Origin of the sequence: Streptomyces macrosporus, assembly GCF_039533145.1 — a bacterium.
GTDB lineage: Bacteria > Actinomycetota > Actinomycetes > Streptomycetales > Streptomycetaceae > Streptomyces > Streptomyces macrosporus.
In genome coordinates this window covers 103,919-296,811 of sequence record NZ_BAAASZ010000003.1, presented here as the reverse complement: position 1 = coordinate 296,811, position 192,893 = coordinate 103,919, and the positions used below count along the sequence as shown (strand labels likewise).

General features: G+C 74.2%; 168 protein-coding genes, 1 tRNA gene and 5 pseudogenes (1 of these 174 cut by a window edge). 96 read left to right on the top strand and 78 right to left on the bottom strand.

From position 1 onward, the window contains the following. Positions 1–31: 31 nt before the first annotated feature. Positions 32–826, bottom strand: coding sequence for a tyrosine-protein phosphatase (locus ABD335_RS01790; protein ID WP_344320195.1), 795 nt, complete (start codon positions 824–826; stop codon positions 32–34). Between the two features lie 196 nt (positions 827–1,022). Between ABD335_RS01790 and ABD335_RS01785 the strand changes: the two genes are divergently transcribed. The 6 genes from ABD335_RS01785 to ABD335_RS01760 all read left to right on the top strand — a co-directional run bounded on the left by ABD335_RS01785 (position 1,023) and on the right by ABD335_RS01760 (position 5,713). Beyond that, positions 1,023–1,736, top strand: coding sequence for an alpha-ketoglutarate-dependent dioxygenase AlkB family protein (locus ABD335_RS01785; protein ID WP_344320194.1), 714 nt, complete (start codon positions 1,023–1,025; stop codon positions 1,734–1,736). Between the two features lie 258 nt (positions 1,737–1,994). Next, positions 1,995–3,743 carry a sensor histidine kinase gene (locus ABD335_RS01780; RefSeq protein WP_425583523.1) on the top strand — a complete coding sequence of 583 codons (1,749 nt, stop codon included), beginning with the start codon at positions 1,995–1,997 and terminating at the stop codon, positions 3,741–3,743. A gap of 45 nt (positions 3,744–3,788) precedes the next feature. After that, on the top strand, positions 3,789–4,205 hold the full coding sequence (locus ABD335_RS01775) for a roadblock/LC7 domain-containing protein (RefSeq protein ID WP_344320193.1): 417 nt from the start codon (positions 3,789–3,791) through the stop codon (positions 4,203–4,205). Between the two features lie 3 nt (positions 4,206–4,208). Next, positions 4,209–4,583: a DUF742 domain-containing protein gene (locus ABD335_RS01770; protein WP_344320192.1), complete on the top strand. Its 375-nt coding sequence runs from the start codon at positions 4,209–4,211 to the stop codon at positions 4,581–4,583. After that, positions 4,561–5,154, top strand: coding sequence for a GTP-binding protein (locus ABD335_RS01765; RefSeq protein WP_344320191.1), 594 nt, complete (start codon positions 4,561–4,563; stop codon positions 5,152–5,154). The genes ABD335_RS01770 and ABD335_RS01765 overlap by 23 nt, the downstream gene beginning before the upstream one ends. Beyond that, entirely contained in the window at positions 5,132–5,713 is a 582-nt protein-coding gene (locus ABD335_RS01760; protein WP_344320190.1) for a GAF domain-containing protein, read from the top strand. The genes ABD335_RS01765 and ABD335_RS01760 overlap by 23 nt, the downstream gene beginning before the upstream one ends. Before the next feature lie 85 nt (positions 5,714–5,798). Here the strand turns inward: ABD335_RS01760 and ABD335_RS01755 are convergent, their stop codons facing one another. After that, positions 5,799–7,010: an acyl-CoA dehydrogenase family protein gene (locus ABD335_RS01755; protein WP_344320189.1), complete on the bottom strand. Its 1,212-nt coding sequence runs from the start codon at positions 7,008–7,010 to the stop codon at positions 5,799–5,801. A gap of 452 nt (positions 7,011–7,462) precedes the next feature. Here ABD335_RS01755 and ABD335_RS01750 point away from each other — a divergent pair, with 452 nt between their 5' ends. Then, complete coding sequence (locus ABD335_RS01750) at positions 7,463–8,383, top strand: alpha/beta fold hydrolase (protein WP_344320188.1); 921 nt, start codon at positions 7,463–7,465, stop codon at positions 8,381–8,383. Between the two features lie 54 nt (positions 8,384–8,437). Here ABD335_RS01750 and ABD335_RS01745 read toward each other — a convergent pair whose 3' ends face one another. Continuing rightward, positions 8,438–9,355: a transketolase family protein gene (locus ABD335_RS01745; protein ID WP_344320187.1), complete on the bottom strand. Its 918-nt coding sequence runs from the start codon at positions 9,353–9,355 to the stop codon at positions 8,438–8,440. 83 nt (positions 9,356–9,438) lie between these two features. Next, positions 9,439–10,161, bottom strand: coding sequence for a transketolase (locus tag ABD335_RS01740; protein ID WP_344320186.1), 723 nt, complete (start codon positions 10,159–10,161; stop codon positions 9,439–9,441). Between the two features lie 57 nt (positions 10,162–10,218). On the opposite strand from ABD335_RS01740, the gene soxR reads away from it, so the two are divergent. Beyond that, entirely contained in the window at positions 10,219–10,707 is a 489-nt protein-coding gene (gene soxR, locus ABD335_RS01735) for a redox-sensitive transcriptional activator SoxR (protein ID WP_344320185.1), read from the top strand. A gap of 80 nt (positions 10,708–10,787) precedes the next feature. Continuing rightward, a complete protein-coding gene (locus ABD335_RS01730; RefSeq protein WP_344320184.1) occupies positions 10,788–11,132 on the top strand; it encodes a DUF3140 domain-containing protein in 345 nt (114 codons plus the stop codon). A gap of 110 nt (positions 11,133–11,242) precedes the next feature. On the opposite strand, the gene ABD335_RS01725 is transcribed toward ABD335_RS01730, so the two are convergent. Next, positions 11,243–13,435, bottom strand: a complete 2,193-nt coding sequence (locus tag ABD335_RS01725) for a putative bifunctional diguanylate cyclase/phosphodiesterase (RefSeq protein WP_425583522.1) — start codon at positions 13,433–13,435, stop codon at positions 11,243–11,245. Further along, complete coding sequence (locus ABD335_RS01720) at positions 13,432–14,247, bottom strand: SAM-dependent methyltransferase (RefSeq protein WP_344320183.1); 816 nt, start codon at positions 14,245–14,247, stop codon at positions 13,432–13,434. The genes ABD335_RS01725 and ABD335_RS01720 overlap by 4 nt, the downstream gene beginning before the upstream one ends. A gap of 194 nt (positions 14,248–14,441) precedes the next feature. Here ABD335_RS01720 and ABD335_RS01715 point away from each other — a divergent pair, with 194 nt between their 5' ends. Continuing rightward, positions 14,442–14,792, top strand: coding sequence for a DUF8129 domain-containing protein (locus ABD335_RS01715; RefSeq protein WP_344320182.1), 351 nt, complete (start codon positions 14,442–14,444; stop codon positions 14,790–14,792). A gap of 72 nt (positions 14,793–14,864) precedes the next feature. Here the strand turns inward: ABD335_RS01715 and ABD335_RS01710 are convergent, their stop codons facing one another. Next, positions 14,865–15,299: a DUF2267 domain-containing protein gene (locus ABD335_RS01710; protein WP_344320181.1), complete on the bottom strand. Its 435-nt coding sequence runs from the start codon at positions 15,297–15,299 to the stop codon at positions 14,865–14,867. A gap of 160 nt (positions 15,300–15,459) precedes the next feature. Between ABD335_RS01710 and ABD335_RS01705 the strand changes: the two genes are divergently transcribed. Next, a complete protein-coding gene (locus tag ABD335_RS01705; protein WP_344320180.1) occupies positions 15,460–15,861 on the top strand; it encodes a ChaB family protein in 402 nt (133 codons plus the stop codon). 57 nt (positions 15,862–15,918) lie between these two features. On the opposite strand, the gene ABD335_RS01700 is transcribed toward ABD335_RS01705, so the two are convergent. The 12 genes from ABD335_RS01700 to ABD335_RS01645 form a co-directional block, all read right to left on the bottom strand. Next, entirely contained in the window at positions 15,919–16,869 is a 951-nt protein-coding gene (locus ABD335_RS01700; protein ID WP_344320179.1) for a glycosyltransferase family 2 protein, read from the bottom strand. Beyond that, positions 16,859–17,731: a glycosyltransferase family 2 protein gene (locus ABD335_RS01695; RefSeq protein WP_344320178.1), complete on the bottom strand. Its 873-nt coding sequence runs from the start codon at positions 17,729–17,731 to the stop codon at positions 16,859–16,861. Before ABD335_RS01695 ends, ABD335_RS01700 begins: the two co-directional genes overlap by 11 nt. Then, complete coding sequence (locus ABD335_RS01690) at positions 17,728–18,699, bottom strand: glycosyltransferase family 9 protein (protein WP_344320177.1); 972 nt, start codon at positions 18,697–18,699, stop codon at positions 17,728–17,730. The genes ABD335_RS01695 and ABD335_RS01690 overlap by 4 nt, the downstream gene beginning before the upstream one ends. Positions 18,700–18,707: 8 nt before the next feature. Then, entirely contained in the window at positions 18,708–20,186 is a 1,479-nt protein-coding gene (gene rfaE2, locus ABD335_RS01685) for a D-glycero-beta-D-manno-heptose 1-phosphate adenylyltransferase (RefSeq protein WP_344320176.1), read from the bottom strand. Then, positions 20,158–20,859, bottom strand: coding sequence for a D-sedoheptulose-7-phosphate isomerase (locus ABD335_RS01680; RefSeq protein WP_344320175.1), 702 nt, complete (start codon positions 20,857–20,859; stop codon positions 20,158–20,160). The genes rfaE2 and ABD335_RS01680 overlap by 29 nt, the downstream gene beginning before the upstream one ends. Then, entirely contained in the window at positions 20,856–22,085 is a 1,230-nt protein-coding gene (locus ABD335_RS01675; protein ID WP_344320174.1) for a glycosyltransferase, read from the bottom strand. The genes ABD335_RS01680 and ABD335_RS01675 overlap by 4 nt, the downstream gene beginning before the upstream one ends. Then, positions 22,082–23,044 carry a glycosyltransferase gene (locus ABD335_RS01670; protein WP_344320173.1) on the bottom strand — a complete coding sequence of 321 codons (963 nt, stop codon included), beginning with the start codon at positions 23,042–23,044 and terminating at the stop codon, positions 22,082–22,084. Before ABD335_RS01670 ends, ABD335_RS01675 begins: the two co-directional genes overlap by 4 nt. Beyond that, positions 23,041–24,117, bottom strand: coding sequence for a glycosyltransferase family 9 protein (locus ABD335_RS01665; RefSeq protein ID WP_344320172.1), 1,077 nt, complete (start codon positions 24,115–24,117; stop codon positions 23,041–23,043). Before ABD335_RS01665 ends, ABD335_RS01670 begins: the two co-directional genes overlap by 4 nt. Further along, positions 24,114–24,794, bottom strand: coding sequence for a D-glycero-alpha-D-manno-heptose-1,7-bisphosphate 7-phosphatase (locus ABD335_RS01660; protein WP_344320171.1), 681 nt, complete (start codon positions 24,792–24,794; stop codon positions 24,114–24,116). The genes ABD335_RS01665 and ABD335_RS01660 overlap by 4 nt, the downstream gene beginning before the upstream one ends. Beyond that, positions 24,791–25,867, bottom strand: a complete 1,077-nt coding sequence (locus tag ABD335_RS01655) for a glycosyltransferase family 2 protein (RefSeq protein WP_344320170.1) — start codon at positions 25,865–25,867, stop codon at positions 24,791–24,793. The genes ABD335_RS01660 and ABD335_RS01655 overlap by 4 nt, the downstream gene beginning before the upstream one ends. Beyond that, positions 25,864–27,501 (bottom strand): carbamoyltransferase family protein, encoded by a 1,638-nt coding sequence (locus ABD335_RS01650; RefSeq protein ID WP_344320169.1) that lies wholly within the window; start codon positions 27,499–27,501, stop codon positions 25,864–25,866. Before ABD335_RS01650 ends, ABD335_RS01655 begins: the two co-directional genes overlap by 4 nt. 221 nt (positions 27,502–27,722) lie before the next feature. Further along, a complete protein-coding gene (locus tag ABD335_RS01645) occupies positions 27,723–28,685 on the bottom strand; it encodes a UDP-glucuronic acid decarboxylase family protein (protein WP_344320168.1) in 963 nt (320 codons plus the stop codon). Positions 28,686–28,756: 71 nt separating this feature from the next. Here ABD335_RS01645 and ABD335_RS01640 point away from each other — a divergent pair, with 71 nt between their 5' ends. After that, positions 28,757–28,984 carry a DUF6480 family protein gene (locus ABD335_RS01640; protein WP_344320167.1) on the top strand — a complete coding sequence of 76 codons (228 nt, stop codon included), beginning with the start codon at positions 28,757–28,759 and terminating at the stop codon, positions 28,982–28,984. A 14-nt stretch (positions 28,985–28,998) separates the two neighbouring features. After that, complete coding sequence (locus tag ABD335_RS01635; protein ID WP_344320166.1) at positions 28,999–29,928, top strand: polysaccharide pyruvyl transferase family protein; 930 nt, start codon at positions 28,999–29,001, stop codon at positions 29,926–29,928. Positions 29,929–29,975: 47 nt separating this feature from the next. Here the strand turns inward: ABD335_RS01635 and ABD335_RS01630 are convergent, their stop codons facing one another. Then, positions 29,976–31,109, bottom strand: a complete 1,134-nt coding sequence (locus ABD335_RS01630; RefSeq protein WP_344320165.1) for an NAD-dependent epimerase/dehydratase family protein — start codon at positions 31,107–31,109, stop codon at positions 29,976–29,978. Positions 31,110–31,397: 288 nt separating this feature from the next. Between ABD335_RS01630 and ABD335_RS01625 the strand changes: the two genes are divergently transcribed. From ABD335_RS01625 to mnhG, 8 genes are all read left to right on the top strand, one after another. Then, positions 31,398–31,781, top strand: a complete 384-nt coding sequence (locus tag ABD335_RS01625) for a hypothetical protein (protein WP_344320164.1) — start codon at positions 31,398–31,400, stop codon at positions 31,779–31,781. Then, positions 31,778–31,978, top strand: a complete 201-nt coding sequence (locus ABD335_RS01620; RefSeq protein WP_344320163.1) for a DUF2180 family protein — start codon at positions 31,778–31,780, stop codon at positions 31,976–31,978. Before ABD335_RS01625 ends, ABD335_RS01620 begins: the two co-directional genes overlap by 4 nt. A gap of 137 nt (positions 31,979–32,115) precedes the next feature. Continuing rightward, a complete protein-coding gene (locus tag ABD335_RS01615) occupies positions 32,116–35,022 on the top strand; it encodes a Na+/H+ antiporter subunit A (protein ID WP_425583521.1) in 2,907 nt (968 codons plus the stop codon). Beyond that, positions 35,019–35,390 (top strand): Na(+)/H(+) antiporter subunit C, encoded by a 372-nt coding sequence (locus tag ABD335_RS01610; RefSeq protein ID WP_344320161.1) that lies wholly within the window; start codon positions 35,019–35,021, stop codon positions 35,388–35,390. The genes ABD335_RS01615 and ABD335_RS01610 overlap by 4 nt, the downstream gene beginning before the upstream one ends. Beyond that, complete coding sequence (locus ABD335_RS01605; RefSeq protein WP_344320160.1) at positions 35,387–36,928, top strand: Na+/H+ antiporter subunit D; 1,542 nt, start codon at positions 35,387–35,389, stop codon at positions 36,926–36,928. The genes ABD335_RS01610 and ABD335_RS01605 overlap by 4 nt, the downstream gene beginning before the upstream one ends. Further along, the gene (locus tag ABD335_RS01600; RefSeq protein WP_344320159.1) at positions 36,925–37,521 is read left to right on the top strand and encodes a Na+/H+ antiporter subunit E; all 597 of its coding nucleotides are present in this window, start codon (positions 36,925–36,927) and stop codon (positions 37,519–37,521) included. Before ABD335_RS01605 ends, ABD335_RS01600 begins: the two co-directional genes overlap by 4 nt. Continuing rightward, complete coding sequence (locus ABD335_RS01595) at positions 37,518–37,784, top strand: MrpF/PhaF family protein (RefSeq protein ID WP_344320158.1); 267 nt, start codon at positions 37,518–37,520, stop codon at positions 37,782–37,784. The genes ABD335_RS01600 and ABD335_RS01595 overlap by 4 nt, the downstream gene beginning before the upstream one ends. Next, entirely contained in the window at positions 37,781–38,182 is a 402-nt protein-coding gene (gene mnhG / locus ABD335_RS01590; protein WP_344320157.1) for a monovalent cation/H(+) antiporter subunit G, read from the top strand. The genes ABD335_RS01595 and mnhG overlap by 4 nt, the downstream gene beginning before the upstream one ends. A gap of 24 nt (positions 38,183–38,206) precedes the next feature. Here mnhG and ggt read toward each other — a convergent pair whose 3' ends face one another. Beyond that, the gene (ggt, locus tag ABD335_RS01585) at positions 38,207–40,090 is read right to left on the bottom strand and encodes a gamma-glutamyltransferase (RefSeq protein ID WP_344320156.1); all 1,884 of its coding nucleotides are present in this window, start codon (positions 40,088–40,090) and stop codon (positions 38,207–38,209) included. 188 nt (positions 40,091–40,278) lie between these two features. Here ggt and ABD335_RS01580 point away from each other — a divergent pair, with 188 nt between their 5' ends. Next, positions 40,279–40,563, top strand: a complete 285-nt coding sequence (locus ABD335_RS01580) for a DUF6343 family protein (protein WP_344320155.1) — start codon at positions 40,279–40,281, stop codon at positions 40,561–40,563. An 84-nt stretch (positions 40,564–40,647) separates the two neighbouring features. On the opposite strand, the gene ABD335_RS01575 is transcribed toward ABD335_RS01580, so the two are convergent. Next, positions 40,648–41,838: a zinc-dependent alcohol dehydrogenase gene (locus ABD335_RS01575; RefSeq protein WP_344320154.1), complete on the bottom strand. Its 1,191-nt coding sequence runs from the start codon at positions 41,836–41,838 to the stop codon at positions 40,648–40,650. 143 nt (positions 41,839–41,981) lie between these two features. On the opposite strand from ABD335_RS01575, the gene ABD335_RS01570 reads away from it, so the two are divergent. Together ABD335_RS01570 and ABD335_RS01565 are read left to right on the top strand one after the other, a co-directional pair. Beyond that, the gene (locus ABD335_RS01570; RefSeq protein ID WP_344320293.1) at positions 41,982–42,647 is read left to right on the top strand and encodes a HemK2/MTQ2 family protein methyltransferase; all 666 of its coding nucleotides are present in this window, start codon (positions 41,982–41,984) and stop codon (positions 42,645–42,647) included. Then, positions 42,631–42,870 (top strand): CDGSH iron-sulfur domain-containing protein, encoded by a 240-nt coding sequence (locus ABD335_RS01565; RefSeq protein ID WP_344320153.1) that lies wholly within the window; start codon positions 42,631–42,633, stop codon positions 42,868–42,870. The genes ABD335_RS01570 and ABD335_RS01565 overlap by 17 nt, the downstream gene beginning before the upstream one ends. On the opposite strand, the gene ABD335_RS01560 is transcribed toward ABD335_RS01565, so the two are convergent. The 3 genes from ABD335_RS01560 to ABD335_RS01550 form a co-directional block, all read right to left on the bottom strand. Continuing rightward, positions 42,792–43,319 carry an HIT family protein gene (locus ABD335_RS01560; RefSeq protein WP_344320152.1) on the bottom strand — a complete coding sequence of 176 codons (528 nt, stop codon included), beginning with the start codon at positions 43,317–43,319 and terminating at the stop codon, positions 42,792–42,794. The two genes, ABD335_RS01565 and ABD335_RS01560, sit on opposite strands and share 79 nt — an antisense overlap. Before the next feature lie 414 nt (positions 43,320–43,733). Next, a complete protein-coding gene (locus ABD335_RS01555; RefSeq protein WP_344320151.1) occupies positions 43,734–44,780 on the bottom strand; it encodes an iron-containing redox enzyme family protein in 1,047 nt (348 codons plus the stop codon). Further along, positions 44,777–45,913, bottom strand: a complete 1,137-nt coding sequence (locus tag ABD335_RS01550; protein WP_344320150.1) for a carboxylate-amine ligase — start codon at positions 45,911–45,913, stop codon at positions 44,777–44,779. Before ABD335_RS01550 ends, ABD335_RS01555 begins: the two co-directional genes overlap by 4 nt. Before the next feature lie 186 nt (positions 45,914–46,099). Here ABD335_RS01550 and ABD335_RS01545 point away from each other — a divergent pair, with 186 nt between their 5' ends. Next, complete coding sequence (locus tag ABD335_RS01545; protein WP_344320149.1) at positions 46,100–46,687, top strand: hemerythrin domain-containing protein; 588 nt, start codon at positions 46,100–46,102, stop codon at positions 46,685–46,687. 123 nt (positions 46,688–46,810) lie between these two features. On the opposite strand, the gene ABD335_RS01540 is transcribed toward ABD335_RS01545, so the two are convergent. Further along, a complete protein-coding gene (locus tag ABD335_RS01540) occupies positions 46,811–48,013 on the bottom strand; it encodes a hypothetical protein (protein ID WP_344320148.1) in 1,203 nt (400 codons plus the stop codon). 280 nt (positions 48,014–48,293) lie between these two features. Here ABD335_RS01540 and ABD335_RS01535 point away from each other — a divergent pair, with 280 nt between their 5' ends. Both ABD335_RS01535 and ABD335_RS01530 read left to right on the top strand, forming a co-directional pair. Then, positions 48,294–48,965: a hypothetical protein gene (locus ABD335_RS01535; protein ID WP_344320147.1), complete on the top strand. Its 672-nt coding sequence runs from the start codon at positions 48,294–48,296 to the stop codon at positions 48,963–48,965. Continuing rightward, complete coding sequence (locus ABD335_RS01530) at positions 48,962–50,503, top strand: FAD-dependent oxidoreductase (protein WP_425583520.1); 1,542 nt, start codon at positions 48,962–48,964, stop codon at positions 50,501–50,503. Before ABD335_RS01535 ends, ABD335_RS01530 begins: the two co-directional genes overlap by 4 nt. Here ABD335_RS01530 and ABD335_RS01525 read toward each other — a convergent pair. Next, on the bottom strand, positions 50,388–51,350 hold the full coding sequence (locus tag ABD335_RS01525) for an EamA family transporter (RefSeq protein ID WP_344320146.1): 963 nt from the start codon (positions 51,348–51,350) through the stop codon (positions 50,388–50,390). The two genes, ABD335_RS01530 and ABD335_RS01525, sit on opposite strands and share 116 nt — an antisense overlap. A 74-nt stretch (positions 51,351–51,424) precedes the next feature. On the opposite strand from ABD335_RS01525, the gene ABD335_RS01520 reads away from it, so the two are divergent. Beyond that, positions 51,425–52,339, top strand: a complete 915-nt coding sequence (locus ABD335_RS01520; RefSeq protein ID WP_344320145.1) for a LysR family transcriptional regulator — start codon at positions 51,425–51,427, stop codon at positions 52,337–52,339. Here the strand turns inward: ABD335_RS01520 and ABD335_RS01515 are convergent. The 3 genes from ABD335_RS01515 to ABD335_RS01505 all read right to left on the bottom strand — a co-directional run bounded on the left by ABD335_RS01515 (position 52,309) and on the right by ABD335_RS01505 (position 55,399). Beyond that, positions 52,309–53,610 (bottom strand): transglycosylase family protein, encoded by a 1,302-nt coding sequence (locus ABD335_RS01515; RefSeq protein ID WP_344320144.1) that lies wholly within the window; start codon positions 53,608–53,610, stop codon positions 52,309–52,311. The genes ABD335_RS01520 and ABD335_RS01515 overlap by 31 nt on opposite strands. A 235-nt stretch (positions 53,611–53,845) precedes the next feature. Further along, on the bottom strand, positions 53,846–54,514 hold the full coding sequence (locus ABD335_RS01510) for an endonuclease (protein WP_425583519.1): 669 nt from the start codon (positions 54,512–54,514) through the stop codon (positions 53,846–53,848). A 6-nt stretch (positions 54,515–54,520) separates the two neighbouring features. After that, positions 54,521–55,399 carry a DUF72 domain-containing protein gene (locus tag ABD335_RS01505; protein WP_344320142.1) on the bottom strand — a complete coding sequence of 293 codons (879 nt, stop codon included), beginning with the start codon at positions 55,397–55,399 and terminating at the stop codon, positions 54,521–54,523. Between the two features lie 70 nt (positions 55,400–55,469). Between ABD335_RS01505 and ABD335_RS01500 the strand changes: the two genes are divergently transcribed. Continuing rightward, complete coding sequence (locus ABD335_RS01500) at positions 55,470–55,889, top strand: hypothetical protein (protein WP_344320141.1); 420 nt, start codon at positions 55,470–55,472, stop codon at positions 55,887–55,889. Positions 55,890–56,141: 252 nt separating this feature from the next. Here ABD335_RS01500 and ABD335_RS01495 read toward each other — a convergent pair whose 3' ends face one another. Then, a complete protein-coding gene (locus ABD335_RS01495) occupies positions 56,142–56,387 on the bottom strand; it encodes a chaplin (RefSeq protein ID WP_344320140.1) in 246 nt (81 codons plus the stop codon). Positions 56,388–56,655: 268 nt separating this feature from the next. Between ABD335_RS01495 and ABD335_RS01490 the strand changes: the two genes are divergently transcribed. The 9 genes from ABD335_RS01490 to ABD335_RS01450 all read left to right on the top strand — a co-directional run bounded on the left by ABD335_RS01490 (position 56,656) and on the right by ABD335_RS01450 (position 68,090). Next, the gene (locus ABD335_RS01490; protein ID WP_344320139.1) at positions 56,656–57,753 is read left to right on the top strand and encodes a DUF3344 domain-containing protein; all 1,098 of its coding nucleotides are present in this window, start codon (positions 56,656–56,658) and stop codon (positions 57,751–57,753) included. 63 nt (positions 57,754–57,816) lie between these two features. Then, positions 57,817–59,157, top strand: coding sequence for a glycosyltransferase (locus ABD335_RS01485; RefSeq protein ID WP_344320138.1), 1,341 nt, complete (start codon positions 57,817–57,819; stop codon positions 59,155–59,157). Next, the gene (locus tag ABD335_RS01480) at positions 59,154–60,689 is read left to right on the top strand and encodes a sugar transferase (protein WP_344320137.1); all 1,536 of its coding nucleotides are present in this window, start codon (positions 59,154–59,156) and stop codon (positions 60,687–60,689) included. The genes ABD335_RS01485 and ABD335_RS01480 overlap by 4 nt, the downstream gene beginning before the upstream one ends. Before the next feature lies 1 nt (position 60,690). Further along, positions 60,691–62,154 carry an O-antigen ligase family protein gene (locus ABD335_RS01475; RefSeq protein ID WP_425583517.1) on the top strand — a complete coding sequence of 488 codons (1,464 nt, stop codon included), beginning with the start codon at positions 60,691–60,693 and terminating at the stop codon, positions 62,152–62,154. Further along, on the top strand, positions 62,151–63,860 hold the full coding sequence (locus ABD335_RS01470; RefSeq protein WP_344320136.1) for a lipid II flippase MurJ: 1,710 nt from the start codon (positions 62,151–62,153) through the stop codon (positions 63,858–63,860). The genes ABD335_RS01475 and ABD335_RS01470 overlap by 4 nt, the downstream gene beginning before the upstream one ends. 88 nt (positions 63,861–63,948) lie before the next feature. Then, positions 63,949–64,683: a polysaccharide deacetylase family protein gene (locus tag ABD335_RS01465; RefSeq protein ID WP_344320290.1), complete on the top strand. Its 735-nt coding sequence runs from the start codon at positions 63,949–63,951 to the stop codon at positions 64,681–64,683. Positions 64,684–64,735: 52 nt separating this feature from the next. Beyond that, entirely contained in the window at positions 64,736–65,959 is a 1,224-nt protein-coding gene (locus tag ABD335_RS01460) for a glycosyltransferase (RefSeq protein ID WP_344320135.1), read from the top strand. 8 nt (positions 65,960–65,967) lie between these two features. Next, positions 65,968–66,861 carry a YveK family protein gene (locus ABD335_RS01455; RefSeq protein ID WP_344320134.1) on the top strand — a complete coding sequence of 298 codons (894 nt, stop codon included), beginning with the start codon at positions 65,968–65,970 and terminating at the stop codon, positions 66,859–66,861. 104 nt (positions 66,862–66,965) lie between these two features. After that, positions 66,966–68,090 (top strand): GNAT family N-acetyltransferase, encoded by a 1,125-nt coding sequence (locus ABD335_RS01450; protein WP_425583516.1) that lies wholly within the window; start codon positions 66,966–66,968, stop codon positions 68,088–68,090. Positions 68,091–68,131: 41 nt separating this feature from the next. Here the strand turns inward: ABD335_RS01450 and ABD335_RS01445 are convergent, their stop codons facing one another. Continuing rightward, a complete protein-coding gene (locus ABD335_RS01445; RefSeq protein WP_344320133.1) occupies positions 68,132–69,292 on the bottom strand; it encodes a glycoside hydrolase family 26 protein in 1,161 nt (386 codons plus the stop codon). A 262-nt stretch (positions 69,293–69,554) separates the two neighbouring features. Here ABD335_RS01445 and ABD335_RS01440 point away from each other — a divergent pair, with 262 nt between their 5' ends. From ABD335_RS01440 to proP, 4 genes are all read left to right on the top strand, one after another. Continuing rightward, positions 69,555–70,958 (top strand): carboxylate--amine ligase, encoded by a 1,404-nt coding sequence (locus ABD335_RS01440; protein WP_344320132.1) that lies wholly within the window; start codon positions 69,555–69,557, stop codon positions 70,956–70,958. A 17-nt stretch (positions 70,959–70,975) separates the two neighbouring features. Beyond that, positions 70,976–72,238, top strand: coding sequence for an NAD(P)-binding domain-containing protein (locus ABD335_RS01435; protein WP_344320131.1), 1,263 nt, complete (start codon positions 70,976–70,978; stop codon positions 72,236–72,238). A 375-nt stretch (positions 72,239–72,613) separates the two neighbouring features. Continuing rightward, positions 72,614–75,208, top strand: a complete 2,595-nt coding sequence (locus ABD335_RS01430) for a glycoside hydrolase family 9 protein (protein ID WP_425583525.1) — start codon at positions 72,614–72,616, stop codon at positions 75,206–75,208. A gap of 151 nt (positions 75,209–75,359) precedes the next feature. Then, positions 75,360–76,856: a glycine betaine/L-proline transporter ProP gene (proP, locus tag ABD335_RS01425; protein ID WP_344320130.1), complete on the top strand. Its 1,497-nt coding sequence runs from the start codon at positions 75,360–75,362 to the stop codon at positions 76,854–76,856. Between the two features lie 28 nt (positions 76,857–76,884). Here proP and ABD335_RS01420 read toward each other — a convergent pair whose 3' ends face one another. Continuing rightward, positions 76,885–77,736 carry a putative protein N(5)-glutamine methyltransferase gene (locus tag ABD335_RS01420; protein WP_344320129.1) on the bottom strand — a complete coding sequence of 284 codons (852 nt, stop codon included), beginning with the start codon at positions 77,734–77,736 and terminating at the stop codon, positions 76,885–76,887. Positions 77,737–78,099: 363 nt separating this feature from the next. On the opposite strand from ABD335_RS01420, the pseudogene ABD335_RS30715 reads away from it, so the two are divergent. After that, a pseudogene (locus ABD335_RS30715) lies at positions 78,100–78,300 on the top strand (GTP-binding protein); the annotation flags it as partial. 346 nt (positions 78,301–78,646) lie between these two features. Here ABD335_RS30715 and ABD335_RS01410 read toward each other — a convergent pair. Next, complete coding sequence (locus tag ABD335_RS01410) at positions 78,647–79,087, bottom strand: VOC family protein (protein ID WP_344320128.1); 441 nt, start codon at positions 79,085–79,087, stop codon at positions 78,647–78,649. Positions 79,088–79,671: 584 nt separating this feature from the next. On the opposite strand from ABD335_RS01410, the gene ABD335_RS01405 reads away from it, so the two are divergent. Then, entirely contained in the window at positions 79,672–80,238 is a 567-nt protein-coding gene (locus tag ABD335_RS01405; RefSeq protein WP_344320127.1) for a hypothetical protein, read from the top strand. Here the strand turns inward: ABD335_RS01405 and ABD335_RS01400 are convergent. Continuing rightward, a pseudogene (locus ABD335_RS01400) lies at positions 80,207–80,383 on the bottom strand (IS5/IS1182 family transposase); the annotation flags it as partial. The gene ABD335_RS01405 and the pseudogene ABD335_RS01400 overlap by 32 nt on opposite strands. A 303-nt stretch (positions 80,384–80,686) precedes the next feature. Between ABD335_RS01400 and ABD335_RS01395 the strand changes: the two are divergent. After that, positions 80,687–81,160: a hypothetical protein gene (locus ABD335_RS01395; RefSeq protein WP_344320126.1), complete on the top strand. Its 474-nt coding sequence runs from the start codon at positions 80,687–80,689 to the stop codon at positions 81,158–81,160. A 220-nt stretch (positions 81,161–81,380) separates the two neighbouring features. On the opposite strand, the gene ABD335_RS01390 is transcribed toward ABD335_RS01395, so the two are convergent. Beyond that, positions 81,381–81,959, bottom strand: coding sequence for a TetR/AcrR family transcriptional regulator (locus ABD335_RS01390; RefSeq protein WP_344320287.1), 579 nt, complete (start codon positions 81,957–81,959; stop codon positions 81,381–81,383). Between the two features lie 173 nt (positions 81,960–82,132). Between ABD335_RS01390 and ABD335_RS01385 the strand changes: the two genes are divergently transcribed. Further along, the gene (locus ABD335_RS01385) at positions 82,133–82,693 is read left to right on the top strand and encodes an NAD(P)H-dependent oxidoreductase (RefSeq protein WP_344320125.1); all 561 of its coding nucleotides are present in this window, start codon (positions 82,133–82,135) and stop codon (positions 82,691–82,693) included. 121 nt (positions 82,694–82,814) lie between these two features. Here the strand turns inward: ABD335_RS01385 and ABD335_RS01380 are convergent, their stop codons facing one another. From ABD335_RS01380 to ABD335_RS01370, 3 genes and pseudogenes are all read right to left on the bottom strand, one after another. After that, positions 82,815–84,575 carry a multicopper oxidase family protein gene (locus ABD335_RS01380; RefSeq protein WP_344320124.1) on the bottom strand — a complete coding sequence of 587 codons (1,761 nt, stop codon included), beginning with the start codon at positions 84,573–84,575 and terminating at the stop codon, positions 82,815–82,817. Positions 84,576–85,150: 575 nt separating this feature from the next. Beyond that, a pseudogene (locus tag ABD335_RS01375) lies at positions 85,151–85,504 on the bottom strand (cupin domain-containing protein); the annotation flags it as partial. Positions 85,505–85,741: 237 nt separating this feature from the next. Continuing rightward, positions 85,742–86,734 carry a hypothetical protein gene (locus ABD335_RS01370; protein ID WP_344320123.1) on the bottom strand — a complete coding sequence of 331 codons (993 nt, stop codon included), beginning with the start codon at positions 86,732–86,734 and terminating at the stop codon, positions 85,742–85,744. 128 nt (positions 86,735–86,862) lie between these two features. Here ABD335_RS01370 and ABD335_RS01365 point away from each other — a divergent pair. Beyond that, a pseudogene (locus tag ABD335_RS01365) lies at positions 86,863–87,418 on the top strand (sugar O-acetyltransferase). Positions 87,419–87,464: 46 nt separating this feature from the next. Here ABD335_RS01365 and ABD335_RS01360 read toward each other — a convergent pair. The 3 genes from ABD335_RS01360 to ABD335_RS01350 all read right to left on the bottom strand — a co-directional run bounded on the left by ABD335_RS01360 (position 87,465) and on the right by ABD335_RS01350 (position 89,927). Then, on the bottom strand, positions 87,465–88,685 hold the full coding sequence (locus tag ABD335_RS01360) for an MFS transporter (protein ID WP_344320122.1): 1,221 nt from the start codon (positions 88,683–88,685) through the stop codon (positions 87,465–87,467). A gap of 97 nt (positions 88,686–88,782) precedes the next feature. Next, the gene (locus ABD335_RS01355; RefSeq protein ID WP_344320121.1) at positions 88,783–89,379 is read right to left on the bottom strand and encodes a TetR/AcrR family transcriptional regulator; all 597 of its coding nucleotides are present in this window, start codon (positions 89,377–89,379) and stop codon (positions 88,783–88,785) included. A 68-nt stretch (positions 89,380–89,447) separates the two neighbouring features. Next, positions 89,448–89,927 carry an SLATT domain-containing protein gene (locus tag ABD335_RS01350; protein WP_344320120.1) on the bottom strand — a complete coding sequence of 160 codons (480 nt, stop codon included), beginning with the start codon at positions 89,925–89,927 and terminating at the stop codon, positions 89,448–89,450. Positions 89,928–90,189: 262 nt separating this feature from the next. Here ABD335_RS01350 and ABD335_RS01345 point away from each other — a divergent pair, with 262 nt between their 5' ends. After that, on the top strand, positions 90,190–91,338 hold the full coding sequence (locus ABD335_RS01345; RefSeq protein ID WP_344320119.1) for a glycoside hydrolase family 12 protein: 1,149 nt from the start codon (positions 90,190–90,192) through the stop codon (positions 91,336–91,338). 154 nt (positions 91,339–91,492) lie between these two features. Here the strand turns inward: ABD335_RS01345 and ABD335_RS01340 are convergent, their stop codons facing one another. Further along, entirely contained in the window at positions 91,493–92,149 is a 657-nt protein-coding gene (locus ABD335_RS01340) for a peptidoglycan recognition protein family protein (protein WP_344320118.1), read from the bottom strand. 396 nt (positions 92,150–92,545) lie between these two features. Continuing rightward, complete coding sequence (locus ABD335_RS01335; protein ID WP_344320117.1) at positions 92,546–94,207, bottom strand: IclR family transcriptional regulator domain-containing protein; 1,662 nt, start codon at positions 94,205–94,207, stop codon at positions 92,546–92,548. A gap of 165 nt (positions 94,208–94,372) precedes the next feature. Here ABD335_RS01335 and ABD335_RS01330 point away from each other — a divergent pair, with 165 nt between their 5' ends. From ABD335_RS01330 to ABD335_RS01285, 10 genes are all read left to right on the top strand, one after another. Continuing rightward, on the top strand, positions 94,373–95,128 hold the full coding sequence (locus ABD335_RS01330) for a CoA transferase subunit A (RefSeq protein ID WP_344320116.1): 756 nt from the start codon (positions 94,373–94,375) through the stop codon (positions 95,126–95,128). Next, positions 95,128–95,775: a CoA transferase subunit B gene (locus tag ABD335_RS01325; protein WP_344320115.1), complete on the top strand. Its 648-nt coding sequence runs from the start codon at positions 95,128–95,130 to the stop codon at positions 95,773–95,775. The genes ABD335_RS01330 and ABD335_RS01325 overlap by 1 nt, the downstream gene beginning before the upstream one ends. Continuing rightward, positions 95,772–96,959 carry a thiolase family protein gene (locus ABD335_RS01320; protein WP_344320114.1) on the top strand — a complete coding sequence of 396 codons (1,188 nt, stop codon included), beginning with the start codon at positions 95,772–95,774 and terminating at the stop codon, positions 96,957–96,959. Before ABD335_RS01325 ends, ABD335_RS01320 begins: the two co-directional genes overlap by 4 nt. A gap of 85 nt (positions 96,960–97,044) precedes the next feature. Beyond that, on the top strand, positions 97,045–97,833 hold the full coding sequence (gene pcaH, locus ABD335_RS01315; RefSeq protein WP_344320113.1) for a protocatechuate 3,4-dioxygenase subunit beta: 789 nt from the start codon (positions 97,045–97,047) through the stop codon (positions 97,831–97,833). 2 nt (positions 97,834–97,835) lie between these two features. Next, positions 97,836–98,408 (top strand): protocatechuate 3,4-dioxygenase subunit alpha, encoded by a 573-nt coding sequence (gene pcaG / locus ABD335_RS01310; RefSeq protein WP_344320112.1) that lies wholly within the window; start codon positions 97,836–97,838, stop codon positions 98,406–98,408. Then, complete coding sequence (gene pcaB / locus ABD335_RS01305; RefSeq protein ID WP_344320111.1) at positions 98,395–99,891, top strand: 3-carboxy-cis,cis-muconate cycloisomerase; 1,497 nt, start codon at positions 98,395–98,397, stop codon at positions 99,889–99,891. Before pcaG ends, pcaB begins: the two co-directional genes overlap by 14 nt. Next, positions 99,888–101,087 (top strand): bifunctional 3-oxoadipate enol-lactonase/4-carboxymuconolactone decarboxylase PcaDC, encoded by a 1,200-nt coding sequence (gene pcaDC, locus ABD335_RS01300; protein ID WP_344320110.1) that lies wholly within the window; start codon positions 99,888–99,890, stop codon positions 101,085–101,087. Before pcaB ends, pcaDC begins: the two co-directional genes overlap by 4 nt. Beyond that, positions 101,087–102,262: a 4-hydroxybenzoate 3-monooxygenase gene (locus ABD335_RS01295; protein WP_344320109.1), complete on the top strand. Its 1,176-nt coding sequence runs from the start codon at positions 101,087–101,089 to the stop codon at positions 102,260–102,262. Before pcaDC ends, ABD335_RS01295 begins: the two co-directional genes overlap by 1 nt. 170 nt (positions 102,263–102,432) lie before the next feature. Further along, on the top strand, positions 102,433–103,272 hold the full coding sequence (locus ABD335_RS01290; protein WP_425583515.1) for a pectate lyase: 840 nt from the start codon (positions 102,433–102,435) through the stop codon (positions 103,270–103,272). A 229-nt stretch (positions 103,273–103,501) separates the two neighbouring features. Next, complete coding sequence (locus ABD335_RS01285) at positions 103,502–105,631, top strand: SpoIIE family protein phosphatase (protein ID WP_344320107.1); 2,130 nt, start codon at positions 103,502–103,504, stop codon at positions 105,629–105,631. A 52-nt stretch (positions 105,632–105,683) separates the two neighbouring features. Here the strand turns inward: ABD335_RS01285 and ABD335_RS01280 are convergent, their stop codons facing one another. Continuing rightward, positions 105,684–108,554, bottom strand: coding sequence for an FAD-binding and (Fe-S)-binding domain-containing protein (locus tag ABD335_RS01280; protein ID WP_344320106.1), 2,871 nt, complete (start codon positions 108,552–108,554; stop codon positions 105,684–105,686). A gap of 483 nt (positions 108,555–109,037) precedes the next feature. Between ABD335_RS01280 and ABD335_RS01275 the strand changes: the two genes are divergently transcribed. From ABD335_RS01275 to ABD335_RS01260, 4 genes are all read left to right on the top strand, one after another. Next, positions 109,038–110,273, top strand: coding sequence for a polysaccharide pyruvyl transferase family protein (locus tag ABD335_RS01275; RefSeq protein WP_344320105.1), 1,236 nt, complete (start codon positions 109,038–109,040; stop codon positions 110,271–110,273). Between the two features lie 32 nt (positions 110,274–110,305). After that, a complete protein-coding gene (locus tag ABD335_RS01270) occupies positions 110,306–111,769 on the top strand; it encodes an FAD-dependent oxidoreductase (RefSeq protein ID WP_344320104.1) in 1,464 nt (487 codons plus the stop codon). A 239-nt stretch (positions 111,770–112,008) separates the two neighbouring features. Continuing rightward, positions 112,009–112,752, top strand: a complete 744-nt coding sequence (locus ABD335_RS01265; RefSeq protein WP_344320103.1) for an ABC transporter ATP-binding protein — start codon at positions 112,009–112,011, stop codon at positions 112,750–112,752. A 1-nt stretch (position 112,753) separates the two neighbouring features. Then, complete coding sequence (locus tag ABD335_RS01260; RefSeq protein WP_344320102.1) at positions 112,754–114,388, top strand: hypothetical protein; 1,635 nt, start codon at positions 112,754–112,756, stop codon at positions 114,386–114,388. 546 nt (positions 114,389–114,934) lie between these two features. Here ABD335_RS01260 and ABD335_RS01250 read toward each other — a convergent pair. Together ABD335_RS01250 and ABD335_RS01245 are read right to left on the bottom strand one after the other, a co-directional pair. Beyond that, positions 114,935–116,704, bottom strand: coding sequence for a phosphorothioated DNA-binding restriction endonuclease family protein (locus ABD335_RS01250; RefSeq protein WP_344320101.1), 1,770 nt, complete (start codon positions 116,702–116,704; stop codon positions 114,935–114,937). A 217-nt stretch (positions 116,705–116,921) separates the two neighbouring features. Beyond that, positions 116,922–116,995, bottom strand: a tRNA-Pro gene (locus ABD335_RS01245). A 380-nt stretch (positions 116,996–117,375) separates the two neighbouring features. On the opposite strand from ABD335_RS01245, the gene ABD335_RS01240 reads away from it, so the two are divergent. Next, positions 117,376–118,722 (top strand): NAD(P)/FAD-dependent oxidoreductase, encoded by a 1,347-nt coding sequence (locus tag ABD335_RS01240; protein ID WP_344320100.1) that lies wholly within the window; start codon positions 117,376–117,378, stop codon positions 118,720–118,722. A gap of 24 nt (positions 118,723–118,746) precedes the next feature. Here ABD335_RS01240 and ABD335_RS01235 read toward each other — a convergent pair whose 3' ends face one another. Continuing rightward, on the bottom strand, positions 118,747–120,168 hold the full coding sequence (locus tag ABD335_RS01235) for a lipase maturation factor family protein (RefSeq protein ID WP_344320286.1): 1,422 nt from the start codon (positions 120,166–120,168) through the stop codon (positions 118,747–118,749). A gap of 326 nt (positions 120,169–120,494) precedes the next feature. Here ABD335_RS01235 and ABD335_RS01230 point away from each other — a divergent pair, with 326 nt between their 5' ends. The 3 genes from ABD335_RS01230 to ABD335_RS01220 all read left to right on the top strand — a co-directional run bounded on the left by ABD335_RS01230 (position 120,495) and on the right by ABD335_RS01220 (position 123,162). Further along, positions 120,495–121,541, top strand: coding sequence for an NAD-dependent epimerase/dehydratase family protein (locus ABD335_RS01230; RefSeq protein ID WP_344320099.1), 1,047 nt, complete (start codon positions 120,495–120,497; stop codon positions 121,539–121,541). 257 nt (positions 121,542–121,798) lie between these two features. Next, a complete protein-coding gene (locus tag ABD335_RS01225) occupies positions 121,799–122,464 on the top strand; it encodes a glycosyltransferase family 2 protein (RefSeq protein ID WP_344320098.1) in 666 nt (221 codons plus the stop codon). Between the two features lie 80 nt (positions 122,465–122,544). Further along, a complete protein-coding gene (locus tag ABD335_RS01220; protein ID WP_344320285.1) occupies positions 122,545–123,162 on the top strand; it encodes a TIGR04282 family arsenosugar biosynthesis glycosyltransferase in 618 nt (205 codons plus the stop codon). A 308-nt stretch (positions 123,163–123,470) separates the two neighbouring features. On the opposite strand, the gene ABD335_RS01215 is transcribed toward ABD335_RS01220, so the two are convergent. Next, positions 123,471–124,856 carry a hypothetical protein gene (locus ABD335_RS01215; protein WP_344320097.1) on the bottom strand — a complete coding sequence of 462 codons (1,386 nt, stop codon included), beginning with the start codon at positions 124,854–124,856 and terminating at the stop codon, positions 123,471–123,473. Positions 124,857–125,037: 181 nt separating this feature from the next. Between ABD335_RS01215 and ABD335_RS01210 the strand changes: the two genes are divergently transcribed. Beyond that, on the top strand, positions 125,038–126,027 hold the full coding sequence (locus ABD335_RS01210) for an acetylxylan esterase (RefSeq protein WP_344320096.1): 990 nt from the start codon (positions 125,038–125,040) through the stop codon (positions 126,025–126,027). Between the two features lie 114 nt (positions 126,028–126,141). Here the strand turns inward: ABD335_RS01210 and ABD335_RS01205 are convergent, their stop codons facing one another. Beyond that, positions 126,142–127,413: an extracellular solute-binding protein gene (locus ABD335_RS01205; RefSeq protein ID WP_344320095.1), complete on the bottom strand. Its 1,272-nt coding sequence runs from the start codon at positions 127,411–127,413 to the stop codon at positions 126,142–126,144. A gap of 294 nt (positions 127,414–127,707) precedes the next feature. Here ABD335_RS01205 and ABD335_RS01200 point away from each other — a divergent pair, with 294 nt between their 5' ends. The 6 genes from ABD335_RS01200 to ABD335_RS01175 all read left to right on the top strand — a co-directional run bounded on the left by ABD335_RS01200 (position 127,708) and on the right by ABD335_RS01175 (position 134,094). Continuing rightward, positions 127,708–129,309 (top strand): ABC transporter substrate-binding protein, encoded by a 1,602-nt coding sequence (locus ABD335_RS01200; protein ID WP_344320094.1) that lies wholly within the window; start codon positions 127,708–127,710, stop codon positions 129,307–129,309. A gap of 92 nt (positions 129,310–129,401) precedes the next feature. Further along, positions 129,402–130,370, top strand: coding sequence for an ABC transporter permease (locus ABD335_RS01195; protein WP_344320284.1), 969 nt, complete (start codon positions 129,402–129,404; stop codon positions 130,368–130,370). After that, a complete protein-coding gene (locus tag ABD335_RS01190) occupies positions 130,367–131,272 on the top strand; it encodes an ABC transporter permease (RefSeq protein ID WP_344320093.1) in 906 nt (301 codons plus the stop codon). Before ABD335_RS01195 ends, ABD335_RS01190 begins: the two co-directional genes overlap by 4 nt. Before the next feature lie 59 nt (positions 131,273–131,331). Next, complete coding sequence (locus ABD335_RS01185; RefSeq protein WP_344320283.1) at positions 131,332–132,255, top strand: ABC transporter ATP-binding protein; 924 nt, start codon at positions 131,332–131,334, stop codon at positions 132,253–132,255. Then, positions 132,248–132,958 carry an ABC transporter ATP-binding protein gene (locus ABD335_RS01180; protein ID WP_344320092.1) on the top strand — a complete coding sequence of 237 codons (711 nt, stop codon included), beginning with the start codon at positions 132,248–132,250 and terminating at the stop codon, positions 132,956–132,958. Before ABD335_RS01185 ends, ABD335_RS01180 begins: the two co-directional genes overlap by 8 nt. Positions 132,959–133,167: 209 nt before the next feature. After that, positions 133,168–134,094: an MBL fold metallo-hydrolase gene (locus ABD335_RS01175; RefSeq protein WP_344320091.1), complete on the top strand. Its 927-nt coding sequence runs from the start codon at positions 133,168–133,170 to the stop codon at positions 134,092–134,094. A 106-nt stretch (positions 134,095–134,200) separates the two neighbouring features. On the opposite strand, the gene ABD335_RS01170 is transcribed toward ABD335_RS01175, so the two are convergent. Beyond that, a complete protein-coding gene (locus ABD335_RS01170) occupies positions 134,201–135,412 on the bottom strand; it encodes a pyridoxal phosphate-dependent aminotransferase (RefSeq protein ID WP_344320090.1) in 1,212 nt (403 codons plus the stop codon). A gap of 56 nt (positions 135,413–135,468) precedes the next feature. On the opposite strand from ABD335_RS01170, the gene ABD335_RS01165 reads away from it, so the two are divergent. The 7 genes and pseudogenes from ABD335_RS01165 to ABD335_RS01135 all read left to right on the top strand — a co-directional run bounded on the left by ABD335_RS01165 (position 135,469) and on the right by ABD335_RS01135 (position 142,490). Next, on the top strand, positions 135,469–136,029 hold the full coding sequence (locus ABD335_RS01165; protein ID WP_344320089.1) for a winged helix-turn-helix transcriptional regulator: 561 nt from the start codon (positions 135,469–135,471) through the stop codon (positions 136,027–136,029). A 201-nt stretch (positions 136,030–136,230) separates the two neighbouring features. Continuing rightward, positions 136,231–137,997, top strand: coding sequence for a trypsin-like serine protease (locus ABD335_RS01160; protein WP_344320088.1), 1,767 nt, complete (start codon positions 136,231–136,233; stop codon positions 137,995–137,997). Positions 137,998–138,364: 367 nt separating this feature from the next. After that, on the top strand, positions 138,365–138,787 hold the full coding sequence (locus ABD335_RS01155; RefSeq protein WP_344320087.1) for a hypothetical protein: 423 nt from the start codon (positions 138,365–138,367) through the stop codon (positions 138,785–138,787). 526 nt (positions 138,788–139,313) lie between these two features. Then, positions 139,314–140,150 carry a nitroreductase/quinone reductase family protein gene (locus tag ABD335_RS01150; protein WP_344320086.1) on the top strand — a complete coding sequence of 279 codons (837 nt, stop codon included), beginning with the start codon at positions 139,314–139,316 and terminating at the stop codon, positions 140,148–140,150. A 155-nt stretch (positions 140,151–140,305) separates the two neighbouring features. Continuing rightward, complete coding sequence (locus ABD335_RS01145; protein ID WP_344320085.1) at positions 140,306–141,115, top strand: SAM-dependent methyltransferase; 810 nt, start codon at positions 140,306–140,308, stop codon at positions 141,113–141,115. A gap of 36 nt (positions 141,116–141,151) precedes the next feature. Then, positions 141,152–141,415: pseudogene (locus ABD335_RS01140) on the top strand (response regulator transcription factor); the annotation flags it as partial. A gap of 49 nt (positions 141,416–141,464) precedes the next feature. Beyond that, positions 141,465–142,490, top strand: coding sequence for an MsnO8 family LLM class oxidoreductase (locus ABD335_RS01135; protein ID WP_344320084.1), 1,026 nt, complete (start codon positions 141,465–141,467; stop codon positions 142,488–142,490). A gap of 84 nt (positions 142,491–142,574) precedes the next feature. Here ABD335_RS01135 and ABD335_RS01130 read toward each other — a convergent pair whose 3' ends face one another. The 4 genes from ABD335_RS01130 to xylB all read right to left on the bottom strand — a co-directional run bounded on the left by ABD335_RS01130 (position 142,575) and on the right by xylB (position 148,465). Further along, positions 142,575–143,930: a carboxyl transferase domain-containing protein gene (locus ABD335_RS01130; protein WP_344320083.1), complete on the bottom strand. Its 1,356-nt coding sequence runs from the start codon at positions 143,928–143,930 to the stop codon at positions 142,575–142,577. Beyond that, a complete protein-coding gene (locus ABD335_RS01125) occupies positions 143,923–145,386 on the bottom strand; it encodes an acyl-CoA synthetase (protein ID WP_344320082.1) in 1,464 nt (487 codons plus the stop codon). The genes ABD335_RS01130 and ABD335_RS01125 overlap by 8 nt, the downstream gene beginning before the upstream one ends. Before the next feature lie 359 nt (positions 145,387–145,745). Next, complete coding sequence (locus ABD335_RS01120) at positions 145,746–146,966, bottom strand: ROK family protein (RefSeq protein WP_344320081.1); 1,221 nt, start codon at positions 146,964–146,966, stop codon at positions 145,746–145,748. A gap of 71 nt (positions 146,967–147,037) precedes the next feature. Continuing rightward, positions 147,038–148,465, bottom strand: coding sequence for a xylulokinase (gene xylB, locus ABD335_RS01115; protein ID WP_344320080.1), 1,428 nt, complete (start codon positions 148,463–148,465; stop codon positions 147,038–147,040). Between the two features lie 78 nt (positions 148,466–148,543). Here xylB and xylA point away from each other — a divergent pair, with 78 nt between their 5' ends. Continuing rightward, positions 148,544–149,716 carry a xylose isomerase gene (gene xylA / locus ABD335_RS01110; RefSeq protein ID WP_344320079.1) on the top strand — a complete coding sequence of 391 codons (1,173 nt, stop codon included), beginning with the start codon at positions 148,544–148,546 and terminating at the stop codon, positions 149,714–149,716. A 78-nt stretch (positions 149,717–149,794) separates the two neighbouring features. On the opposite strand, the gene ABD335_RS01105 is transcribed toward xylA, so the two are convergent. From ABD335_RS01105 to ABD335_RS01095, 3 genes are all read right to left on the bottom strand, one after another. Next, on the bottom strand, positions 149,795–150,082 hold the full coding sequence (locus ABD335_RS01105) for an SGM_3592 family protein (protein WP_344320078.1): 288 nt from the start codon (positions 150,080–150,082) through the stop codon (positions 149,795–149,797). A 79-nt stretch (positions 150,083–150,161) separates the two neighbouring features. Next, entirely contained in the window at positions 150,162–152,507 is a 2,346-nt protein-coding gene (locus ABD335_RS01100; RefSeq protein WP_344320077.1) for a glycoside hydrolase family 95 protein, read from the bottom strand. A gap of 610 nt (positions 152,508–153,117) precedes the next feature. Beyond that, positions 153,118–153,591, bottom strand: a complete 474-nt coding sequence (locus tag ABD335_RS01095; RefSeq protein ID WP_344320076.1) for an ATP-binding protein — start codon at positions 153,589–153,591, stop codon at positions 153,118–153,120. A gap of 144 nt (positions 153,592–153,735) precedes the next feature. On the opposite strand from ABD335_RS01095, the gene ABD335_RS01090 reads away from it, so the two are divergent. Genes ABD335_RS01090 through ABD335_RS01080 form a run of 3 tightly spaced genes read left to right on the top strand, consistent with a single transcriptional unit; the run spans position 153,736 to position 155,744 of the window. Further along, positions 153,736–154,602 (top strand): helix-turn-helix domain-containing protein, encoded by an 867-nt coding sequence (locus ABD335_RS01090; RefSeq protein WP_344320075.1) that lies wholly within the window; start codon positions 153,736–153,738, stop codon positions 154,600–154,602. Between the two features lie 8 nt (positions 154,603–154,610). Further along, a complete protein-coding gene (locus ABD335_RS01085) occupies positions 154,611–154,862 on the top strand; it encodes a DUF397 domain-containing protein (RefSeq protein WP_344320074.1) in 252 nt (83 codons plus the stop codon). Positions 154,863–154,922: 60 nt separating this feature from the next. Then, positions 154,923–155,744: an SAM-dependent methyltransferase gene (locus tag ABD335_RS01080; protein WP_344320073.1), complete on the top strand. Its 822-nt coding sequence runs from the start codon at positions 154,923–154,925 to the stop codon at positions 155,742–155,744. Here the strand turns inward: ABD335_RS01080 and ABD335_RS01075 are convergent. Genes ABD335_RS01075 through ABD335_RS01055 form a run of 5 tightly spaced genes read right to left on the bottom strand, consistent with a single transcriptional unit; the run spans position 155,717 to position 160,950 of the window. Next, positions 155,717–156,607, bottom strand: a complete 891-nt coding sequence (locus ABD335_RS01075) for an STM4011 family radical SAM protein (RefSeq protein ID WP_344320072.1) — start codon at positions 156,605–156,607, stop codon at positions 155,717–155,719. The two genes, ABD335_RS01080 and ABD335_RS01075, sit on opposite strands and share 28 nt — an antisense overlap. A 25-nt stretch (positions 156,608–156,632) precedes the next feature. Beyond that, positions 156,633–158,015, bottom strand: a complete 1,383-nt coding sequence (locus ABD335_RS01070) for an STM4012 family radical SAM protein (RefSeq protein ID WP_344320071.1) — start codon at positions 158,013–158,015, stop codon at positions 156,633–156,635. Beyond that, on the bottom strand, positions 158,012–158,824 hold the full coding sequence (locus tag ABD335_RS01065; protein WP_344320282.1) for an STM4013/SEN3800 family hydrolase: 813 nt from the start codon (positions 158,822–158,824) through the stop codon (positions 158,012–158,014). The genes ABD335_RS01070 and ABD335_RS01065 overlap by 4 nt, the downstream gene beginning before the upstream one ends. Before the next feature lies 1 nt (position 158,825). After that, complete coding sequence (locus tag ABD335_RS01060) at positions 158,826–160,004, bottom strand: STM4014 family protein (protein ID WP_344320070.1); 1,179 nt, start codon at positions 160,002–160,004, stop codon at positions 158,826–158,828. Beyond that, positions 159,985–160,950, bottom strand: coding sequence for an STM4015 family protein (locus ABD335_RS01055; RefSeq protein ID WP_344320069.1), 966 nt, complete (start codon positions 160,948–160,950; stop codon positions 159,985–159,987). Before ABD335_RS01055 ends, ABD335_RS01060 begins: the two co-directional genes overlap by 20 nt. Before the next feature lie 164 nt (positions 160,951–161,114). On the opposite strand from ABD335_RS01055, the gene ABD335_RS01050 reads away from it, so the two are divergent. Both ABD335_RS01050 and ABD335_RS01045 read left to right on the top strand, forming a co-directional pair. Further along, entirely contained in the window at positions 161,115–161,441 is a 327-nt protein-coding gene (locus ABD335_RS01050) for a hypothetical protein (protein ID WP_344320068.1), read from the top strand. Positions 161,442–161,454: 13 nt separating this feature from the next. Then, complete coding sequence (locus ABD335_RS01045; protein ID WP_344320067.1) at positions 161,455–162,528, top strand: DUF6745 domain-containing protein; 1,074 nt, start codon at positions 161,455–161,457, stop codon at positions 162,526–162,528. Positions 162,529–162,552: 24 nt separating this feature from the next. Here ABD335_RS01045 and ABD335_RS01040 read toward each other — a convergent pair whose 3' ends face one another. Beyond that, the gene (locus tag ABD335_RS01040; RefSeq protein WP_344320066.1) at positions 162,553–165,486 is read right to left on the bottom strand and encodes a glycoside hydrolase family 2 TIM barrel-domain containing protein; all 2,934 of its coding nucleotides are present in this window, start codon (positions 165,484–165,486) and stop codon (positions 162,553–162,555) included. Between the two features lie 329 nt (positions 165,487–165,815). On the opposite strand from ABD335_RS01040, the gene ABD335_RS01035 reads away from it, so the two are divergent. Then, positions 165,816–166,622: an SGNH/GDSL hydrolase family protein gene (locus ABD335_RS01035; RefSeq protein ID WP_344320065.1), complete on the top strand. Its 807-nt coding sequence runs from the start codon at positions 165,816–165,818 to the stop codon at positions 166,620–166,622. Here ABD335_RS01035 and ABD335_RS01030 read toward each other — a convergent pair. Next, positions 166,595–167,953 (bottom strand): SWIM zinc finger family protein, encoded by a 1,359-nt coding sequence (locus ABD335_RS01030; RefSeq protein ID WP_344320064.1) that lies wholly within the window; start codon positions 167,951–167,953, stop codon positions 166,595–166,597. The genes ABD335_RS01035 and ABD335_RS01030 overlap by 28 nt on opposite strands. Continuing rightward, positions 167,950–170,931 carry a DEAD/DEAH box helicase gene (locus ABD335_RS01025; protein WP_344320063.1) on the bottom strand — a complete coding sequence of 994 codons (2,982 nt, stop codon included), beginning with the start codon at positions 170,929–170,931 and terminating at the stop codon, positions 167,950–167,952. Before ABD335_RS01025 ends, ABD335_RS01030 begins: the two co-directional genes overlap by 4 nt. Before the next feature lie 267 nt (positions 170,932–171,198). Here ABD335_RS01025 and ABD335_RS01020 point away from each other — a divergent pair, with 267 nt between their 5' ends. Both ABD335_RS01020 and ABD335_RS01015 read left to right on the top strand, forming a co-directional pair. Then, the gene (locus ABD335_RS01020) at positions 171,199–172,269 is read left to right on the top strand and encodes a fatty acid desaturase family protein (protein WP_344320062.1); all 1,071 of its coding nucleotides are present in this window, start codon (positions 171,199–171,201) and stop codon (positions 172,267–172,269) included. A gap of 137 nt (positions 172,270–172,406) precedes the next feature. After that, positions 172,407–172,592: a hypothetical protein gene (locus tag ABD335_RS01015; protein ID WP_344320061.1), complete on the top strand. Its 186-nt coding sequence runs from the start codon at positions 172,407–172,409 to the stop codon at positions 172,590–172,592. Positions 172,593–172,688: 96 nt separating this feature from the next. Here the strand turns inward: ABD335_RS01015 and ABD335_RS01010 are convergent, their stop codons facing one another. Continuing rightward, entirely contained in the window at positions 172,689–173,489 is an 801-nt protein-coding gene (locus ABD335_RS01010) for a hypothetical protein (RefSeq protein WP_344320060.1), read from the bottom strand. Positions 173,490–174,061: 572 nt separating this feature from the next. Here ABD335_RS01010 and ABD335_RS01005 point away from each other — a divergent pair. Next, entirely contained in the window at positions 174,062–174,454 is a 393-nt protein-coding gene (locus ABD335_RS01005) for a roadblock/LC7 domain-containing protein (protein ID WP_344320059.1), read from the top strand. A gap of 128 nt (positions 174,455–174,582) precedes the next feature. Then, positions 174,583–175,572, top strand: coding sequence for a DUF6397 family protein (locus ABD335_RS01000; protein WP_344320058.1), 990 nt, complete (start codon positions 174,583–174,585; stop codon positions 175,570–175,572). Here the strand turns inward: ABD335_RS01000 and ABD335_RS00995 are convergent. Together ABD335_RS00995 and ABD335_RS00990 are read right to left on the bottom strand one after the other, a co-directional pair. Further along, positions 175,459–176,334, bottom strand: a complete 876-nt coding sequence (locus tag ABD335_RS00995; protein WP_344320057.1) for an acyl-CoA thioesterase — start codon at positions 176,332–176,334, stop codon at positions 175,459–175,461. The genes ABD335_RS01000 and ABD335_RS00995 overlap by 114 nt on opposite strands. 34 nt (positions 176,335–176,368) lie before the next feature. Next, positions 176,369–178,882 (bottom strand): DEAD/DEAH box helicase, encoded by a 2,514-nt coding sequence (locus tag ABD335_RS00990; protein WP_344320056.1) that lies wholly within the window; start codon positions 178,880–178,882, stop codon positions 176,369–176,371. Between the two features lie 121 nt (positions 178,883–179,003). Between ABD335_RS00990 and ABD335_RS00985 the strand changes: the two genes are divergently transcribed. Next, positions 179,004–179,798 (top strand): metal-dependent hydrolase, encoded by a 795-nt coding sequence (locus tag ABD335_RS00985; protein ID WP_344320055.1) that lies wholly within the window; start codon positions 179,004–179,006, stop codon positions 179,796–179,798. Positions 179,799–179,848: 50 nt separating this feature from the next. Here the strand turns inward: ABD335_RS00985 and ABD335_RS00980 are convergent, their stop codons facing one another. Together ABD335_RS00980 and ABD335_RS00975 are read right to left on the bottom strand one after the other, a co-directional pair. Beyond that, complete coding sequence (locus tag ABD335_RS00980; RefSeq protein WP_344320054.1) at positions 179,849–181,630, bottom strand: ABC transporter ATP-binding protein; 1,782 nt, start codon at positions 181,628–181,630, stop codon at positions 179,849–179,851. Continuing rightward, a complete protein-coding gene (locus ABD335_RS00975; protein ID WP_344320053.1) occupies positions 181,627–183,522 on the bottom strand; it encodes an ABC transporter transmembrane domain-containing protein in 1,896 nt (631 codons plus the stop codon). Before ABD335_RS00975 ends, ABD335_RS00980 begins: the two co-directional genes overlap by 4 nt. Positions 183,523–183,692: 170 nt before the next feature. On the opposite strand from ABD335_RS00975, the gene ABD335_RS00970 reads away from it, so the two are divergent. Further along, positions 183,693–184,451: a L,D-transpeptidase family protein gene (locus ABD335_RS00970; RefSeq protein ID WP_344320052.1), complete on the top strand. Its 759-nt coding sequence runs from the start codon at positions 183,693–183,695 to the stop codon at positions 184,449–184,451. A 218-nt stretch (positions 184,452–184,669) separates the two neighbouring features. Then, positions 184,670–186,517: an ABC transporter ATP-binding protein gene (locus tag ABD335_RS00965; RefSeq protein WP_344320051.1), complete on the top strand. Its 1,848-nt coding sequence runs from the start codon at positions 184,670–184,672 to the stop codon at positions 186,515–186,517. A gap of 86 nt (positions 186,518–186,603) precedes the next feature. Here ABD335_RS00965 and ABD335_RS00960 read toward each other — a convergent pair whose 3' ends face one another. The 3 genes from ABD335_RS00960 to ABD335_RS00950 all read right to left on the bottom strand — a co-directional run bounded on the left by ABD335_RS00960 (position 186,604) and on the right by ABD335_RS00950 (position 187,960). After that, positions 186,604–187,146: a GNAT family N-acetyltransferase gene (locus tag ABD335_RS00960; protein WP_425583512.1), complete on the bottom strand. Its 543-nt coding sequence runs from the start codon at positions 187,144–187,146 to the stop codon at positions 186,604–186,606. Then, a complete protein-coding gene (locus tag ABD335_RS00955) occupies positions 187,143–187,496 on the bottom strand; it encodes an NUDIX hydrolase (RefSeq protein ID WP_344320280.1) in 354 nt (117 codons plus the stop codon). The genes ABD335_RS00960 and ABD335_RS00955 overlap by 4 nt, the downstream gene beginning before the upstream one ends. A gap of 71 nt (positions 187,497–187,567) precedes the next feature. Next, positions 187,568–187,960, bottom strand: a complete 393-nt coding sequence (locus ABD335_RS00950; protein WP_344320050.1) for a VOC family protein — start codon at positions 187,958–187,960, stop codon at positions 187,568–187,570. Between the two features lie 107 nt (positions 187,961–188,067). Here ABD335_RS00950 and ABD335_RS00945 point away from each other — a divergent pair, with 107 nt between their 5' ends. Beyond that, entirely contained in the window at positions 188,068–188,742 is a 675-nt protein-coding gene (locus ABD335_RS00945) for a ThuA domain-containing protein (RefSeq protein WP_344320049.1), read from the top strand. Positions 188,743–188,847: 105 nt separating this feature from the next. On the opposite strand, the gene ABD335_RS00940 is transcribed toward ABD335_RS00945, so the two are convergent. Next, the gene (locus ABD335_RS00940; RefSeq protein ID WP_344320048.1) at positions 188,848–189,486 is read right to left on the bottom strand and encodes a DUF2461 domain-containing protein; all 639 of its coding nucleotides are present in this window, start codon (positions 189,484–189,486) and stop codon (positions 188,848–188,850) included. Positions 189,487–189,947: 461 nt separating this feature from the next. Between ABD335_RS00940 and ABD335_RS00935 the strand changes: the two genes are divergently transcribed. Further along, the gene (locus ABD335_RS00935) at positions 189,948–190,463 is read left to right on the top strand and encodes an O-acetyl-ADP-ribose deacetylase (RefSeq protein WP_344320047.1); all 516 of its coding nucleotides are present in this window, start codon (positions 189,948–189,950) and stop codon (positions 190,461–190,463) included. On the opposite strand, the gene ABD335_RS00930 is transcribed toward ABD335_RS00935, so the two are convergent. From ABD335_RS00930 to ABD335_RS00920, 3 genes are all read right to left on the bottom strand, one after another. Then, the gene (locus ABD335_RS00930) at positions 190,447–190,746 is read right to left on the bottom strand and encodes a hypothetical protein (protein WP_344320046.1); all 300 of its coding nucleotides are present in this window, start codon (positions 190,744–190,746) and stop codon (positions 190,447–190,449) included. The two genes, ABD335_RS00935 and ABD335_RS00930, sit on opposite strands and share 17 nt — an antisense overlap. Before the next feature lie 196 nt (positions 190,747–190,942). Next, the gene (locus tag ABD335_RS00925) at positions 190,943–192,235 is read right to left on the bottom strand and encodes an exo-beta-N-acetylmuramidase NamZ family protein (protein ID WP_344320045.1); all 1,293 of its coding nucleotides are present in this window, start codon (positions 192,233–192,235) and stop codon (positions 190,943–190,945) included. Positions 192,236–192,352: 117 nt separating this feature from the next. After that, a protein-coding gene (locus tag ABD335_RS00920) for a LutC/YkgG family protein (RefSeq protein WP_344320044.1) crosses the window boundary here: on the bottom strand, positions 192,353–192,893 show its 3' portion. Its footprint extends 113 nt past the window's final position; the window shows 541 of its 654 coding nt (coding positions 114–654); its start codon lies off the right edge, out of view; its stop codon occupies positions 192,353–192,355.

Sequence of the window (192,893 nt, the reverse complement as noted above, 5' to 3'; positions counted from 1 at the left end):
CCCACGTTCTTCCCGTCTCGGGCCTTCGGGCTCAGGACTCCAGGAGGCGGTCCCGCAGGCGCTCGCGGAGTTCCGGGGTGAGGCCGAGCCCCCGGGTGAGGTAGCCCTCCACCCCGCCCCAGTGGCCGTCGATGGTGTCGAACGCCGCGTGCAGGTAGGCGGGCCGTACGTCGAAGAGGGGACCGATCAGCTCCATCACCTCCGGCGACATCCCGTCGGCCGCATCGGGGGAGCGTTGGATCCGGTAGCGGTGGTGCGGGGCGTTGGACTTCAGGTAGTCCGCCTCGATCGCCTCCCGCTCCACGTCCAGGGCCAGCAGCGTCACGGCGATCGACAGTCCGGCCCGGTCCTTGCCCGCCGCGCAGTGCATCAGCGCGGGCACGCTGTCCTCGGCCAGCGCGCGCAGCACCCGGCCGTGCTCGGCCGTGCGGCCCGTGATCATCTCCCGGTAGGTGGCGATCATCCGCGCCTCCGCACGCCCGTCGCCCAGTTCGACCCGGAGCCGCGCGAGGTCGCCCTCGCGGACCATCGTCCAGAACTCGGCGCCGTGTGCGGGGTCCGACAACGGAACATTCACGTTTCTCACACCCGGCAGCTCCACATCCGGCCCCTCCAGGGCCTGGTCGGCGGAGTTGCGGAAGTCGAAGACCGTGTGGAGCCCGAGCCGGGAGAGGAAGGCGGCGTCCTCCTCGGTGGCGTGGGCGAGGTGTCCGCTGCGGTAGAGCACGCCCTGCCGCACCCGCCGGCCGTCGACGGTCGGCAGCCCTCCGACGTCGCGGAAGTTGCGCACCCCGGTCAGGACGGGTTCCACGGTCTCGGACGTCATGGCCACTCCTCGTTCTCGGCGTTCCCAGGGCGTTCTCGGGGCTCGGGCGGTCTCCGGTCGTTTCCCGCGGCTCGGGGCGCTCTCCGGTCGGGAGCGCCCGGTGCCGCTCGGCGCGGACGGATCGCAGCCGACCATACGGCATGGACGCCGGACGCCGCCGGTGCGCACGGGGGGCGCCCCGTGGAACAGTGGCGGCATGGACGGGGTCACGAGAGGTCTTCGGGACGGTGCCGCGGCCGGGAGCACGGGCGGTGTCCGGAACGGGGGCGCGGACGACGGACTGTTCGCGCTCCCGACGGTGGAGCCGGCGCCGGGAGCGGTGCACCTGCCCGGGTACCTGGACCCGGCCGCGCAGCGGGAGCTGCTGGACGCCTGCCGCGCGTGGGCCCGGCCGCCCGCCGGACTGCGCACGGTGCGGATGCCCGGAGGCGGCGAGATGTCGGTGCGTCAGGTCTGCCTGGGGTGGCACTGGTACCCCTACGGCTACGCCCGCACCGTGGTGGACGGCGACGGGGCGCCCGTCAAACCGTTCCCCGCGTGGCTGGGGGAGTGGGCGCGACGGGCCGTGGAGGGGGCGTACGGCAATGGGTCGTGCGCCGTCCAGTACGACATTGCGCTCGTCAACTTCTATGACGAAACGGCACGGATGGGAATGCACCGGGACCGTGACGAACGGTCGGACGCTCCCGTGGTCTCGTTCAGCCTCGGGGACACCTGCGTCTTCCGCTTCGGCAACACCGAGGGCCGCGGCCGACCGTGGACGGACATCGAACTCCGCGGCGGCGACGCCTTCGTGTTCGGCGGTCCGTCACGTCTGGCCCACCACGGGGTTCCCCGGGTGCGTCCGGGCACGGCACCCCCGGAACCGGAACTGCGGGGCCGGGTTAACGTCACGGTCCGGGCACGGTAACTTGCCCCTGGCACACGAGGGTTATGATCGGTGCCACCCGTCCACGAGACGTGCTGCTTTCACTCGTTGGGGGGCTGGCGAAGGGTGGCGAATATGTCAACCGCGCCTGCGCTTCCTCTGGGTGACGACTAGCGTTGCGGCGGTGCCGAGAGTCGGTGTTCACCGGCCCGCCGAGACGACCTCAAACCATTTCCGAGGACTGCGATGCCTGAACCCCCGAGCTACGCGGTGCAAAAGGGAAGGGGAAGTTCCGCTCCCATGGCCCCCGCTCCTCTTTCGCCCGGCTCCTCCGGTCCCACCGGTTTCGACGGCGCCCCGAGCGCCCCGCCCGCTCCGGGGAACGGGCGGCGGAAGCGGAACGTGGGCGGAGGCGTCGCGCGCGGCGGGGGACAGCGGCGGCCGAGGGAGACCGCTCTCGACGCCGCCCTGCGGCGCCGCATGGTCCGTCTCGCCGTCCTGCCCGCCGGGCTGATCGCGGTCGCCGCCGCGGCCGTGATCGCCTACGTGCTGCGCGCCATGGGCGGCGTCGACACCGGGAGCCCGACCGGCCCCGACAGCGCCACCGTCTGGGGCGTGCTCGGCGGCGCGCTGCTGCTCGGCTGCGCCGTGGTGGTCGGCGCCGCGCTCTTCGCCTCCTCCGAGGCGCGCGCCGTCCTGGAGCGCTACACCGCGCTGCGGCGCTCCGCCGCCCACCACCGGGCCGAGATCCAGGCCATGCTGCACCGGCTCGAACAGGGCGAGTGGCTGCGGCCCCCCGTCCACGGCCCGCTGCCGGAGCCGGACGGCGACCCCCTGGGCCTCCTCGTCCACGACGTCGTCCAGGCCCAGCGCGCCGCCGAACTGGCCCTGGTCCAGGCCGTCGCGCTGGTGCGCAGCAACGCCAGCGGCAGCGAGGAGAAGGTCGAGGTCTTCGTCAACCTCGCCCGCAGGCTCCAGTCCCTGGTGCACCGCGAGATCGAGCTGCTGGACGAACTGGAGAACGAGGTCGAGGACCCGGACCTGCTCAAGGGCCTGTTCCACGTCGACCACCTGGCCACCCGCATCCGGCGGCACGCCGAGAACCTCGCCGTCCTCGGCGGCGCGGTCTCCCGCCGCCAGTGGAGCCGTCCGGTCACCATGACCGAGGTGCTGCGCTCCGCCATCGCCGAGGTCGAGCAGTACCCCCGGGTCAAGCTGGTGCCGCCCATCGAGGGCACCCTGCGCGGCCACGCCGTCGCCGACGTCATCCACCTGCTGGCCGAGCTGGTCGAGAACGCCACGGTGTTCTCCGCGCCCAACACCCAGGTCCTGCTGCGCGCCCAGCGCGTCACCGCCGGCCTCGCCGTCGAGGTCGAGGACCGCGGCCTGGGCATGACGGCCGCCGAGCAGAACCGGATGAACGGACTGCTCGCGGACCCCGAGCGGGTCGACGTCGCCGAGCTCCTCCAGGACGGACGGATCGGTCTGTTCGTGGTCTCCGCGCTCGCCCGGCGCCACAACATCACCGTCCAGCTCCAGACCAACATCTACGGCGGCACCCAGGCGGTGCTCGTCCTGCCGGACGCCCTCCTGGGCGACGGGACGGAGGACGCGCCGCGGCCCGCCGCGGCGGAGACCGGCGGACACCGTCCGCTGCCCCCCGAGGCGGCACGGGCCGTGCCCCCCGCGGCACCGGCGCCCCCTGCCGTGACGCAGGGACCCGGACCCGCCGCACCCGAACACCGGCCCGCGTCCGCCCCCGTGCCGACGCCCGCCGTGCCGTCCGCCGCGGCACCGACCGAGGTGTCGCCCACCGCTTCGGCCCCGCGCCCGGACTCCCCTGTCGGGGCCGGTGGACCGAGCGACGGCGAGCGCCCCCAGCTTCCGCGCCGCCGTCGCCAGGAGCACCTCGTGCCCGAACTGCGTCAACCCCCGCGGGTCACCGGGGCGTCGAACGAACCCGAGGCCGAGCACAACCCCGGCCTGATGGCAGCCTTCCGCCGGGGCGCCAGCCTCGCCGAGGAAGCCGACGACAACAGCCCCCGCTAGTCCCCGACCGCCCGGCCTCTCACCCCCAAGGAGAAGAACGCGATCATGGTGAGCGATGCCCACATCGGCCAGACGACGGACCTGTCCTGGCTGCTGACCGGTCTCGTCCAGCGCGTGCCGCACACCCGCAGTGCCCTGCTGCTGTCCTCCGACGGTCTGGTGAAGGCCGCGCACGGCCTGGACACCGACACCGCCGACCACCTGGCGGCGCTGGCCTCGGGACTGTACTCGCTGGCCCGCAGCGCCGGAGTCCGCTTCGGCAGCGGCGGCGAGGTGCGGCAGGTGGTCGTCGAACTCGACACCGCCCTGCTGTTCGTCTCGACCGCCGGATCCGGAGCCTGCCTGGCCGTCCTCGCCGACAGCGAGGCGGACGCGGCGGTGCTCGGATACGAGATGGCGATGCTCGTCAAGAGCGTCCGTCCGTACCTGGCCACCCCCGCGCGCCAGCCGGCGGGGCACTAGGCGATGCCGGAGCCCGAGGAGGCGCTGTGGATGGACGACGCGGCCGGACGTCTGGTCCGGCCGTACACCGTCAGCAACGGGCGCACGCGCCCGACGGCCGAGTTCGACCTGCTGACGATGGTGATGGCCACCGGCGTCAAACCGCAGACCTATCTGGGGCCGGACCACGCCCAAGTGCTGAGCCTGTGCGACGGGCCGATGACCGTCGCCGAGATCGCCGCCCATGTGCGGCTGCCCGCGGTGGTCACCAAGGTGCTGCTCTCCGACCTGGTGGACTGCGGCGCGGTGACCACACGGGCCCCCATGCAGATGGGGGCGGATCCGACCGACCGAGAACTGCTGGAGGCGGTGCTGCATGGACTCCGTAAACGACTCTGATCCGTTTCCGACCGCCCTGAAGATCCTGGTCGCAGGCGGATTCGGCGTCGGCAAGACGACCTTCGTGGGGGCCGTCAGCGAAATCGAGCCGCTGAGCACGGAGGAACTGCTCACCCAGGTCAGCGCCGCCACGGACAGCCTGGAGGGCGTGGAGGACAAGCGGACCACCACCGTCGCGATGGACTTCGGACGGATCACCCTCAGCGCCGAACACGTGCTGTACCTGTTCGGCACCCCGGGCCAGGAACGGTTCTGGTTCATGTGGGACGAGCTCTCCAACGGCGCGCTCGGCGCCGTGGTGCTCGCCGACACCCGGCGCCTGGACCAGTGCTTCGCCGCCGTGGACTACTTCGAACGGCGCGGCATGGGCTTCGTCGTCGCGGTCAACGAGTTCGACGGGGCCCACCGCTACCACCCCGACGAGGTCCGGGCGGCCATCGACCTCAAGCCCGAGGTACCGGTGGTGATGTGCGACGCGCGGCACGCCAGCTCCGGCACGCAGGTTCTCGTCACCCTTGTCCAGCATCTGATCGAAACGAGGAGCGGCCATGTCCCCAACGCCGTCGTATGACCCCACCAGCCATCTGCTGCTCACTCCCGAGGACCGCGAGGCGCCGGCGCGGGTGACGAGGCTGCGCGAGCTGGGCATCGGGGAGGCCCCGGTCCCGGAGTTCGACGAGTTCGCGCGCAGACTGGCGCAGATCACGGGTGCTCCCTACGCGATGGTCAACTTCATCGACGAGCACCGGCAGTACTTCGCGGGCCTGTACGCCCCGGGTTCCGACCGGACCGTGGAGCTGGGCCCCGCGCAGCCGGCCCCCGAGGTCGGCCGGGTGATGGCGCGCGACCACGGCTACTGCCCGCACGTCATCGTGCGGCGCAAGGCCCTGGTGCTGGAGGACGTCTGCGACTACCCGCGCTTCGCCGGGAACCCGGTCGTGGACGAGATCGGCATCCGCTCGTACCTGGGCGCACCGCTGATCGACCGCACCGGCATGGCGATCGGGACGGTGTGCGTGGTGGACCAGGAGCCGCGCCCGTGGGGCCGCCAGGGACTGGAGACCATCAAGGGCATGGCCGCCGAGCTGGTGGACCAGATCCACCGGATGGAACAGCGGCAGGGTGCCTGACGGGTCCGTTCCGTGAGCGCCCGGGCGCTCACGGAACGGACGTGTCCGACCGCGCCGGTCGGACACGTCACGGGCGCGGGTCCGCTCACACGGCGGGCTGGGGCTCCAGCTCCTCCAGCCGCACCAGGTCCGAGAGCCGCTCGGACCACTCGCCCTTCGCCGTGCCCAGCGCCACCTCGCCCAACCGCAGCCGCTGGATGTCGGAGGTGCCGGCGGGGGCGAAGATGTGGTGGGCGTCGCGCAGGTAGCGCTCGATGGGGTGGTCGGTGAACAGCCCGGCGGCGGCGTGGATCTCCATGGCGTCGCGCGCCGAGTCCAGGGCGTACTCCACGTTCACCAGCTTGGCGTTCATCAGCTCCGCGTCGCACGGGATGCCCCGGTCGAGCAGGTGCACCGCGTGGTACGCGGCCAGCCGCGCGGTCATCAGCCGCGACTGCATCTGGCCCAACTTCATCTTGATGGAACCGAGTTCGCCCAGGGGGGCGCCGTACCGCTCGCGCTCGGTGCAGAACCGGGCCGTCTCCTCCATGATGGCCTGGTGGATGCCGAGGGACACGGCGGTGAGGTTGGGGCGTCCGTACAGCACGCTGGAGGAGTAGGCGACGGCCAGTCCGTCCCCCTCCTCGCCGAGCCGGTTGGCCGCGGGGACACGGCAGTTGTCGAAGATCAGCTCTCCGAAGCTGAACCCGTGCAGTCCCATCGCGGGCTTCTGGGGGGCCAGGGAGAAGCCGGGGCGGTCGGACTCCACCAGGAAGGCGGTCAGCCCCTTGGAACCGGGGCCGGTGCGGACCACGACCCCGTGCACGTCGCCGACGTGGCTGTTGCCGACGAAGACCTTGCGGCCGTTGAGGACGTAGTCGTCGCCGTCGCGGACGGCCGTGCTGGCCATGCCGAGGACGTGGCCGCCGGACTCCGGTTCGGTGACGGCGATGGTCGGCAGGCAGTCGCCCGCGGCGATGGCGGGCAGCCAGTGCTTCTTCTGCTCCTCGTCGCCGAAGTGGATGATCTTGGCGACGCCGAGCTGCGACGCCTGGACCATGGCGCCCATGGCTCCGCTGACCCGGGCGAGTTCCTCGATGATGATGGTCTTGGCGAGGTGGCCCGCGCCCATGCCTCCGTACGGGACCGGTATGGTCACCCCGATCCACCCCTGACGGGCTATCAGGCGGGACAGTTCGTGGGAGACGGTGCGAGAGGCCTCCATGTCGGGTATTCGAGGCCCAATCTCGCGCTCGGCGAACTCCCTTACCTGACGGCGCAGCTCCCTGTGCCGCTGGTCGGCGAAATAACGATCCATGACGAGCCCTCTTCTGCGGTTACGCCCCCGCCTGCCGGTCGGGTGGGGTCGGAGTGTCGGCAGTGACCCCGCCGGGTGCGGCCGACACTGCCAACGTTGTCTCCAACGTGTCGGTCATAACAAGATCACCTTCGGAGGCGTGGGGCAAGTGCCACCGACACCTTCGTCGGTCGGGGGTGAGTCCCCGTGGTGGGGGGTTGAATTGGACATGATTAGGGTCGAGCGGATGTCCCGGGAGCACTACCCAGTGGCATAGCCCGACTACACGCACGTCCGATGTCGCCGACATCACACCGGAGAATGCGGCGGAACGCCGGCGCGGAATCAAGTGTCATGGTAAACGCGGGAGTTGTCTCCTGTCCCGCCGAACCGGCCGAGACGCACGCGGTGTTCGACGGAGTTCACGGTGGGGAAGGGACGTCTCGGCGCATCCACGAGGAGGGACGGAAGCCGTGACCCCGAGAGTCGACACCACCGAGGCGTCCGACGGAGTGCCCGTGGCCACCTACACCTGGCTGCCCCGGGACACACCGCCCCGCGCGCTGGTGCGGATCGCCCACGGCGCGGCCGAACACGCCCGGCGCTACGACCGGTTCGCCCGCTTCCTGGCCGACCACGGCTACGCGGTCGTCGCCTCCGACCACCGAGGCCACGGCGCCACCGCCCGCCACACCGGTGGATACGGCGTGGTGGGGGAGAGCGGCTGGCGGGCCGTGGTGGAGGACCTGAAGGCGGTCGGCGACCGGCTGCGCGCGGAGGTGCCCGGCGTCCCCCACGTCCTCCTCGGGCACAGCATGGGCTCGCAGCTCGCCCGGGACTACGCCCAGGAACACGGCGGGGAGCTGGCCGGACTGATCCTCTCGGGGACGTTCCGCTCGCTGCCCGGCGCGGAGACGCAGACCGCGGTGGAGCGGCTGGAGGAGGAGATCGCCCGCGGGGGCCGCGGTGCCCTCTCCGCCTTCGTGCCCGACCTCTTCGCCTCCTTCAACGACCCCTACGAACACCGCACCGGCTTCGAGTGGCTCTCCCGCGACGCGTCGGAGGTCGACCGCTACGTCGCCGACGAGGCGTGCGGCTTCCCGTTCAGCGCGGGCCTGTCGCTGGACTGGGTGCTCGGGGTGCGCAAGATCAACGACCCGCGGCAGCTCGACCGCGTCCCGCGCGACCTGCCGGTGCACGTCGCGGTCGGCGACCGGGACCCCTGCCACCAGGGCATGACGCTGGTCTACGAACTCCTGGAGGACTTCCGCTACCTGGGGCTGCGGGAGGTCACCTGGCGGGCGTACGAGGGCGCCCGGCACGAGATCCTGAACGAGACCAACCGCGACGAGGTCCAGGCCGACCTGCTGGCCTGGCTCGACCGGCACGTGTGAGGACGCCCGCCCGCGTCGGACGTCCGACGCGGGCGGCGGTCGGGCGGACGGCGGTCATCGGGCGGCGCGGGCGGTGAAGGCCGTGATCCGCTCCCGCAGCGAGCGGGGGTCCAGTCCGTGCGCCGCCAGGTGCTCCTCGACCGTGCCGTAGCGGCGCAGCTCGGCCCGCGCGGTGCCCAGCCCGAGCACCCGGTGCGGAACGTCGGCGAGGGCGTCGGCGACCGCGGCCGTGGAGGTGCCCGCCAGGTACGGCTCGACGAGGACGACCTCGGCCGCGTCCGCGTCCGCGACGGCCGCCCGCAGGGCCCGGGCGTCGAAGGGGCGGACGGTGGCGGCGTACAGGACCGTCGCGTCCAGGCCCTCGCAGGCGGCGAGGACGCCGTCCAGCAGCGGACCGACCGCCACCACCACGGGGGTCCCGGGCCGGCCGCGCCGGACGGTGAGGAGGCCCTCGCCGGTGACCGGCCGGGGGCGGGCGTTGGTCTGCGCCGACAGCCGGACGTACACCTTCTCGTCCCCGGCCCCGTACGCGTGCCGCAGCAGGGTCTCGGCCTCGTCGGGGTGGCCGGGCACGTGGACGGTCCAGCCGTCCAGGGTGTCCAGCAGCGCCACGTCGCCCGGCGACATGTGGGTGAAGCCCCCGGCCGGCCAGTCGTAGGAGCCCCCGGCGCTCACCAGCACCCCGCCCACCCCCTGGTGTCCGAAGTCCAGCTTCACCTGCTCGAAGGGGCGCTCGACCAGGAAGGAGGCGAAGGTGTGCAGCACCGGGCGCAGCCCGGTCAGGGCCAGTCCGCCGCCCACTCCGATCAGCAGTTGCTCCCGGATGCCGACGTTGATCACCCGGTCGGGGTGGCGTTCGGCGGCCCGGCGGAAGCCGTCCACGCCGATCTCGGCGAGGACGACCGCCAGGCGCGGGTCCTCGTCCAGCAGGCGGGAGGTGACGGAGGCGAAGCGTTCGCGCATGGTGTCCACGGTGGAGGGGGCCCTTTCGGCGGGAGGACGGCTCGGGGGAGGGGAGGAAACGGAGAGGGGACGGAAGAGGAAAGGGGCGGGGGTCAGGCGTTCTTGGGCTCGACGCGGGCGATCACCGCGTGCGGACGTCCGGGGTGCGGCCGGGTGTACGCGGCGTACAGCGCCTCGTGGTCGCGGCCGTCCACGGTCGCCACCGACCAGCCCGCGGCCGTGAAGCGGGCGGCGATGCCGCCGGGCAGGGCGTGGGAGGCCGAGGAGTTGTCGATCACCAGGGTGTGCAGCCGGTCGAGCCCGGTCGCCCCGGCGAAGGCGATGGCCTCGTGGTTGCTGCCCTCGTCCAGTTCGGCGTCCCCGACCAGCACCCACACCCGCGGGTCGGCCTGCCCCCGGGCGCGCAGTCCGAGCACCATCCCCACGGCCAGCGGGAGCCCGTGCCCGAGCGAGCCGCTGCCGATCTCGACGCCGGGGACCAGCGTCCGGTCCGGGTGGTGGCCCAGCGGGGAGTCGTAGGAGCCGAAGCCGGACAGCCGGTCGACGGGGAGGAAGCCCCGGGCGGCGAGCACGGCGTAGTACGCCATGGGGCCGTGCCCCTTGGAGAGCAGGAAGCGGTCCCGGCCGGGGTCGTCGACGCGGGCGGGGGAGACGCGCAGCACCCGGTCGTAGAGGACCCACAGGGCGTCCAGGGTGGAGGTGGCGGCCGGCCCGTGCTTCTCGTCGCCGGTCATCAGGGACATCAGCGCGGGGAGGTCGGCGTACCCGTACGCGCGGTCCGGCGCGGCGGGGGGCGGGATGGAGTTCGCTGTCATGGTCAGGAGGTTGCAACCTCAAGTCGCCTTGAGGTCAAGTCGGATATGCTCGGCGTCATGACCGACCGAGACGGACGACTCTCCATCGGCGAACTGGCCGCCCGTTCCGGCGTCGCCCCCTCCGCCCTGCGCTACTACGAGGAGCTGGGGCTGATCCACTCCGAGCGCACCTCGGGCAACCAGCGTCGCTACCCCCGCACCGCGCTGCGCCGGGTCGCCTTCGTACGGGCCGCCCAGCGGGTCGGCCTGTCCCTGGAGGAGGTCCGCGTCGCACTGGACCGGCTGCCCGCGGACCGGGCGCCCAACGCCACGGAGTGGAACACCGTGGCCCGCACCTGGCAACGGAGGATCGACGACCGGATCGCCGAGCTGGAGCGGCTCAAGGAGCGGCTGACCGGCTGCATCGGCTGCGGCTGCCTCAGCCTGCGCAAGTGCGGCCTGTACAACCCGCACGACGTCGCCGGGACGCGCGGCTCGGGCGCCCGCTACCTGATGGAGGAGACCGAGCCGGAGCCGGAGCCCGTGGAGGCGGGACGCTGCCGCTGAGGCCCCGGCCGCGCGGCCGGGGTTTCCCCCCGGTCGCGCACGGGCACTCGCCCGGCGCGAGACCCGGGAGGTGCAACACGATGGCCGACATCTCCGAACCGGAGCTGGAAGCGCTGTGGGACGAGTTCCACGGCGTGGTCAACATGACCTCGAACGAGCTGGGAGCCTGGCTCAGGACGAGCGACGCCGGCGAACGGGGCGAGGAGCTGCCCGAACGGGCCGGCTCGGAGAAGGGGCAGCAGGTGCTCGCGATCCTGCGGAAGCGGCGCACCGACCTCACCGACGAGGACGTCCGGGTGATGCGCGAGGTGGTGGACACCGTCACCGCCGAACGCGAGCGGGTGCGCGTCGCGGACGCCGTACGGGACCCCGGCTGGCGGCACCGGATGATGTCGCTGGGGCACGACCCCGTCAAGACGACCTGACGCCCGCGGCCCCTCTTCTCCGGATTCCCCCGGACATCCCCTCCGGACCTCCGCGCGCGTTCCTCCGCCCTGCTCCGCCTTCCGTGCTTCCCCGGTGCCGGCGGCGGTCGCTACTGCCCGGCCGCCATCGGCAGCGCGCAGCCCAGGCTCTCCGGAGGGCCGGGCCGGGCGTAGTACCAGCCCTGGGCGGAATCGCAGCCCAGCTCGCGCAGTTGCTCCGCCTGGACCGCGGTCTCCACGCCCTCGACCGTCACGGCCAGGTCGAGGGCGTGGGCCAGCGAGACGATGCCCTCGACGACCTTGAGGTCGACCGGATCGGCGGGGTGCCGCTGGAGACCCCGGGTGAAGGACCGGTCCAGCTTCAGCGTGCTCGCGGGCAGCCGGCGCAGGCTCGCCAGGTTGGAGTAGCCCGTGCCGAAGTCGTCCAGGGCGATCCGCACGCCCAGGTCGGCGAGTTGCCGTAAGGGCTTCAGCTCGTCGTCGTCGGCGCGGATGAGGGCGCTCTCGGTGACCTCCAGGCACAGCGAGGACGGGGCGAGCCCGGCGCTCTCCAGGATCGTCACGGTCTCCGACACCAGCTCCGGGTGGCGCAACTGCCGCGGCGAGAGGTTGACGTTCACCCGCAGCGGCCGGGCCCCGCCGATGCCGCGCACCTGCCACTCGCACGCCTGCCGCACGGCCTGCTCCAGCACCCAGCGGCCGAGCGGCACGATCAGCCCGGTGTGCTCGGCGAGCGGGATGAAGCGGTCCGGACCCAGCACCCCGTGGCGCGGATGGGCCCAGCGCACCAGGGCCTCGGCGCCCTCCACGCTGCCGTCGTCCATCCGCACCAGCGGCTGGTACTCGATGAAGAACTCCTCCTTCTCCAGGGCGGCGGGCAGGTGGGTGGTCAGCATGTGGCGGCTGATGGTGCGGGCGTCGGAGTCGGGATCGGCCAGTTCGTAGCGGTTGCCGCCGCGGGCCTTGGCCCGGTACATGGTGATGTCGGCGCTGCGCAGCACCTCCGCCGGCGTCAGCTCCCCGACCGGCCCCTCGACGATGCCGATGCTGGCGCGCACGGCCAGCTCCCGGCCGCCCAGCGGGATCGGGGTGGAGAGCGCGTCCAGCGCCCGCTGGGCCAGGTCGGTCACCTCCGAGGGCGACACCGGGTCGCTCACCAGCGCCACGAACTCGTCGCCGCCGATCCGCGCCACCATCTGGCGCGGGGAGGTCACGCAGCTCTGCAACCGCTCGGCCACGTTGACCAGCAACTGGTCGCCCACGGCGTGGCCGAGGCTGTCGTTGACGGTCTTGAAGCCGTCCAGGTCCAGGTAGCACAGGCCGATCCGGGCGGTGCCGGAGTCGGGGGAGAGGGCGTGCTCCAGGCGCTCGAAGAACATCGTGCGGTTGGGCAGGTCCGTCAGCGCGTCGTGGGTGGCCTCGTAGCGCAGCCGGAGGTTCAGCAGCCGCCGCTCGGTGATGTCCTCCATCAGCGCCAGCATGTAGCGCGGCTCGCCGTCGGGGTCGCGCAGCAGCGAGACGGTCAGGTTGGTCCACAGCACGGTGCCGTCGCTGCGCGTGTACGGCTTCTCCACCCGGTAGTGGTCGCGCTCGCCGCGCACCAGCTCGTCGTGGCACCGCCAGACGCCCGGGGCGTCGTCGGGATGGACCCAGTCGGAGACCCGGCGGCTGCGCACGTGGTGCTCCGAGCCGCCGAACATCCTGGCCAGCGCGGTGTTGACGTCCAGGATGCGGCCCTCCATGTCCGCGATCCCGATGCCGATGGCGGCCCCTTCGAAGACGGCCCGGAAACGGGTCTCGCTCTCGTGGAGGGCCTTCTCCACGGTCTCGCGCGCGGCGAGCGCGGCCCGGGAGAGCGCCTCCTGCTCGGAGCGGGTGCGCTCCTGGAGGGCCTGGGCGAACCCGGCCGAGATGGCGTGCTGGAGCCGGGCGCAGCGGGCCCGTCCCTCCTCGGTGGGCAGCACCGCCGGATCGCTGCAGTACAGCAGCAGGTAGGCGTCGACCACGCCGAGCACCTGCGTCAGCGCGTCGGGGGTGGTGCAGTGCGCCTCGACGAGCGCCGCCCCCACCGCGCGCCCCGGCGACGGGTCGAAGGGACGGGCGTGGAGCGCGTCGCCGAGCAGGCGTGCCAGGGGGAGCAGGTGGTTCTCGAACTCGGCGCGGGTCATGGACGTGGCCGTGGCGGGGTAGACCGCGCGGCTCCAGATCCTGGTGAAGCGGCGGTGTCCGTCGTTGAGATCGTCGGGACCGTCCGGCGCGGGAGGGCGGTCGGACTCGGGCGGTCTCCGGGCCGATGGGATCACGCCTTGCGTCCCACTCCGCCGAAGCCCGTGAAGACCACGGGATCCTCCTGGTCCACCGGGCCGTCCGGACGCCAGTTCGGCATGGACACCAGACCCGGCTCGACCATCTCGAAGCCGTCGAAGAACCGTTCCACCTCGGGGCGGGAGCGGAGGATCAGCGGCGAGCCGATGTCGCGGTAGACGCCCTCCACCTCGTCCCCCTGCTCCGGCCTGCGCGGTCCGCCCTCGGTCGAGGCGTGGGTGAGGACCAGCAGGCTGCCCGGGGCGAGCGCGTCGCGCAGCTCGGCCACCTTCCCCCACGGGTCGTCGTGGTCCTCCAGGAAGTGCAGCAGCGCCACCAGCAGCAGCGCCACCGGCTTCTCCAGGTCCAGCAGGCGCTTCACCTCGGCGCTGTCGAGGATGTCCCCGGGGACGCGGAGGTCGGCGGACACGACGCCGGTGCGGTCCTCGTCGCCCTCCAGGACGGCCCGGCCGTGGGCCACGGCCACGGGATCGTTGTCGACGTAGACGACCCGGGCCTCGGGGGCGGCGGCCCGGGCGACCTCGTGGACGTTGCCGAAGGTCGGTATGCCCGAGCCTATGTCGAGGAACTGCGTCACGCCCTCGGCCACGGCGAAGCGGACGGCCCGGCGCATGAATGCGCGGTTGGCCTGCATGATCTTGGGAAGCCCGGGGAACGCCTCGATGGCCCGCCGGGCCGCTTCCCGGTCCGCCTCGAAGTTGTGCGACCCGCCCAGGTAGTAGTCGTAGATGCGGGAAACGCTCGGTACGGACGGGTCGATGCCCTGTGGAGCCCAGGCGGGACGCTCCATGGAAGTCTCCAACCGGTAGCCGAATATGACACTGGGACTCCTGAGGCTACTGATCCCAGGCGAACAGGTACACGGATTCTCGACGGCTGCGTTCCGGACGCAACCCGCTACGTATAGCTTGCCCCGGTTCCTCCGTGTGGTTAATCGCGACGGCGACCGTGTTTTCCGGCCGTCGACACGGAAACCCGAAGAGAATGAGCACCACCGACCACAGCGAACTCCCACTGCCCGACTACGACCATCTGTCCGTGGGCGAACTGGAGCACCGCATCCGGTCCCTTCCGCACGAGGCTCTGGAACAGCTGCTCCGTTACGAGCGCGAACACGCGGACCGTGCCCATGTGACCGCGCTGCTGACGGCTCGTCTCCGCCAACTGGAAGAGGGCAGCCCCCAGTCGCCCGGCAGCAGCGTGCCGCCCTCCGGCCCCAAGGGCGAACCCGGCGGCTCCCCCGTCAGCCCGGCCACCTCGCCGGAGCCGTACAACCCGCCGCCGCACGGAACCCCCGACCAGCCCGCCAAGCCGGTGGGCAACCGCTTCCGCTGACGGTCGTCCCCGGACGTCCCGGCCCCCGGGGCCCTGTCCTCGCCCCGGGGGCCGGTTCCCGCGTGCCCGGAATCAGTCCTCCGTGGCGCGGGTGGACGGCAGCAGCTCCCGGATGTCCGCCGGCAGGACGTGGCCGACCTTGAGCATCAATTCGGGGGAGACCGCCGCGTCCAGCACCTCCAGGACCGCCGTCGCCTCCCGCACGGCGGTGTCCTCCGGCACCCGGGACCGCCAGGCCACCCGCCCGGCGAAGGTGGTCAGGTCGAACGGCTCGCCGTGGCTGCGGGCGTCGGCCCGGCGCCGCGGCGAGGTCTCGTCCCCGGCCACCACCCGACGCAGCGACTCCGCGGCCTCCCCGGGCAGTTGGGCCGCCAGATGGTCGGCCACCCCGTCCGGCATCCGCTCGGCCAGCGTCTCCAGCGTGGCCCGCACGGCCCGCTCCGCCGACTGCCGGTCGGGCAGTCCCGCACGCGCCTGTACCTGGCCGGTGAACTCCTCGTAGCGCATGGTGCGCACCTTCCTCCGGGGCGCTCCGGATCCTCCCGGACCTTCCGATCTCCCCCACCCCCGGATGCGGGTGACCCGATCGGTGGGTGTCGACACCTTCCGTTTCCGTGGTCGGAGGCGGGGAATCCGGTACGAATACGGACCATCGGAGGTGAGGCACGTGCCAGGACGGAAGGAGCTTCCTTCGACCCTGGAGCGCTCTCCCGAGGAGGCGCAGCGCACCTGGATCAAGGCGCACGACTCCGCCGTGCAGGAGTACGGCGAGGGCCGGCGCGCCCACCAGACGGCCTTCAGCGCCCTCAAGCACAAGTTCGAGAAGGTGGGCGACCACTGGGAGCGCAAGGAGGGCGGACGCAAGGGGCCCTCGGACGAGCGGGCCGCCCGCCCGCGCGGGAAGGGCGGACGCTCCGGCGAGGGCGTCGACGAGAACGCCACCAAGGAGCACCTGTACTCGATCGCCCAGCGGCTCGGCATCGACGGCCGTTCCCGGATGACCAAGGACGAACTGCTGAGGGCCATCCGCAAGGCGAACCGCTCCGAGACGCGCAAGGCACGCTCGTAGGACCCGGCGCCCGCGGCGCGTCCGCGGGCGTCCGGCCCCCGGCGCCGCTCCACCGCCTCAGCCGACGTACCGGCGGGCGGTGGGGCGGCGCTGTGCGTCCTCCAGCAGCCGCAGCCTCCCCTCCACCTCCGCGGGCACCACCCGGCGCTCGCGCAGCACCCACGGCAGCCCGGCCAGGGCCCGCCCGAACGCCCGAGCCGACGCCGCGTCGCGCGGCACCGTACGGGCCAGGAACCAGGTGCGGCGCAGCGCCGCGGGCAGCGGGCGGCGCAGCCAGGTGAACCACAGTGTGTTCCGCAGCCCGTCCTCCCGGCGCCTCGTCGCGTCCCGCGCCGCCGAGGGCGCGTGGTGGACCGTCAGCTCCTCGGCATGGACCAGCCACCAGCCGCGCGCGGCCAGGTCGACGGCGAGCAACTCCTCCTCCCCGCCCAGCCACAGCCGCGGCGAGAAGCCGCCCGCCGCGCGGAAGGCGTCGACGCGCAGCACGGTCGCCCCGGCCAGGAAGGAGCCCAGCGCCGGGCCGGGCAGCCACTCGGGCCCGCTCAGCGGCGAGTCGCGCAGCTCGGCGACGATCGGGTCCTCGGTGCCGTCGGGCTCCACCACGATGCGCGCCGTGACCGCCGCCAGCCCCGGATGCGCGTCCAGCAGGTCGGCCGCCGCGCGCAGCGAGCCCGGCTCCCACCACGTGTCGTCGTCGCAGAAGGCCACGTACGGGGTGGTGACGCGCTCCACCGCCACGTTGCGGCCCACCGCCCCCAGGTTCCGCTCCGCCCGCAGCAGCCGCACCCACGGGTGGACGCGCGCCACGGTCTCGACCGTGCCGTCCGAGGAGGCGTTGTCGACGACGAACACCGCCGGGCGCTCGGGCAGTTCGGCCAACCGGCCCAGGGTGCGCAACAGCTCCTCGCGGCGGTTGTGGGTGATCACCACGACCGAGACCCGGGGATCGGCGTCCCGGGTCTCGGCGAGTTCGGCGGTCGCGGAGGGCTCGGTGCTCTCAGGGGCCACGGTGTTGTCCTTCCACACGGCGTGCGGCTTCCTCTACGTACGGCGGCAGGGGCCTGCGGGCGCGCAGGGCCGCGGGCAGGGCGACCAGCACCTCGCGCAGGGCGCGTCGGGCCACCGGGTCGCGGCGGGCCTCGGCGGCCAGCGCGCGGGTGCGGCGCAGGGCCAGCGGCAGCGGACGGCGCAACCAGCAGGTGAGCAGTTCGTTGCGGCGCACCCGGACGCCGCGGCCGGACCGGGGGGAGGGGTCCGGATGGTGGTGCGCGGTGATCTCGGGGCAGTAGCTGACCCCCCAGCCCCGGGCGGACAGGTCGTAGGCGAGCAGGGTCTCCTCGGCGCCGAAGAACAGCAGCGGATGGAACCCCCCGGCGTCCAGGAACGCCGACCGCCGCACCACCGAGGCGCACCCCAGGAACCCCAGCACCTGCGGGCCGGGCAGGTCCTCGGCCCGGCCCAGCGGCGAGGTGTCCAACAGCGTGTTGATCGGATCGGGCGTCTCCCGGGGCCCCACACAGGTGCGCGCGGCGATCAGCCCCAGCCGGGGGTGCCGGCGCATCAGCTCGGCCGCCCGCGCCAGCGCGCCCGGCTCCCACCAGGAGTCGTCGTCGCTGAAGGCGACAGAGGGGGTGCCGATCGCCTCCACGCCCAGGTTGCGGGCGATCGCCCCGCGGTTGACGGGCAGCGGCAGCAGGTTCACCCGCGGGAACAGCGTCGAGACCATGGTGCGGGTGTGGTCGGTGGAGGCGTTGTCGACCACCAGGACCGGCGGTCGCTCGGGCAGCTCCGTCAGCCGGCGCAGGGTCCGCGCGAGGCTGTCGGCGCGGTTGCGGGTGGCGATGACCACGCCGATCGACGGGTCCGTCATGCGGCACGTACCTCCGGTAGGCGGGACAGGGCGGCCAGCACCTCCTCCGGCCGGATGCGCAGCAGCAGCGGGTCGGGGTCGCGGCCGTGCGGGTCCCCCGGCGGACCGGGATGCCACAGCACCTTGTGGTGCGGCAGGTCCGGCGGGCCCCACAGCGCCGGCGGGACCGGCCCGAAGAGGGTGACCGAGGGCGTGCCGTGGGCGACCGCCAGATGGGCGATCCCGGTGTCGCCGCTCACCACGGCCGAGGCGTCGGCCACCAGCGCGGACAGCCGGTCCAGGGGCGGGCCGCCGAGGACGTCCGCGTCGGGCAGGTCGGCCAGCTTGGCCAGGCGCGCCGTCAGATCGTGCTCGTCCGGCCCGCCGGTGACCACCACCCGGCGCCCGGCCCGCCGCAGCTCGGCGGCGACGGCCGCGTACCGCTCCACGGGCCAGCGGCGCGCCGGCGACCCCGCGCCCGGGTGGAGCACCACCGCGCCCGGTGCGGGGGAGACCGCGTCGGGACGGGGCAGGCGCAGGTCCCGCGGATCGGCCGGGACGCCGTACCGGGCCAGGAAGCGGCACCAGCGGTCCCGTTCGTGCTCCTCGGCGTACCACTCGGGCCCGTCGGGGGCCGCGAAGGCCCACAGCCGGCGCGGATTCAGCCGCTCCAGGGGCCGCATGCTCTCCGGGCCCTTGCCGTGCAGGTCGACGGCGACGTCCGGGGGCGGCCCCCGCCAGTCGATCTCCTCGGGCACGGCGCGGCCGGGCGCCGCGGCGTGCAGCAGGGTGTCCACGGCGCCGGCGAGGCGGACCAGCGGCGCCAACTCCCGCGGCGCGGCCAGCACGATCTCGTGCCGCCGGAACTCCCGCCGCAGCGCCCGCAGCGCGGGCACCCCGGCCAGCAGGTCGCCCAGGCCCAGCGCGCGCAGCACCAGCACCCGGGGCCGGTGGGGGGCGCCCGCCGAGCCGTTCACCGCATCGGTCACCCGGCCGCTCACCGGACCGGGTTCCGGGCCACGGACACCGCCGCGCGCGCCGCGATGCGGCTGCTGGAGCGGCCGTCCAGGTACGGCAGCAGCACCACCTGCCCGCCCCAGCTCTCCACCAGGTCCGCCTCGGGCAGGTCGGCGAGCGCGTAGTCGCCGCCCTTGACCCACACGTCCGGGCGGAGACGTCCCAGCAGCTCCTCCGGGGTGTCCTCGTCGAACACCGCGACCGCGTCCACGCACTCCAGCGCGCGGAGCACCCGGATGCGGTCGGCCAGGGGGTTGATGGGCCGGCCCGGACCCTTGCGGCGGCGCACGGAGGCGTCGGAGTTGAGGCAGACCACCAGGCAGTCGCCGGTGCGCCGGGCCGCCTGGAGCAGCCCCACGTGCCCGGCGTGCAGCAGGTCGAAGCAGCCGCCGGTGGCCACCACGGTGCCGCCCGCCGCCCGCACCCGGGCCACGAGCTGCTCGGCGTCCTCGCCGGAGGGGGGCGGGGGCGCGGCCCGGTCGGGGAAGGCCAGCGCGCCCGCGCCCCCGGCCGCCACGTACCCGGTGGCGGCGGCCACCGCGCCCCGCACGGCCGTCTCGGGGAGCGCGCCGTCGGCGAGCAGTCCGGCGGCGCTGGCCGCGAACTGGTCGCCCGCGCCGCAGGAGTCGCCGCTGTGCCGGGCGGGCGCGGGCACCAGCAGCGGATGGTCGCCGTAGGAGAGCAGGGCGCCCCGGTCGCCGAGGGTGACGACCACCGAGCCGACGCCCCAGGCGTCGGCCAGCGCCCGCGCGTGCCGGGCGGCCGTGTGCAGGTTCTCCGGCTCCTCCGTCCCGCCCGCCGAGCCCGGCCGGTCCCCGCCGCCCAGACGGGAGGCGAACAGCCGGGCCTCCTTCGCCGTCGGGGTCACCAGCCGGGTGCCGGGCACCGGCTCCCGGCCGCGCGGGTGCGGGTCCCACACCAGCGGCACCCGGGCGGCCCGCTTCGCCAGCAGTCCGCGCACCACCTCCGCGGTGCCCCGGCCGTAGTCGGAGACCAGCAGGGCCGGGGCCGAGGCGATGGCCTCGCGGACCTCCTCGGGCACGGCACCGGAGGGGTCCGCCGCGGCCCGGCCGTCGCCCCGGTCCATCCGGACCACCGGACGTCCCCCGGCCAGCACGCGGGTCTTCTCCGACAGGGAGCCGTCCAGCGGCAGCGCGGCCACGGTGACCCAGGGGGCCAGCATCTCGCGCAGCCGCGCGCTGGCCGGGTCCTCGCCCAGCGCGGTCACCAGGGTGACCTCGCGTCCGCCGAGCGCCGCCACGTAGGCGGCCAGGGCGGCGCCGCCCGGACGCAGCAGCTCCTCGCAGTCGTCCAGCACCGGCACCGGGGCGTCCGGCGCCAGACGCTCGGCGTGGCCCACCAGATCACGGTCGAGCAGGGCGTCGCCGACCACCACCAGCGGCGTGGCGGCGGACGGGAACGAGGGCTCCTCAGGCGTCGGCGGTGTCGTCGGCGGCATCGTCCGTCCCCCCTTCCAGCACGTGCTCCAGCGCCGCGTCGAAGGCGGCGCACACCATGTGCACCGTCACCAGGTGGAGTTCCTGCACGGTCGCGGTGGTGTCCGCGCGGACGCACAGCGACTCGTCGCCGGCCGCGGCCAGCGGGTTGGGCGCGGGGCCGGTGAGCGCCCACACCGACATCCCCGCCTCGCGTCCGGCCTCGGCGGCCGACAGCAGGTTGGCGCTGGCACCGCTGGTCGACAGCAGCATCAACACGTCGCCCTCGCGGCCGTGGGCCCGCACCTGCCGGGCGAAGACCTCGTCCACGCCGTAGTCGTTGGCGATGGCGGTGGTGGAGGAGGTGTCGGCGTGCAGGGCGATGGCGGAGAACGGCGGACGGTCCTCGCGGTAGCGGCCCACCAGCTCGGCGGTCAGGTGCTGGGCCTGGGCGGCGCTGCCGCCGTTCCCGGCCGCCAGCAGCCGCCCGCCGCCGGCCAGCACCCTCGCCAGCCGCTCGCCCCAGCGCCGTGCGGTGTCGGCCTGGGCGCGGAAGGGGACGAGGGCCCGCGACAGCGCGTCGCAGTGGGCGGTCACGGCCCCGTCGACCGGGGCGGCCCGGACGCCGTGCCCGGGCTTCGACGCCGCGTGGGGCGCGGACGTGCGGGTGGTCTTGGTCCTGGGTGTCGTCGTCATCGGATCGCCCCCGTCGGAACGCGGTGGCCGGAGACCACCTGGGCGTACACCTGCTCGGCGCCGTCGGCGACCCGCTCCCACGAGAAGCGGGCCAAGGCGCGTTTCCGGCCGGCCTCGCCGTAGCGCCGCAGCAGCTCCGGCGAGCCGGTCAGCTCGTTGACGGCGCGGGCGAGCGCACCGGGGTCCCCGGGGGGCACCAGCCGCCCGGTCACCTTGTCGGCGACCGAGTCCAGATGGCCGCCGACGCCGGTGGCGACGATCGGCACCCCGCAGGCCATGGCCTCCAGCGGGACGATGCCGAACGGCTCGTAGCGCGGCGTGGACAGCACCAGGTCGGCGCCGCGGATCAGACCGGGCATCCGCTCGTGCGGCACGGCCCCCAGCAGCCGCACCCGGTCCGCCACACCCAGCTCCTCGGCCAGCCGCCGCAGCCGCCGGGCCTCGGGATCGGACGCCAGCAGCGCGGGCTCGGGGCCGCCGGCGATCAGCAGTTCGGCGTCGGGGATCTCCGCCAGCGCCGTGATCGACTGGTCGAACCCCTTGCGCGGCACCAGACGGCCGATCGCCAGCAGCCGGTGGCGGAAGCGCCGCCCGCCGCCGCCGGTCGGGGCCTCGGTGGGGACGTGGGGGCCGAACTCGTCGGTGTCCACGCCGCACGGCACGACGGAGGCGCGCTCCGGCGGCACGCCCATGGCGGTCAGCTCGAACACCTCGTCGGTGCAGGTCGCCATGATGCGGCTGCACTCGCGTCCGATCCGCCGCTCCACGTCGATCCGCTCGGGCGGGCTGGTGTCGTCCGCGCCCTGGTGGCGCCGCTTGACGGTGCCCAGGGCGTGGAAGGTCTGCACGACGGGGACGCCCAGCCCGCGCGCGCCGGCCAGCGCGGCCAGCCCCGACATCCAGAAGTGCGCGTGCGCCACGTGCGGCCGCTGCGCGGACCAGCGGCGGGCCAGGTGGGCGCCGAAGGCGGGCATGTGCTCCAGCAGGTCGTCCTTGGGCACCGGCCGCGCCGGTCCCGCGGGCACGTGCTCGACGGTGACGCCGGGGCCGAACGGCACCCGGTCGGGCGGCTCGGGGGCGTCCCGACGCGTGTAGACGGTGACGAGGTGACCCCGCCGGGCGAGCGCCTTGGACAGGTGGGCGACGTACACGTTCTGGCCACCGGCGTCGGGGCCGCCGAGCGCCGCGAGGGGACTCGCGTGCTCGGACACCATGGCGATCCTCATCGGGTCACTTCCTTCGTCAGCCGTTCCCAGTCGTCCAGGAAGCGCGACAGCCCGTAACGGGCCAGCGCCGCCGTCCGGGCCCTCTCGCCGACCGCGCGCGCGTGGGCGGGGTCGGCGATGAAGTCGCGCACGGCGTCGGTCAGTACGTCGAGCCGGTTGGAGAGCACCCCGGCTCCCTCGGGCACGGCCTCGGACGCCTCGGTGGTGTCCAGGGCGACCACGGGCATGCCCAGGTGCATGGCCTCCAGCAGGGACAGTCCGAGCGAGGTCCAGCGGATCGGGTGGACGTACACCCGTCGCCTGGCCATCGCCCGGTGCAGCTCCCGCTGGGGGAGGTCGTGGGAACGGCAGCGGTCCTCGGGCAGGCCGAGCCGCTCGGCCACCCCCTCGGTTCGCATGCCGAAGACGTCCAGGGGCGCGGTCCGCGCGAAGTGGGGCAGCAGGTCGGTTCCGGTGGTGCGACCGCGCCGCAGCGGCTCGTTGACCACCACGGCCGCCCGCGCCAGGTCACCGGTCCACAGCGGCCCGGGGTCGACGATCCCGTGCTCGATGACGGTGGTGGGCGCGGAGCCGCAGTCCCAGAACAGCCGGTTGAAGTGGGTGACGTGGACGATCGTCAGGTCCGTGCGGTCCGCCATGGGGTGACGGGTGTCGGGCACGTTCCCGTCCGGCGCGTTGTGCTCCAGGTAGACGGCGGGGACGTCGCGCCCCGGCCGTCTGCCCAACCAGCGCTCGGCGAGGTCGAGTTCGTGCGGACGCTGGAGCACCACCAGGTCGACGTCCGTCTCCCGGAGCTGCTCGGGCGTCGACTCCACCACGCTGTCGGGCCAGTCGAAGGTGACGGCGCGGCCGAGCCCGTCGGGGCCCCGGTCGGGGGTGACGGGCACCAGATAGGTGTGCGGGCCCTGGACGAACGCGGTGGTCCAGGAGCCGTGCACGTGCCACAGCAGGATCCTCATACGGCACCTCCCCGGCCGTCCTCGGCGGCTGTTTCCCGTCGACCGCCTTCGGCGGCCGTTCCGTGTCGACCGCCTTCGGCGGCGACCTTCTCCACGGCGGCGACCACGTCCTCCGGGGTCACCCGGTCCAGGCAGGGGTGCCCGGGGACCGGGCAGACCCGGGCCCGGGTGCCGGCGCACGGCGCCCGCTGGTCGCCCAGCAGCACCAGCGGCACGCGGAAGGGGGCCCAGCGTTCGGCCGGGACGACGGGGGAGAAGAGCGAGACCACCGGTGTTCCCACGGCGGCGGCCAGATGGGCCGGCCCGGTGTTCCCGGTGACCACGGCCTTCGCCCCCGCGAGCACCCCGGCCAGCAGCTCCGGGGAGGTGCGCCCGCCCAGGTCGAGCCCGTCCGACCCCGCCACGTACGCGGTCAGCTCGCGCTCCTCGGGCACGCCGGTCACCACCACCCGGTGCCCGGCCGCGGCCAGGGCGGCCACGGCCTTCGCCGACAGCTCCGGGCTCCAGTGGCGGGCGGGCACGCTCGCCCCCGGGTGCAGGACGACGTAGCCCGGCGGGCCGGCCAGCGTCCGCGCCGAGGGCGGCGGCAGCACCCGCAGCCGTCCGTCGTCGCCGGCGGGCAGCGGGAAGCCCGCCGCCTCGGCCAGCGCCAGCGCGGCCTCCGCCTCGTGCGCGTGCTCGTCGCGCCGGTGGCGCACGTCCAGCAGGGAACCGGGGTAGTGGACGCTGTCGGCGGCGATGCGCGCGACGCCCGCCATCCGCAGCACCAGCGCGGTCGGCAGGGGGCTCTGGTGGGCCGAGGCCAGGATCAGGGCGGTGTCGCAGCGCCGGGCCGCGATCTCCTCGACGGCCTTGTCGACGCCGGCCCGGTCGGTGGGGGGCGGGTCGAAGCCCACCCAGGGGGCGTCCCAGACCAGGACCTCGTCCACGCCGGGCAGCATCCGCGCGGCGGGGGCGCCGCGCGGGCCGCACAGCAGCGTCACCCGCTCGGCGCGCGCCGCCACGGCGCGCACCGCCGGACCGGCCAGGAGCACGTCGCCGAAGCTGTCCAGGCGTGCGACCAGAGCTCTCATGACGGCCTCCGGGCGGTCGGTCGGGCGGCGGAACGGACCAGGACGTGCGCGGGACGGCGGACGGCGGGGCGCTCCCCGACGGGGACGGACACCGGCGCCCGGTCCGGGCCGGCGCCCTCCCGGCCGTGCCCTCCGGGCGGGCCGCCCGGCACGTCGAGCGCGCCGTCCAGCACGGCGCGCACGGCGGTGAGCAGGTCGGGGGCGACCACCGGCGCGTCCCGGACCTCCTCCGGCAGCGTGACGGGGGTGGGGACCAGGACGCCGCGGGCGCCCGCGGCCCGCGCCGCGCCCATGTCGGAGCCGATGTCCCCGACGACCACGCACTCGGCGGGGGCCACGCCCAGCCGCCGGGCGACGTCCAGCACCAGGCCGGGGGCGGGCTTGCGGCACGCGCAGCCGTCGTCGGGGCCGTGCGGGCAGACGGCCCAGGCGTTCACCGGGCCGAGGAGTTCGTCGATCCGGGCGTGCACCCGGCCCATGTCGTCCCAGCCGATCAGTCCGCGGGCGATCCCGGACTGGTTGGTGACCACCGCGGTCGGCACCCCGCGGGAGCGCAGCAGCGCCATCGCCTCGACCGCGCCCGGCATCGGACGCACCAGCGCCGGGTCGCCGTTGTAGGGGACGTCCTCCACGAGGGTCCCGTCCCGGTCGAAGAGCACCGCGCGCACCGCCGTCATGCCTCGCCCTCCCGGTCGCTCCCGTTCCCGGCGGGGCCGGGGGTCCCGTCCGCGCGGCCCCCGACCGCGTCCCAGGGGGAGGCGTGGCGGTGGCGCAGCGTCCCGGCCAACCGGTGCCAGACCGCCAGCGGCGGTATGAGCGGGCTCGTCGCCAGCATGGTCGCGACCTCCTCGCGGGTCCGGGGCCCCGGGGCGATCCGGGCCCGGGCGAACTCGGCCGTGCCCAGCAGCCACCCCGCCCCCGCCAGGGCGGCACCGCGCCGCCGCCCGGCCGCGGCCAGGGCGAGCGCCGCCAGCCCGGCGGCGGTGGTCAGGGTGTGGCGGCGGATGCGGCCCTTGGGCGCGGCGGCCCGCCGCCACCAGGTGGGGCCGTGCAGCCGCAGCATCAGCGCGTCGTCGGCGTTGCCGCGCTGCATGCGCAGCGACACCCAGCGGTCCGCGGGCCGCACCGGGTGCGTGGTCAGCCGGCTGCCGCGGCGGATGCGCCAGCCGTCGTCCAGGATCCGCAGCGCCAGGTCGGCGTCCTCGCGGAAGGCGCGGGGGAAGCGCTCGTCGAAGCCGCCGACCGCCTTGAGCGCCTCGGTGCGGTAGGCCATGTCGGCCGTGGCCCACTGGGCGCGGGCCAGTCCGGCGGTGTTGCGCTCCCAGTCCGTGGGCCGCCGTCCGGTGGGCAGCGGCACGTCCAGGATGCCCTGCACCCCGGCGACGGTGGGGTCGGCGTCGGCCAGGTCGCGGACGAGGGCCTCGCGCCAGCGGGCACCGACCCGCACGTCGTCGTCGAGGAAGGCCACCCAGGGGGCGGTGACCAGCCGCCAGCCGGCGTTGCGGGCGCCGGCCGGGCCCAGGCCGCCGGTCTGCACCACGCCGGCGCGCTCCCGCAGCGGTCCCAGGGCGTCCAGCGGCAGTTCCTCGCGGAGCGGTTCGGGTTGCGGACGGTCGTCCACGATCACGATCTCGCGCGGCTCGGGGCCGATCGACTCGCCGAGCGCCGCCAGGCAGTCCGCCAGACAGGGGCGCCCGACGGTGGGTATGACCACGGAGTAGTCGGTGGCGGCCTGGTGGGGGGCGCTCATGCGAACGCCTTCCCGCGGCGGACCGCGAACGGGCCGATCGCCAGCAGGTCCACGGGCGAGGAGCCGAAGCACTCCAGCGCGTCGCGGGGGGAGTCCACCATGGGGCGTCCGGCGGTGTTGAGGCTGGTGTTGACCACCACCGGCAGTCCGGTGCGGCGCTCGAAGGCGTCCAGCATCCGCGCCACCAGCGGCTCGCCGTCGGGGTCGACGGTCTGGATGCGGGCGGTGCCGTCGACGTGCACCACGGCCGGGATGCGGCTCCGCCACTCGCGGGCCACGTCGTGCACGAAGAGCATGTACGGGCTGGGGAGCGGGCCGTCGAAGATCTCCGCGGCCCGGCGTTCGAGGACCATGGGGGCCACCGGGCGGAACTCCTCGCGCCCCTTGACCCGGTTGAGCCGGTCCAGGTTCTCCGCCCGGCCCGGGTGGGCGAGGAGCGAACGGTGGCCCAGGGCCCGCGGACCGTACTCGCTGCGCCCCTGGAACCAGGCGACGATGCCGTCGGCGGCGAGGGTCTCGGCGACCGTCTCGGCGATGTCGGCGGGCCGCTCGTAGGGGACGGCCGCCTCGTCGAGGAAGCTCCGGATCTCCTCGTCCGTCCAGCCGCGGCCCAGGTCGGCGCCGGGCATCGGAAGCGGGGACTCGTCGTGCGCGGCGGCCAGGTGGAGGGCCGCGCCCAGCGCGGTGCCCGCGTCGCCGGCCGCGGGCTGCACCCACACCCGGCGGTAGGGGCCCCGGGCGGCGATCCTGGAGTTGGCCACGCAGTTGAGGGCGACGCCGCCGGCCATGGTCAGCTCCTCGCCGCCGCTCTCCGCGTGCAGCCAGCTCACCAGGTCCAGCAGGGTCTCCTCCAGCACGGCCTGGGCGCTGGCGGCCAGGTCGGCGTGCTCCTGCGTCCACTCGGTGCCCGGCCGGCGCGCCGGGGCGAGCGAGGCCCACTCCACCCCGTGCGCCCGGAAGCCGCCCTTGCCGGTGGCGTGCACCCACTCCCGCAGCTCCGGCAGGAACCGCGGCTTGCCGTAGGAGGCGAGCGCCATCACCTTGTACTCGTCGCTGGAGCGCAGGAAGCCCAGGTGCTCGGTCAGCTCCTCGTAGACCAGCCCGAGGGAGTGCGGCAGCCGCTGGGCGGCCAGCACCTCCAACCGGTCGCCGTGGTAGCGCCCGGACAGGTGGGAGGCGGACTCGCCGCGGCCGTCGAGCACCAGCACGGCGGTGTCGCGGTGGGGTCCGGCGATGCCGGCGGAGGCGGCGTGCGCCATGTGGTGGGGCACGAAGCGGACGATGGACGGGTCCAGCCCCGGCAGCGCCTCGGCGAGGAAGGACGGGGCGCGCCGGGCGTACTCCTGGCGCAGGTGGTCCCACGGGTCGTTCAGGCCGAGGGAGTCGGCCGGGGCGGCCAGGTCGGGGTCGAAGGAGTAGGCGACGGCGTCGAGGTCCGCGGGGGTGAGCCCGGCCTGCCTCAGACACCAGGCCGCGGACTGCTCGGGCATCTCCCACGCGGAGAAGGGCACCGGCCGCTTGCCGTGCTTGCGTCGGCTGAACCGCTCCTCCTCCGCCGCCGCGACCGTCCTGCCGTCGATCACGAGCGCCGCTGCCGGGTCGTGGAAGACGGCGTTGATGCCGAGGATGCGCATAGAGAGTGCCTCCGTTGTCCGTCCCGCGTGGCGCCGGGATGCCTGGCCTCCGTGGTTACCCTCAGCAGCGCCGTCAAACGTGAGAGATCGACTCTTTCGGGGGGAACCGACTCCCGAGAGTGAACGAGAGCGGGCGGCGCGGGCCGGTCGCGGCGCGGGGGAGGACCTGGGAAAACGCGGGAAAGGCGCGGGAAAGGCGCGAAAGGATGTGAAAAGAGGCGTCAGGCGGCCCGGCGGGCGAACCACTCGATGGTCCGCTCCAGCCCCTCCTGCCAGTCGACGCGCGGCTCCCAGCCCAGCTTCTCCCTGGCCAGCGTGGTGTCCGGGCGGCGCCGGGCGGGGTCGTCGCCGGGGCGCTCGACGAAGGTGATCGGGGACGAGGAGCCGGTGAGCTTGACGATCCGGCGGGCGATGTCGAGCACCGTGGTCTCCTCCTCGCCGCCGATGTTGACCGGCCCCGCGAGGTTACTCTCCGCGAGCGCCACGATGCCCGCCACGGTGTCGTCGACGTAGCACAGCGAGCGGGTCTGGCTGCCGTCCCCGGCCACCGTCAGCGGCTCGCCGGCCAGGGCCTGACGGATGAAGGTGGGCACCGCGCGGCCGTCCCCGGCCCGCATCCGCGGCCCGTAGGAGTTGAAGATCCGCACGATCGCGGTGTCCGTGCCGCGCGCCCGCCGGTGGGCGGTGACCAGGGCCTCGGCGTACCGCTTGGCCTCGTCGTAGACACTGCGCGGGCCGACGGGGTTGACGTTGCCCCAGTAGTCCTCGCGCTGCGGGTGGACCCGCGGGTCGCCGTACACCTCGGAGGTGGAGGCCAGCACCATCCGGGCGCCGTCGCGGGCGGCCAGTTCCAGGGCGTTGCGGGTGCCGCTGCTGCCGGTCTCCAGGGTCTCCAGCGGCAGCCGCAGGTAGTCCGCCGGGGAGGCGGGGCAGGCCAGGTGGAACACCAGGTCGAAGGGGCCGCCGGGCAGGTCCGTCAGGGCGTCCGGCGCGCACACGTCGCGCCGCAGGAAGGCGAAGCCCGGACGGTCGAGCAGAGGGGCGACGTTGCCCTCGGCACCCGAGATCAGGTTGTCCACGGCGACCACCCGCCAGCCGTCGTCGAGCAGCCGTTCGCACAGGTGCGAGCCCACGAACCCGGCGCCGCCGGTCACCACGGCCCGCCGGTCACGTTCACCCTTCATCGAGCAACCTCATTCCCTGTGGATTCCCTGTGGCTGGTGTAAGGAGGTGGCCTGCTGCGTACTCGGGAGACATGAACGACACGCACCCGGACCCGGACCCGAAGCGGACGCCCGGCCTCGAGGGCGGCGGCGGAGTGCCGCCCGGCGAGACGCCGCCCGGCGAGAGCAGCACGCCCGCGGGAGCTCCGGACCAGAACGCCAACACGCCCAGCGGATGGGGCCCCGTTCCGCTGATCGCGCTGCTGGTCCTGGCGGTCCTCGTGGCCGCGTTCTTCATCGCCTACGCAGTGGCGCTGTGACTCCGAGTCCCCGAATGACAGCACGGAAAACACGGAGGGCACTGCTCACGGGGTGGTTCACCTTCCTGCACGGCGAGGTCACGGCCGGGGACGAGCTGGCCCTGCGCCGCGTCCAGGAGGTGCTGGACCGCTCCGGCATTCCCTACGACACCGCCTGGAGTCCCGGCTTCCGGCCCGACGCCCTGAGCCTGGAGGACGCCCACCCCGAGCGGTACAGCCATCTGGTCTTCGTCTGCGGCCCCCTCCACGGCCCCCGGGTCGCCGCACTCCACGAGCGCTACGCCCGCTGCGTGCGCATCGCCGTGGGCGTGTCCGTCATAGATCCCGACGACCCCGCCGTGCGCGGCTTCCACCGCGTCCTGCCGCGCGACGCGCCCGGCGTCCGGCCGTACCCCGACCTGGCAGCCGCCGCGCCCCGGCAGCCCGCCACCCCGGTCGCCGGGGTGGTGCTCACCCGCGGGCAGGGCGAGTACGGGCGGCGCCGCCGCCACGCCGAGGTCGCCGAGCGGGTCACCGGCTGGCTCGCGGAACGGGACTGCGCCCGGGTGGAGCTGGACACCCGACTGGCCCGCGACGACTGGCGGCTGTGCCGCACCTCGGCCCAGTTCCAGTCCGTCCTGGCCCGGCTCGACGTGGTGGTCACCGACCGGCTGCACGGTCTGGTGCTGGCCCTGTGCGCCGGGGTGCCGGCGCTGGCCGTCGACCCGGTGGCGGGCGGCGCGAAGGTGACCGCCCAGGCGCGGGCGTACCGGTGGCCCGCCCTGGTCCCGGTCGAGCGGCTCACGCCGGGGGAGCTGGACCGTTGGTGGAGGTGGTGCCTGGTCTCGGGGCGGGCGGCGGCGCGGCGCAGGAGGGACGCCTTCCGCGACCTCCCCGAGCAGGACGATCCCGGTGCCGCGCTGGTGGCGGCCCTGCGGGAGCGTCCGGCGGCCGTGCGCGGCTGAGCCGCCCGCCGGGCGCCCCCGCCCGTGGGGCCTCGTGGGGCGGCGCGTCAGGGCCGGGCGCCCACCCCGGTGGCGATCTCGTGCAGCCGTCCGCCCTCGGCCACGGGCGCCAGCGGGGCCGTCGGCGCGCCCGCGACCTCCCGCATGCCGCGCAGCAGGTCCCGGAGCGCCTCCCGCGCCGAGTGCCGCGGGGTCCAGCCCAACTCCCGTTCGGCCCGGCCGCGGTCCATCACCGGCAGCCGCAGGAACGCGTCGAACAGCTCCGGCGCGGCGGGCGCCAGCCGCAGCCGCCACGCGGCGGCCACCGCCGCCCGCACCGGTCCCAGCGGCAGCCGCACGACCCGCGCGCCCAGCAGGTCGGCCAGCACGGACGCGTCGACCACCGGGTCGGCGGCCAGGTTGAAGGCGCCGTGCACCGGCTGGACGATCGCGAGCCGGTACGCCTCGGCGGCGTCCTCGGTGTGCAGCACCTGGAAGCGCAGCCCCGGCAGGTCCGGCACGACGGGCACCAGGGCGGACCGGACCAGCCGCTGGGGCAGGAACGGCCCGGCGAACAGCCGCCGCTGCTCGCTCGCCGACTCCCGCTTGAAGATGAAGCCGGGCCGCATCCGCACCACGCGGATTCCGGGGTGGTCGCGCTCGAAGCCGTCCAACAGCCGCTCCACGTACGCCTTCTCCCGGCAGTACGCGGCGTCCGGCCGGCCGCCGTGGGTCGGCCACGACTCGTCCACGGGCCGGTCCCCGGGCCCGGGGGAGTAGGCGCCCACCGAGGAGGCGTACACCACCGCGGGCACCTCGGCCGCCGCCACCGCGCGCAGCACCCGGCCGGTGCCCAGCACGTTGGTGCGCCAGGTGGTCAGCGGATCGCGCATGGGCTGCATCAGCCAGGCCAGGTGGACCACGACGTCCGCGCCCCGGAACAGGTCCGTCAGCCGCTCCTCGACGGCCTGCCCCATCCGGTCGTCGCCGCCGCCGTCGGGCCGGCCGTCGCCGCCGGCCCCGATGTCCACGCTCGCCCATCGGGTCTTCGGGGGCGTCCACAGGGGCACGCGGCGGGCGATGCCCAGCACCGAGGCGATGCCGGGGTCGTCCCCCAGCCGCGCCAGCACCGAGGTGCCCACGTTGCCGGTGGCGCCCAGGACCACCACGCGCAGGCCCGTCGCCTCGTCCCGCTCGCTCATCTCGCCATCTCCCCTCGCGCGGCCCGGCCGCGCCGTGTCCTTCGGATGTGCGTCCTTCGAACCGTTCGCCCTTCGGGTGCTTCCGCCGTCCCGCGTCTCCCCACGTGCGGACGGCGCTGCGCTGGGTACCCGTGTGTCCGGCGGGGAAACGATCCGCCCGGCGTCCGGGCGACCGCGACCCCCACCCCGCCACCGGGCCGAGCGACGGCCCGGAACCCACACACAATCGGTGTTTCCGCCCCCGCGCGCGGGGTACTGCGCGAGACGCGGAAGGAGGGAAGGTGCGGCATGCTGGTCGGCCTCCTGGCTCTGTTAGCGGGATATCTGACGGCCGCTCTGGTGACGGCTCGGGTGGGATACGGCATCGAGCGCGCCCGGATCATCGAACTCGAGCGCGACTGGCACGCCGACGAGGACCCGGTCGAACGCTTCCGGCGGCAGGGCCAGTCGGTGGCCGCCTCGACGGCCTTCCTCTACGGCCTGGCGTGGCCGATCGTCGTACCGGCCTACTTCTTCTACCGCTGCGCCGCCTTGGTCATCATGCGGCGGCCTCCGCTCACCCCCTACGAGCGCGCCGCCCGGGCCGAACGGCTCGACGCGCGGATCCGTGAGCTGGAGGAGTCGCTCGGGCTGCGCGGGCGGACCCTGGACGAGAACGGACCGCTGCCATGAACTGCTACGAATGCCGCTCCGGGGGTCGGACCACCGCCGCCATCGCCGTGTGCTCGCGCTGTCACGTGGGGATGTGCCCCGAACACCTGAGGATCGAGGCCGAGCTCGTCCACGAACCGCGGGGCATGGGCCAGGTCACCCAGGGACCGGAGGCCCGTCGCGCGCTGTGCGAGGTGTGCGCGCGGGCCGAGAGCTGACACCGGGTCACATCCGACGGACCCTCCGGGCGGGAGACGGCGAGGAGAACCGGGCTCGGCGCGGCCGTGCCGAGGGCGGCCGCACGACCGCGCGGTAAGTGTAGTGATATGTATGCTTACGCCTGGTTGATCCTGGAGTGCCCTTGCTGGTTCTGATCACCGCCCACGCCGTCGTGGCCGCCGCCCTTCCCGCCCTCGCGGCGCGGATCGGCCGTGCCGTCTGGGCGGTCGCCGCGCTGGTGCCCCTGGCCGTGCTGATCCGGGCCGCGGCGCTCACCCCCACCGTCCTGGACGGCGGGGCACCCCTCGAACACCTCTCCTGGGCGCCCTCGCTGGGCCTCGAGGTCGTGATGCGGCTGGACGCGCTCTCGCTGCTGATGGTGTTCGTCGTCAGCGGTGTCGGAGCCGCCGTCCTGGTCTACTCCGCCCGCTACACCGAGGAGGGGCACGGTCGCGAGTCCGCGCTGCTGCTCCTCTTCGCCGGGGTGATGCTCGGCCTGGTCACCGCCGACAACCTGCTGGTCCTCTACGTCTTCTGGGAACTGACCACCGTGGTGTCGTTCCTGCTCATCGCGGGCCGCGGTCGCACCCGGGGGCACCGCGCCGCCGCCGAGCAGGCGCTGGTGGTCACCACGGGCGGCGGTCTGGCGATGCTGCTCGGCTTCCTGATGCTGGGCGAGACCGCCGGCACCTACCGCGTCTCCGAACTGGTCGCCGACCCCCCGAGCGGCGGGTACGTGCCCGCCGCGCTGGTGCTCGTCCTGGTCGGCGTCTTCACCAAGTCCGCGCAACTGCCCTTCCACGGCTGGCTGCCCGCCGCGATGGTGGCGCCCACCCCGGTGAGCGCCTACCTCCACGCGGCCGCCATGGTCAAGGCGGGGGTCTACCTGACGGCCAGGCTGGCCCCGGGCTTCGCCGACGTCGCGCCCTGGCGGCCCCTGGTCCTCACCGTCGGCCTGGTCTCGCTGCTGCTCGGCGCGTGGCGGGCGCTGTGGGAGAGGGACCTCAAGCGCGTCCTGGCGTACGGCACCATCAGCGAACTCGGCCTGCTGATCGCGCTGTTCGGGTACGGCACCCGCAACGCCGTGCTCGCCGGCGAGGTGATGCTCCTGGCGCACGCCACCTTCAAGTCCGCGCTCTTCCTCGTCACCGGGCTGATCGAGCACCACACCGGCACCCGCGACCTGGGACGGCTGTCCGGTCTGGGCCGCCGCAGGCCGGTGCTGCTGGCGATGGCCGCGCTCGCCGCCGCCTCCATGGCCGGGCTGCCCCCGCTGGTCGGCTACCTGGGTCACGAGGCGTACTTCGACACCTTCTGGGAGGCGGTCCGGATCGGTTCCGGGACGGGCGAGGAGTGGATCCTGGCCGCGCTCACCGCGGGGTCGGCGCTGACGGTGGCCTACGCGGCCCGCTTCCTGTGGGGCGCCTTCGCCGACAAGCCCGGCGTGCGGTCGCCGCCCGCGGACGACGCCGCCGACCGGGCCCCGGGCATGGCGGTGCCCATCGCCGTCCTGGTGGCCGCCGCCCTGGCGATGGGCGTGTGGTACCCCGGCACCGAGGCCCTCACCGATCCCTACGCGGCCCGGATGCCGCAACTCCAGGAGCCCTACCACCTCGCGCTCTGGCACGGCGTGACTCCGGCCCTCGTCCTCTCCGCCGGCACCCTGGCGGTGGGCCTGCTCCTCCACCGCGACCGCTCCGCCCTGGCCGTGGTGCGGGCCCGGCTGCCCCGACTGCCCGACGCGGAGGAGGGCTACCGGTGGCTGCGCCGCGGGCTGGACGGGGCGGCCGTGTGGTTCACCCGCCACGTCCAGGTCGGCTCCCTGCCGGCCTACCTCACCGTGATGCTGGCGATCGTGTTGGTGGTGCCCGGCACCGCCCTGCTGCTGAGGGACTCGCCGCTGACCGTCCCGCCGCTGTGGGCCTCGGCCGTCCAGGTTCCGCTCGCCGTGGTGGTGCTGGCCGCGGCGTTCGCCCTCGCCCGCGTACGGCGCCGGCTGTCCGCGGCCCTGCTGGCGGGAGTGGTCGGGTACGGAGTCGCGGGGTTCTTCCTGGTGCAGGGTGCGCCGGACCTGGCGCTCACCCAGTTCCTCGTCGAGACGCTGACACTGGTGATCATCGTCCTGGTCCTGCGCGGCCTGCCGGCCCGATTCGGCACCCGGCCCGGCACGCTTCGCATCCGGCGGCTGCGGCTGGCGCTGTCCGTGGCGGCCGGGGTGCTCGTCGGACTGCTCGCCATGGTCGCCTCGGCGGCCCGGAGGGAGCCCGAGGTGTCCGCCTACTACACGGCCCACGTGAAGGAGGCCGGCGCCCACAACGTCGTCAACGCCATCATCGTGGACTTCCGGGCCATGGACACCCTCGGCGAGATCGCCGTGCTGCTGGTGACGGCCATCGGAGTGGGCTCCCTGCTCACCCTGCGCGGCATGCGCGGCGCGGGGGCGCGCACGATCCGGAGCAGGCTTCCGGCCGCGGACCGGCACCCCGGGACCGCGCGCTGGGACGTGCCGCGGGGCGAGTGGCTGCCGGAGGCACGGCGCCTGCCCGCCCACGACCGCTCGATGCTGTTGGAGGTCGTCACCTGGGTGTTGTTCCCGGCCGTCCTGGTGTTCTCGGTCCACCTGCTCTACTCCGGCCACCTGCGCCCCGGGGGCGGCTTCGCCGGAGGACTGGTGGCGGGGCAGGCCTTCGCCCTGCGCCACCTGGTCGGAGGCCGGGTCGACGCCGCCTTCCACCGCCTGGCCGACCCCCGCGTCATCGCGGGCGCGGGACTGGCCCTGGCCGCCGCAGCGGGACTGGCCCCGATCGCCTTCGGCGGTGAACCGCTCTCCAGTGCCCTGCTGAGCGGGACGCTGCCGGTGTTCGGCCACCTCGAGCTGACCACCAGCGTGGTCTTCGACACCGGGGTCTACCTGCTGGTCGTCGGGGTGTGCCTGAGGCTGCTGACCGCGGTGGGGCCGTTGCAGGTGTCCGTCGAGGAGACCGTGGAGACGGGCGGGGACGCGCCCGGGGCGCCCGGCGACCGCGGGAGCCGCGGCCGATGACGGTACTCGACCTGACGGCGGCCGTGGTGGTGGGCGGACTGTTCGCCGTCGGCTTCCACCTGCTGCTGCAACGTTCCCTGATGCGGCTGCTGTTCGGCTTCCTCGTGCTCGGGCACGCCGCCAACCTGCTGGTGCTGCTGGCCGCCGGCCCACCGGGCAGACCCCCGGTCACCGGGGAGGGCCGGGAGGCCGAGGCGTTCGCCGACCCGCTGCCGCAGGCCATGGCCCTGACCGCCATCGTCATCACCTTCGGCGTCACCGTCCTGCTGCTGGCCATGGTGTACCGCAGTTGGTACCTGCTCGGACACGACGAGGTCCGTGACGACGTCGAGGACCGCAGGCTGGGAGAGGAGACGGGAGAACGGTGACCGACTGGCTGCTCTTCGCGCCCGTGCTGCTGCCCGTGCTGGTGGCGGGCCTCTCCCTGACCGTGTGGCGCAGCCCCGACACCCAGCGGCTGCTGGGCATCGGGGTGCTCACCGCGATGCTGGTGGCCGCCGTGGTCCTGCTGGTGCTGGCCGACCGGCACGGTCCGCTGGCGCTCGCCGTCGGCGGCTGGCCGGCCCCGGCCGGGGTCTCCCTGGTGGTCGACCGGCTGTCGGCGCTGCTGCTGACGGTGGCCCTGGCGGTGACGCTCGCCGTGCTCTTCTTCGCCATCGGACAGAGCGGCACCGAGGGCGGCGACCCCGTCCACGCCCCCTTCCACCCCTCCTACCTGCTGCTGACGGCCGGGGTCTGCCTGGCCTTCCTCGCCGGTGACCTGTTCAACCTCTTCGTGGCGTTCGAGCTGATGCTCGCCGCCTCGTACGTGCTGATCAACCTGGGCGCGGACGAGAACCGCATCCGGGCCGGAATGACGTACATCATCACCAGCCTGCTGTCGTCGCTGCTCTTCCTCACCGCCATCGGGCTGGTCTACGCCGCCACCGGCACGGTCAACCTGGCCGATCTGGGCGACCGGATGCCCGGACTCCCCGACGGCCTCCGGACCGTGCTCAGCCTGCTGCTGTTGATCGTGTTCGGCATCAAGGCCGCCGTGGTGCCGCTGCACTTCTGGCTGCCGGACAGCTATCCCACCGCACCGGCCCCCATCACCGCCGTCCTGGCCGCGCTGCTGACCAAGGTCGGCCTGTACGCCATGGTGCGGACCCAGACGCTGCTCTTCCCCCGGACGGAGCCCTGGACGCCCCTGCTGATCGCGGCCGCGGTCACGCTGCTAGTGGGAACCCTGGGCGCCATCGCCCAGCAGGACCTCAACCGGCTGCTGTCCTTCGTCCTGGTCGGGCACATCGGCTACATGCTCTTCGGGCTCGCCCTGTACTCCGTCACCGGGATCACCGGGACCATCCTCTACGCCATGCACCACATCGCCGTGCAGGCGGCGCTGTTCCTGATCGCCGGCATGGTGACGGGCTGGGGCGGCAGCGCGAAGCTGCCGGCCCTGGCGCGGGCGGCCCCGCCGCCCGCGGTGCTGGCGGGACTGTTCCTGGTCGCCGCCCTCAGCCTGTCGGGCATCCCGCCGCTCTCCGGCTTCGTCGCCAAGCTCGTCCTGCTGCGGGCCGGGGTGGAGCAGGGCGGCGCGGCCGCCCTCACCCTGGTGGCCGCCGCCCTGCTCACCAGCCTCCTGACCCTGTACGCGATGGCCAAGGTGTGGCGGGCGGTGTTCGCCGCGGGTCCCGAACGGCCGCCCGCCGTACGGAGGCGCGGCGTCCGCGCGCGGCTGATGATCGGGGCCGCCACCGGCACGGTGCTGGTCGGCGTGCTGGTGGCGGTGGGCGCCGAGCCGGTGGCACGGGTCGGCGAGCGCGCCGCGGTGGACCTGATGGAGCGTGACGCGTACCGGGAGGCCGTGCTCGGGGACCGGTCCGACGACCCCCGCGGCGCCGGAGGAAGGGGACATCGATGAAGTCCGTGGAGACCTCCGCCGACCGGGGCGGGGGCGGCCTGCCGCGCCAGGCCGTCCGGCGGTGGCGGCTGCTGGTCTGGCTGTGGTTGCTGTGGATCGTGCTGTGGGGATCGGTGAGTCCGGTCGTGCTCGTCACCGGGCTGGTGGTGGCGGGGCTGGTGCTCCTCCTCTTCCCGCTGCCCCCGCACACCCACCGGTTGACGGTCCACCCGCTGTGGGCGGTGGCCATGGTCGGACACCTGCTGGTGGACCTGGTCGGCTCGGCCCTCACCGTGGCCCGGGAGGCGCTGCTGCGCGGGCCGCGGGCGAGGGCGGCGGTGCTGGAGGCCCGGCTGGAGGTGGACAACGACCTCCTGGTCACCGCCGCGGCCCAGACGACCGCGCTGACACCGGGCTCGCTGGTGCTGGAGATCGACCGGGCGGAACGGCTGTTCTACGTCCACGCCCTGCCCGTGCGCGACGCGGCGGAGGCGGAGGACCAGCGCGGGGACGTCAGGGACGCCGAACGCTGGGTGGTACGGGCCTTCGGCACCGCCGAGGACCGGCGGTCCCTGCTCCGGCGGGACGGGCGACGCGGGAAGGGGCCGCGGTGAGCGCCGTCGCGGTCGTCGCCCTGGCGCTGCTCTCGGCCGTCGGGATGCTGGTGCTGGTCCGCCTGGTGCGCGGCCCGCGCGCCCTGGACCGGATCGTGGCGCTGGAGGTCCTGGTGTCGCTGGTCGTCGCCGGGGCCTGCGTGGGGATCGCCGTGTGGGAGTACACCACGTTCGCGCCCGTGCTGATCGTGCTGGCCCTGCTGGGCTTCATCGGGTCGACGGCGGCGGCGCGGCTCATCGGGGAGCGGGAGGACCTGCGATGAGCGACCTGTCGGAGACGGTCGCGAACACCGTCTCGGCCGTGCTGCTGCTGACCGGCGCCGTCTTCTGCCTGCTGGGCGCCATCGGGCTGCTGCGCTTCCCGGACACCGTCTCCCGCCTGCACGCCTCCTCCAAGGCCCAGACCCTGGGCGTGCTGCTGGCCCTGCTCGGCGCGGCCGTCCGGGTGCCGCTCCCGTACGCCGGACTGCTGCTGCTCATCGCGCTCTTCCAACTGTTCACCGCGCCCGTCACCGGCCAGGTCGTCGGCCGCGTCGCCTACCGCACCGGCGCGGTGGACCGCGCCACCCTGCTCACCGACGAGCTGGCCGGACGGCTCGCGCCCCCGGACCCGCCGGACGCCGAGGGGGGCGCCGGCGACGACCGGGGGCGCGGGGAGTGAGACCGGGCGCGGGGACGGGCCGGCTCAGCGGGCCGGACGCAGCACCATCGCCGAGCCCCCGCCCCGCCGTTCCGGCTCGGCGACGGCCACCATCCGCCCGTCGTCGAGGAGTTCGAGCGCGGCGACGGCCCCGATCTCCGGGGCCGGGGTGAAGGTGTCGGGCGGAAGGACGAACCGGTGCCCCAGCCGCTCCAGCGGCGCGCGCTCGGCGGAGGAGTCCAGGAACGCCGGTTCGGCCAGGGTGGTGGTGGTGTTCCGCTGCGACAGCCGCGGCGCGGCGACCGCCCGCGGCAGCGTCATCCCCAGGTCGAGCCGGTTGACCAGGGTCTGGAGCACGGTGGTGATGATGGTGGAGCCGCCCGGCGAGCCCAGCGCCAGCAGCGGCCGGCCGTCCTCCAGCACGATCGTGGGCGCCATGCTGCTGCGCGGGCGCTTGCCCGGGCCGGGCAGGTTCGGACCGTCCACCGTCGCCGACAGGGGCGTGAAGTCGAAGTCCGTCAGCTCGTTGTTGAGCAGGAAGCCCCGGCCGGGCACGGTGATCGCCGAACCGCCGGTCTGCTCGATGGTGAGCGTGTACGACACCACGTTCCCCCAGCGGTCCGCGGTCACCAGGTGCGTGGTGGACGGCCCCTCGTGCCCTCCGTCGGCGCCCCGGCCCGCGGCGCAGTCCCACGAGGCGGGGTCGCGCGGGTCGGCGGGCGCCAGCGGACTGGTCAGCGCCCGGTCGGGGTCGATCAGACAGGCCCGCTCCTTGGCGAAGACCTCCGACAGCAACTCCTCGGTGGGCACGTCGGAGAACGCCGGGTCGCCCACCCACCGGTTGCGGTCGGCGTAGGCGATGCGGCTCGCCTCCAGGTAGTGGTGGAGCGCCTGGACGCGGTCCATCCCTCCCAGGTCGACGTTCTCCAGGATGTTCAGCGCCTCGCCGACCGTGGTGCCGCCGGAGGAGGACGGGGCCATGGAGTACACCTCCACGCCCCGGTACTCCACCGTCGTCGGCTTCCGGTGCAGCACGCGGTAGCGGTTCAGGTCGGCGGTGGTCATCAGCCCCGGCCGCACCGTGCGGTCCGCGCCGGGCGCCACGGGCGGGCGCTGGACCGTGCGGACGATCTCGCGGGCCAGCGGCCCCCGGTAGAGCGCGTCGGCGCCCTCGCGGGCCAGCAGCCGGTAGGTGTCGGCGAGGCCGGGGTTGCGGAACACCGAGCCCACCTTCGGCAGCTCGCCGCCCGGCAGGAACAGTTCGGCGGTGGAGGTGAAGTCGCGGAAGCGGTCCTCGTTCAGCGCGGTCTGGGCGCGGAACTCCTCGTTCACGACGAAGCCGCGCTCGGCGATCGAGGTGGCCGGCCGCAACGCCTTCGCCAACGGGACGGTGCCCCAGCGCTCCAGGGCCGCCTCCCAGGTCGCGGGGGTGCCCGGAACGCCCACCGACAGTCCCGAGTTCACCGCCTCGTCGAAGGGGATCGGTCTGCCATCGGCCGGGTCGACGAACGCGTCCGGCCCCATGGCGGCCGGCGCGGTCTCCCGCCCGTCGATGGTGTGCACCCGCCCGGTGCGGGCCTCGTGGTAGACCAGGTAACCGCCACCGCCGATGCCCGCCGAGTAGGGCTCGACGACACCGAGCGCCGCCGCGGTCGCCACGGCGGCGTCGACCGCGTTGCCGCCCGCGCGCAGCACGTCCAGCCCGGCCCGCGAGGCGTACGGGTTGACGCTGGAGACGGCCCCGCCGCGGCCCGTCGCCACGGGGCTCTTGGCGGGCGGTTCGCGGCCGGAGTCGGCCGCGACGGCGGACGGCGACAGCAGCGGCAGGGCCAGTGAGAGGGCCAGGGACAGGGCCGCGGTGACGGCACCGCGGCGCCGGGGACGGCGGAAGCGGGGAGGGCGCGGAACGCGGACGGGGACGACGGGCATGGAGCCTCCGTGGCCTGACGGGGACGCTCGAACTGCCGGACGACGAAACCCTGACAGCCCGTCGCGTCCGGGGCAACAGTGCCGCGCCGACGGGCGAGGACGTCCGGGCATGGCGGGAAACGGCGCCGGGTACCCGGCCGGCCGAACCGGATCGAGCCACGGGACGAGCCACAGGAGGTGTGTCGACGATGCGGATTCCCGGCCGGTCGCGCACCGGTACCGAACCCGTGACGGCCCGCAGCGCCCTGAAACTGAGGCTGCTGCTGTCCGTCCTCTACACCCCCGTCTTCCTCGCCGGGACGGTCTTCTTCGCCCTGTGGGCGGTACGGGCCGGCCCGAACGAGAGCCCCAGCTCGGACTCGCTGAGCACGATCGCCTGGATCTGCGCCGCGCTGACCCTGATCGGGGTGATCGACCTGGTCGTCGTCCTGGCCCGCCGCGGACGCGAGCGGGAGGGACGGCGCGGGCGCTGACGGCCCGGTGCGCCCGCGCCGCCCCGATCGGAAGGCCCCGCCCGGTGGCGGGGCGGAGCCGGGGGCGAGGCCCCGGCGGGTCCCTCAGGGACGCAGGACGATCTTCACCGCCCCGTCGGCCTTCTTCTGGAACATCTCGTACGCCTCCGGCGCCCGCTCCAGCGGCATGTGGTGGGTGGCGAAGTCGTCCACGCCGAGCGGGTCGTCGTCCGTCAGCAGCGGCATGATGTCCGGCACCCAGCGCCGCACGTTGGCCTGCCCCATGCGGAGCTGGATCTGCTTGTCGAACAGGGTCAGCATCGGCAGCGGGTCGGTCATGCCGCCGTAGACGCCGATGATCGAGATCGTGCCGCCGCGCCGCACGGCGTCGATGGCCAGGTGGAGGGCGGCCAGCCGGTCCACGCCGGCCGTGGTCATCAGCTTCTCGGCGACCTTCTTCGGCAGCAGCCCGGCCGACTTCTGCGCCAGCGCCGCCGCCGTGCTGCCGTGCGCCTCCATGCCCACCGCGTCGATCACGGCGTCGGCGCCGCGCCCGCCGGTCCTGTCGCGGACGGCGTCGGCGACCGCGCCGGCACCGTCGTGCTCGGTGAGGTCCAGCACGTCCACGCCGCGCGCCCGGGCCCGCTCCAGCCGCTCGGGCACCAGGTCCACCCCGATCACCTGCCCCACGCCCTGGTGCAGGGCGATCCGGCAGCACATGTCGCCGATGGGCCCCAGCCCCAGCACGACCAGCGTGCCGCCCTTGGGCGCGTCCGCGTACGCCACGGCCTGCCAGGCCGTCGGCAGCACGTCCGACAGGTACAGGAAACGGTCGTCCGGCGGCCCCTCGGGCACCTTGATCGGCCCGTACTGCGCCTGCGGCACCCGCAGGTACTGCGCCTGCCCGCCGGGCACCGCGCCGTAGAGCTTGGTGTAGCCGAAGAGGGAGGCGCCCGTGCCGTGCTCGCGGTTCTGGGTGGTCTCGCACTGCGTCTGGAGGTTTTGGGAGCACATGTAGCAGGTGCCGCAGGCGATCTGGAACGGCATCACCACGCGGTCGCCGGGGGAGAGGTGCTCCACCTCGGAGCCGACCTCCTCCACGATCCCCATCGGCTCGTGGCCGAGGACGTCGCCCTCCGTCATGAACGGCGTCAGCACGTCGTACAGGTGCAGGTCCGAGCCGCACAGCCCGGACGAGGTGATCCGCACCACGGCGTCCGTGGGCTCGCGCACGACCGGGTCGGGCACCTCGTCCACCCGTACGTCGCGCCGACCGTGCCAGACCACTGCCTTCATGGATCTCCACCTCCTGCTCGGGATCGGCCGGGTACCCCCGTACGGGCGACTCAGTCGGCCGCGCGGCGCGCCGGGACGGGGGAGCGGGAGGGCGGCGGCGAGGAGGCGCGTTAGGGACGCGGCAAAAGAGGTACGCGGTGAGTATGTTGCTGATCAGGCCCCCCGGGGTGTACGCGCCGCAGGAGGACACCTGGCTGCTGAGGCAGGCCCTCCAGGACGCCTCGCTGGCCCCCGGTTCCCGCGTCCTCGACCTCTGCACGGGCACCGGCGTGCTGGCCATGGCCGCCCTGCGGATGGGCGCGTCCGAGGCCGTGGCGCTGGACGCCTCGCCCCGGGCCGTGCTCGCCGCGCGCTGCAACGCCCGGCTGCACCGGCTGCCGATGACGGTGCGGCGCGGCGACCTCGCCGACGCCGTGGCCGAGGCGGAGGAGGGCCGCCGCTTCGACGTGGTCCTCGCCAACCCCCCGTACGTGCCCTCCCCGAACCCCGAACCGCCCCGGCGGGGGCGCGCCATGTGCTGGGACGGCGGGCCGGACGGCCGCGCGGTCCTGGACCGGCTGTGCGCGGCGGCGCCCTCGCTGCTGGAGCCCGGGGGCGCCCTGCTCCTGGTCCACTCCGAACTGTGCGGCATCGAGACGACACTCGCCCTGCTGCGCGAGGAGGGGCTGAAGTCCGCGGTGGTGGCCCGCAGCCTCATCCCGTTCGGTCCGGTGCTGCGCGAACGGGCCGCCTGGCTGGAGGCGCGGGGGCTGATACCTCCGGGCCGGCGCACCGAGGAACTGGTGGTGATCCGTGCCGACCGACCCTGAACGGCCACGCGCCCGGCGCGTGGTGATCGACCCCGAGGGGCCGGTGCTCGTCGAGGGCCCGGTGGAGGTGGACCTCCCCGACGGCCGCACCGTCCGCTCCGACCGCTTCGTGGTCGCCGTGTGCGCCTGCCGTCGCAGCCGGCGCTACCCGTGGTGCGACACCAGCCACCGTCGCAAGGAGCGCCGCACCCGGACGGCCGACACGGACGGGGACGGCGACTGACGGGACACGTCTCCGTCCCACGCCCCCCGGGCCAGTACCCGCCGCAGCGCGGAGGCGCGTGCGAGCCGCACCTCCCGCGGCGCCTCCGACAGGCCGGGCTCGGGTATGCGGAACGCGTCGCCCTCGAACCGCGGGACGACGGAGACGTGCAGGTGGTGGAGGACCCGGCCGGGCGCGGTGTTGTTCTGCACCACCGTGCTTCCCGTGGCCCCGTACGCCTCCCGCACGGCGGCCACCACCCGGGCGACGACCTCGAAGACCTCCCGCAGGAGGCCGGGCGGCGTCCCGTCCAGGCCGGTCACGTGGGGCACCGGCAGGACGAGCGTGTGGCCGGGGTTGTTCTCCCGCTGCAGGAGCGCCGGGACGACACGGACGTTCCCGGACCGGTACGCGACCAGGTCCGCGTCGGTCCCGCCCCGGCCGATCGCACAGAACACGCAGTCGCTCACCCCGGCACCCCGCTCTCCCGTTCCCGCCCCGCGGTCGTCGGCGCGAGGGGCATCCCGAAGGCGTCGGCCGGCCCCGGCCCCCGCAACGCGCTCGCGTTCCTCGTCGGCCCGGCGCGGGGAGCCGGTCCGGAACGGGAGAGGGGACCGTGGGAGCGCGCCGTCCCCGCGCGGCGGTGACGGGTCACGGACGCGGTCCGTCGTCGGGGGAGAGCCGGTCCTCGGTGTGCCGGTCGGCCGGTGGGCAGCTCGCGCGCGGCGGCGCGCAACGACTCCTCGTGTGCGACGACCGCTTGGAGCGCGTACCCCGACCCGGCCTCCCTCCACGGAACTTCGCGACGGAGGCCATCCTGACACCGGACGCACCGTTCCGGCGTCCGGTTTTCCGGCGTCCTCCGACGGGCTCCCGACGAGGCGTCAGGCGTCGAGCGGGCGCCGCAGCGAACTCGCGTTCCGGTGCCAGGCGTTCAGCAGGTGGTCCGCCAACCGCCCTTCCAGCAGCTCGGTGGCCCGGATGCCGAACACCACGTCCGCGGCGAGTCCCGGTTCGCGCTCCAACAGGTCGCCGATGACGTCCCGGCGCATCACCTGCTCGTGCACGGCGTCCGCCTCGATGTGCTCGGTGAAGAACAGCACGCACTCCGGCGCGGCGCCCATCCGTTCCAGCGCCCGGGCCATCTTCCGCGCGCTGGGGGCGGTGCTGATCTCGGCCGCCGCGAAGTGGCCCACCAGCGCGCCGCGCAGTGCCCGGTGCAGCCCGCACAGCGACATCAGGTTCACCGTGGCCAGGGCCGGGGCGGGCACGTCGTCGAGGTAGCGCAGGTAGGACGGGTCCAGACCCGCGCCCGCCATCAGGTCGGCGAACAGCCGCGCGTGCACCCGCTCGCCGCGGCCCCCGCCGAACTCGTCGTACTCCACCGCCACCAGCGACGCCTTGGCCTGGCCGTCGAGGCGGGGGATGACCCAGGCGTGCGGGTCGGCCTCCTTGAGGTGGTAGATCGAGCGGTGCGCGATGTACTCGCGCATCTGCCACCACGCGCCCTCGCGCAGCAGGAAGTCCGAGACCCCGCCGCCCTCGGCGGGCTCCACCAGCAGCGGGTCCAGCGCGGCGGTCACGTCGGAGTCGGAGGGGGTGCCGGTGAGGGTGTCGCGGCGCAGCGCGTCCAGGAAGACCCGCTCCAGCTCGGCGCGCAGCCGCAGCAGGGCCGGGTCCCACTCCCACTCGGCCGACACGCCCGCGAAGCCCTGGTAGTGCAGCTCGTAGCAGACGTACAGGGCCAGTTGGAGGTCGTCGCCGTAGGGGTCCGCGTCCGCCGGCGCCCGGCCGAGGGAGGCCGGCAGCCGTCCGGGGGGCGGGGAGGCCAGGGCGTCCAGCACCGTGGCGCTCAGCTCGCCGCGCGGCCGGGGGAGCGCGGCGGCGTCGGCGGCGGACGTGACGGTGGGGGTGTGGGGGGTGGTGGTCATGTGTCCTCGTGCTCCCTCGCGTCGGTCAGGCTCGCCAGCAGTTCCACCACCGCCAGGGGCCCGCCGCGTTCCCAGGCGCGCCGCTGGCGGTCGGCTCCGGTGCCGTCCCGGCGCACCGCGGCCAGCAGGGTCCGCACGGTCTCGGTGTCGCCGGTCTCCTCCAGAGCGGGTCGAACGTGCCGCAACAGGGCGTCGATCAGCTCCGCGGCCGGTTTCCGGACGTGGGTGAGCGGGTCCACGGCGTCGCCCGCCGGCCCGTACCGGGCCGCGGCCCACACCGCGGCCGCGGCGGCGCGGTCGTCCAGCTCCGGCTCCGGCAGCCCCGCCTCCAGGTCGGCCAGGGCCCGACGCACCAGGGCCCGCCCCAAGGCGGCCTGGAGCACGGCGTCGTCGACGGTGGCGGCCGCGTCCGCGACCCGGAACTCGACCGTGGGCAGCCACGGCGAGGGGCGCATCAGCCAGAAGCTCATCCGGTCGTCGATCAGCGTGCCGTAGGACACCAGCCGCTCCACCTCCGCGTCGTAGGAGGCGGCGTCGGCGAAGCGGGGCGGCATCCCGGAGGTGGGGAAGCGCCGCTGCTCCATCATGCGCCAGCTCGCGTAGCCGTGGTCGCGACCGTGGGAGATGGGGGAGTTCGCCGACAGGGCCAGCAGCGTCGGCAGCCAGGGGCGCACCCGGTTGACCACGGCCACCGCGGTCTCCCGGTCGGGCACGCCCACGTGGACGTGGCAGCCGCAGACCTCGTAGTCGTCCACGACGTCGGCGAAGACCTCCGAGATGCGCCGGAACCGCTCTCCCTCGGCCACCGGCGGCCGTCCGTCGCTCACCACGGCCGTACCGCTCGACAGCAGGTGGAGGCCCTCTTCGCGGGCGGCGTCCACCAGACGGGCGCGGTCGGCCGTCAACCGGTCGCGCAGTTCCTCCAACGTGGTGCACACCGCGGTCGCGGACTCCACCTGGGTGGCGAGGAACTCGGCCTTGACGCCGGAGCCGTCGGCCGTGGCGGCGTCCTTGCGCACGCGTCGCAGCACCGCCTGCGCACCGGGCACGGTGCGTGCGGTCGTCGGGTCGGCCAGGAGGAACTCCTCCTCGACCCCCATGGTCAGTCCCCCGGCGGTTCCGTCCCTGGTCACGGCAGTGTGAGTACCCCCGGCCCGCGCGGTGAAACGAACGAGGGGTTTCCCGGAGGTGGTCACGGGTACCGCAGGGGACCCGCACCCGGTGTGACCGGACACGGTGGCGGAGCACACCCCGAACGCGCCGGACGCGCTCCGGACGGCGGTCGATCCATGACGAATGCACGGAAGGAAACTCCACACATGGCGCAGCAGCGGGACGCGAAGAGGAGCGGCATCGGCGGTGACGACGACGTGGTGGCGCTGTTGATGCGGCAGCACGGCGAGATCCGCAACCTCTTCGACGAGGTGGAGGCGGCCCAGGGGGACGCCCGGCGCGACGCCTTCCACCGTCTGGTGAGGATGCTGGCGGTGCACGAGACCGCCGAGGAGGAGGTGGTCCACCCCTACGCCCGGCGGAACATCGACGGCGGCGACGCCGTGGTCGACCAGCGCCTGGCGGAGGAGAGGAAGGCCAAGGAGACCCTCAAGGCCATGGAGGACATGGACCCGGACGACCCGACGTTCACGCCCCGCCTGCAGATCCTGCGCCGCGAGGTGGAGGAGCACGCCCGCGCCGAGGAGCGCTACGAGTTCAACCACATCGCCCACGACACCGAGCCCGCGAGGCTCCGCGCCATGGCCACGGCCGTCAAGGCGGCGGAGGCGATGGCGCCCACCCGCCCGCACCCCGGGGCGGAGACCGCCGCGGAGAACCTGGCCGTGGGGCCGCTGGCCGCCGTGGTCGACCGCACCCGCGACGCCGTGCGCAAGGCCATGGGCAAGAGCTGACCCGCCGGACGACCGGCCGCCGGCCCGAACGCGGCCGGGCCGCCGCCCCCGGGGAGGGGAGCGGCGGCCCGGCGCCGTGCGGAGGGGCGGGACGGTGGAGAGGGCGGGGCGGCGGGAACGGGGTCAGACCCGCTCGCGCAGCGACACGTCCGGGTGCTCGCCCTCGGTGCTCAGCCGGTACTCGCGTCCGAACGTCTCCCGGTGCTCGTCGATCACCCGCTCGCTCGGCGGCTCCTCGCCGCCGTGGATCTGCTCCTGCATCCGCTCGAAGCGCTCGTGCGCCTCGCGCACGTAGCCGGCGCCCAGCGTCGTCAGGTCCAGCTGGGTGGCCAGCAGCTCCCGGATGTACTCCTTGTTGGGCTCGAAGGTCAGGACGTTGGGCAACCGCGGCGCCAGGACCTCCTCCGGCTCGCGGCCGTCGTACCGCCGCATCAGGTCGCAGGCGATGCGCAGGTGCTCCAGCTCCATGTTCAGGTGCAGCTCCCAGACCGCCTTGACCTTCGGGTCGCTCTCCTGCTCCATGAAGGAGTAGTACAGGTAGCACTCGTTGTACTCGTGGTTGACCAGGCGCTCCCACCAGGTCTCGCCCGGGTCCACCAGGGACTCGTAGTGCGTGACGTGCTCCTCCTCGATGAGCCCGATCTCCTGGTACAGCTGCCGGGCGATCGGCTCCATGTACTGGGGGCCGACGTTCATGTAGAAGTTCATGGTCTGCTGCTCGGCCGACATGATCGTCAGCGCGTGGAGCTTGGAGAGCGGGTCCGTGCGGTCCTTGTCGTACGGGTCGCGCACGTTGTCCACCGGGTGCCGGTGGTGGTACTTGGTCGGTCGACCCGGGATGACCTCGGTGAGCTGGTCGACGATCTTCTCGGCCTTGCGGTGCTCGACCATCTCGTACAGGTTCGAGTACCGGTACAGGTGGTCGAAGTCCTCCAGGACGCCGAACTGGTACGCCTGCTTCAGGTACGGGTCGGGCTCCATCCGGGCGACCCAGGCGGTGAGGTCCACCGCCACCTGCTCGTAGGCGATCGTCGTCTCCAACACCGACGAGACGCCCGGCAGCATCCAGTTGACCGTCTTCTGCTGTTGCTGCTCGGTGTAGCGCACCTCGGCGAGCTGCCGCTTGACGTCCATGTCCGGGCACACCCGCGCGAAGTGGTGGCTGAACATGATCGCCTCGACCTCGATGCCGTTCATGGTGATGATGCGGCAACGGGTGTAGGGGTCGGCGTGGTTGGGGTCGATCTGGTCGACGTTCAGCTCCCGCCAGTTGCGGATCTGGCGGTCCAGAGGGATGCCGCGCTGCTCCAAGGGGTTGAAGGTCACCTGGGTCCTCCTGCTCGTCTGCGGTCCGGAGCGCCCGGTGCCGTTCCGGCGGCCACGTCCTGCCCACCGGGCACGTCACTCTCCGCGGTCTCCCCCGTACCGGGCGCGGGCGGCGGAGTACCCCCGCCCCCGTCTCCGAAACGGGAGGATCGGCGCACGGCCGGAACACCGTCGCGTTTCCGCAGGGAAGCGGCGGGTACCGGCGGGGCGATGAGGACCGATCGGATCACCGACGCGTGTACGTCCCCGATCGACACCGGGACTCGGAGGGAGACCGACCATGGCCGACAGGACGCCTGACGAGAACCAGCCCACCGGAGCGAACGGCGACGAGCCCGAGCTGACCGACGAGGGCGGCACCGCCACGGACGACGAGACCCCCGGCCTCCCGCCCGACGACGCCCCCGCCACCGGCCCCAGCCCCGGCGACTCGGTGCTGGACGGCCCCGACGACCCCGGCGGCAACCCGGAGGACGAGGGCATCCCGGACCTGCAGAACGGCACGCCCGAGCAGCAGTGGATGAACGACCCGCAGCAGATGCCCGTTCCCGGCGAGCGTCCGGTGGCCGCCGACCGGTGGGGCACCACCTACGCCGAGCAGGTCGAGGGCGAGTCCCTGGACCGGCGGCTGGCGGAGGAGGAACCCGACGTGGGGGAGACCTCCGCGGGCTACGGCCCCCCGGCGGAGCAGACCGGTCAGCTCAGCGACGACCCCCTCCAGGACCGGGAGGCCAACCAGGACGTGTTCTCCCACGAGTCCCCGGCCGAGGGGCTGGGTCCGGAGGAGTCGGCCGTCCACACCGTCGACGAGGACCGCGACATCGGACAGCTCAGGGGCGCGGACGACGAGGACCAGGCGGGCGCGCCCGAGGGCGTGGGCGAGGTCGGCCCGTCCGGAGAGGGCGAGGGAACCGGCGTGCACCCGGACCGAGGGGGAGTGGGGAAGAAGTGAGCGAAGCGTCCGCGCAGCACGAGTCGTACTGGCTGGCCACCGCGCCCGTCACCCCCGACATCACCCACCCGCCGCTGGAGCCCGACAGCGAGACCGACACGGACGTGGTGGTGGTCGGCGGCGGCATCGCGGGCCTGTGCACCGCCTGGGAACTGGCCCGCGCCGGCCGCGAGGTCACCGTCGTGGAGGCGGACCGGATCGCCGCCGGGGTGACGGGCCACACCACCGCGAAGGTCACCGCCCAACACTCCCTGATCTACGACGACCTGCGGCGCAGGCACGGAGTCGACGGCGCCCGGCTGTACGCGCGCTCCCAGCAGGACGCGGTCGAGCACGTCGCCGCCGTGGCCGACGAACTGGGCGTCGACTGCGACCTGGAGCGCGTCCCGGCCTACACCTGGGCCGAGTCCGAGGAACAGGACGAGAAGGTCCGTGCCGAGGCCGAGGCCGCCGCCGAGGCGGGACTGCCCGCCTCCTACGTCACCGACACCGGGCTGCCCTTCCCGGTGCGGGGCGCGGTCAGGGTCGAGGACCAGGCGCAGTTCCACCCCCGCAGGTACCTGCTGGCGCTCGCCGAGGACCTGGTGCGGCGCGGCGGGCGCATCGCCGAACGCACCCGCGTGGTCGGCCTGGAGGAGGGCGAGCCGTGCCGGGTGACCGCCGAGAACGGCGCCACGGTCACCGCCCGCGCGGTCGTCGTCGCCACCCACTACCCCGTCTTCGACCGGGCGCTGCTCTTCTCCCGGCTGGAGCCGCACCGCGAACTGGTGATCGCCGCCTCGATCCCCGAGGACCAGGACCCGGCCGGGACGTACATCACGCCCGAGGACAACACCCGCTCGGTGCGCACCGCCCCCTACGGAGAGGGCCGGCGGCTGCTCATCGTCACCGGGGAGCGGTTCCTGCCCGGCACGGCCGACGTCGTCGAACGCTTCGAACGGCTGGGCGCCTGGGTGGCCGAACGCTTCCCCGACGCCCGCGTCGTCCACCGCTGGGCCACCCAGGACAACGACTCCACCGACCGGGTGCCGTACATCGGCCCGTTCCACCCCGGCGCGCGGCACACCTACGTCGCCACCGGCTTCGGCGGCTGGGGGATGACCAGCGGCGTCCTCTCGGGGCGCCTGCTCGCCGCGTACCTCACCGACGCCGAACTCCCGCCGTGGGCAAGGCTGTACGACCCGCGGCGGCTGCCGGGTCCGCGCGAGGCGCCCTCGCTCATCGGCCTCCAGGCCACCGTCGCCAAGCACTTCGTCGGCGACCGGCTGCGCTCCACCCACGTGGACTCCGTCGAGGAGATCGCCCCCGGCAGCGGCGCGCTGGTGAGGATCGACGGCCGCCGCTGCGCCGTCCACCGCGACGAGGCGGGGCAGCTCCACGCGGTCTCCTCCCGCTGCACGCACCTGGGCTGCCTGGTCCACTTCAACGAGGCGGAGCGGGCCTGGGAGTGCCCGTGCCACGGCTCGCGCTTCGCCCCCGACGGCTCGGTCCTCCAGGGCCCGGCGACCCGCCCCCTGGAGAAGCGCGACCTTGGGTGACCACCGCTCCCACGGAAGCGGCGGTCACACAGCCGACGGCCGCCCACTGGACGGGGGAGAGCACCTCGCCCAGGACGACCAGCCCCGCGAGCCCGGCGACGACGGGTTCGAGGTTCTGCAGCACGCCCACCACCCGGGGCGGCAGCCTGCGCAGCGCCACCAACTCCAGCGTGTACGGGCCGGCGGCCGAGAGCACCGCCACGGCGAACCCGAGCAGCAGCACGTGCGGACGCGCCAGTCGGGCGCCGCTCTCGGCCACCCCGACCGGCACCCACAGCAGCGCCGCCCAGGCCACCGCCAGGGCGAGCGGCGAGCCGTCCGCCGCGAGCCGCCCGGCCCGCCGGCTCAGCAGCAGGTAGGCCCCCATCGCCACGGCCCCCACCAGGGCGAACGCGACACCGGCCGGGGACGGGGAACCCGCCGCGCCGGCGAACGACGGCCCGGTGAACAGGAACAGGCCCGCACCCGCCAACAGACCCCACAGCAGGTCGCGCGCCCGCCGCGACAGCAGCAGCGCGACGGCGAGCGGCCCGAGCAACTGGAGCGCGACGGCCATGCCGAGCGGCAGGTGACGCAGGGCGAGGTAGATCACGTTCATCCCCGCGATGGCCGTGCCGAAGGCCACCACCACCAGCCGGTCGCGGCGGCCGGCGGGCAGCCGGGGGCGCCACAGCGAGCACAGCAACACGGCGGAGAACCCCAACCGCAGCGCCACCACGCCCATCGGGCCGACCGAGCCGAACAGGTGCTTCCCCAGCGCCTGGCCGAGCTGGAGGGAGAAGACGCTGCCGAGCACCAGCACGGGCGCCGGCACCCGATGGGAGAGGGGTGGGTTCCGCGGTTCCATACGCCCCAGCGTCCGGGCACGGAGCCGCCGGGGTCCATCGCGGATTTCCGCACGACACCGTGCGGGAGAACCGCATGATCGACCTCCGCCTGCTCCACACCCTCCGGGTGCTCGCCGAGCACGGCACCGTCAACGCGGCGGCGCGGACGCTCTGCCTCTCCCCGTCGGCCGTGTCACAGCAGCTCCGGCAACTCGCCCGCGAGACGGGCGCCGACCTGCTGGAGCGGGACGGCCGACGGGTCCGGCTCACACCCGCCGCCCACGTCCTGCTGGAGCACGCCGACGCCCTGTTCGAGCGCTGGGAGCGGGCCCGCGCCGACCTGCGGCCCGCCGGCCTCCCCGACCTGGGCACCGTGCGGATGTGCGGCTTCGCCGGCAGTGTCGGCACCCTCCTGGCCCCCGCCGCGGTCCTGCTGCGCCGAGCCCACCCCCGGTGGGAGGTCCGCGTCGCGGAGGTGGTCACCACCACCGAGTGCCACCGGCTGCTGCTCGCCGACCGCGCCGACATCGGCGTCCTCACCCCGCTCGCGGACAGCCCGCCGGCGGACGATCCGCGGTTCGACCGGCAACCGCTGCTGGACGACCCGCAGGACCTGGTGGTGCCGGCCGGTCACCCGCTGGCGGAGCGGGAGGAAGCCGAACTCGCCGACGCCGCCCGGGAGACCTGGATCGCCCCGCACCGCGACCAGAACGACCTGATCCTGGCCCTGTGCACCGCGGCCGGGTTCGCGCCGCGGATCACCCACCACGCCGACGAGTGGCAGGGCGTCCTGGACCTGATCGCCCACGGCCTGGGCGTCTGCCTGGTGCCCCGGCTGGTCTCCACCGCCGGCCACGGCGGCGTCGTCCGCGTACCCCTGAGGGGCGATCCGGCGCCCTACCGGCGCGTGCTGGCCTGCGTACGCCGGGGAAGCCGCGAACGACCCCCGGTGGCCGAGGCGTTGGAGGCGTTGCGGGCTCAGATCCGGACGCCGTGGGAGCGCAGGTAGGCCAGCGGGTCGATGTCGGAGCCGTAACCGGGGCCGGTGCGGATCTCGAAGTGCAGGTGCGGACCGGTGCTGTTGCCGGTGGAGCCCGAACGGCCTATCCGCTGGCCCGCGTTGACCTGCTGACCGGTGCGCACGGAGATCGCCGAGAGGTGGGCGTACTGGCTGTAGCGGCCGTCGGCGTGCCGGATGACGACCTGGTAGCCGTACGCGCCGCCCCAGCCGGCCGAGACGACCTGGCCGCGGCTGACGGCCTTCACCGACGTGCCGGTGGCCACGGGGAAGTCGACCCCCGTGTGGTAGCCGCTGGACCAACTCCCGCCCGACTGCCGGTACGCGGTACCGGGGCCCACGCCGGAGACGGGGGCGGTGTAGGCCGGTGAGCCCTCCGCCTTCGCGGGCTTGCGGTCGGTCTTCTCCGGTTTGGTCTGGGCCTTGACCTTCTGCTGGGGTTCGGCCTTCGGCTTCTCCTGGGCCTTGGGCTTCTCCTGGGGCTTCGGCTTCTCCCGGTTCTCGGACCGGTCCTGGGGCCGCGTTCCGCGCTCGGCCTCGGGGGCCGGCCTCTCCGCCGTTCCCGTCCGGCTCAACTGGAGCCGCTGTCCGGGGAAGATGAGGTCGGGGTCGTCGCCCACCACCGAGCGGTTGCGCTCGTGAAGCGCCTGCCAACCGCCGCGGACGTCCTGCTCGTCGGCGATCCCCGACAGCGTGTCACCACCGGCCACCACGTACGCCCGACCCGACTCGTCGGGCCGTTCGCGCGGCTTCTCGCCCTCCCGCTCCCTCCCCGTGTCCTTGTCGGTCCGTCTCTCCTGGGACCTCTCCCGGGACTTCTGGGACTTCTCCCGGGACGTGGCCTGCTCGGAGCGGGGAGCTGGGACGGTCGCGGAGCCCTGGTCGTCCCGGGTCAGCCCGGCCCGGGACGAGCACACCGGCCAGGCGGTCGGGCCCTGCCCGTCGAGGACCTTCTCGGCGACGGCGATCTGCTCCTCCTTGGACGCCAGATCGGCGCGGGGAGCGTAGGCGGTGCCGCCGAATTCCTGCCAGGTGCTCTGCTTGAACTGTAATCCGCCGTAGTGGCCATTCCCGGTGTTGATATTCCAGTTGCCGCTGCTCTCGCACGCCGCGACCTTGTCCCAGATCTCCTCCGGAGCGGCATGGGCGGCTGTGGCCCCGATCAGCGGCAGGGCGATTCCCGCCCCGCTCGCGGTGACGGTCAGCGATGCCCGGGAAACCGCGTTGGGCTTGTAGCGGCGATGACGTCCACGTCCGGCCACGGCCGGTCCCTCCCCTTACGCCGTCGTACGTCGGGGTACTTCCGGCGCTCCGTCGGTTGAGCATTCACAGAATTCGGTTGACGAGCGCGCCAAACATAGACGGGGCCGTGACATTCCGGCAAGGGGCGGCCTTTACCGGGTCCGGGCGACCACGGGAAAACACCGGGTCGGGGCGCACGACGGCGTGAGCCGGAGGGGAACGGCGCGGAGAAGGGAGCGAAAAAAGAAAGGGAATTCAGGATTCCGCTGCCGTGGCCCGCACCTCGTCGGCGATTTTCGCGTCCAGGGCGGCCCGGACCAGGCCCGCCGCCAGCCGCGGCAGGTCCTCCTCGGACACCAGGCGGGCCAGGGCGCGCGTGGACGTGGGAAGCCCCAGCCGCCGGGCGCCGTCGCGCGCCCGGCGGTCGAGGTACGGGGCGAACTCCGGCCAGACGCCCTGCGCCTCCCGCAGGAAGATGTCCGCCCCGGTCGGGCCGATCCCCGGGAACCGCTGGAGCCGGTCGGCCACGCCGCTCTCCTCGCGCAGCCCGCGCAGATCCCCCCGGTACCGCTGGAGGAGCAGCTCGGCGCCGTCACCGAGCTGGGTGGCCGTCCGCTCGTCGTAGCGGCGGTAACCGCCCGCACCGAGCGCGTCCACCCGCTGCCGCCACGTGGACTCGGCCATCCGCCGCGCGTCGCCCAGCCCGGCGTCGAACAGCGCGCGGGCCGCCGCCACCGCCGTGTCCGTCCGGATGCGGGCGCTCAGCAGCAGCGAGAGCACCAGCAGCCGGTACAGCGGCACCGGGGTGTTCCGCAGCCGGATGCCCGCGTCCTGCGCGTAGGTGCGGCCGTACCGGTCCAGCAGCGCGCGCACCGTGGCGGCATCCCGCTCCTTCACGTCCGTCCTTCCGGCCGACTCGCCCATCGCGCATCACTCCAACAGGCCGCTCATGGTCTCGGCGGCGTCGACCGCCGCGCTGCCGCAACAGTTGTTGAACAGGACGTGGACCTGTTCCGTCCGCTCCGCCAGTGCCCGTATCCGGGGGATCCACTCGACCAGTTCCTCCTTGGTGTAGCGGTGCCGGTAGGCGTCCTCCTTGCCGCCCGTGCCCCAGTGCGGGCTGCGGCCGTGGAACCGGACCACCGACAGCTCCGGCGTGGTCGCGACGGCGACCGGCGGAACGGACGAGGGCAGGTCCCGGGCGGAGTCCACGGCCACCAGGGCCGCCCCGTGCCGGCGTGCGAGGGCGGCCGTCTGCGCGCTCCGCTCGGGGGCGTACCAGCGCGGGTTGCGGAACTCCACCGCCGTGCGCCAGCCCAGTGAGCCCGCGCGCCCCAGGCACCGGTCCAGGAAGTCCTCGGCGGCGGCCCCGGGGCGCAGCGACGGCGGGAACTGCATCAGCACCGCGCCCAGCCGTCCCGCGGCGCGCAGCGGCTCCAGCGCGTCCGCGAAGCGCCGCCACACCTCTCCCACGGTCGCGGGCGGCAGCGCCCCGGCCCGCACCCAGGCGCCCTTGGCGCCGTTGGGACGCAGATCCGCCGGGAGCGAACCGAGCCGGGTGGCGTGGCCCGTGAGCAGGGAGAACGCCTTGACGTCGAAGACGAATCCGTCGGGTGTGCGCTCCGCCCACAGAGCGCTGTTGCGCGTACTGGGCAGCCCGTAGTACGTGGCGTCGACCTCGACCAGTCCGAACCGCTCGGCGTAGTACCGCAGCCGCCCCTCCGCGCCCCGCGCGCCCGGGGGGTACCAGCCACTGGCGACCAGTGCGGGATCCGTCCACGAGCAGGTGCCCACCAGAATGTTTCCCATGGTCGCGGGGTACCCGCGCGGCGTCGGCACGATCCGTCATCAGGGAGCACTCTGGGAGAGGAGCGCGGTCATGACCGGCGCGGACAAGGACGACAGGGACGCCAAGGACGACAAGGACACCGAGCGCGAGCGGCGCGCCCGCGAGATAGCGGAGGCGGCCGAGCGCACCCGGAACCCGGGGAACGCCGTGCCGCACGAGGGCGGCGGGGACCCGGGCACGGGGAGGGAGCACTGGGAGGAACCCGGAAACGGGGAGGACCGGCCGTCGCCGCTGGGCAAGGGCGACATCCACGCCGTGGCGGGCAGCGACGTCGAACAGCCGGAGATCGCCGAGGGGCCGGTCCCGGGGCTGCAGCCGGGCGAGAAGGTGGAGCGCGGGCCGTGGATCCCCCCGGTGGAGGTGGACCCGCCCAGGGGCACGAACCTGCCACAGGGCGCCTCGGGCCAACCGGACGAGGTCCGGGAGCAGAAGGAGGAGGGCGGTCCGTGACCGCCCTCCGGCGCGTACGGCCCGGCGGGGACGCCCCGGACCGTCGCGCGTGCCGGGGACGCCCGCCCACACCGGCTCTTCCGCCGGTGCCGCGGCCCTCGTGCGGACGGAGTCGGCGGCACGACGAACCGACGGCCGCACGGCGCACGGACGGGGCCGGACCCCGCGGAGAGGAGGTCTCCGCGGAGCCCGGCCCGTGACCCCGCCCGGGCGAGGGCGGTGGTGGAGGAGGAACGGCCGTGACCGCTCGGGTCACTTGTTGACGCAGTGGTTCCCGAAGGTCGGGTTGAGCAGGCCGATGACGTTCACCGAGTTGCCGCAGGCGTTGACGGGCACGTGAACCGGGACCTGGATCACGTTGCCGCTCGCGACGCCGGGGGAGCCGATGGCGACCCCCTGGGCCTGGGCGCCGTCGGTGGCCGACGCGGTGCCGGCGCCTCCCAGGACCAGGACGCTGCCGGCCGCGGCGAGAGCGGCGGCCTTGGCGATGCGGATCATCGCCCATCTCCTTTCAGGTGTGTGATTGGGACACCTGGCCCAACGAGGGTTCATGCGGGGGGATGCGCATGATCACTCGATAGGCTTATTCGGATCACCATTCCGGCCCGCACCGAAGCCGGGCTGATATTGCCGTCGCCGCCTGTTCCGGTGCCCCCTTCGGGATGATCACACTCTCGGCCCAACTCCCCGCGCGTCTCCGTCAGGAGAGGTGTTCTGCTCTGTCATGGTTTGCTCCGATTTGGTTGGCATCGATCGGAGAAGATCCATGCGTGTTTCCCTGGGGCTCACCAGCCGAGGAATGCTGTGCGCGCTGGCGTCCGCAGCCCTGGCGATGGCACTGCCGCCGACCGCCGCCGCACCCGCTCCCGGCGAGGCGGCGCGCATCCCGTTCAGCGAGCGCTACCGCGCCACACTGCACGGCGGCATCGCACGCGCCGCCAACTCCTCGGCCACCTGCCGGACGGCCGTCGTCGTCGGGGCCCCGCCCTGCGCGACGGCCCAGCAGGGCGAGGCCGGAGGGGTCAACGGCCACTACGAGATGACGTACATCGACGTCGACGACGACCCCAACACCTACAACTCCAGCCAGGCGGAGCTGCGCCTGCCCGCCGGCGCGCGGGTCACCCACGCCCGGCTGTACTGGGGCGGCAACCTCCGCGTCGGCGAGCAGAAGCCGCCGGAGGACAACGGACGGGTGCTGATCGCCGAGCCCGGCGGCCGCTACAAGGAGGTCCTCGCCGACACCGTCGTGGGCCACCGCCGCACCCGGCTCATGGACGGCTACACCGCGTCCGCCGACGTCACCGACCTCGTCGCGCGGTCCGGCGGCGGCTACTACACCGTCGGCCAGATCAACGTCGCCAAGGGCCGCACGTCCGCCGGCGCCTGGGGCGGCTGGACGCTGGTGGCCGCCTACAGCCACCCGAACGAGCCGCTGCGCCACCTGGTGATCATGGACGGCTACGAGGCGCTGGCCTCGGACCGGCCCGACCTCGACATCACCGTGGGGAACCTGCCGGTGTCCCCCGGAGCCTCCGGCTCCCTGGGCGTGGTGGCCTACGACGGCGACCGCGGATACGACGACGAGTCCCTGACCGTGCGCGCCGGGAACGCCCCGGCGATGCGGGTGCGCGACGCGGCCAACCCCGCCGACGACCTCATGAACTCCACCATCACCGACCACGGACGCCCGGGCCCCGGCCGGCTGCCGGCCCACCACAACACCCTGGGCTACGACTCCGACGTCTACGGCATCGCGCCCGCCCTGACGCGCGGCGGCGACTCCCTGGCGTTCCGCTTCACCACGCGCGGCGAGGGCTACCAACTGGGCGCCCTCTTCCTCCAGGCCGACGCGCGCCGCTGAGGAACCACGCCCCGACGACGGGGGAGTGAAGCCGAGTCGGTTCCTCAGTACGGAGATTCCAGCGTGCCTGACAACGAGAGAACAGCGGCGCCGCGCACGGTGCTGCACCTGTCCCAACCCGTCGAGGGCGGCGTCCCCCGGGTCGTCGTCGACCTGGTGCGCGCCCAGACCGCGGCGGGACTGCGGACCGTGGTGGCCTGCCCGCCCGGCGGCACCCTGGGCCGGGACGCCGCCGCGGCCGGTGCCGAGGTGGTCCCCTGGCAGGCGTCCCGCGAACCGGGCCCCGGCCTGTACGGGGAGACCGTGCGGATCGCCCGGCTGGTGCGGCGGATCGGCCCCGACCTGGTGCACGCGCACAGCGCCAAGGCGGGGTTGGCCGCCCGGCTCGCCCTGCGCGGCCGGGTCCCCACCGTCCACCAGCCGCACGCCTGGTCCTTCGACGCGGTCGGCGGCGCCACCGCCCGCCTCGCGCTGTACTGGGAGCGGCTGGCGACCCGCTGGGCGGACCGCGTGCTGTGCGTCAGCGAGGACGAGCGGCGGCACGGCCTGGAGGCGGGGGTGCGCGCCCACTGGGCGGTGATCCGCAACGGCGTGGACACCGACCGGTTCCGCCCGGCGGACGCCGACGCCCGCGCCCGCGCGCGTGCCGCCCTGCCCGCGCTCGACGGACTGCCCCCGCACGCCCTGCTGACGGTCTGCGTCGGCCGGCTGTGCCGGCAGAAGGGCCAGGACGTCCTGCTGCGGGCCTGGCCGGACGTCGCAGACCGCGTCCCCGACGCCTGGCTGGTCCTGGTCGGCGACGGGCCGCAGCGGCGGGAGCTGGGCGCGGCGGCCCCCCGGCGGGTGCTGTTCGCCGGGGCCGCCGACGACACGGTGCCCTGGTACGCGGCGGCCGACCTGGTGGTGCTGCCCTCCCGGTGGGAGGGCATGGCCCTGGTCCCGCTGGAGGCGATGGCCTGCGGCCGCCCGGTGGTGACGACCGAGGTGACCGGCGCGGCCGAGAGCCTCCCCCCGGGCCACGCCGCCCGCTGCCTGGTGCCGCCGGAGCACCCCACGGCCCTGGCCCGCGCGCTCACCGGCCTGCTGGCCGACCCCCGGCTCCGGCACGACCTGGGGCGGCGGGCCGCGGACCACGTCCGCTCCGCCTTCGACGTGCGGCGGACGGCGGCCGAGGTCGCGCGGCTGTACGACGAGGTGCTGGCCGAACGCTCCGCCGTCCCGCCCTCCGAGCCTCCCCTCCCCCCTGCCACCGAACCGTCCGCCCCTCCGTACCTCGGGCCGTTCCCCCACACGGTCGACGGACCCTCCGTCGTCCCCCCGCTTCCCGAGCCATCCCCCCACCCGCTCGACGATCCGTCCGCCCTTTCTCCCCACCCCGAATCCACGGAGCGCACCAGGCGATGACCACGGAGAACACCGGGACATCCACATCCAACCCGAGCCAGGTCCTGCCCCCTCCGGAGCCCAAGACCCGCACGGCGACGTCCGTCGTCCCGCCGCGCGGATCGGCGCCCCGGCCACTGCCCCCCGATCCGCGGCCAAGACGGCGCCGGCGCCCCGCCGGCGCCCTGCCGGCGGCCTCCGACTGCCTCGTGGCGGTCGCGGTGGCCGCCGCGGCGATCGCCCCGACCGACGGAGAGGGGGCCTCGCTCGTCCTCGCGGCCGTCTGCGCCCTCGTACCGGCGGTCCTGGTGCCGCTCAACGCGCACGGCGGCCTGTACCGCACCGCCCTGGCCGCCTCCGCGATCGACGAACTGCCCGCCCTCCTCGGCCGCACGGCGGTCGCCTGGTGCGCGGCGGCGGCCGTGCTGGCCGCCGTCCACCCCGACCGGGCCCTGAGCTGGACGGCCCTGGCGGCCGCGGTGGCGGTCCACACGGCGCTGGCCTGCGCGGCCCGCGGCGCCATCCACCTCGGCCGGCGCCGGATCGGGCGCCGCAGGCCGCGCTCCACCCTGGTGGTGGGCGCCGGACCGACCGGACGGCGGGTCACCGCCGCCCTGCACGAGCACCCCGAGTACGGACTGCGCCCGGTCGGCGTGGTCGAGCCCGGCGGCGCGCCGGCCGACGCGCTCCTGGCCGAGGACGTCAGCGTGCCGGTGCTCACCGGGCAGGAGGACATCGTCCGGGCCGCCATCCAGAACGCCGTCCGGGACGCGGTGTTCACCCGCGACCCCTGGGCGGACCCGGAGACCGCGGCGCTCCTCCCGCTCTTCGCGGACCTGGGCTGCACCGTGTGGCTGGTCGGCAGCGGACCGGTCCCGGACGCCGGGCCGCTCTCCGTCGCCCGGCCCGTCCGGGGGAGCGACCACCTGTGGGGCTTCGCCTGTCGGCGCCTGGACCCGCCGCCCCGCAGATCCGGCGGACTGCGCTGCAAGCGCGCCCTGGACGTCGTGGTGGCGGCCGCGGCCCTGGTGGCCGTCTCGCCCGTGCTGCTGGCCTGCGCGCTCGCCGTCCGGTGCGCCGACGGCCCCGGCGTGATCTTCCGCCAGGAGCGCGTCGGACAGGACGGCCGCCCGATCACCGTGCTGAAGTTCCGCACCCTGCGCCCCCGCGACGAGCACGAGTCGGCGACGCGCTGGAACGTCGCCGACGACCGGCGGATGAGCGCGGTGGGCCACCTGCTGCGCCGCACCTCGCTCGACGAGCTCCCCCAGCTGTGGAACGTGCTGCGCGGCGACATGAGCCTGGTCGGCCCCCGGCCCGAACGCCCCTACTTCGTCCAGCGGTTCAGCCAACTCCACCCCGGCTACGCGGCCCGCCACCGGATGCCCGCCGGGATCACCGGACTGGCCCAGGTGCACGGACTGCGCGGCGACACCTCCATCGAGGACCGGGCGCGGTTCGACAACCACTACATCGACACCTGGTCGCTGTGGCAGGACGTCCGCATCCTGCTGCACACCGCCGGCTCCGTCTTCCGGCTCGGAGGAAGCTGAGGTGACCTCGGCCACCACGGCGATCACGGCTCCGGCCCCGCCGGCGGAGGGCCGGACCCGTCAGGGGCCGCGGGACCTGGCGGCGGCCCACTGGCCGGTGCTGCCCGCCCTCGCCACCGTCCTGCTGGTGTGCGTGCCCGTCCCCGACCGCGCCCCCGCCGACGCGGCCGGGGCGGGCGGCGCCACCCTCGCGGACGCCGCGTCGGCCGTCCTGGTCGGGTGCTGCGCCGTCCTGGCGCTGCGCGCCCGGACGCGGCCCCTGGACCGGACGGCCGCCGTCGTCCTGGCGGCCCCCGCCGTCGCGTTCGCGCTGTCGACCGTCGCCTCCCACGACCCGGCGGCCTCGTTCGCCGGCTTCGTCCGCCTGGCGCAGGTTTTCGTCCTGGTGCCGGCCGCGCTGGTGCTCGTGCTGCGGACGCGCCGGCACGTCCGGCTGCTCGCCGCCGCCCTGGTGGTGGTCGCCCTGATCCAGGGCGCGGTCGGGGTCCACCAGTACCTCACCGGCACCGGGGCCTCCTACGAGGGCCGCGACGTCCGGGCCGTGGGCACCTTCGGCCCGCTGGACGTCATGGGGATGTCGACGGCCGTCTCCTGCGGCATCGTCGTCGCCCTGGCCGTGGGCCTCGCCCCGCCCCCGGGCGCGTCCCGCCGGGTGCGGCCCGTCGCGCTGACCGCCGCCGCCGTCCTCCTGGTGCCGCTGGCGCTCTCCTTCAGCCGGGGGGCGTGGATCTCCACCGCGGCGGCCTGCACGGTGGTGCTCTTCCTGGCCGGGACGCGGTCGGCGCTGCGCACGCTGGCGGCCGTGGCGGCCGCGGGGGTGGTCCTCGTCGGCGGCGCGGGGGTCGGCTCGCAGCTCGTCGCCGAGCGGGCGAGCAGCATCACCCGGGTCGCCGACGCGCCCGACCAGTCGGTGATCGACCGCTACGCCATGTGGGCCGCGGCCGTGGAGATGTGGCGCGGGGACCCGGTGACCGGGGTGGGCCCCAAGGGCTTCCCGGAGCACCGCGACGCCCACGCCTCCCTCGCGCTGTCCGCGGCGAGCGACACCGCCGGGGCGGGACACGCCTTCCGGCGGCAGCCGCTGCTGTCCCCGCACAACATGTACCTGCTCCTCCTCGCCGAGCAGGGCCTGGTCGGCGTCACCGCCGTGGTCGGCGGCTGGGCGGCGCTGCTGGTGTTCGGGGTGCGGCGGCTGCGGCGGGCCCGGGCGGCGGAACGGGCCGCCGGCCCCGCCGCCGACCGCGGGGTCGACTGCGGGCTGATCGCGGTCGGCCTGCTGGTCCTGAACTGCGTCGACTTCCTGTACGCCGACATCGGCGGCCCCTCCACCGTCCTGACCGCCGTGATGTTCGGCCTGGTCGCCTGGTGGGCGCTGGCGCCCGCCGCCGCGGCGGGCGAACCGGCGGGGACCCCGTCCGGCACGCGCGCCGGGGGAGCCGCGGAGGAGAAGGGGGACGTCCGATGACCACCGCGCCCACCGCGCCCCCGCCGCCCCCCGGGCCGCACGCCTCCTCGCCGCCCACCGCGCCTCCGGGGCCCCGGAAGTCCTCCGGCTCCGCGCCGGGCGGACGGTTCGTCGCGCGGGCCGCCGCCGCCACCGCCGTCCTGACCGCCGTGGGCTCCTTCCTCGGCCTCCTGCGGGACCAGACCGTCGCCCACCTGTTCGGAGCGGGCAGCGACACCGACGCGTTCCTGGTGTCCTGGACGATCCCGGAGTTCGCCGCGACGATCCTCATCGAGGACGCCATGGCGCTGGTGCTGGTGCCGGCGTTCAGCCTCGCGCTGTCCCGCCGCGCCGCCGGCCGGACCGGCGACCGCCCGACGACCGGGGAAGACGCCGAGGAGACCGGCGGAGAGACCGGCGAGGACCCTGTACGGGCCCTGCTGGCGGCGACGCTCCCCCGGCTGCTGCTGGCCCTGGCGTGCGCGGCGGGGACGGTGGCGCTCCTGGCCCCGCTGGTGGTGCGCGCGCTCGCGCCCGGCCTGGCCGACCCCGGCCTGGCGGTGGTCTGCACCCGGATGACCGCCCTGACGGTGCTGGGCTTCGGGACCGCCGGATACTTCAGCGCGGCCCTGCGCGCCCACCGCAGCTTCGTCCCCCCGGCGACGATCTACGTCGCGTACAACCTCACCATCATCACCACCGTGCTCTTCCTGCACGACCGGTGGGGCGTGCGCGCCGCCGCGTTCGGGGTGGCCGCGGGCAGCCTCGCGATGGTCCTCGCCCAACTCCCGGCGTTCGTGCGGCACCTGCCCGTCCGCTCGCGGCGCGCGAGGGACCGGCGCGGGGCCCGGGCCCCGCGCGCGGCGGCCCTGGTGGCCGGGACGGTCCTCGCGCCGGTGGCCGTCTTCGCCCTCTCCCGTCAGTCCCAGGTGCTCGTCGAGCGCTTCCTGGCCTCCTCGCTGCCGCCCGGCGCCATCTCGCACCTGAACTACGCGCAGAAGGTCGCCCAACTGCCCATGACCTTCTCCCTGCTGCTCTGCACGGTCACCTTCCCGCTGGTCGCGCGGGCCATGGCCGACGGCCAGACGGAGCGGGCCAGGCGGCGGGTGGAGCGCGACCTGGTGCTGGCCGCCCTGGTGGTGCTGCTCGGTGCCGCGTACGTGGTCGCCTACGCCCCCCAGATCATCGAACTCCTCTTCCAGCGCGGGGCCTTCGACGCGGCCGACACCGCGGCCACGGCCTCGGTCATGCGCGTCTACGCCGTCGGACTGCTCGGCCACTGCCTGGCCGGCGCCCTGGTGCGGCCGTTCTTCTCCACCGGCCGGCCCACCTGGTACCCGGCCGGGGCGATGGCCGTCGGTCTGCTGCTGACGATCGCGGCCGGCGCCCTGACCGCCCCGTACTGGGGCGTCCACGGCATCGCCGCGGCCAACGCCGCCGGGATCACCACCACCGCGCTGCTGCTCCTGCGCGGCCTGCGCACCCGGATGCTCCCCATCAAGGTGCGCAGGGTGACGGCCGGCCTGGCCCGCCTGGCGCTGGCCGCGACGGTCGCCGGCGCGGCCGGCTGGGCCGCCGCGCCGCTGATCGACTCCCCGCTCCTCACCGCCCTGGCCGGGGGCCTGGTCGTCCCGGCCGCGTTCACCGCCGCGGCGCTCGCCGTCCGGGCCCCCGAAGTAGCAACGCTGTTCACCGCCGTCACACGAAGGTTCCGTCATGTCCGCTGACCCGGCACACGTTCCCGTCCCCGTCGCCGTTCCCCTGGCGCCGACCGCCTCGCTTCCCCGCCTGAGGCCGGTGCGCCCGTGGGTGCTGATGTACCACTCGGTGGCCGAGCACACCGAGGACCCCTACAACATCACCGTCTCGCCCGGCCGGCTGGACCGCCAGTTGCGCTGGCTGCGCCGGCGGGGCCTGCGCGGCGTGGGGGTGGGCGAGCTGCTGCGCGAGCGCGCGGCCGGCCGGGGCGCCGGCCTGGTGGGCCTGACCTTCGACGACGGCTACGCCGACTTCATCGAGGAGGCCGTCCCGCTGCTGCGCCGCCACGGCTGCACCGCGACCGTGTTCGTCCTGCCCGGCCGGCTCGGCGGCAGCAACGAGTGGGACCCGCTCGGCCCCCGCAAGCCGCTGCTGACCGAGGCCGGGATCCGCGCCGCGGTCGGCGCCGGCATGGAGATCGGCTCCCACGGGCTGCTCCACCGCGACCTGACCCGGACCGACGACGAGACCCTGCGCCAGGAGACCGAGGGCAGCCGCGCGCTGGTGGAGGAGATCACCGGCCGCCCGGCGCGGGGCTTCTGCTACCCGTACGGCACGATCGACCACCGCGCGGTGCGGGCCGTGCGCGAGGCGGGCTACGAGTACGGCTGCGCCATCGACCCCGGCCCGCTGACCGGGACGCACGCCCTGCCCCGCGTCCACGTCGGCGAGGAGGACACCGCGCTGCGGCTGTACGCGAAGCGGCTGCTGCACCCGCTGCGCCGCCGCGCCCTGCCCAGCGGGCCCACCACGCCGACCACCGGCACCCCCCTCACCGGGGCCGGACGGTGACCCCGGCACTCCGGGCGCGCCCCGAGGCGGGCACCGGGACGGGGGCGGGCCGATGAGGGTGCTGCACCTGATCACCGGGCTCGGCGCGGGCGGGGCCGAGCAGCAACTGCGGCTGCTCCTGCGCCACCTGCCGCTCTGCTGCGACGTGGTCACCCTCACCAACCCCGGCGCGGTCGCCGAGGGCATCGAGGCCGACGGCACCGCCGTCACCCACCTGGGGATGAACGGCAACCGGGACCTGTCCGCCCTGCCCCGGCTGGTGGACCTGATCCGCGCCGGACGCTACGACGTCGTCCACACCCACCTGTACCGGGCCTGCGTCTACGGCCGGATCGCCGCCCGGATGGCGGGGGTGCGGACCGTGATCGCCACCGAGCACTCCCTGGGCGAGAAGATGATCGAGGGACGTCCGCTCACCCCGGGGGTCCGCGCCCTGTACCTGGCCACCGAGCGCCTGGGCAACGCGACCGTCGCGGTCTCCGCCACCGTCGCCGCCCGGCTGCGGCGCTGGGGCGTGCCCGGCTCCCGCATCCGCCTGGTGCCCAACGGCATCGACGCCGCGCGGTTCCGCTTCGACCCCATCGCGCGGTCGGCCGTGCGGGCGCGGCTGGGGCTGCCCGCCCACGACCTGGTGGTCGGCTGCGTCGGCCGGCTGGTCCCCGGCAAGCGCTTCGACGTCGCCGTGCGGGCCGTCGCCCACCTGCCCGGAGCCCGCCTGCTGCTGGTCGGCGACGGCCCGGAGCGCGTCCGGCTGCGCGAACTGGCCGCCGGGCTCGGCGTGACCGACCGCGTCCTGTTCCTGGGCGAGTGCGGGGGAGCGGTGGCCGCCGGCGAGGGCGACGGCCCGGACATCCCCGGCCTGCTGAGCGCGATGGACGTCTTCGTCTCGCCGTCGGCCGAGGAGTCCTTCGGACTGGCCGTGCTGGAGGCGCTGGCGGCCGGACTGCCCGTGCTCCACGTGACCTGCCCGGCGATCGACGAGCTGCCGCCCGACCACGCCCCCGGGGCGCACCGCGTCGGGCCCGGCGTCCAGGACCTGGTCACCGCCCTGCGGGAGCCGTCCGCGGTGCCCGCGGGGATGCGCCGCGCGCCGGTGTGCGAGGCCGTGCGCCACTACGACGTCGCCCGCAGCGCCGACCGGCTCACGACCCTCTACGAGGAACTCCACCGACGTGCCGTCGCCCGCGCCTCGGCCCGCGTCCCCGCGCCCGCGCCGTCCACGCCCGGAACACCCGCGCGGACGCCCGCACCGACATCCGCACCCACGAAGAGGTGAACCCCGTCTTGACCACGTCGCGCACGACCCGAACCACCGCACCGTCCGGACGCCCCGGCCCGCTGGACCGGCTGCGCTCATGGCGCCCGTGGCGCGGCTCCGCCCTGCCCGCCTGGGGGCCGCCGGCCCTGGGAGCCCTGCTGGGGCTGACCGGCGGGGCGGCGTACGGCCTGTTCGCCACGCCCGAGTACACCGCGACCAGCTACGTCGTCGTGGTGCCCGGAGCGGGCTCGGACTCGGCGACGGCCCTCGGCTTCGCCCAGGCGTACGGCCGCGTCGCCACCGACAGCGCCGTCCTGACCGAGGCGCGGGCGGCGGCGGGGATGTCGGTGGACGAGCTGAGGGCCAGCGTGCGGTCGGCGACCTCCCCGGACGCCCCCATGGTGGAGATCACCGGAATCGCGTCGAGGCCCGACCGCGCCGCCGCCGTCTCCAACGCCGTCGCCAACGCCCTGGCCAGGAGCGGCAATCTGGCCACCGGCAGCACGGGGGTGCAGCTGTCGCTGTTCGCGCCGGCCTTCGACCCCACCGAACCCACCTCGCCCTCCGTACCGCTCTCCGCCGCCGTGGGCCTGTGCGCCGGCGGACTCGTCGGCTCCCTCGTCCGTCTCGCCGCCCCCCGGGGCCGCCGTGAGCCGGAGGTCCCGCAGAGCCCCGGCGTCCCCGCCCCCGCGAGCCACGACGACCGGGACGCCCAACAACCCGCGGCCCCCGCCCCGTCGCCCGGCCGCGTCGCCACGGTGGCCGCGCCGGTCAAGCCCGCGCCCGTCGCCACGGTGGCCGCCCCGACCAAGCCCGCCCCGACCAAGCCCGCCCCGGCCGCCATGGGCACCCCCTCGACCCCCGCCCCGGGGAAGCCGCAGGGAGAGCGCCGCCGGCGCAACCGGCGGTCCGTCCGATGACCACTCGGGCGACCCCGCGGGCACCCGGACCGGCGCACCGGACGGCGGACCCGCCGACGACCGTTGCCCCGACGCACCGCGCGACGGCGTCCGTCCCCCTGCGCGTGACCCTGTGCCGCGATCCCGCGCGCTTCGCCGGCCTGGCCCCGCGGTGGGACGACCTCCACGGCCGCTGCGGTGCCGCCACCCCCTTCCAGCGGCACGCCTGGCTGTACTCGTGGTGGCTGTCCTACGGCGTTCCGGGGCGGCTGAGGCTGGTGCTGGTGCACCGGGCCGGCGAACTGGTCGGCGCCGCCCCGCTGATGCTGGCGTTCCGTCCGCTGCCCGTCCTGGTGCCGCTCGGCGGGGCCATCACCGACTTCTGCGACGTGCTGCTGGACGACTCCTGCGCCGAGGAGGCGGCCGCCGCGCTCGCCCGGGGCCTGCACCGGGCGGCCCGCACCGCCGTGGTCGACCTGCGGGAGGTGCGTCCCGGAGGCCGCGCCGAGCTGCTGTACGACCACTGGCCCGGCCCCCGGCGCAGGCTGACGGACTCGGTGTGCCTGGAACTCCCCGGCCTCCCGGTGGGCGACCTCGTCGCCCGGATGTCCGCCGCCGGCGCCCGCCGGACGCGGGGCAAGCTCCGCCGGCTCGACCGGGCGGGCATCGAGCACCGCGTGGTGCCCGGACGGGAGGTGCCCGCGGCGGTCGCCACGCTGCTCCGGCTGCACGTCCTGCAGTGGCGGGACCGCGGGATCACCCCCGAACACCTCAGGCCGCGGTTCGCCGAGCACCTGATCCGGGCCCTCACCGCGATGGCGGGCGACGGCGCCGCCCGGCTCACCGAGTACCGGATCGACGGCCGGGTCATGGCCGCCAACGTGCTGCTGCTCTCCCCCGGCCTGGTGGGCGGCTACCTCTACGGCGCCCACCCCGACCTGCGCGCGAGGGCCGACATCGCGGTGATGCTGCTGCGGCACGACTCCTCGTACGCGGCGGAGACCGGCCGCGGCGTGCTGAGCCTGCTGCGCGGCACCGAACCGTACAAGTTCCACTGGCGGCCGGAGACCGTCGTCAACCGGCGGCTGCTGCTGGCCCACCCCGCCCTGGAGCCCGCGCTGCGGCTCCACACGGACCTGCGAAGGGCCCGCTCCCGCCTGGCCGAGGAGCTCCGGGGCCGGGATCCGAGCCCGGACGCCTGGTGGCACCGGACGTACCGCCGGTGCGCGAGCCTGGTCGGGGCGTGGTGAGGGCACACCGCGCCCCGGCACCCGGGCCGCCCGCACCCGGGCTAGGACCTCCGCCCCCAGGAGAAGTCGACGCACAGGCGCCGGTCGCCGAACAGTCCCCCGAACCAGCCGCCCAGGTCCACGCAGAACCCCGGGCGTCCGGGCCGGCGCCCGTCGGGGGTCAGCATCTCCCGGAAGACCGCGGAGGACTTCGGGTTCTGCGAACACCGCCACACGCCGTGCGGGCAGTAGTCGCTGATGGTGTGGTAGAGCGGCTTCTGCCGGTCGATCCACTCCAGCATGCGGCGCACGTACTCGGCGTTGTCGCCCCTGCGGAACAGTCCCCACTCGGGATAGGAAATGGGTTTTCCGCGTTCCCTGGCGAAATCCACCTGGTGCTGCAGGCCGAAGGGCTGCTTCACCTGGTCGTCGAAGTCCTCGCCCGGCGGCTGGTCGTAGGAGTCCATTCCGATGATGTCCACCACGTCGTCGCCCGGATAACACTCGGTCCAGCCGATGGCGTCCCTTCCGCGACTGGGCGCGAAATCGAAACGGAATTTCTGACCGGACACCGACCGCATGGTGGCCACGATGCGCCTCCAGTACTCCTTCCAGCCCTGCGGGTCCGGTGCGCAGCGGTGGGTGTAGGTGACGCCGTTCATCTCCCAGCCCAGCACGATCACCGTGTCGGGCACGCCCAGCGCGACGAGGTGCTCGGCCAGGGTGCGGAAGTGGCGGTCGAAGTGGCCGTCGACCCCCCGGCGGATCAGGTGGCGCACCTCGTGGTCGGGGAGCCCCGCCTCGTTGCGCGCCTGCATCGGCACGTTGAGCACGAGCATCCGGTCGGGCTCGGCCCGCCGCCACTCGGCCCAGGGCCGCAGGAAGTCCCGGTTGCCCTCGATGCGCTCCCAGGTGTCGCCCGGCATGTAGGTGTGCCCCACCCGCACGCGCGCGCCGCCGAGCCACCGGCTCAGCTCCGCCGTCCGCCGCACCCCGTCGGAGCCCGCGCCCAGGAAGGCGCCCAGGGCGATGCGGGGGGACACCTTCGGCAGCGGCTTCGCGCCGTCGTCCTGCCACGTGTGGGTCGCGACGGCACCGCCCGCCACGAGCGCTCCGGCGGTGACGGCTCCGACGCAGGCGGTCGTCAGCCGGCGGCGTCGCCGGGGCGCCGTCGGTCTGCGGTGCCGGCCGGACCCGCCCGGCCTGCGGTGTCGATGGGGCATGCGTGCCTCCTTGCTGCGTCGCCGGAAACGGCCTGCCGTTTTTCTCGGCCCCCGCGCCCGTTCCGTTCCGACACTAATCGGAGGATCTGCAGAATGAGCCGCCCGACTGCTTTCCGATAACCCGTTCGCGATTTTCGTCGCTCACTCGGACGAGCCGGGCGACGAAAACCGTGCGCGCTGTCAACGTTAAGAACCCGACAATCGGCGAGACCGCGGACGAGGTCTCCCGAAACACCGTCAGGAAAACCGAGGAAACCGAACCATGTCGCCACCGTTCGACACCGAAGTACCCGTACTGCTGCTACGGCTCGACCGGAACCCCTTCCACCACGGCACGTTGGGGGCCATCAGGTCCCTGGGCCGCGCCGGTGTCGAGGTCCACGCCGTCGTCGACTCCCCGCACTGCCCCATCGGCCGCTCCCGGTACCTGTACCGGGGACACCACCTGCCGACGGACGGCGCGTACGGCACGCACCGCACGGGCGAGACGGCCGTCGCCGACGGGATGTCGGACGACCGGCTGGAGCGGACGCTCCGTCAGATCTCGGACCGCATCGGACGCACCGCCGTGCTGATCCCCATGGACGACATGGGGGCCATCGCCACGGCCCGCCTCGCCGACCGCCTCTCCGGACGCTTCCTGCTGCCCGCCCAACCGCCCGGACTTCCGGAGCGGGTGGCCGACAAGGCGGAACTCGCCGAACTCTGCGCGCGCTTGGACGTTCCGCACCCGACGACCGTGGTGCCGCGCGGCGCCGCGGAAGCGGCCGCCGCCGCCGAGGAGTTGGGGTTCCCCCTGATCGCCAAGTGGAGCCGCCCCTGGCTGCTGCCCCACGGCAGCGGACTGCGCAGCACCACCGTGGTCGGCGCGGCCGAGGAGGCGCGCGCCCTGTACGCGCGCAGCGGTGAGGCGGGCAGTCCGCTGCTGCTCCAGCGCCTCGTCCCCGGCGGCCGGGGAACCGACTGGTTCTTCCACGGCTGTTTCGGCGAGGGGGCGGCCTGCCTGATCGGCGGCGCCGGACGCAAGGACCACTCCTGGCCGGTGCGCGCCGGGCTGACGGCCGTCGGCCGGTGGCTGCCGAACCCCGATGTCGAGGCGGCGGCCCACCGGTTGGCCGAGCACCTGGACTACCGGGGCATCCTCGACCTGGACTTCCGGTTCGACCCCGCCACCGGCACCTACCAACTGCTGGACTTCAACCCCCGCCCCGGCGCGCAGTTCAGGCTGTTCACCGACCGGGCGGGACTGGACGTCGTCCGGGCCCTGCACCTGGACCTCACCGGACGCACCGTCACCCCGTCCGCGCCCGTGCCGGGCCGTGTCTTCGTCGCGGAGAACTACGCCCTGCTCTCCTCCCTGGTGACACTGCCCACCACGGCCCGGCCGTTCGCCGCCCGGCGCGGCCGGACGTCCTCGGAGTCGGGCGGCCGGCGGGAGACGGAGACCGCCTGGTTCGCCACCGACGACCCGGCCCCCTTCCTCGCCATGACCACCACCTGGTTGGGACAGGGCGGACGGAAGGCCCTGCGGCGGACGCGGCGGCGCGTCCTGGGGCCGCCCCGGCAGCGGCGCTCCGAGCCGGCGCCCGGGGGAGCCGCGCGGCCGGAACGCTCCGGTGCCCACCAACACGCCGGAGACAACGGCACGACACCCTCACGACGATGAGAGAGCGGGAACCAACCATGTACGACCTGGTAGTGGTGGGCGCGGGCCCCTACGGACTGTCGATCGCGGCCCACGCGGCGGCGGCCGGGCTCCACCTGCGCACGTTCGGCCGCCCGATGGCCTCCTGGCGCGACCACATGCCCGAAGGGATGTTCCTCAAGTCCGAACCCTGGTCCTCCAACCTGTCCGACCCCGCCGGCGAGCACACCCTGGCCGCCTACTGCGCCACGCGGGGCCTGAGCGCCGAGCACGGCAAACCGCTGCCGATCGGCGTCTTCACCGACTACGGCCTGTGGTTCGGGGAGCGCACCGTGCCGCGGGTCGAGGAGGACACGGTCACCTCCGTACGCCCCCAGGCGGACGGCTTCCTGGTGGAGACCGAGAAGGGCGAGACGATCACGACCCGGACCGTGGCCCTGGCGATCGGCGTGATGCCCTTCGTCCACCGTCCGGAGGCCCTGCGGGCGCTGCCCCGCGAACTGGCCTCGCACAGCAGCCACCACCGGGACCTGGCCGGGTTCCGGAACCGGGACGTGACGGTGATCGGCGCCGGGCAGGCGGCCCTGGAGACGGCCGCGCTGCTGGCCGAGTGCGGCGCCCACCCCCGGGTGGTGGCCCGCGCCGACCACGTCAACTGGAACACCCCGCCGCAGCCCCTGGAGCGCTCCCCGCTGCGCTCCCTGCTCGACCCGCACTGCGGACTGGGGACCGGCTGGCCGAGCTGGGTGTGGTCCGAGGCCCCCTGGGCGGTCCGCCGGCTGCCCGGCGCCCTGCGGGCCAGGATCGCGGCCACGGCCCTGGGCCCGGCCGGCGCCTGGTGGCTGCGCGAGCGCGTCGAGAGCAAGATCCCCGTGCTGCTCGGGCAGCGGCTGCGGGCGGCCATCCCGGCGGGCGGGGGAGTGCGGTTGACGCTGGACACCGCCGCCGGGACGAGCACCACGCTGGACACCGACCACGTGGTGGCCGCCACCGGCTTCGTCCCGGACATCGGGCGGCTGAGCCTGCTGGACCCGCTGGTGCGCAACCGCCTGCGGCTGGCGGGGACCAGCCGGGCGCCGGAGGTGGACGGCCGCTTCGAGTCCTCCGTGCCGGGGCTGTTCTTCGCCGGGCTGCTCACGGCCCCGTCGTTCGGCCCCTCCATGCGGTTCGTCTACGGGGCCGCCTTCACGGCGGAGCGACTGGTGCGCGGCGTACGGCGGCGCGTGAGCGGCCGACGTCCCACCGCGGTGCCCGGCACCCGGCCCTCCTCCCGTCCCCGGGTCACCGCCTCCCTGGGCTGATCCGCCGACCCGACCCCGACCGCCGTCCCGGCCCACCCGGCCCCCCCTCGATCCCCCGCCGACCCCGACTTCCGACCCCCACCCCGAACCCGGCCCCGTTCCCGGCGGCCCGGCGCTCTCGTGCCGGCCGGTCGCCGCGGGACGGGGCCGGCCCGTGCGGAACAGCCGTTCGTCCTGTCACACGTCTTGACGCCGCCTGCCGTGCCCCCCACGATGCATGGGAGCGCTCCCACTATCGTGTCGGGGCGCCGCCCCGCATGCCGTCGCGTCGTCCCCATCCGTTTCACCCCCCGCCGGAAGGACCGAACTGTGACACCACTTCCGCCCCGCCAGCCCCACGCGTCGGGCCGCCCACGCCGCGGCGGACGCCGCGTCCTGGGCGCGCTGGCCGCCGCCGGACTGCTGGCCGGTGTCCTCACCGCGCCCGCCGTCGCGGCCGAGGCCGCCGACGGGCCCGAACTCATAACCAACGGCGACTTCTCGGCAGGCACCACCGGCTGGTGGTGGACGGAGAACAGCCCCGGCAAGATCGTGGACGGACGCCTGTGCGCCGACGTGCCCGCCGGCACGGAGAACCCGTGGGACGCCATCGTCGGGCAGAACGACATCCCCCTCACCGCGGGCGAGGGCTACGAGCTGAGCTTCACCGCGAGCGCCACCGCGCCCATCACCATCCGCACCAACGTGCAGATGGCCGCCGAGCCCTGGACCACGGAGCACTCCTCGGCCGACCAGGTGGGGACGGAGGCCCGGACCGTCACCCACGTCTTCACCGCCAAGGCCGACCACGAGGCCGCCCAGCTCGCCTTCCAGATCGGCGGCAGCGACGAGGCGTACACCTTCTGCGTGGACGACGTCTCGCTCACCGGCGGCGCCGAGCCGCCCGTGTACGAGCCCGACACCGGGTCGCCCGTCCGGGTCAACCAGGTCGGCTACCTCACCGAGGGACCCAAGAGCGGCACCTTCGTCACCGACAAGACCAGCCCCCTGACCTGGACCCTCAAGGACGCGTCCGGCGCCACGCAGGCGACCGGCACCACCACTCCCAAGGGCGTCGACCCGACCTCCCGGCAGCACGTCCACACCTTCGACTTCGGCGACTTCACCGAGGCCGGCGAGGGCTACACCGTCACCATCGACGGCGAGACCAGCGAGCCCTTCGACATCGGCGACGACCTGTACGGGTCGCTCCGCTCGGACGCGCTCGCGTACTTCTACCACAACCGCAGCGGCATCGAGATCGACGCCGACCTCGTCGGCGAGAAGTACGCGCGCCCGGCCGGCCACGTGGGCGTGGCGCCCAACCAGGGCGACACGAAGGTCCCGTGCCAGCCGGGGGTGTGCGACTACACCCTCGACGTCTCCGGCGGCTGGTACGACGCCGGCGACCACGGCAAGTACGTCGTCAACGGCGGCATCTCCGTCGCCCAGGTGATGTCCACCTACGAGCGCACCCTCACCGCCGAGGACGCCGACGGCGAGAAGCTCGGCGACGGAAAGCTGCGGGTGCCCGAGCGCGGCAACGGCGTCCCGGACGTCCTGGACGAGGCCCGCTGGCAGATGGACTTCATGATGAAGATGATGGTGCCCGCGGGCGAGGAGTTCGCCGGCATGGCGCACCACAAGATCCACGACAAGGCGTGGACCGGCCTGCCGATGCGCCCCGACCAGGACCCGCAGCCGCGCGAACTGCACCCGCCGTCCACCGCCGCCACCCTGAACGTGGCCGCCACCGCCGCCCAGTGCGCCCGCCTGTTCAAGCCCCACGACGCGGCCTTCGCCGACCGGTGCCTGAAGGCCGCCGAGACCGCCTGGGCCGCCGCCAAGAAGTACCCGAACAAGCTCGCCGACCCCAACGACGGCACCGGCGGCGGAGCCTACAGCGACGACAACGTCGGCGACGAGTTCTACTGGGCCGCCGCCGAGCTGTTCATCACCACCGGCAAGGACACCTACCGCCAGGAGGTCCTGAACTCCCCGCTGCACGGCGACGCCGAGGCCGTCTTCCCGCGCGGCGGCCTCTCCTGGGGCTCCACCGCCGGCCTGGGCGCCCTGAGCCTGGCCACCGTGCCCAACAAGCTCACCGAGGCCCAGCTCAAGGCCGTGCGCGAGCTGGTCACCGAGGCCGCCGACGGCTACGCCGCCGACTCCCGCGGCGCCGCCTACGGCGTGCCCTACGCCCCGGAGAACAACCACTACGTGTGGGGCTCCAACAGCCAGGTCCTCAACAACATGGTGGTCCTCGCCACCGCGCACGACCTGACCGGCGAGGGCGTCTACCGCGACGCGGTGCTGCGCGGCCTGGACTACCTGCTGGGCCGCAACCCGCTCAACCAGTCCTACGTCACCGGCTACGGCGAGCGGGACTCCCGCAACCAGCACCACCGGTTCTGGGCCCACCAGCTCGACCCCGACCTGCCCAACCCCGCGCCGGGCTCGGTCGCCGGCGGCCCGAACGTCGACATCCAGGACCCGGTCGCCCAGGAGAAGCTCAAGGGCTGCGCCCCGGCGATGTGCTACATCGACGACATCGAGTCCTGGGCCACCAACGAGATCACCATCAACTGGAACGCCCCGCTGGCCTGGATCGCCTCCTACGTGGACGACCTCGGTCCCGGCGGCGGCGAGGACCCCGGAGAGCCGGGCGAGACCCCGTCCTGCGAGGTCACCTACACCTCGCACCGCTGGAACAACGGTTTCACCAGCAACGTGGCGGTGAAGAACACCGGCACCGTCACGCTCAGCGGCTGGGAGCTGACCTGGTCCTTCGCGGACGACCAGAAGATCACCCAGGCGTGGAACGCCCAGATCACCCAGACGGGGCGGAACGTCGTCGCCAAGCCCGTCCAGTGGAACGGCACCATCCCGACGGGCGGCACGGTGAGCTTCGGCTTCAACGGCACCGCCGGGAGCCAGGCGGCGAACCCCACCGCCATCTCGCTCAACGGCAAGGCGTGCACCGTCAAGTAGTCCGACACACCGCCGGCGCCACCCGCACCACCGGCGCCATCCGACAGGAGGGCCGGGCACCCCGCACGGGGCGCCCGGCCCTCCCGCCGCTTCCCACCCGACCCGGTGATGCACCGCGCATGCCCTCCCACGTGCGGGTACGCGTCCAGCCATGGGAAGCGAGGATCGCGAAACGGGTTCGGCCACACGCCACCACCACCTGCGCAGGGCCATCAGGCGGCGCCGGAACCCGCCGCTGCGCCGCAGCGACATCACCGTCACCGAGGAGGGACTCGTTCGGCGCGCGGTGAAGGCGGCAGCTCTCGGCAACGCCATGGAGTGGTACGACTTCGGCATCTACGCCTACCTCGCCGTCACCCTCGGTGAGGTGTTCTTCCCCGGCGGCGACGACACCGCCCAGCTGTTGTCGTCCTTCGCCGCGTTCGCCGTGGCCTTCCTGGTGCGGCCGCTCGGCGGTCTGTTCTTCGGGCCGCTGGGAGACCGGGTGGGCCGCCGGCAGATCCTGGCGCTGACCATGATCCTGATGGCGTTGGGCACCTTCTGCATCGGCCTCATCCCGAGCTACGACACCATCGGCCTGTGGGCCCCGCTGCTGCTGTTGTTCTTCCGGCTGGTGCAGGGCTTCTCCACCGGCGGCGAGTACGGCGGCGCCGCCACCTTCATCGCCGAGTACGCCCCCGACAAGAAGCGCGGCTTCTACGGCAGCTTCCTGGAGTTCGGCACCCTGGGCGGCTACATCGCCGCCGCGGGCCTGGTCACCGTGCTGGAGCTGGTGCTCAGCGACGCCGACATGACGAGTTGGGGCTGGCGCATCCCCTTCCTCACCGCCGGCCCGCTCGGCGCGGTCGGCATCTACCTGAGGCTGAAGCTGGAGGAGACCCCGGCCTTCCAGAAGGAGATCGAGAAGCACGCCACCGGCCCCGAGCCCGCGGGCGTCGAGCCGGCGACGGAGAGCGTGCCGAAGCGGACGGTGAAGCGGATCTTCGCGGAGCAGTGGCGGATGCTGCTGCTGTGCGTCGGACTGGTCGCCGCGTACAACATCACCAACTACATGCTGCTGACGTACATGCCGACCTACCTCACCGACCAGCTCGGCTACAGCGAGGCCCGCGGGCTGCTGGCCCTGCTGGGCACCATGGTCGTGATGATGGCCGTCATCAACCAGGTCGGCCGGCTCAACGACCGCTACGGCCGCAAGCCGCTGCTGATGACCGGCATGCTCGGCTACCTGCTGTTCTCCCTGCCGGCCGTCCTGCTGGTCCAACAGGGGGGCCTGATCGCGGTGGCCACCGGCATGGGCCTGCTCGGTCTGTCGCTGGTGTGCCTGCTGGGCACCATGTCGGCCTCCCTCCCGGCCATGTTCCCCACGCCCGTGCGCTACGGCTCGCTGGCGATCGCCTACAACGTGTCCACCTCGCTCTTCGGCGGCACCACGCCTCTGGTGATCACCGCGCTGATCGACTGGACGGGCAGCGACCTGATGCCCGCCTACTACACGATGGCCGCCGCGTTCGTCGGAGTCGTCGCGGTCGCGCTGATGAAGGAGACGGCCCGCAGGCCGCTGGAGGGCTCCCCGCCCTCGGTGGCCACCCACGAGGAGGCGCGCAGGCTGGCCGCCGAGCAGCACGACCGCAGGCCCCCGTTCTGACGACGTACCGGTCCCGGCCCCGCCCGGCTCAGTCCGCGGAGGCGGGCCGGGTGCCGACGACGACGGTGGCGTCCCACTCCTCGGAGGCGATCACCCGCGGCACCAGCCCGGCGCGGGTGACCGCCTCCACCGTCAGCGGCGCCTGGCGTCCGCTCGTCTCCACCAGCAGCGAGCCGCCCGGCGCCAGCCACTCCGGCGCCCCGGCGATCACCCGCCGCTGCACCTCCAGACCGTCCGCGCCGCCGTCGAGGGCGACCCGAGGCTCGTGGACGCGGGCCTCCGCGGGCAGCAGCCCGATCTCCCCGGTGGGCACGTAGGGCGCGTTGGCCGGCAGGACGTCGACCCGGCCGCGCAGCGCCGCGGGCAGCGGCCCGTACAGGTCGCCCCGGTACACCCGGCCGCCGAAGGGGGCGACGTTGCGGCGGGCACAGCGCACCGCGGCCGGGTCGACGTCGACGGCGTGCAGTTCGACGGGCACCCCGTGCTCCGTCAGGGCGGCGGCCAGCGCGGCACCCAACGCCCCCGAACCGCAGCACAGGTCGAGGACGGTCACGGGCCGGCCCGCGGCCCGACGGGCGAGGCCGGCGGCCTGCCGGACGAGGAACTCGGTGCGACGCCGGGGTACGAACACCCCGGCGTCCACGGCGATCCGCAGCCCGTGGAACTCCGCCCAGCCCAGGACGTGCTCCAGGGGCAGTCCGGCGACCCGCCGGTCCACCATGGCGGCGAGCTCGTCCGGCGTCCGGGCGGTGGAGAGCAGCAGACGTGCCTCGTCGTCGGCGAAGACGCAGCCGGAGGCCCGGAGCCTGGCGGCGACATCGGACGGGGACGGGCAAGAGGAAGGAGAAGGGGAGGAAGAAGAGGAGGGGGAAAGCGACACAGGAGCCTCTCGGGATACCGGAGGGGCGCTCTCTCCCGGCCGCCTACGCGACGGGAACCGCGACGACACGAGGCGAGAGCACCCGGCCTGACCTGGCGTTGATGGGTCTCACCTCCCGCGGACGTCTGCTGTCGAGGTGCCCACACACTACCCGATCGGGACGGGCGAGAGGACGTGGCGAGGGCGAGGCGACGACGGGGCGAGCACGCCGTGCGGGCCGGGAGCCGGAGGCGGCGGGCCCCGGGTGACCCTTCGCCGCACTCGCCGGACGCGGCCGAGCGAACCCAGGAGGCGGGGACGAGGGCGACCGTCGTGTCCCAGCGGCGAGGAACCCCGTCACCCGCCCGAAGGACATGACGCCCGGTGCGCACACTCGGCCTCGGAATTCTGACCCGTGTCGGCGTCGGCGAGGCCGGCCGGACCGACTCCCCGGCGCTCGACCGGCGGCGCGGCATCGCCGTCCAGCCCGCCGTGGTGCCGTTCGCGATCGTGGAACGGGTGCTGCACGTGCTCGACGGCGCCGTGCCGGTGGTCTCCGCCGTCGAGGGCGTGCGGGCGCGGACCCCGCGCGCCGATGCGGATGCCGCGACGCCCGCGCATCCGGGGTTCCTCGGCCCGGCGATCACCGACGCGGGCATCGGGGAACCGCGGCCCGCGACCGGAGGGGACGCCGACGGCCCGGTGTCCGGAACCGTCTTCACGACCGAACGTGACCCGGCCGGGGAACGGACCGCTTACGTCCACACCCCCCGCACCTGGACCGACGCCCTCGGTACCAGAACGTGTTCGAGAAGTGCCGGGCTTGATGTCCTCGAGGGGCCGGGCTCGTTGACGGGCGGCGGACTTGCCGCGGATCTTGCCGCTACCGTGCCCGAATGTTTCTTTGGGCGAACGCCCCCTGCGGCAGCCGTCAGTCGAGCTGCTCGGCCAGCGCCACGATGATGCCCTCGGGGCCGCGGACGTAACAGAGCCGATAGCCGTCCTCGTACTGCTCCAGTCCGCCGATGAGTTCGGCGCCGTGGGTGTGCAGGCGGGCAAGGACGTCCTCGATGCCTTCGACGGCGAACATGATGCTGCGCAGGCCCAACGTGTTCGCCGGCGCGTTCTCCGGCTCGGAGCCGACCGCCCTCGGCGTATGGAATTTCGTCAGCTCAAGCCGGCCGTGACCGTCCGGGGTCCGCATCATCGCGATGTCGACTCGGACGTCGTCGAGCCCGACGACACGGTCCACCCAACGTCCCTCGACTGGTGCCTCGCCCTCCAACTCCATGCCGAGTTCGGCAAAGAACGCCGTGGCAGCCTCAAGGTCGTCGACAACGATGCCGACGTGATCCATCCGCTGAATCGCCATATTCCCGATCATAGGGGTCGAATGTCGCACCGGCGTCGTTGCAAGATCCAGGGGTGCGACACGGGCAAGAAGGTCGACGACCGTGAGCGGTTCGGCATCACCGACACCCTCGGGTCGCTGCTGGGGCGTATGTGTGGTGGCCGCATCAGTCCGGGAGCGCGACGGCGTCGAGCCCACGCTGCTGTCGGCGCACCCTGCGCACCACCCCGCACATCGCGCGCAGAACACCCGGTCGGAAGGGGGCGCAGTGATCCCGCGCCGATGGGTGGCGGAGAGGTCCTGGCGTGGCCGGCCGCTCGCCACCGGCGAAGACTCTCCCGCTCTCCGGCTCCTCACCCGAGCCCCGCCCCGCGCGTCGTCACCGGTCCGACTCGAGCAGGTTCGAGACCTCGAACGCGGATTGAGAAGTCGTCTCACCCGGCTCCGCGATCCTGGGGCGTGACGATTGTGGAGCGGTTGGTCCCGGACGGGTGCTGTCCGCACAGGCCGATCCTGACGCGGTGTCTGCGCCGCTCCACGGCTCCGGACTCGTGCCCTCGCTACGGTTTGGTCCACACGTTGCCCCCGACCAAGGAGATCAGTGGGTGTCCGATCTGGACTTCTACGCCCACGTCGCCACGTCCTGCGACGTCCTCGGGATCGGAATCGGATCCGGGCCCGACGCATGGGAGGCCACAGTGGGGCCGGACTACCTCGACGATCCCGGTCAGGGGCTGCTGCGCCGGGACTACGGGCTGGTCGAACTCTCCTTCTCGGACGCCGACGGGCCCATGACCTGCTTCGGGATCAGTGTGCAGGTCCACCGGTTGGTCCACGGCCACTGTGTGCCGCCGTCCCTGGTACGCGAGTACGGAGAGTTCACGCCCCGCGTCCGGTTTGAGGAAGTGCGGTCCGTGATCCTTTCTCTGGGGTGCACGGTCGAGCCCGACGACCTCTCGGGGGACGTCCACCGCTATCGCGTGCCCGAGTCCGGCGCCCGCGTCTTCGTCATCGACGACCCCGACCCTTACGGGGACGACGGCCACGGTGTCGACGACCCAGAGGCCCATCAAGCGGGCGACATATGGGCGTTGAGCGTGTCCCCGGCCTGGTGGGGGCGGTACCGGGGACAGATCCTTCCCTCAGCCAAAGCCCGATCGCGGCGAGAGTGACGGTGCCCTGGACGACACGGGCTCTCTTGCCGTACCTGATGGCCACGGCCCGGAAGCCCTCGAGCGCGTTGACGGTCCGCTCCGCCTCGTTTCTGAGGGCATATCAGGATCGGTCGAAACCGGTGGGCGGGTCGCCGAACAGCCCCTCGGCCTCGTGCCCGAGGAGGACTGCGGCGACGGGGCTTGGCGGCGTGGAGCCGACGGTCCGACAAATGCGGCACACGGGGAAAGGGAGCGGGAACGACTCCGCGAAGAGGTCGGCCCGCGGGGGCCGGGCGCTCGGCTTTGTTCGGAGGAGCGTGTGCTGCGTGATCAGGATCGGTGTCGTCGGTGAGATGCGCTCCGAGCGGTGTCGTCGGCGCTTCCGAGGAGTTCCCGAAGCGGTTGCGCGGCGCGTTCCGGGAGGTCCCCGGGACCGGGGTCGTCGCCGCGGGGGAGGAGTGGTCCGGTGAAGTACGTCGTGGCCAGGTGGGAGGAGAGCCACCGCGGGTTCTGGACGGACCCCCGCGAATACCTGCGGCGGCTCGCCGAGTTCCGGGATCGACTCCCCGAGGGCGCGAGGAGGTTCGCGACGGATCCCGCGCACTACGACTTCCCCGGCGAGCGTTGTGTGAAGGACCTCCGGCTGTCGGAGATCGGGATGTCGGCGATGGACGTGGGGGCTTTGCGGCTCGTCTTCTCCCCGAACCCCTGGAAGCACGTCTCGGGACTCGTCGTCGAGTACACGGGCGTGCGTCGCGTCGACATCGTCGAGGACGAACATCCGTGGGACGAGGACGAGGGGTACGGCACCGTGCTCCTCGACGAGATCCTGCCGGTCGAGGGCGGCTGTTCCCACGAGTTCGCGCTGAGCGGTTCGTCGGTCAGGATCGAGTGCGCCGACCTCGACGCGAGGTGGCTCGAGCCCTCGGCGGAGCGTTGACGCCCGAGGGGAGCCGGTTCGCCCCCGCGAGCGCGTACGGGCGGGACGGTTCCACGGCGCCATGTGGGCGCGGCTGCCGTTCGGGGAGGGACTACGGGCCGAGGTGGGCAGGCCCGTACGGGTCCGGCGACCGCGCTCCGGCCCCTGCCGTCGCGGTGGCCGTGACGAGACGGCCGTGACCCGGCGCCGGTGGCCGTGACGAGACGGCCGGGGCGCGAGGTCAGTCGCGGGTGACGCGGGCCACCAGGTCGTGCCAGCCCGCCTCCAGGCGGTCCAGCGACATGCCGCGCCGCTCGGTGAGGTGGTGGAGGAGCGCGACGTCGAGGTAGCTCACGAGGGCCTCGGCGAGCAGTTCGGTGTCGCCGTCGACGCCGGCCTCCCGCAGCAGCGCGGTGACGTGGGCGATGCGGGCGTGGCGGGGGGCGAAGTCGAGGCGGCGGCACGCCTCCGGCTCGGCGGTCAGCAGCAGTTCCCGGTGGGCGGCCAGGTGCCTGAGCGTGGCCACGCCGAACGCCTCCAGGCGTCGCACGGGAGGCGCCCCGGGGCCCAGGGGCGGCGGGCCGGAGAGGAAGGACTCCTGGTAGAGGCGTTCGGAACGGTCCAGGAGGGCCATGATCAGGCCGGTGCGGTCGCCGAAGCGGCGGAAGACGGTGCCCTTGCCGACCGACGCGGCGGCGGCGACGGCCTCCATGGTCAGGCACTCGGCTCCGCGCTCGGCCACCAACCGGGCGGCGGCCTCCAGCAGGCGCGTCCGGTTGCGGGCCGCGTCCGCGCGCATGGGTGGCGTCTGACCGGCCATGGGCAGTGCCGGTCGGCCGGTCCGTTCGTCGTCGAGCGGCGCGGAGGGGGTCACAAGCTCACAGGGTACCGGCCGGGAAGAAAATGGACCACGGTCCGGTTATCGTGTTAGAAAGCCATACGGACCACGGTCCGCTTAGCTCTCGCCGGTCATCACGTTTGGAGATCACCCCCATGGCCGTTCGCATCCTGGGTCTCGTCGGCAGCCTCCGTGCCGGCTCGCACAACCGCCAGCTCGCCGAGGCCGCCGCCAAGCACGCCCCCGAGGGCGTCGAGCTCGCCGTCTACGAAGGGCTGGCCGAGGTCCCCTTCTACAACGAGGACCTCGACGTCGAGGGCTCGGTGCCCGAGGCCGCCGCCCGGCTGCGCGAGGCCGCCGGCGCCGCCGACGCGCTCCTGCTCTTCTCGCCCGAGTACAACGGGACCATGCCGGCCGTCCTGAAGAACGCGATCGACTGGCTGTCCCGCCCCTACGGCGCCGGTGCCGTGTCGGGCAAGCCGGTGGTCGTCGTCGGCACCGCCTTCGGCCAGTACGGCGGCGTGTGGGCGCAGGACGAGGCCCGCAAGGCCGTGGGCATCGCGGGCGGCACCGTCCTGGAGGACGTCAAGCTGTCCATCCCCAACTCGATCGGCCGCTTCTCCGAGACCCACCCGGCCGACGACGCCGAGGTCGTCGAGCAGGTCACCGAGGTCCTGAGGAAGCTCGCGGCGGCCGTGGAGCCGTCCGCGGCCTGACGCCCTCTCCCGTCGGGCTTCCCCGTCGGGGAGCGCGGAACACCGCACGGGGCCCTCTCCGAAACCGGAGAGGGCCCCGTGCCGTTCCGTCGTCCTGTGCCGTCCCGCTGTCGGACGCCGGTCAGACGACCTCGTAGTTGCGCATCATCTCGTGCTCCTCGTGCTCCAGGATGTGGCAGTGCCAGACGTAGACGCCGCGCTTGTCGAAGCACACCTTGATCCGGGTGACCCGGCCCGGCGGCGCCATCACGGTGTCCTTCGGGCACAGCTCGCCGGCGTCCGGCGGCTGGGCCGGGCCGACGCGGATGTCGGACAGCGCGCCGGTCTCCGGGTCCCGGGTGGCGGTGAAGGGAGCCCGGCCGAGGACCTGGAAGTGCGCCAGGTGGAGGTGGACCGGGTGGGTCTCGTAGGTGGTGTTGAACACCTCCCACACCTCGACGGTGCGCACCCGCGGGTTCTCGGTGATCGGATCGTCCCACCCCAGCGCGCCGTGCTCGACGGTGCCCAGGCGCGGCTTCGGCCTCCCGAACTCGTCCCTGCCGTCGAGCAGCAGCAGCCGGCGGGTCCGGGCCGGGGTCCCCGCGACCCGGTACGGCGCCCCGCGGAGCGCCTCGGGCAGCCGCGGCTCGGGGACCCTCCTGTCGTACGGCCGGTCGACGCGGAACTGCAGGACCTTGTCGGCGGGCGGAGCGACGGGCGCCCCCTTCGGGAAGGGCGTCGGGGCGTCGTTGGTCAGCTCGAGGACCGCCCCCCGGTGGTCCCGGAAGTCGACGACCAGGTCCACCCGTTCGCCGGGGGAGATCACCAGCGGCCCGTCGAGCCGGTGCGGCCGGTGGAGGAAGCCGTTGTCGGCGCCGATCTGGGTGACGGGGAACGGCCACCGCCCGTCCACCGACAGCCGGTAGAAGCGCGAGTTCGACCCGTTGAGGAGCCGCAGCCGGTACTGGCGGGGCTCCACCTCCAGGTACGGCCACGCCTTGCCGTTGACGGTGATCACCTGTCCGAAGAACTCGTGCCGGATCGACGGCCCGCCCGGCCACTCCGACGAGGTGTCGGGGATGTCGGGGTAGGCCAGCCGCCCGTCCGGGTGGAACGTCCGGTCCTGGATCATCAGCTCCAGCTCGTAGGGCCCGCCGGGCAGCCGGTGCTGCTCGATCAGCGCGAGTTCCCGGTCGTCGCGCAGGAGGTAGAACCCGGCCAGGCCGGCGTAGACGTTGAGCCGGGTGAGGCCCATCGTGTGGTCGTGGTACCAGAGGGCGGCGGCCTCCTGGTCGTTGTCGTAGCGGAACCGCGTCCCGGTGAAGCGCGGTCCGGTGGCGCCGCCGAGCGTGTACCACGCCTCCGGGTGGCCGTCGTCGTCCGGGCCGGTGTGTCCGCCGTGCAGGTGGACCACGGTGGGCACGCCGTGGTCGGCGATGGTGTGGTGGGTGTGGGAGTAGGCCCAGTGGATCGTGGTGTCCACCGGAAGCAGGTGCTCGAACGGCAGGGCGTTGGCCCAGTGGATCCGCACGGGCCTGTGCTTGCGGGCCACGATGGTGGGGCCGGGCCAGGTCACGGACGTGCCGCCGAGGCCCCCGGCCTGCCCGAAGCCCCACACCGGCGTCCTCGGTCCCGGCCCGCCGCCGAGGACGTCCTGCCAGGTCGGGCTCATGACGAGGGTCCGGTTCCCGCCGTTCGGCAGGTTGATGCGCGAGGGCCGCGGCAGTTCGTTCACGAACCGGGGGATGGCGTCGGGGTCGGCGATCGGGGTGAGGTGCAGCGGGTGGTCGACGGGGGGGAGTCCGCCGCCCGGTGTGGCCCGGGCGGGAGACGCGCCGGGGTGGGGGAGGAGCAGGGCGCCCCCCGTCAGTGACGTCGCCTGGAGGAACCGTCTTCTGTCCACAGCCTGTCTTCCCCTCGTGGTCGTGGATCGCTGGGCACTCCGTGATGATCCACGCAAGGGGGACAAGGATGTGCTGATTGGTCGGGCGAAAGGCGCTGAAAGAGCGACAAAGAGTGATAATTATTCCCAGTGCGCCAGGCTCCGAAACGCCCCCGGCCGGCGCCCCTCGGTCGACGGACGAGACGCGGGACGGACGAGGCGCGGAACGGACGAGACGGGGCCGGAGGCCGTACCTCCGCGCCCCGCGCCCGTGGCCGCGCGTCTCACGGCATCTGCTCGACGACCTCCAGGTTGACGAAGCGCGGCTCCTTGCTGCACAGGCTCCGGAACCGCTCGGCGACGCGCTGCGTCTCGGGCAGGTCGTTGTTCTTCATCGCCTGCTCGTAGGAGGGGAACTCCACGATGTCCACGTAGTGGGTGGGGTTCTCGCGGTCCTTGCCGTGCACCTCACGGGCGACGGTCCGCTTCCCCTCCGTCATCCGCGTCCACTCGTCCCACAGACGCATCATCTCCTCGTCGTGCGTGGTCTCGTACTCGATGATCTGTACGAACGTCATGGGGTGCTCCTCCCGCTGTGCCGTGGCGTACTGCCGGGCCATGGAGCCGGCGAAGTCGTGCACCACGACCGGTTCGTCGCCGACGATCCGGGCGTCGTGCCCCGGCGGGCACACGAACACGCCGCCGGGTCCGACCTCGGACTCCCGGTCGTCGTCCCTGCGGATGCGCGTCCGCCCCCGCACCGCGTAGCCGTCGTGGTGGACCCGGCGGCTGTCCGTCCCGGCGATCGGCCTCACCGACTCGGAGCGGCGCCGGCCGGGTTCGAACGTGGCCACGGCGAAGTCCAGCCCCGAGAGGTGGAGGGCGTCGAGGTGGCCACGGGGGAAGTCGCGCCGCTCGTCCGGCTTGCCGATGGTCGCGACTTCCCACATGGCCGAACCTCCGTTTCGCGCCATATGTCCATGATGCGCTCTCGGGGCGGTGAGCGGACAGGGCATCCCCACTCGCCGGGTTCCGTCCCCGCCGCGGCGACCGCCTGACGGACCGTCCCCCTCGGGGCGCGGAGCCGCCGCCGGGCGGGAGGGGCGGGAGGGACGGGAGGGGCGCACCCCCGCCGGCACGTCGACGGCGCACGCCCGCGCGGCGGCCCGCGACCGGCGGGCCCGGCGTCACAGCGCGTCCAGCGCCATGAGCAGCTTGAGGTCGGCGGTCAGCAGCCGGCCCGCCCGCCGGTGCTCCGGGCGGTCGGGGACGGTCACCTTCACCCCGGGCCGATCGCCCCGCACCACGGTCACCTCCGACCCCCGGTAGCGGTCGGCCTCCTCCTCGACGACCTCCTCCAGCGCCTCGGCGGCCCGCTCGGCGGTCCTCTCGTCCTCCAGCGGCGCGCAGATCACCCCGGAGGTCCCGCCGGGCGCCCCGGCGACCTGTCCGATCGCGACGAGCGAGACGGTCTCCCCGTCGCCCCGGTGGGTGATGTCCGCCCGGTAGACCTTCCCCAGACAGTCGCTCAGCCACCGGTACTCGGGGTCCTCCGCGAGGGAGCCCTCGCGGTCGGCGTCGACCCGGTCCAGGTCCTCCGCCCGCCTTCCGTACGCGATCTCCCGGTCCGACACCTCCAGGAACAGATCCGGCCCCGGCCGCTCCTCGTCCGGCGCCACCAGCACGGTGCGGCCGTCCCGCTCGCGCTGCCGGTACCCGTCGGCCTTCAACTCCGAGACGGTCCTCTCCGCGTCGAAGGAGCCCAGGAGCAGCCCGGTCCGGTACCCCAGGAGCAGGGACAGGTCCACGTCCGCCGGATCGAACCCGTGGTCCCCGGGCGCCTGGTACGGCGGGTTGAGCACCGGGCTTCCCAGCGGATCGGTGAAGCCGAACCACTTCGGATCGTCCTCGTACAGCTTCCGGAACTCGGCGCTGTTCGTGAAGGCGATGGTCCCGGCCGTCTCGCTCCCGGGGGCCGCGTGCGCCAGGGCGGTCAGCAGCCCCGACGGGTCCTTCTCCGCCGCCTCCGGGGAGTCGGGGGAGGAACAGCCCGACACCAGCAGCGCCGCGCACACGGCGCCCACCGCCGCGGTCGATGTCCGGGGACGTCGGACGGAGCGCACCCCGCGCGGGGAGGAGGGCGGACGGGCGGTGGCGTCGGAACGTTCGATCTTCGGCATGGCGGGACGCTACTGCACGCCGACGCCCCGTGGACCCGCGACGGCGCGACGGCCGCCAGACTGGTCGCTGCGCCACCGACCCGTCGCACCGACCGGAGGGACCCACCGTGACCGGTCGGAAGGAACGCATGCTCGCCGGGGAGCTCTACATCGCCGACGATCCCGAGCCGGCCGCCGACCTCCAGCGCGCGGCCGAGCTGAGCGAGCGGTTCAACACCTTCCCGGCCGCCGATCCCCCGGGGGCGGCGGGCGGTGCTCGCCGAACTGCTGGGCGAGCTGGGGGAGGGCGCGGAGGTCCGGCCGCCGCTGTACGTCGACTACGGCCACCGGATCACCATCGGGCCCGGCACGTTCGTCAACTTCGGCGCGGTCATGCTCGACGTCGCCCGGATCGCCATCGGCGCCGACGTCCAGATCGGCCCGAACGTCCAACTCCTCACCCCGACCCACCCGGTCGACCCCGAGAAGCGCCGCGCCAAGTGGGAGGCGGCGGAGCCGATCACCATCGGCGACAACGTGTGGCTCGGGGGCGGCGTCGTCGTCCGTTCCGGTGTGACGATCGGCGAGAACACCGTCGTCGGCGCCGGGGCCGTCGTCACCCGGGACCTGCCCGCGAACGTCGTCGCGGTGGGCAACCCCGCCCGTGTCGTCCGCGAGATCCGGCCCGACCGAGAGGGCGAGTGAGGAGCCGTCCGCGGAGGAGCGACCCTCCTCCGCGGACGGCCGGCCCTCAGACCGTCTCCCGCCGCTCCACCGCGAGGGGCGCGGGCACGGGGTCGGGGGAGGGCACGGGGTCGGGGGAGGGCCGGGAGGCGGTGCGGGGACGGAGGTCGGGCAGCAGGGTGGCGAGGCCCAGGACGGCCAGCGCGGCTCCCAGCCACAGCGGCGATCGCAGCCCGAAGGCGTCGACGAGGAGGCCGCCGACGGAGGACCCGATGATGATCCCGAGGGTGATGAAGGAGCCGTGGACGGTGTTGACCAGCGGTCGGGCGTTGCCGGTGCGCTGGACACGGGTGGCCATGGCGGGGTTCATGGTGACGCCCACCAGTCCGATGCCCAGCATCAGGACCACGGCGGGCAGGGGCGCGTGGGCCAGCAGGGCGAGGCCCGTGAGGAAGAGGGCGTTGAGGGCCAGACCGGCGACCTGGACGCCCACGGTGTGACGGTCGGCGAGGCGTCCGACGACGGTGTTGCCGACCACGGTGGCCGCGCCGTAGGCGACGAGCAGCAGGGGGACGGTGCCGGTGTCGAAGCCGGTGACCTCGGTGAGGATCGGGTTGAAGTAGCTGAAGGCGGAGAAGGTCGCGCCGATGATCAGGGTGCTGGTGGAGAGCACCAGCCACAGCCGGGGGTTGGCGAAGACCCGCACCTCCTGCCGGAGGCTCCCGCCGTCGCCCTCCGCGCGCTCCGGACGCGGCACGCCGACCACGGTGGCGAGCGCGGCGACGGCGGCCAGGGCGGTGACGGCCCAGAAGGCCGCGCGCCAGCCCAGCCGGTCGCCGATCAGCGTGGCGGCCGGCAGCCCGAGCAGGGTGCCGAGCGTCAGACCGTTCATGACGACCGCCACGGCCCGGCCGCGGGCGTCCTCGCGGGTGAGTCGGGCGCACAGGGAGACGGCGAGGCCGAAGAAGGCCTGGGAGGCGGTTCCGGTGACGACGCGCGCCACCACCATCACGCCGTAGGTCGACGCGGTGGCGGCCAGGACGTTGCCCGCGGCGAAGAGGGCGAACAGCAGCAGCAGCGCGGCTCTGGGGGGCATCCTCAGCGTGGCCACGGTCAGGAGCGGACCTCCGACGGCCATGGCCACCGCGAACACGGTGATCAGATAGCCGATTTGCGGGATGGTCGCGTCCAGGCCCGCCGCCAGTTGCGGCATCAGCCCGGCGACCAGGAACTCGCTGGTCACCATGGTGAATACGCCCAGGGCCAGGAGGTACACCGCACGGGGCATGAATCGTTCCTCCGTTTTGGACTGATCGGTTCAGAATTTGGGTACGGTCGAGACGGGGGTGCGGTCGAGCGGGCTCCGGCGGGGACGGGGTTCGTGCTCAGGCGGCGAGTGCGTCCAAGGTCGTCGCCGCGATGGCCTCCAGGGTGGCGCGGTCGGCACCGCCCTGGGCCGACACCCGCATGCCGCCGATCACGGCGTTGAGGAACCGGGCGAGCGCGTCCGCGTCCCGCTCGGAGGCGATGTCCCCGCCGCGCTGACCGGCGGAGATCACGGCCCGGAACGCCGCCAGCCGCCGGGCCAGGTCGCGCTCCAGCAGTCGGGTGACGTCGGGATCGCGACCGGACAGCTCCACCGTGGTGTTGACGGTCAGGCATCCGATGGCGCGCCCGTCGCTCCGGTTCTCGATCTCGCCGTCGACGATCAGGTCGAGCAGGGTGCGGAGCCGTTCGAGGGGAGGGCTGCTCTCGTCCTCCAGCACCGCCACCTGGGTGCCGGTCATGGTGTCGACGTAGTGCTCGAGCGACCGCAGGAACAGGTCGCGCTTGCTGGTGAAGGTGTTGTAGATGCTGCTGCGGCCCAGTCCGGTGGCCTCGCACAGGTCCTGGGTGGAGGTGCTCTCGTAGCCCTTCTCCCAGAAGGTGCGCATCGCCGCGTCCAGTGCCCGCGCCTCGTCGAACTCCCTCGGTCGCGCCATGGCGGGAGCGTAGCAGTTTTGGAACAGGCGATCCAATACCGTCGGGGCGACTGCCCGCGGGCGGATGCCTACGGCACGGGTCGGCCGCCCGGAAGCGGCGCGGGGGGTTGCGCTCCGCGGCGGCCCGCGGCCCAGTCGCGGAGTTCGGTCGTCGCCACCGCCTCGATCTCCTCCAGCAGGCGCTGCCGCGCGGCCTCGTCCCGCTCGTCCTCGGGGACGAGCCGGTAGCGCCGGATCGCCAGGTGCAGTCTCGACCATGCCTCCGCGGCCAGGACGTGGCGTTCCGCGTGGTTGAAGACCTGGCGGAAGCCGCCGATGAAGACCGTCGCCCCGGCCGTGACGGCCGTGACGGCGGCGGGTGCCTGAAGACCCGCGGCCACCACGGTGGCGGCCCCGGTGAGCAGGGCGCTCAACTCGACCGTCCAGTGCCAACGGCGGGAGCGATCCCGCGTCCGCGCGTACCAGGCCAGATCCGCGAGGGCGTGTTCCAGCAGGGGGTCGCCGTCCGCCTGCGATTCCGCGGGCGCTGTCCGTCTCCGTATCGACACGTGACCATGCTGCCCGAACCCGGTCGGCGCCGGGCGGGGAATTCGTGGACGGGGCGGGAGTCGCCCGCGGCCGGACGCGGGCGCCGGAGAAGGGTCGGGGGAAGGTCGGAGAAGGGGCGGAGAGAGGCGGAGGCGGGAGCGCGGCGGGAAGTCGCCCCCGCAGCCGGTCTTGTCATGTTCGCGGGATGCTCGTAGAGTCCGCCGCGCAGTGATGGGAGCGCTCCCAGAGCCTCCCTTCCCCCCGCTCCTGCGAAAGGACATCATGAGGCTCACCGCACGTCTCCTCCGCCGAGTGCGCTCGGCCGTGCCGGCCCTGGCGCTGGTCGTGGGCTCCCTGACGGCCGTGGCCGGTACGGCGTCGCCCGCCCACGCGGACGAGCTGATCTGCAGTCAGTACGGGACCACCACCGTCCAGGGCCGGTACGTGGTGCAGAACAACCGCTGGGGCACCAGTGCCACCCAGTGCATCAACGTGACGAGCACCGGCTTCCGGATCACCCAGGCCGACGGGTCCGTCCCCACCAACGGGGCGCCCAAGTCGTACCCGTCGATCTACAACGGCTGCCACTACACCAACTGCTCCCCGGGCACCAACCTGCCGCTGCGGATCGACTCGATCGGCAGCGCGCCCAGCAGCATCTCGTACACCTACGTCGACAACGCCGTCTACAACGCCTCCTACGACATCTGGCTGGACCCGACGCCCAAGCGGGACGGGGTGAACCAGACCGAGATCATGATCTGGCTGAACCGCGTGGGCCCGATCCAGCCCATCGGCTCGCGGGTCGGCACGGCCACCGTCGGCGGCCGCACCTGGGAGGTGTGGACCGGCAGCAACGGCTCCAACAACGTCATCTCCTTCGTCGCCCCGTCGGCCCTCCGCAGCCTGAGCTTCGACGTGATGGACTTCGTCGACGAGACGGTCGCGCGCGGCATGGCCCAGCGCTCGTGGTACCTGACCAGCGTCCAGGCCGGGTTCGAGCCCTGGCAGGGCGGCGCCGGCCTCGCCGTCGACTCCTTCTCCTCGTCCGTCAACACCGGGAGCGGGAACGACGGGGGCGGGAACGAGCCGCCCACGGGCGGGCAGCCCGGCGCCTGTGAGGTGACGTACACCGCCAACTCCTGGTCGAACGGCTTCACCGCCGAGACCACCGTCACCAACACCGGCTCCACCGCGATCGACGGCTGGGAGCTGAGCTTCCCCCTGCCCGGCGGACAGTCGATCACCAACGCCTGGAACGCGACGGTCTCCACCGCCGGCGGCACGGTGACGGCCCGTCCCACGGACCACAACCGCACCATCGCGCCCGGCGCGAGCCGGTCCTTCGGCTTCCAGGGCACCCACTCGGGAGGCGCCTTCGCCGAGCCGACCCGGTTCACGCTCAACGGAACCGCCTGCACGGTGAAGTGATCCTCCGTACGGCGGGCCGGCCCGCCGTACGGACGGAGAGGGGTCCGGGCCCGACGCCGACGGCGGGGCGGCCCGGACCCCTCCGCGCCCCGGGAGCCCGGAGGGCGGGACGGCGGGGCGCGGCCCCCGCTCCGCGTCCCGACCGCGTCGACCGTTACCCCAGCCGGGCGGCCACCTCGGCGCGCAGTTGGGGCAGCATGTCCTGGAACACCCCCGGGCACAGGGTGCTGTTGAAGTCCTTGTGGCCGTGGATCCGACTCGCCGGAATGCCGTACCGCGCGCACACGTACGCGCACAGGACCACCAGGACGTCCCACTGCGCCCGCGGCGGCACCGCGCCCGCGTGGTAGGAGCCCTCGTTGGCGATGCCGACGGTCTGGTAGTTCTGCCCGGAGGTGTGGGCGCCGAGCACGAAGGAGCCTCCGCCGTACAGGGTCCGCAGGCTGTCGTGCCGCCCCTCGGTGATCCAGCCGCCCCGGCTGACGAGGAAGTGGTACCCGGTGTCGATCCACCTGTTGCCGTCCATGTGGAGGTTCTGGACCCAGCGGGCGTGGGCGTGCGCCTGGGCGCGGGAGAAGTCGGAGGTGTTCGTGCTCACCGTGTGGTGGACGACGATCCCGCTCGGTCTGTACCCCAGGACGGTGATGTCGCCCTGGGGCGGTCGGGCGTTCCACTGTCGGGTGTCGTCGATGTCCGGTTCGACGACGCTCGGGGTCCTGGCCCTGGCGGTGCCCGGCAGGGCGCCGGCGGTGATCAGGCCGGCCGTGCCGGCGAGCAGGAGGCGGCGACGGAGCGATTTCTCGCCGTTCACGATCACTCCTCGAAGAGTGCGCTGGTGTGGGGGGTGAGGGGGGAGCCGACGATCGCGGGCTCCTCCTGTGATCTTGCGCCGTGGGGGGTTCGAAGAGCGTCCGTGAGGAATCCACGGCGTGTTGTCGGCGAGGGCCGTGCGGGTGGGGCGGAAGCCGGTGATCCGGGCGCGCGTCCGGGTGCCGGCCGGGCCGTGGCGCCTCGCTCCGCGCGGACCGTGCTCGACGGTCGGGGCGCCCGGAGGGCCGTGTTGTCGCGCGACCGGACGCCGCCGTCGGTGGCGGGGCGGTTCGCCCGGCCGGCGCTGTCGGAGGTGTCGGGCCGGAGCCCTCGTGGACGGGTGCGCCGGGCCCCCGAACGGCGGTCGACGGGGGCCGGTCGGGCGGAGTCCGGCGCCCTACGCCGTGGCGATCCGCGCGTAGCGCCCGGCGATCCGCAGGTCGGCCTCCAGCGCCGCGGCCGCCTCCAGCAGCGGCGGCAGCAGCTCCGCGCGGGACCGCTCGGCCGGGGCGCGTCCGCTGTGGGTGGAGACGTTGACGGCGGCGATCACCCGTCCGGTGCCGTCGCGCACCGGCGCGGCGATCGACCGCAGCCCCTCCTCCAACTCGTCGTCCACCTGGGCGTACCCCTGCCGGTCCACCTCCGCCAGGATCTCGGCCAGCCGCTCCCGCGAGGTGACGGTGTGTCGGGTCAGGGGCGCGAGCTCCAGGCGGGCGAGACGCTCGGACCGCTCCGGCTCGGGCAGCCCGGCCAGCAGGACCCGGCCCATGGAGGTCGCGTGGGCCGGGAAGCGGGTGCCGACGGTGATGTTGACGCTCATGATGCGCACGGTCGGGACGCGCGCGACGTACTGGATCTCGTCGCCGCTCAGCACGCACATCGACGCCGACTCGTGGACGCGTCCCACCAGCGCCTCCAGGTGCGGCCCGGCCATCTGGGACAGCGTCAGGCCGGACAGCGGGGTGAAGCCGAGTTCCAGGACGCGGGGCGTGAGACGGAAGAGGCGTCCGGTGCCCACCACGTACCCCAGGTGCTCCAGGGTGATCAGCGAACGCCGGGCGGTGGCGCGGGGGAGACCGGTGGCCTCGGCGACGGCGGTGAGGGGCAGCCCGTCGTACCCGCGGCCGAGGGCGGTCAGCACCGACAGGCCGCGGGCCAGTGACTGGACGAACTCCGGCCCGATCTCCCGCTTGGACTCCCGCAGCCGGGAGGCGGGGGTCTCCCCGACGGGAGGAGCCGCGGGCGGCGGGGCCTGGAGGGCGTCCTCCATGGCGGCCACGGTCTTCCGCAGCCGGGGGAGCACCGCGTCGGCCAGCGAGGCGGCGCTGTGCCGGCTGGTGTGGCTGACCACGCTCACCCCGCACACCTGCCGCCCGGACGGGCCCCGGACGGGGACGGCGACGGCGACCAGACCGGGCTCGATCATCTGGTCGTCCAGTGCCCAGCCGTGTTCCCGGGCGGCGGCCGTGCGCTCGGCGAACGTCGCGTGGGCGGTGCCGTACCCCGGCGGCACCACCGGGAAGCCGGTGTCGAGCGGGTCCGCCTCGCGGCGCAGCCGCCACCTCTCCCAGTCCTCCTCCGTCCAGTCGGCGGCGAACAGCGCGCCTCCCGCGACGCGCTCGGCGGGCAGCAGGTCGCCGATGCGGAAGGTGAGCGACATCGCCCGGCGCCGAGTGGCCTGGTGCACGAAGCGCACGCCGTCCAGGTCGGGGACGGCGATGGAGACGGACTCGTCGAGTTCGTCGGCCAACGCGTCGGCGAGCGGGCCGAGTTCGTCGGGCAGCCGCGAGGACGCCAGATAGGCGTTGCCCAGCTCCATCAGGCGCGGGGCGAGGACCGCGTCCCGGCCCTCCAGGCGCAGGTGGCCGATGTGCTCCAGGGTGCTGAGCACCCGGTCCACGGTGGCGCGCGCCAGCCGGGTGGTCCGCGCCAGCTCGCTGACGGGCTGCCTGCCGCCGGCCGCGGCCAGCGCGCGCAGCACCGTCAGGCCGCGGATCAGCGGGCCGAGGGCCTCGGGGGGCGCGGATTCGGTGCGGGGAGCGGCCGAAGGAGAGGTCATGCGGGACTCCAGCGGGGTGGGCGTGCGTCGAAACCGTACCTGCTCAAGGCGTTGACAGCCTCGCCAACCGGGGGCAAACTCAGCCGCGGAGTGATTTTGAACTAAAGTTCACTCAGCGAACAACGGTGACGGCCGGGCCGTCCCCCGGAGAGGAAACAGGCGAGGATGGACAAGGTGGTCCCGTCGGCCGCGGAGGCGGTGGCCGACATCCGCGACGGCGCGTCGCTGGCGGTGGGCGGCTTCGGGCTCTGCGGCGTGCCGAACGCGCTGATCCAGGCGGTGTACGACGCCGGCGTCGGCGAGCTGTCCGTGGTGTCCAACAACTGCGGCGCGATGGAGTCGGGGCTGGCGATCCTGCTGGCCGCGCACCGCATCCGCCGGGTGACCGGCTCCTACATCGGCGCGAACAAGGAGTTCGCCCGCCAGTACCTGGCCGGGGAGATCGAGGTGGAGATGATCCCCCAGGGCACCCTGGCGGAGCGGCTCCGGGCCGGCGGGGCCGGCATCCCGGCCTTCTACACCCCGGCCGGGGTGGGCACCCAGGTCGCCGACGGCGGCCTGCCCTGGCGGTACGACGGCGCCGGCGGGGTGGCCGTGGCCTCCCCGCCCAAGGAGGTCCGCGAGTTCGACGGCGTGGAGTACGTGCTGGAGCACGGTATCCGCACCGACTTCGCCCTGGTCCGCGCGGCGAGGGGCGACCGGCACGGCAACCTCGTCTTCGCCAGATCGGCCCGGAACTTCAACCCCCTGGCGGCCATGGCGGGCCGGATCACCATCGCCGAGGTGGAGGAACTGGTCGAGCCGGGCGAGCTGGACCCGGACGCGGTGCACCTGCCGGGCGTCTTCGTCCAGCGCGTGGTCGTCCTCGCTCCCGAGCAGGCCGCCGACAAGAAGATCGAGAAGAGGACGGTGCGCGCCTGATGGCCTGGTCCAAGGAGGAGATGGCCGCCCGCGCGGCCCGCGAGCTGGAGAACGGCTCCTACGTCAACCTCGGCATCGGCCTGCCCACGCTGATCCCCAACCATCTGCCCGACGGGGTCGAGGTGGTGCTGGAGTCGGAGAACGGCATCCTCGGCGTGGGCCCCTACCCGAGCGAGGACGAGGTCGACCCCGATCTGATCAACGCGGGCAAGGAGACGGTCACCGTCCTGCCCGGCGCGAGCTTCTTCGACTCCGCGCTGTCGTTCGCGATGATCCGCGGCGGGCACATCGACGTGGCGGTGCTGGGGGCGATGCAGGTCTCCGCCCGCGGCGACCTGGCCAACTGGGCCGTCCCCGGCAAGATGATCACCGGGATCGGCGGGGCGATGGATCTGGTGCACGGCGCGCGGCGGGTGCTGGTGGTGATGACGCACACCGCCAAGGACGGCGGTCCGAAGCTGGTGGAGGAGTGCACCCTGCCGTTGACCGGGCGGGAGTGCGTGGATCGGATCGTCACCGATCTGGGGGTGTTCGACGTCACCGAGGGCGGATTGGTGCTGGTGGAGACCGCGCCCGGGGTCGGCGTCGAGGAGATCCGGAAGAAGACCGCCGCCGAGGTCCACGTCCTGGAGGGGACCCTGTCATGAGCCTGCGCGACGTGTACGTCGTGGACGCCGTCCGCACCCCCGTCGGCAAGTACGGCGGCGCCCTCTCCCGCGTCCGCCCCGACGACCTGGCCGCCCACACCATCCGGGCGCTCCTCGACCGCACCCCCGAGCTGGACCCGGCCCGGATCGGCGACGTCTACTACGGCAACGCCAACGGCGCCGGCGAGGAGAACCGCAACGTGGGCCGCATGGCCGCGCTGCTGGCCGGCCTCCCGGTCACCGTGCCCGGCGTGACCGTCAACCGGCTGTGCGCCTCCGGCCTGGAGGCCGTCGTCCAGGCCGCCCGCGCCATCGCGCTCGGCGACGCCTCCGTCGTCGTCGCCGGCGGCGTGGAGTCGATGTCCCGCGCCCCGTACGTGCTGCCCAAGAGCGACCGGCCGTTCCCCGCGGGCCACACCGAGCTGTACTCCACCACCCTGGGCTGGCGCATGGTCAACCCCCGGATGGCACCGGAGTGGACGGTGCCGCTCGGCGAGGGCGCCGAGCTGATCGCCGACAAGCACGAGATCACCCGCGAGCGGCAGGACGAGTTCGCCCTCGCCTCCCACCGCAAGGCCGCCCGCGCGTGGCAGGACGGCCTCTACGACGCCGAGGTCGTGCCCGTCGACGGCGTGGACCTGGCACGGGACGAGGCCATCCGCGACAACACCTCCCTGGAGGCCCTGGCCAAGCTCAAGCCGTCCTTCCGCAAGGACGGCGGCACGGTCACCGCGGGCAACGCCTCACCGCTCAACGACGGCGCCGCCGCCCTGCTCCTCACCGACGAGGACGGCCTGAAGGCCACCGGCCGCGAACCCCTGGCCCGCATCGGCGCGAGCGCGGTCACCGCCATCGAGCCCCGGTACTTCGGCCTCGGCCCGGTGGAGGCCGTCCGCCGGGCGCTGACGAAGGCGGGCAAGGGCTTCGACGACCTGTCGGTCCTGGAGCTGAACGAGGCCTTCGCCGCCCAGGTGCTGGGCTGCCTGGCCGAGTGGCCCGAGCTGGACCCGGCCGTCGTCAACCCGCGCGGCGGGGCCATCGCCATCGGCCACCCGCTGGGCGCCTCCGGCGCCCGTCTGGCCGGGGCCGTGGCCCACCAGCTCGCCGCCGCGGGCTCCGGCACCGGCGTCGCCACCCTGTGCATCGGCGTCGGGCAGGGCCTGGCGCTGGTGCTGGAACGGTGACCCGCCCCCGCCGCCCCCTCCGGCCGGCCCGGTCCGCACCCGAGCCGCGCGCCGGCCACCGCACCGCATCCCCGAGGACCCAGCCATGACCCCAGACGCCGCGACCCCGCGTCCCCTCACCCAGGACGACATCAGCCGCGAGATCGCCGAGCAGCGCGAGGCGTACGCCGAGCGGCTCGCGGACGGCGCCCCCGCCGAGGACCACCCCCGCCGCGACTACGCCCCCTACCGCAGCAGCGTGCTGCGCCACCCCACCCGGCCGCTGGTCTCCGTCGACGACCCCGAGGCCGCCGAACTGAGCGGACCGGTCTTCGGGCACACCGACGTCACCGCCCTCGACCACGACCTCACCCGGCAGCACCAGGGCGAGCCCCTCGGCGAGCGCATCCGCGTCACCGGCCGCGTCCTGGACCGCGCCGGCCGCCCCGTCCGCGGCCAGCTCGTGGAGGTCTGGCAGGCCAACGCCTCCGGCCGCTACGCCCACCAGCGCGACGACCACCCGGCCCCGCTCGACCCCAACTTCACCGGCGTCGGCCGGTGCCTGACCAACGACCGGGGCGAGTACGAGTTCGTCACCATCAAGCCCGGCGCCTACCCCTGGCGCAACCACACCAACGCCTGGCGCCCGGCGCACATCCACTTCTCGCTGTTCGGCACGGCGTTCACCCAGCGGCTCGTCACGCAGATGTACTTTCCCGGTGATCCGCTCTTCCCCTACGACCCGATCCTGCAGTCGGTGACCGACGACTCCGCGCGCCAAAGACTCGTCGCCACGTACGACCACGACCTGTCCACCCCCGAATGGTCGCTCGGCTACCGCTGGGACATCGTCCTGGACGGACCGGCCGCCACCTGGATCGAAGAGGGCCGCTGACCATGTCCCTGCCTCCCACCCCCTCGCAGACCGTCGGCCCGTTCTACGGCTACGCCCTGCCCTTCCCGGACGGGGAGAACGTCGCGCCGGCCGGTCGGCCCGACACCCTCACCGTCCACGGGTACGTGTACGACGGCGCGGGCGATCCCGTCCCCGACGCCCTGCTGGAGTTCTGGCAGCCCGCCCCCGACGGCTCCCGCTCCGGAGCCCCCGGCTCGCTCCGCCGCGACCCCGTCACCGGCGGCTTCCTGGGCCGCAACGGCGTGGACTTCACCGGCTTCGGCCGGGTCCCCACCGACGCCGACGGCCACTACGCGCTGCGCACCCTGCCGCCGGGCGGCGTGCCCTACCTGTCGGTGATCGTCTTCGCCCGCGGCCTGATGCGCCACCTCCACACCCGCGTCTACCTGCCCGACGCGCCCGGCACCGACACCGACCCGCTGCTCGCCGCCCTGGAACCCGACCGCCGGGCCACGCTGCTGGCCACCCCCGAGCGGGATCGCGTGCTCCGCTTCGACATCCGGCTGCAGGGCGACGGGACGCACGAGGAGACGGTCTTCCTTGCCTTCGAGTGACCAGTGGGCCGTCCCCCCGGCCGACGCCTTCGCCGACACCGGCCTGCTCTCCCCGGGCCGGGCGGGATCGGCCGTGGAGGAGGCCACGGGCGACACGGCGTACCTGCGCGGGATGCTCGACGCCGAGGCGGCGCTGACCCGGGCCCAGGCCGCGGTGGGGCTGGCCCCCGCCGCGGCGGCCGAGGCGGTCACCGCCGCCGCGGCGGAGTACGGCCGGCGCGGCGGTACCGCCGCCCGCGACCTGGCCCTGCGCGCCCGCTCCGGCGGCAACCCCGTCATCCCGCTCGTCGCCGAGCTGACCGCCGCCGTCGCCGAGCGCGCCCCGGACGCCGCCCCCTACGTCCACCGCGGCGCCACCAGCCAGGACATCGTGGACACCGCCGCGATGCTGGTCGCCTCCCGGGCGCTGGCACCGGTCCTCGCCGACCTGGACGCCACGGCCGTCGCCCTGGCCGACCTCGCGGCCCGGCACCGCGACACGCCGATGCCCGGCCGCACCCTCGCCCAGCACGCGGTGCCCACCACCTTCGGCCTGAAGGCGGCGGGCTGGCGCTCGCTCGTGCTGGACGCCCGCGACCGCCTCGCCGCCGTCCGCGCCGCGCTCCCCGCCCAACTCGGCGGCGCGGCGGGCACCCTGGCCGCCTTCGGCGCCTACGCGGAGGCCGACGGCAGCCGGATGTCCGACGGACTCGCGGCCCGTCTGACGGCCGCGTACGCCGCCGAGACCGGACTGGCCGAACCCGTCCTGCCCTGGCACACCCTGCGCACCCCGATCGCCGACCTCGCCGGGGCCCTCGCCTTCGCCGCCGGGGCGCTCGGCAAGCTCGCCGCCGACGTCCTGGTGCTGTCCCGCACCGACACCGCGGAGGTCGCCGAGGGCCGTGGCGGCGGCTCCTCCGCCATGCCGCACAAGGCCAACCCCGTGCGGGCCACGCTGATCGCCGCGGCGGCCCGCCAGGTGCCGGCGCTCGCCTCCGTCCTGTACGCGTCGCTCGCCGCCGAGGACGAACGGCCCGCCGGCGCCTGGCACGCCGAGTGGCAGCCGCTGCGCGAGTGCCTGCGCCTGACCGGGGGAGCCGCCCGCGACGCGGCCGAACTCGTCGCGGGCCTGCGGGTGAACCCGCGCCGCATGGCGGAGAACCTGGCCGCCGGCGGCGGCCTCGTCGTCACCGAGCGCCTCGCGGCCGTCCTGGCCGCCGAGATCGGCCGGAGTCGGGCCCGGCAGGCCCTCGACCGCGTCTCGCGCCGCGCCGTGGAGGAGGGCATCGGCCTCGAACGGGCCCTCGCGGAGGAGCCCGCCGTCACCGACGCGCTGCCCGCCGAGCGCCTGCGCGACCTCGCGGACCCGGCCGCGTACACCGGCTTCGCCGGCGCCCTGGTGGACCGCGCCCTCGCCCGCCCCGGCGGCGACCGCGGCGGTGAACACGGCGGCGAACACGGCGGCGAGCAGAACGAGAACCGGAACGAGGAGGGGACCCCATGACCACCCCAGCGGACGGGCGGCGCACACCGCACCACCGGATCGACGGCGCCACGAGCGCGCCCGTGCTGATCCTCGGCCCCTCCCTGGGCACCTCCCTGCGCCTGTGGGACCCCCAGGTCCCCGCCCTGGCACGGAACCACCGGGTGATCCGCTGGGACCTGCCCGGACACGGCGACTCGCCCGCCGACCTGATCGGCGCGGGCGCGGACATCGCCGACCTGGCACGGCTGGTGCTGAACCTCGCCGACGACCTCGGCGTCGAGCGGTTCGCCTACGCGGGCGTCTCCATCGGCGGAGCCGTCGGCACCTGGCTCGCCGTCCACCACCCCGACCGCGTCGCCTCCCTCGCCGTCGTCTGCTCCTCCGCCCGCTTCGGCGAGCCGGAGGCGTGGCGGGAGAGGGCCGCGCGAGTGCGCGCCGAGGGCACCGCGCCGGTGGCGGACGCCACCCCGGCCCGCTGGTTCACCCCCGCCTTCCGGGACGCCCCCGCCGCCAAGGCCCTGGTGGACGACCTGCGCGCCGCCGACCCCGAGGCGTACGCCGCCTGCTGCGACGCGCTGGCCGCCTACGACCTCCGCGCCGACCTGCCGCGCGTCACCGCGCCCACCCTGGTGGTCGCCGGCCGCGAGGACCCGGCCACCCCGCCGGCCCACGCCCGCGAACTCGCCGACAACATCCCCGGCGCGAGCCTCACCGAGGTCGCCGGCGCCTCCCACCTGGCGAACGTCGAGCGGCCCGGCCCCGTCCTGGCGGCCCTGCTCGGCCACCTCACGCCCTTGTACGCCTCCGCCGGCGACTCCGACGACGCGACCCGGCGCACCGCCGGAACGGCCGTGCGCCGCGCCGTCCTCGGCGACGCCCACGTCGACCGTGCCGCCGCCCGGGCCAACGCCTTCACCGAGGTGTTCCAGGACTTCATCACCCGCTACGCGTGGGGCGAGATCTGGACCCGTCCGGGTCTGAGCCGCGCCACCCGCAGCTGTGTCACGCTCACCGCGCTGACCGCCCGCGGCCACCACGAGGAACTGGCCCTGCACGTGCGCGCCGCGCTGCGCAACGGCCTGTCCCCGCAGGAGATCCGGGAAGTGCTGCTCCAGACGGCCGTCTACTGCGGAGTGCCCGCCGCGAACACCGCGTTCGCCATCGCCGACCGCGTCCTGCGAGAGGCGGGAGAAGAGGAAGAGGAGAGCCGCTGATGCGCACCACCGTCGGCATCATCGGCGGCGGCCCGGCCGGGCTGCTGCTGGCCCGTCTGCTGCACAACGCCGGGATCGACTGCGTGGTCCTGGAGAGCCGCGACCGCGCCTACGTCGAACGGCGGCAGCGCGCCGGGATCCTCGAACAGGGCACCGTCGACGTGCTGCGGGAGTGCGGCGCCGCCGACCGCCTGGAGCGCGAGGGCCTGGTCCACGACGGCATCGAGCTGAGCTGGAACCGGCGCCGCCACCGGATCGACCTCCCCGCCCTCACCGGTGGCCGCCGGGTGTGGGTGTACGCCCAGACCGAGGTCGTCAAGGACCTGATCGCCCTCCAGCTCGAGGAGGGCGCCCCGCTGCACTTCGAGGCCCGGGCCCTCGCGGTGGAGGGCGCCGAGGGCGACCGGCCCGTCATCCGCTACACCCACCGGGGGAGCGAGCGGACGCTGACCTGCGACTGGGTGGTGGGCTGCGACGGCTTCCACGGCGTCGCCCGCGCCGCCGTGCCCGAGGGGGTGAGGAGGACCTACGAGCGGGTCTACCCCTACAGCTGGCTGGGGATCCTCGCCGACGTCCCGCCCTCCAACGACGAGCTGGTCTACGCCCACTCGCCGCGCGGGTTCGCCCTGCTGAGCATGCGCTCCCCCCGGGTGAGCCGCCTGTACCTCCAGGTGCCCAACGGCACCGACCCGGCCGACTGGCCGGACGAGCGGATCTGGGACGAACTCGACGCCCGGTTCGCCGTCGACGGCGACTGGAAGCTGGCGCGCGGCCCCATCACGCAGAAGTCCGTGCTGCCGATGCGCAGCTTCGTCACCGAGCCGATGCGCCACGGACGGCTCCTGCTGGCCGGGGACGCCGCGCACATCGTGCCGCCCACCGGCGCCAAGGGGCTCAACCTGGCCGCCGCCGACGTCACGGTCCTGGCCCGCGCCTTCGAGCACCACCGGCGGACCGGCTCCACCGAACTGCTCGACGCCTACTCCGACACCTGCCTGCGCCGGATCTGGCGTGCCGAGCACTTCTCGTACTTCATGACCACCACCCTCCACACCGACCCGGACCAGAGCGACTTCGACACCCGCCTGCAGATCTCCCAGCTCGACCGCATCGCCGCGTCCCCCCACGCCGCGGCCGAACTCGCCGAGAACTACGCGGGTCTGCCCATCGGCTGACCATCGGCCGCTCGTCCGGCCGCGCGGACACCCCCGGAACCCCGCACCCCCGGTGCGGGGTTCCGGCACGTCGCGGGGCACCACCCGGTCACCGGACCGAAAAGGAGTGTTCACAGCATTGACATGAAAGCGCTTGCTCTCTAAGTTCGGGGCGCTGCAGCACTTCACTCATGCGAAAGCGCATACCCCCCACGACAGTGAAGAGGAGCATCGTGGCATTCACCGACAACCGGCGGCGCGCGGCCAAGGCCGGCACCGTCCTTCTCTCGGCCTTAGCCCTGGCCCTCCCCGCCGCGGTGGCGAGCGGGACCTCCGCCACGGCGGCCTCCTGGCCCTCGCCGACCGGCCAGCAGGCCGTGAGCAGCACGATCAAGGTGAGCGGCACCAGGGACGGCGGCATGGTCCGCTACTACGGCAGCGGAGACCTCGGCTCCGGCGGCCAGGACGAGGACCAGGGGCCGCTCTTCGAACTGGCCGACGGCGCCGTGCTCAAGAACGTGATCCTGGGCGCCCCCGCCGCCGACGGCATCCACTGCAAGGGCACCTGCACGCTGCAGAACGTCTGGTGGGAGGACGTCGGCGAGGACGCGGCCACCTTCAAGGGCACGTCCGCCTCCCAGACGATGACCATCGACGGCGGCGGCGCCCGCAAGGCGTCCGACAAGGTGTTCCAGCACAACGGCCCCGGCCGCATGGTGATCAGGAACTTCCAGGTCGAGGACTTCGGGAAGCTCTACCGGTCCTGCGGCAACTGCAGCAAGCAGTACCAGCGCCACGTGGTGATCGAGAACGTCACCGTCACCGCCCCCGGCAAGTCGCTGGCCGGCATCAACTCCAACTACGGGGACACCGCCCGGTTGACGAGGGTCACGATCGTCGGCGACTCCAGCCGCAAGATCGTGCCCTGCGAGCGGTACAAGGGCGTCACCAGCGGCGAGCCCACCAAGATCGGAAGCGGCCCGGACGGCGTGAACTGCCTGTACACCGCCTCCGACATCACCTACAGGTGATGCGCGCCTCCGAGTGATCCACGGCCCGCGGACGCCTCGCGTCCGCGGGCCTGTCCGTCGCCCCGGGTCCGCTTCCCCTGTCGCGCCAACGTTGCCGATTGGGAATATTGTCCCAATATGGATGATGTGTGGTATTTGCGGCACGGAGCGCCGCCGCCCGGACGGACGAGCGCGACACGCCGGTGCCGTGCGGCGGACGCGTCCGGCCGGGCCCGGCGAGGGACGCCCGATGGCCGACACCGGTGACGTGACGAACGGAACCGAAGCGCTGGACGCGGCCTTCCTGGACACGATGCGCACCACGGGCGCGTCCGCGGCCGGCCTGTACCTGCTGACCCCGGACGAGCGGACGCTGCGCCTGACGATCCTGTCCGGGGCGCCCGTCGAGTTCATCGCGCCGTGGCGGGTGGTCGCGCCGGCCGCGCCGTTCCCGGTGGCCGACGCGGTGCGCGAGGACCGCCTGGTGTGGGTGGGCGGCCAGGAGGACATGACCCGCGACTACCCGCACACGGCGGTGGCCCTGCCCTACCGCTTCGCGCTCGCCGCCGCGCCCGTCGCCACCACCCGCCCCCAGGGCGCGCTGCTGTTGCTGTGGCCCGGCACCCACCCGCCGCGGATCACCCCCAGGCAGCGGGACCACATCGCCTCCAGCTGCCGGCGCCTGGCCCACCTGCTGGAGGACGCCGCCCACGACGGCCGGCCGATCACCCCGCCCGACCGGCCGCGCGAGCTGACCGTCGACACCGGCCGCCCCGCCGGGCCGAAGTCGGCGCAGGCCGCCGCCGACTTCGCCGAACGCCTGCCCGGCGGCTGCGTCGCCCTGGACCTGGAAGGCCGGATCACCTTCCTCAGCAGCGGCGCCGCCGAACTGCTGGGGCGCGGCGCCGACCAGTTGCTGGGCACGCGCCCGTGGCAGGCGCTGCCCTGGCTGGACGACCCGGTCTACGAGGACCGCTACCGCGCCGCGGTCGTCAGCCGTCAGCCCGTCTCCTACACCGCGTGCCGACCGCCCGACCGGTGGCTCGACTTCCTGCTCTACCCCGACGCCAGCGGCATCAGCGTGCGCATCACCCCCGCCGGCACCGGCCCCCGCCCCTCGTCGGCACCGCCCCGGGGGACGACCGACACCGTCGCACCGGCCCGGGTCGGGCAGCTGTACCAACTGATGCACCTGGCCGCCGCCCTGACCGAGACCATCGGGGTGCGGGACGTGGTCGACCTCGTGGCCGACCAGATCGTGCCCGCCTTCGGCGCCGACGGGCTGGTCCTGTACACCGCGGACGCCAGCCGGCTGAGCATCGTCGGCCACCGCGGTTACGACCGCGCGGTGCTCGAACGGTTCCAGGGCGCCCCCCTGGGCTCCTCCGCCCTCCCGGCCACCCAGGTCCTCAGCAGCGGCGCCCCCGCCTTCTTCCCCTCCCCCGAGGAACTGGAGCGCCTCCACCCCGGCATATCGGGGACGACCGGCAAGCAGGCGTGGGCGTTCCTGCCGCTGATGGTCTCCGGGCGGCCCGTGGGCTGCTGCGTCCTGTCCTACGAGCGCCCCCATCCGTTCACCGCCCAGGAGCGGGCGGTGCTGACCTCCCTGGCCGGGCTCATCGCCCACGCCCTGGACCGGGCCCGCCTGTACGACGCCAAGCACCAGCTCGCCCACGGCCTCCAGCAGGCCCTGCTGCCCCACACGCTCCCCGTCGTCCCGGGCCTGCGGATCGCCGCCCGCTACCTGCCCGCCACCCGCGGCATGGACATCGGCGGCGACTTCTACGACCTCGTCCGCCTCACCCGCACCACCGCCGCGGCCGTGATCGGCGACGTCCAGGGCCACAACGTCGCGGCCGCCGCCCTCATGGGCCAGGTCCGCACCGCCATCCGCGCCCACGCCACCGCCGGCGCGCCCCCCGGCCAGGTCCTCCGCCGCACCAACCGCCTCCTGGCCGACCTCGACTCGGGGCTGTTCACCAGCTGCCTCTACGCCCACATCGACCTCGCCCACCGCCGCGCGACCATCGCCAACGCCGGTCACCCGCCCCCGCTCCTGCGCCGACCCGACGGCCGCACCCACCCCCTCGACGTCCCGCCCGGCCTGCTCCTGGGCATCGAACCCGACGCCGACTACCCGGTCGTCGACACCGCCCTGCCCCCGGACGCCACCCTCGCCCTCTACACCGACGGCCTGGTCGAGGTGCCCGGCACCGACATCGGCCAGGGCATCGCCGACCTCGCCCGCCTCCTCGCCGACACCCCCGGCAAGGACCCCGAACACCTGGTCAACGCCATCCTCCACCGTGCCCGCCCCAGCCGGCGGCGCACCGACGACACGGCCCTCCTCCTGCTCCAGGTCGCGCACCGCCCCGCATGACCGTGACCGGCCCCTCGCCTGACGCGGCGCCCCGCCTCCGGCGAGGGGCCGGTCACACGTGCCGCGCCGGCGGCCGGGTCACGGCTTCGAGGACTTCGAGCACGTGCCGGTAGGGGTGCCCGGTCGCCCGGGTCATGCCCAGTTCGCAGGTGCGGTTGACCGACACGTGGGCCGCGGCCCGGTGGCGTCGGACGGCGCGGGCCTCGGCCGCGGTCGCGGAGGCGGTCAGCTCCGGGTGCAGCAGCCCCCGGTCGCCCGCGAAGGCGCAGCAGCTCCACTCCTCCGGCCGTACGACCTCCTCGGCGGCCGCGGCGGCCACGCGCAGGAGCGCGGGATCGAGGCCGAGCCGGGCGGAGGAGCAGGTGGGGTGGACGACGATCGAGGGGACGCGCCGGGCCGCGGGCAGCCTGGGCAGGAGGACGGAGTCGACGAACGCGACCGCGTCCACGACCCGGACGCCCTCCTCGGCGAGCATCCCCGCCAGGCCCTCGGTGCAGGACGCGGCGTCCACCACCACGGGCAGCCTCCCGCCGTCGGTCGCCCGGCGCAGCACCGGGACGACCCGCTCGCGCATGGCCGCGTGGCCGTCGGTCAGCCCCTTGGACTTCCACGGCGTCCCGCAGCACAGCGAGGCGATCCCCTCCGGCACCCGGACCTCGGCGCCGGCCCGCTCGCACAGGGCGAGGAAGGCGTCGCGGACGCCGGGGCCGGAGTCCGGGTCGGCCGGCCCGAACAGGGTGGAGACGCAGGCCGGGAAGTAGACCGCCTCGGGCGTCCTCGCCGGCCTGGGGCGGCGCCGGTCCCCGCCGCGGGGCAGGTCCGGGGACCAGGCGGGCACGGACTCCTCGCCCAGCAGCGCCCGCCCGGCGGCCGTGGCGGCGGCGGGCAGGGCGTCGGGCGCGGCGCGGGCGACGGTGAGCGCGCCGGCGGCGGCGCGGGTGACGCCGTCCCAGTGCCGGGCGGCCGACGTCCACGTCCGCCGTTCGAGCCGGCCGCGCCGCTCGGCGCGCAGTCGACGGGTCAGGTCACCGGTGTCGATGAGCACGGGGCAGGCCGTTTGGCACATGCCGTCGACCGCGCAGGTGTCGATGGCGTCGTACCGGTACTCGCTCTCCAGCCGGGCGAGCAGGTCGGTGTTCCCCTCGGCCCTGGCGCGGGCCATCTCGCGGCGGAGCACGATCCGCCGGCGCGGCGTGGTGGTGAGGTCCCGGCTGGGGCAGACCGGCTCGCAGTAGCCGCACTCCACGCAGCGGTCCACCTCCGCCTCGACGGTCGGCGTCGACTTCAGGTGGCTGATGTGGACGGACGGGTCCTCGTTGAGCAGGACGCCCGGGTTGAGGAGCCCGTGCGGGTCGATCAGACGCTTGACCTCGCGCATGACGTCGTACAGCTCGTCGCCGTACTGACGGCGGACGAACGGCGCCATGATGCGCCCGGTGCCGTGCTCGGCCTTGAGCGTGCCGCCCTGGCCCAGGACGAGGTCGACCAGGTCGTCGGTGAAGGCGAGGTAGCGGTCGAGGAGGTCGGGCCGGTCGAAGTCCTCGTTGAGCAGGAAGTGGACGTTGCCGTCCTTGGCGTGGCCGAAGACGACGCTGTCGGTGTAGCCGTGCCGGTCGAACAGCCCGGTGAGGTCCGTGCAGGTGGACAGCAACCGGTCGACGGGGACGGCGATGTCCTCCAGCAGCGCGGTCGTGCCCGAGGGGCGGGCCCCGGCGACCGCGGTGTACAGGCCCTTGCGGATGTGCCACAGCGCGGCCCGCTCGTCCGCCTCGGCGCTCAACGCGGCCGGAGTCGCCAGGGGAAGCGCGTCGAGGACGCCGGCCGAGGCCGCGATCCGGTCCCGGAGCTCCTCGGCGGTCGGCTCCTGGTGCTCCACCAACAGGGCCGCGTGGTCGCGGACGGCCAGGCCGCGCAGGTCCCCGGTGGCCCGCGGGTCGCGCTGGGCGACGCGCAGACTGGTGGCGTCGAGGAGTTCGACGGTGGCGAACCCGGCGGCCACCAGCTCCGGCAGCGCGCCCGTCGCGGCGGCGAGGTCCGGGAAGAGCAGCAGGCCGGTGGCCGCGTGCGAGTGCGCGGGGACGGTGCGGAAGGTCGCCTCGGCGACGAAGGCGAGCGTGCCCTCGCTGCCGATCACCAGGTGGGTGAGGATGTCGACCGGGCGGGTGTGGTCGACGAAGGAGTTCACGCCGTAGCCCATGGTGTTCTTGATGGCGTACAGCCGGCGGATCGTCGCCACCGACGCCGGGTTGCCGCGCACGCGGTCGCGCAGCCGGGCCAGCCCGGCGTGGATCGCTGGTTCGAGCGCGCGCAGCCTCTCGTCGGCGTCCGGCGCGCCGGTGTCGAGGACCGTGCCGCCGGGCAGGACGAGGACGGCCGACTCCAGCGTGCGGTAGGTGTTGCGCTCGGTGCCGCAGGCCATGCCGCTGGAGTTGTTGGCCACGACGCCGCCGATCGTGCAGGCGGACTCGCTGGCCGGGTCGGGCCCGAGCTTGCGGCCGTAGGCGGCGAGGCGGGTGTTGACGGCCCGCACGGTGGCGCCCGGCTGCACGCGGACGCGGGCGCCGTCGTCGAGGACCTCGATCCCGCGGAAGTTGCGGCGGGTGTCGACCAGCACCCCGTCGTTCGTGGCCTGGCCCGACAGGCTGGTGCCGCCGGAGCGGAACGTCAACGGCACGCCCCGGGCGGCGCAGAAGCGCAGCAGCGCGGCCACCTGCTCCGCGCCGCGCGGGGTGACCACGGCCTGCGGCACGAGCAGGTAGTGCGAGGCGTCGTGGGCGAAGGAGAGCCGGTCGGAGACGCGGGCGGCGACCGCGCCCGGCACCGCCTCCTCCAGCCCGGCCACCAGATCGGCGTCGACGGGGAGCGGATCGCCGCCCCGATGCCCGCGCCCGGTACGCCGCGCCCCCCGGTCAGCGCGCTTCACGGCTCACCCCCGAACCGCGGGCGCCCGGGAGGAAGGCCGGGCCGGCACCGGCGACGGCGTTCCTCGGACGGCCGGTGACGGCTCCGCCCCGCGCGCCGCGGCGCGCCTCCGTCCGGTGGACGGGGGCCGCGCGGCCCCCGTCCGCGTACCACTGCGCGCTGCGGAGCTCCACGGCCGACCTCTTCCCTGGTCGATACGGTGATCCAACGTCCGGAACGCCGTGAAGGATACGCAGCCGGCCGGCGGGGCGACAGCACCCGACGAGACCGATCCGGGACGACATCACGGCAGTGATCCTCCGGGGGCCTTCCGGACCGGTCTTCCGGGGTCGGTCCGGGGCCCCGAACCCCCGGCGGGTGGTCGGCGCCCGCGCCCCGGTGTTTGGGGGGCCCCGCCAAGGGGATTCGGGAGGGGTTCGCCGAGAGGGCCCCACGGCCGTCTCGGCGCGCCGCCCGGATCGGCCCCGACGCGTGGGAGGCGGGAATGACCGGTGACACCCCCCGACGTGTTCTGCGCATCGGCGTGCTCGGCTCGTACGGCGGCTTCAACATCGGCGACGAGTCCATCCTGACGTGCGTGCTCGGCTACCTGCGCGCCTGGCGCCCGGAGGCGCGGCTGATCGTCTTCAGCAGGAACCCCGAGCACACCAGGGCCCACCACGACTCCGCCGACGAGGTGGTGGGCTGGGAGAGCCTCGACCAGGACCGGATGATGCTCTCCGTGTCGGGCCTCGACCTGCTCATCCTGGGCGGCGGCGGAATCCTGTACGACGGCGAGGCGCGCCGCTACCTGCGCCTGGTACAGGCGGCGCACGCCCTCGGAGTCCGCACCTTCGCCTACGCCGTCGGCGCGGGCCCGCTGCGAGATCCCGACGACCGGCACGCCGTACGCACCGTGATCACGGAGATGGACGACGTGGTGGTGCGGGACGGGGAGTCCAAGCTCGTCCTGGAGGAGGCCGGCGTCGATCGCGAGATCACGGTCACGGCGGACCCGGCGCTGCTGCTCCCCCCGGAGGAGTTCACCGACCAGATGCTGCTGTACGAGGGCATCCCGAACGGCGTCCGGCTGGTGGGCATGTCGGTGCGCGAACCGGGCCGGGCGGCCGAGAACCTCGACGTGGAGGACTACCACGCGCTGCTCGCGGAGGTGGCGGACTTCCTCGTCAGCCGCTTCGACACCCACGTGGTGTTCATGCCGATGGAGCGGCAGGACGTGCGCCACGCGCACGCGATCCTCTCCCACATGTCCGCGCCCCCGGACCGGGGACGCATCCTCAACGGCGTCTACAGCCCGGGGCAGATCCTGGGGTTCATGAACCGCCTGAGCCTGGCCGTCGGCATGCGGCTGCACTTCCTGATCTTCGCGGCGGTCGCCGGCGTGCCGTTCCTCCCCCTTCCCTACGCCGGGAAGGTGTTCGACTTCGCGCGGCGGATGGGCGCTCCGGCGCTGGTCGGGGTGGTCAGGGAACAGGCCGGGCTGCTGCTGGCGGAGGTGGACCGGCTGTGGGACGAACACCCCCGGCGGCAGGAGGAGATGTATTCCCATGTCAGTGCATTGCGTGATCTCTCCGGACAAACATGGGAACGCTGCCGTACCCTATTGGAGGACATCGAGGCGCGACGACCCTCCTCCCACCCCGCCTCGGGCCCGCTGGACCGACGGTTCAACGGGGCCCGGCGGCCGATGAGCGGGGGCACGGCCACCAGCGGACGGTGAGCTGGGCACGCGCGCGGAATCCGGAGGAACCGATGCCGATACCCAGCCGACCCGCCGAGCAGCGCACCGTCACCCTCCCGCCCCGGCCCGCGCGGTTCGGAGGAAGAACCGACGTGCTCGTCGTGGGCGGCGGCCCGGCCGGGATCGGGGCGGCGCTCGCCGCCGCGGAGGCCGGGGCCGACGTGCTCCTCGTCGAGCGCTACGGGTTCCTCGGCGGCAACGCGACGGCGGCGCTGGTCATGCCCCTGATGTCGTTCCACAACGAGAAGAGACAGGCCGCCCCCGGGGACGACACCCGGTTGCTCCCCACCGACCACGGCGAGGGCGAGCCGGTGGTCGCGGGCGTCCTGTGGCGACTGCTGAACAGACTCATCGAGCGGGGCGGCGGCATCACGCCCTCCGTCGACACCGGCTACACCGTGCCGTTCGATCCGGAGACCTTCAAGATCGTCGCCATGGACATGTTGGACGAGGCCGGGGTGCGGATGCTGTTCCACTCCTTCGCCTCCTCGGTGCTCCCGCTCGACGACGGCCGGAGGGTCGTCTTCGAGACCAAGTCGGGGCCCGTGGTGATCGACGCCGAGGCCGTCGTGGACTGCACCGGGGACGGCGACATCGCCGCCGCCTCCGGCGCGCCGTACGAGGTGGGCAGGGCGGAGGACGGGCTCGTCCAGCCGATGACGCTGATGTTCCGGGTCGCGAACTTCCTCCAGCCGCGCTTCGCCGACTACGTCCGGGAGCATCCCGACCAGTGGCGGGGCGTCCACGGGCTGTGGGACCTCGTCCGCGAGGCGACGGAGCGGGGCGAGCTGGACCTGCCGCGCGAGGACGTCCTGTTCTTCGCCACCCCGCACCCCGACGAAGTGAGCGTGAACAGCACACGCGTCACCGGGGCGCTGGGCACCAGCGTGTGGGACCTGAGCCGCGCCGAGCACGCCGCGCGCCGCCAGATGGACCGGATCCACCACTTCCTGCGCACCCGCGTGCCGGGCTTCGAGCAGTCGTACGTGGTGCAGAGCGGCGTGCAGATCGGTGTGCGGGAGACCCGCCGTATTATGGGCGACTACAAGCTCACCGGGGACGACATCCTCGCGGCGCGGACCTTCCCGGACGTCATCGCGCACGGCGCCTACCCGATCGACATCCACAATCCGGAGGGCACCGGCACGGTCCTGAAGCGGGTGCCCCGCGGGAAGTCCTACGACATCCCGCTGCGCTGCCTGCTGCCCCGCGACACCGACCACCTGCTGGTCGCGGGCCGCTGCATCTCCGGGACGCACGTCGCCCACTCGTCGTACCGGGTGATGCCCATCTCGATGGCGACCGGCCAGGCCGCGGGCGTCTGCGCGGCCCTCGCCGTACGGGCCGGACGTCTCCCGCGCGATGTCGACCACACGCTGGTCCAGCGGGAACTGCTCCGCCAGGGCGCCCGTCTGCGCGACGACCTCGCCGCCGGCCTGGACGACGGCATCGTCGAGGCGGCCGTGGCCGGCTGAGCCCTCCCACCGCGCGGGCGGCGCCGGTTCCGGCGCCGCCCGCCGGCCGCTCGTCGGCGACGGTGCGGGGGTCGCGGCGCGGGCGGGACACCGCCGACCGGGACGAGGCCGGCACCGCCTCGGCCACGGACCCCCGCGCCCCTCCGACCCCGGCGGACCGGACCGCGGAACGGCGGGGCGGGCCCTGCGGCGGCAGAAGTCCGTGGCACGTCCCGCCCACGCTGTCTACGCTGTCGACGATGTCGACGACAGAGCACCGGCGGACGGGGGACTCCGGGAAGGCCACCACGGCCTTGTTGGAGATGGACCGGGTGACGCGGTCCTACGGCGAGGTCCCGGTGGTGAGGGGGGTGAGCCTCGGCGTGGAACCGGGCCGGTGCGTCGCCCTCATGGGGAGCAACGGAGCGGGCAAGTCGACGGTGCTGAGGCTGGCGGCGGGACGCGAACGTCCGACCTCCGGCAGGGTCCTGTTCGCGGGCGAGGAACTGGACGGCGACCGTCCCCGGGCGCGGTCCGGCATCGCCACCGTGCTGGACCCCGGCGCCTTCTACCCCGATCTGACCGTGCGGGAGCACCTGATGCTGGTGGCCCTGGCGCACGGCCTCGGGGACGGCGCCCGGGACCGGGTCGCCGAGACACTGGAGGACCACCACCTCGCGGACCACGCGGACCTGCTCCCCTCGGCGCTGTCGTCCGGACTGACCCAGCAGTTGCTGCTCGCCGCGGCCTTCGTCCGCCCGCACGAACTGCTCGTCCTCGACGAGCCCGAGCAACGGCTGGACGCCGGGGCGCGCCGCGAACTGGCCGAGCGGTTGGCGCGCCACAAGGAGCGCGGCACCGCCATCCTCATGGCCACGCACCAGGACCGGCTCGCCGAGGCGGTGGCCGACTCCGTGGTCGTGCTGGACCACGGGATCGCGCGGGACCACGGGCAGGCGACGGAGGAGGCGGGGGACGAGCGTGCGCCCGGGGTCCTCGGCTGACGTGCGTACCGACGTCCACCGTGACGAGAGCACCGTCGCCACCCTGACGTTCCTGCGGGCGGTCCGCGGCCGCCACCGAGCCGAGAAGCGCCGGAACGTCGCCTTCCTGGTGTACTCCCTCGCCCTGGTCGGCGGGGTGTGGGGAACGCCGGTCCTGCTGGCCGCCGCCCGGCTCGGGCGGTCCCGAGCGCTGGAGGACCGGCCCGCGCCGCTGCTGGAGGCCCTGCCGCTGTGGGCGCCCGCGCTGCTCGCCCTCGTGACGCTGGTCATGGCCCGCAGCGCCACATGGCGCGGCCCCGTCCTGCTGGACGGCGCGACCGTGGCCTGGCTCCTTCCCCAACCACTGGCGCGAGGGCCCCTGCTGACACCCCGGCTGGTCTCGTCGGCGATCGTGGCCGCGCTGCTCGGACTCCTGGGCGGCGGCGTGCTCGGCTTCCTGCTCTCCACCGGGACCGCGGGCGCCTGGGGGCCGGCCACCGCCGCCGGGGCGTGGGCCGGGCTCGGCACGGCGCTCCTGGGAACGGCGTCGGGCGCCCTCGTGGTGCGGTACGAGCGGGCCCTGGCCCGGAGGGGCCGGAGGATCTTCGCGGCGGCCTGGTGCGCGGTCGCCGTGCTCGGCGCGCTGCCGGTCGTCTCGGTCGTCCACGGCCTTCCGCCCTGGGCGCACACGGTGGCCCTGTGGATCTCGCCGTGGGGCTGGGCGGTCCAGCCGCTCGTCGAGGCGACGGTGGGCGGGGCGCCGGGCGGGGGATTCCTCGCGGCGCTCCTGTGGGCCTGCTGCGTCGCGGGGTGCGTACGGCTCGCGGTCCGTGCGGTACCGGGGATCTCCCAGGAGTCCCTCCGGCTGCGCGCGACCGTCGCCGACCGCGTCAGCGCCTCGCTCTTCTCGCTGGACCTGCGCCAGGCGCGTTCCGCGACGCGCGTGGGGGCCGGTCGGAGGGCCCGTCCGGCGCTGCGGATCCCGGCTCCTCGCACGCCCTGGCTGGTCATGCCGTGGCGGGACCTCAGCGGGCTGTTGCGAGCACCCGGCAGGCTCGGCTGGGCCGCCGTGTGGTGCGCGTCGTGCGGCGCGGCCCTCGTCTTCGCGGCCGGCCACGGCGGGACGGCCGGCACGGTGTCCGCCGTGGCCGGCACCTGGTTCCTCTACCTGGCCGCCGCGCAACTGGTCGAGCCCGCCCGGCTGGAGAGCGACGACGTGCGCCGCGCCGCCCTGCTCCCGTACGGTGCCCGCGCCCTGGCGCTGTGGCACGCCGCCGTCCCCACGCTGCTGCTGGCGCTCGGGACGGGCCTCGTCTGCGCGGTGTGCGCGGCCGGCGGCCGGTGGACCCCCGCCCTGCTCGCGGCGCCGACGGCGGTGCCGGCGTGCGTGGGGGCGGCGCTGGTGGGGGCGTACCGGGGGCAGCTCCCCGTCCACCTGCTGACGGGGACCGACACCCCGATGGGGAACACCGCGCCGCTTCAGATCGGGCTCTGGTACCTGCGCGGGATGCTGGCGCTGCTGGTCCTGGTCGCCCCGGTGGTGGCCGACGCCGCCCGCGGCGGGGAGTACGGCGCCGGACAGTCGGTGTGGCTGTTGGCCGTCGCCGCGGGCGGCCTCGGCTGGGCCCGGCGTACCGCGCACCGGTCGCAGGGGTGACCTCCGCGGGAGGAACGCGCCGCTCACCGGCGTGCGACGGTCTCCGCGCGGAAACACCCAACAAACCACCGCGGACACGGGGCCGAGGCCGTCCCGCCGGAACCCGATCACCCCGCGCCGCCCGTCGGAGGCCGCAACTCCGCCGACCCGGACGGACTTCCGGCCCCGTGCCCGGCGCTCGGGACGGGCCGGTCGGCACGGGGAAACCCGGATACCTCCCCGACGCCGCCCCGACAGCCGCGCCGCGACGGACGCCCTCGCCACCGCCGGAACCCGCGGAAGCCGGCTGCCCACTGCGCGTAGGGGTGGGTGCCTCACAGGCGGGCCAGTGCGGGCACTGGCCCGAGTCGACGCCGGCGCGTTCCACGCTCACGGCGTCGAGCCCTCAACCGCTCGGCCAGGAACCGTAGGGTTGCACCGGACGGCTCGAGTTCCGATCGGGGATATGCCCAAGAAGCCCCGAGCGGACTGGTCGATCCTGGTCGACAATCCGTCTGCCGGAAGCTCCGTCTCTTCCTGCACCACCCCGCCACCAACCGACTTTGTTCACAGAGAAATCGGAAAGGGCTCGCTGTCTCGACCACACAGTCCGCGGTGGTAGCGGAGGTGTTCCTCATCGATCCGGTGGTCGGGTATCCGACGGAGTTCTCCTATTCGGCTGTTGTCGGACGTCATGCGGACCGTGTGTTCCGTATCGATGTAGATGGCGAGCGTGTCGAATTGGACGTGGTGGTTCGGGCACAGGACGAGCAGGTTCGACAGTGAGTCCGGGCCGTGGTGCGGGCGGCCCAGCCCTCTTATGTGTGCGGCCTCGCTGTAGGCGCCGAATCGAGTCCGCAAACGCAGGCCGCATACTTGGCAGCGGTTGTCGTGCAGTTCCTTCACTCTGCGCGTGAGGGCGGTATCGCGGACGATCCGGGAGACGGTTGTGGCGTGCCGGGGTGCGGGGTGCGTCTCCGTGTCCCGGTCCGCATCGTCGTCCGGCACACCGCTTGCGCTTTCGTAACCCTGCAGTCCCAGGCGCTCCAACAACGCATGCTGGTCGATGTCCGAAAGGTGGGTCTCCCGCAGGACGGCGATCGCCTGGGCTCGGACGAGCGGGTCGCTCAACAGCTCTGCGACTTGTTCGGTCAGCCCTCCGACGGGATTGAGCTTGTCCAACGCTGCGGCACGGGGCTTGAAGGAGTCGACGGACGGAATGCCGCGGACCTCCCACAGATTACTGGTCCGCAGGTGCCAGAACGGGTACTCAGGGGTGACGGAGGAGCCGGGACGTCCGAACTCGGCCAGCAGCCGGCCGACCTCGTCGCGGAACTGTCGCCACGGCACTGTGCGGGATCGGTTTGCGTCGATTCCGGAGATCGCCCACAGCAAGGTCAGCGGTTCGTGCCTACCGGGTTGCTTCGGCCCTCCGTGGACTTTCAGCTCTCTGAGCCTGTCCATGAGCAGGCTCGCGGTCGGTTCCTCCACGGTTCCGGTCGGCCGAGGCCAGGTCGGAGTTGTGCTGCTTTGCTGATGAGACAGAGAGAAGAGGGCGTCCGCTCCGTCGTCAGCAGGTGAGTGTCGCTGGGAGGAATCGATGCTTTCGCTGCGAGTGGTCTGCCGCCGGACTTCCGGCAGCACCGCATGCCCGTGGTCCACCCACCGGCGCCAGGATCGAGGAGCGTGTTCGAGTCCCTCGGCAGCCGACAGGGAGGGATCGCTGCGGGCGTGAATCCAATCCCAGTCGATCCGGTCGTCCTCCGAGCTCAGGTCCAGGACGGCCAGGTCGTAGACGTAGTTGACGAAAGAACCGCGGTCGGCCTCGGCCTGCTGCACCACCTGCTCGGCACGCTCGATGACGGCGATCCCGCAGAACTCGACGTATCCCTTCGGGCGCTTGTTGCGGGAGACGGCCCTGAACAAGAGCAGGGGCACGGCGTGCGCGCGATCTTCTGCGGTGGTCGCGCGGTGTTCCTCGAAGGCTTCCAGCAGAGCCTTGTTTCCGGGTGTGTGTCCTGTCGGCACTGTGAGACCGGCTTTGTGGTCCCCGAAGTAGCGCACGCGTCCGTGCTCCAGGTCGAACACGTCGTGCCAGGGAGTCTCCCTGGTACCGGCCTTCCAGGGGCTGGAGCGGATCAGGATCGCCGGGCGGCGGGATCGGCCCGACGCCCGCACTTTGGCGATGACGTTGATGCCCGCCTCCAGCAGGACCCTGGGACGGTCCGGCGCAGCAGTGACGTGGTGGAAGTTCCGGTAACCGTCGATGACCGGGACCGATGGATTTTTCTCCCGGGTGTACCGCAGCACCTCGCCGACCTGTATCGGATTCCCCACCGAGCCTCCCCTGGCCCACTCGACCGACGTAGATGCGCCATGCATGGTCACGAGCACGGAGAGTGAAGCATGGGGCATCGATCATCGGCACAGTAGTGGAGGAGATCGGGGAACCGCACCGGGAGAGTGTTCGCGGGGTGTCCGAGTGACCCCGGTCGATGTCAGCCGCTGATGTCAGAAGCCCCCTGGGATGATCCCAGGGGGCTTCTGGCCAGTGTCGGGACGGCGGGATTTGAACCCACGACCCCTTGACCCCCAGTCAAGTGCGCTACCAAGCTGCGCCACGTCCCGGTGCTCTCTCGGTTCGGGGTTTTCCCCCTCGCCGATCGCGCACGGAAACCATACCGCACTTCGGAGGGTGCTTGCGCACACCGGGTCACGGGGGAGGGGTGTGCGCCGGCCGGGGCCGGGCGGGGCGAGCGTCGGGTGACGGCATCGTCACTCCGGGTGGGGGGCGGAGTATCCCGTCGCATCGGTGGTGGTGTGCGCGCGGTGGTTCCCTCCGCACAGTCGGCGAGGGGGCCGGTGCCGTGGGCCGCGCGGGGTGTCCCGCCGGGTGACGGTGGTGTGGGGGCGGCCTCGACCTGCGGGGACGCGCCATCCGGGTTTGCCCGGGCGTCGGCGGGAAACGCGGTTTGCCTGGCCGTTGGTCCCAAGGACTGGAGTCACACGTGAGCCGTTCCCGGATTGTGATCGTCGGAGCAGGGTTCGCCGGTTACCAGACGGCCAGGACGCTGTCGCGGAAGCTCCGCGGGGCGGCCGAGATCGTTCTGGTGAACCCCAACGACTACTTCCTGTACCTGCCGCTGCTGCCGGAGGTCTCGGCCGGGATCCTGGAGCCCCGCCGGGTCTCGGTCTCGCTGGCCGGAACGCTGCCGAAGGTGCGCCTGGTACTGGGCGAGGTGCACTCGGTGGACCTCGACGGGCGCTCCGTCACCTACACCGACCCCGACGGCCGCGAGCGGCGGATGGGGTACGACCGATTGGTCCTCACCGTCGGAAGCGTGAACAAGCTGCTGCCCATCCCCGGCGTGGCCGAGCACGCGCGCGGGTTCCGGGGCATGCCGGAGGCGCTGTTCCTGCGCGACCACATCAGCCGGCAGATCGCGCTCGCCGCCGAGGAGGAGGACCCGCAGGAGCGCCGGGCGCGCTGCACCTTCGTGGTCGTCGGCGCGGGCTACACCGGCACCGAGGTGGCCGCGCACGGCAAGATGTTCACCGACTCCCTCGCCCGCCAGCACGCCCGCGGCGCCGGAGGTCTGCGGGCCGACGCCCGACCCCGCTGGATCCTGATGGACATCGCGGACCGGGTGCTGCCCGGCCTGGACGAGAAGCTGGCGCGGACCGCGGACCGGGTGCTGCGCAAGCGCGGGGTGGACGTGCGCACCAAGACCTCGGTGAAGGAGGCCACCAGGGACGGGGTGCTCCTGAGCACCGGGGAGGTCATCCCCACTCGTTCGCTGATCTGGTGCGTCGGGGTGCGGCCCGACCCGCTGGTGGAGCAGCTCGGCCTGCCGACCGAGAGGGGCCGGCTGCTGGTCGACGAGTACCTGAACGTCCCCGGCCACCCGGACGTGTTCGCCTGCGGCGACGCCGCCGCGGTGCCGGACCTGACCAAGCCGGGGCAGTACACGGCGATGACCGCCCAGCACGCCCACCGTCAGGGCAAGACGGCCGCGAACAACGTCGCGGCCTCCTACGGCATCGGCACCCGCCGCCCGTACAAGCACAGCGACCTGGGCTTCGTGGTCGACCTCGGCGGGCTCCAGGCGGCGGCCAACCCCCTGGGCATCCCGCTGTCGGGCCCGATCGCCAACCTCGTCACCCGCGGCTACCACCTCGCCGCGATGCCGGGGAACCGCGTCCGGGTGGCCGCCGACTGGGCGCTGGACGCCGTGCTGCGGCGGCAGGCCGTCCAGCTGGGCGTGCTGCACCCCTCGTCGGTGCCGCTGGACACCGCCTCGCCCGAGACGGCCCGGCTGCCCGGCGGACCGGAGTCCAGCCCGTCGGTCGCCTGAGCGACGCGGGCCGGCCCCGGAGGGCTACGGGGCCTCCGGGGCCCTCCGGGAGACCGTCTGCCCGTAGGGGCCGACCGGTTGCCGGTCCCACCAGGCGCCCGTGGCCCGCAACTCCCGCCAGGTGGTGAAGCGGTAGCGGTACAGCCGGGCGCGCACGTGGACGGGCGGGGCGGTGGGGAAGGGGTTGGTGCGCAGCAGCCGCAGCGTGTCCGGGTCGTTCTCCAGCAGCTTCCGCAGCAGCCGGGTGAACCAGGGGGCCGCGTAGGAGGGCGAGAGCGCGGCGAACCACATCAGCCAGTCCAGGCGCAGGTGGTACGGCGCGTACTGCCGGGGCAGCCGGCGCACGTCCCCCGGCTTGCCCTTGAACTCGTACTCCCGCCACCGGGTGTCCTCGGTGACGTGTTCCTCGTCGGTGCCCTCGACGACCACCTCGTGGCGCAGCCGGGTCACGCTGCCGAAGGCGCCGTAGGTGTTGACCAGGTGGAGGGGGTTGAAGGAGCGGTTCATCTCCTGGCGGCGCGAGACCAGGTTGCGCGCCGGCCACCAGCTCAGCACCACCACCAGTGCCGTGACCCCGATGACGGCCGCGACGAACCACGGCGGCACCTGGCCGTACTCGCGGGTGCCGGCGACGGGGGAGCTGTCCACGGCGGACAGGGCGAGCACGATCGTGATCCAGTTGAGCCAGGAGAAGTTGCCGGACGCCACCAGCCACAGCTGGGTGACCATCACCGCCAGCCCGGCGACGGTCGCGACCGGCTGCGGGGCGAACAGCAGGAAGGGGAAGACGAGCTGGGTGACGTGGTTCGCCGCGGCCTCCACCCGGTGCAGGGGCTTCGGCAGGCGGTGGAAGAACCAGCTCAGCGGCCCCGGCATCGGCTGGGTCTCGTGGTGGTAGTACAGGCAGGTCAGTCGGCGCCAGCAGGGATCGCCGCGCCACTTGATCAGGCCCGCGCCGAACTCCACCCGGAACACCAGCCACCGCATCAGCAGGAGCACCAGCATCGGCGGGGCCACGTCGTCGTTGCCCAGGAAGATCGCGAGGAAGCCCGCCTCCAGCAGCAGCGACTCCCAGCCGAAGGCGTACCAGGTCTGGCCGACGTTGACGATCGACAGGTAGAGCGCCCACAGCAGCGTCCACGTCAGCATGGCCACGAACAGGGGCACCCGGTCGGCGGCGCCCAGCGCCACGGCCGCCGACAGCGCCGCGCCGACCCAGGCGACGGCCGCGAAGAAGCGGTCGGAGTAGTGCAGGTGGAACAGGCTGGGGGAGGCGCGGAAGGGGACCCGGCGCAGGAAGTCCGGCACCGGGGTCAGCCCGCGCTCGCCGAGCAGCGCCCGGAACTGCAGGGCCGCCGAGACGAACGCGACGAGGTAGATCACGGCCAGGGACCGTTGGAGAACCAGTCGGCTCAGCCAGTACTCGGGCGCCTCGAACCACTCCATGGCGGACATGGGTACCACCCGGTGCCGCCGTCATGCGGCGGCACCGGTGGGCACCGGAGGCACCGCGGGGCCGTACGGGTGGCCGGGAACGGCCGTGTGCTCCGGTGTGCGAGGACGAGAGCCCGGCTCCGCCCGACGCCGACGCGCAGGGGGGCGACGCCGGGGAAGTCGGGGAAACCGGGAAAGACGCCGCCGGGGGCGGAACGTCCGGGCGATGCGGCGGCCGTTGGCCCGAACGGGTGGGCGGGGACGCCGGTGCCCCGCGGATCGCTGACGCGCCCGCCCGGTGACGGCCGGAGGCCGCGGCGGAGCCCTAGCGTGGCCCCATGCGCGTACTGGTCACCGGAGGAGCGGGCTTCATCGGCTCGCACGTCGTCGACGCCCTGCGCACGGCGGGCCACGAGCCCGTCGTGTTCGACACCGCCCCCGACGGTCCGGGTATCCGGGCCGACGTCCGCGACGCGGAGGCGGTGGCACGGGCCCTGCACGGGGTGGACGCGGTCTGCCACCAGGCCGCGATGGTCGGCCTGGGCAGGGACTTCGCCGACGCCCCCGCCTATGTGAGCGTCAACGACCTGGGCACCGCCGTGCTGTTGGCCGGGATGGCCCGGGCGGGGGTGCGGCGCCTGGTGCTGGCCGGGTCGATGGTGGTCTACGGCGAGGGGCGGTACGTCTGCGCCCGCCACGGAGTGGTGCGGCCCGGCCCCCGCTCGCCGGCGGACCTCGACGCGGGCCGCTTCGAGCCGCCCTGCCCGCACTGCGGCGCGGCCCTGGAGCCCGGACCGGTCGACGAGGACGCCCCGACCGACCCGCGCAACGTCTACGCGACCACCAAACTGGCGCAGGAGCACCTGGCGGCGGCCTGGGCCCGCGCCACCGGCGGACGGGCCGTCAGCCTGCGCTACCACAACGTCTACGGCGACGGGATGCCGCGCGACACCCCCTACGCCGGGGTGGCGTCCTTCTTCCGCTCCGCGCTGGAGCGCGGCGAGCCGCCGAGGGTGTTCGAGGACGGCGCGCAGCGCCGGGACTTCGTCCACGTCGAGGACGTCGCGACGGCCAACGTGGCGGCCCTGGAGGCGCTCGACGCGCGGCCGGAGGGCTCCTCGCGCGCCTACAACACCGGCAGCGGCGAGCCGCACACCGTCGGGGAGATGGCCCGCGCGCTGGCGGCGGCCTTCGGCGGGCCCGAGCCGGTGGTGACGGGGGAGTACCGACTGGGGGACGTCCGGCACATCACCGCCTCCTCGCGGCGGCTGTGCGACGAACTGGGCTGGAGACCCTCGGTGGGATTCGCCGAGGGGACGGCGCGCTTCGCGAAGGAGCCGCTGCGCCGGGCGCGGGAGCCGAGGGAGCCGCTGCGGGCGGGGTGACCCCGAAGCGGCTCCCGCGTCCCGCACCGGGTGCGCCCGCGGCGCCCGCCCGCGCGGCCTCCGGCGGACCTCCGACCCGTCCGGGCCGGGCGCCGGGGTCCACCGGACGTCACCGGACGAGGACGGGGCCTCGGGGCCGTCGACGGCGAGCGTGCGGCGGGGCGGTGCCGCCGGGTGCGGTCACTCGACGGCAGGTGCCCGCGTTGCGCAGGGCAGTTGGCCCGTTATGTCGGTTTCGTTCTCGTAAGGTGAGGGAGATGACCGACCCCACAATCCCCCGCGGGGAGATCGTGCTGCCCTGTCTCGACGAGGCCCGGGCCCTGCCCTGGGTGCTGTCCCGGATTCCCGACGGCTGGCGCGCCGTCGTCGTCGACAACGGCTCGACGGACGGTTCGGCCGAGATCGCCCGGACGTTCGGAGCCCGCGTGGTCCACGAACCGCGCCGTGGTTTCGGCGCCGCCTGCCACGCCGGACTGCTCGCCGCCGAGGCGGAGATCGTCGCCTTCTGCGACTGCGACGCCTCCTTGGACCCCGGCGAGGCGGAGCGGATCGCCGCCCCCGTGCGGGAGGGCGCCGCCGACCTCGTCCTGGCCCGCCGGCGGCCCACCGGACGCGGCGCCTGGCCGCTGCACGCGCGGGTCGGCAACCTGGCCCTGGCCCGGATGGTGCGCCGGCGCACCGGACTGCGCCTGCGCGACCTGGGACCGCTGCGGGCCGCCCGACGCCGGGCGCTGCTGGAACTGGGGCTGACCGACCGGCGCAGCGGCTACCCGCTCCAGATGGTGGTCCGCGCGGCCGACGCCGGATGGCGGGTGGTGGAGACCGAGGTGCCCTACCGGCCGCGCACGGGCCGTTCGAAGGTGACCGGCACCTGGCGCGGCACCTGGCAGGCCGTCACCGACATGCGGGCGGTGCTGCGGTGAGCCCCGCGCGCGTCCCGCCCGTCGCGAGAGCCGGGACCGTCGGAACGGTCGGAACGGCCGGGGCGGCGCGCACGACGCTCCTGGTGATCGCCAAGGAGCCGGTGCCGGGCCGGGTCAAGACCCGGCTCACCCCGCCCTTCACCCCCGCCGAGGCCGCCCGGCTCGCCGAGGCCGCGCTCGCCGACACCCTGACGACCGTGGCGACGCTGCCCGCCCGACGCCGGGTGCTGGTGCTCGACGGACGCCCGGGCCCCTGGCTGCCGGACGGCTACGAGGTGCTGCCCCAGCGCGCGGGCGGGCTGGACGAGCGGATCGCCGGGGCCTTCGCGGCGTGCGACGGACCCGCCCTGCTGGTGGGCATGGACACTCCGCAACTCGCTCCCGCCGTCCTCGCCCCGGTGCTCGCGCCGGACGGCTGGACGGCCTGCGGCGCCTGGTTCGGTCCGGCGGCCGACGGCGGCTTCTGGGCGCTGGGCCTGGCCGACCCCGACCCGGACCTGGTGCGCGGCGTGCCGATGTCCACCGAGCGCACCGGCGCCCTCCAGCGACGCCGCCTGCTGGACGCCGGGCTGACGGTGCGGGACCTGCCGGTGCTGCGGGACGTGGACACCGCCGAGGACGCGGCGGAGATCGCCGCGCGCACCGACGGCCGCTTCGCCGCCGAACACGCCCGGCTGCGGCGGGCGGTGCTCCGCTGACCGCCTCGCCCGCCCCGACCCCGCACGCGCGGACCGCGGACCGCACGGAACCGCCGGCGGACGCGGCCCCCTCTTCCTGCGCTGCGGGCACGGGCGGAGGCGGAGGGGGGACGGTGGCGGAGGAGTGGAACGCCCACGGGCGCTCCTTCCTCGCCCTGCGCGCCGACGGTCCGCGCGCCGACGGTTCGTGTCCGGGCACCGCGCGACCGGGCCCCCACGACGGCGACCAGGGCCGTCACCAGCACCGGCGGCGTCATCGGCGTTCCGGAGAGAGGGGGGAGGATGAGGGCGGCGGAGAGGACACGGGGTCACCACCCGGTGATGAACAGGTGATTGACGGCCAGGGCCGACGCCGCCTGGCCGGCGAGCCACCAACGGCGGCCCCGCTCGGGCAGCAGCGCGGCGGCGGGCAGCAGCCACAGCGTGAACGGCAGCCAGATGCGCTCGGTCTCGGCCTTGCTCAACCCCGACAGGTCGGCGACCAGCACGGCGCAGAGCGCGCCCGCCAACAGCACCACCAGGGCACCGCGCCGCACCTCCGCCGCCCGCCGCAGCCCGGCGACCGTGGCCGCCCCCACGACCACCACCTGCGCGGCGAGGTTGGCCCACACGTAGTACGCGTAGGGCCGCACCCCCGCCGCGCCCTGGTAGTAGCGCTCGACCAGCGTGGTGTAGCCCTCGTACCACCAGAACCCGGCCGCGGTGAACGCCACCACCCAGGGCACCGCCCCCAACAGGACGTACGGCACCGGCCGCGCGGTGCGGGCCACCACCAGCACCGCCGCCGCGGGCAGCGCCATCAGCGTCAGCCCGTAGGACAGGTGGACCGTCCATCCGAACAGCAGGCCCGACCCCAGCGCGGCGGCGCGCGGCGCCCGTACGGCACCGGTGGCCGACAGCGCCGCCAGGGCCACCGCCCAGGCGGCGACGGCGGCGAAGTACCCGTCGGCCGAGACGCCCACCCAGATCGCGGACGGCGCCAGGACGAGGAAGGGCGCCGCCCCTCGCGCGGTCTCCTCGCCGCACAGCGCCCGCAGCGTCACCAGCACCGCCACCGTGGCCGAGGTGCCGACGGTGACGCACCAGGCCGCCGCCCAGCCGCCGCCGGCCAGTCCGATCCGGTCCAGACCGACGAAGGTCAGCAGCGCGCCCGGCGGATGTCCGGCGACGTGGGCGGGCCAGTTGTCGGGGGCGTCCATGAGGATGTGGTCGGTGAAGGTGCGCAGGGTGGCTCCGATGTCGTGGACGTCGTCGACCGACCGCAGGTACTCGTGCTTCGAGGTCAACTGTCCCGCCACCCCGTGCCGCCAGCCGTCGACCAGCGCCAGCGACCACGTCCAGACCATCGCCCCGCCCCAGGCGGCGGGCAGCAGCCGTCGCCAGGGCAGCCGGCGGGCCAGGGCGGGCCCGTGCCCGACGGTCCAGACGGCGAACGTCAGGGCGGCGAGGGTGCCCGGCCCGACGTGGGGCTCCCAGCGCGCGTACAGCGGCGGCCAGCGCAGCAGCAGCGTCTCGCGGGCGTGGAGGAAGTGGCCGACGAGGGCGGCGGCGGCGAACAGGGCGAGGGCCGCGCCGACCGCGTACAGGTCCCGGCGCGTCCGGCGGGAGCGGTCCGGGGGAAGTTCGGCATGCGGGCCCGGAACCGGGGCATCGGACGGGGGGATGCGCTCTCGGCGGAGCGGGGAGGTGCTCATCCGCCTCACGCTAGGCCGGGGCGCCGTGCCCGGGGCCGCGGCGCGAGCGGATGTCACCGGGCCGTCGGATCGTCTCCGCTCGGCGGCGTCGAACGTGTCGGGGCTGCCGTTGACCGGGGAACTCCCGGGCCGTAGGTTGCCGGGAGAAAGCGCTTGCTGCGACGAGGGGACGGACACCCGCATGCCGCTGACCGATCTTCCGCTGGACGAACTGCGCGACTACCGGCCCGAGGTGGCCGAGCCCGAGGACTTCGACGCCTTCTGGTCCAAGACCCTCACCGCCGCCCGGGCCGCGGCCTCCGGCCCGGCGGAGTACCGGCGGATCGAGGACGCCCCGCTGCACACCGTGGAGGTGTACGACGCGCGCTTCCCCGGCTGGGACGGCCAGCCCGTCGCGGCCTGGCTGATCCTGCCGCGCGGCGCGCGCCGGCCGCTGCCGGCCGTGGTCAACTACATCGGCTACAGCGGTGGCCGCGGCCTGTACATCGAGCACCTGCTGTGGAGCGCGGCCGGGTACGCCACCCTCGTCGTCGACAGCCGCGGCCAGGGCCACGACACCCCCGACCCGGACCCGGCGACCACCCCCCAGTACGTCGGCGGCTTCATGACCCGCGGCCTGGACGACCCCGCCCACCACTACTACCGGCGGCTGATGACCGACTGCGTGCGCGCGGTGGACGCGGTCCGCGAGCACCCGGCGGTGGACGCGGAGCGGGTGGTGGTCGCCGGCGGCAGCCAGGGCGGCGGACTGGCCCTGGCCGTGGCCGGGCTGGCCCCGGAGAAGGTGGCGGCGGCCCTGGTGGACGTGCCGTTCCTGTGCCACTTCCGGCGCGGCGCCGAACTGGCCGCGGCCGGCCCCTACCCGGAGATCGCCCACTACCTCGGCGTGCACAAGCGCGTCGACCCCGAGACCGTCTTCGCCACCCTGAACTACTTCGACGGTCTGCACTTCGCGCGCCGCGCCGCCTCCCCCGCGCTGTTCAGCGTCGGCCTGATGGACCCGGTCTGCCCGCCGTCGACGGTCTTCGCCGCGTACCACCGCTACGCGGGGGACGACAAGGACATCCGGGTGTGGCACTTCGGCGACCACGCCGGAGGCCGCGCCTCGCAGCAGCACGAGCAGCTGCTGTGGCTGCGCGAGCGCGGTCTGGCCTCCGAGACGGCCGCGTGACCGAGCCGCACGGGCCTCGGGCGCCCCGGGGCCGGCGGGGACCCGGTGACGGCGCACGCCCCCGGGGCACCGGGCCGCGAGGCGACGGGGGAGGCCGCGGCCGGGCCGGCCGGGTCACTCGACGCGCCCGCGCCGACCGGTGAGGATCTCGGTGATCTCCTCGGACGCCCTGCGCGCGGCGGTCCGCGCGTCGGCTCCCCGGAGCACCTCCGTCTGGTACCGCTTGATCGGGTTGTCCGCCTCCAACTCGCCCCAGCGGGGCGAGTTGGGGGTGGCGTGCCCGTTGCGGGCGCCCTCGGCCATCGCCGCGGCGCCGGGGTCGTCCTCCAGCGCGTCGGCCAGCTCGGTGCTGTTGGGCACCACGCTCATCGTCCGCGCCAGCTTCCGCTGCCACTTCTCGCCGGTCAGCAGCTTGACGAAGGAGTACGCCGCGTCCTGCTCGTCCCCCTTCTCGGGAATGATCAACACCGAGCCGCCGGTGAAGACCGCGCCCGGGGTGCCCTTCTTCTTGCCGGGGATGGGGAAGAAGCCGAGCTTGCCGGCCAGGTCGGGGTTGGCCTCGACGATCAGTTCCGCGGCGCCGGGCACGTCGATGAGCTGCGCTATCCCGCCCTTGGCGAAGACGCCGCGCTGCTCGGGGTCGCCCTCGTCGGAGTCGGCGGGCCCCCGGCCGTAGGACCGGAGCTTCTTGTAGAACTCCATGGCGCGCAGGGCCCGGGGGGTGTGGAGCGCGCCGGTCCACTGGCCGCTGCGCTCGACGGCGAGGTCGCCGCCCTCGTCCCAGACGAAGCCGGCCAGGACGTACCAGTTCCGGCCCGGGAGGTAGATGCCCTGCAGGCCGGGCCGGGTGAGTCGGGCGGTGACCTCGAGCCACTCCTCGCGGGTGGTGGGCGGCGAGGTGATCCCGGCGCGCGCGAAGAGGTCCTTGCGGTAGATGATGACGCGGTTGGCGGCGTAGAAGGGGACGCCGTACTGGTATCCGTCGATCTTCCCCGGCTCCTCCAGACCGGGGATCCAGTGGTCGCCGCCGAGGTCGGTCACCTCGATGGTGAGGTTCCTGACGCCGCCCGCCTCCACGTACTGGGCGACCTGGGTGTTGCCCACCTCGATCACGTCCGGGGCGTCGTCGGAGGCGAGGGCGGCGGTGACCTTCCTGTCGATGCCCGACCAGTCCTGGACGGTGACCTCCACCTCGACGCCGGGGTTGCGCGACTCGAAGTCCCGGACGACGGCGTCGGCGAGTTCGTCGGAGAGGCTGCCTCGCATCAGCCAGACCTCCAAGGGCCTGGTCTCCTCGCCGGTGTCGGGGAGGAGACCGCAGCCACCGAGCAGCAGGAGGGCCGACAGGGTCGAGACGAGCGGTCTGACGCGATGACGGACGGGCATGGCGGGTCCCCGTGTGAGATGGCCTGTAGGGCTGGACGTGGGGGGCCTGAACAGAATTGGCTCAGACCAAATGGGAGTCAAGGTCTAGACCCACGCAAGGAGAGCCCCCACCGGCCCCCGGCGCGGATCGTGACCGTCGGGTGATCGAAGAGTGATCGGAGCGTGGCGATCGGAAGCGCTCTCAGGCGTCCGCCCGGAGCGCGGTGCGGAACGCGTGGAGACGACCGGCGCGCCCCTGGTGTTTAATTGCAAGCTGCTCGCAACAACGTTCTGCCTGTAACAGGGGTGTGGATCATGACAGTCCGGGTGGTACGGGCCGTGGCGGCCACGGTGACGGCCGGCGCGCTACTGGCGGGGACGGCGGCCTGCTCGGCACCCTCCGACGGAGGCGGCGCCGGGGCGGAGGACTCCCTGGTGGTGGGGATCGCCCAGGAACCCGAGACCCTCAACCCCCTGCTGGGCTACGGCAAGGACGGCAACTCCAAGATCTTCGACGGGCTGCTGCGGCACGACGCCGACATGAAGCTGAAGCCCGCCCTGGCCACGAAGCTCCCCGAGATCGCCGACGGCGGCAGGACGTACACCTACACCCTGCGCGAGGGGGTCACCTTCAGCGACGGCACCCCCTTCGACGCCGAGGACGTGGTCTTCACCTACGAGACCATCCTCGACGAGAAGACCAACAACCCCTCCAAGGGCGAACTGGACGCCCTCGCCGACGTCACCGCCAAGGACGACCACACCGTCGTCTTCGAGCTGAAGTACCCCTACGCCGCCTTCGCCGAGCGCACCGTGATGCCCATCGCCTCCAAGGAGGCGCTGGCGGGCCAGGACGTCAACACCTCCTCCTACAACACCGAACCGGTCGGCACCGGCCCGTACCTCCTCACCGACTGGAGCAAGGGCGAGAAGCTCGTCTTCGAGGCCAACCCCGACTACTGGGGCGGCGCGCCGAAGGTGAAGAAGCTCACCATGGCGATCATCAAGGACGACGACATCCGCGCCACCCGGCTGCGCTCCGGCGACCTCGACGCCGCGATCCTGCCGCCCACCCTGGCCGACACCTTCGCCAAGGACGGCGGGGACTCCGGCAAGCGCGTGATACGGGCGAAGACCGCCGACTTCCGGGCCGTCACCCTCCCCACCGCGAACGAGGTCACCGGCGACCGGGCCGTCCGCCGCGCCCTCGACATCGCCGTGGACCGCCAGGCGATCGTCGACAGCGTCCTGAACGGCGCCGGCCGGGCCGCCTACGGCCCCGTCCCCACCGACAGCCCCTGGTTCGCCGACGGCACCGAGCGCCGCCACGACCCCGAACGGGCCGAGGAGATCCTGGACGAGGCCGGCTGGAAGCCCGGCGAGGACGGGGTGCGCCGCAAGGACGGCCGCCGCGCCGCCTTCACCCTCTGGTACCCCTCCGGCGACCGGCTCCGCCAGGAGCACGCCCTCGCCTACGCCGCCGACGCCAAGAGGATCGGCATCGACGTCACCGTCGAGTCCGGCACCTGGGAGGTCATCGAGCCGCGGATGAAGGACGACGCCGTCCTCTCCGGCGGCGGCAGCCCGGCCGACCCCGACTTCGACCTCTACCCGCTGCTGCACTCCTCCCGCGCCCTGGACGGCTTCGACAACATGGCCGCCTACGACAACCCGGCCGTCGACCGCGCCCTGGAGGAGGGCCGCCGCACCGGCGACCACGACGCGCGCGTCGAGGCGTACGCCACCGTCCAGCGCGAACTGGCCGAGAACCCCGGCTACACCTTCCTCACCCACATCGACCACGTGTACGTGATGGACGACGCCTGGCAGGACATCACCACCCAGGTCGAACCCCACGACCACGGCTTCGGCACCGGCCCCTGGTGGAACGTCGAGGACTGGCGGCCCAAGCGGTGACGAGTCCGACCATCACCAAGGCGGCGGGGGCGGCGAAGACCCCGCCGCCCCGTCCCGCGTCCGCCCGGGGCAGGGGACTGCCCTGGGCGGCGATGGCCCGGCTGACCGGGCGGCGCGCCCTGGCCGCCGTGCCGGTGCTGGTCGCCGTCACCCTGGGCGCCTTCGCCCTGGCCGCGGCCTCCCCCTTCGACCCGGTGCGCCAGTACGCCGGAAGCGCCGGGCTGCGCGCCTCGCAGGACACCCTCGACCAACTGCGGGAGAACCTCGCCCTGGACGGGCCGTTCACCGAGCAGTGGTGGCGCTGGCTCACCGCCGCCCTGGGCGGTGACCTGGGCTGGTCGGTGTCCCTGCGCCAACCGGTCGCCCAGGTGATCGGCGAACGCATGGGCTGGTCCGTGCTGCTGTGCGCGCTCGCGTTCGTCCTCGCGGTGACGTTCGGGACGCTGCTCGGCGTCGCCGCCGCGCGCCGCCAGGGCGGATGGCTCGACCGCTGCGTCACCGGCGCGGCGTACGTCCTCCAGGCGGCCCCGCCGTTCTGGCTCGGCCTGCTCGCCGTCTGGTTCTTCGCCCTCCACCTCGGGGTGCTGCCCGCCGGAGGACTCACCGACCTCGGCGAGGAGACGGTCACCGCGGGCTCGCTGGCCCGCCACCTGGTGCTGCCCGTGGGCGTGCTCGCCCTCTCCCAACTGCCGTGGTTCGCCCTCTACACGCGGCAGGGCGTCGCCGACGCCCTGCGCGAGGACCCGGTGCGCGGCGCCCGCGCCCGGGGGCTGCGCGAGCGGACCGTCCTGTTCGGCCACGCCCTGCGCTCCGGGCTGCTGCCGGTGCTCACCCTCGTCGGCACCCGCGTCCCCGAACTGATCACCGGGGCCCTGCTGGTGGAGACCGTCTTCAGCTGGCCCGGCATCGCCTCGGCCACCGTGAAGGCCGCCACCGGCAGCGACTTCCCGCTGCTGGCCGCGGTGACCGTGCTCGCCACCCTCGCCGTCCTCGCCGGGAACCTGCTGGCCGACCTGCTGTACGCGCTGGCCGACCCCCGGGTCGACCTGGAGGAGATGTGACCGCCACCGATCCCGCCGCCCCCACCGCCCCGGACACCGACGCCGCGGCATGGCGCACCGCGGGCACCGACGGGCGCCCGTCCCGCACGCCGCGCGGACTCCTCTCGCTCGTGCTGGTGGCCGCCACCGTCCTCGCCGTCCTGCTCGTACCGCCGCTGTTCCCCCTGGACCAGCAGGCCGTCGACCTCGCCGCCAAGCTCCGACCCCCCTCCGCGGAGCACCTGTTCGGCACCGACGAGATGGGCCGCGACCTGCTGCTGCGCTGCGTGTACGGGCTGCGCGTCTCGCTCCTGGTCGGGGTGGTCGCCGCCCTGGTCGCCACGGTCGTCGGGATCGCCGTCGGCGCCGCGGCCGGGGCGCTGGGCGGCACGGTCGACCGGCTGGTGATGCGGGCCGTGGACGTCTTCGCCGCCGTGCCCCACCTGCTGATGGGCATCTTCATCGTGGCGATGTTCCGCCCCGGCGTCTGGCCCGTCGTCGCCTCCGTCGGCCTCACCCACTGGGTCTCCACCGCCCGCATCGTCCGCGCCGAGGTGCTCTCGCTGCGCACCCGCCCCTACCTGGACGCGGCGATCTCCGGCGGCGCCTCGCGCGGGCGGGTGATCGTACGGCACCTGCTGCCCGGCGTCCTGCCGCAGGCCGGGCTGGCGGCCGTGCTGATGGTGCCGCACGCCATCTGGCACGAGTCCGCGCTGTCCTTCCTCGGCCTGGGTATCCCCGCCCACCAGGCCAGTCTCGGCACCATGGTCGAGGCCGCGCGCGGCACGCTGCTCGCCGGCGCCTGGTGGCCCACGCTCTGGCCCGGCCTGTTCATCATCGTCCCCACCCTCGCCATCGCCGGGCTCGCCGGCGCCTGGCGCGAGCGGATCGACCCGCGCCGCCGATCGGAGCTGATGCTGTGACAGCCGAGACGTCCCCACCGGCCCAGTTGTCCGTACGGAACCTGTCCGTGCGCTTCCGGATGCGCGGCGGACGCACCGTCGCCGCCGTGACGGACGTGTCCTTCGACCTGGCCGCGGGGGAGTGCCTGGCCCTGGTCGGCGAGAGCGGCTGCGGCAAGTCCGTGCTGACCTCCGCGCTGCTGGGCCTGCTGCCCGGCAACGCCCGGACCAGGGGCGCCGCCCTCTTGGACGGCCTCGACCTGCTCACCGCCGGCGAGACCGCCCTGGCCCGCACCGTACGCGGCCGGCGCATCGCCCTCATCCCGCAGAGCCCCGCCGCGCACCTCACGCCGGTGCGCACCGTCCGCTCCCACCTGGAGGAGACCGTGCGGGAGCTGACGGGGAAGCGCGGGGACGAGGCGCGCGTCGCCGCCGAACGGGCCGCCGAGCGCGCCGCGTTCCCCGCCGACCACCTCGACCACCACCCCCACGAACTCTCCGGCGGCCTCGCCCAGCGCGCCGCCACCGCCCTCGCCCTCGTCGGCGACGCCCCCCTGCTGATCGCCGACGAGCCCACCACCGGCCTGGACCGGGACCTGGTCGACCGCACCGTCGACGAACTCCGCCGCCACGTGGACGGCGGCCACGGGCTGCTGGTCATCACCCACGACCTGGCCGCCGCCGAACGCGTCGCCGACCGGGTCGCGGTGATGTACGCCGGACGGGTCGTCGAACTCGCCGACGCCGACGACTTCTTCGGCACCCCGGGGCCCCGGCACCCGTACGCCCGCGGCCTGCTGGACGCCCTGCCCGAGCGGGCCTTCACCCCCATACCCGGCATGCCCCCGGAGCTGGACGCCCTGCCCGACGGCTGCGCCTTCGCCCCCCGCTGCCCGCGCGCCGACGCCGCCTGCGCCACCGTGCCGGCCCTCACCGGCGCCCCCGGCCGGGCGGTCGCCTGCCACCACGCGCACACCCACACCCCGGAGACGGCCGATGCCTGAGCCGACGACCGAACCGACCCTCGCGCCGGCTCCCGACCCGGCTTCCGCGCCGGCCCTCGAACTCCTCGACATCACCGCCGGATACGACCGCGGCACGCCCGTGCTGGAGGGGATCTCGCTGACCGTCGCCGCCGGCGAGTCCGTCGGCCTGCTCGGCCCCAGCGGCTGCGGCAAGTCCACCCTCGCCCGCGTCGCCGCCCTGCTGCACCGGCCCTGGGCGGGCACCGTCCGGCTGGCGGGCCGGGAAGTGCGCGGCTTCCGCCACCGCGCCCCGCGCGAGCTGCGCACGTCCGTCGGCGTGGTCTTCCAGCAGCCCCGGCTCGCCGCCGACCCCCGCCTCACCCTCGCCGACACCATCGCCGAGCCCCTGCGCGCCACCGGACGCCGGGACGAGATCCCCGACCGGCTGCCCGACCTGGCCGCCTCCGTCGGCCTCGGCGGCGACCTGCTCACCCGCCGCCCCCACGAGGTCAGCGACGGCCAGCTCCAGCGCGCCTGCCTGGCCCGGGCGCTGATCCTCCGTCCCAGACTGCTGATCTGCGACGAGATGACCGCGATGCTGGACGCCTCCACCACCGCGGCCCTCGTCGCCGCCGTGGAGGACCACCGCCGCGCGCACGGCACCGCGCTCCTCGCGGTCGGCCACGACCGGGTGCTGCTGAAGCGCTGGTGCGACCGGGTGGTGGACTTCCCGGCCGGCTGACGGGGAAACCGGCGCCGCCGGACCCGGTGGAGCACACGGACCGATCCGGAGCGCGCGAACCGGCCGGGAGCCGAACGAGCGGCCCGAACACCCCCACGCCCCCTTGCCGCCTCGGCCCGTCGGCGAGGAAGGTGACGGTGGGGGACTCGCGGCCCGTGCGCCGGGCGGGCTCTCCCGCCGACACGCGGGGCGTGAGAAGGGGAGGGGACATGGCGAAGGACACGGCGGAACCAGCGTCCACGGAGGCGTCCACGGGGGCGTCGCAGAAGGACGAACGGCTGCGGCGACCCTCGGGCATCCGGACACTGCGGCTGGGCGAGACGAGGGTGACCTACGTGCCGGACGGCGCGGCGGGGCTCGTGCCGACCGGCTGGCTCCCGGACACCACCGACGAGGTGTGGGCCGAGCACCCCGAGTACCTCGACGACTCCGGCCATCTGGTGGCGAGCATCGGCGGCCTGCTGGTGGAGCGCGACGGCCGGGCCCTGCTGATCGACACGGGCTTCGGCCCGCAGGCGTTCCCGGCGCAGCCGGGCGGTCCGATCGGCGACATCCACGGCGGCGCGCTCCTGGACAACCTGGCCGCCGTGGGCCGTCGGCCGGAGGACGTCGAGGCGGTGGCCATCACCCACCTCCACATCGACCACGTCGGATGGGCCTGGCACCCCGTCCCCGGCACCGACCGGCTCGCCTTCGCCCACGCCGACCACCTGTTGACCGAACCGGAGTGGGAGCAGCGCCGGCTCGCCGAGGCGTCCGGCCTCACCAAGGAGATGCTCGCGGCGATGGAACCCCGAGTCCGCACCGTGGCCGACGGGGAGGAGGTCTTCCCCGGCGTGCGGGTGGTGTACGCCCTCGGCCACACGGTCGGGCACGCCGTGTACGTCGTCTCCTCGGGCGGACGGCGGCTGATCGCCTTCGGCGACGCGATGCACTCGCCGATCCAGGTCGACCATCCGGAGTGGTCGGCCGTCCCCGACCACGATCGGGAGGTGTCCGCCGAGTTCCGCCGCCGGCTCGTCGCCGAGTTGGAGGAGCCGGGCACGATCGGCTTCGGCGGCCACTTCGCCGACGTGGTGTTCGGCCGTGTCCGCCGGGGCGGCGACGGTCCCGCCTGGCGGCCGTACCCGGGGTGAGGGCGTCCCTCCCCGGCCGTGCGCGGCCGTCCGTCGAGGAGGAGGGGGCGACCGCCGTGCGGGCCGGACACGGTCGGCGGCGCGCCCCCGCCCCGAGCGGGGCGGGTCACTGGCGGTAGCCGGCGAGGAAGCGGCCGATCCGGCTGATGGCCGCGTCGAGGTCGTCGGCGTGCGGCAGGGTGAGGATGCGGAAGTGGTCCGGGCGCGGCCAACTGAAGCCGGTGCCCTGGACGACCTGGATCTTCTCGCGCAGCAGCAGGTCGAGGACGAACTTCTCGTCGTCGTGGATGGGGTGGACGGCCGGGTCGATCCGGGGGAACGCGTACAGCGCGCCCTTGGGCTTGACGCAGGACACGCCGGGGATCTCGTTGAGCTTCCGCCAGGCGCGGTCGCGCTGTTCGTGGAGGCGTCCGCCGGGCAGCACGAGGTCCTCGATGGACTGCCGTCCGCCCAGCGCCGCCTGGATCGCGTGCTGGGCCGGGACGTTGGGGCACAGCCTCATCGAGGCCAGCATGGTCAGGCCCTCCAGGTAGTCGCGGGCGTGCTGCTTGGGCCCGGTGACGACCAGCCAGCCGGAGCGGAAGCCGGCGACCCGGTACGCCTTGGACAGGCCGCTGAAGGTCAGGCACAGCACGTCGGGGGCGAGGAGGGCGGCGTGGTGGTGGACGGCGTCGTCGTAGAGGATCTTGTCGTAGATCTCGTCGGCGAAGACCATCAGGTGGTGCCGGCGGGCCAGGTCGAGCATCCCCTCCAGCAGTTCCCTGGGATAGACGGCGCCGGTCGGGTTGTTGGGGTTGATGATCACCATGGCCTTGGTCCGGCCGGTGATCTTCGCGGCCATGTCGTCCAGGTCCGGCAGCCAGTCGGCGGACTCGTCGCACAGGTAGTGCACGGCCTTGCCGCCCGCGAGCGTCGGGACGGCCGTCCACAGCGGGAAGTCGGGGGCCGGGACGAGCACTTCGTCGCCGTCGTCGATCAGTGCCTGCACGGCCATCTGGACCAGCTCCGAGACGCCGTTGCCGAGGAACACGTCGTCCACGTCCACGTCCACCAGCCCGCGCTCCTGGTAGTGCTGGGCCACGGCCCGGCGCGCGGAGAGGATGCCGCGCGAGTCGCTGTAGCCGTGCGCGGTCGGCAGCGTGCGGATGATGTCCTGGAGGATCTCCTCGGGCGCCTCGAAGCCGAAGAGCGCGGGGTTGCCGGTGTTCAGCCGCAGCACGCTGTGGCCGGCCTCTTCCAGGGCGTTGGCGTGTTCGACCACCGGGCCGCGGATCTCGTAGCAAACGTCGGTCAACTTGCTCGACTGCTTGAACTCCATACTTGGTTTTACCAAGTGACTGCTTGGAAAGTCCAACCTTCCGTTAGGCTGACGCCATGCCACGCCGAAGGTACGACCAGTTCTGCCCCATCGCCCGAGCCCTGGACCTCGTCGGGGAGCGCTGGACCCTGCTGATCGTCCGCGAACTGCTGGCCGGCCCGCGCCGCTACACCGACCTCCACGCCGACCTCCCCGGAGTCTCCACCGACGTGCTCGCGGCCCGGCTGAAGGAGATGGAGCGCGAGGAACTGGTCACCCGACGCCGCCTGCCGCCCCCGGCCGCGGCGTCCGTGTACGAACTGACCGAGCGCGGACGCGGGTTGCTCCCCGTGCTGAGCGCGCTGGCGGACTGGGGCGCCCCCGCCCTCGCCGAGCGGCGCCCCACCGACGCCGTACGGGCCCACTGGTTCGCCGTGCCGCTCATGCGGCACCTGGCCGAGACCACCGACCGCACCGAAGGCGTCATCGAGGTCCGGCTCGACGAGGGCACCTTCCACATCACCCTCGACGAGACCGGTCCCGCCTACGCCGACGGCCCCGCCGCGCACCCCGACGAACGCCTCGTGATGGACACCGACACCGTGCTGAAGATCCTCGGCCACGGAGAACGGAACTGAACTCGCGGGCGCGGGCCCCCGCCGGGTCACGGCACGCGAGTGACGCCAGGACTCGCGCACCTATACGATCTCGCTCGCCGAAGGTGGGGGCCCCGCGCGTCGCGCGGGGGGCACGGTCGGTTCCGACACACGGCGTCTGACGCGTCACGCCCGCTCTCCCGTCTGAAGCACTCCTCCTCTTCGATCCGACAGGAGATTCGAGTGCGTTTTCCCATCCGCTCCGGCGGCGCACGGCACAGACGGCGGACGAGCCGTCTGATCCCCGCCGCGGGGCTCGTCCTGGCACTGGCGGGCGTGGGCCTGTCGACCGACGCCTCACTGGCCGACGAGTCCCCGTCGAAGCCCGAACTGCTCGTCCCCGAGGGGTACGAGGTCGTCGACGCCGATGCCGATGCCGACGCCGACAACGACGGGGCCGGGGCCGAGCCCCGCATCATCGGCGGCACGGACACCGCCTTCTCGGACGCCCCGTTCATGGTCCAGCTCCTCTTCGACCGGGACCGTGACGGCAGCTACTACTTCACCTGCGGCGGCACGCTGGTGGCCCCGAACAAGGTGCTGACCGCCGCCCACTGCCTGCACGACGAGAACGGCGTGCGCCAGGACTGGGGCAGGTACGGGGCGATCCTCGCGGGCACGAACAAGCTGCTCGGCGGGTGGGACAACGCCGAGGGGACGTTCGTCGACGTCACCCGCAGCTGGGTGCGCGGCACCTACGACCACCACAGCGCCGACAACGACATCGCCGTGCTCACCCTCGCCGAGCCGGTGAACCTGCGGACGACGGAGATCGCCGACCTCGGCGACGACGCGCTCTACGCCCCGGGGACGGCGGGCACCGCGTACGGCTGGGGCATGACCAGCGCGGACCGGGAGACCGGCACCCTCGCCTCCACGTTGCAACGCGTCTCGCTGCCCCTCCACTCCGACGCCGAGTGCGCCGCGAACCTCGACTCCGTGCTCGGCGCCGGCTCCTTCGAGAAGGGCCACATGGTGTGCGCGGGTCCGCCCGGCACCGGCGACGACGCCACGGGACGCACCACCTGCCCGGGCGACTCCGGCGGGCCGCTGCTGGTGCGCGGAAAGGTGGCCGGCGTGGTCTCCTGGGGCATCGGCACCGACGTCGAGGCCTGCAACGTCTCCGGCAGCTACGAGGTCTTCACCAAGGTCAAGACCTATGCGCCGACCGTCGAGCCGCGCGTCAACGACACCGACCTCAGCCGCGACGGCAAGGCCGACCTCTTCGTGCGCTCCGCCTCGACGGGCACGGGGTACCTCAAGAAGTCCACCGGCTCCGGCTTCCTGGCCCGCGAGAAGCTCACCGGCTCCTGGAGCGCCTACGACGTCGCGCTCCAGGCGGACATGAACCAGGACGGCCACCAGGACTTCATCCTGCGCCGCCGCTCCGACGGAGACGTCTTCTGGCGCCACCGCACCCCCGGCAGCGCCACGTGGATCGACACCAGGATCGCGGACGACTGGAGCACCCGGAAGTTCCTCGTCGCGCCGGGCGACGTGACCGGCGACCGGTTCCCCGACCTGCTCTCGGTGACCTCGGGCGGCACCCTGTACGTCTACCCGGGCAACGGCAAGGGCGGCTACGGCAGCCGGATCACCGGGGGAACCGGTTACTCCGGCTACACCTCCCTCCGGGGCAAGGGCGACTACTCCCTCGACGGCAGGGCCGACCTGATCGCCCGCGCCAAGGACGGCTCGGTCCACCTCCTCCGCGGCACGGGCAAGGGCACGGCGCCCTTCGCCACCAGGGTCAAGGTCCGCGACTGGGCGGGCTACAACGCCTTCGCGGCCCCCGGCGACGTCACCGCCGACGGGATCGCGGACCACGTGGCCCGCACCCCCGGCGGAACGCTCTACCTCTACCCGGGCACCGGAAAGGCCGGCTCCGGCATCTTCGCGACACGGATCAGGATCGGCACCGGATACGAGCAGTACAACCTCTGGGGCTGACCCCGCGGACCGGGCCGAACCCCCTCGGGCCTCCCCGCCACCGCGGCGTGAGGCCCGAGGGGGTTCGCCGTCGTCGGCGGCGCGTTCGAGCGGTGTACCCCGACGGCGGGCGTCCGACGCCGCCGTGACGGCAAAGGAAGGAGCGCGCCGAAGCTCATTTACGGGTAAAAAGCGCCCCCCGCACGGCAAAGCCGGAGCCGTGAACAGGGCGTTTCCCCACCTCTTTTCATATGAGCCGACCAAATCCGCCCCAATACTCGGCAGATCCGGTGCGCTCGCCCACGCGGAGGAGTTCCCTGGCAGGTGAGGGGGGATGCGAAGGTCCCGCGTCCCCGCAGGACTTGTCCGGGGGACAAGAGGAGCCGGCATGAGCGATGGCGCCCATGGGATACACACCGCACACGAAGCCTACGCGTTCGTCTGCCTGAGGTGCGGGCACGGCTGGGAGCGGTCCTACGACATCGAGCACCACGTCGACGGGAGGGGCAGGGAGACCGTCGCCTACGTCCTGGACGGCGCGTACGTCCCCTCACCGCTGACCCGGCCCGGCTGCGCCCACTGCGGCAGCCGGGTCGTACGCATCCTGAGGGCCGGTCGGGTCTCCTCGGCGCGGGGCCCGTCGCGACGGCCGAGCGCGCCGTCGAAGAAGCCCGAGCCGCGGGCGGGCGACGCCCGGGAGAAGACGCCGGTCCGCGCGGAGAGCCCCGGAGGGGGACGCTGGAAGCGCCGCCTCCACATCCCCGCCCTGCTGCGCCTCGTCCACCGCAAACGCGCGGGCCAGGCGTACTGACCCCGGGCGAACAGCGCGCCGCCGGAGCGGCCCTCCGGGCGGCTCTCCGGCTTCTCCGGCTCCGCCGCGTGCGGGGCGGGTCCGGGAACGCCTGCCGGTGCCGGCGCGCGGCGTGGGAGGAGCGGACGCGTGCGGCGGAAGAAAGACGTTGCGGCGGCACGTTTCCGCGCTCTAGGCTGCGCGTCGTGACTGCCGGGTCGGCCATGGGCCATTCACGAGTGAGGTACCCGGCCTCGACGTGAGCGCGAGGCGGGCGAGAGGCCCGCCCTTCCACGCCTCCGTCTCCCCGTCCTTCCCGCGCGTTCCGCATGCGTCGCGCGGTGATTCCGGCCGGATGCCACGTGCCCGGCGGTGCCGTCGCGACCACCGCCGAGACCGCCGACCGCTCCGGCCGGTGAACCGTCGGTCGATCGGAAGCCGACTCTCCCTCCCGTATTCACCGCTGCCGCGGGCGAGAACGCCCGACGGCGCCTCCGCCATGCCCGCGAACGGCCGAGCAGCGTCCGTTCCGAGAAGAAAGCAGAGAATGCCGAACGACTTCAACCAGTGGGTCATCGACGAGTTCCGCGCCAACGACGGGCGGGTCGGCGGTCCTTTCGAAGGGGGCCGACTGATCCTGCTGACCACCGTCGGAGCGCGGTCCAAAGCTCCGCACACCACCCCGCTCGGCTACCTCCCCGACGGCGAGCGCATCCTGGTCGTCGCCTCCGCCGGCGGAGCGCCGAAGCACCCGGACTGGTTCCACAACCTGGTGGCCAACCCCCGTGTCACCGTCGAGGACGGCGTCTTCACCTACGAGGCGGAGGCCACCGTCCTGGAGGGCGCCGAACGGGACCGTCTCTTCGCCCGCGCGGTGGAGGCCGATCCCGGCTGGGCCGAGTACCAGGAGAGGGCCGGGCGCGTCCTTCCCGTGGTCGCCCTCCGAGAAATTCCGGGCCCGCCCCGCCCGAACGCGGCGTCCTGGGGCGAGGCCCTCAAGGCGGTCCACGACGCGTTCCGACGCGAACTCGACCTGATCCGCCGGGAGATCGCCGAGTCGGGACCCGGACTGGGCGCCCAACTCCGGGTGAACTGCCTGACCTTCTGCGGAGGGCTGCACGGCCACCACGTCACCGAGGACACCGGAATGCTCCCGGCCCTCGCCGAGCGGCGTCCCGAACTCGCCCCGGTCGTCGACCGGTTGCGCCGGGAGCACGAGAGGATCGCGGTGCTCGTGGAGGACCTGCGGACGGTCGTCTCCGCCGCCGACGCCGACCCCGCGCGGGTGCTCCCCGAGGTCGAACGGCTCACGGCCGAGTTGGAGGACCACCTCGCCTACGAGGAGGAGTGGCTGATCCCCGTCCTCGACGCCCCGACCGCCTGAACACCACCGGAACGTCACCGGCCCCGCCGGGCACGAGGAGCACCGGCGGGGCCGGCGGCGGAGGAGGGGCCGCCGGGACGGCGTGGCGGACGGGCGATCACCTGCCACACTGTGGGCCTACGTCAGGACCGGCCGGTACGAGGAGAAGAACGACCATGGCGGACAGCGCCGCACAGCAGGGCAGGGACAGGATCGACACCTCTCGCCCGCACTCCGCCCGCATATGGAACTACCTGGCGGGCGGCAAGGACTACTACGAGGTCGACGCGGACGCCGCCGAGAAGGTCCTCACGGTCTTCCCGGGCATGCGCGACATCACCCTCCAGTCCCGTGCCTTCATCGGCCGCGTGGTCCGCCATCTGGCCGGCCGGGAGGGCATCCGGCAGTTCCTGGACATCGGCACCGGCCTGCCGACCCGGGACAACACCCACGAGGTCGCCCAGCGCGTCGCTCCCGAGAGCCGCGTCGTCTACGTCGACAACGACCCGGTGGTGCTGGTGCACGCCGAGGCCCTGCTCACCAGCTCTCCGGAAGGGGCGTGCGACTACATCGACGCCGACGTCCGCGAGCCGGAGAAGATCCTCGAACAGGCCGCGCGGACCCTGGACTTCTCCCGCCCCGTCGGGCTGATGCTCATGGGAATCCTGGGGCTGGTCCCCGACCACGACGAGGCCCGCTCGGTCGTGCGGCGGCTGCTGGACGCCCTGCCGCCGGGCAGCTTCCTGGGTCTGAACGACGGCTCCACCACCGACCCGGCGTACGTCCAGGCCATCGAGGCCCACAACGCCCGGGGCACCGCCACCCCCTACACGCCCCGCAGCCCCGAGCGGATCGCCGCCTTCTTCGACGGTCTGGAACTGCTCGACCCCGGCGTCGTCTCCTGCTCGCGGTGGCGGCCGGAGGACGCGTCCGGCGAACCGCCCGCCGAGGTGGCCGTGTTCGGCGGCCTCGGACGCAAGCCGTAGGCACCGTCGGCGGGCGGTCGCGGTGCTCGCGCGTCCGCCCGCCGACAGCCGGGGCCGGCGGGCGACTTCCGCCGGCGGCTGGAGGCGCTGGGGGAGCGGGAGCGGGAGCGGGAGATCGCGGTCGCCGTGGGACGCGGCGGGTCGAACGCCGAGATCGCCGCCGAACTCCACCTGAGCGTCCCCACGGTGAAGACGCACGTCTCGCGCGTCCTCGCCGAGCCGGGGCCGAACAACCGGGTCCGGAGCGCCCTGCCGGCCCGCGGCGCCGGACAGCTGGAAGAGTGTCGGGGATGGGAGTGAGCGGGAGCCCCCACGGGAATCCCGTACGGCCGCGAGCGTTGGACGGAACATGGTCGACGACATCCTGCGCACCACCCGCCTGTCGGTCCTGGACCGTTCCCTGATCCGGCGGGGCGAGGGGGCGGACGAGGCGCTGCGCGCCACCGTGCGCTTCGCCCGGGACATCGAGGCGCTGGGCTACCACCGTTTCTGGGTCTCCGAACACCACGGGGTGCCGGGCGTCGCCGGGTCCGCGCCGACCGTGCTCGCCGCGGCCGTCGCCTCGGCCACCACCCGCATCCGGGTCGGCACGGGCGGGGTGATGCTGCCCAACCACCGACCGCTGGTGGTCGCCGAGCAGTTCGGGGTGCTGGAGTCCCTCTTCCCCGGGCGGATCGACATGGGCCTGGGCCGCTCGGTCGGTTTCACCGGTGCCGTGCGCCGGGCGCTGGGCGCGGGCAGGGAGGCGGTCGAACGGTTCGGCGACGACCTGACCGAACTGCTGGGCTGGTTCGCCGGCGACCACGCCCGGGGGATGCGGGCCGTGCCCTCCGAAGGGCTGCGGATGCCGGTGTTCCTGCTGGCCACGGGCGCCGGAGCCGCCCTGGCCGCCGAGCGGGGGCTGCCGCTGGTCATCGCCCCGGCGCGCGGCGAGGAGCGGATGCTGCGCGCCATCGACGACTACCGGGCGGCCTTCCGGCCCTCCCCCCTGATTCCGGAGCCGTACCGGGAGCCGTACGTGGTCGTCTCGGCGAGCGTGGCGATCGGCGTCACCGCCGAGGAGGCGGAGGCGATGCAGGTGTCGGAGGCGTGGGCGACGGTCGTCTCCCGCACCCGGGGCGTCTTCCCGCCGCTGCTCCCGCCCGACGAGGTGACGGGGCGGGAGATGACCGAGAAGGAGCGCGCGCTGTTCGCCGAGGCCCGCCGCTCCCAGATCCACGGCACGGCGGAGGAGGTGGCCGCGGCGCTCGCCGGGCTGATCCGGCGCAGCGGCGCCGACGAACTCCTCCTCACCCTCAACGCGCACGACCACGGCCGGCGCCTGGACTCCTACCGTCGCCTGGCCCGCCTGGCGGAGTTGACCCCGGCCGTCTGAGGGGGGCTCGGAAAACCCGTCGCCCGCGGGTCCGGCCGTGACGGCCCCGCCCGCCGGACGGCCCGCCGCGCGGCCCGTCGCCCGTCACGGCCCCACGATGCCGCGGGCGATGCCCAGTTCCACCAGGTCCTGCGGGCGCAGCCGCAGCTCGTCGGCCGTCGTCCGCACCCGCTCCGGGCCGCGCTTGAGGATGGCCGTGGCCGACTCCGGGGCGATGACGGAGAAGTAGGCGTCCGGAGTGATCCAGGTGTTGTCCGGCGCCGCCAGGGCCAGCGCGCCGCCCGAGCCGCCCTCCCCGACGACCAGGGTCGTCACCGGCACCCGGGCCTCGGCCACCGCCGCGAAGACCTCCGCTATGGCCGGACCCGCGCCGGAACGTTCCGCCGCCTCGTCGTTGGCCGCGCCCGGGGTGTCCACCAGGGTGAGCACCGGGATGCCCAGCCGGTCGGCCAGCCGGACCAGCCGGGCGGCCGTGCGGAAGCCCGCGGGCAGGGTCGGCGTGCCGCACTGCGCGGCGTAGGCGACCGTACGGCCCGCCCGGCGTCCGAAGCCGCAGCGCATCCCCGGGTCGGTCCCGCCGCAGCGGTCGCCGGAGATCTCCTCCCGCATCTCGAAGTAGGCGTCCAGGTAGGCGTCGGCGCGCGGCCGGTGCGGCGAGCGGGCCCGCTCCACCGCCTCCCAGCCCGACTCCGGCAGCCCCGGCGCCCCGCCGCTCAGGGCACGCGGCGGCTCGGCCGGGCCGCCGGTCGGGGAGGTGAGCAGGGACAGCCAGCGTCCCAGGACCTCCCGCAGTTCGTCCGGCGCCACGATCCGGTCGACCTGCCCGGCCGCCAACTTCTCCTCGGCGCCGTACGCGGCCGGGTCGGCGTCCGGCGGACGGACCCGCGAGCCCGCGAAGGCGACCTGCGCGCCGGGCAGCGCCAGCACCACGTCCGCGCCGGCGCCGAGCGTCGCCCAGCCGCCGCCCGTCGTCGGGTCCCGCGCCACGGCGATCTGCGGCAGGCCCGCGGCGCGGGTCAGCGCCGACTGCCGTGCCACGCGCTGGAGTTGGACCAGGGCCCGCATGCCCTCCTGCATCCGGCTGCCGCCGGTCGCGATCAGCGACACCACCGGCAGCCGCCGTTCGCGGGCGTGCCGGTGGGCGGCCTCGATCCGGTCGCCGGCGCGCCGGCCCAACGAGCCGCCGAGGAAGGCGAACTCGAAGGCGATCAGCACCGTCGGGACGCCGCCGACCGTGCCGGTCCCGCAGACCACCGACTCGCGCTCGCCGGTGCGCTCGGACGCCCGGGCGCGCGCCGCGCCGTACCCCGCCCAGCCGATCGGACCGTCCCCGTCGTCCGTTCCGCCGTCCGCCCCGCCGCCGTGGGGCGGTCCGGTCAGTTCGGCGAAGCCGTCGGCGACCGCGTCGAGCGCCGCGCGGGCCGAGAGCCGCTCAGTCACGCTTCAGCGCCCGCTTCACGACCTTGCCCATGTCGTTGCGGGGCAGGGCCTCGACGAACCGCACCACCCGGGGGCGCTTGTGCGGGGCGAGTCGGCGTGCGACGTGCTCGGCCAATTCCTCGGCGGTGGGCGGTTCCCCGCCCGCCGCCGGCACCACCCAGGCCACGATCCGCTCGCCCAGGTCCGGGTCGGGCTCGCCGACGACGGCGGCCTCGGCGACGCCCGGGTGGCCCAGCAGACAGTTCTCGATCTCGCCGGCGCCGATCTTGTAGCCGCCGCTCTTGATCAGATCGGTCGCCTTGCGGCCCACGATCCGGTAGAAGCCGTCGGCGTCCCGGGTGGCCATGTCGCCGGTGCGGAACCAGCCGCCCGCGAAGGCGTTCGCGGTGGCGTCGGGGCGGTTGAGGTACTCGATGAACAGGTTCGGCCCGCGCACCTGGATCTCGCCGACGGTCTCCCCGTCGTTCGCCTCGATCCGCTTCCCGTCCTCGTCCACCAGCCGCACGTCCACGCTGCGCAGCGGCACGCCGACCGTGCCGGCGCGGTGCTCGCCGTCCTCCCGCACGCTGGTGATCATCAGCGTCTCGGTCATCCCGTAGCGCTCGACGACGTGCAGCCCGGTGGCGGCCGTGATCCGCTCGTGGTCGTGGAGGGGCAGCGCCGCCGAGCCGGAGACCAGCAGACGGGCGCGGCGCAGGGCCGCGGCGAGCCGCTCGCCGTCCTCCCCGCCCTCCTCCAGGACCTCGGCCAGCCGGTGGTACATCGTCGGCACCCCGAAGACCATGGTGCCGCCCTCCTCCAGGGCGGCGGCCACGCCCCGGGGCGAGAACCGGCCCAGGTGGACGAGGGTGCCGCCGCGCCGCAGCGGGCCCAGCACGCCCAGGATCAGGCCGTGCACGTGGAACAGCGGCAGGGCGTGCACCAGCACGTCGTCGCCGGTCCACCGCCAGGCGTCGGCCAGGTCGTCCAGCGTGCCCGCGACGGCTCGACGCGGCAGGACCACGCCCTTGGGCGGGCCGGTGGTCCCGGAGGTGTAGACGATCAGCGCGGGGCTGCTCTCGACGGGCTCCGGCAGCGTCCCGGCGGCCGGGGCGGGCTCCTCGGCCTCCAGGTCCACGTCGATGCGGTCCAGCGCGGCCAGCGCCTCGGGCAGGTCGTCGCCGGGCGCGGCCAGCACCAGGTCGGGCGTGCTGTCGGAGACGATGTGGGCCAGTTCGTCCGCGCCGATCCGCGGGTTGACGGGGACGACGGGCACCCCGGCCAGCAGCGCGGCCAGGACGCCCACACAGGTGTAGGGGGAGGACGTGGCCCACACCGCCACCCGTCCGGCGTCCCCGATCCGCAGGGCGAGGGCGTTCGCGAGCCCGGCGAGCCGGCCGTACTCGATCACCCGGTCGCCGAAGCGGAGCGCGGCCTTGGCCGGTGCGTCGTGAAGGTGGGGGAAGAGCGTGGGCACCCGGTGACTCCTCGTCCTCGTGTCCGTACGGCTGTCCGTACGGCTGACAGATCCGCCTCCAGGGTGGCCCATGCCCCGGGCGGTACACAGCCCGGGGCGGTCCGCTCACCCGGACGACCGCCCGGCGCGGTGCCCGGAGTCGGCCGAGCGGGAGGGCGCGCGGGGCCGGTCGCCGCACCGCCGGCGGGCTCCTCGCCACCCCCTCGGCACTCCTCGGCGTCCACCACCAAGCCGGTCGGGGCGGGATGCCCCACGGCAGGCCGCGCCGCTCCTCGGACACCGCCGGTTCGCCATGCCCGTGCCCCTCTCCCGGCCGGCGGACCGGGAGGCGCCGGGAGCGGCCCCCGCGCCGGCGCGCGTCAGGCGCGGTGGACCGGAGGGTCGTCCAGGACGGCCCGCACGACGGAGTGGGCCGCGCCCAGCAGCGGGCCGTCCGGGCCGAGGCGGGAGACGGCCACCGGCGGAGGCCCGGCGATCCTGCGGTCCAGCTCCCGCTCCAGGGCGGGCAGCAGCCAGGGCGCCAGCCGGGCGAGGGCGCCGCCGAGCACCACGGTCTGCGGGTCGAGCAGGTTGACCGTGCCGGTCAGCGCGGTGCCCAGGGCGGTGCCGGCCTCGTCCAGCGCCCGGCGCACCGCGCGGTCGCCGCCCTCCGCGCGGCCGGCGAGCAGGTCGATCCGGGCGCCGGGCCCGGGGTGGTCGGCGGCGATGGCCCGCGGATCGAGCCCGGCGGCCCGCAGCACGGCCTCCTCGCCCGCGTACCGCTCCAGGCATCCGATCCCGCCGCAGGCGCACGGGCGGCCCTCCGGACGCACCGGCACGTGGCCCAGTTCCCCGGCGAACCCCCGGGTGCCGCGGAGCAGCTCGCCGCCCACCACGATCGCGGCACCGATGCCGATCTCGGCCGAGACGTGCACGAAGTCCTCCGGCGGCGGGGTGTGGCCGCCGAGCCACAGCTCGGCCAGGGCGCCGAGGTTCGCCTCGTTGTCGACCGCGCACACGGCGCCGGCGTCCGCGCCCAGGACGTCGTCCCCGCGCAGGTGGGGGGCGAGGTCCAGGTCCGTCCAGCCGAGGTTGGGGGCCTGGACGACGGTGGTGGTGCCCCGGGCGACCAGGCCCGGCACGGCCACGGCGAGCCCGGCCGGGCGCAACCGCTCCCCCCGGACCTCCTCCGCCACCTCGCGCACCAGCGCGGCCAGCCGCCGCAGCACCGGCGCGGGGTCGCTGTCGCGGTTCGCGGAGTCGACCGCGACCCGGGCACGGACCTCCCCGCGCAGGTCGACGGCGCACACGGCCAGGTGGTCGACGCCGATCTCGGCGCCGATCCCGCAGGGGCCGCGGTCGCTGAGCGCCAGCGCGGTGCCGGGCCGCCCGGGCGTGCCCGAGCGGCCCGGACCCAGCTCCACCAGCAGTCCGGCGCCGAGGAGTTCGTCCACCAGGGTGGAGACGGCGGTGCGGGTCAGGCCGATCCGCGTCGCGACGGCGGCCCGTGACAGGGGGCCGCCGTCGGCCACCGCGTGGAGCACGCGCGCCAGGTTCCGCCGCCGCATCTCCTGCTGGGTGGTGGGCGCGGGTGCTGCCATCGGCCGTCTGCTCCTCGGGTTCTCCGGGCTGTGCTCGTCGGGCGTGCGCCGGCGCCGGCGCACGCCGGGCGTCAGCGCTGCCGCAGCAGCGTATCGGCGCCGGTCAGGGTGGCCGAGAGGCGGGCCAGGGTCTCCTCGTCGCGCTCCACCGCCTCGTACGACGGCCCCTCGGCGGTGGACCAGCGGCGGGCCACCGCGGCAGCGTCCTCGCCCAGCAGCAGGCCGGCGGCCTGCGCCGCCGCGCCGAGCGCGACCAGTTCCTGCGCGCGCGGCACGACCACCGGACGTCCGGACAGCCGCCGGACCGTCTCGCGCCACGCCGTGCCCTTGGCGCCGCCGCCGATCAGCAGGATCGGGGTGTCGGCGTCGGCGTCGGCGTCCAGGACCCTCTCCAGCGCCTCCAGCAGCGCGTAGACCGCGCCGTCGTAGGTCGCCTGGAGGATGTGGCCGGGGGTGGTGTCGTGGCGCAGACCGGTCAGCAGACCGGAGGCGTAGGGGAGGTGGGGGGTGCGCTCGCCGTCCAGGAAGGGCAGCACGGTGACGCCTCCGCCCGCCTCGACGGCCTCGCGGTCCAGGCCGAACAGGGCCGCGACGCGGTCCACGGCCAGGGTGCAGTTGAGGGTGCAGGCCAGCGGCAGCCAGTCGGTGCGGGCGTCGGCGAAGCCGGCGACGGTGCCGGTGGGGTCGGCGGGGCGGTGGGTGGAGACGGCGTAGACGGTGCCGGAGGTGCCCAGGCTCAGCACCGGCCGGCCCGGACGCAGGCCCAGGCCGAGCGCGGCGGCCATGTTGTCCCCGGTGCCGGTGGCCACCAGCGCGCCCTGGGGCAGCGGCAGCCCCTCCACCGGACGCACCGTGCCGGCCGCCTCGCCGTGGCCGAGCACGCGGGGCAGCAGGTCGGGGGAGAGGCCGACCTTCTCCAGGATCTCCTCGTCGTACTCCTGGGTGGCCGTCGACCACCAGCCGGTGCCCGACGCGTCGCCCCGGTCGGTGGTGCCCCGGCCGGTCAGCCGCTCGGTGAGGTAGTCGTGCGGGAGCCGCACCGCGCGGGTGGCCGCGGCGGCCTCCGGTTCCACCTCGCGCAGCCACGCCCACTTGGTGACGGTGAAGGACGTCGCCGGCACGCTGCCGAAGCGCTCGGCCCACACCTCGGGGCCGCCCAACTCCTCCACCAGGCGGTCGCGTTGGGGGGCGGACCGCACGTCGTTCCAGAGCAGGGCGGGCCGCACCGGCCGACCCTCGGCGTCCAGGGTCACCAGCCCGTGCTGCTGCCCGCCGACCGAGACGGCGGCGGCCTGGTGGACGACCGGACCGCACTGCTCCAGCGCGGCGCACAGCGCCCGCCACCACTGCTCGGGGTCGCTCTCGTGGTCGGCCGACACCGTGTGCGGCGCCTGGCCGCGGGCGACCACCTGGCCGGTCGCGGCATCGACGACCAGCGCTTTCGTGGACTGCGTCGAGCTGTCCACACCAACGACGAGCGGACCTTCAGGTGCAGCCATGTCGCCTCTTCCTCTCTGCGGCTCCTGGGCGCATACTAATTTGTCAACGGCCATGACGAAATACCCGAGAGGCATGCCATGAGCTACGAGCCGACGCCCGAGCACAAGTTCACCTTCGGTCTGTGGACCGTGGGCTGGCAGGGTCGCGACCCCTTCGGCGACGCGACCCGCCCCGCCCTGGACCCGGTCGAGAGCGTGCAGAAGCTGGCGGAGCTGGGCGCCTACGGCGTCACCTTCCACGACGACGACCTGATCCCCTTCGGCTCCTCCGACAGCGAGCGCGAGGGCATCGTCAAGCGCTTCCGCCAGGCGCTGGACTCCACCGGCCTGAAGGTGCCGATGGCCACCACCAACCTCTTCACCCACCCGGTCTTCAAGGACGGCGCCTTCACCGCCAACGACCGCGACGTCCGCCGCTACGCCCTGCGCAAGACCATGCGCAACATCGACCTGGCCGTCGAGCTGGGCGCCACGACCTACGTCGCCTGGGGCGGACGCGAGGGCGCCGAGTCCGGTGCCGCCAAGGACGTGCGGGCGGCGCTGGACCGCCTCAAGGAGGCCTTCGACCTGCTCGGCGACTACGTCGTCTCCCAGGGCTACGACCTGCGCTTCGCCATCGAGCCCAAGCCCAACGAGCCCCGCGGCGACATCCTGCTGCCCACCGTCGGCCACGCCCTGGCGTTCATCAACACCCTCGAACACGCCGACCGGGTCGGCCTCAACCCCGAGGTCGGCCACGAGCAGATGGCCGGACTGAACTTCCCGCACGGCATCGCCCAGGCGCTGTGGCACGGCAAGCTCTTCCACATCGACCTCAACGGCCAGTCCGGCATCAAGTACGACCAGGACCTGCGCTTCGGCGCCGGCGACCTGCGCTCGGCCTTCTGGCTGGTGGACCTGCTGGAGTCGGCCGGGTACGACGGCCCGCGCCACTTCGACTTCAAGCCGCCGCGCACCGAGGACTTCGACGGAGTGTGGGCCTCGGCGGCCGGCTGCATGCGCAACTACCTGATCCTCAAGGAGAAGGCGGCCGCCTTCCGCGCCGACCCGGCCGTCCAGGAGGCGCTGCGCGCCGCCCGCCTCGACGAGCTGGCGCGGCCGACCCTCGACGAGGGCGAGACCGCCGCCGACCTGCTGGCCGACCGGAGCGCCTTCGAGGAGTTCGACGTCGAGGCCGCGGCCCGGCGCGGCATGGCCTTCGAACAGCTCGACCAGCTGGCGATGGACCACCTGCTGGGCGTCCGCGGCTGACCCCCGGACCCCCACGGTGACGGACGGGGCGCGGGCCGTCGGCCCGCGCCCCCGCCGACCCTCCGCTCCGCGGGGCGCTCACTCCTCCCCGCGGCGCCGCCGGCCACGCCGTTTGCGGCGACCCTTGCTCCAGAACCAGCCCGCCGGGGGCTCGTCCGCCCGCCACGGCTGCGGCTCGGGCGGGTTCTCCCGCCACCGGGCGCGCAGCATCCGCGTACGCGCCGTGGGCTCGTTCACCTCGGCGCCGCGTACGAACGCCTCGTCGAGCACGACGTCGTCCCACGCGTCGCCGCCCGCCCCCGGCGCGCCGTCCGGCTCCGGAACGTCGTCGCCCTCGTCTCCCCGCCGTGGCCGTCGCGTGCTCACCGGGCACCTCCCGTCCGGTCCATGCTCCGAAAACGGCCGGCGCCACCGGTGAGTTCCGGACGCACGGAGGGCGGCCCGCTCACTCCGGAAGCAGCCGGTAGGCGCCTCCCGCCACGGTGTCGAACTCCACGACCCCCGCCTCGGGCCGCACGGTCTCCACCGGGCGCCCGTCGCGCAGGACGCGGACCTCCCCGGCCGCCCGCACCCGGGCCCGGCGCCCGCCGCGGGAGACCAGATCGGCCCCGACGAGCGCGCCGCCGCGCCAGGCGACGCCGACCTCGAAACCGCCGCGCGCCAGCAGCCCCCGCACCGACCCCTCGGGGAGCGCGGGCGGCAGGGCGGGCAGCAGGTGGATCTCGTCCGCGTGACTCTGCGCCAACCACTCCGCGATCCCGGCGGTGGCGCCGAAGTTGCCGTCGATCTGGAAGGGGGGATGGAGGTCGAAGAGGTTGGGGGCGGTGCGCTCGGGAGTGAGCTGGTCGGTCAGCAGCTTGTACGAGCGCGCGCCGTCCTCCAGCCGTGCCCAGAAGTTGATCTTCCAGGCCAGCGACCAGCCCGTGCCCGCGTCGCCCCGCAGCTCCAACGTGGTGCGCGCGGCCTCGAACAGCTCCGGGGTGCCGCGCCGGGTGATCCGGTTGCCCGGGTGCAGTCCGTACAGGTGCGAGACGTGCCGGTGGTCCTGTTCGGGGGCCTGCGCGTCCCAGTCCTCGCGCCACTCCCGGAGCTGCCCCAGCGCCCCGACGCGCATCGGGGCCAGCCGGTCGCGCGCCGCCCGCGCCTCCTTCGCCAACTCCTCGTCCACGCCCAGGAGTTCGGCGCTCCCGGCGACGGCGTCGAACAGGTCGCGCAGGATCTCGTTGTCCATGGTGGGGCCCGCGCACAACGAGCCGCCGGGGCCGGGGTGGTGGGCGTTCTCCGGGGACAGCGACGGGCAGGTGACCAGCTCGCCGGTCTCCGGGTCCTCCACCAGGGTGTCGAGGAAGAACCGGGCCGCGCCCGCCAGCACGGGGTGGCGCCTGCGCAGCGCGTCGGTGTCGCCGGTGAAGCGGTGGTGCTCCCATATCGACAGGGCCAGCCAGGCGCCGCCGGTGGGCCACATGCCCCAGAACGCGCCGTCCACGGGCGCGGTGCCCCGCCAGATGTCGGTGTTGTGGTGGGCGACCCAGCCGCGCGCTCCGTAACACGACCGGGCGGTGCGGGCACCGGCGACCGCGAGGTCGTCCAGGAGGTCGAAGAGCGGTTCCCAGCACTCCAGGAGGTTGGTCGGAGCGGCGGGCCAGTAGTTCATCTCCGTGTTGATGTTGATCGTGTACTTGCCGCCCCACGGCGGGTCGGTCAGGTCGTTCCACAGCCCTTGGAGGCCCGCGGGCTGGGTGCCGGGGCGGGAGCAGGCGATCAACAGGTAGCGCCCGTAGGCGAAGTACAGCGCCACCAGGTGCGGGTCGTCGCCGCGCGCGAAGTCCGCCACCCGCTCGTCGGTCGGCCGGGCGGCGGCGGGCGTGGCCGGGACGTCCAGGCGGACGCGGTCGAACAGCGCGGCGTGGTCGGCCGTGTGGCGGGCGCGCAGCTCGTCGTAGGGGCGGGATGCGGCGGCCGTGAGCGGGCGGGCCGCGCGGGCGGCGGCGGTCGCGGGGTCGTCCACGCCGCGCCAGTCGCGGTGGTTGGTGGCGGCCGAGACCAGCAGGGTGACGGCGGTGGCGCCGGCGACCCGCAGGCCGCCGTCCGCGGAGCGCACCTCGCCGTCCTCGGTCACCGCCCGGACCAGGCACCGGAAGCGGAGCACGCCCGCGATGCCCCGGGCGTCGTCGCCGACGCCGTCCAGCGCGATGCTCGACGGGTCGGGGGAGGAGGCCGCCGAGCGCAGCGGACCGGAGAGGGAGGCGGTGAAGGAGAGCGCGCCCGGGGTGTCCACGGTCAGCCGCACCACGACGACCCGGTCCGGCGCGGAGGCGAACACCTCGCGGCGGTGGCGCACCCCGGCGCGCACGTACTCCACCGTGGCGACGGCGGTGGCGAGGTCGAGATCGCGCCGGTAGTCGGAGACCTCCGCGGCCTCCGCCCCGCCGTCGGCGAAGGACAGCCGCAGGTCGCCGATGGTCTGGTATTGGAGCTGTTCGACGGGGACGCCCATCAGGTCGCTGTCGATCAGGGCCCGGGCCTCGTCCCACCGCCGCTCGAAGACCAGCCGCCGGACCTCGGGGAGGGAGGCGAGGGCGCGGGGGTTGTCGTAGTCGTGCGGGCCGCCCGCCCACAGCGTGTCCTCGTTGAGCTGGAGCCGTTCGACGTCCGTGCCGCCGAACACCATGGCGCCCAGCCGGCCGTTGCCCACCGGCAGGGCCTGGAGCCACTCCTCGGCGGGACGGGGGTACCACAGGCGGAGCCCGGCGTCGTCGCCGGCGCGGTCGGGTCGGTGGTCCGTGCTCACGTACGGCTCCAGGGGAGAGGGCGGACAGGGGTGGACGGGGGCGGGCGGGACGAATCAGCAAGCGCTTACCGTACACCCGTGGCACGGGTGTGGTGTTCGGCCGCGGGGAAATGGGGGAGTCGATCGGGGGAGGTTCGGCCGTTCGTCGAACGGCGGCGACTTCCGCGGTCGGGCGGAATTCTTCATTCCGTTGGTATTTCCTTATCGAGACCGGCCGGATCGACGGGTCGGCTGAAATCCCGCCTCCTTCCGTGCGGCGGAAGAAGGCGTGCCATGCTCCGTCATTCCGTCGCCCGGCGACGGTTTTCGCGGTGCGGCGCCCGCGATCACGGCCGGGGCGGTGACGGGCGTGCGCTCCGCGCGGACGTTCCGTGGAGACCCGTGTGAGGACCCGCCCCCGGACCGGTGCCGACGCGCACGCCCGAGAGGCCGAGAAGGGAGCCCCGGGGCCGGGACGAGGTCGCGCCGCCGAAGGCCCGGCCGCCGACCGCGTCCGCGCCGAGGACCGGCGAAGACCACCGAAGACCACCGAAGACCGGCGAAGACCGCCGAGAACCGCGAAAGGCGGAGCCACCCGACCTCCCCCGCCCCAGGCCGGGTGGCTCCGCGTCTACGGGGCGGAGGGGCCGAACCCCAGCTCCGCCCAGACCATGTGCCCCCTGCCGTCGCCGCCCGGCCGCACTCCCCAGCGCTCGGCCAGCGCGTCGACCAGCAGCAGTCCGCGGCCGCTCTCCCCCTCGCGATCGGGACCGCCGCCGTCGACGTGCCGGGCACGGGGCCGGGCGGTGCCGCCGCCCCGGTCGACGACCTCCAGGCGCAGCCGCGCGCCCGTGACCCTCAGCTCGCACTCCACCTTGTCGCTGTCGGTGTGCTTGACGGCGTTGGTGAAGAGTTCGGAGACCACCAGCCGGGCGTCGTCGCGCACCAGGGCTCCGATGTTCCATTCGGTCAGCCGGTCGACGACCCTTCTGCGGGCCTCGGAGACGGAGGAGCCGATGGCCGGGAGACGAAAAGCGTCGCGCAGGGTCCGTTCGACGGAACCGGCGCGGCGCTCTAACGGGCGAACATCGGGAAAGGAAGCCACCTCTCCAGTGTGGGGGGCGTCGTCAACATCTGGCAAGGATCAATCTGTTGTTTGCAGAAACGCACATGCCACCCTGTCGGAACGGGTCGACGGCATGACAGACTGCCGCCGCGAGGCGGTGGTCGGAGGGTTGGAGGGGCGGTAGTGGCGGACTCCCGGACGGGAGGCGCTCCGACGGTTCTGCGCGTGGTGATCGGCAAGCGATTGCGAGATCTGCGGCAGAGAGCGGGGCTGACCTTCGAGAAGGCCGGCGCGGCCCTCGACGTCACCCATGCCACGATCCGCAGGATGGAGCGGGCCGAGGTCGGCCTGAAGATCCCCTACGTCGAGAAGCTGCTGCGCACCTACGGCGTCACCGACCAGGCCGAGATCGACGGCTTCCTCGCCCTCGCCCGCGAGGCGAACCGGCCCGGCTGGTGGCACCGTTACCGCGACGTGCTGCCCGAGTGGTTCAGCGCCTTCGTCAGCCTGGAGAGCGAGTCCCACGTCGTCCGGGCCTACGAGCCGCACTACGTGCCCGGACTCCTCCAGACCGAGGACTACGCCCGCGCCGTGCTCCGCGCGGGGCGACCGCACGCTCCCGAGGAGGAGATCGAACGCGGCGTCGCCCTGCGCAGGGAGCGCCAACGCATCCTGACCCGCGAGGAACCGCCCCTGCTGTGGGTGGTGATGGACGAGACCGTGCTGCGCAGGCCCATCGGCGGCCCCGAGGTCATGCGCGAGCAGATCTCCCGCCTGATCGAGGCGTGCTCGATGCCGACGGTGCGCCTGCAGGTCATGCCCTTCGCCGCCGGTCCGCACCCGGCCATGTACGGGCCCTTCCACATCTTCCGGTTCCCCCTCCCGGAACTGCCCGACGTCGCGTACAGCGAGAGCCTGGTGGGCGCCGTCTACTTCGACCAGCGCGACGACGTGTCGGCGTTCCAGGAGGCACTGGACCGGATGTGCGCCCAGGCGGCGCCGGTCCGGCGGACCGAGGCCGTCCTCGACGGCCTCCGCAAGGAGCTGTGAGGGGATCGATGGGGGAACGCGTCTACAACGGCATGCCCGCCCGGCAGTTGGGAAGCGAGGGCTGGCACAAGCCGTGGAGCGGCGGCAACGGGGGAAGCTGCGTGGAGGCCATGAAACTGACGGACGGACGGGTGGCCCTGCGCCAGTCCACCGACCCCGACGGCCCCGCCCTGATCTACGCCCACCACGCGATCGTGAGGTTCATCCAGGGCGTGAAGGCCGGCGAGGCCGACTTCCTGCTCGCCCCGGAGCCCGCCTGAGGCCCGCACCGGGGGCGGGAGCCCGCGGAGAAGGTCGCAAGGACCGTGACGGAGGACGGCATGACCAACCAGTCCCACCTGGGCTTCGCGCCCGACCGGATCGACACGAGCAGGCCGCACCCGGCCCGCATGTACGACTACTACCTCGGAGGGAACGACAACTACGCGGTGGACCGCGAGGCCGCCGAGCGCCTCATGGAGATCGCCCCGGACGTGCGGACGAGCGCCCGCGCCAACCGGGACTTCCTCGGCCGTGCCGTGCGGACGGTGGTGAGGGAACACGGCATCCGCCAGATCGTCGACATCGGCACCGGCATCCCCACCTCGCCCAACACCCACGAACTGGCCCGGTCCGTGGCCCCGGACGTCCGCGTGGCGTACGTCGACAACGACCCCATCGTCTCCGCCCACGCGGGCGCCAAGCTCGTCGGCGCGGGCAACACGGAGTTCGTCCTGGCCGACGTCCGCGAGCCCGAGACCATCCTGGAACACCAGGCGATCCGGGAGCTGATCGACTTCGACCGGCCGGTGGCCCTGCTCCTGGTGGCCGTCCTGCACTTCGTCACCGACGAGGAGGACCCCGCCCGGATCGTCGCGGCCCTCGACGCCGCCCTGCCCGCCGGGAGCTGCCTCGTCCTCACCCACGGCACCTCCGACTTCCACGCACGCGAACTGGTGGAGGAGGGCACCGGGGTCTACGAGAAGGCCACCGCCTCGGTGACCCTGCGCCGCCACGCCGAGATCCTGCGCCTCTTCGAGGGCTACGACCTCCTCGACCCCGGACTGGTGCAGCTGCCGAGGTGGCGGCCGGACGGGCCGGCGCCCGAGCCGGACGAGCCGCGCCGCGTCGCGCTCTACGGCGGGGTCGGCGTCAAGCGCTGAACCGGCGCCGGCCCCCGCACGGGCGTCGCCGGTATCCGCTCCAGCACACCGCCCGCGAAGACGTCGTACAGCGGCAGCGACTCCAGGTGCACGTAGCCGATGTGGCAGTCGCAGACGGCGAGCGGGCACGGCCTCGGACGCAGCGCCGCGCGCCAGGAACCGTCGTAGAGGTTGCCCAGCGGCTCCCGGACGAAGTGGCAGCGCCGCACCGTGCCCTCGCCGTCCACGGAGACGACGGACTCGCCCGTGCGGCAGGGAAGTCCGGCGCTGCGGTGGGGCCGGCGGCTGTACGGGAAGAGGGGGTCGATCGCGGTCCAGCGGTCGGCCTCCTCGTCCGTGTAGGTGCGCCCCTCGGCGGCGTTCACCCACAGGTAGACGTGCTCCGGCAGCTCGGCACGGAGCCGGAGCGCGTGGGGGAGGTGCTCGGGCAGGCCGACGATCCCGACGCTGTGGCGCACGCCGAGCGCCGCCAGCGCGCGGCACTTGGCGAGGAACCGGTCGTAGGGCGTCTGGCCGGGGTGGTAGGTGCACCACAGGGCCAGGGTGGACAGGTCGGCGGCCTCCAGCCAGTCGGTGCGGCAGCTCAGATTGGTCTGGATCGCCACCCGGCGCACGTGCGGCAGCCGGCTCAGCCCGACCAGGGTCCGCCGGTACCAGGACCGCACCAGTCCCTCGCCCCACGGCGTGAACAGCACCGACAGCCGGTCTCCGCGCTGCGCGGCGACCCAGCCGGCGAAGCGCTCCAGCGCCTCGCGGTCGGCGCGCAGCTCCTCCCGGGAGTCGCGGCGCTTGGCGAACGGGCAGTACGGGCAGTCGTAGTCGCACGAGGCCAGTGGCCCGCGGTAGAGCAGTGTCAGGTCCACGCCCGTTCCTTCGGTTCCTCGGGGTCTACTTGAGGTCGTACGCGGCCATGGCGGCGCGCACGGCCGGGGAGAACAGCGCCGGGCCCACCGCGTCGGAGTGGGCCAGGCCCTCCGCGGACAGCCGCAGCCGCCCGGGCGCGGCGCTCTCGTCCAGCCAGCCGCGCTCGGCGAACGCGGCCAGCTCGGCGGGGAAGTGCTCGGCGGGCGGGGCGCCGAACCGGGCCGTGTACGCGGCCACCTCCATCCCCTCGGCCTGGAGGAGGGACTGCACCAGGTGCCTGCGGCGGGCCTCGTCGACGTCCATCCACCGGCCGACCTCCGCGCGGGCGAAGGACTCCGCGGGCCGGGCGACGTAGTCGTCGACGATGGCGCGGATCCGGCGCATGTCCACCGCGTAGTCGAAGGAGTAGTGCAGGGCGGAGGTGTAGGAGCGGGCGCCGCAGCCCAGGCCCACCATGCCGTCGGTCTGGCAGGCGTGGTCGGCCGCGGCGGCGGCCGGCGCCCCGCGGCGGCGGAACATCCGCATCGACACCTGCTCGTAGCCGTGGGCGAGCAGGTGGTCGCGGCCGTGCCGGTAGAGCGTCAGGCGCTGCTCGTCCCACGCCCGGTCCGGGGCGCCGTCGGAGGGCGCGCGTCCCAGACCCGTCAGCGGCCGGACGTACAGCGGGTAGAGGTACAGCTCCTCCGGTTCCCAGGCCAGGGCGGCGTCCAGCGACCGCTGCCACGTGGCGGTGGTCTGCCCCTCGATGCCGTAGATCAGGTCGATGTTGAGCACCGGTATGCCGGCCTCGCGTACGCGCCCGAGCGCCGCCTCGACGTCCGCGCGCCGCTGGGGGCGCACCGCGGCGCGCGCCTCGGCGTCGACGAAGCTCTGCACGCCGATGCTCAGCCGGGTGGTGCCGCGCTCGGCGAGGACGGACAGCCGGTCGGCGGTGGCGGTCGACGGGGACGCCTCCACCGACAGCGGCACCGCGCGCAGGTCCGCGCCCATGCGCTCCTCCGCCACGTCGCACAGCCGCTCCAGCTCGGCGGCGGTCAGGAAGGTGGGGGTGCCGCCGCCGAAGGCGGCGGCGGCGAACCGGGCCCCCTCGCCCAGCGCCTCGCGCACCGGCCCGGCCTGGCGCTCCAGCGCGTCCAGGTAGGCACCGGTCAGCCCGTCGGGGGCACCGATGCGGGTGAACAGGTTGCAGAAGCCGCAGCGCACCTCGCAGAAGGGAACGTGCAGGTAGAGCGAGAGCGCGTCGGTCTTCTCGCCCGCCCACACCTCGCGCAGCGCGGGCCGCTCCGGCAGGGGCCGGTAGGCCGTCTTGTGCGGATAGGCGTACACGTAGCTCTGGTACGGGCTCCGGTACGGGGTCGAGGGCCGTCCCGTGGCCGGGCCGGTGGCGGTGGTGCTCGCTGTGCTCAAGGCGTCTCGCAGGTGTCGAGGATGAAGTGGGCGTACGGCACCGTCCAGACGACCTCGTGGCCGATCCGGTGGCCGGTGTGGCCGTCCTCGCCGTAGGCCGTGCCGTGGTCGGAGCAGACGATGGCGAAGCACGGACGCCGGCCGCTCATGGCGGCGAACAGCCGTCCGATGTGCCGGTCGACGTAGCGCAGGGCCGCGGCGTGGGTGGTGCGGGAGTCCCCGGCCTCGGCCGTGGCGCCCGGCAGGTGGAACCAGTTGGGCTGGTGCAGTGCCGAGACGTTGACGAAGAGGAACAGGCGACGCTCGGCGGGGAGGGAGGCCACCACCTCCTCCGCTCGGGCGACCTGCGCCTCGAAGGAGGTGGGGGAGGCGACGCCGAACTCCGGCTCCCAGTGGCTCTCGGCGAACAGGCCGGGCAGGACCGAACCGAGCGCGCCGCGCTTGTTGAAGAACCCCACGCCGCCGATGCACACCGTGTGGTAGCCGGCCTCCGCCAGCCCGGTCACCAGATCCGGCGCGTCGAAGACCCAGGTGCCCTCGGCGGTGGTCTCGCTGCCCTCGAAGCGCGCCGCGAACAGCCGCGGGTGCCGTCCCGGCGCCACCGGGGTGGGCAGGAACCCGGCGAAGAACGCCTGGTGGGCGGCGTAGGTGAAGCTCGCGGGGGAGTGGCGTTCCTCCCAGCGCCCGCCCGGCAGGTGCCGCGCCAGGTTGGGGATGGCGCCCTCGGCCGCCAACTCCCGCGCCACGTCGTGACGCAGGGTGTCCAGGGTGACCAGCAGCAGGTCGTGGCTGCCCACGATCCGGTTCATGTCAGGCTGCGACACGGTGGTGCTCCTCGCGCTCTTCCGGTGCGGCGCCCGGCACGGCCCCGCGCAGGACGGCCGCCACCTGGGCCGCGTAGGTGTCCCGCCCCTCGGCACGCCCCCCGGGCAGGCCCGTCAGGCGCGGCAGCAGGTCCCCGAAGGCGTTCACCTCGCCGACGGCGAACCGCCGCCAGCCGACGGCCGGCAGCAGGTCCACCCCGACGCACAGGGTGCCGGGGAAGCGGGCCGCGGCCCGCTCGCACACGCCCAGGACCTCCCGCCAGGGCACCCCGGCGGCCTCCGCCGCCGCGCGTGCCCGCCCCACATCGCCCCGAGTGCCGCCCAGGTGGAGGTTGGTCAGGGGGGAGCGGCCGGTGCGCACCAGGGCGTGGGTCGCCTCCCCGGCCACCACGACCACGCGCAGGTCGGCCGCCCGCCCGTCCTGGGACGCCTTGGGCAGCCAGCGCTCGACGTGCAGGCCGTCCGGGGCCAGGGCGTCCACCACGGCGCCGATCTCCCGCTCGTCCTCGTAGCGCCGCACCCGAAGGGAGTTGAACAGACGGCCGTCCGCGGTCCGCTCCACGGAGGTGGTCGCCCGCCACCGGCCGCGTCCCCCCGACTCCACGGCCAGCACCCCGGAGGCCGAGGAGGCGTGGGCGAGCTTGACGAAGACCCGGCGCGTCCCCGCGCCGCGCATCGCCGCGCGCACGTCCTCCCACCCCCTCACCGGCGGGGCGTCGGGGCCGGAGGTCGGGGAGGGCGGCACCGGAAGGCCCGCCTCGCGCAGCACCCCGTGGCACAGCCGCTTGTCGAAGAGCACCGCGACGTCCTCCGGATCGTCCAGCAGGACGGCACCGGCGGACCGGGCCGCGCGGGCCACGTCGCGCACGGCGGCGGTGAACCGCGCGTACCAGCGGGCCGTGCCCTCCACCCGCGTCGGATCGTCGACCCCGCGCAGCGACCGGTCGACCGCCCGGTCCTCGCCGGGGGAGTCGATCCGCACGACCTCGCCCGGCGCGAACCGGGCGCCGGTGGCGAGCACCTCGGCCCAGGGCAGGACCCGGGGCGCGGGCAGCCCCGCGGCGGTGACGGCCGCCGCGAACAGCTCCACCCGGCGGTTGCCGGGGTTGCCGACGACGGCGAACCGCGGCGCGGGGCCGCCCGGACTACTCGGAGACGGCGACATAGCGCCATTCCCGCCCGTCGAAATCGTGCGGCTCCTCCTGGTCGGAGAGGTCCACGTCGACCCCGGCGCCGCCCAGTTCCTCGCGCAGCCGCTCCATCATGGCGTCGCTCAGGAAGTGGTGGCTCAGGTCGAGCTGCTGGAGGTGGGTGAGGGGCTGCCCGCTCAGCAGCGCCTCGGCGCCGGCGTCGGTGAGGGTGCCCATGGACAGGTCCAGCGTGTGCAGCCGCGCCACCACCGGAGCGCTCGCCACGGCCGCGGCGATCTCGTCCTGCAGCTCGCTGTTCTTCAGCCCCAGGCTGCGCAGCGCGGGGAAGCGGTCCCCGGCGAGGATCGGCGCCAGGTCCTCCAGCGTGGCGTCACCGCCGTACTCGCCGACGCCCAGCCACAGTTCGAGCTGCTTCAGCGCGGGCAGCTCGCTCCCGGCGACCGCGCGCACCACCTCGGCCGGCAGCCCGCCCGCCTCGAACGCCAGGGTCTCCAGGTGCTCGTGGCGGACGGGCCGGAACACCAGCTCGGTGCCGCCGCGCACCCCGAACTCGCGCAGCCGCGGGTAGGCCTCCAGGACCGGGGTGACGTCGGACTGCTCGATCCAGGAGATCTCCGCCTCCTCCATCACCAGATCACCGATGAAGATCGCCTCCAGCGCCGGGAACCGGTCGGTGTTCGAGGTGAGCAGCTCGACGACGGCTCCGGAGTCGTTCTCGTAGGGCTCGCCCCACGAACCGATGATCAGCGCCCGGACGGCCGTGGTGTCCACGGTCTCCAGGAAGCCCTGCCAGACGGACGCGAAATCCCCGTCCCGGACCGTGTCGCCGTAGGGGTCGTAGGCGATGCGCCAGGCCACGGAGTCGGCCGCGGGCAGGGGCACCTCCTCGCCGGGTCCCGGCGGGACGAAGTCGTGGGCGGGCAGGGCGTGCAGTTCCTGCAGGTGCTGGTGGACGGCCATGGGGCGCTTCTCCCGAATCCGGTGGCGAGGTGCGGATCTTTCTACCAACCGCCACCGACAACGCCGCGTTCGGGCCCTGTTCCGGGGCGTTGTCAGACCCCCGCCCTAGCGTTTCCGATCACCGCCGCCGGACGGTCCGGCGCGGACACCGAGGGGAGAGAGCCGTGTATCGGCAGGGGGACGTACTGATCGTGCCGGTCGACGAGGAGGCGCTGCCGGAGCACGTCCCGGCACGGCCCGGCCTGCCCCGGGACGCCCGCGGGCGGATGGTGCTCGCCCTGGGCGAGGTCACCGGGCACGCGCACGCCGTGGTGGGGCCGGGGAAACTCGTGCGGGAGGAGGGCCCGTTCGGGCCGCTGCTGCTCCACCTCCCCGACGGCGGCCGGGTGGTGCACGAGGAGCACGCCGCGATACCCCTGCCCAGGGGCTGGTACCGGGTGGTGCGGCAGCGGGAGTACGTCCCGGGCGCCGTGCGGATCGTGGCGGACTGAGGGGCGGGGAGCGATGACGGACACGGTGGCGGAGACGGCGGGGGCGGAAGCGGTGGACGCGGCGGGGGAGTTCGAGCGGTGGCGCCGGGTCGCGGCGGAGACGGGCCCGGCCGACCGGGCCGCGGCGGAGGCGGGCGTGCGGTCGGCGTACCGCGCGGCCGGGCTCGCCGAGCCCGAGCGGGTCGTGTGGGCCGGCTCGCCGCGCGAGGCCGTGGCCCGCGTGACGGCGATGGCGGAGGCCGGGGAGGACACGGGCCGCGGCGTGCGGCGGGAGGTCCGCACCCTGCCCTGGGCGGCCGAGCGGGAGCGGCTGCACCGGCGGCTGGGGCCGACGGGGTGGTCGGAGCACTGGGCGCGGACGGGGGCCCCGCTCTGGGAGACCGCCCGCTCCCTCGTCGAGCGCGTCCGCACCGGCGTCGTGGAGGAGTCGGCCGCCTCGCCCGAGCAGGAGCCCGCGGTGCGGCAGATCCTGCTGGACGCGGTGCTCGGCCAGCACGACGCGCCCTGGCTGGCCGCCCTCGGTGCGGGCGGCGGGGACGGCCCCGGGCCCCTGGACGGCCTCGCGGCGGTCGCCCGCGCCGCCGGATGGTGGTGGCCCTACGAGAAGGTGGCGATCGTCGCCGAACGCCCCCTGGAGCTGCACCGCGACGAGGCCGGCCGGCTCGACCGGAGCGACGGCCCGGCGCTGCTGTTCCCCGACGGCTTCGCCCTCCACGCCTGGAAGGGCATGCCGGTCCCGGCGGACTTCCTCGCCGAGTTGGACGCGCTCACTCCCGAGCGCATCCGCGACGAGGAGAACGCCGAACTGCGCCGCGTGATGCTGGAGCACTACGGCTACGACCGCTACCTCGCCGACTCCGGGGCGCGGCCGATCCACCGGGACTCCACCGGCGTGCTGTGGCGGATCGACATGGACGGCGACGAACCGGTGGTGACGGTCGAGGTGGTCAACTCCACGCCGGAGCCGGACGGCACCCACCGCACGTACTGGCTGCGGGTGCCGCCGACCACCCGCACCGCCCGCGAGGGCGTCGCCTGGACGTTCGGCCTGCACCCCGACGCGTACGAGCCGGTGGTGCAGACCTGACCGGGGCCGGTTCGCCGAGGGGGGTCACACGGCGGAGAGGACGAGGGAGAACCGGGCGGGCGCCGCACGGAGCCGGTGCTCGGGCAGCACCCCGGGACCGCAGGACCGCGAGCCGATGCCGTGCAGGGCGTGGTCGAGGTTGACCCAGACGGTGTCGCCGGGCACGAGGTCGCAGGTGTGCGCGGCGGCGTCGAGCTGCTCGCCGGTCCAGCGGCGCGCGGTGAACCAGAAGGGCGCGGAGTCCGCCTCGACCCGCAGTCCGCCGCCGGAGCCCCGTTCCCCCTCGCGCAGCTCCGCCCAGCGCACGTCCACGCGGGCGCCGTTCTCCTGGGGGCGGACGTACGGGGTCTGGAGGTCGTCCACCGACGCCTCCCACCGTCCCGTCAGCGCCGCCGCCCGGGTGTCGGGGTACGCCTCGCCCGGCCCGCCGCCGAACCACCGCGCGTACCCGTAACGGGCGGGCAGCCCCAGCCGCACGCCCAGGCGCGGCAGCGGGCAGGGCCAGTCGCCCTCCGGCTCGACGGAGACCTCCAGCCGTACCGCGTCCTCGGTGGCGGTCCAGCGGTGGACGGCGCGCAGGCCCAGGTCGGTGGCAGCCGGTGCGACCCGGGTGCGCACGGTCAGACCCCTGTCGCCGGTGCCGCCCTCGGAGCCGTCGGTTCCGTCGATCTCGACCGCGTCGAGACGGTGCCGCATCCGGTGCAGGCCCAGCTCGCGCCAGAGGAGCCCGTGGCGGGGGTCGGGCTGCCAGGGGGCGCCGTTGTCGTTGTCGGTCGGGGCGCGCCAGACGTCCAGCCGCGGGCCCGTCAGGGGGATGCCGCCGAGGGAGGCGAGGAGTCCGGTGCCGGCGTCGAAGACGGCCGGGCCCAGGACGATCCGCTCCGCGTCGCGGCGCGGCCCCACCGGAGCGCCGGCCGGGCGGGGGCGGGGGAGGGACGCGGCGGGCAACTGCCCCCAGGCGACCGGGTGGCCCCGTTCGGCCCACGCGGTGTCGTGGGCGAGGACGGCCCGCACGGTCCACCACGCCTCGCCGGTGCGGTCGGTGCGCGGCGGATCGGGGAGTTCCACCTCGGCGCTCTCACCGGGCCCCAGCGGCGGCACGGTCAGCGCGCCGTCGGCGATCGGCTCGCCCTCCACCTCGTGGGTCCAGGTGAAGGCGAGGTGCGACAGGTCGGCGACGTCGTGGAGGTTGACGACGCGTACGGCGCCGGCGGTGCCGCCCCCCTCGATCCGGACCGGCTCGATCACCTTCTTGTACTCGACGAGCCCGGGGGAGGGGGTGCGGTCGGGGAAGAGCAGCCCGTCGCAGACGAAGTTGCCGTCGTGCAGCTCCTCGCCGAAGTCGCCGCCGTAGGCGAAGTACGGCCGTCCGTCGGCGGTGCGCCGGGCCAGTCCGTGGTCGATCCACTCCCACACGAAGCCGCCCTGGCAGCGCTCGTACCGCTCGAACAGCCGCTGGTACTCGCTCAGTCCGCCCGGACCGTTGCCCATGGCGTGCGCGTACTCGCACAGGACGAACGGCATCGCGCGGCGCCGGGCGTCGGCCTCGGGGTCCTCCAGGGGCGGTTCGGCCCGGCGTCCGATCAGCTCCACCTCCTCGTGCGGGGCGTACATGCGGCTGTACAGGTCGGAGTCCGGATACGCGGGGTCGTTCTCGTAGTGGACGGGCCGGGACGGGTCGCGCTCGCGGATCCACCGGGCCATCGCGCCCAGTCCGCGTCCGCCGCCGCACTCGTTGCCCAGGGACCAGACGATCACCGAGGGGTGGTTCTTGTCGCGTTCGACCATCCGCCGCGCGCGGTCGAGGAGGGCCGGGGTCCACCGGTCGTCGTCCACGGGGTTGTCGCGCCACCCGAGGTCGACGAAGCCGTGGGTCTCCAGGTCGCACTCGTCGATCACCCACAGGCCCAACTCGTCGCACAGGTCCAGGAAGGCCGGATGCGGCGGGTAGTGGCTGGTGCGGACGGCGTTGACGTTGTGGCGCTTCATCAGCACCACGTCGCGGCGCATCGTCTCCGGGTCCAGCGTCCGTCCGCTCTCCGGGTGGAACTCGTGCCGGTTGACCCCTCGGAACAGCACGCGCCGGCCGTTGACCTTCAGCACCCCGTCCTCGATCGCCACGGTGCGGAATCCGACGCGCAGCGGGACCGTCTCGCCGTCGGTGACCAGCCGCGCGTCGTACAGCCGCGGCACCTCCGCCGACCACGGTTCCACGGGGACGGTCGCGGACTTGCCCGTGGCGAGGTCGAGTCCGAGCTCGGGCACCGTGATCCGGCCGCCCGGTTCGCAGTCCACCCGCAGCGTCCCGGTGCCGGTGCGGTGGTCGTAGGAGGCGTGCACGGAGAAGTCGGCGACCGACCCGGCGGGGCGGTGCAGCAGCGTCACCTCGCGGAAGACGCCCGGCAGCCACCACATGTCCTGGTCCTCCAGGTAACTGCCCGCGGACCACTGGTGGACCCGGACGGCCAGGACGTTGCCGCGCGGTCGCAGCAGCCTCCCGACCGCGAACTCGTGCGGCAGCCTGCTGCCCTGAAAGGCGCCCAGCTCCTCGCCGTTGAGCCAGACCCGGGCGCAGGAGTCGACGCCCTCGAAGCGCAGGACGCACTCCCCGTCCGCCGGCCGGTCGCCGGGCAGGTCGAAGACGAGGCGGTGGTCGCCGGTGGGGTTCTCGGTGGGCACCCGCGGCGGGTCGACGGGGAAGGGGTAGGCGACGTTGGTGTACGCGGGCGCGCCGTGCCCCTGGAGCACCCAGTGGCCGGGCACCGTGATCTCGCTCCATCCCGCGTCGGCGGACGGCTCGAAGTCCCGCCGGACGAACTCCTCGCCCCCTCCGGCGGCGGTCGGGTACAGCCGGAAGGCCCAGGTTCCGTTCAGGCTCAGCCGCCCGGCGTCGGAGTCCGCGTACCAGGCGCGGGCGGGGAGGGTGCCTCGGCTCGGCGTCACGTCCTCGTGGTACATGCGTCTCCTCGGTCGTCCACGGCGGCCCGGTCGGTCCGGCCGATCGGATGAAGTCCTTTCCGGTGTGCTTCTGTTCGTTCGAGTCGCTTCTTGTGTCCTTCCGGAGACCCTGCACGCCGTTGGAGATTTCGACAAGACCCGGGTGCCCGTGCGATCGCTTATCGAACGGTTCGTCAGGAAAAGGAGCCGTTACCCGACAGAGCGACCTTCAGTTGTTCAACTGAAGGTCGAATCGGCTTTGACATGAACACTTCCTGAAAGTGTTCGGCACTGCTACCACGTAGTAGGCACAGCTCTCCTCCCCATCCCTCCACATTCCAGGAGGTTCCATGAAGCTGCCCCGTCTCGCGTCCGTGGCGGCCACCCTCACCGCCCTCGCCGGACTCGTCCTCGGCGGAGCGGGCGTGGCCGCGGCCCAGGAAGCCGCCGCCACGTCCTACGTCGCGCTCGGCGACTCGTACTCCTCCGGGGTCGGCGCCGGGAACTACGACAGCAGCAGCGGCTCCTGCAAGCGCAGCAACAGCGCCTACCCGGTGCTGTGGAAGAACGCGAACGCCCCCGCGTCCTTCCACTTCACCGCCTGCTCGGGTGCCAAGACCACCGATGTCATCAACAATCAGCTCGGCCCCCTGAACTCCGGAACCACCCTCGTCAGCATCTCCATCGGCGGCAACGACGCCGGATTCGCGGACGCGATGACCACCTGCGTCCTGCAGGGCACGAACGCCTGCGTGGCGCGGATCAACGAGGCGCGCCAGTACATCGCGGGCACCCTCCCCGGACGGCTCGACGCGGTCTACAGCGCCATCCGGAGCAAGGCGCCGAACGCCCGGGTCGTCGTGCTCAACTACCCCCGCTTCTACAAGATCAACGGAAGCTGCGTGGTCGGCCTCAGCGAGACCTCGCGCCAGGCCATCAACGACGCCGCCGACCACCTGAGCGACGTCATCGCCAAGCGCGTCGCCGACCACGGCTTCACCTTCGGCGACGTGCGGGGCCGCTTCACCGGACACGAGATCTGCTCCGGCGACCCGTGGCTGCACAGCGTCGACTGGCTCAACATCACCAACTCGTACCACCCCAAGGCGGCCGGCCAGTCCGGGGGCTACTACCCCGTGCTGGAAGGGCTCGCCTGACACGGCTCGGCCAGGACGGCGGCCGGATCGCGGTCCGCGGGACCCGCGGGCCACCATCGGCCGCCCTCCCGCCGGTACGGCCACCAGCGCCCGTCACGTCCGAGGCGGAGCTGGAGGTCCGTGCCGACCGGCGTCCAGCGGTTGCGCGTGACGCGCAACCGCGGCGGGTCCCCCTCCCCCCGGACGTCGGCCCAGGCGGCGGCGATCCGCTCCCCGGCGCGCGCCCGCTCCGCGGGGAGCGGATCCCACTCCTCCGTCAGCACGGCCAGCCCCGCGAGACCGCCGAACTCCCAGGCGCGCACGGCCATCCGGAGCTCCAACGGCGTACGGCCGCAGCCGGCGGCCAGTCGCGCGACGACGTCCGCGCCGGGCCGGGCGGCGGCCAGCCGCACCGCGTCCTGCCACCGGGTGAGCGGCGCGGGAACCGCGGTGTCCGCGTGGTCCGGTGCCAGCGCCTCGGCCAGCAGCCGCCGCGCGGCGACCGCCGTCCGCGCCGCCAGGAACTCCAGCGCCCCGGCGTCCACGCCGGGCGCGGGCGGGGTGCCGCCGGTGAGCGACGGGGGGTCGCCGGGCTCGGCGGGCACGGGAGGCGCCTCGGGCAGCGGGGGCAGGATCGTCCCCAGCGCGTAGGCCTCGTCGGCCGGCACGCCGGCCGGCTCCCGGCCGGGCGGCGGCGCGGTGCCGACCGGCCGCGCCGCGCGCTCCGCCCGCAGGGCGCTGCGCCGCTGCACCTCTTCCAGCAGGGAGCGCTCGTCCCGCCCCCGCATCAGCAGCAGCAGCCGGGGGTCCCGGTCCAGCAGCCGCGCCAACTGGTAGGACACCGCGGCGGTGTGGAGGCAGTGGTCCCACACCCCGCAGTCGCACTCCGGCTCCAGGTCGCCGATGCCCGGCAGCAGGGCGACGCCCGCCGCGGCCGCGTCCTCGGCCAGCCGGGGCGGCAGGTCCCGGTCGAGCAGCGCGGCGACGTGGCCCGCCTCGCCGGCCACCACGTCCAGCAGCCGGTCCCACTCCGCGTCGTCCAGCCGCTGCACCAGCACGTCGCAGCGGCGGCGGATGCCGTCGCGGTCCCGGACGACCGCGGTGACCCGGCCCGGTCGCACGGAGACCGCGCCCACCGCGCCCGCGCGGGCGTACTTCCGGCCCTGCTTGAGCTGTTCGGGGTCGAGCGCGGTGTCCTCCAGCGCCCGGAGCCAGGACTGTCCCCACCAGGTCCGCGCGAAACCCCGACCGCGGGCGGGCGGCAGCGCCTCGAAGATGCGCTCGCGCCCCTCGTCCGCTCCGTTCGCTCCGTCCACGCTGTCCGCTCCGTCCGCTCCGTTCGTTCCGCTCATCGCGCATCCCTCCGCAACTCGACGAGATCGGCCAGTTCGGCGTCGGTCAGCTCGGTGAGAGCGGCCTCGCCGGAGCCCAGCACGGCGTCGGCGAGCGCCCGCTTGCGGGCGAGCATCCCGGCGATGCGGTCCTCGATCGTGCCCTCGGCGATCAACCGGTGCACCTGGACCGGACGGTCCTGCCCGATGCGGTACGCCCGATCGGTGGCCTGTGCCTCGACGGCCGGGTTCCACCAGCGGTCGAAGTGCACGACGTGCTCGGCCCGGGTGAGGTTGAGCCCGGTCCCCGCGGCCTTCAGGGAGAGCAGGAAGACCGGCACCTCCCCGCTCTGGAAACGGTCCACCATCTCCTCGCGGCGCCGTACGGGGGTGCCGCCGTGCAGACACTGGGCGCGCACCCCCCGGTCGGCCAGGTGGCACTCCAGCAGGCCGGCCATCCGCACGTACTGGGTGAAGACCAGCACGCTCGCGCCCTCGGCGAGGATGGTGTCCAACAGTTCGTCGAGCAGCTCCAGCTTGCCCGAACGGCCCGGCAGGCGCGGGTTCTCCTCCTTCAGGTACTGCGCCGGGTGGTTGCAGATCTGCTTGAGCGCGGTGAGCAGCCCCACGACCCGTCCCCGGCGGGCGAGGCCGTCCGTCCCGGCGATCTCGGCCAGCCCCTCGCGCACCACCGCCTCGTACAACCCGGCCTGTTCCACCGTCAGCGCGACCGCGTGGTCGGTCTCGGTCTTGGGCGGGAGTTCGGGGGCGATGCCGGGGTCGCTCTTGCGGCGGCGCAGCAGGAAGGGGCGCACCAGCCGGGCGAGTCGCTCGGCCGCGGCACCGTCCCCGCCGGCTCCCGCGTCCCGCTCCACGGCGTCGGCGTGGAGCCTGCGGAAGGTGCCCAGGCGGCCCAGGAGCCCGGGCGTGGCCCAGTCCAGGACGGCCCACAGCTCGGAGAGGTTGTTCTCCACCGGGGTGCCGGTGAGCGCCACCCGCGCCCGGGCGGGGATGGTGCGCAGCTGCCGCGCGGTGGAGGAGAACGGATTCTTCACGTGCTGCGCCTCGTCGGCGACGACCAACCCCCAGTCCACGCGGGCGAGTTCGGCGGCGTCGAGCCGCATGGTGCCGTACGTGGTCAGGACGAACCCGTCCGCGGGCACCTCCGCCAGGTCGCGCCCCGCGCCGTGGTGGCGGCGCACGGGGGTGCCGGGGGCGAACCGCTCGATCTCCCGCTGCCAGTTGCCCAGCAGGGAGGCCGGGCAGACCACCAGCGTCGGCCCGGCGGAGGCGGGGTCGGACCGTCGGTGCAGGTGGAGCGCGATGAGGGTGACGGTCTTGCCCAGGCCCATGTCGTCGGCGAGGCAGCACCCCATCCCCAGCGAGGTCATCCGGTGCATCCAGTTCAGGCCGCGCAGTTGGTAGTCGCGCAGGTCCGCAGCGAGCCCGGGAGGCCGGGGCACGGGGTCGGGGCCGGGGTGCTCGGGGTCGGCGAGCCGACGGCGCAGCTCCTCCAGCCAACCGGTCGCCCGTACCTCCACCGGGGAGTCGTCGCCGTCCTCGCCGGGAAGGGCGCCGACCAGCACGGCGCCCAGGGCGTCGAGCGGGGCGATCTTGCGGTCCCGACGGTCGCGGGCACGGCGGATCGCCGCCGGATCGACCAGGACCCACCGGTCGCGCAGCCGGACGAGGGGACGTCCGGCCTCGGCGACGCGGTCCAACTCCTCGCGGGAGAGCTCCTGGTCGCCGACGGCGAACCGCCAGCTGAAGGAGAGCAGGGCGTCGGCCGAGAGCGGGGAGGGCGCTCGGGAGGCGGTGGGGCGGCCGGTTCCGGGAGCGCCGCCGAGGCCGCCGGTCCCTCCGGCCTCCCCGGTCCCCTCGATCTCTTCGGTCTCCTCGGGGCCGACCACCGCACGGGTGGTGAGCGTCCGGACCAGGTCCCGGGGCCAGTGCACCGTCAGGCCCGCCGCCCGCAGCGCACGGGTGACGGGCGCGCCGAGGAGCTCGGCGATCTCCTCGTCGGCGAGCTCCACGGAGTCCGGGACGGCCGCCGACAGCAGCGGCGTCAACGGCTCCCACGCGGCGGCGGCCCGGCGCAGGGTGAGCAACGTGTCGGAGCGGGCCCGCGGGCCGAAGTCGGCGGCGGCCGGGGAGGCGCCGGACCACAGCTCGGCGGCGTCGAGGACGAGGGAGGGGTCGGCGAGGTCGTGCACCTGGAGAACGGCCCGGAAGCGCGGAACGGAGGAGGGCCCCCGGGGGTCCTCGGCGCCGGTTCCGGCGAGGCCGGGGACCTCCACGCGCAGCGAGAGCCGTACGCCCGCGTCGTGTCCGGCGGCGACGTCGTCCGCCCAGGCGCGCTGCTCGGGCAGGTGCCGCGGGGCGTCGGCGGCGAAGGCCGGTCCGCCGGCGGCGAGTTCGGCTGCGGGAGTGCGGGGGAGGACGTCGGCCACGGCGTCGAGGAAGGCCCGCAGCAGCCGTTCGGGAGCGGGCAGCCGCGGTTCCTCGGCCTCGGAGGCCTCCCGCGGCAGCGGTACGGCGTGGGCGTACGGCGGCATGGCGGCGGCGAGGTCGCGCAGCCGGTCCAGGTCGGCGGGGTCGAGGGGGCCCGACCGCCAGGCGTCGTGATCCCGCGGGCTCAGGCCGGGCAGCAGCCGGCCCCGGGCGGCGAGGTGGAGGGCCAGCAGCGTGGCCGCGCCCCAGAACGCGGGGGCGCCCTCCCGGCACGCGGCGCGGATCCGGGTCAGCACGGGCAGGGCGTCGGCGACGGGCAGCACGAGAGCCGGTACGGTCCGCGGGCGCGTCCGACCGGTGGCGTCGGGGAGTACGACGGTCAGCTCCTGCGACGGCCGGCCGTCCCCGGTCGGGGGTTCGCCGTCCGGGCGCCAGAACGCGACCCGTCCGGCGCGCGGCGGATCGGCCGGGAGGAAGACGGCGGCGCAGTCGGCGAGCCGGGCGGGGGAGAGGGGGCGGGAGGGGGAGCGGGACGAGGTCGGTGCCACGGGCGAAGCCACGGTACTGACTTACTCCTCAAATTTGACTAGTGGAAGGCGGTCGAGGATACAACACGACCGCCCGGCGTGGAAGCGCACCGCGCAGCGGACGCGGCGGACACCGTGCCGAGGGGCGGACACGGGGGCTGTCCCCCGGGCGGGAGGGGGGCTGGGCACACCTCGCCCCGGGAGGTTGCCGCCATGGTTCCCACCGGCCCCGCTCCCTACGTTTGGGCAGGTCGGAGCCGTACCCGCACAAGAACCCCCGGAGGCCGCATGCCCAGGACCACCGCCGCACCAGCCGCCGTGCCGGACCCGCGGCCCGAGCGTGCCGCCCCGGGCGGCAGCGAGTTCGCGCCCCTGCTCCGACGGGTCAGGGAGCAGGGCCTGCTGGAGCGGCGCACCGGCTGGTACGCCACCGGCATCACCGTCAACGCGCTCGCCCTCGCGGCCGTCGCCGCGGGCACCGTGGCCCTGGGCGACTCCTGGTGGGTCCTGGTGCTGGCCCTCCCGTTCTCCGTCCTGTGGGCCCGCACCGCCTTCATCGGCCACGACGCCGGGCACGCGCAGATCGCCGCGAGCCGCCGCGTCAACCGGGCGATCGGACTCGTCCACGGCAACCTGCTGCTCGGGATGAGCCACATGTGGTGGAACGACAAGCACAACCGCCACCACGCCAACCCCAACCACGTGGACAAGGACCCGGACGTCGGGGTCGGCGTCCTGGTGTGGACCCGGCGGCAGGCCGCCGGACGGCAGGGGGCCGCGCGGTGGCTCGCCCGACACCAGGCGCGGCTGTTCTTCCCGCTGCTGCTCCTGGAGGGCGTCGCGTTGAAGGCGGCGAGCGTGCGGATGCTGTGGTCCGGGGCGGGCGAGCGGCGGCGGGGACGCGAGCGCGCCGTCGAGGCGGCGCTGATCCTGGCGCACCTGACCGGCTACGCGACCCTGTTGCTGACGACGATGCCGGCCGGCAGGGCGCTCGTCTTCGCGGCCGTCCACCACGCGCTGTTCGGGCTGCACCTGGGCTGCTCCTTCGCCCCCAACCACAAGGGCATGGAGATGCCCGACCCGGACGGGGAGCCCTGGGGACACCTGCGCCGGCAGGTCCTCACCTCGCGCAACGTGCGCGGCGGGGTGCTCGTCGACTGGCTGCTGGGCGGCCTCAACCACCAGATAGAGCACCACCTCTTCCCGAGCATGCCGCGCCCACACCTGAGGCTCGCCCGACCCCTGGTCCGTCACCACTGCCGGGCGCTGGGCGTGCCGTACACCGAGACCGGACTGTGGGACTCCTACGCGCAGGCGCTGCGGCACATGCACGAGGTCGGCGCGCCGCTGCGTCGGTGAGGCGCCGGTGAGAGCAGGGGCTGTGCCGGCGAGGGCAGGGGCGCCGGGAACGGGTAGGAGAAGAGGGAACCGGAAGCCCGTCCCGGGCGTTCCGAAGACGAGCGGCGTTCGCACCGCCGCCCGGGGAGGCGTGGAAGATGACCAACCGAGGGAAGATCGCCGTCGGCGGCGTGGCCGCGGGCCTGCTCCTGTGGTGGCTGACCGGCAGTTTCCTGATCGCGGTGGCGGTGATCGTCGGCGTCCCGGCGATCGCCTACCTGATGCTCGACCCCTCGCAGCGGCGCCGGCTGCGGAGGGTGACCCGCAAGGAGCTGGGACGCTGAGCCGAACCGGGACGCCGAGCCGGTCGGCCTCGGCCGGCACGGTGCCGGATCGGGGCGGCGCCGTGCCCGGGCGGCCGGCCGCGCCCGGGCGCGTGTTCAGGCGACGGCGTCCGGCCGTACCGCCAGGTCGTCCAGTGCCTTGAGCAGCCCGGGCAGCTCCGGGCCCCGGCCCACCGGAAGCACCTCGCCCGGCTCGTCGTCCAGCAGGACGAACGCGATGTCGTCGGTCCGGGCCACCAGGCTCCACCCCGGTCCGTCCGCCCGCACCGTCCGGGCGCTGTCGCCGGCGAAGGCCGAGCGGATCCGGCCGGGCGGCGGTGGGGAGTCCACGTAGCCACGGGCCTCCTCCAGGGCACGGCGCACCTTGCTGTTCGGTTGCTCGCCCGGATCGACGAACGTCACGTCCGCGTCGACCTGCGCGCGCCAGTCCGCCCACCGCAGCGCGATCTCGTCGGCGCCCAGCCGCCGCTGCGCCGGGCCCCAGCGCGAGGTGTCCGGCGGGGACAGCGGCGCCCGGCCGCCGTCCAACTCGGGGTCGGGCGCCGGATCGTGGGGGGCCGGGACGCCCGGCGCGGCCACCGCCACCGCCAGCGGCCAGCCGGGGAGCACGGCGGCGATCGTCTCCTCGTCCGGGGACAGGTCGTACTCCATGCCGCAGTCCCAGGCGGCGATCGCGCAGGCCACCAGGGACACGTCATCGGTGGCGACCGTCCAACGCGCCCCCTGTCCGTCCTGCCCGAGGACGAGCCCGTAGCCCTCCGCGTACGGCTCCAGCCCGAGCGCGGCGCACGCCTCGGGGTAGTCGTCGCCGAGGACGCTCGGGAACTGCGCGGGCGTGAGCAGCACCGCGGTCAGTACGTACAGCGCGTCGTCGTGTGCGCTCTCCGACTCCGGCACGCCGGTCTCCTCTCCGCCCGGTTGGTTCGCGAACCCTAGCCATGTCAGGTGGGCGGAGTCGAGAGACCGGGGACACACCGGAGCGCCGGAGGGGGAGGACGGAGGGGCGGCGCACGGACGTCCGGTGGTGATCCGGTGGCGATCCTGTGGCGGTTCGGCACGTGATGCGGCCCGTGATCCGGTGTGCGAGACGGGCGCGTGTCGGGTGCGCGAGGGCGGTCCCGGGGCGGCGGTCGTCCGCACCGGCGACGGTCGGCGGAGCGCGGCGCGGGCAGCGCGCGCCGCGCCGCGTCCCGTGTCCGGCGCCGCGTCCCGCCGGGACGCGGCCCTCCCACCCGGCGGTCCGCCCGGTGAGGAACTTCCGCGTCCGCGTCCTGCCCCCACTCCGTTCCGCGCTCGCCCCGGGCCGTCGCGGATGCCTGCTTTCCGGCGTTCGGACCCCGTCCCGGACATCCCTGGGTATCCGCCCTTCCGCTTCCGGACGTGTCCTCGGCAGGCCGGAACGGTGGTTGCCCGGGCGCCTGTCGTGGGTAAGGCTGGCACGGCATGACCATGAGAAGGGGGAATCGGGCATGGCCCTGAGCAGTGAGCTGGACTGGCTCCTGGACGACCTGACACAGCGGATGTCATCGGTGCGGCACGCACTGGTGCTCTCGAACGACGGGCTGGTCACGGCGGCCAGTCAGGGCCTGGAGAGAAGCGAGGCGGAACACCTCGCCGCCGTCTCCTCCGGGCTGCACAGCCTGGCCAGAGGAACGGGAGAGCACTTCCACGTCGGCCGGGTGCGCCAGACGGTGATCGAGTTCGACGAGGGGATGCTCTTCGTGACGGCCGCCGGGGACGGCAGTTGTCTGTGCGTGCTCACCACGGCGGAGGCCGACATGGGGCAGGTGGCCTACGAGATGACCCTGTTGGTGAACCGGGTCGGCGAACACCTGGGCGTGGCCGCGCGCAACGGCCGCTGAGAGGCCCGCCGGCCACCATCGGACACAGGCCCACCAGGCGCTTCTCCGGGTTTTCCACAGGCTCCGCGGACCGTCGCCACCACGGGTTACGGTAGTCACACAGAGTGATCGGAGCGTTGTGGAGGGGGATGGCCGTGTCTGTGGGACTGTCGTCGAGCCGGTCCGTGGAACCGCCGTCGGGGCCGGTGCGGGCGGGGACGGTGGAGGCGCCGGAAGCGGAGGCGGAGGCCCGCGCCGTCCCGGCGGGCACCGTCCCGATGGACGAGGCGCGCCGGAGGCTGGGGCTGAGGCCGCGGGAGCTGGAACTGGCCGTCCAACTCGGGGAGGTGGCGACGGTGGCGCCGCTCCGGGAGGGCCACCGCCGCCGGGTGCCCGTGGCGGAACTGGCCAGGCTCCGCGCCGAGGAGGGATTTCCGGCCACGCTGCGGGAACGGCTGCGTCTGGTCGGGGCCCGGGAGGGTGCCGCGCTGCTGGGCGTCTCCCCGAGGCGGTTCGCCCGGCTGGCCCGGGCCGGCTGTTTCGGCCCGACGCGCTTCTCCCTCAACCGGTACCGGTCCGTGGTCTGGTTCTACCGCGCGGCCGAGTTGCGGGACGTCGCCGAGCAGCAGCCGGAACTGCTCGGCGGCGCCCTGCCGGAGGGGATGCGCCGGCTGCTCGCCGAGGGCGAGGACCGGCGCCCGCGCCACTGGCGCAACCGCCGGATCGCCCAGGTGCTCCGCGGAACGGACGACCCGTGGGCGGCGGCCGCCGCCCACGCCGCCGTGCTCCTCCCGGAGGTGGTGGCGGAGGCGGTGCCCGATCCGGCCGAACGGGCCCGGCTGGAGGAGCTGCGGCCCGACCTGGCGCCCGTCCGGCCGGAGTCCCTCGCCGCCCGGGAGGTCGTCCGGGCCGTGCTCACGGCCGACGGCGAGGAGGAGATCCTCTGGCACCGACTGGGCCTGACCCTGGCCCTGAGCACGGCACGGTCGGCGCGCCCGCTGCTCCGGCCGCCGGACGGGGAGGGGTCAGCCGCCCGCCTTCCGGAACAGGCCCTCCTGCATCACGGACACCAACAGCCGACCCTGCCGGTCGAAGATCTGTCCCCGGGCGAGCCCGCGGGCGCCGGTCGCGACGGGTGACTCCTGTTGGTAGAGGAACCACTCGTCGGCGCGGAACGGGTGGTGGAACCACATCGCGTGGTCCAGCGAGGCCATGTCGAAGCCGCGCGGCCCCCACAGGGGCTCGATCGGCAGGCGCACCGCGTCCAGCAGCGTCATGTCGCTGGCGTAGGTGACGGCGCAGGTGTGGACGAGGGGGTCGTCGCCCAGCGGCCCCACCGCCCGCATCCACACGGCGCTGCGCGGCTCCACGCCCTCCAACTCCCGCGGCGTCCAGCGCAGCCGCTCCACGTACCGGATGTCGAACGGCTGGTGGTGCGCCATGCGCTCCAGCGATTCGGGCAGCGTGCCCAGATGGTCGCGGACCTCGTCGGCCAGCCTCGGCAGCGACTCCGGATCCGGCACGTCGGGCATCGGCATCTGGTGCTCGAAACCCTGCTCACCCCGGTGGAAGGAGGCGGTCAGGTTGAAGATCGTCCGGCCCTGCTGCACGGCCACCACGCGGCGGGTGGTGAAGGACCGCCCGTCGCGCACCCGCTCGACCATGTACACGATCGGCACCCCGGGCACCCCCGGGCGCAGGAAGTACGCGTGCAACGAGTGCACCGGGCGGTCCCCGTCGGTGGTGCGCCCGGCGGCGACCAGCGCCTGCCCGGCGACCTGGCCGCCGAAGACGCGCTGCAGCGGCTCGTCGGGGCTGTGGCCGCGGAAGATGTTCTCCTCGATCCGCTCCAGGTCCAGGAGATCGACCAGGCGCTCGGTGGGACTGTCGGGGTCGGTCATCGTCGGTGTTTCCTCCTCGGTTCCCGGGCCGCCGTCACAGCGGGCCGACGTCGACGATCTTGATCACCGCGCGGCCCTCCGCGTCGGAGGCCGTGAGGTCCACCTCGGCGGAGATGCCCCAGTCGTGGTCGCCGGCCGGATCGGCGAAGGTCTGCCGGACCTTCCACAGACCGTCCTCGGGGTGCTCCTCGATCCGCAGCAGCTTCGGCCCGCGGGCGTCCGGGCCGGTGCCCAGCTCGTCGTACTCCTCCCAGTACGCGTCCATGGCCTCGGCCCAGGCGTCGGCGTCCCAGCCGGACTCGGCGTCCAGTTCGCCCAGTTCCTCGACCTTGTCCAGGGCGGCCAGCTCCACCCGCCGGAACATCGCGTTGCGCACCAGGACGCGGAAGGCACGGGCGTTGGCGGTGACGGGCTTGACCTGGTCGGCGCGGTCCTGGGCCTCCTCGGCCGTCTCGGCCTCGGGGTTGGCCAACTGCTCCCACTCGTCCAGCAGGCTGGAGTCGACCTGGCGGACCATCTCGCCGAGCCAGGCGACGATGTCCTGGAAGTCCTCGGACTTCAGGTCGTCCGGCACGGTGTGCTCCAGCGCCTTGTAGGCACTGGCCAGATAGCGCAGCACGATGCCCTCGGTGCGCGCCAACTCGTAGTGGGAGACGAACTCCCCGAAGGTCATGGCCCGTTCGTACATGTCGCGGACGACGGACTTCGGGGACAGCGGGTGGTCGCCGACCCAGGGGTGGCTCTTGCGGTAGACGCCGTAGGCGTGGAAGAGCAGGTCCTCCAGCGGCTTGGGGTAGCCGATGTCCGCCAGCCGCTCCATGCGCTCCTCGTACTCGATGCCGTCCGCCTTCATCCGCGCCACGGCCTCGCCCCTGGCCTTGTTCTGCTGGGCGGCGAGGATCGGCCGCGGATCGTCCAGGGTGGACTCCACGACGGAGACCATGTCCAGCGCGTACGAGGGGGACTCGGGGTCCAGCAGCTCGAAGGCGGCCAGCGCGAAGGTGGACAGCGGCTGGTTGAGCGCGAAGTCCTGCTGGAGGTCGACGGTCAGCCGGATGGTGCGCCCCTCGGCGTCCGGAGTGTCGAGCTGCTCGACGATCCCGCCGTCCAACAGCGAACGGTAGATGGCGATCGCCCGCCGGATGTGGCGCAACTGGCTGCGCCGGTCCTCGTGATTGTCCTCCAGCAGCTTGCGCATCGCCTGGAAGGCGTCGCCGGGCCGCGCGATGACGGACAGCAGCATCGCGTGGGTCACCTTGAAGCGGGAGGTGAGCGGCTCCGGCTCGGAGGCGATCAGCTTCTCGAAGGTCTTGTCGCTCCAGTTGACGAAACCCTCCGGCGCCTTCTTCCGGACCACCTTGCGGCGCTTCTTCGGGTCGTCGCCGGCCTTGGCGAGGGCCTTCTCGTTCTCGATGACGTGCTCGGGGGCCTGGGCGACGACCAGCCCCGCGATGTCGAAGCCCGCCCGCCCGGCACGGCCCGCGATCTGATGGAACTCCCGCGCCCGCAGCACCCGCACCCGGTTGCCGTCGTACTTGGTCAACGCGGTGAACAGCACCGTGCGGATGGGCACGTTGACGCCCACCCCCAGCGTGTCGGTGCCGCAGATCACCTTGAGCAGCCCCGCCTGCGCCAGCTTCTCCACCAGCCGCCGGTACTTCGGCAGCATGCCCGCGTGGTGCACGCCGATGCCGTGCCGGACGTAGCGCGAGAGGTTCCGCCCGAACCGGGTGGTGAAGCGGAAGTTGCCGATCAGCTTGGCGATCTCGTCCTTCTCCTCGCGCGAGCACATGTTGATGCTCATCAGCGCCTGGGCGCGCTCCACCGCCTGCGCCTGGGTGAAGTGCACGATGTACACCGGCGCCTGGTGGGTCTCCAGCAGTTCGGTCAGCGTCTCGGTCAGCGGGGTCGTGCGGTACTCGTAACTCAGCGGGACCGGCCGGGTGGCGGAGCGCACCACGGCGGTCGGGCGTCCGGTGCGCCGGGTCAGGTCCTCCTCGAAGCGGCTCACGTCGCCGAGCGTGGCCGACATCAGGACGAACTGCGCCTGCGGCAGTTCCAGCAGGGGAATCTGCCAGGCCCAGCCACGATCCGGCTCGGCGTAGAAGTGGAACTCGTCCATCACGACCTGGCCGATGTCGGCGTCCGCGCCGTCCCGCAGCGCGATGGAGGCGAGCACCTCGGCGGTGCAGCAGATGACGGGCGCGTCGGCGTTGACCGAGGCGTCGCCGGTGAGCATCCCGACGTTCTCGGTGCCGAAGATCTTGCACAGGTCGAAGAACTTCTCCGACACCAGCGCCTTGATGGGCGCGGTGTAGAAGGTGACCTTGTCCTGGGCGAGCGCGGCGAAGTGGGCACCGGCCGCGACCAGGCTCTTGCCGGAGCCGGTCGGGGTGGACAGGATGACGTTCGCTCCGGAGACCACTTCGATCAGCGCCTCTTCCTGGGCGGGGTAGAGCGTGATGCCCCGGCCCTCGGCCCAGCGGGAGAAGGCGTCGTAGAGGGCGTCGGGATCGGCGGTACTCGGCATCTGATCGATAAGGGTCACGCCCTCCATACTGCCTGCCGGCGCGGCCTCGGGGGGAACCGGCCGACCGTCCGAAGATCACGGACGCTACGCTGTGTCGCCGGCAGGGCGGCGGAGCGAGAACGACGGGGTGGGGACGCACATGATGGGACCGGCGCATTCGCTGTCGGGGGCGGCGGCCTGGCTGGGGGTCGGAGCGGTGGCGTACGCCCTGGACCGACCGATGCCGTGGCCGGTCCTGGTGGCCGGTGCGCTGATCTGCTCGGGCGCGGCCCTCGCACCCGATCTGGACCACAAGTCGGCGACGATCTCCCGCGCCTTCGGGCCGCTCTCCAAGTGGCTGTGCGAGGTGATCGAGAAACTCTCCTGCGCGGTCTACAAGGCGACCCGCAAGCCCGGCGACCCCAGACGCGCGGGCGGACACCGCACCCTCACCCACACCTGGCTGTGGGCGGTCGTGATGGGGGCGGGCTTCTCGGCGCTGGCGGCGTTCGGCGGACGCTGGGCGGTCCTGGGCATCCTCTTCGTCCACATGGTGCTGGCCGTCGAGGGCCTGCTGTGGCGGGCGGCACGGGTCTCCAGCGACATCCTGGTGTGGCTGCTGGGCGCGACCAGCGCCTGGATCCTGGCGGACATCCTGAACAAGCCGGGCAACGGCGCGGACTGGCTGTTCACCGGACCCGGCCAGGAGTACCTGTGGCTCGGGCTGCCGATCGTGCTCGGCTCCCTGGTCCACAACGTCGGCGACGCCATCACCGTCTCCGGCTGCCCGATCCTGTGGCCGATCCCCGTGGGCGGCAAGCGCTGGTACCCGGTGGGCCCGCCCAAGTCCATGCGGTTCAAGGCGGGGAGCTGGGTCGAACTGCGCGTTCTGATGCCCGCCTTCACCATCACGGGCGCGATGAGCGGAATGTGGGCCCTGGGCTTCGTCGGCTGATCCCACCGGCCGGGGCGGGCCCGGCCGGTGGGGTTCCCTCCGGCGCCGGCTCAGCCGTGCCAGGACCGCCACAGCGCCGCGTAGGCGCCGTCCGCGGCGACCAGCTCGTCATGACTGCCCAGCTCGCTGATCCGGCCGCCCTCCACCACCGCGATCACGTCCGCGTCGTGCGCGGTGTGCAGCCGGTGCGCGATCGCCACCACCGTGCGCCCCTCCAACACCCGCGCGAGCGAGCGCTCCAGGTGCCGGGCGGCGCGCGGGTCCAGCAGCGAGGTCGCCTCGTCCAGCACCAGGGTGTGCGGGTCGGCCAGCACCAGCCGGGCCAGCGCGATCTGCTGGGCCTGGGCCGGGGTGACCGTCAGCCCGCCGGAGCCGACCTCGCTGTCCAGGCCGTCCGCCAGGCCGCGCGCCCAGCCGTCGGCGTCCACCGCCGCGAGCGCGGCCCACAACTCGCCGTCCCCGGCGTCCGGGTTCGCCAGCAGCAGGTTGTCGCGGAGCGTGCCGACGAAGACGTGGTGCTCCTGGTTGACCAGCGCCACGTGCTCGCGCACCCGTTCCGCGGACATCCGGGCCAGCTCGGCCCCGCCGAGGGTGACCTCGCCCGCCCGCGGTGCGTAGATCCCGGCCAGCAGCCGCCCCAGCGTGGACTTCCCCGCGCCCGACGGTCCGACCAGCGCGACCCGTGTACCGGGCGCCACCGCCAGGGACACCCCGTGGAGCACGTCACCGCCCTCGTGGTAGCCGAACCGCACCGCGTCGGCCCGCACCTCGCGGCCCTCGGGAGCCACCGTGTCGTCGCCGGAGCCGGGCTCGATCTCGCGGACCCCGACGAGCCGGGCCAGGGAGACCTGGGCGACCTGGAGCTCGTCGTACCAGCGCAGGATCAGGCCGATCGGCTCGACCAGCATCTGGGCGAGGAGCGCCCCCGTGGTCAGCTCGCCCACCGTGATCCAGCCCCGCAGCACGAAGAGACCGCCGATCATCAGCACCGAGCCCAGGATCAGCACATGGGTGGCGTTGACGACGGGGAAGAGGACCGTCCGCAGCCACAGCGTGTACCGCTCCCACGCGGTCCACTCCCTGATGCGGCGCTCGGACAGGGCCACCCGGCGCGCGCCCAGCCGGTGGGCCTCCACCGTCCGCGCGGCGTCCACGGTCTCGGCCAGTGCGCCGGCGACGGCGGCGTAGCCCGCCGCCTCGGACCGGTAGGCGCTCGGTGCCCGGCGGTAGTACCAGCGGCAGCCGATCAGCAGCACCGGCAGGGCGATCGCGACGGCCGGCGCCAGCGGCGGCGCCGTGACCGTGAGCGCGCCCAGCAGCAGGCCCGACCAGACGACACCGATCGACAACTGCGGCACCGCCTCGCGCATGGCGTTGGACAGCCGGTCGATGTCGGTGGTGATCCGGGAGAGCAGGTCTCCGGTCCCGGCCCGCTCCAGCACGCTCGGCGGCAGTCTCACCGAGCGGACCAGGAAGTCCTCGCGCAGGTCCGCCAGCATCCGTTCGCCCAGCACCGCGCCGCGCAGCCGCACCTGCCGGACGAAGACGGTCTGGACGGCCAGGGCGACGGCGAACAGGACGACGGTGCGCTCCAGGCCGAGGTCGCGCGCTCCGCCGGCGAGGTCCTCCACCACGCGGCCCAGCAGGTGGGGGCCGACCATGGAGGCCACCACCGCGATCGTGTTCACCGCCACCAGCAGCGCGAACGCCCGGCGGTGCCGGCGGAGCAGTTCGCCGACGTAGGCGCGCACGGTCCGCGGCGTGCCGACCGGCAGGGTCGTGGCCGACTCGGGCGCGGCCGGATCGTGCCGAGGGGGTGCGATGCCGATCATGCGGTCTCCTCCATGTGCTCGCGGTGCCGCGGCCCTCGTGCGGCGACCGTGTCGTCGGCGGGGATGTCGGCGGGGATGTCGGCGGCGGTGGTGTCGTCGGCGGGGGCGCCGGCCTCGACGTCGGTCTCCCGGGTGACCACCGCGCGGTACTCCGGCACGCCGGACAGCAGCTCCCGGTGCGTGCCGGCGGCGACCACCTCGCCGTTCCGGACGAACGCCACCCGGTCGGCCCGGTCCAGCACCAGCGGACTGGAGGAGAACACCACCGTGGTGCGGCCCGCCCGGACGCGGCGCAGCGCCTCGGCGACCCGGGCCTCGGTGTGCGAGTCCACCGCGCTGGTCGGCTCGTCCAGCACCAGCACCTCGGGGTCGGCGACCAGCGACCGGGCCAGTGCCAGCCGTTGGCGCTGGCCGCCCGACAGGGACCTGCCGCGCTCGGTGATCCGCGCCCGCATCGGGTCCCCGCCCGTGTCCGTGCCGGACTGCGCCAAGGCGTCGAGCACGTCGCCGCACTGGGCGGCGTCCAGGGCCTGCCGGGGCGTGACCTTGCCGGACGACGGCACGTCGAGCAGCTCCCGCAGGGTGCCCGAGAGCAGCACCGGGTCCTTGTCCTGCACCAGGACGGCGGTGCGGGCCGTCTCCAGCGGCACCTCGTCCAAGGCGACACCGCCCAGCAGCACCGAGGGCGTTCCCTCCGCGGCGTCGCCCCCGTGCCCGCCCAGCCGTTCGGCGAGCCGCCCGGCCAGGTCGGGATCGCCGCACACCACCGCGGTCAGACGGCCGGCCGGCGCCAGCAGCCCGCTCGCCGGGTCGTACAGGTCGCCGTGCGGGCCCCCGTTCCCCCCGGTGTCCTCCCGGCCGCCCTCCCCGGTGTCCGCGGTGGCGCCGCCCCCCGTCTCCCGACGCAGCGCCAGGACCCGGGCGGCCCGTTTCGCCGAAGGCCGGGAGAAGGAGTACGCCATGGCGAACTCCTGGAAGAGCCGCAGCGGGAAGAGCAGGAAGGCCACGGCGCCGTACACCGTCACCAGTTCGCCCGCCGCGACCCGGCCGTCCAGCGCCAGCCGCGCGCCGAACCAGACCACCGAGATCAACAGCAGACCCGGCAGCAGCACCTGCACGGCGTCGATCAGCGACCACATCCGCGCGGTGCGCACCGCGGCCCGCCGCGCCTCCTGCGAGGCCCTGCGGTACCGGTCGAGGAACAGCTCCTCGCCGCCGATGCCGCGCAGCACCCGCAGCCCGGCCACCGTGTCCGCGGCCAGCTCGGTGGCCCGCCCGGCCTTCGCGCGCTGCGCGTCCGCGCGCCGGGTCGCCGGCGACAGCAGCGGCAACACGGCGAGCACGAGGACCAGCACGCCGACCGACACCATGCCGCCGAGCACCGGTTCGTACACCGTCAGGGCCGCGCACACCCCGACCGTGGTCAGCAGCGCGGCCCCGAAGCGGGAGACGCTCTCGACGAACCAGCCGATCTTCTCGATGTCGCCGGTGGAGACGGCGACGACCTCCCCGGCCGCCACCCGCCGGGTCAGGGTGGCTCCCAGGGCGGTGGCCTGCCGGGCCAGCAACTGCTGCACCCGGGCCGCCGCGGTGATCCAGTTGGTGATGGCGGTGCGGTGCAGCATGGTGTCACCGACGGTGACGGCCAGGCCCAGCACCGCCATCAGCCCGCCTGCCCGCACGAGGCCCTCCCCGGATCGCGTGGCGGCCGCCTCCACGGCGACCCCCACCGCGATGGGGAGGGCGGCGACCGCCACCATGTGGAGCGTGCCCCAGGCCAGTGACCTCAGCTGTCCGTCGAGCTGGGAGCGCCACAGCCAGACGAGGAAGCGGATTCCGGACCGTGCGTCGGGAACGCCGGGGTCGGGATACGGAAGGTCGCGGATCTGCATGGGTGTCCCAGGGCGGTCTCGGGGGAGGGATGGCAACCGTGCAAGACTCCCCTCCGTCACCGGCGGGGAGCAAAGGGTTTTCCGCACGGCCGAGCACGACCGGCCGCGCACGCCCCCGTCCGCCCGGGACGGCTGCGACGGGGGACGCACGGAGTGCGACGATGGACGACATGCCGAAATCCACGACGAGACCCCGACACGGCGGGCGGCGCACGGCATCGGCGGTCGGCGCCGGCGTGGCGGCACTCGCCCTGCTCGCGGGCTGCGGCAGCGGCGGCGCCGACCGGAGCGCGGCCGACGAGCCCCGGCGTGCCGCGTCGGCGCACCCCTCGCCGTCCCCGACCGAGTTCCGCCGCATCCCGGGCATCGGGGAGCGTCTCCACGACGAGATCCCCTCCGCCACGCGTCAGGTGGTGGCCGTCTACGGCGAGGACGAGGACTCCGCCGAGGCCACGGTCGTCCTCTACACCCGGCACGGCGACACCTGGTCACGCGAACGCCGGTGGCCCGCCCACAACGGAAAGCGCGGCTGGACCGCCGACCACCACGAGAACGACAAGCGCAGCCCGATCGGCGTCTTCACCCTCTCCGACGCGGGCGGAGTCCTTCCCGACCCGGGGGCGAAGCTGCCGTACACCCGTTCCGACGCCTTCGCCGCGCCGCGCCACTGGCCGCGTACGCACTGGCACGACTTCGACCACGTCATCGCCATCGACTACAACCGTGTCAAGGGCACCCCGCCCAACGACCCGACCCGGCCGCTGGGGCGGGAGAAGGGCGGGAGCATCTGGTTGCACATGGACCACGGCAGCGGCACCTCCGGCTGCGTCAGCGTCTCCAAGGCCGCCATGGAACACCTGCTGCGCACCCTCGACCCGGCGAAGCACCCGGTCGTCGTGATGGGGGACAAGGCGAGCCTGGCGTCCTGAACCGGCCGCCCCCCGCCGCGCCCGCCGCCCGCCCTGCCCTCCCCGAACGGGGGAGGAAGCACACCGGCGCACACCGCGGTGCGGGGCGCGACAGCACACGGCAGGCGCATCGCGGTGCCGCACGGCGCTCGGCGGACGACCGTAGGCTGGTGAGTCGGCCACCGCCGCCACACCGACCGACGGAGCCGACCGCCGAAGCCGACCGACGAAGGAGTGCGTTGCACCCCCACGAACCCGCCTGGACACCGCCGCCCCGGGAGAAGGGCGCGCCACGGCAGCCCGCCCAGATCCGCCGGATCCTCCGCCTCTTCCGCCCCTACCGCGGCCGCCTCGCCGTCGTCGGGCTGCTCGTCGGCGCGTCCTCGCTGGTCTCGGTCGCCTCGCCCTTCCTGCTGCGCGAGATCCTCGACGTGGCGATCCCGCAGCAGCGCACCGGCCTGCTCTCCCTCCTCGCCCTCGGCATGATCGCCACAGCGGTGCTGACCAGCGTCTTCAACGTCCTCCAGACGCTGATCAGCACGACCGTCGGCCAGCGCGTCATGCACGACCTGCGCACCGAGGTCTACGCCAAGCTCCAGCGGATGCCCCTGGCGTTCTTCACCCGCACGCGCACCGGCGAGGTCCAGTCCCGCATCGCCAACGACATCGGCGGCATGCAGGCCACCGTGACCTCCACCGCCACCTCCCTGGTCTCCAACCTCACCAGCGTGGTGGCGACCATCGTGGCCATGCTGGCGCTGGACTGGCGGCTCACGCTCGTCTCCCTGGTCCTGCTGCCGCTGTTCGTCTGGATCAGCCGGCGCGTCGGCCGCGAGCGCAAGAAGATCGCCACCCGGCGGCAGAAGCAGATGGCCGCGATGTCGGCGATGGTCACCGAGTCGCTGTCGGTCAGCGGCATCCTGCTGGGCCGCACCATGGGCCGCGCCGACTCCCTCACCCGCGCCTTCGCCGACGAGTCCGAGCGGCTGGTGGACCTGGAGATCCGCTCCAACATGGCCGGGCGCTGGCGGATGTCGGTCATCGGCATCGTCATGGCGGCCATTCCGGCGCTGCTGTACTGGGCCGCGGGCCTGCTCCTGCACCTCGGCGGCCCGGTCTTCTCCATCGGCACCCTGGTCGCCTTCGTCACCCTCCAGCAGGGCCTGTTGCGCCCCACCGTCTCGCTGCTGAACACCGGCGTGCAGGTGCAGACCTCCCTGGCCCTCTTCCAGCGCATCTTCGAGTACCTGGACATGCCGGTGGAGATCACCGAGCCCGCCCGGCCCGTGCGGCTGGAACGGGCGCGCGGCGAGGTCCGCTTCGAGAACGTCACCTTCTCCTACGACCCGTCCGCCGACACCCCCACGCTCGACGGCATCGACCTGACCATCCCCGCCGGCGGCAGCCTCGCCGTCGTCGGCCCCACCGGCTCCGGCAAGAGCACGCTGAGCTACCTGGTGCCGCGGCTGTACGACGTCACCGGCGGGCGGGTCACCATCGACGGGATCGATGTGCGGGACCTGGACTTCGACTCGCTGGCGCGGGCGGTGGGCGTGGTGTCGCAGGAGACCTACCTCTTCCACGCCTCCGTCGCCGACAACCTCCGCTTCGCCCGGCCCGACGCCACGGACGCCGAGATCGAGGCCGCGGCCCGCGCCGCCCAGATCCACGACCACATCGCCTCGCTGCCCGAGGGGTACGACACCCTCGTCGGCGAGCGCGGCTACCGCTTCTCCGGCGGCGAGAAACAGCGCCTGGCCATCGCCCGGACCATCCTGCGCGACCCGCCCGTCCTCATCCTCGACGAGGCCACCAGCGCCCTGGACACCCGCACCGAGCAGGCCGTCCAGCGGGCCATCGACGCCCTGTCGGCGGGCCGTACGACGCTGACGATCGCCCACCGCCTGTCCACCATCCGCGATGCCGACGAGATCGTCGTCCTCGACGGCGGACGGATCGCCGAACGCGGCACCCACGAGGAACTCCTGGCCCGCGGCGGACGCTACGCGGACCTGCTGCGGCGCGACGCCGTCCTCCCCGAGTCCGAGTCGGCGGGCCCGGGAGCGGTGGAGGCCGCCCCCGCATGACGCCCCGCCGTACCGGCGCTGTACCGGCCCGTGCCGCGCGTGCCGTGCCGCGGGCCGGCGCCGGCCGGAACACCCGGCGGAGCGGCCTACCGGGACGGCGGGCCCACGGCCGGCCGGTCGAGGACCAACAGCCACTCCTCCACCGTCTCCCCGCGCGCCGCCGCGTGACCGCCGCCCTCGCCGCAGCGCACGAAGCCGCACTTCTCCAGGACCCGCAGCGAACCGTGGTTGTCCTTGGCCACACGGGCGTACAGCGGCCGGTGCGGCCGCTCGGCGAGCAGGGCGGCCAACGCGCGGCTCGCGATGCCCCGCCCCCAGTGTTCGCGGGCGATCCAGTACGCGACCTCGCGCCGGTCCGGGACGTCCCAGGGGGTGTGGAGCAGTACGCTGCCGACGACCTCGCCGTCGACGAGGACGGTCCGCTTGACGGTCTCCGGGTCGTCGAGGATCCGCCCCCAGCGGGCGTCGAACGCGGCGCGGTCCGAGGGGTCCGCCGCGGTGAAGGCCGCCATCCGGTTGGCCTCCGGATCGAGTTGGAAACGGAACAGGTGCGGCAGGTCCGCGGGCACCGTCTCGCGCAGTTCCACCTCGTCCGCCTCGAACGCCTCGCCCGCCGCGAACGCGCTCACCGCAGCCGTCCCGCAGCGCGCAGGTCGTCGAAGACCAGTCGGTCCACCGGCGGCACTCGGTCGTAGTCGGCGTACGACAGCCAGGCGATCTCCTCGATCTCGCCGCCGGCGGCGAGCGTGCCGCTGTGGTCGCCCGTGTAGCAGGCCATCCGGACCACGACCCCGGTCGTGTGCTCGTCGACCGGCGCCTCGTACGTGCCCAGGTGGGCGACCGTGTCGGGCGCGAGCGCCACGGTCAGTTCCTCCTCGACCTCCCGCAGCAGGGTCTGGAGGTCGCTCTCCCCGTCGTGGCGCTTGCCGCCGGGGATGTAGAAGAGGTCCTTGCCCCGCGTACGGGCGCCCAGGATCATGCCGTCGCGCAGGTGCACCCACGCCACCGTGTCGATGAGCCGCGTGCCGGGGCCGGCTATGGGACCGCCCGTCACCGCACGGCTCCGGCCGGGCCGGGGAAGCGCGTCTCGCGCCGGGGAGTGAACACGCAGAACTCGTTGCCCTCGGGGTCGGCCAGGACGTCCCACTCGATCTCCTGGTCGCGCCGCCGCACCAGGGTGGCACCCATGCCGAGCAGTTCCTCGGTGTCGCCCCACACGTCGAAGTGCACCCGGTTCTTGCTCGTCTTGGGCTCGGGCACCGGGTTGAACCAGATCACCGGCCCGGCGTCCTGCGGATGGTGGATGGCCACGGGCCACTCCGGCGGCCGGGGAGGCTGCCCCAGCGTCCTGCGGCGTTCGTATCCCAGCGCGGCGCACCACCAGTCGGCGAGCGCCTGATGGTCGTTGGCGTCCACGACGAGGTCCTTGAGGCGTGCGGGCATGTCTCCGAGCCTAGCCGCCGGGGGCCGCGCCGGGGCCCCGGCCACGCCGACGCCCCACGACGGGGAAGGTGCCCCCGGAAGGGGAGAGGTGGGGGATCATGGGCGCCATGAGATCTGCCCGGATCCTCGTCTTCACCCGGACCACCGGCTACCGGCACGACTCCATCCCGCACGGCGTCGACGCCTTCCGCGCCCTCGGCGACGAACACGGCCTGACCGTCACCGCCACCGAGGACCCCGCCGCGCTCGCCGCCGCCCTGACCGAGGGCGACTGCCGTGCCGTGGTCTTCCTCTCCACCAGCGGCGACGTCCTCACCCCCGAGAGCCGCGAGGCCCTGCGGTCGTACGTCACCGGAGGCGGGGCCTTCGTCGGCGTCCACGCCGCGGCCACCACCGAGTACGACTGGCCCTGGTACGGCGAGCTGCTCGGCGCCCGCTTCGACCGGCACCCCGCGCTCCAGCCGGGCGTCGCGGTCGTCGAGGACCGCGACCACCCGGCCACCGCGCACCTGGGCCCCATCTGGCCGTTCACCGACGAGTGGTACGACTTCCGCTCCAGCCCGCGCGACCGGGTGCGGGTGCTGGTCTCCGCCGACGAGGCCAGCTACGAGGGCGGCGGGATGGGGGAGGACCACCCGTTGGTGTGGTGTCACGAGAACACCGGGGGCCGCTCCTTCTACACCGCCCTCGGCCACACCGCGGAGTCCTACGCCGACCCCGTCTTCCGCCGTCATCTGCTGGGCGGGCTCGTCTGGGCCGCCCGGCTGCCCGTCCCGTCCTGAGGGACGGGCGGCCTCGCCGACGCCGCCCCACCGGACCCCGCCGCCGGCCGGCCCGCCGGTGCCGGCGGGCGAACTCCTCGGCTCAGGACGCGCGTCCTTCCGGCACTACCGCCTCCCCTCCTCGGACACGTGGGCTTCCAGCCAGTCGACCAGCGGTGCGAGACGGGACCAGCCGTCGCGCACCAGGTCCAGCGCGCGCGGTCCGCCGAGCTCGGCCGGCGGGTGCAGCCGCTCCGCGCCCAGCGAGCGGTACCGCATCAGCTCCAGCCGGGGGTGGTCGGCGGGGCAGCCGCGGGGCCGCGTCCTGAGCCGTTCCCCCACCAGGCTCCAGCCGTCCCTCTCCAGCTTCCGCACGATCCGCTCCAGATCCGGGCCGTACCGCTCGTGGTCCACCGCCTCCCGGTAGCGGCCGACCTGCTCGGTGCCGCCGTGGAAACCGGCGCCCAGGCGCATTCCCTCCGCGGACAGTTGCGCGTAGTACCCGACGCTGCCCGCCGATTCCGTGGTGATCCCCTGGTGGGTCTTGTACGGCGACTTGTCGTTCGAGAAGCGGGTGTCGCGCTGCGGCCGCCACACCTTCACCGGCCCGAACCGCTTCTCCAGCGCCTCGGCCAGGGCCTCCATGGGCGTGCGCACGCAGGTGTCGTAGACGTCCTTGTGGCCGTGCCAATACTCCCGTGTGTTGTCCTCCTCCAGACCGGCGTAGAAGTGGAAGGCGCGGTCGGGAAACCCCTGGAACTTCACATCGTCTCCTTGGCCGGGGACTCACAGCGAGCCGACGGAGCGGGCGACGAGGTCCGCCGTCCGCCCCGGGTCGAGCCGAGGGTCGCAAGCGGTGGCGTGGCGGGGGAAGACGACACGCACGACGGGGACGGGGTGCGGTCCGGTACGGGGACGCTCGCGGTGACGCCGCCGGGACGGTCTGCGGACACGGCCCGGCGGGCCGCTGCCGGTACGCGCGCGGGCTCCCCCCGGGCGGGGGAAGGCGGACGACGGACGGGGGAAGCGTCGCCGAACCACTCCCACCGCACCGGGGACGTGAGGGCCGCTCCCACATGGGCATACTCGTCGATGTCGATGTCGATGTCGATGCCGACCGCTGGACCGCCCGGAGCGTGGCCCGCGCGGTCCGGGCGGGCCGAGCGGGACCGAACAGGGCCGACTCGCCACCGGGTTCACGAGCCGGCCGGTGGCAGGATGGGCTTATGGGAACGATTCACCTCATTCCGGGCGACATTACCGAACAGTCCGTCGACGCGATCGTGAACGCCGCCAACTCCTCCCTGCTGGGCGGCGGAGGCGTCGACGGGGCGATCCACCGCAAGGGCGGACCGGAGATCCTCGCCGAGTGCCGCGCCCTGCGCGCCTCCCGGTACGGCGAGGGCCTGCCGACCGGCCGGGCGGTGGCCACCACGGCCGGCCGGCTGCCCGCGCGTTGGGTGATCCACACGGTGGGGCCCGTCTGGTCGTCGACCGAGGACAGGTCCGACCAACTGGCCTCCTGCTACCGCGAGTCGCTGCGCGTGGCGCGTGAACTGGGCGCCCGCACCGTCGCCTTCCCCGCCATCTCCACCGGCGTCTACGGCTGGCCGATGGACGACGGCGCCCGCATCGCGCTGAACACGGTGCGCGAGGAGATCGAGGGGGACGACGCCTTCGAGGAGATCCGCTTCGTGCTGTTCGGCCGGCAGGCCTACGACGCCTTCACCGCGGCGCTGTGACGCCCGCGGGGCGGCCGGTGCCGGGCTCGGCCCCCGCTCGGGGGCCGGGCCCGGCGTCCGTGTGGATCACCTGAACGGTGTACAAGTCGTCGTACAGATCGTCGTACAGGCCGCCGTACGGGTCGTCACGGCCGTCGAGGGCCGGGGCGCGGCGCACGTCGGAGGCGGGTCCGAGGCGTGACGGGGCCTCGTCCTCCTCGCCCTCCACGGCGTCCCGGTCGGGTTCGGCCAGGGCGAGGAGCACGAGGGGCAGGGTGGCGAGCGGGGTGACGATCCGCAGCACGGTGACTCCTTCACACGGTTCGCGAGGGGTGTGACGGAGCCTCAGCCTTGCGGCTCGGCAATACGTTTCATCGACTTGCGCAAGAACACGGTGTAACGGACGCGGCGGAGCGCGTGAACGCGCGGGGGCGGTCCGGTGCCGGGCACCGGACCGCCCCCGCGCGTCCGTCCACGCCGTCGGTGCCGTCGGCGCCGGGTCAGCGGTAGAGCAGGTACGCGCGCCGCGTCCGTTCGAAGGCCCGCACCTCGTCGCGCCAGGCCGCCACGATCTCGTCCGCGTCCTTGCCCGCGTCGATCGCCTCGCGCAGCCGGGGCGATCCGGAGAGCTTGTCGATCCAGAACGGGCGCTTGGCGTCCCAGGAGTCCCGGCGCCAGGCGAAGTCGGCGTAGCGGCGCGCCTCCACCAGCATCGCGACCGCCGTGGGAATCGGCCGGTAGCGGCGCGGATCGGTGACGTGGATCTGGACGCCCGCGCAGGTGACGCCGGAGTGCTTGCCGAACGTCGGCACGAAGTAGCCCTCGCGGAACCGCACGCCCGGCAGCTTCCGTGCGTTGAGGCGGTCGCTGTAGCGGTGGTCCAGGTACGGCGCGCCGATGAACTCGAACGGGCGGGTGGTGCCGCGCCCCTCCGACAGGTTGGTGCCCTCGAAGTAGCCCGTGCCGGCGTAGACGACGGCCGTGTCCGGGGTGGGCATGTTGGGGGAGGGCGGCACCCAGGGCAGGCCGTGCTCGTGGGCGGTGGAGTACGGGTCCCAGCCCCGCACCCGGACCACCTCCAGCTCCACCGTGCCGCCCTCGCCCTCCTTCGGCAGCAGTTCGCCGTTGAAGTAGCGGGCCAGCTCGCCCACCGTCATCCCGTGCTGCTGGATGATCACCTCGGCGCCGACGCCGGAGGTGAACTCCTCGGTCATCAGAGGGCCGTCGGCCCGGCGCCCGATCGGGTTGGGGCGGTCCAGCACCACGAACCGGGCGCCGATCGAGCGGGCGGCGACCATCGCGCTGTACATGGTCCAGATGTAGGTGTAGTAGCGGACGCCGACGTCCTGGATGTCGAAGACGACGGTGTCCGCGCCGGCCTTGGTGAACAGCTCGGCCATCTTGGCGGCGTTCGCCCCGTAGGCGTCGTACACCGTCAGCCCGGTGCGCGGGTCGGTGAACTCCGGCTCGGACTCGCCCGCCTGCGCGCTGCCCCGGAAGCCGTGCTCGGGGCCGAACACCCCCACGATGTCCAGATCGCCGCGCGCGGCCATGGAGTCCACGATGTGTCCGGTGTCGCGCAGGACGCCGGTGGGGTTGCTGATCACACCGACCCTGCGGCCGCGGAGCATGGACCAGTTTTGGGCGGCCGCGACGTCGGCGCCGGGGACGACGTCCCCGCGGGAACGTCCGTCGGACCGGCCGGGGGCGGCGCCGGCGGTGGCGGGGGAGACGAGCGGGGCGGCCAGCGCGGCGGCCGTGCCGGCGGCGAGAAGCGATCGGCGGGAAGGCATGCCGGGAAGCTATCCGCGTGCGCCGTGAGCGACAAGAGGCCACGCACGGTGACAGAGGTGTAGAGCAATGACGGGGCCCCGACAGCGCAACGACGGGGCCCCGCGACGCGGAACCGTTCACTCCGTCAGCAGGACGACCTCCAGGGTGCGCGGGCCGTGGACGCCCTCGACCCGGTCCAGTTCGATGTCGCTGGTGGCCGAGGGACCGGAGATCCAGGTCAGCGGACGGGTGGGGTCCAGACGCTCCAGGGCCCGCGGCACGGAGGCCACCACCTGCTCGGGCACCCGCACCACGCAGATGTGGTGGTCGGGGATCAGGGTGATGCGGCGACGCCCCTGGTCGGGGCCGCCGTCCAGCACGATCGTGCCGGTCTCCGCGATCGCCACCGCGCACCCGGTCACCACGCTGTCCACCGCGTCCAGTTCGTCCGGCGTGGAGGCGGCCCGGTCGTGGATCCGCACGGCGTCGGCGGCCTTCAGCCACCACGGCGGCAGACCGGGCGGCACCAGCACCGTTCCGCTGCCGCGCGCGAGCAGCAGCCGGCACAGCAGGAGGGGCAGGCCGTCGGCGTCCGTGCGGTGCACCAGGGCCCGGTAGTCGGCCAGGTTCTCCGCCAGCAGGTCGACGAGCTCCTCGGACGCCTCGGCACCGTCCGGG

What these genes read in the sequence shown, in the direction of transcription:
- ABD335_RS01790 (WP_344320195.1), bottom strand. Translation starts at nt 826, where the DNA reads ATGACGTCCGAGACCGTGGAACCCGTCCTGACCGGGGTGCGCAACTTC.
- ABD335_RS01785 (WP_344320194.1), top strand. Translation starts at nt 1,023, where the DNA reads ATGGACGGGGTCACGAGAGGTCTTCGGGACGGTGCCGCGGCCGGGAGC.
- ABD335_RS01780 (WP_425583523.1), top strand. Translation starts at nt 1,995, where the DNA reads ATGGCCCCCGCTCCTCTTTCGCCCGGCTCCTCCGGTCCCACCGGTTTC.
- ABD335_RS01775 (WP_344320193.1), top strand. Translation starts at nt 3,789, where the DNA reads ATGGTGAGCGATGCCCACATCGGCCAGACGACGGACCTGTCCTGGCTG.
- ABD335_RS01770 (WP_344320192.1), top strand. Translation starts at nt 4,209, where the DNA reads ATGCCGGAGCCCGAGGAGGCGCTGTGGATGGACGACGCGGCCGGACGT.
- ABD335_RS01765 (WP_344320191.1), top strand. Translation starts at nt 4,561, where the DNA reads ATGGACTCCGTAAACGACTCTGATCCGTTTCCGACCGCCCTGAAGATC.
- ABD335_RS01760 (WP_344320190.1), top strand. Translation starts at nt 5,132, where the DNA reads ATGTCCCCAACGCCGTCGTATGACCCCACCAGCCATCTGCTGCTCACT.
- ABD335_RS01755 (WP_344320189.1), bottom strand. Translation starts at nt 7,010, where the DNA reads ATGGATCGTTATTTCGCCGACCAGCGGCACAGGGAGCTGCGCCGTCAG.
- ABD335_RS01740 (WP_344320186.1), bottom strand. Translation starts at nt 10,161, where the DNA reads ATGACAGCGAACTCCATCCCGCCCCCCGCCGCGCCGGACCGCGCGTAC.
- soxR (WP_344320185.1), top strand. Translation starts at nt 10,219, where the DNA reads ATGACCGACCGAGACGGACGACTCTCCATCGGCGAACTGGCCGCCCGT.
- ABD335_RS01730 (WP_344320184.1), top strand. Translation starts at nt 10,788, where the DNA reads ATGGCCGACATCTCCGAACCGGAGCTGGAAGCGCTGTGGGACGAGTTC.
- ABD335_RS01720 (WP_344320183.1), bottom strand. Translation starts at nt 14,247, where the DNA reads ATGGAGCGTCCCGCCTGGGCTCCACAGGGCATCGACCCGTCCGTACCG.
- ABD335_RS01715 (WP_344320182.1), top strand. Translation starts at nt 14,442, where the DNA reads ATGAGCACCACCGACCACAGCGAACTCCCACTGCCCGACTACGACCAT.
- ABD335_RS01710 (WP_344320181.1), bottom strand. Translation starts at nt 15,299, where the DNA reads ATGCGCTACGAGGAGTTCACCGGCCAGGTACAGGCGCGTGCGGGACTG.
- ABD335_RS01695 (WP_344320178.1), bottom strand. Translation starts at nt 17,731, where the DNA reads ATGACGGACCCGTCGATCGGCGTGGTCATCGCCACCCGCAACCGCGCC.
- rfaE2 (WP_344320176.1), bottom strand. Translation starts at nt 20,186, where the DNA reads ATGCCGCCGACGACACCGCCGACGCCTGAGGAGCCCTCGTTCCCGTCC.
- ABD335_RS01680 (WP_344320175.1), bottom strand. Translation starts at nt 20,859, where the DNA reads ATGACGACGACACCCAGGACCAAGACCACCCGCACGTCCGCGCCCCAC.
- ABD335_RS01675 (WP_344320174.1), bottom strand. Translation starts at nt 22,085, where the DNA reads ATGAGGATCGCCATGGTGTCCGAGCACGCGAGTCCCCTCGCGGCGCTC.
- ABD335_RS01670 (WP_344320173.1), bottom strand. Translation starts at nt 23,044, where the DNA reads ATGAGGATCCTGCTGTGGCACGTGCACGGCTCCTGGACCACCGCGTTC.
- ABD335_RS01665 (WP_344320172.1), bottom strand. Translation starts at nt 24,117, where the DNA reads ATGAGAGCTCTGGTCGCACGCCTGGACAGCTTCGGCGACGTGCTCCTG.
- ABD335_RS01660 (WP_344320171.1), bottom strand. Translation starts at nt 24,794, where the DNA reads ATGACGGCGGTGCGCGCGGTGCTCTTCGACCGGGACGGGACCCTCGTG.
- ABD335_RS01655 (WP_344320170.1), bottom strand. Translation starts at nt 25,867, where the DNA reads ATGAGCGCCCCCCACCAGGCCGCCACCGACTACTCCGTGGTCATACCC.
- ABD335_RS01650 (WP_344320169.1), bottom strand. Translation starts at nt 27,501, where the DNA reads ATGCGCATCCTCGGCATCAACGCCGTCTTCCACGACCCGGCAGCGGCG.
- ABD335_RS01645 (WP_344320168.1), bottom strand. Translation starts at nt 28,685, where the DNA reads ATGAAGGGTGAACGTGACCGGCGGGCCGTGGTGACCGGCGGCGCCGGG.
- ABD335_RS01640 (WP_344320167.1), top strand. Translation starts at nt 28,757, where the DNA reads ATGAACGACACGCACCCGGACCCGGACCCGAAGCGGACGCCCGGCCTC.
- ABD335_RS01635 (WP_344320166.1), top strand. Translation starts at nt 28,999, where the DNA reads ATGACAGCACGGAAAACACGGAGGGCACTGCTCACGGGGTGGTTCACC.
- ABD335_RS01630 (WP_344320165.1), bottom strand. Translation starts at nt 31,109, where the DNA reads ATGAGCGAGCGGGACGAGGCGACGGGCCTGCGCGTGGTGGTCCTGGGC.
- ABD335_RS01625 (WP_344320164.1), top strand. Translation starts at nt 31,398, where the DNA reads ATGCTGGTCGGCCTCCTGGCTCTGTTAGCGGGATATCTGACGGCCGCT.
- ABD335_RS01620 (WP_344320163.1), top strand. Translation starts at nt 31,778, where the DNA reads ATGAACTGCTACGAATGCCGCTCCGGGGGTCGGACCACCGCCGCCATC.
- ABD335_RS01610 (WP_344320161.1), top strand. Translation starts at nt 35,019, where the DNA reads ATGACGGTACTCGACCTGACGGCGGCCGTGGTGGTGGGCGGACTGTTC.
- ABD335_RS01600 (WP_344320159.1), top strand. Translation starts at nt 36,925, where the DNA reads ATGAAGTCCGTGGAGACCTCCGCCGACCGGGGCGGGGGCGGCCTGCCG.
- mnhG (WP_344320157.1), top strand. Translation starts at nt 37,781, where the DNA reads ATGAGCGACCTGTCGGAGACGGTCGCGAACACCGTCTCGGCCGTGCTG.
- ggt (WP_344320156.1), bottom strand. Translation starts at nt 40,090, where the DNA reads ATGCCCGTCGTCCCCGTCCGCGTTCCGCGCCCTCCCCGCTTCCGCCGT.
- ABD335_RS01580 (WP_344320155.1), top strand. Translation starts at nt 40,279, where the DNA reads ATGCGGATTCCCGGCCGGTCGCGCACCGGTACCGAACCCGTGACGGCC.
- ABD335_RS01575 (WP_344320154.1), bottom strand. Translation starts at nt 41,838, where the DNA reads ATGAAGGCAGTGGTCTGGCACGGTCGGCGCGACGTACGGGTGGACGAG.
- ABD335_RS01570 (WP_344320293.1), top strand. Translation starts at nt 41,982, where the DNA reads ATGTTGCTGATCAGGCCCCCCGGGGTGTACGCGCCGCAGGAGGACACC.
- ABD335_RS01555 (WP_344320151.1), bottom strand. Translation starts at nt 44,780, where the DNA reads ATGACCACCACCCCCCACACCCCCACCGTCACGTCCGCCGCCGACGCC.
- ABD335_RS01545 (WP_344320149.1), top strand. Translation starts at nt 46,100, where the DNA reads ATGGCGCAGCAGCGGGACGCGAAGAGGAGCGGCATCGGCGGTGACGAC.
- ABD335_RS01535 (WP_344320147.1), top strand. Translation starts at nt 48,294, where the DNA reads ATGGCCGACAGGACGCCTGACGAGAACCAGCCCACCGGAGCGAACGGC.
- ABD335_RS01525 (WP_344320146.1), bottom strand. Translation starts at nt 51,350, where the DNA reads ATGGAACCGCGGAACCCACCCCTCTCCCATCGGGTGCCGGCGCCCGTG.
- ABD335_RS01520 (WP_344320145.1), top strand. Translation starts at nt 51,425, where the DNA reads ATGATCGACCTCCGCCTGCTCCACACCCTCCGGGTGCTCGCCGAGCAC.
- ABD335_RS01510 (WP_425583519.1), bottom strand. Translation starts at nt 54,514, where the DNA reads ATGGGCGAGTCGGCCGGAAGGACGGACGTGAAGGAGCGGGATGCCGCC.
- ABD335_RS01505 (WP_344320142.1), bottom strand. Translation starts at nt 55,399, where the DNA reads ATGGGAAACATTCTGGTGGGCACCTGCTCGTGGACGGATCCCGCACTG.
- ABD335_RS01500 (WP_344320141.1), top strand. Translation starts at nt 55,470, where the DNA reads ATGACCGGCGCGGACAAGGACGACAGGGACGCCAAGGACGACAAGGAC.
- ABD335_RS01495 (WP_344320140.1), bottom strand. Translation starts at nt 56,387, where the DNA reads ATGATCCGCATCGCCAAGGCCGCCGCTCTCGCCGCGGCCGGCAGCGTC.
- ABD335_RS01490 (WP_344320139.1), top strand. Translation starts at nt 56,656, where the DNA reads ATGCGTGTTTCCCTGGGGCTCACCAGCCGAGGAATGCTGTGCGCGCTG.
- ABD335_RS01480 (WP_344320137.1), top strand. Translation starts at nt 59,154, where the DNA reads ATGACCACGGAGAACACCGGGACATCCACATCCAACCCGAGCCAGGTC.
- ABD335_RS01470 (WP_344320136.1), top strand. Translation starts at nt 62,151, where the DNA reads ATGACCACCGCGCCCACCGCGCCCCCGCCGCCCCCCGGGCCGCACGCC.
- ABD335_RS01465 (WP_344320290.1), top strand. Translation starts at nt 63,949, where the DNA reads ATGTACCACTCGGTGGCCGAGCACACCGAGGACCCCTACAACATCACC.
- ABD335_RS01460 (WP_344320135.1), top strand. Translation starts at nt 64,736, where the DNA reads ATGAGGGTGCTGCACCTGATCACCGGGCTCGGCGCGGGCGGGGCCGAG.
- ABD335_RS01445 (WP_344320133.1), bottom strand. Translation starts at nt 69,292, where the DNA reads ATGCCCCATCGACACCGCAGGCCGGGCGGGTCCGGCCGGCACCGCAGA.
- ABD335_RS01440 (WP_344320132.1), top strand. Translation starts at nt 69,555, where the DNA reads ATGTCGCCACCGTTCGACACCGAAGTACCCGTACTGCTGCTACGGCTC.
- ABD335_RS01435 (WP_344320131.1), top strand. Translation starts at nt 70,976, where the DNA reads ATGTACGACCTGGTAGTGGTGGGCGCGGGCCCCTACGGACTGTCGATC.
- proP (WP_344320130.1), top strand. Translation starts at nt 75,360, where the DNA reads ATGGGAAGCGAGGATCGCGAAACGGGTTCGGCCACACGCCACCACCAC.
- ABD335_RS01410 (WP_344320128.1), bottom strand. Translation starts at nt 79,087, where the DNA reads ATGGCGATTCAGCGGATGGATCACGTCGGCATCGTTGTCGACGACCTT.
- ABD335_RS01390 (WP_344320287.1), bottom strand. Translation starts at nt 81,959, where the DNA reads ATGGCCGGTCAGACGCCACCCATGCGCGCGGACGCGGCCCGCAACCGG.
- ABD335_RS01385 (WP_344320125.1), top strand. Translation starts at nt 82,133, where the DNA reads ATGGCCGTTCGCATCCTGGGTCTCGTCGGCAGCCTCCGTGCCGGCTCG.
- ABD335_RS01370 (WP_344320123.1), bottom strand. Translation starts at nt 86,734, where the DNA reads ATGCCGAAGATCGAACGTTCCGACGCCACCGCCCGTCCGCCCTCCTCC.
- ABD335_RS01360 (WP_344320122.1), bottom strand. Translation starts at nt 88,685, where the DNA reads ATGCCCCGTGCGGTGTACCTCCTGGCCCTGGGCGTATTCACCATGGTG.
- ABD335_RS01355 (WP_344320121.1), bottom strand. Translation starts at nt 89,379, where the DNA reads ATGGCGCGACCGAGGGAGTTCGACGAGGCGCGGGCACTGGACGCGGCG.
- ABD335_RS01345 (WP_344320119.1), top strand. Translation starts at nt 90,190, where the DNA reads ATGAGGCTCACCGCACGTCTCCTCCGCCGAGTGCGCTCGGCCGTGCCG.
- ABD335_RS01335 (WP_344320117.1), bottom strand. Translation starts at nt 94,207, where the DNA reads ATGACCTCTCCTTCGGCCGCTCCCCGCACCGAATCCGCGCCCCCCGAG.
- ABD335_RS01330 (WP_344320116.1), top strand. Translation starts at nt 94,373, where the DNA reads ATGGACAAGGTGGTCCCGTCGGCCGCGGAGGCGGTGGCCGACATCCGC.
- ABD335_RS01325 (WP_344320115.1), top strand. Translation starts at nt 95,128, where the DNA reads ATGGCCTGGTCCAAGGAGGAGATGGCCGCCCGCGCGGCCCGCGAGCTG.
- ABD335_RS01320 (WP_344320114.1), top strand. Translation starts at nt 95,772, where the DNA reads ATGAGCCTGCGCGACGTGTACGTCGTGGACGCCGTCCGCACCCCCGTC.
- pcaH (WP_344320113.1), top strand. Translation starts at nt 97,045, where the DNA reads ATGACCCCAGACGCCGCGACCCCGCGTCCCCTCACCCAGGACGACATC.
- pcaG (WP_344320112.1), top strand. Translation starts at nt 97,836, where the DNA reads ATGTCCCTGCCTCCCACCCCCTCGCAGACCGTCGGCCCGTTCTACGGC.
- pcaDC (WP_344320110.1), top strand. Translation starts at nt 99,888, where the DNA reads ATGACCACCCCAGCGGACGGGCGGCGCACACCGCACCACCGGATCGAC.
- ABD335_RS01295 (WP_344320109.1), top strand. Translation starts at nt 101,087, where the DNA reads ATGCGCACCACCGTCGGCATCATCGGCGGCGGCCCGGCCGGGCTGCTG.
- ABD335_RS01290 (WP_425583515.1), top strand. Translation starts at nt 102,433, where the DNA reads ATGCGAAAGCGCATACCCCCCACGACAGTGAAGAGGAGCATCGTGGCA.
- ABD335_RS01285 (WP_344320107.1), top strand. Translation starts at nt 103,502, where the DNA reads ATGGCCGACACCGGTGACGTGACGAACGGAACCGAAGCGCTGGACGCG.
- ABD335_RS01275 (WP_344320105.1), top strand. Translation starts at nt 109,038, where the DNA reads ATGACCGGTGACACCCCCCGACGTGTTCTGCGCATCGGCGTGCTCGGC.
- ABD335_RS01270 (WP_344320104.1), top strand. Translation starts at nt 110,306, where the DNA reads ATGCCGATACCCAGCCGACCCGCCGAGCAGCGCACCGTCACCCTCCCG.
- ABD335_RS01265 (WP_344320103.1), top strand. Translation starts at nt 112,009, where the DNA reads ATGTCGACGACAGAGCACCGGCGGACGGGGGACTCCGGGAAGGCCACC.
- ABD335_RS01235 (WP_344320286.1), bottom strand. Translation starts at nt 120,168, where the DNA reads ATGGAGTGGTTCGAGGCGCCCGAGTACTGGCTGAGCCGACTGGTTCTC.
- ABD335_RS01230 (WP_344320099.1), top strand. Translation starts at nt 120,495, where the DNA reads ATGCGCGTACTGGTCACCGGAGGAGCGGGCTTCATCGGCTCGCACGTC.
- ABD335_RS01225 (WP_344320098.1), top strand. Translation starts at nt 121,799, where the DNA reads ATGACCGACCCCACAATCCCCCGCGGGGAGATCGTGCTGCCCTGTCTC.
- ABD335_RS01215 (WP_344320097.1), bottom strand. Translation starts at nt 124,856, where the DNA reads ATGAGCACCTCCCCGCTCCGCCGAGAGCGCATCCCCCCGTCCGATGCC.
- ABD335_RS01210 (WP_344320096.1), top strand. Translation starts at nt 125,038, where the DNA reads ATGCCGCTGACCGATCTTCCGCTGGACGAACTGCGCGACTACCGGCCC.
- ABD335_RS01205 (WP_344320095.1), bottom strand. Translation starts at nt 127,413, where the DNA reads ATGCCCGTCCGTCATCGCGTCAGACCGCTCGTCTCGACCCTGTCGGCC.
- ABD335_RS01200 (WP_344320094.1), top strand. Translation starts at nt 127,708, where the DNA reads ATGACAGTCCGGGTGGTACGGGCCGTGGCGGCCACGGTGACGGCCGGC.
- ABD335_RS01195 (WP_344320284.1), top strand. Translation starts at nt 129,402, where the DNA reads ATGGCCCGGCTGACCGGGCGGCGCGCCCTGGCCGCCGTGCCGGTGCTG.
- ABD335_RS01185 (WP_344320283.1), top strand. Translation starts at nt 131,332, where the DNA reads ATGCGCGGCGGACGCACCGTCGCCGCCGTGACGGACGTGTCCTTCGAC.
- ABD335_RS01180 (WP_344320092.1), top strand. Translation starts at nt 132,248, where the DNA reads ATGCCTGAGCCGACGACCGAACCGACCCTCGCGCCGGCTCCCGACCCG.
- ABD335_RS01175 (WP_344320091.1), top strand. Translation starts at nt 133,168, where the DNA reads ATGGCGAAGGACACGGCGGAACCAGCGTCCACGGAGGCGTCCACGGGG.
- ABD335_RS01170 (WP_344320090.1), bottom strand. Translation starts at nt 135,412, where the DNA reads ATGGAGTTCAAGCAGTCGAGCAAGTTGACCGACGTTTGCTACGAGATC.
- ABD335_RS01165 (WP_344320089.1), top strand. Translation starts at nt 135,469, where the DNA reads ATGCCACGCCGAAGGTACGACCAGTTCTGCCCCATCGCCCGAGCCCTG.
- ABD335_RS01155 (WP_344320087.1), top strand. Translation starts at nt 138,365, where the DNA reads ATGAGCGATGGCGCCCATGGGATACACACCGCACACGAAGCCTACGCG.
- ABD335_RS01150 (WP_344320086.1), top strand. Translation starts at nt 139,314, where the DNA reads ATGCCGAACGACTTCAACCAGTGGGTCATCGACGAGTTCCGCGCCAAC.
- ABD335_RS01145 (WP_344320085.1), top strand. Translation starts at nt 140,306, where the DNA reads ATGGCGGACAGCGCCGCACAGCAGGGCAGGGACAGGATCGACACCTCT.
- ABD335_RS01135 (WP_344320084.1), top strand. Translation starts at nt 141,465, where the DNA reads ATGGTCGACGACATCCTGCGCACCACCCGCCTGTCGGTCCTGGACCGT.
- ABD335_RS01120 (WP_344320081.1), bottom strand. Translation starts at nt 146,966, where the DNA reads ATGGCAGCACCCGCGCCCACCACCCAGCAGGAGATGCGGCGGCGGAAC.
- xylB (WP_344320080.1), bottom strand. Translation starts at nt 148,465, where the DNA reads ATGGCTGCACCTGAAGGTCCGCTCGTCGTTGGTGTGGACAGCTCGACG.
- xylA (WP_344320079.1), top strand. Translation starts at nt 148,544, where the DNA reads ATGAGCTACGAGCCGACGCCCGAGCACAAGTTCACCTTCGGTCTGTGG.
- ABD335_RS01085 (WP_344320074.1), top strand. Translation starts at nt 154,611, where the DNA reads ATGGGGGAACGCGTCTACAACGGCATGCCCGCCCGGCAGTTGGGAAGC.
- ABD335_RS01080 (WP_344320073.1), top strand. Translation starts at nt 154,923, where the DNA reads ATGACCAACCAGTCCCACCTGGGCTTCGCGCCCGACCGGATCGACACG.
- ABD335_RS01065 (WP_344320282.1), bottom strand. Translation starts at nt 158,824, where the DNA reads ATGAACCGGATCGTGGGCAGCCACGACCTGCTGCTGGTCACCCTGGAC.
- ABD335_RS01060 (WP_344320070.1), bottom strand. Translation starts at nt 160,004, where the DNA reads ATGTCGCCGTCTCCGAGTAGTCCGGGCGGCCCCGCGCCGCGGTTCGCC.
- ABD335_RS01055 (WP_344320069.1), bottom strand. Translation starts at nt 160,950, where the DNA reads ATGGCCGTCCACCAGCACCTGCAGGAACTGCACGCCCTGCCCGCCCAC.
- ABD335_RS01045 (WP_344320067.1), top strand. Translation starts at nt 161,455, where the DNA reads ATGACGGACACGGTGGCGGAGACGGCGGGGGCGGAAGCGGTGGACGCG.
- ABD335_RS01040 (WP_344320066.1), bottom strand. Translation starts at nt 165,486, where the DNA reads ATGTACCACGAGGACGTGACGCCGAGCCGAGGCACCCTCCCCGCCCGC.
- ABD335_RS01035 (WP_344320065.1), top strand. Translation starts at nt 165,816, where the DNA reads ATGAAGCTGCCCCGTCTCGCGTCCGTGGCGGCCACCCTCACCGCCCTC.
- ABD335_RS01030 (WP_344320064.1), bottom strand. Translation starts at nt 167,953, where the DNA reads ATGAGCGGAACGAACGGAGCGGACGGAGCGGACAGCGTGGACGGAGCG.
- ABD335_RS01020 (WP_344320062.1), top strand. Translation starts at nt 171,199, where the DNA reads ATGCCCAGGACCACCGCCGCACCAGCCGCCGTGCCGGACCCGCGGCCC.
- ABD335_RS01015 (WP_344320061.1), top strand. Translation starts at nt 172,407, where the DNA reads ATGACCAACCGAGGGAAGATCGCCGTCGGCGGCGTGGCCGCGGGCCTG.
- ABD335_RS01005 (WP_344320059.1), top strand. Translation starts at nt 174,062, where the DNA reads ATGGCCCTGAGCAGTGAGCTGGACTGGCTCCTGGACGACCTGACACAG.
- ABD335_RS01000 (WP_344320058.1), top strand. Translation starts at nt 174,583, where the DNA reads ATGGCCGTGTCTGTGGGACTGTCGTCGAGCCGGTCCGTGGAACCGCCG.
- ABD335_RS00995 (WP_344320057.1), bottom strand. Translation starts at nt 176,334, where the DNA reads ATGACCGACCCCGACAGTCCCACCGAGCGCCTGGTCGATCTCCTGGAC.
- ABD335_RS00985 (WP_344320055.1), top strand. Translation starts at nt 179,004, where the DNA reads ATGATGGGACCGGCGCATTCGCTGTCGGGGGCGGCGGCCTGGCTGGGG.
- ABD335_RS00980 (WP_344320054.1), bottom strand. Translation starts at nt 181,630, where the DNA reads ATGATCGGCATCGCACCCCCTCGGCACGATCCGGCCGCGCCCGAGTCG.
- ABD335_RS00975 (WP_344320053.1), bottom strand. Translation starts at nt 183,522, where the DNA reads ATGCAGATCCGCGACCTTCCGTATCCCGACCCCGGCGTTCCCGACGCA.
- ABD335_RS00970 (WP_344320052.1), top strand. Translation starts at nt 183,693, where the DNA reads ATGCCGAAATCCACGACGAGACCCCGACACGGCGGGCGGCGCACGGCA.
- ABD335_RS00955 (WP_344320280.1), bottom strand. Translation starts at nt 187,496, where the DNA reads ATGATCCTGGGCGCCCGTACGCGGGGCAAGGACCTCTTCTACATCCCC.
- ABD335_RS00950 (WP_344320050.1), bottom strand. Translation starts at nt 187,960, where the DNA reads ATGCCCGCACGCCTCAAGGACCTCGTCGTGGACGCCAACGACCATCAG.
- ABD335_RS00945 (WP_344320049.1), top strand. Translation starts at nt 188,068, where the DNA reads ATGAGATCTGCCCGGATCCTCGTCTTCACCCGGACCACCGGCTACCGG.
- ABD335_RS00935 (WP_344320047.1), top strand. Translation starts at nt 189,948, where the DNA reads ATGGGAACGATTCACCTCATTCCGGGCGACATTACCGAACAGTCCGTC.
- ABD335_RS00925 (WP_344320045.1), bottom strand. Translation starts at nt 192,235, where the DNA reads ATGCCTTCCCGCCGATCGCTTCTCGCCGCCGGCACGGCCGCCGCGCTG.